This window comes from Streptomyces avicenniae (assembly GCF_000719135.1).
Classification (GTDB): Bacteria; Actinomycetota; Actinomycetes; order Streptomycetales; family Streptomycetaceae; genus Streptomyces; species Streptomyces avicenniae.
Genome location: NZ_JOEK01000012.1, coordinates 113,868 through 344,553 on the forward strand (window position 1 = coordinate 113,868; position 230,686 = coordinate 344,553).

The following is a 230,686-nucleotide window of genomic DNA, read 5'->3' on the forward strand; positions in this document are numbered from 1 at the left end:
GGTTACGGCGGCCCACCAGCCGCCCGGCGCCCTTGCCGCGGGAGGCGGGGGCGTCGTCGTGGCCGGTCCGCGTGTGGGCGCGGTGGGCGTGCTCGTGGCCGGACGCGTGCTCAGCCGCGTCCGTGCTCGCGTGACCGTGACCGTGTCCGTGGCCGGGGACGTGCTCCGGCATCGTGACCTTGCGCATGAGGGCGGGACTGCACATGGCGTTCCTTACGTCAGGACGACCGGCTCGGCGACCGGCGCGGGTTCTGGCTGGGACAGCAGGCGCCACACGACGGCGGCTCCGGCGAGGGAGAGCCCGGCGACCGCCCACAGGACGACGGCGAGGGCTCCGGTGTAGTCGGCGGCGAGATCCCCCACGGACTCGCCGCGCAGCAGCGCGGCGGCGTCGGAGTCACCGACCCTGGAGTGCAGGAAGGTGGACAGCGCCGCACCGACGGCGGCGATACCGACCGCCTCACCGGTGAGACGCACGGTGTTGAACAGCCCGGCGGCCATGCCGCTGCGGCCGGGATCGACGACCGAGACGGCGGTGCCGTCCAGGATCGTCAGCGAGAGGCCGAACCCGGCGCCCACCAGGGCGACGGCCACGGGGTGGAAACCGCCGGTGAGCCAGACGGCGCCCGCCGCCTGGAGGAGCAGCGAGAGCACCAGGATCGTCCGGGGCGACAGCCGCTGGGCCAGCAGCCCGGCGAACATCGGCACGACCAGCGTCGGCACCGTCATCATCGCGAGCGACAGCCCGACCTCGCCCGAGTCGGCGCCCTCGACGGCCCCGAGGTAGGGCGGCAGGAGCACGAGCAGGGCGACGAAGCCGAAGGCCAGCACGGTCGGGACGACGCAGACGGCCAGGAACTTCGGCAGCGCCAGCAGCGACACGTCGAACAGGGGCTCGGGCCGCCGCCGTTCGATCGCGCCGAAGAGCCCGAGCAGCCCGGCGCCGCCCACGGCGGCGAGCAGCACGACCGGGTGGGTCCAGCCGAGCTGCTGGGCCTGGACGAGGGAGAAGATGAGCGCGGAGAGACCGGCCGTGAACGTGATGCCGCCGCCCCAGTCCACGTCACCCGCGGGTCCGCGCGACTCGCGGACGACGGCAGGCGAGACCAGCAGCATGACGGTCGCGATACCGGCGATCACGGCGAACAGCGTGCGCCAGCCGCCCAGCGCGACGAGGGCGCCGCCGATCAGCGGGCCGAGGGCGAGACCGAGCCCGATCGACGTGCCGAGCATGGCGAAGACGCGGGGGCGCCGGGGGCCGGTGTACGCCTCGGCCAGGACGGCGCTGCCCGACGTCATCACCCCGGCGGCGCCCGCCCCGGCGAGCGCGCGGGCCAGATCGACCACGAGGACCGTGGGCCCGGCGGCGGCCAGGAACCCGGCGGCGGCGAACAGGGCGAGGGAGCCGAGGAACAGCTTGCGACGGCCGACCCGGTCCGACAGGGAACCGGTCACGGCCATGAACGCGGCGAAGGTCAGCATGTACGCGTTGGCGACCCACTGCGTCGCCGCGACGCCGCTGTCGAAGTCGGAGCCGACGTGGGGCGCGGCCAGCGCGCCGCCGGTCAGGGAGATGGGGAGCAGTGCGGCCGACAGGCAGACGACGATCGCCACGGGCCAGGGCTCGCGTGCGGTCGTGGTCGTCATGAGGGGGACCCGCCGGGCAGGGCGGAGGCCACTCGTTCAGCCATGGGAAAACCTCAGCAATTCGTTCGGGAGAGTGGTCGGGGGACGGGCCGGGGCCTGAGCGGCCCCGGCGGGCGTCGCCGTTCCGGCGGACGGCGCGGGGCGCCGCGTCCGGGCAGGACGGTGTCCTGGCGGAGGCGGTGCGGGCGTCGGGTCGGTGGTGCGTTGCCGGGCGGGCGGCGGCGCCTAAGTAAGGCCCCTTCCGCTCATAAGACATCTTATGGCTTGTGACATTGCCAGAGTCAAGTGCCTTGCGAGCGAGGGGTGATACGGCGCGGCCCACCGGTGTGGGGCCGCGCCGTACGCGGTCGGGGGGCATGCGGAACTGCCGTGCCGATGCCCCGTGTCTCGTGGGGGCCCGGGGCGGGCCGCGCTCGGCGCGTGGCCCGCCCCGGTCCTGCGTCAGCTCGCGACCGCCGCGGGCCGCAGCCGCTGTCCTGGCCGCCGCTGCTGCGGCACGACCGCCGTCTCGCGCTCGACGGCGCGGTCGGGCAGCGCGTGCCGGGTCCTGCCCCAGCTGACCAGCGCGGAGCCGACCGCCATGCCGCCGCCGAACGCGGACAGCAGCACGGTGTCCCCCTCGGCCAGCTCGCCCCTGCGGTGGATCTCGTCGAGGGCGACGGGCACCGAGGCGGCCCCCGTGTTGCCGTGCAGCTCCAGGGTGAGCTGGAGCGTGGCGTTGACGAGCTTCAGCTCGGGCCAGACCTCACGCAGCATGACGCCGTTCGCCTGGTGCGGGACGAAGTGCTTCACGTCCTCCGCCGCGACACCGGCGGAACCCAGCAGCGCCTGGACGGCCTTCGGCAGGTTCTCCTGGACGAAGCTGCGCACGCCGCGGCCGTCCATCTGGAAGAAGTGCGAGCCCGCCTCGACGGTGTCGGCCGAGGCCGGAAGGCGGCTGCCCCCGGCCGGGACGCCGATCAGCCGGTGCTGGTCGCCCCGGCTGATGAGGCTGGTGGACAGGATGCCGCTGCGGTCGCCCTCGGGCGTGCGGCCCAGCACGACCGCTCCGGCGCCGTCGCCGAAGAGGATGGCCGTCTTGCGGTCGGAGTAGTCGAGGATGCGCGAGTAGATGTCCGCCCCGATGACGAGGCCGTAGCGCCCCTCGGCCTCCGGGTCGGCGCGCAGGACGCGTTCGGTGAGGGACAGCGCGTAGACGAAGCCGCTGCACACCGCGTTCACGTCGAACGCCGCCGCGTTGGTCGCGCCGATCAGATGCTGCACGAAGCTGGCGGTCGGCGGCTGCGGCTGGTCGGGCGTCGAGGTGGCCAGCGCGATGAACGCCACCTGGTCGGGGCGCACCCCGGCCTGGCGCAGGGCGCGTTCGGCCGCCGCCGCGGCGAGGTCGGAGGTGGCGTGCCGTTCCTCGGCCCGGCGCCGCTCCCTGATCCCCGTCTTCCGGGTGATCCACTCGTCCGTGACACCGGCGCCGCGGGCGATCTCCTCGTTCGTCACGACGACCTCGGGCAGGAAGGAGCCGGTGCCCAGGATGCCTATGCGGTTCATACGGTCTCCAGTTCCTCGGGACGGGACGCGGTGGGGTCGAGGGGCAGCCGGCGCCAGCCGGCCCGCTCCGCGTGGGCGCCCAGGTGGGGGTCGGAACCGACGACGACGGGCCGCCCCACGGCGCGCAGCAGGTCGAGGTCGCTGATGTGGTCGCCGTACGCGGTGGACGCGTCCGGGTCGGCGCCCCGCAGGGCCAGGGTCACGCGTGCCGCGCGTCCCTTGGCGGCGCCGATCATCGGCACGAGCACCTCACCGGTGAGGTGGCCGCGCCGGATCACCGGGCGGGTGCCGAACGCGCGGTCGGCCCCCGTCTCCTCGGCGATCGGGTCGAGGCAGGCGAAGAAGGAGCCCGAGACGAGGACGAGCGTGTCGCCCGCCGCCCGGTGCGCCGCGAGCGCGCGCCGCACCTCGGGGACGTAGAGGCCGCGCGCGGTCTCCCGCGCGTACCAGGCGCGGCCAGAGGCCGCGAGCCCGGCGGCGCTCTCGTCCGTGAAGAACCGGTAGTACCGGCGGTTGATCTCGTGGCGCGGGACACCGCTGTCCGCGCCGCGCCGTATCTCCGCGGTCAGCCGCTCGAAGGTGCCGGCGGGTTCACCGCGTCGTGCCAGGTGGAACTCCAGGAAGCTGAACATGCTCTTGAGCCGGATCAGCGTCTCGTCCACGTCCGAGAACGCCACCGCAGCCGTCGTGTTCTCGTGCACTGCTGTCCTCCTAGCGGACCGCTACGCGGGTGAGGGTGATGTCGATGAGGCACAGCAGCTCGTCGCGCTGGCGTGCCTCGACGCGGACGGGCAGCTGCTCCAGCGCGGCGCCCTCCGCGGTCCCGTGGGGGTAGGCGGTGTCGTCCCCGAGGTCGAGGACGCCGCCCTGCGTGTAGTAGACCCCGGCGTCCGCCGGGTCGGTGCGGACCTGGTCGCCGGCGCGCGCGGTGAGGACCGTCGCGTCCTCCAGCTCGCCGAACCGCGTGAACCGCACGGCCAGGGCCGTCGGGATGACCTTGGCGGCCGACATGCCGCGCGCGTCGAGCGCGGTGAGGAGCGCCAGTTGGCGTGCGCCCTCGGCGATGACCATGCCCGGCAGGTGGTCCTGCGGGTGGTCGAACATGCTGGCGTGCCCGGCCGGGATGCGCAGCCCGGCGCGGCTGACGCCGCCCGCGGTCCGCGCGTCCACGAGGACGACGTTGTCGGGCGAGGCGCGGCCGACCAGGTGCGGGGCGACAGGGGCGCCCGGCGTGCTCTCCGGATGCGTGGCGGACGACGGGAGGGGGACGCCGCCGCGGTTGCCGAGCCGGAGGGTGAGGTAGTCGGTGGGGGTCTTGAAGCGCAGGCCCATCTCGGCGTGGCCGATCACGGTGCCCGCGACGGACAGCTCGATGACGTAGTCGAGGCCGGTGACCCGGCCGTCCCGCTCCTTGCGGTGGACGACGCGGACGTGCATCACGAGCGGTAAGGGGGCGGCGCCGACGACGACGGCCCGCGGGTGGGTCAGGTTGAGGTCGATGTGGGTGAGGATGAACTTGTCGTCCTCGGCGACCGCGTAGAAGCGGTGGGCGCCCGCCAGGTTCGCCTGACGGCACGCCTCGATGATCAGCAGCGGGTCGTAGCAGTTGGGCCGCAGCAGGTGGTCGCCGTAGTACGCGTGGGAGCGGGGCAGCTGTGCCGCCGCGACGTAGCTCTCGTCGTCGAGCCGCTGGAGGTCCGTGAGGAAGACCTCGCCGAGCGCGTCGCGGTGCACGAGGAGCCGGTCCACCGTACGGCTGTAGTCGAGCTCCAGCCCGTCGGGCAGCGCGCGCGCCGCCTGGCGGGTGAACGAGATCATGCTCATGTAGCCGGCCTTTCGTGGTCGAAGTATCAGTCCTTCGCTTCTGGTACGTGCCGCTACGGGGATTCGGGCAGGGCCGTGCGCGCGCACGGCACCGGTGGCCCCTGGACGGGAACGCGGTCGTGGGACCGCTCAGGCCGTGACCGCCTCCATGGGGGCGCTGTCCCCGGCACATCGGAGCGCCGGGGCGGTGCGGTGCGCGCCGCGGAGGTCCGCGCGCGGTGCCGCCGCCGGTGCGGCGGCGTGCGGAGCCGTGGGCTCGTCGCTGAGCCGGCTCCGCGGCGCGGAGCCCTGGCGGGTGCCGCCGGACAGCGATGTCCGGCGTGCCGTCGGCGCGGCGTGCCACGGCGACAGGTCCGGGGCATGGCCCCTGACCCCCGGAACGGCAGGAGCCCCGGCCATGGGAACGCGCGCCGCGGACGGTGCCGCGGACACGTTCCCTCCCCAATGGCCGGTGGTCCCGTCCGGGAGCGGATCAGCGGCCGGACCGCGCGCCGGGACAGGGGAGGCCGTCCGCCGGGGCCGGGCGCCGAGGCCCGTCCGGTTGACGGCGGGCAGCACCGGCCGTGCTCCGTCCTCGTCCGGCCGGGGCGCCGTGGGCGGCGTCCCGGCACTCGTGAGGTCGGTCATCGAACCGCTCCCCTAGTCTCAGCTGTCGATCTGACCTATGATCTCGAATGACCATAAGAGATCTGATCCTTGCCGTCAATCGGATGGGAGTCACAGGTATGGGAAGCGCGGTGGAGGAACGGCGGGGTGGCGCGGCACCGGCCGAGCACGACGTCCTGGTCGTCGGGGCGGGCCCGGTCGGGATGATGGCGGCCTGCGAGCTGCTGCGACGCGGCGTGCGGGTACGCCTCGTGGACCGGGCGCCCGAGCCGTCCCCGTTCCCCAAGGCCCTGCTGATGTGGCCCCGCAGTCTCGACCTCTTCGAGGACCTCGGCGCCCTGGACGAACTGCGCGGCGCGGGGCTCGACATCAACGCCTTCAGCTACTACTCGGACCGGGACCTGCTGGCCACCTTCCCGTTCACGCCCTCGCTCGCGCCGGTGTGCCTGCCGCAGAACAGCACCGAGGACGTCCTGCGCGGCGTCCTCACCCGGCTGGGCGGCACCGTGGAACGCGGCGTGCGGCTGCTGAACTTCGACGGCCTCGACTTCTCCGGCCGCGTGGACGCGACGGACGGCGTCACCGCGATCCTGGAGCACGCGGACGGCCGCGTCGAACGCAGCAGGTCCGCCTTCGTCATCGGCGCGGACGGCGCGGGCAGCACGGTGCGCAGCCTCATCGGCACCGGCTTCACCGGCAGCACCTACGAGTCGGCGTTCGCCCTGGTGGACGCGCACATCGAGGGATCGCTGCCGCGCGACCAGGCGCTCTACTACCAGTCCCCCGCGGGCGCGCTGGTCATCGTCGCGCTGCCTGACGGCGTCTTCCGGTTCTTCAGCAGCCTCGCGCCGGGCGAGGCCGTCAGCGTCGAGAGCATGCAGCGGATCGTGGACGAACGCGGCCCCGCCGGGGTGCGGATCGTCGATCCCGTGTGGGAGAGCGTCTTCCGCGTGCACGCCAGGCACGCCAACGACTTCCAGCTCGGCCGCGTCTTCATCGCGGGCGACGCGGCGCACATCCACAGCCCGGCGGGCGGCCAGGGCCTCAACACCGGGCTCCAGGACGCCCACAACCTCGCCTGGAAGCTGGCCGCCGTGCTGCGCGGCGAGGCGCCGTCCGACCTGCTGCTGAGCTACGGCCCTGAACGCTCCTCCGTCGCCCACCAGGTGGTGCGCGACACCGACGTCCAGACCCGCGCGTGGATGGTCAAGCAGCGCGGCAAGGTCGCCGTGCGCGACGCCGCGTTCCGCCTGTCCGACCGCACCGGCGTCATGGCCCGCCTGTACGCGCCGGTGATGGCGGGCCGCCGGATCGCCTACCCGGTCGTGCGCGACAGCCAGCGGCCCGGCGACCGGGGCGCGTCGTGCCGCCTGCTGGGCAGGCTCCCCGGACGGCTGCGGGTCGGCGCGGTCTTCCCCCGCGAGCTGGCCGTGCCGCTGGGCATCGCGGGCCCGGGGAGCGACCCGATGGGCTGGAGCCTCGTCGTGGTGCGGCCCTCCTCGGCCCCTGGCTGGCGCGCGCGGCTCGCCGCGGTGACGGCGGACCGGCCGGGGCTGCGGCTGGCCGACCTGCCGCTCGCCACCGCCCGGCGGGTGACGGGCTGCGGGCGGCAGGGGTACTACCTGGTCAGGCCGGACGGTCATGTCGCGGCGCACGGGCACGCGGGCGACGCCGAGCGGCTGCGGGCCGAGCTGACGGCCGTTCTCGGCGCGCCGGACGCCACGGGCGCCACGGGCCCGGCGCGGCCCGGGGCGGCGGCACGGCGGGCGGCGGCCGATCCTGTCGCGTCCTGAGGAGGCCGGGACGCCGCCGGTGCGCCCGCGCGGGTGGTCACGGGGCTCACCCGGCCGCCTCGCGCACCAGCACCGGCGGCTCGCCGGGACCACGGCGCTCCAGCCGCTCCACCGGCACGACCTGGAAGTCGTCGGAGTACTCGCTGCCCGTGGCGTCGAGCGCGAGGTGCCGCTCCAGCACCTGGTGCCTGATCCACTCGCGCGTGTACTGGTCGTCCGGCACGTCGTCCGCGAGGCGGACGCGCAGTTCGAGGCGGTCCTCGCCCCCTGGCGTGCCGACCATCGCGACCTGGGCGGCCGTCACGTCCCCGGTGGCCAGGGCCAGATCGACGAGTTCCCCGGCCCGCACCGCGCTGCCCTGGAGGACGACGGAGGGCGCGATCCGGTCCAGGACCCGCAGGGCGCGCCCGGACCGGCCGCAGGCGCACCCGGCCGGTTCGCCGCGGTCGCCGATCAGGTAGCGGATCAGGGCGGGGGCCCGGCGCACCCCGGTCGTGGTGACGAGGATGCGTCCGCCGTCGATCTCCGCGTGCTGGTGCGGCAGCGTGTGGAACACGCCCTCGGGGCAGCCGGGGCCGCGGTGACCGACCATCCACGCCTCGGCAGATCCGTAGAGCTGCCAGACCTGGACGCCGGGCAGCAGGGCCGCCAGCTCGGCGGCCGGGGTGCGGTCGTGGAAGGCGCCGCCGATCAGGAGCTTGCGCAGCCAGGGGAGTTGGTGCCCGGCGGCGCGGTGGCGCAGGAGCCGCCCGACGACCCCGGGCGGGGCGGCGACGGCGTTCACGCCGTACCGGGCGCACAGGGCGAGGTCGCGGCCGAACTGGCTCTCCGGCAGGTCGCCGACGGACAGGGCGGTCGCGCCGCTGCGGGAGGCGAGCCGGTTGTAGAACGCGTGGACCGGCCACTGGCGGCCCGGCGAGAAGAAGTTGGCGAGGAGGTCACCGTGCCCCAGGGCGTGCCAGGCGGTCCGCACCTCCTTCACGAACATGTCCTCGGGCAGCAGGCTGAGACGGGGGTTCTCCGGTGTACCGCCACTCGCGTAGACCACGGAGCCGTCGTCGGGACGGCTCCCGCGCAACAACTCGTCGGTCGCGGCCGACAATTCGAGCGGAGTCAGCACCGGGAGATCGACCAGTACCAGCGGCTCGCGCGGGTCGTCCGGTACACCACGGTATTTACGGTTCAGCGAGGGGATGCGCCGCGCGCCGCGGAGTATCAACCGTAGGTGAGTCGCGGAGACTTCCGCCTCGACAACGCCGGATGACCGCTTCGTGGACGACATTTGTTGTGGACCTCCACTGCAGACGAACGCACGCAACGACCCCCAGGGCTCCCCCACCGCTCTCGATAACATACCCCCGAATTGGCCGGATCTGGTTTCCGATAGGTACATCGTGTGCGCGAGGTGCGAAGCACAGGGCACTTCGGGGCCCGACAATCTCGACACGGCGTGGCCTTTGGTCGGAAACAGACGGCACCCGCGGCGAAGCGGAGATTCGCCGTCCAGTTCTTTACGGGCGGCGCGCGCGTTCTTCACCGGTCTTCACACCGGCGCGCGCGGACGGGTCAGGCGCCGCCCCGGGACGTCCCGCCGGACCGCCGGGCGGGCGGCTCGCCGAGCGCCACCAGGCAGCGGTCGAGCGCCGCGAGGAGACAGCCGGTCTCCTCCTCGGAGAAGGCGGCGGAAAGTCTCTCCTCGACCTCCGCCACGGCGGCGTCGGCCTCGTCGATCAGCGAACGCCCGGTCGGGGTGAGCCGGCTCTCCAGGACATGGTGATGACGGGGGTGCGGGGTGCGTTCCACCAGTCCGCGGTTCTCCAGGGTGGCGAGAACGGAGGACATGGTCTGCGGGGTGACCATGCATCTGCGGGCGAGCGCCGCGCCGGAAAGTCCCGACTCCTGCGACAAGGCGAGCAGCACGTAGTACTGCGGCACATTGACCTTGAAGGGGCGCAGCACCGAGTGCTTCGCCGAGACCAGCTCCTGCTCGACCCTCCGGATGTGGTGGCCGATGCGCTCGTGTGCGGGAAGGGACATATCAACCACGTTATGTAGATGGATTCTCATGGGACAAGACCGCAAACGGCCGGATTCCTGTACGACGGAATGGAAGCCCGAAGCGGACGGAAGGCGAGAGGGAGAGTGAGGGGAAGGCAACACGAAGAGTATCAATAAGACTTTGCCAAGCGGCAGTCGGACGGCGACGCAAACACGGAACGGCACAAGCGGCGCGCGGGGCCGCGCCGTTCACCCGCGTTTTCCCCGCGCACGGGGTGAATGCGGCATTCGCCGGGCGCCGACCATACGCATAAGCACGGTCGGCGGCGCCACGGACGGACGGCCGCGGCCTCCGGTCCCCGGCGGGGCGGGCGACGCTCCGTGAATCCCGCCGCCCCGCGGGCGGCGCGGTGCGAACGGGACGGGTGTTCCCCTTGCATCGGGGCCCGACGGCGCCGAAGCGGTGGCACGGTCCACCGACGGGCGGCATCGCCGATACTGCCCGGTATGTCGCCGGGGACCACGGGCGGCGTTCCGCGTCGGGCGGGGGCGCGAACGCCACGCCCACCGGCCTCGGGGCCCGGGCCGCGCAACCGGAAGATCGTCCTCCGGCGACGGAGAGCGAACGCCGGGACCGTCCGCGCGGGACGGGCGGGACGTCCGCCCCCGGCGCGGGAAGTCCGGCACGGCGCACCGCCCCGGGCAATGCCGCGAGCCGTCGCGGAAATCGTTGGAGTCAACTCCACCCCGCCCCGTCCCAGGAGAGGATTTGCAGACCGGGACACCCCGCGCGGGAAATCGGAAAGCGGCCACGCCCGTACGTCGCACATCCGGCCGCCACGCGGGATCGACGCCCGCCGCCCGTCCCGGCATTCCCCCGGCAATCACCCAGGGAGTACGCGGCCGATCGCGCCCGGACCTCCACCGATTCCGGCCGCGGGCAGGGTAGTTCACCTTCCGTACATCGGGAGATACACACCGGGGCGTACGGCGGCGTGCCCGGGAGCGCGCCCTCCGCCACCATCGCAGGACGCGCTCCCGGGGGTCCCGTCCGAACCCTTCCCACCGTGCGGGTGCCCGGCGGGGCCGGTTCCATGCCGACGGATCGTGGGCACCGGGAGCGGGCTACCCCTCGGCGCCCTCGGCGGGGTATCGTCCCCCGGACGCCCGACGAGGAACGGAAGGAGGCGCCGCCATGCACACCACCACCGCCGCGCGCCTCCCCAGCCCGTGCCCCGGGCGTTTCCCCGGCTGACCCGGACGGCGCGCACCACCGCTTCCGGAAGGTTCTCCATGACCGACCTGGTCATCCGTCACCTCGTCGAGGACGAGGCGACGGCCCTGTTCACCTCCCTGCCCGACCCTGGGCTCGTCGGCCGCGCGCTGCTCGACCCGCCCCGCGACACCTACGCCACGCTCGCCGAGGGCGGCGAGTACCGCCCCGAGTGGACCTGGATCGCCGAACGCGGCGGCGAGGTCGTGGCCCGCGCCGCCTTCTGGGCCGGGCCAGAGGACACCGAGCCGAAGGTCCTCGACTGGTTCGACTTCACCGATCAGGCCGCCGGGGCCGAACTGCTCAGGCGCACCCCGCTGCGCGGCGAGTACGGGCTGCTCCTCCCGGCAGGCTGGCGCGACGAGCCGCGCACCCGCGTCGCCGCCGAGTCCCGCATCGCCGCCGCCACGGCCGCCGGGTACACGACGCTGGTCGAGCGGTACCGCTACCTCTGGCGCCCGTCCGACGGGCTGCCGGAGCGTCCAGGACGCCTCGTCTTCCGCCCGGAGCCGGACGACGCGCGGATCCTGGAGACGCTGCGGCGCGTCCACACCGTCACCCTCGACGGGCACGCCCGGCTGGCCGTCGAGGCGGGCGGCGTGGAGCAGGCCGCGCAGGAGGAGCTGGACTTCTTCCACTGGTGCCCCTCCCCCCGCGCGTGGTGGCGCCTGGCGTACACGCCCGAGGGCGAACTGGTCGGCATCCAGGTGCCCGCGTACAACCCGACGGCGCCGATCGTCGGGTTCGTCGGCGTGGTGCCCGAGCAGCGCGGCCACGGGTACGCGTACGACCTGCTCGCCGAATGCACGCACACGCTGGCGGCCGAGGGCGTCGAGAAGATCGCGGCGGCCACGGACGTCGGGAACGTCCCGATGGCCAAGGCGTTCGCCCGCGCCGGGTACCCCGTCGCACAGATCACCTGGTGCATGACACCCCCGGGACCCGCCGTGGCCTGATTGCCCCGGCGGCGCGGTGCGCGGAGCATGGTGCCCATGCTGTTCGAGGTATGGGCACCCCACGCGCACCGCGTCACGCTGGACCTGTCCGGGCGGTCCTGCGCCATGGACGCCGACCCCGCCCGCGCCGGATGGTGGCGCGCGGAGGAGGAGGCCGTCCCCGGCGACCGGTACGGCTTCGCACTGGACGACGGGCAGGTCCTGCCGGACCCCCGCGCCCGCCGCCTGCCGGACGGTCCTGAGCGGCCGGGGGCGGTGGTCGATCTCGCCGCCCACCCCTGGCGGCACCCGTGGGCCGGGCGCGGCCTGCCGGGCGCCGTGCTCTACGAGACGCACATCGGCACGTTCACCCCCGAGGGCACCTTCGACGCGGCGGCCGGGCGGCTCGCGCACCTGGCGCTGCTGGGCGTGACGCACGTCCAGCTGATGCCGGTGTGCCCCTTCCCCGGCCGCCACGGCTGGGGGTACGACGGCGTGGCGCCCTGGGCCGTGCACGAGCCGTACGGCGGCCCCGAGGCGCTCCAGCGCTTCGTGGACGCGGCGCACGGCCACGGCCTGGGCGTCGTCCTCGACGTGGTCCACAACCACCTCGGCCCCTCGGGCAACCGGCTGCCTGACTTCGGCCCGTACTTCACCGACCGCCACCACACGCCGTGGGGCTCGGCGGTGAACCTGGACGCGCCGGGCTCGGACGAGGTGCGCGCGTACTTCGTCGGCAGCGCCGTCGCGTTCCTGCGCGACTTCCGGCTGGACGGGCTCCGGCTCGACGCCGTCCACGAACTGGCCGACGACCGCGCCGAGCACCTGCTCGCCCAGCTGTCCGCCGAGGTGGACCTGCTGGCCGCCGAGGTGGGCAGGCCGCTGTTCCTGATCGCCGAGTCCGACCGCAACGACCCGCGCACCACGGCCCAGCGCGACCGGAACGGCCTCGGCATCCACGGCCAGTGGAACGACGACTTCCACCACGCCCTGCACGCCGCGCTGACCGGCGAGTCCCAGGGCTACTACGCCGACTTCGCCCGCGCCCCGCTCGACGCCCTGGCCGCCACCCTGACGCGCGGCTTCTTCCACGACGGCGGCTGGTCCGCGTTCCGCGACAGGTCGCACGGCCGCCCGCTCGACCCGGCGACGCCCGCGTACCGGCTGGTGGGGTACGACCAGACGCACGACCAGATCGGCAACCGCGCGCTGGGCGACCGGCTGGCCGCGCTGGTCGGCCCCAGGCGGCAGGCGCTGGGGGCGGCGCTGGTGCTGTGCGGGCCGTTCACGCCGATGCTGTTCATGGGCGAGGAGTGGGGCGCGACGACGCCGTGGCAGTACTTCACCGACCATCAGGACCCCGACCTCGCCGAGGCCGTACGGTCAGGGCGGCGGCGGGAGTTCGGGGGGCACGGGTGGGCGGAGGCCGAGATCCCCGACCCGCAGGACCAGGCGACGCGCGACCGCTCCTGCCTGGCCTGGCCCGACGGTGAGGACGGCAAGGGCGACGCGGCGTGGCTGCTGGACTGGCACCGGCGGCTGATCGCGCTGCGCCACCGCTACCTGCCCGCCGACCTGACCCTGGCGGACGTGACGGCCCTGCACGACCAGGAGGCGGGCTGGCTGCTCGTCCACGCCGGGCCGCTGACGGTGGCGGCGAACTTCTCGCCCGCAGAACGGGCCCGCGTCCCGCTGGGCGGCGGGCTGTACACGCCGCTCGCCGCCTCGGACGAGGACGCGACCCGCGAACCGGACGGCCACCTGACGCTGCCGCCCGAGGCGGTGGTCGTCCTGCTGCGCGAGGACTGACGCCTCGTCAGGACCTCCCGCTCGCCGCACGCAGCGCCGCGACGGCGGCGAGGGGGTCGTCGGCGTGGAAGCGGAACACGCGGGCCGCCGCGGGCCTGCCGAGGACGCGCGTGTACGCCACCGGCGCGGTGAGCTGCACGGTGACCGTCGTCTGCCCGGCGACGGCCAGGTCGGCGACGCCGTCACCGTCCACCGCGCCCGGCCCCGTGTCGGTGAACGCGCGATCCTGCAGGACGGCGCCTATGCGATCGGCCGGGACGCGGATGTCCAGCAGGGCCCCGTACCGCAGACGCAGCGACCCGTCGGCGCCGATCACGTGCGGGCGCACGACGCAGGAGGCGTGGAGCGCAACGACGAACCAGCAGCCCCAGAGGCCGAGGGCGAGCGCGACGGCGTGGACCACGGGCCAGGGGATCAGGAAGGCGGTGGCCACGGTCTCGGCGGCGCAGACGAACAGGAGCACGAACAGGGTCCCCGTCTGCTGCCGCGCGTAGGGGACGGGGAGGCCACCGTCCTCCACGCCGTGCGGGCCCCGGCGGGCTGCCCAGCGCAACAGGCATGCCGCGAGGGTCAGTTCACGGGCGGCGTGTCCACGCAGACGCGCGGCCACCTTCGCGGACGGTCGCCCGGCCCGGCGGGGCGTCCTCATGCGGCACGCCCGGTGAGCAGCGCGACGGCGCGGCGTACGACCGCCGCCTGGGCGGGAGCGTACTCGGCGAAGAACGCGTCCGCGAACCCGCCCTCCCCACCGCCGTCCCTCGCACGCAGCGCCCGCGCCACCGTGTCGGGGACGATCCCGGCGATGTCCCGCGCGACCTCCTCCACCCGTGGGTCGTCCTCGGCGGCCCCGGCCAGCTCGTCCATCCGCGCGTGGACGCGGCGTACCGCATCCGGGTCGGCGGCGAGGGCGTGCTCCAGCTCCGTGAGCCATGCGCCGCCGTCCCCGTGCGGGCCGGTCCCGAGCAGGGCCAGCAGCTCACGCTCGCGGGCCGCCGTCGCGGACGAGGCGTCGGCCGTGTCGTCGAGGAGCGCGGCGAGTCCTGGGGCGACGACGGCCTCGGCGGACAGCCGCCCGGTCCTTCCGGCCTGCGCGATCAGCACGCCGAGCCTGGCGCGGCGGCGCCGGATGTCCTCCTCCTGGCGGGCCAGGTCGGTGTCCAGGGCGGCAAGGATCTCGACGAGGTCCTTGCCCGTGCCGTCCGCGAGGGCGTCCCGCACCTCGTCCAGGCTCATCCCGAGCGCGACGAGGCAGCGGATACGGGAGAGCGCCAAGGCGTCCCGCAGCGTGTACACGCGGTACCCGTTGGACCGTCTCGACGGCTCGGGGAGCAGCCCGAGGCGGTGGTAGTGCCGGACGGCCCGAGGGGTGACGCCGACGAGGTCCGCCAGTTCTCCGATGCGCATGGGCGCCAGTAGAGACGTTGCCGCCGCGTCAAGGTCAAGCGGGCCGGGTCGGGGCCGTCAGGTGTCCAGCGCGAGCCGTATCCCCAGGGCGATCATCACACCGCCCGAGACCTGCTCCAGACGGCGCCGCACGCCCGGCCGCGACAGCGCGGCCGACAGACGGCTGACGCCCCAGACGTAGCAGGAGTAGAAGCCGACCTCGAAGACGGCCCAGAACGCCGCCAGCGCCACCATCGACGCGAAGTGCGGCGCCCCCTCCGGCACGAACTGCGGGAGGAACGCCAGGGCGAAGATGCCCGCCTTCGGGTTGGCGAGGTTGAGCAGCAGCCCCGCCCGGTAGTCCCGCAGGTCGGTGGGCTCCGCGGTGCGTACGGCCGGAGTGAGCCCGGCGAGGTCGCCGCGCCGGGCGGCGCGCAGCGCCTGGACGCCGAAGCCGAGGAGGACGACCGCGCCGACGACGTGGATGACGTCGTACGCCACCTCGGACGCCTCAAGGACGGCGGTCAGGCCGAGCGCCGCGCACAGGCCCCAGACGAAGACGCCGCTCTCGTTGCCGAGCACCGTCCACATACCCGCCCTGCGGCTGCGGAGCGACTGCCGGACGATGAGCACGGTGCTGGGACCAGGCGAGAGGGCGATCAGCGTGCAGGCGCCGAGGAACGCCGCGAAGTTGCTCCACATGGGGGACAGTCTGGCCGCCAGCCCCTGGGGCGGCGACGGCTTTTCCGTGCCGGGGAGGGGTAGCCTCCGCCGATGATCGACACGACACAACCGCGCTACGACGTGCTCGTGGTGGGCGGCTCAGGGGTGGACACGATCGTCCGCGTGGACGAGCTGGCGGTCCCGGGCGGCGACGCGGTGGGCGTCCCGCCCATCAGGGACTACGTCGCCCACACCGGCACGGGCGCGGCCCTCGGCTTCCACGCCCTCGGCCGCAGGACCCAGTTCATCGACTTCCTGGGCGACGACCTCCAGGGCGCGCAGGTCCGCGAACGGTTCGCCGCCGCCGGGGTCGCCCTCGACACGCTGCACGCGCCGAACGGCACGCCCCGCAGCGTCAACCTGGTGGACGCGCGGGGGCGCCGCTTCTCGTTCTACGACGGGCGGCATCCGGCCGACCTGCTGATGCCGCTCGACTTCGCGCTGGCCCACGCGATCCGCGCGCGTCATGTCCACGTCTCCCGCAGCCACTTCAACCGCGAGCTGCTGGGCGAGCTGGCGGAGCGCGGCATCCCGACGTCCACCGACCTGCACGCCTGGGACGGCACCGACCCCGCCGCGCTGCCCTGGGCGCTGACCCCCGACGCCGTCTTCCTCAGCGCCGCGGCGGCGGGCGAGCGGGTGGGCGACGTGATGCGGATGATCCTGGACGAGGGGCGGGCGCGCGTCGTGGTCGCGACCGACGGCGAGCGCGGCGCGTACGTGCTGGACGCCGCCGCGGGCGGCACGGTGCGGCACCACCCGGCCGTCGTCCCGCCGCTGCCCGTGGTGGACAGCAACGGGGCGGGCGACGCGTTCCTGACGGCGTTCCTGCACAGCAGGCTGGACGGCGCCCCGCCGGACGCGTGCGCGCTGGCCGGGCTGGTGTCCGGCGCGTTCGCCTGCACGCGGCACGGGACGCACGAACGCCAGATCACCGCCGCGGAGCTGGCCGCGGCGGTGAGCGAGCTGAACGGGCTCAGGCCGCCGTCGGGCCCGACGACGCCTGCGGATCGTCCGTCTCCAGCCGGATGGCGATGGAGTTGATGCAGTACCGCAGGTCGGTGGGCGTGTCGTAGCCCTCGCCCTCGAAGACGTGCCCGAGGTGCGAGCCGCAGGTGGCGCACAGCACCTCGGTGCGCGGCCGTCCCGGCAGGGAGGTGTCGGTGCGCGTCTCGACGGCGTCGCTCTGCGCCGGGTCGTAGAACGACGGCCAGCCGCAGTGCGACTCGAACTTCTCGCCGGAGCGGAACAGCTCGGCGCCGCAGGCCCGGCAGTTGTAGACGCCGACGGTCGTCGTGTCGGTGTACTCGCCGGTGAAGGCGCGCTCGGTGCCCGCCTGGCGGAGCACCTGGTACTCCTCGCCCGACAGCTCCCTGCGCCACTCCTCGTCGGACTTCTCGACCTTGTATGCCACGGGGGTCTCTCCTTACCTCACGCTTCCGCCGGGCGCCTCACGCGCCGAGCCGGGCCAGGACGACGGGACCGAGGTCCGTCACGTCGCCCGCGCCCATGGTGACAACCAGATCGCCGGGTTTCGCCATTCCCGCGACGGTGTCGGCCACCGTGTCCCGGGCGGGGGCCGGACGGACGTCGGCCCCGGCGGCGCGTGCGGCGTCGGTGATCAGCGCGCTGGTGACGCCGGGGATCGGGTCCTCGCGCGCCGGGTAGATGTCGAGGACGAGGGAGGCGTCGGCCAGCGCGAGCGCCTGCCCCATCTCGGTGCCCAGCTCACGCGTCCGGCTGAACAGGTGCGGCTGGAACACGATCAGCACGCGCCCCCCCGCCCCCTCGGCGGCGCCGCGCAGGGCGTCGATGTCGGCGGTCATCTCGGTCGGGTGGTGGGCGTAGGAGTCGATGACCTGGACGCCGTTCGCCTCGCCGATGACCTGGAGGCGGCGGCGGACACCGGTGTACGAGCCGAGCGCGGCGGCGAGCCCGGCGGCCGGGACCCCGGCCGCGACGCCCGCGGCCAGGGCGGCGACGGCGTTGTGCGCGTAGTGGCGGCCCGGCACGGAGACGCGGAACGTCAGCTCCTCACGCCCCTCCCCCGTGTCCAGCTCGACCGTGACGTCGCTGGTCAGCCCGACGGGCCGCACCCGCAGGACGCGCACGTCCGCCTCGGCCGCCTCCCCGTAGGTGACGATCCGCGGCCCGGCGCGGCCCGCGAGGCGGGCGGTCAGCTCGCGCGCGCCCGCCTGGTCGGCGTTCACGACGAGCGTGCCGCCGGGCACGATGCGGTCCGCGAACTGCTCGAACGACGCCTGGACCTCCTCAAGGGACGCGTAGTTCGCGTGGTGGTCCAACTCGACGTTGAGCACGACGGCGACCTCGGGCGCGTACCGGTGGAAGCTGCGGTCGCTCTCGTCCGCCTCGGCGACGAACAGGTCGCCGTCGCCGTGCTCCGCGTTGGAGCCGGGCGCGTCGAGGTCGCCGCCGATGGCGTAGGAGGGCGCGAGGCCCAGGGCGGTGAGGGCGACGGCGAGCATGGAGGTCGTCGTCGTCTTGCCGTGCGTGCCGGCCACGGCGACGGCGCGGTGGTCCGCCATCAGCGCGGCCAGCGCGTCGGAGCGGTGCACGACGGGCAGGCCCCGGCGTGCGGCCTCGGCCAGTTCCGGGTTGTCCTGCCGGATGGCGCTGGAGACGACGACCGCCGTCGCGTCGGGTGCCAGCTGGTCCGCCGCGTGGCCGACGTGCACGCGGACCCCGGCCGAGCGCAGCGCGGTGGCGGTCGCGGAGTCACGGTGGTCGCTGCCCGCCACGGCGGCGCCGCGCCGGGCCAGGATCTTGGCGATGCCCGACATCCCGGCGCCGCCGATGCCGACGAAGTGGGGCCGTTCCAGCACGGGCGGGACGGCCGGTGTCATGCGCGTCGCTCCTGACAACGAGGGGGCTCCTGACATCGAAGGGGGCGTCACCGGCCGGGCCGTCCCGGCCGGTGCGGCGATTCTCGCACCAGGCCGCGCGCGGGTCGCCCCGGACTCATCCGGCGTGCGCGAAGAGTCGCAGGACCGGGACGCCGACCTTGTGCCGGGCCCGCGAGGCCCAGTCGCGGTGGAACAGTTCCTCGACGTAGTGCGGCGCGGTGAGGACCACCACCTCGTCGGCGCCGGTCTCGCGCACCACCGCCGTCAGCACGTCGAGCGGGTGGTCGTCGATCAGCCGTCCCTCCGCCTCGGCGCCCGCCGCCCGCAGCGCGGCCAGCGAGTGGCGCAGGGCGACGGCGGCGGGCGAGTCGGGCTCGCCCTCGGGGGCGGCGGCGCCCTCCGGCACGTCCGCCTCGCGCACGGCCCTGCCGAACTCGCCGAGCGCCACGTCGTCCAGCGCCCGCAGCAGCTGGTCCTGGTCGCCCCGGGGCTGCATCAGGACCACGACGGACTGCGGCTCGTCCTCGTGCAGCGTGGTGACGAGGTCCACGTCGGTGGGCGCGATCGCCTTCTCGATCATCAGGATTGTCGTGACCATCTGTGCGCCCTTCGTCGAAACCGGACCCCGCGCGCTCCGGCAGAAACCATCCTTCCCCCGGGGCGTACGGGATGTCGCGTTGTTCAGTCTGCCCATGACGGGCGAAGCGGAACGTCGGCTTCCGGGACCGCAGGGGCGGTCCGGAGCCCGTCGCGCGGCTTCACGGCGCCCTGAGCACCCGGGCGTGTACCCCGCGAATGCCGGGGGGAGTCAACAGCCGGGCGGGTGAATTCGCTCTCCCGGGTGGCGGGCGCGCGGCTCAGGCCCGGCGGTAGCGCGCGAACAGGAAGCCCGCGTCCTCCAGCAGGTCCGTGAGCGCCATCGCGCGCGGGTCGGCGATCTCCGGGCCGCTCATCAGGCGCGGCGCCGTGCCGACCGTGTAGCGCGGCGACGTGGCCAGGCACAGCTCGTCCACCACCCCGGCGGCGGCGAGCTGCCCGAGGAGCCGCGGGCCGCCCTCGGTCAGCAGCCGCGTGTACCCGCGCGCGACCAGCTCACGCTTCAGCCGTACGGGGTCCACGCCCGCCTCGTCACCCGCCGTGACGACCTCGACGCCCGCCGCGTGCGCCGCGGCGAGCCCGGCGTGCGGCGCCCGCGCGCCCGTGACGACGAGGGTGGGCACCACCGGCTCGGTGAACAGCGGCAGTGAGAAGTCCAGGTGCAGGCTCGCGCTGACGACGGCGATCGCGGGCGCGGACGTCTGCCCGGCCGCCCGCCGCCGCTCGGCGAACTCGGGCCGCCGCCGCGCCGGGCGGTACTGCTCCTCGCGCACCGTCTCGGCCCCCACGACGACGACGTCCGCGAGCTGCCGCAGCACGCCGAAGATCCGCATGTCGGTCGCGCTGGAGAGCGGCTTGGAGCGGCCCCCGTGGTGCGCGGCGCCGTCGAGCGAGGACACCATGTCGGCGCGCAGCCAGCCGTCCGCCGTGTGCGGCGCGTCGGGGTAGGCGTACGCGTCGGCGATCTCGGTCAGGTCCCACTCGCGGTCGGTGGTCGCGTCCGGGTCCTTCGAGGCGGGGAACAGGCGTCGCATGCGCCGCAGTGTGGCACACGCCCCACCGGCGGCCGGGGGCACGGGCCGCCCGTAGACTGGGAGATTGTGTCCACGCCCCGCACGTCCGAGCCCACGGGACCGGTGGCCCTCGCCGGTCGCGAGCCCCATGTCCCGCCCGAGCGGCTGGTCGCCGAACTCGTCCCGCCGCCGCGCTTCGACTCCGCGCGGTTCGACACGTACATGCCCGACCCGGCGCAGCCGGGCCAGGCGGCGGCAGTGAAGGCGCTGGGCGACTTCGCCTCGACGCTCGGCGAGGGCACGGACGGCGCCGACACGGCCGGACGCGGCCTGTGGCGCCGCGTGCTCCGCCCCGCCCCCCGGCGCCAGGAGGGCCCGCGCGGCGTCTACCTGGACGGCGGGTACGGCGTCGGCAAGACGCACCTGCTCGCCTCGCTGTGGCACGCGGTCCCCGCCCCGCCGGAGCGCAAGGCGTTCGGCACCTTCGTGGAGCTGACGAACCTGGTCGGCGCCCTCGGCTTCCAGCAGACCGTGGCGACGCTCTCCGGCCACCGCCTGCTGTGCATCGACGAGTTCGAGCTGGACGACCCGGGCGACACCGTGCTCGTCTCCTCGCTGCTGTCGCGGCTGGTCGAGGCGGGCGTGGCGCTGGCCGCCACCTCCAACACGCTGCCGGGCAAGCTGGGCGAGGGACGGTTCGCCGCCGCCGACTTCCTGCGCGAGATCCAGGGCCTGTCCGCCCACTTCCGCGCCCTGCGCATCGACGGCGAGGACTACCGGCACCGCGGCCTGCCGCAGGCGCCCCCGCCGCGCCCCGACGCGGAGGTCACCGCCGCCGCGCACGCGGTGCCCGGCGCGTCGCTGGACGACTTCGGCGTCCTCCTCGGCCACCTCGCCCGCGTCCATCCCAGCCGGTACGGCGCGCTGTGCGACGGCGTGACGGCCGTCTGCCTCACCGGCGTCCGCCCGGTCCCCGACCAGAGCACGGCGCTGCGCCTCGTGGTGCTGGCCGACCGGCTGTACGACCGTGAGCTGCCCGTCGTCGCCTCCGGCGCGCCGTTCGACCAGCTGTTCGCCCCCGAGATGCTGAACGGCGGCTACCGCAAGAAGTACCTGCGGGCGATCTCCCGGCTCACCGCGCTCGCCCGCGAGGCGGACGGACTGCCGTCCGCCTCCTGAGTGGCAGACGCGCCGGAGCGGGTACACGATCTCCCCATGGGGACTGACATACGTGACCTGCTCCGCGTCCCGCCCGGCTCGTCCGTGGACCTCTCCGCGCACGAGCCGCACGCGACACCGGGCTTCGACGGCGGGAAGAAGCAGGCGCTGCGCGAGACGGCCGACATGGCCGGGGAACTGGCCGCGCTCCAGGAGCGCCTGTACGCCGCCGCGACGGCCGGTGACCGGCGGCGGCTGCTGCTCGTCCTCCAGGGCATGGACACGTCGGGCAAGGGCGGCACGGTGAAGCACGTCGTCGGCCACTTCAACCCGGCGGGCTGCCGCATCCGGGCGTTCAAGGCGCCGACCGAGGAGGAGCGGCACCAGCACTTCCTGTGGCGGATCGGCAAGGGCCTCCCCGGCACCGGCGAGATCGGCATCTTCGACCGCTCGCACTACGAGGACGTGCTCGTCGTGCGGGTGCACGGCATGGTGCCCGAGCCGGTGTGGCAGCGGCGGTTCGACGAGATCAACGGCTGGGAGCGCGCGCTGGCGGACGACGGCGTCGTCTGGGTCAAGGTCTTCCTGCACATCAGCCCGGAGAAGCAGCGCAGCCGCCTGCTGCGGCGCCTCGACCGGGAGGACAAGCACTGGAAGCTGAGCCCGAACGACATCTCCGAGCGCGCCCTGTGGCCCGACTACCGGCGCGCGTACACCTCGGCGCTCGAACGCTGCTCGACGGACGCGGCGCCCTGGTACGTCGTCCCCGCCGACCGCAAGTGGTACCGCAACTGGGCGGTGAGCCGCCTCCTGCTCGCGCAGCTGCGGGAGATCGACCCCCGCTATCCGGCGGCGGGTTACGACGCGTCGGATCTGCGGGCCAAGTTGCACGACGAGCGGCTCGCCCCGTCCGCCCACCACTGAAAGCTCAAGTGTTCCTCTGAACATATGACCCCGCCGTTTGGCACACCCCCTGCGCGATGAACACTGACCCCGAGCGGGAGAAGCGTCATCGCACGGGGGGAGCGGCATCATGCGGCCACGGCTGGGCACGGGGATCGGCTGGCGTCCCGAGATCGCCGACGGCATCGGGGAGCTGCCGGGCATCGACTGGGTCGAGGTGGTGGCGGAGAACGTCTGCCCCGACCATCTGCCCGACGCGCTGGAGCGGTTGCGGGCGCGCGGCACCACCGTCGTGCCGCACGGTGTGTCCCTCGGGCTCGGCGACGCGTCCCGCCCCTCCCCCGCCCGGCTGGCGCGGCTGGCCTGGGTCGCGGAGGCCCTCGGCACGCCGGTCGTCACCGAGCACATCGCCTTCGTCAGGGCGGGCGGCCTGGAGGCCGGGCACCTGCTGCCCGTCCCCCGCACGTGGGACGCGCTCGACGTGCTGTGCGAGAACGTCAGGATCGCCCAGGACGCGCTGCCCGTCCCGCTCGCGCTGGAGAACATCGCGGCCGTCGTCGGCTGGCCGGACGAGGAGCTGACGGAGGGCCAGTTCCTCACGGAGCTGGTCGAGCGCACCGGCGTCGGCCTGCTCATCGACGTCGCGAACCTGCACACCAACCACGTCAACCGCGGCGAGGACCCGGCCACCGCGCTCGACACGCTGCCGCTCGACGCCCTGGCGTACGTCCACGTCGCGGGCGGTGTGGAGCGCGACGGCGTGTGGCACGACAGCCACGCCCACCCCGTCCCGCCGCAGGTGCTCGGCGTCCTCGAACTGCTGTGCAACCGCACAGAACCGCCCGGCGTCCTGCTGGAGAGGGACGAGGCGTTCCCTCCCGTCGCCGCGCTGGCGGCCGAACTGGACGACATCCGCGCCGTGCTGACGGGAGCGCGCCATGGCTGAACCCTCGCCCGGCACGTCGCCCGGCGCCACGACCGACGCCGCGCGCGAACGGCTCGGCGCCGCCCAGCACGCGCTGCTCGCCGCCCTCACCGCCGGGGCGCCCGACCCGCCCGGCTTCGACGCGGCCAGGCTCCGCGTCCAGCGTGACGTCCTCGCGGGCAAGCGCGCGGACGTCCTCGCGAAGGTCGCCCCCGAACTCCCCGTGATCCTCGGCGACTCCTACCGCCGCCTCGCCCTGGCCCACGCCAGGGCCAGGCCGCTGACCGGCGGCCACCGGCAGGACGCCGCCGCGTTCGTCCGCGCCCTGCTCACCGAAGGCGTCCCGGACGACCCCGCCGTGCGCGCCCGCCTGGCCGGATGGCTGGGCGAGGACCCCGGCACCACCCCCGCCCCGCCCGGCCGGTTCGCCCGGCTGCGGCGCGGCACGAGAACCCAGCGGAAGGCAGGGTGAGCGCCATGCTCGTCTTCGTCATCGTGGTCGTGAGCGCCCTCACGGCCTCCGTCCTGAACCTGATCCTCGCCCGCCTCCGCGCCCACCGCGCGCTGCCGACCCTGTGGGACACCACGACGCGGTCGGTCTACGAGACGGCGTTCCTCACCGGCGGGCCGCACCGCGTCGTGCAGACCGTGCTGGCCGCGATGATCTCCAAGAAGCGGCTCAGCGTCGAGGGCGGCAAGATCCACGTCAGGCGCCCGGTGGCCGACGACGCGATGGAGCGCGCGTTCCTCGCCGTCATCGGCGACGCGTGGCGCCCCTCGGCGGACCGGGTCATCGCGACGTTCGCCGCCTCGCGCGAGGTGCAGGCGATCGGCGACGCCCTGTTCACGCGGGGCCTGCTGTGGGAGCCGAGGACGCTGCGCCTCTGGCGCCGCGCCGCCCTCCTGTGCATGGTGACGGCCGGTCTGGTCACGATCTCCACGATCGTCATGACGGCCGTCACCGGGGAGGTCACGCTGATCGCCCTCATCGGCCTCACGATCCTCGTGCAGATGACCGGCTTCACGTTCCGTCCGCGCAAGGGACGGCTGACCGACCACGGCCGCTCCGCCGTGACGGGGCTGCGGCACCGTGCCCCGTTCGCCGCGGCCCAGCGGCCTGAGGTGCAGGTCGCGCTGCTCGGCCCCGCGGGGGCGAAGGACCAGGCGCTGCGGCTCCAGCTGGCCATCGCGATCCCGCTCACCCTGACCATCGCCACGTACGCCTCCGCGTCGTCGGACGGCTCGGGCGCCTTCTGGGGCGCGACGTGCGGCTCCGCGGGCGACTGGTCGGGCAACGGCGGCGGGGACAGCGGTGGAGGCCACAGCGGGGGCAGCGACCACAACGGCGGCGGGTCGAGCTGCGGCGGAGGCACCGGGGGCAGCGGCGGTGGCGGGGGCTGCGGAGGCGGCTCCAGCTGCGGCGGTGGTGGCGGCTGCGGGGGCGGCGGCGGCTGATCACGCGCCGCCCGGCCGGTGGGCGGGCACGCGCCCGTCCACCGGCGGCCGGTTCAGGCCAGCCCGGCCACCAGGTCCGCCAGCTCCCTGCGGCGGCCCGTGTAGAACGGGATCTCCTCGCGGACGTACAGGCGCGCCTTCGACGCCCGCAGGTGACGCATCAGGTCCACGATCCGGTGCAGCTCGTCGGCCTCGAACGCGAGGATCCACTCGTAGTCGCCGAGCGAGAAGGACGCCACCGTGTTGGCGCGCACGTCCGGGTAGCCGCGGGCCATCTTCCCGTGCTCGGCCAGCAGCTGCCGCCGCTCCTCGTCCGGCAGCAGGTACCAGTCGTACGAGCGCACGAACGGGTAGACGCTGACGTACTCGCGCGGCGTCTCGTCGGCGAGGAACGCCGGGATGTGCGACTTGTTGAACTCGGCGGGCCTGTGCAGCGCCATGTTCGACCAGACCGGTACGAGCGCCCGCCCGAGCCGCGTGCGGCGGAAGCGGTTGTACGCCTCCTGGAGCGCCTCGGACGTCGCCGCGTGCCACCAGATCATCACATCGGCGTCGGCGCGCAGCCCGGACAGGTCGTAGGTGCCGCGCACCGTCACGTCCTTGCCCGCGAGCTGGTCGAACAGCTCGGCGACCTCGTCCGCGTACCCCGCGCGGTCCTCGGGCAGCGCGTCCCGCAGCCGGAAGACGGACCAGAGCGTGTAGCGGATGACGTCGTTCAGTTCCTTGGCGCGCTTGCCGGGCGATGCAGCAGTCATGGCGTCATTGTCCCGCCTCACCCGGCGGGCTCCGCACGCGGCCCCGGCGGCAGCGCCCGCACCAGCTCCCCCGCCGCCCGCGTCGCGCTCGCGACGCACGCGGGGATGCCCACGCCGTCGTACGAGGCGCCGCACAGCCGCAGCCCCGGCAGCGCGTCCAGGTAGCCGCGCACCCGGGCCACCCGCCCCGCGTGGCCGACCGTGTACTGCGGCAGGCCGCCTGGCCAGCGGGTGACGAGGGAGTCGATCGGCTTGGCCAGCAGCCCGGCCGCCTCCCCCAGGTCCTCAAGGGCCGCCCGCACCAGGTCGTCGTCGTCCCACTCCAGCGCCCCGGCGTCGCCGAACCGCCCGGCGGAGGCGCGCAGCACGAAGACGCCGGGGTCGGCGCCCGCCGCCCAGTCCCACTTGCCCGTGGTGAAGGTGGCGGCCTTGATGACGCGGCGGTCCACGGCCGGGACGAGGAAGCCGCTGCCGCGCGGCAGCGTGCCCAGGTCGGCGCGGCGGAACGCCAGCGTGACGATCGCCATCGACGCGTACGCCACCGCCGCCAGCTCCCCGGCCGCGGCCGGTGCCTCGGCGGCCAGCAGCCGCGCGGCCCCGGCGGCCGGCAGCGCGAGGACCACGCCGTCGGCGACGAGCGAGCGCCCGTCGTCCAGCGCGGCGGCCCAGCCGCGCGCGGTGCGGCGCAGGCCCGTCACCGTGACGCCGCTCTCCAGCGCGGCGCCGCGCGTACGGCAGGAGTCGGCGAGCGCGTCGGCCAGCGTGCCGACGCCGCCGTCGAGCCCGGCGAACACCGGCTGCCCCGACGCCTTGGCCGGGGTCGCCCGCTGGACGGCGCGCACGGCGGCGAGGAGCGTGTCGTGGTCGCGGACGGCGTCGTACAGGGCGGGCACCGCCGAGCGCAGCGAGATCTGGTAGGCGTCGCCCGCGTACACGCCGCCGAGCAGCGGCTCGACGAGCCGGTCCACGACCTCGCGCCCCATCCGCTCGGCGACCAGCTGCCCGACCGCGACGTCCTCGCCGACCTCGACGGGCGGCAGCTCGCTGTCGCGCGCGATCTGCGCGAGGCCCGTGTCGGACAGCACACCGGCGAGGGCCGCGGCGGTGCCCGGCACGCCCATCACGTGCCCCTGCGGCATGGGCCGCAGGGCCCCCCGGGTCCAGATGGCCGAGCTGGTCACGGCCGGGGACCGCAGCGCGTCGGCCAGCCCGATCTCCCTGGCCAGCTCGACGGCCTCGGGTCTGCGCGCGAGGACGGACTCCGCGCCGAGATCGACCTGGACCCCGGCGACCTGTCCGGTGCGGAGCTTGCCGCCGAACCGTCCGGAGCTCTCCAGGAGGGTGACCCGGAGCCCGGCGGCCAGCAGCCGATGGGCGGCGGTGAGGCCCGTGACCCCGCCGCCGACGACGATCACATGCATGGGTCCACTGTCCCAGATGCGGGACCGTGGCCCGCGCGTGACCTCTTCGGAACCGGCCGCGCAGAACCGCGCGCACCCCCGTGCCGTCCAACCGGCGACTGTCCACGGGTAATTGAGGGGGTCCGAATGACACGTACGACGGGGACCGCACGAAGAGCGGCGCTCGCCGCCGTCCCGCTGCTCGCCGCGCTGCTGCTCGCGGGCTGCACGGGGAGCGACGGGGGCGGGGGCGGGAGCAACGCCGACAGCGACATGGCCGTCCCCGAGGCGTCGGCCGACGAGCGCGGCGCCTCGGAGGCCGAGGACGGCGGCGCCGTCGAACAGGCCACCGGCAGCGCGGCGTCCGAGGTCCTCCTCATCCGCACCGCGAGCCTGACCGTCGCGGCGGAGGACGTGCCGGAGGCGTACGCCGCGGCCGTGTCCGCCGTGACGGCGGCGGGCGGCTTCGTCAGCGCGGAGAGCACGACGGGCGATCCGTCCGGCGGCGGCGAGTGGTCCCAGGTGACGCTGCGGGTGCCGCAGGAGCGGTACGAGGGGCTGCTCGCCGACCTGTCGGCGCTCGGCGAGCTGGTGTCGCGTGACGTCTCCACCGAGGACGTGACGGAGGAGGTGGTGGACGTCGAGAGCCGCCTCGCCACCCAGCGCGAGAGCGTCGCGCGCGTCCGCGCCCTGATGGAACAGGCCGTCTCGATCGGCGACATCGTGGCCCTTGAGGCGGAACTCAGCTCCCGACAGGCGGAGTTGGAGTCGCTTGAGTCCCGCAGCGAGCAGCTGCGTGGGCAGGTGACGATGGCCACGGTCGTCCTGGAGCTGCGCGAGCCGGACGTGACGCCCGCTGAGCGCCGGTCGGACGACGAGCCGTCGATCCCGGCGGCGCTGTCCGGCGGCTGGGACGTCTTCGTGACGGGCGTCGTGTGGGCGCTCGCGACGCTGGCCGCGCTGCTGCCGTTCGCGGTGGCGACCGGCCTGGTGGCCCTCGTCGTACGGCTGGTGCGCCGCCGCCTGCCCGCACGGCCCACGCCCGCCCCGGCGGACGACCCGACGGCCCACGTCTTCCGCAGCCCGGGCACGTGACACCTCCCGGCGCGCGGCGCGCCCCCTCACCTGCGGGGACACGCCGCGCGCCGGGGCCGAGGATGCGGCGTCCGGCGTGGCCGGGCGATCGCGTGGGCGAAGCAACCACCGGGCCCCCGCGGAGACTTGCCGACACGGGCCTTCCCGTCCCGCCGCGCCGCGTCCGCGAGTTCCGGTGCGCGAGGGACGTGCGGCGGGGATTGACACCCCGGGGGTGCACTTCTACGGTCCAGACCAATCGCGGTGTCCCACTCGTCCGCCGAAGGCCCGAGGCGAGCTGTACGGCGCCGCGACCTCCGGTGCCGGGTGCCGTCCACGCCGCGTGCCCGTCCCGAAGGAGAGGTCACCCCCCACCATGGCAGTCTCCCGCCGCCGTTTCCTGGCCGCCTCGGCAGCCACCTCCGCGCTGTCCACCCTCCCGGTGGCCGCGGCCCACGCGGACACCGTCGCCCCCCTCGCCAGCCCACCGGGCGACGTGGTCGGCAAGATCACCGTCGGATACCAGGGCTGGTTCGCCGCCGCGGGCGACGGCTCCCCCATCAACGCCTGGTGGCACTGGTCCAACAACTGGGGCCAGCCGCCGTCGCCCAGCAACAACGCCCTCAAGAGCTGGCCCGACAACCGCGACTACACCCGCACCTACGCGACCGCCTACCCCAACCTGGGCAACGGTCAGCCCGCCACCGTGTTCTCCTCGCACGACGCGCAGACCGTGGACACCCACTTCCGCTGGATGCGGGAGAACAACATCGACACCGCCGCCCTCCAGCGGTTCAACCCGACCGGCGGCGAGGGCCCGGTGCGCGACGCGGTCACCGCCCGGGTCCGCACCGCGGCCGAGGCGCAGGGCCGCAAGTTCTACATCATGTACGACGTCACCAACTGGACGAACATGCAGTCGGAGATCAAGACCGACTGGCTGAACAAGATGGCGGCGTACACCTCGTCCCCCGCCTACGCCCGGCAGAACGGCCGCCCGGTGGTGGGCATATGGGGCTTCGGCTTCAACGACGCAGGACGCCCCTGGCCCCCGGCGCCGTGCCTCGACGTCATCAACTGGTTCAAGGCGCAGGGCACGTACGTCATGGGCGGCGTCCCCACCCACTGGCGGTCGGGCAACCAGGACTCGCGGCCCGGCTTCGGCGACGTCTACCGGGCCTTCAACATGATCTCGCCGTGGATGGTCGGCCGCATCTCCACCGTCGCCGACACCGACAACTTCTACCAGAACGTCAACCTGCCCGACCAGGCCGAGTGCAACGCCCGCGGCATCGACTACCAGCCGTGCGTGCTCCCCGGCGACCTCCAGGAACGGCAGCGCGCCCACGGCGACTTCATGTGGCGCCAGTTCTACAACATGGTCCGCGTCGGCGCCCAGGGCATCTACATCTCGATGTTCGACGAGTACAACGAGGGCAACCAGATCGCCAAGACCGCGGAGAACGCCTCCCAGATCCCGGCGGGCTCCGGCATCCTGGCGCTGGACGAGGACGGCACCGCCTGCTCGGCCGACTACTACCTGCGCCTCACGGGCGACGGCGGCCGGATGCTGAAGCGGGAGACGCCGCTCACCGCCGTCCGGCCCACCCGCCCGGTGCTCGGCACGACGCCCACCTCGGTCGTGACCCTGCGGGCCCGCGTCAACGGCCAGTTCGTGTCGGCGGAGAACGCCGGGGCCGCGCCGCTGATCGCCAACCGGGCCGCCGCCGGGCTCTGGGAGCGCTTCGAACTCGGCGACGTCGGCAACGGCAACATCACGCTGCGGGCGCAGGTCAACGGCCAGTACGTCTCGGCCGCCAACGCCGGGGCCGCCGCGCTGATCGCCAACCAGCCCGTCGCGCAGAGCTGGGAGACCTTCCAGCTCGTGCGGAACGGCAACGGCTCCGTCAGCCTGCGGGCCCAGGTCAACGGCCAGTACGTGACGGCGGAGAACGCGGGCGCCGCGCCGCTGATCGCCAACCGCGCGGCCATCGGCCCCTGGGAGCAGTTCGACCTGATCACCGGCTGAGCCGGACCCCGGGGCGCCGCGGCGGCGGCGCCCCGTTCCCGGCCGGGACGTCAGCGGGCCGTCTGCTCGTGGACGTACGAGACGAGGCGCGTCAGCGCGTCAGGGTCGGTCGCGGGCAGGACACCGTGGCCGAGGTTGAAGATGTGGCCGGGCAGCCCCGCGGCGGCGTCCAGCACGCGGCGGGCCTGCGTCTCGACCGCGGAGCGCGGCGCGAACAGCACGGCGGGGTCCAGGTTGCCCTGCAACGCCTTGCCGGGCCCGACCCGGCGGGCCGCCTCGTCCAGCGGCACGCGCCAGTCCACACCGACGACGTCCGCGCCCGCCTCGCCGAGCAGGCCGAGCAGCTCGCCCGTCCCGACGCCGAAGTGGATCCGCGGCACACCGTGGTGCGCGACGGCGTCGAACACCTTCCTGGACGCGGGCATCACCGAGGCGCGGTAGTCCTCGGGCGCCAGCGCGCCGACCCAGGAGTCGAAGAGCTGCACGGCCGAGGCCCCGGCCTCGATCTGCGCGGTGAGGAACGCCGAGGTGATGTCCGCGAGCCGGTCGAGCAGATCGGCCCACAGCTCCGGGTCCCCGTACATGAGGGCCTTGGTGTGCTCGTGGTTGCGTGAGGGCCCGCCCTCGACCAGGTAGCTCGCAAGGGTGAACGGGGCACCGGCGAACCCGACCAGCGGCGTGTCACCCAGCGCCGCCGTCACCATGCCGACGGCCTCGGTGATGTACGGGATGTCGTCCGGCTCCAGCGGACGCAGCCGGTCGAGGTCGGCGCGGCTGCGGATCGGCTCCGCGACGACCGGGCCGACCCCCGGCTTGATGTCGAGATCGACGCCGATGGCCTTCAGCGGGACGACGATGTCGCTGAAGTACACGGCGGCGTCCACGTCGTGCCTGCGGACCGGCTGGAGCGTGATCTCGGTGACCAGGTCGGGACGCATGCACGAGTCGAGCATCGCGACGCCCTCACGCGCCTTGCGGTACTCGGGAAGGGAACGACCGGCCTGGCGCATGAACCACACGGGCGTGTGCGGCACCGGCTCGCGGCGGCAGGCCCGGAGAAAGGGGGAGTCGGCGAGTGTCACACGCAGAAGTCTCCCACGACCGGCGGATTGACCCGCGCGCCCTGGTGTGGCGTACGCGCGACGGGGCGGACCGGCGCCTAGGGTTACCGGCCATGGCATCGTCTCGGCAGCGGCAGGCGGAGGAGACCGGAGATATGGGCGACCCCGGACCACGGGTGCCGTTCGCCTTCCGGCAGGCGGTCGCGGACCTGACCGCGGCCAGGCCACGCGCGGAGGTGCGCCTGTCCCCCCTGCCGCCGCCACGGCGGCTCGCACCGTACGCCCACGCGCTCGGCGCGGCCGTCGGCGTGGACGGTGAGGAACTGGCCGACGGCCGCTTCGTCCTGCTGCACGACCCGGCGGGCGACGAGACCTGGCGCGGCGACTTCCGCGTCGTCACGCTGGCGCGCGCCGACCTCGACCCGGAGCTGGCCACCGACCCGCTGGTGCCCGAGGTCGCCTGGACCTGGCTGACCGAGGCGCTCGACGCGCGCGGGCTCGCCCGCCGCGAGGCGGGCGGTACCGTGACCCGGGCCGACTCGCAGTACTTCGGCGCCATGGCGGAGCGCCCCTCCCGCGCCGAGCTGGAGCTGCGGGCCTCCTGGACCCCGGCGGACGGCGCCGAGGCCGCCGGCCACCTGCTGGCCTGGTGCGCGCTGCTCGCGCAGTGCGCGGGCCTGCCGCCCGAGACGAGCGGCACGGCCGTCACGGCGCTGCCGCGCCGCAGGGGACCGCGCCCGGCCTGACGCGGCGCGGGACGGCGGGGGCGTCAGTACCGGACGGCATATCACCGGTTCGTGATCTTTCTCTAAAGGCCCAGGAACTTCCTGCCGAAGGAGTAGTGACCCTTCCATCCGGAACGCCCCGACTCCTCCCCGGGAGTCGGATTCGGTCCGCCCCCACCCCACCCCTCCGGGAGGCCCGGTGTCTGTTCTCCTTGAGCACCCCACAAGCCTGGTCGCCTACCGCCCGAACAAGCCGACCGCCATGGTCGTCGTGGCCGACCCCCGAGTCCGTTCCACCGTGACCCGCCATCTGTGGGCCCTCGGAGTACGGGACGTCATCGAGGCGTCGTCCATCGCGGAGGCCCGCCCCCGAGTCGCGAACCCACGGGACATCTGCGTCGCCGACGTGCACCTGCCCGACGGCTCCGGCCTCACCCTGCTGTCCGAGACCCGCGCGGCGGGCTGGCCGAACGGCCTCGCCCTCTCCGCCGCCGACGACATCGGCGCCGTGCGCAGCGCCCTCGCCGGTGGCGTCAAGGGCTACGTCGTCACCGGTACCCGCAACAACCTCGGTCCCCCCACCCGGCACGGCGCGGCGCACATCGGCGCGGCGGCCAGGGGGATGCACCGGCGCCAGCCAGGCGCCCCCGCCCACCAGGGCGGCTACCGCGAGCTCTCCGGCCGTGAGGTCGAGGTGCTGCGGCTGGTCGCCGAGGGGCAGTCCAACAAGGCGATCGGCGTCTCCATGGGCCTGTCGGCCCTGACCGTCAAGAGCCACCTCGCCCGCATCGCCCGCAAGCTGGGCACCGGTGACCGCGCGGGCATGGTCGCCGTGGCCCTGCGCACCGGCATCATCCACTGAGACGACGCCCCGCCGCCCGGTCCCGGCGCACGACCGCCGGACCCCGTCCCGTCACCCCTCCTCCCACCGGGAACCTCCGACCCCCGGCCCGCCGTATCGACGCGGAGCACAGCCACAGGTGCCCGCCCCCGCACTGCCGGGGGCGGGCACCTGTGGTGCGGAGAGACGTTGTGCACCGTGCGCACAGAGTTAGTCTTGACTGGTGACCGACGCCCAGCAGACCGCCGACGTGACCACAGGAACGAGTGAACCCGAGCCGTCGGGACCGGCCCCGGTCCCCTTGCTGGCCCCTCGGGAAGGCGTGCCGCCGGTCGTCGCGGACGACGAGACGTTCGCCGAGGTCGTGGCCGCGTTCGCGGCGGGGAGCGGTCCGGTCGCCGTGGACGCGGAGCGGGCCTCCGGCTACCGGTACGGGCAGCGCGCGTACCTCGTGCAGCTGCGCCGCGCAGGCGCGGGCACGGCGATGATCGACCCGGTGGCCTGCCCCGACCTCACCCCGCTGGGGGACGCGCTGGCGGGCACCGAGTGGGTGCTGCACGCGGCGACGCAGGACCTCCCCTGTCTGCGGGACATAGGCATGGTGCCGACCCGCCTCTTCGACACGGAGCTGGCCGGACGGCTCGCCGGATTCGCCCGCGTCGGCCTCGGGGTCATGGTGGAGACGGTCCTCGGCTACAGCCTGGAGAAGGGCCACTCGGCCGTGGACTGGTCGAGCCGCCCGCTGCCCGACCCGTGGCTGCGCTACGCGGCCCTGGACGTCGAACTGCTCGTGGACCTGCGGGACGCCCTGGAGGAGGAGCTGCGCCAGCAGGGCAAGCTGGACTGGGCGCTTGAGGAGTTCGCCGCCATCGCCGCCGCTCCCCCGCCCGCGCCGCGCAAGGACCCGTGGCGGCGTACGTCGGGGGTGCACAAGGTGCGCAGGCGCAGACAGCTCGCCGTCGTGCGGGAGCTGTGGACGGCGCGTGACCAGGTGGCGCAGCGGCGCGACCTGTCGCCGGGCAAGGTGCTCTCGGACGCGGCCATCGTCGCCGCCGCGCAGGCGATGCCCGCCGACACCCGGGCCCTCGCCGCGCTGCACGGCTTCGGGCACCGCATGGGGCGCAGGCAGCTCCAGCAGTGGCAGGAGGCCATCGACCAGGTGCGCGAGCTGCCCGAGGCGGAGCTGCCGCAGCCGGGCCAGCAGGTCACCGGCCCGCCGCCGCCCCGCGCGTGGGCGGAGAAGGACCCCGTGGCCGCCGCCCGGCTGGCGGCGGCGCGCGCGGCCGTCACGGCGCACGCGGAGGAGCTGCGGCTGCCGCAGGAGAACCTGGTCTCGCCCGACGTGGTGCGGCGCCTGTGCTGGGAGCCCCCGGCGGAGCGGAGTTCCGAGGCGGTCACGACGGCCCTGCGGGCCCTGGGCGCGCGCGAGTGGCAGATCGAGCAGACCGCGCCCCTGCTGGCGAAGGCCATCGCCTCCGCGGACTGAGCGGGGCGGCCCGCGCGGGCACACGCGCGAGCCGGACCCCTCCGTGCCTGGCGCTCGTCGGTTACCGGCGAGTAGCATGGCGGCGGAAGGATCGGTCCGGCCTGAGGAGTGCCATCGTGCCGCGTAACGTCAGGGACGTCGTCTTCGTGGACGGCGTCCGTACCCCCTTCGGCAAGGCGGGGCCCAAGGGCATCTACCACGAGACCCGCGCCGACGACCTGGTCATCAAGTGCATCCGGGAACTGCTGCGCCGTAATCCGCAGCTGCCGCCCGAGCGCGTGGACGACGTGGCCGTGGCCGCGACCACGCAGATCGGCGACCAGGGCCTCACCCTCGGGCGTACCGCCGCGATCCTCGCCGGGCTGCCCAGCAGCGTCCCGGGGTACTCCATCGACCGTATGTGCGCCGGTGCGCTGACCGCCGTGACGACGAGCGCGGCCTCGCTCGCCTTCGGCGCGGGCGACATCGCGATCGCGGGCGGCGTCGAGCACATGGGCCGTCACCCGATGGGCGAGGGCGTTGACCCGAACCCGCGGTTCGTCTCCGAGAAGCTGGTGGACGACTCGGCGCTGTTCATGGGCATGACGGCCGAGAACCTGCACGACCGCTTCCCGCACCTCGACCGGGCGCGGGCGGACGAGTTCGCGGTCCGCAGCCAGGAGAAGGCCGCCAAGGCGTACGCCGACGGGAAGATCCAGGCGGACCTGGTGCCCGTGGCCGTGCGGCGTACGTCGCCCGACGCCGGGGAGACCGGCTGGGGGCTCGCCACGGCCGACGAGCCGATGCGCCCGGGGACGACGCGGGAGGGCCTGGCGGGGCTGAAGACGCCGTTCCGCCCGCACGGCCGCGTCACGGCGGGCAACGCGGCAGGGCTCAACGACGGCGCGACCGCGTCCGTCATCGCCGCCGAGGAGGTCGCGCGCGAGCTGGGCCTGCCGGTGAAGATGCGGCTCGTGTCCTACGCGTTCGCCGGGGTCGAGCCCGAGGTGATGGGCTACGGCCCGGTGCCCGCCACGAGGAAGGCGCTCGCGCGGGCGGGCCTCGGCATCGAGGACATCGGCCTGTTCGAGATCAACGAGGCGTTCGCCGTGCAGGTCCTCGCGTTCCTCGACCACTACGGCATCGCGGACGACGACGCGCGGGTCAACCGGTACGGCGGCGCGATCGCGTTCGGCCATCCGCTGGCCTCCTCGGGCGTGCGGCTGATGACGCAGCTCGCGCGGCAGTTCGAGGACCAGCCCGAGGTCAGGTACGGCCTCACCACCATGTGCGTCGGCTTCGGCATGGGCGCGACCGTCATCTGGGAGAACCCGCAGTGGGGGAACCGGTGACGCACGGGGTAGCCGCAGAGCCAGGACGAGTGAACGGAGGACGCCCGTGAGCGGGGTCGCTGAGGTGTTGCGGGGCGCGGCGGAGCGGTTCCCCGGTGAAGTGGTCACGCAGGCGCACGTCCGGCATCTCGACCTGCCGGACGGCGGCGGCAGGTTCGCGCTGATCACGCTGGACAACGGCTTCGACCACACGAAGCCGACGACGTTCGGCCCCCGGTCGCTGGCCGGTCTCGACGCGGCGCTCGACCAGGTCGCGGCCGAGGCCGCCGCCGGGGAGATCGTCGGCGTCGGGCTGACGGGCAAGCCGTTCGTCTTCGCGGTCGGCGCCGACCTGAAGGGCGTCGGCGTGCTCGGCGAGCGCGCCGAGGCGGTCGCCATCGGCACGGCGGGGCACGAGGTGTTCCGCCGGTTCGGCGCGCTGGGCGTGCCGTCCTTCACGTACTACAACGGCGCGGCGCTCGGCGGCGGCGTCGAGGTCGGGCTGCACTGCACCTACCGCACGGTCTCGGCGGCGGCCGGGGCGCTGGCGCTGCCCGAGGTGTTCCTGGGGCTGCTGCCGGGCTGGGGCGGCTGCACGCTGCTGCCGAACCTGATCGGCGCCGACCGGGCCGTCACGGTGATCGTGGAGAACGCGCTGGCGCAGAACCGCACGCTCAGCGGCGCCGCGTTCCACGAACTCGGCATCGCCGACGCGCTGTTCGAGGGTGCCGACTTCCTGGAGCAGTCGCTCGCCTGGACGTCGGCCGTGCTGCGCGGCGAACTCGTCGTCGGCCGCCCCGAGGTGGACCGCGGCGCGGCGTGGGACGCGGCGCTGGCGCGCGGCCGGGCGATCGCCGACGGCAGGGTGCACGGCGCGGCGCCCGCCGCGTACCGGGCGCTCGACCTCATCGCGCTGGCGCGCGGCGGCGACCTGGACGCGGGCTTCGCGGCCGAGACCGAGGGGCTGGCCGACCTCATCATGGGCGACGAGCTGCGCAGCAGCCTGTACGCCTTCGACCTGGTGCAGCGCCGCGCCAAGCGGCCGGTGGGCGCGCCGGACAAGTCCCTGGCGCGGCCGGTGACGAAGGTCGGCGTCGTGGGCGCCGGGCTGATGGCCTCGCAGCTCGCGCTGCTGTTCGCGCGCAGGCTGGAGGTGCCGGTGGTGCTCACCGACATCGACCAGGCGCGGATCGACAAGGGCGTGGCCTGGGTGCACGGCGAGATCGACGCGCTGCGGGCCAAGGGCAGGCTGTCGGGCGACAAGGCGAACCGGCTGAAGGCCGCCGTCACGGGTGAGCTGGACCGCGCGGCGGCGTTCGCGGACGCCGACTTCGTCATCGAGGCCGTCTTCGAGGAACTGGGACTCAAGCAGCGGATCTTCGCCGAGCTGGAGGCCGTCGTCCCCGAGCACGCGGTGCTGGCGACCAACACGTCGTCCCTGTCCGTGACGGCGATGGCGGCCGGGCTGAAGCACCCGGAGCGGGTCGTGGGCTTCCACTTCTTCAACCCCGTGGCCGTGCTGCCGCTGCTGGAGATCGTGCGGGCCGAGCGGACGGACGACGGGGCGCTGGCGACGGCGTTCGGCGTCGCGAAGAAGCTGCGGAAGTCGGCCGTGCTCGTGAAGGACGCGCCCGCGTTCGTCGTCAACCGCGTCCTGACGCGGTTCATGGGCGAGGTGCTGGGGGCGATCGACGAGGGGACGCCCGCCGACGTCGCCGACCGCGCGCTCGCGCCGCTCGGCCTGCCCATGTCGCCGATCCAGCTGCTCGACCTGGTGGGGCCCGCCGTGGCGCACCACGTGGCCGGGACGCTGCACGAGGCGTACCCGGGGCGGTTCGCGGTCTCGCCGAACCTGGCGCGCGTCGTCGCCGCGGGGAAGCGGACGCTGTACCTGCCGGGCGGCGGTGAGCCGCGCCTCGACCCGGAGGTGGCGGCGCTGTTCGAGACCGGCTCGGCCGCGCTGACGGAGGAGCAGGTGCGGACGCGTGCGCTGGACGCGATCGCGGAGGAGATCGGCCTGATGCTGGAGGAGGGCGTGGTCGCCGAGGCGCAGGACATCGACCTGTGCCTGATCACCGGCGCGGGCTGGCCGTTCCACCTGGGCGGGATCACGCCCTACTTGGACCGGGCGGGTGTGTCGGAGCGGGTGCTCGGGCGGCGGCTGCTGCCGCGCGGCGTGGCGAGCGTCCCGGCCGCCTGACGCGGCGCGTACCACCGGGCGGCGCCCGGTCCGTCCTCGGGGCGGGCCGGGCGCCGCCGTGTGGCGGCGGGCCGCCGGAGAAAGTGCGGCGGCGGGCGATGAGTTCCGGCGGCGGCCGGGGTCGTACAGGGTGTGGGGTCGCGCTGGGCGGCCCGGAGCACCGCAGAGAGGACGACCCTCGTGTCCACCAAGATCTTCGTGAACCTGCCCGTGAAGGACCTGACGCGTTCCAGGCGGTTCTTCACCGACCTGGGGTACGCGTTCAACCCCCAGTTCTCCGACGACAACGCGGGCTGTCTCGTGATCAGCGACGACATCTTCGTGATGCTGCTCACGGAGCCGTTCTTCAAGAACTTCACCCGCAGGTCCCTCGCGGACACGGCCACCACCGTCGAGTCGATCGTCACGCTGAGCGCGGACAGCCGCGCGGCGGTGGACGAGCTGGCCGACCGGGCGCTGGCGTCAGGCGGCTCCGCGGCGATGGACCCGTTCGAGGAGGGCCCGATGTACGGCCGCAGCTTCCTGGACCCGGACGGGCACCACTGGGAGGTCATGTACATGGACCCGGCCGCCGTGCAGGGGGCCTGACGGCGGCCGGGGTCGCGGCGTGCGTCAGGCGCCGGTCGTCGCGTCCACCGAGCCGGTGAGGCGGGCGACCAGGCCGGTGACCTGGCGGGCGATGTCGGGCCCGGTGAGGCCGACCTCGGCGAGCACCTGCTCGCGGCTGCCGTGGCCGAGGAACCGCTCGGGGACGCCGAAGTCGCGCAGCGGCACGTCCACGTCGGCGTCGCGCAGGGCCTGTGCGACGGCCGAACCGACGCCGCCCGCGCGGCTGTTGTCCTCGACCGTGACGACGACCCGGTGCTCGGCCGCGAGGCCGGGCAGCGCCGGGTCCACGGGCTTGACCCACCGGGGATCGACCACGGTGGTGGTGATGCCCTGGCTGTGCAGCAGCTCGGCCGCTTCGAGGCAGGCGGGCGCGAGGGCGCCCACGGACACCATGAGCACGTCGGGGCGTTCGTCGCCGGAGTCCGCCCGGCGCAGGACGTCCATGCCGCCGACCGTGCCGACCGCCGCGACGGGCGCGCCGACCTTGCCGCGCGAGTAGCGCACGACGGTGGGGGCGTCCTTCACCTCGACGGCCTCGCGCAGTTGCAGGCGCAGCTGCTCGGCGTCGCGCGGGGCGGCCAGCCGCAGGCCGGGCACGCACTGGAGGATCGACATGTCCCACACGCCGTGGTGCGAGGCACCGTCGGGGCCCGTGATGCCCGCGCGGTCCAGGACGAAGGTGACGCCGCAGCGGTGCAGGGCGACGTCCATGAGCAGCTGGTCGAAGGCGCGGTTGAGGAACGTCGCGTAGACCGCGAACACCGGGTGGAGGCCGCCGGAGGCGAGCCCTGCGGCGGAGACGGCGGCGTGCTGTTCCGCGATGCCGACGTCGTAGACCCGCTCGGGGAACTCCTCGGCGAACTTCGCGAGGCCCACCGGCCGGAGCATCGCCGCGGTGACGGCGACCACGTCGGGGCGTTCGCGGCCGACGCGGACGATCTCGTCGCCGAAGACGGAGGTCCAGTCGGCGCCCGCGACCGAGACCGGCAGGCCGGTGTCGGGGTGGATGACGCCGACGGCGTGGAACTGGTCGGCCTCGTCGTCGCGGGCGGGCTGGTAGCCGCGGCCCTTCTCCGTCAGGCAGTGGACGATGACGGGCCCGCCGAAGCGCTTGGCGCGCTGGAGGGCCGCCTCAAGCGCCTGGATGTCGTGGCCGTCGATCGGGCCGACGTACTTGATGCCGAGGTCCTCGAAGAGCCCCTGCGGCGCGATGACGTCCTTCAGGCCCTTCTTGGCGCCGTGCAGCGTGCCGTAGAGCGGGCGGCCGACGACCGGGGTCTTCTCCAGCATCTGCCGGCCCCTGGCGAGGAAGCGCTCGTACCCGGCGGTGGTGCGCAGCGTCGCGAGGTGGGTGGCGAGGCCGCCGATGGTGGGGCCGTAGGAGCGCTCGTTGTCGTTGACGACGATCACGAGCGGGCGGTCCTTGGCGGCGGCGATGTTGTTCAGCGCCTCCCAGGCCATGCCGCCGGTGAGGGCGCCGTCGCCGGTGACGGCCACGACCTGGCGGTCCTCGCGGCGCAGCTGGTACGCCTTGGCGAGGCCGTCGGCCCAGCCGAGGACCGTGGAGGCGTGGCTGTTCTCGATGGTGTCGTGCTCGGACTCGGCGCGGGACGGGTAGCCGGAGAGGCCGCCGCGGGCGCGGAGGGCGGAGAAGTCCTGGCGCCCGGTGAGCAGCTTGTGGACGTACGACTGGTGGCCCGTGTCCCACAGGATGCGGTCGGACGGCGAGTCGAACACGCGGTGCAGGGCGATGGTGAGTTCCACGACGCCGAGGTTGGGGCCGAGATGGCCTCCCGTCCTGGCGACCGCGTCGATGAGGAAGGAGCGGATCTCCCCGGCGAGCTCCACCAGTTGCTCAGGGGTGAGCCGGTCGAGATCGCGCGGTCCCGAGATACCGGTCAGCAGGGGCACCGTTCCTCCTTGCGTCGGGCTGTTAGGACGGCCGTCCGTCGAGTTTAGTGTGACCGGCCTTCCACCGCGGCGTGAGGATCGCGGATACGTCCTCGGACGGAACGACCCGGGCCACCGTGCGGTGCCCGGGTCGCTCTCTGCCCGTTTTCTACCGGGTCATGTGCGGCTGGTGCCGCATCATGTTCGTCCTGCGGACCGTTGGGTCTGCCGGGAGACGGAGTCGAGGACGACGGCGAGCAGCAGGACCGCGCCGGTGATCATGTACTGGATCTCGCTCGACATGCCCATCAGGTTCAGGCCCGTGGTGATGGACTGGATCACCAGCGTGCCCAGCAGCGCCGACCAGATCCAGCCGCGTCCGCCGAACAGGCTCGTGCCGCCGATGACGGCGGCGGCGATCACGTTCATCAGGAGGTTGCCGGAGCCGAGGCTCTTGGACGCGCCACCCGCCTGGGCGGCGTAGAAGAGGCCGCCCAGGGCCGCGAGGGCGCCGCCGATGACGAAGACCGTCAGCCGGACGCGGTCCACGTTGATACCGGCGCGGCGCGCGGCCTCGGCGTTGCCGCCGACCGCGAAGATCTGCCGCCCGTAGGTGGTGCGCCTGACCATGAAGTCGGCGAGCAGCAGGACCACGAGGAAGATGACGAGCGCCAGGGGCAGGCCGCGGTGCTGGTTCAGCGTGTACGCCGTGATGAACGCCGCCGCGGCGACGAGGGCGCCGCGCAGGGCGATCTCGCTGGTCGGGCGGGTGGGCAGCCCGGCGGCCTGGCGGCGGCGCTCCTGCCGCCACAGCGCGAACACGTAGCCGCCGGTGACGACGGCGGCCAGGACGTAGGCGGCGGCGATGTCGCTGAAGTAGAAGCTGTTCAGGTCCCGTACGAAGCTGTCGCGCGGGATGTTGATCGTGCCCTCGTCGCCCATGACCCAGATCTGGACGCCGCTCCAGCCGAGGAATCCGGCGAGGGTGACGACGAAGGCGGGCACGCCGACTTTCGCGAAGAAGAAGCCGTGGACGGAGCCGACGACGGCGCCCGCGCCGATGGCGAGCACGATGGCGACGAGGTCGTTGACGCCGTTGCTGACCGACAGGACGGCCCACAGGGCGGCGGACAGACCGGCCATGGAGCCCACCGACAGGTCGATCTCGCCCAGCAGCAGCACGAGCACGATGCCGACGGCCATGATGCCGGGGCCCGCGATGTACACCGAGATGTTGGTGAGGTTGCGCGGCGTGAGGAACGAGCCGGTCTGCGCCTCGAACACGATCGCGATGACGATCATGCCGATGATGACGGGCAGGGAGCCCAGTTCGCCGCCGCGCAGGCGGCGCCTGAAGTCCTCGACGTAGCCGGCCAGACCGCGTTCGCGGACCAGGAGCCGCGGGTCGGGTGCGAGGTCCTTACTCATGGCTGTCCGAGCCGTCCTTCCGGGTCCGCCGGCGGGTCACCGCGTTGTCCGTGGCGCCGGTGATGGCGGCGATGATGTCCTCGCCGGTGGTGGTGGCCACGTCGAAGACGCCGTTGTTGCGGCCGAGGCGCAGGACGGCCACCTCGTCGGCGACCGCGCGCACGTCGGCGATGCTGTGGCTGATGAGCACGACGGCGAGGCCCTGCTCGCGCAGCCGTTCGACGAGGTCGAGGACCTGCGCGGTCTGCTCGACGCCGAGCGCGGCGGTGGGCTCGTCGAGGATGACGACCTCGGGGGAGCCGACCAGGGCGCGCGCGATGGCGACGACCTGGCGCTGACCGCCGGAGAGCGAGGCGATGGGGATGCGCACGCTGGGGATGCGGATGGAGAGGCTGTCGAGCAGCTCGCGGGAGCGCTTCTCCATCGTGACCTGGTCGAGGACGCCCCAGCGGCGGACCTCGCGGCCGAGGAAGAGGTTGGCGACGACGTCGAGGTTGTCGCACAGCGACAGGTCCTGGTAGACGGTCGCGATGCCCAGGTCCTGCGCGTCGGCCGGGCGGGCGACGCGGACGTCCTTGCCCTTCCAGCTGATGGTGCCGGAGTCGATCGCGTGGACCCCGGCGATGGTCTTGATGAGGGTGGATTTACCCGCTCCGTTGTCGCCCACGAGGGCGGTCACGCGGCCGGGGCGTATCTCCAGATCGACGTCGGTGAGCGCCTGGACGGCGCCGAACCGCTTGGAGACGCCGCGCAGAGCCAGAACGGGTGCGGCGGTGGCGGTCATGGCAGGAGTCAGCTCCTTGGGGGGTGGCCCTCTCCCGGGAGGGCGCGGGTGCAGGACGCGGGTCCGGGGCACGGTCCGCCGCGCCGGGCGGGGGCGGCGGACCGTGACCGGGTGCGTGGGGCGGCTCAGCTGATGCCGGCCGCCGCGCAGGCGTCCGCGTACTCGGCGGTGCAGATGTCCTCGACGGTGTAGAAGCCGTCGGCGACCACGGTGTCCAGGATGTTGTCCACGGTCACGGCGACCGGGTCGAACAGGCGGGAGGGGATGCCGCTGTCGGTCGGGCTGTCGGCGCTGTCGGGAGCCAGGTCCGCGATGTCCTCGCCGCGCAGCAGCGCGACGGCGATCTCGGCGGTGGTCTCCGCCTCCTGCTGGAGGGCCTTGTAGATCGTGAAGGACTGCTGACCGGCGACGATGCGCTGCAGGCCCGCCAGCTCGGCGTCCTGGCCACCGACCGGGACGTCGGTGATACCGGCCGACTCCAGGGCGGTGATGACGGCGGCGGCCATGCCGTCGTTGCCGACGTAGACGGCGTCGAAGCCGTCGTCACCGAGGGCCTCGATGGCGTCGGTCATGTCCTGGCCGGCGTCGGGGGCCTGCCAGCCGTCCACGTCCTGCTCGAAGACGACGTTGGCCGACTGGTCGATGACCGAGTGCGCGCCTTCCTTGAACATGGCGGCGTTCGGGTCGGTCGGGGAGCCGTTGATCATGACGACGTTGGCGCCCTCGGCGTCGGGGCCGAGCGCGTCCAGGAGCGTCTGGCCCTGGAGCTCGCCGACGCGGACGTTGTCGTAGGAGACGTAGGCGTCGATCGGGCCCTCGGCGAGGCGGTCGTAGGCGACGACGGGGACGCCCTCGGCCGCGGCCTCCTCCACCCAGGCGCTGGTGGAGGTGGACTCCACCGCGTCGAGGATGATCACGTCCACGCCCTGCGTGAGCATGGCGTCGAACTGCTGCTTCTGCGTGTTGACGTCCTCGCCCGCGTTGGAGTACTGGACGTCACACCCCTCACACAGCTCGGCGATCTTGTCCTCGATGTACGGCCGGTCGAACGCCTCGTACCGGGTGGTGCGGTCCTCGGGCAGGAGCAGACCTATGGTCCCGCTCTCGCTGCCGCCGCCGCCTTCGCCGCCTCCGTCACCGCTGTTGTCGTCGCCGCCGGCCTCGCCACAGGCGGCGAGCGCGACGGTCATGACAACGGACGTGGCCCCGATAGCGGCAAATCTCATGTAACGACGCATGGTTGGCTTCGCCTCCCTCTCGGGCCGCTACTTTGCGGCCGTGGGTCGGCGATGAGCTAACTCCTGGGTAACCCTTGCCGTCAAGACTTAAAGCAAGTGTCAACCGAACCGAGACTTTTGCGCTCAGGTGTCGCAGCCGTTTCGATCATGGCTTCACGGGGTAAAAGGCGGCCCCGAGGCCGTGGATACCCGGCGGTTCCCGGGGAATTCTGTTTACTTACCTTCTCTTTACTTCTTGTTGACGGGTCCGACCGGTCGGACCGGCGGGCCGCCCCTGGCCACGCCCCGCGCGGGGCGGATCTCAGTCGGCCGGGCCCAGCAGCAGGCCGTCGCCCATCTCCCGCAGGACGAGGGCCAGCGCCCCCAGGACCTCCGCCCGGCCGCCGAGCGCCCCGGTGACCAGCGAGAGCCCGCCGCCCGCGCTGGGGATCGCGTACCGCCCGACCGCGTCCCTGATCGGGCCGAGCGCGATCTCCCCCGCCTCGGCCAGGTCGCCGCCGAGGACGACGCGGCTCGGGTTGAGCAGGTTGCACAGCTGCGCGACGCCGGTGCCGATGTGGCGGCCGATGTCGGCGATCACCCGGCGGCAGCCGGGGTCGCCCTCCCTGGCGAGCTGCACGACGCGGTGCATCGTGAGGTCCGTGCCGTGGCTGTTGTGCAGCAGCGGCAGGACGTGCCGGGCGGCGGTGAACGTCTCCAGGCAGCCGCGGTTGCCGCAGCGGCAGACCGGGCCCGACTCGTCCAGCGTGATGTGACCGATCTCTCCCGCCGTGCCGCCAGGACCCCGGTAGATCTGCCCGTTGATCACCAGACCGGCGCCGACACCGCTGGCGACCTTGATGTAGGCCAGGTCACGCGAGCCGCGCCCGCTGCCCCAGACCAGCTCGCCGAGGGCGCCGAGGTTCGCGTCGTTGTCCACGTGCACGGTGACGCCGGTGCGCGCCTCCAGCTCCTCGCGCGGGCTGATCCCGCGCCACCCCGGCAGGATGGCGGTCGAGCCGAGCGCCCCCGTGTCCAGGTCGATGGGGCCTGGGACCCCCAGGCCTATGCCGATGATCTTGCGGCGGTCCACCCCTGCCATGGTCAGCAGCCGTCCGACCAGCTTCTCGGCCCGGTCGAAGCCCTCGTCGGCCGAGGCGTCCACGTCGAACGGCTCGGCCTCCTCGGCGAGCACCTGGTGCGCCAGGTTCCCCACCGCGACCCGCAGGTGCGAGTGGCCGAAGTCCACCCCCACGACAATCCCGGCGTCCGTGGACAGCGAGACGCTGCGGGCGCGACGGCCGCTGGCCGAGGTCGTCCGAACGTCCACCGTGCCGAGGTCCTTCAACTCCCGAACGATGTTCGAGACGGTGGCGGCGGACAGTCCGGTGGTCCTGGCGATGTCCGCCTGGGTCAGCGAACCGGCGGCCCGGACCGCGCGTACGACACGTTCCAGGTTGGCCCGGTGCAGCGAGGACTGCGACCCAGGAGTCTCCACGGCTCACTCCACTTCCGTTTGCCTGGCGGGCACATCTGTGGACCCACCGGCCGCCCCGAGCATGGGTGGCGGGAGACGGCGCCGCGCCCACTATATGAACTCAGGGCCCGGTATGGGGGAACGGAAGGGAAACCGGTTTCCCCCGGGCACGACGCCCTCGCGCCGCGCCCGGAGGCGCCCGGCCGGGGGCCGTCCTCCGGATCGTGTGGGGCCGGACCGCGTCGTCGGCCACGGTCGTCCGCGCGCGAGGGGACGACGCGGCGCGGCGCCGTGGCCGACGGCGCGGTCCGGGGAAGATCCGGACGACGGGCCCTACCGGACCGCGCCCGCCGTGAGACCGGTCTGGACCTGCCGCTGGAAGGCGACGTAGACCGCGAGCACCGGGAGCATCGCCATGGACACGCCCGCGTACAGGGCGCCCCAGTCCCCTTCGTACCCCTGCTGCACCATGAGGGCCGCCAGCCCCTGGGGCAGCACCGCGTCGTCGGGGTCGCCCACGTTGAGGACACGTGGCAGGACGAACTGGTTCCACTGGCCGAGGAAGTTGAAGATCCCCACGCTGATCAGGGCGGGGCGCGCCATCGGCATCATGATCTGGAAGAACGTCCGCGTGTGCGAGGCGCCGTCGAGCGTCGCGGCCTCCTGCACCGCGCCGGGGAGCGTACGGAAGAAGGAGACGAGGAAGAAGACGGTGAACGGCAGGGAGTAGGCGATGTAGACGAGGATCAGGCCCTGACGTGTGTTCAGAAGTCCAAAGTTGTCCAGGACGAAGAAGAGGGGCACGATCGCGAGGAAGACGGGGAACATCATGCCGCCGGTGAACAGCAGATGGACGGTCCGGTTGCCCGGGAAGGTGAAACGGGCCAGGACGTAGGCGGCCATCGACCCGAGCAGCATCGTCCCGGTCAGTGAACCGCACAGCACGATCGCCGAGTTGAGCGTGTACCGGCCGATGTCGGCGGACGTCCAGGCGTTCGAGAAGTTGTCCCAGGCGAGATCGGTGGGCAGGCCGAACGGGTCGGAGACCAGGTCGGTGTGCGGCCGGAAGCTGGAGACGACGACCCACAGCACGGGTCCGGCCGCGAGCACGGCCCACAGCACCAGGAACGAGTGGGCGAAGACGTTCAGCACGCCGCCGCCCGTGTCGGCGCGCCTCTCGGCGGCCTCGCCGGAGCGGGTGTTGCTCATCGCGTGGTTCTCCTCAGAACTCGATGCGGTCCCGTCGGCCCACGCGCATCATCAGGGCCGAGAAGACGAGGGTGATGAGGAAGAGGGCGACGCCGATCGCCGTGGCGTACCCGGCCTGCCCGTCGCGGAACGCCTTGTCGTAGAGGTAGCTGGGGATCACGTCCATCCCGTGTTCCGGCACCATGACGCTGACCAGGGCGAAGGCGTCGAGCGCCTGGATGCCCATGTAGATCCAGCCGGTCCTGACGGTGTCCCAGGTCAGCGGGAAGGTGATGCGGAAGAACGTGACGCGCCGCCCGGCGCCGTCCAGCAGCGCCGCCTCGTACACCTCCGTCGGGATGGAACTCATCGCCGCGGAGAACAGCACGACGTAGAACCCGACGAACGACCAGCACAGGACCGCCAGGACGCACCAGCGGGCGACGTCGCCGCCGAGCCAGTCCTCGCGCTGCCAGGAGTCCAGCCCGACGGCGCCGAGACCCTCGTTCAGAATTCCGCTGCGGGGGCTGTAGATACGGGTCCAGATCACCGCGATGATCGCGAGGGAGAGGACCTGCGGAAAGAAATAGACGATCTTGTACATCCCGGATCCTGTCACCCCGGAGATCGCCTGGTCCCGGCGTTTCCTGCCGCCCGCGCTGAGCATGAAGGCGAAGAAAAGGCCGAGGCCGAGCGTGATCAGCGGGGCGGCCACGAGCAGCAGCACGCTGTTGCGCGCGGCGTCCCAGAACGCGTCGTCGTTCCAGAGGCGTTCGTAGTTCTCGAAACCGGTGAAGGTGTAACTGCTGCTGAATCCGGTCCAGTCCGTCATCGAGTAGAAGAACGCCTGCACGAAAGGCGAGATGACGAAGAGCAGGTAGACCAGCAGCGGGAGGGAGAGGAACCACGCGACGAACCGGTACTGGTCCAGCCGCCGGTAGCGGCGGTCGTACCTGACCCGGCGGGGGGTCCAGCGGGGCGGGGTGAACAGCGCCGCGACGAACAGCAGCCGCAGGACCGGCGAGGGCCGGTCCGGCGTCTCGGTGTGCACGGGTGGCGGGCCCCCCTGCGCCGGGACCGTGCCCGGCGCCGCCCGTTCCGCACTCGTTACGCCTTCCATGCCGCCCCTCAGCGCGTGAACTTCTGGATGGAGTCGTCCTGTGCGGCGGCGTCGGCGGCGCGCTGGCAGCGGGTGATCGCCTCGTCGGGCTCGATCTCACCGGCCATCATCTCGGCGATGGCGCCGCCGATCTCCTCGTTGTTGAGCTGCCGGTACCAGTCGGGCATGCGGGGGATCAGGATGTTGTCGCCCGCGGCTTCGAGGACCTCGCCCGCGCTGGTGAGGCCGGGCGGCAGTTCGAGGCCGTCCGCCGAGCCGCGCACGCAGGCGAGGGAGGAGACCAGCTCGGTGAAGTTCCTGGCGGACTCACGGCCGAGCATGATGCGCAGGAACTCCAGGCCGCCCGCCGTGTTGTCCGCCTGGGCGGGCACGAGGAACGGCTCGCTGCCCGAGGCCCACAGCGCGCCGAACGGCAGCGCGTCGGACGAGTCCAGGCCGGTCGGCGCGCCGACGGCCATGTCGAAGTCGGGCGGGGTGTTGGCGCGCGCCTCGTTCTCGACCCAGGAGCCGTTCGGGATGAACAGGGCGCGGTACTGGTTCCACTCGTCCTGGGACTCCTCGTGCGTCATCCCCGGGCTTCCCTGGAGGACGTAACCGCGCGCCGTCAGCTCGTGGTACGCCTCGAAGGCGGCGCGGACGGCGTCGTGGCGCCAGGCGTTCGGCTCCAGGTTGTCGATGGCCTGGAGGACCTCGGGGCCGCCGATCTTGCCGATGAAGGGGTAGAGCGTGAAGTTGAAGTAGTAGGGATAGACACCGGCGTACGTCCAGCCGGCCATGCCCTCGCGGCGCGCGGCCTCGCAGACGGCGAGCATCTCGTCCCAGGTCTGCGGGTATTCGGCGCCGATGCGGTCGAGGGCGGTGCGGGAGTACCACTGGCCGTAGACCGTGAAGGCGTAGTTGAGCTGGTACATCTCCTGGCCGCCGAACTGGCCCATCTCGATCGTGCCCGGCATCAGGGTGTCGCGGACGGTGACGGAGGGGTCGTCCAGCGAGGGGGCGTCGAGGAGTTCGGTCAGGTCGTACGCCTGCTCGTTGCGGATGAGGGCGGCGATGTCCATCGCCTGGGCGCCGGAGTTGTTGATGACGTCGGGCGGGTCGCCCTGCACCATGCGCGGCTGGAGCCGGCTCTGGATCTCCTGCGTCTTGTCGTGGGTGACGGAGCCGTGGGCGGCGGAGTAGAGGGCCTCTGCGTCGAGGGCGTACTGGTCGCCGAACCCGCCGTCGAAGATGACGACTTCCAGCTCGGCGTCGGTCACGCCGAAGGGGTTGTTCTCGGTGACCTCGCCGCGTTCCGCGTTCGAGTCGTCGTCACCGCCGCCGCTGGCGCAGGCGGAAAGGGCGCTTACCGCCGGAATCGTGAACAGACCCGCAGCGGCGGATCTCCTGATCAGTGTCCTGCGCGGGAGGTACGGACCGGAATTCATGTTCGAGTCCTCGCCTTCGTGGGGCCGCGCGGGAAAGACCCGCCCGGATTCCCGACAGGTATAGTCCACTTGCCGCGGGCGGGGAAGATCGCCGACCCCCGAGGACGGGATACTTTCCCGAGTTGAGATCTCCGGGACACACGGAACGGGCCGCCCGCATCGTCAAATGCGGGCGGCCCGTGCGTTTGGGACGTGAAGGCGCTTTCGCCACATGCGCATTATCGAATCACACCCGTCACTTGCGAATCAGCGAAAGGCGTATGTACGTCAACGCGTTCCGGCCGCAGGGCGGTGAGGAGGAGTCAGTGTTTCGCGTCCGTGATCCTGTCGGATGCGCGCTCACCGGCCATGTGGCGCGACGCCGCGAAGCCCTCCTGCTTGTCCAGTTCTCCGCCCTGGTGTCGCGGATCGTGGCGACGAGGTCGCGCCCCCTGGCGGCCACCGCGGCTACGGACGCTCCACGGTCTCCTCGTCGTCAAGCCACTCCAGGCTGCCGCTGTCGCTGCTGAGCCCGGCCGCGACGGCGGTGGCCGTCTCCCGCCAGGAGGTCAGCTCCGCGATCGCGTGGTGCGGCCGATCGGTGGAGAACGACGCGCGTGCCGCATCGACGAGGTCCCGCGCGCAGGACTCCCGGTCGGCAGGCGACAGCGCGAGCGTCCAAGGGAAGGCGTGGGACATCCGCTCGGCGAGCGAGCCGCGGTCGTCCAGGGTGACGGTGAGGAGCTGCGCGGCGAAGTCCAGCACGTCGGCACGGCCCTCGGCCTCGCGCAACGACATCGGGACCAGAGCCTCGCCGTCGCGCCGGGTCGGCGTCACAGGGTGGTCCTCGGCCTCGGCGGAGTGCTTGCTCAGGTCGGAGGAGCGCCAGGTCGCCATGGGGATGCCTGCTCTTCGGAGGTCCGATGGAGGCCGCTGCTCGACCTCCGGATGGGGGATGCCGGGGCTCCTCGTCATCGCAGGCTGCGCGCCTTCCGCCCGTCGCGCGCGCGAGCGCCCTGCTCCCGCGCGTGAGGTGCGGGGGCAGGGCGCTCGTCCATGTCAGGTCAGGAAGCGGCGAGTTGGCGCAGCACGTACTGCATGATGCCGCCGTTGCGGTAGTAGTCCGCCTCGCCAGGGGTGTCGATGCGCACCACGGCGTCGAACGTGACCCCGGTGTCGGTGGAGACGCGCACGGTCTCCGGGACGCCGCCGTCGTTCAGCGCGGTGATGCCGGAGATCTCGAACGTCTCCTCGCCGGTGAGGCCGAGCGCGTCGGCGCTCTGCCCGGCCGGGAACTGGAGGGGCAGGACGCCCATGCCGATCAGGTTCGAGCGGTGGATGCGCTCGTACGACTCGGCGACGACCGCGCGCACGCCCAGCAGCGCCGTGCCCTTGGCCGCCCAGTCGCGCGACGAGCCGGAGCCGTACTCCTTGCCCGCGAGGACGACCAGGGGGGTGCCCGCCTCCTGGTAGTTGCGCGAGGCGTCGTAGATGAAGGACACCTCGCCGTCCCGCGTGAAGTCCCGGGTGTAGCCGCCCTCGGTGCCGGGGGCGATCTGGTTGCGCAGCCGGATGTTGGCGAAGGTGCCGCGGATCATGACCTCGTGGTTGCCGCGGCGGGAACCGTACGAGTTGAAGTCGCGGCGCTCGACGCCGTGTTCGGTGAGGTACTTCCCGGCGGGGGTGTCGGCCTTGATGGCACCGGCCGGGGAGATGTGGTCGGTGGTCACCGAGTCGCCGAGCTTGGCGAGGACGCGGGCCCCGGCGATGTCGGTGACGGGCTCCGGGTCCGTGCCCATGCCCTCGAAGTACGGGGGCTTGCGGACGTAGGTGGACTCGGGGTCCCACTCGAAGGTGCTGCCGGTCGGGATGGACAGCGCGTTCCACTGGGCGTCGCCCGCGAAGACGTCGGCGTAGCTCTGGCCGAACATCTCCTGGCCGATGGCGGAGGCGACGACCTCCTCGACCTCGTGCTCGCTCGGCCAGATGTCCTTCAGGTAGACCGGCTCGCCGTCGGTGCCGGTGCCCAGCGGCTCGCTGGTGATGTCCACCGTCATGGAACCGGCGAGGGCGTAGGCGACGACGAGGGGCGGGGACGCCAGGTAGTTCATCTTGACGTCGGGGTTGATGCGGCCCTCGAAGTTGCGGTTGCCGGAGAGCACGGAGACGACGGCGAGGTCGTTCTCGTTGACGGCGGCGGACACCTCGTCGGGCAGCGGGCCCGAGTTGCCGATGCAGGTGGTGCAGCCGTACCCGACCAGGTTGAAGCCCAGCTTGTCGAGGTAGGGGGTGAGCCCGGCGCGGTCGTAGTAGTCCATGACGACCTTGGAGCCGGGCGCCAGGGTGGTCTTGACCCACGGCTTGCGGGTGAGGCCGCGCTCGACCGCCTTCTTGGCGAGCAGCGCGGCGCCGATCATGACCGAGGGGTTGGACGTGTTGGTGCAGGAGGTGATCGCGGCGACGGTGACCGCGCCGTGGTCGATCTGGTACGTGCTGCCGTCGGGGGCCGTGACGGTGACGGGGCGGCTGGCGACGCCGTTCGAGACGGCAGGGGAGTCGGACGCCGGGAACGACTCCTTGCCCGCCTCGTCCACGTCGGTGGTCGGCAGGTAGACGCGGACGTCCTCGCCGAACTTGCGCTTGGCGTCGGTGAGGGCGATGCGGTCCTGCGGGCGCTTCGGACCGGCGATCGACGGCACGATGGAGGCGAGGTCGAGCTCCAGGTACTCGGAGAACTCCGGCTCCACGGCCGGGTCGTGCCACAGCCCCTGCTCCTTGGTGTACGCCTCGACGAGCGCGAGCTGCTGGGCGTCGCGGCCGGTCAGGCGCAGATAGCTGATGGTCTCGGCGTCGATCGGGAAGATCGCGGCGGTCGAGCCGAACTCCGGCGACATGTTGCCGATGGTGGCGCGGTTCGCCAGCGGCACGGCGGCGACGCCCTCGCCGTAGAACTCGACGAACTTGCCGACGACGCCGTGCGCCCGCAGCATCTCGGTGATGGTCAGCACGAGGTCGGTGGCGGTGGTGCCGGTGGGCAGCTCGCCGGTGAGCTTGAAGCCGACGACGCGCGGGATCAGCATGGAGACGGGCTGGCCGAGCATGGCCGCCTCGGCCTCGATGCCGCCGACGCCCCAGCCGAGGACGCCGAGGCCGTTGACCATCGTGGTGTGCGAGTCGGTGCCGACCAGGGTGTCGGGGTACGCCTGCCCGTTCCTGACCATGACGGTGCGGGCGAGGTGCTCGATGTTCACCTGGTGGACGATGCCGGTGCCCGGCGGGACGACCTTGAACTCGTCGAACGCGCTCTGGCCCCAGCGCAGGAACTGGTAGCGCTCGCGGTTGCGGCCGTACTCCAGCTCCACGTTCTGCTGGAACGCGTCGGCGGTGCCGAAGCGGTCGGCGATGACGGAGTGGTCGATGACCAGCTCGGCGGGCGCCAGGGGGTTGACGCGGGCCGGGTCGCCGCCGAGTTCGCGGACGGCCTCGCGCATGGTGGCGAGGTCCACGACGCAGGGCACGCCGGTGAAGTCCTGCATGATCACGCGGGCGGGCGTGAACTGGATCTCCTGGCTCGGCAGCGCGCTCGCGTCCCACTCGCCCAGGGCGCGGATGTGATCCGCGGTGATGTTGGCCCCGTCCTCGGTGCGGAGCAGGTTCTCCAGCAGCACCTTCAGGCTGTACGGCAGGCGCCCCGAGCCCGGCACCTTGTCCAGCCGGTAGATCTCGTACGACTCGTCGCCCACCCGCAAGGTGTCACGTGCGTCGAAGCTGTTGGCCGACACGACTGTCTCCTTCACCACATGGATTCGCGCGTTACACGGCAATCCTGCCGTTCGCACCATGCGGTGGCTCGCTAAGGTGACCCTAACCAAGCTCCCGTACGGGCGGGGCGGCGGCCGTTTGCCGTCTCCAGATATCTCGATGTCGAGATAACACTAGTACATCCCCTGCCCGGGGCACGCCACCCCATGCCCTTGTCCGGCCACGGCGCCCCCGGGCGCGCGCCCGCGCCCGAAAGCGATTCCCCCGTTTCCTGGATATGGGATATCGTCCCGGATATGGGAGACGGAGATGAGATGGAGGCGCGGCTCGCGCGGCGGCTCGCCGAGCTGCGGACGGGGCGCGGCTGGTCGCTCGACGAGTTGGCGGGGCGCACCGGCGTCAGCCGCTCGACGCTGTCGCGGCTGGAGCGGGGCGAGCTGAGCCCGACGGCCGGTGTGCTCAACAAGCTGTGCGCCGCCTACGAGCACACGATGTCGCGGCTGCTCGCCGAGGTGGAGGCGCGGCCCGCGCACCTGGTGCGCGCGGCGGAGCAGTCCGTATGGCGGGACGACGCGTCCGGATTCGTGCGGCGCTCGGTGTCGCCGCCGTATCCAGGACTGCGCGGCGAGGTCGTGGAGGCCACGCTGCGGCCCGGCGCGGACATCGCGTACGACGGGCCGTCGGTCGCGGGGCTGGAACAGCACATCTGGGTGCTGGAGGGGAGGCTCGCCGTGTCCGTGCGCGACGGCGGGCGGGAGGAGACGTACGAGGCGGACGCCGGTGACTGTCTCCGCTTCCGCCTGTGGGGGCGGACGCGCTTCCGCTGCGCGGGGCAGGACGCCGTGCGGTACGCGCTGCTGGTGGTGCTGCCGTGACGGCGCGGATCGCCCGGCTGACGGCCCGGGACTTCGCGGGCGCCGTGCCCGCGCTCGCGGATCTCTTCGCGGAGGTCGTGGCGGACGGCGCGTCGCTCGGCTTCGTGGACCCGTTCGGCCGCGACGCGGCGGCGGCGTGGTGGAGCGAGCAGGGCGCCGCGCTCGTGGACGGCCGTCTCACGGTCTGGACGGCCGAGGTCGGCGGGCACGTCGTCGGCACGATCAGCCTCGCGCGGAATCCGAAGCCGAACGGACGGCACCGCGCGGAGATCGTCAAACTGATGGTGCGTCCGGACGCCAGGGGCCACGGGCTGGCCCGCGCCCTGCTGGCGGAGGCGGAGCGCGCGGCGGCCCTGGAGGGCTTCCGCCTGCTGCTGCTCGACACCGAGGCGGACAGCCCGGCGGAGCACCTCTACCTGAGCGCGGGATGGACGCGGTACGGCATCGTCCCCGCCTACGCGGCCGACCCGGCGGGCGCGCTGAAGGACTGCGCCTTCTTCTACCGGACGCTCGGCTGACCGCGGACCGCGCTCATACGGCGCCCGCCTCGGCCGTCCGCAGCTCACCCGCGATGCCCGCCGCCCGGCGCGCGAACTGCCCGACGGCGCCGACGCCGTCCCCCGGCCGCCAGATCAGGCCGTAGGCGACCGGCGGGACGTCGCGCACCGGCACCCAGGTGACGCCGGGGCGCCCGTGGTAGAGGGCGGTGCGCGCGCCGGTGGGCAGCGCGCCCTGCCCGGCCGCCACCATGATCAGCGCCTCCTGGAGCGTCGTGGCGACCGGGCCGCGCGGCGCCTCGGGCGGCAGGTGGCGGGCCGCCCAGACGTCGAGCAGCGGCACGCCCGCCAGGTCGGCGACGCTCACCGAGTCCCGCGCGGCCAGGGGATGACCGGACGGGAGGGCGACCACCTGCTCCTCCGTGAAGAGCGAGGGCCCGTGCGCCAGGTCCGGCTGCTGGACGGGGAAGTCCGCCAGCTGGACGTCGAACTCGCCCCGGCGCAGCTGCGCGTACGGGTCGGCCAGCGACACCTCGCAGACCTCGGTGGAGAGCCCCCGGTGCTCGGCGCGCATCGCCTCGGACACCCGCATCACCACCTCGCCCGCCAGCGAGGTGGCGAAGCCCACGAGCAGGACGCCCTCGACGCCGTTCGCGGCGGCCCTGGCGCGGGCCATCGCCTCCTCGATGCCGCGGTGGAGCGGGGTGAGGTCGTCCCGCAGGCGGCGACCGAGGGACGTCAGCTCGACGCGGCGGCTCGTGCGCACGAACAGCGGGGCGCCCACGCGGCGTTCGAGACGCTGCACGAGCTGGCTCACGCGTGCCTTGGACAGGCGCATGCGGTCGGCGGTGCGGGTGAAGTGCAGTTCGTCGGCGAGGATGAGGAAGCACTCCAGCTCGTCGCGTTCCATGCGGGCCCTCCGGATCGGCGGCCTGACGGGGCCGGGCGCGGGCGGGCCACGCCGTTCGTCAAGCTCGGCTGAACGAACGTCGAGCGGATCGGCGTTGTTCCCGCGCCCGGCGCGACGGAGGCTGGAGGGGCGCGGCGCTCCGGCGATCCGGTGCGCGCGCACCGTCCCGACGCCCCCGTCCCGCGCCATCGCGCGCCCCGGTGTGCCCTTTTTACGGCTTTCGCCGGTCACCTTCTTCCGTCTTCTTCTCCGTTCACCGCTTCGAGGAGTGCACATGAGCGCGCTGATCACCCGTAAATGGGGCGTGCTGATCGTTCTGTCAGGCGCCATCTTCCTGGAGGGCATCGACATCGCGATGCTCAACGTGGCGCTGCCCGCCATCCGGGCCGACCTGGGGCTCGCCACCGGCGAGCTGCAATGGGTGATGAGCGCCTACGTCCTCGGCTACGGCGGCTTCATGCTGCTCGGCGGCCGGGCCGCCGACCTCTTCGGACGCCGCCGCATGTTCCTGTTCTGGCTGACGGTCTTCCTGCTGTTCTCCGGCCTCGGCGGGTTCGCCACCGAGGGCTGGATGCTGATCACGGCGCGCTTCGTCACCGGTATCGCCGCCGCGTTCATGACACCGGCGGGCCTGTCCATCATCACCACCACCTACGCGGAGGGCCCCGAGCGCGACAAGGCGCTGCTCATCTACTCGGGTACCGGGGCGGGGGGCTTCACGGTGGGGCTGGTCGTCGGCGGCCTGCTCACCTCGGTGGACTGGCGCTGGGTCTTCTTCGCGCCGGTGGTCCTGTCGCTGATCCTGCTCCTCGCCGCCCTCGTCTGGGTGCCGAAGCCGCAGGGCCCGGCGCCGGTCTCACGCCGGGTGGACGTGGCCGGGGCGCTGTCCGTCACGGCGGCGCTGGTGCTGATCGTCCTCGGCATCGAGCGTGCCTCGCACACCACGGCCGCCTGGACCCTCGGGACGCTCGGCGCCGGGCTCCTGGCGCTCGGCGTCTTCCTCGCGGTGGAACGCCGGACGGCCGATCCGCTGGTGCGGCTCGGGATCTTCCGCAGCGCCCCCCTCGTCCGGGCGAACATCGGGGCGATGCTCCTCGCGGCGGGCTTCTTCTCGTTCCAGTTCATCGTCGTGCTCTACCTCCAGGAACTGCGCGGCTGGTCCACGCTGGAGACGAGCCTCGCCATGCTGGTGGTCGGGCTCGACGCGATCCTGTCGCCGACCCTGACGCCGCGGCTGGTCGCCCGGTTCGGGAACGTGCGGGTGATCTTCGGCGGGCTGCTCACGGCGTCGCTCGCGTACGCGCTGTTCCTGCGGGTCGAGGCGGACTGGGCCTACGCCGCCATGTTCCCGAGCCTGGTGCTGATCGGGCTGTCGTTCGCGCTGGCGTACGGACCGCTCACCATCGCCGCCACCGAGGGCATCGCGGAGCACGAGCAGGGGCTCGCGGGCGGACTGCTGTACACCTCCTTCCAGTTCGGCGCGGCGCTCGGTCTCTCGGCGGCGACGGCGGTCAACGTCGCGGGGACGGCGTCGCAGTCCGCTGCCGCGCAGCTCGACGGTTACCGGGCGGCGCTGCTCGTCCCGCTGGTGGCGGCGCTGGTGGCGACGGTCGTCACGGCGTTCGGCCTGCGGCGCGGACGGCGAGCGCTCGCGACGGGCTCCGGGGCCCGGGACGCGGCCGGAGCGCCGGAGCGCGAGGCGGTCCCGGCGGCCGGGCAGCCGACCTGACGCGGCATGGGGACGTGCCCTGCGGCCGGTCAGCGCTCCGGGAGGGCGGCGATCCAGGCGACGCGCGCGGCGAGGTCGGCGGCCCGTTCACGGTTCTCCGGGGACAGGCCACCGGCCGACCCGACGATCCGCGGCCCCCAGTGGGCGAGCAGCGGATCGTCGGGGGCAAGGGCCGCGGCGCGCAGCATGAGCCCGGCGGCGCTGTCGCGGCTGTCGGCGGCGCCGGGGGCGCTGTGGAGTCCGAAGGCCGCGCGCAGGTGGCGGTGCGCGCGGTCCACGTCGAGGAGGCGGGCGAGGTCGGCGAGCGGGGTGCGGGAGTCGTCCACGCGCAGGTTCACCGGTTCGTCGTCGCCGACGACCAGCAGGGCGGCGGACTGCCGTCCGCGCCGGTCGCCGCCCGCCTCCTCGCCCGCGCGCAGGGCGGTCAGCAGCCGCTGCGCCAGCGGCGATCCGGCGCTCTCCCGCCAGGCGTCCGCGAGCGCGGGGACGACTCCGGGTCCGGCGAGCATGTTGCCCTGGACGGTGGCGTGGACGTCGGTCAGGTGGGCGGCGCTGCCGATGCACTCCGGGCCCGTCCAGGCCGCGGTGCGGCCCGCGGTGTCGATGACGGCCAGCTGGCGGGTTGCGGCGTCGGGAAGCGCGCGCAGTGCGGCGACCGCGTCGTCGGGGTGGACGCCGCGCTCCAGCAGGTCGAGGGCCGCGCCCGGATGCCAGAAGTCCGAGGCGGCCTGGCCCACGGCGACGCCGACGCCGCGCCGCGCCACCGGTGCGCGGGAGCCGACCGCGAGGACACAGCTAGCGACGGCGACACCCGTGAGGCCGCTGTCCGGGTCATGGCCGAGGATCGAGTACGTCATGCCCCCCACCCTGGCCCGCCGACGGGTCGGCGGGCCAGGGTGTCTCGCCCGACGGGCGCGGGTCGATCGGGGTGAGGACCCCGAGCCGGTCCTCGATCGCCTGGGCGGCGGCCAGGCACAGGTCCTCCCGGAACGCGCGCCCGACGACCTGCACCCCGGAGGGCAGCCCGGCGGCCACGCCGGTCGGCACGGCCACGGCGGGCACGCCCACGAAACTGGTGACGCTGCACAGCCGCATCGCGGAGGCCACACGGTCCCGTCCGTCCCTGTCGCGCGACTCCAGGCCGGGCTCGACCGGAGGCTCGGTGAACACCGGCCCGAGCAGGAGCGGGTGTTCGTCCAGGAACGCGGCCCAGGAACGGCGGATGCCGAGCCAGGTGCCCATGAGCCGCACGAGTCCGGCCGCGTCCACGGGGGCGACCTGTTCCATGGCGAGGGCGAGGTAGCGGTCGCCGCCTTCGCCGAGCAGCGTGCGGACGACCGGCCAGGCCGGGGCGAACTCGGTCAGGGTGAGGCGGGCGTACGCCTCCAGCGCCTCGTCCAGCCGGGGCACGTCGGCCATCTCCCGGACGTCGTGACCCGCGTCCCGGAGCGCGTCGGCGGCGGACTCGACGGACGCGCGGACCGAGGGGTGGACGCCGTGCCCGCCCGGGTCCGTCACGACCGCCACCGTCAGGGGCCCGGGGAGCGGTTCGCCGTGAAGCGGGGCCGGTACGGCCAGGGGGTCGCGCGGATCGGTCCCGGCCAGCGCCTCGTACGCCAGCCGCAGATCGCCCACGGTCCTGGCGAGCGGGCCGTCGGTGACGAGCGTCTGGGAGGCGGGGCCAGGGTCGTCGGGGCCGAGGACGCGGCGGTCGGCCGGGAAGCGTCCGGTGGTCGGCTTGAGCGCCGTGACGCCGCAGAACTGGGCGGGGATGCGCACCGATCCGCCCGAGTCGTTGCCCAGCCCGAGCGGCGCCATGCCCGTGGCGACGGCCACGCCGTCGCCCCCGCTGGTGCCGCCCGGCGTCCGCGTGGGGTCCCAGGGGTTGACCGTGTCCCCGAACAACTCGCTCCGTGTGTGCATCCCGGCGAGGATCAGCGTCGGCATGTTGCTGTGGCCGACGGGGATCGCCCCGGCCGCCCGCAGCCGTGCCACCGGGAGCGCGTCGGCGGTCGCGACCCGCTCGCGGAAACGCCGGGCGCCGAAGGTGGTCGGCACGCCTTCGACGGGGGTGCTCTCCTTGACGGTGAAGGGCACTCCCGCGAGCGGCCCGAGCGTGTCACCGGCGGCGCGGCGGCGGTCCGTCCGGGCCGCGGCCTCGCGGGCGCGGTCCGCCATGAGCTGCGTGACGGCGTTCACGCGCGGGTTGACCTCGGCGATGCGCGCCAGATGACTCTCCATCAGTTCGGCGGCCGAGACCTCCGCGCGGCGCACGGCCGCCGCCTGCTCGGCGGCGGACAGCTTCCACAGGGCGTCCTGCATGGGGCGTTCTCCCGTTCTCGTTCCGATGCGAGCGCATCGGAACGAAGGGTAGCCCGGAACCGATGCAGGCGCATCGAATAAGGTGTCCGCACGGGAGGAACAGCGCGCACTGCTGCCGAGGAGGCGAACGGGCATGCCCCGACAGGTGGATCACGCGGGACGGCGCCGCACCATCGCCGAGGCCGTCTGCCGTCTGGCCGACGGGCAGGGCCTCGAAGGGGTGACGCTCCGGGACGTCGCCGAGGAGGCGGGAGTGTCGATGGGTGCCGTGCAGCGGTGCTTCCGCACCAAGGAGGAGATGCTCGTGTTCACGGTCGGGCACATCGGCGAGCGGATCGGCGCGCGTGTACGGGCCCGCCTCGTTCGTGGCCCGGCACAGTCCGCCGCCACCGCCCTGGGGTACGCGGCGAGCGAGGTCTCGCTGCTCGGAGAGGAGCACCGCGCCGAGGCCAGGGTCTGGCTCGCCTTCGTCGCCCAGGCGATCGTCAGCGCACCGCTGGCCGGGACACTGCGGGCGAACTACGCCGCGCTTGAGGAGGCGTTCACCCGGCTCCTCGCGGAGGCGGGTGAGAGCGCCGGACGCGCGGCGTCCCTCGTACCGCGGCGCGAGGCCCGGGCACTCCTCGCCCTCGCGGACGGGCTCACCACCCATGTGCTCGTCGGCCATCTCGCCCCGGAGGAGGCGCGGGACGTCCTCGACGCCCATCTGCGCGGGCTCTGGGAACGGCCGTGCCCCCCGGCGGCGACCGGTGCCCCGGGCGACGGGGGCGCGGGCTGAGCCCCCGCCACCCGGCTCAGGCGGAGGACGGGCCCGCGAGCGCCGAGCGGAGCAGCACGAGCAGTTCCTCGTCCGCCACGCCCAACTGCCGCGCGTCGCCGACGAGCGCGTGGACGGCGGTGAGCAGCGACGCGCGCGAACGGGCGGCAGGGTCAGCCGTGACGACCGCACCCCGACCGCGCCGCAGCTCTATCAGACCCTCCTCACGCAGCCGCTGGTAACCACGCAGCACCGTGTGCATGTTGACCCCGAGCGAGGCGGCCAGCTCGCGCGCGGCCGGAAGCCGTTCGCCGGGGAGCGCCGTGCCGTCGGCCAGGGCGCCGCGCACGCAGCCCGCTATCTGCTCGCCCAGCGGCACGGGCGACTCGGGGCTTATCCGGAAGAGCACGTCAGCCGCCCGCCCGCCGCCGGTCCAGCAGCCCGTTGAGCAGCGCGGCTGCGGTGGCGGAGTCGTCCACGGTGACGACGAACTCGCGCCCGTTCTCCATCCGTACGGAGAGCGCGGGGCCCGACCGCAGCACGACCCCCGAGGCTCCGGGCCTGATCCGGTAGCCCCAGCCGCCGAAGTCGGCCAAGGGGCTGATCTCGCGTGACCCGGCCGCCGTGATGCGCTCCAGGGGAACCCTCACCCGGGGCCTGGGCAGCAGCGGCGAGGCGACCTTGACGCCGCGCCGGTCCACCGTGACCCGCACGCTGCCCAGCAGACCGGTGAGGAGTGCCCCGCCCAGCATGACCGACGCCGGGCCCCAGCGCCCGAACACCGCGAGGAGGAGGGCGGCCAGACCGGTCAGGACACCGGTCAACACCAGCGCACGGGAGCCCACCTGACGGCTCCACGAGGCGGACTCGCCGGGCTTCAGCAGGAGCGGGGGCGTCACGGCCCGCGCCTCGTCGTCGGGGCGCGGCGCGGGGTCGGCGCCCGCGAGCCACCAGGCCAGAGCGCCCACGGCCAGGGCGGCGGCGAAGCCGACGGCTATCAGCCAGGCGGGCAGTACTGCATCGGAGGGATCGGCGACGTCCAGGTTGGCGCGCAGCAGGCCGACCAGCAGCGGGCCGAGCAGGGCGGCGGTCCCCGCGCCGATGGCGGTCGCCAGGCGCTGCGCGGGCGGCTCGCCCCGGCCCGCGAACAGGACGAACGCGACCAGCAGGACGGTCAGTCCCCCGAGGACTCCGACCCCGGTCCACAGGGCCGCCGCGCGGCTCTGGAATCCGTCCGCGCCGCCGCCGTCGAAGTGGGTGGCGAGCCGGGCGGGCAGCCGGTCGCGCCAGGCCGCGAAACAGACGGCGTAGGCCGTCAGGGCGGCGACGAACGGCACCGCCACCAGCGCGACGCGCCGGACCGTCGGCCCGCGCGCCGCTCCCCCGCCCGGACGCGCCCCGCGCCCGGTTGCCCCGCGCCGCTCCCCTGATCCGTTCCCTGTCATGCCGCGTCCCCCTTCTCTGCGGTCGCCGACGCCGCCCACCTGGGGTGTCGCCAACTTGTTCGCGTATCGCTAGAACAAGCTAACCATACGCACGAACGGCGTGTCATCACCCGAACGGGGGAGCCCGCCATGCGTCATCTCATATGTGAGATAGGCTCAGTCATATGATCGATGACTACCTCGCCCGGATCGGACAGCTCATTCGGGACGCACGTCAGCATCGTGGCTGGACGCAGGTCCAGCTCGCGGAAGCGCTCGGCACCAGTCAGAGCGCGGTGAATCGCATCGAGCGGGGAAATCAGAACATCAGCCTTGAGATGATCGCGCGAATCGGCGAGGCCCTCGACAGCGAGATCGTGTCGCTGGGGTACGCCGGGCCGATGCATCTGCGGGTGGTCGGCGGCAGACGCCTGCACGGCAGCATCGACGTCAAGACGAGCAAGAACGCCTGCGTCGCGCTCCTGTGCGCCTGCCTGCTCAACTCCGGCCGGACCGTGCTGCGCAGGGTCGCCCGGATCGAGGAGGTCTTCCGCATCCTGGAGGTCCTCGGCTCGATCGGCGTGCGCAGCCGCTGGATCAACGACGGCCGGGATCTGGAGATCGTGCCCCCGGCCGAACTCGACCTCGACGCCATCGACAAGGAAGCGGCCCTGCGCACCCGGAGCATCATCATGTTCCTGGGCCCGCTCCTGCACCGCATGGACTACTTCCGCATCCCCTACGCGGGCGGCTGCGACCTCGGCACCCGCACCGTCGAGCCGCACATGATGGCGCTGCGGCGCTTCGGCCTCGAAGTGACCGCCACCGAGGGCATGTACCACGCGCAGGTCACGCGGGGCGTGTCGCCCGACCGGCCGATCGTCCTGACCGAACGCGGCGACACCGTGACGGAGAACGCGCTGCTCGCCGCCGCCAGGCACGACGGCATCACGACCATCCGCAACGCGTCGTCCAACTACATGGTCCAGGACCTCTGCTTCTTCCTCGAACAGCTCGGCGTACGCATCGAGGGCGTGGGGACCACGACCCTGGTCGTCCACGGTGTGCCCGAGATCAACCGGGACGTGGACTACTCGCCCTCCGAGGACCCGGTCGAGGCCATGAGCCTGATCGCGGCCGCCGTCGTCACCGAGTCCGAGCTGACGATCCGCCGGGTCCCGCTGGAGTTCCTGGAGATCGAGCTCGCCGTGCTGGAGGGCATGGGCCTCGACCACGACCTCGGCCGCGAGTACCGCGCGGACAACGGCCGTACGCGCCTCGCCGACCTGACGGTGCGGCCCTCCAAACTGGAGGCGCCGATCGACAAGATCCACCCGATGCCGTTCCCCGGGCTCAACATCGACAACGCGCCCTTCTTCGCCGCCATCGCGGCGACGGCGCACGGCTCGACGCTGATCCACGACTGGGTCTACGACAACCGGGCCATCTACCTCACCGACCTCAACCGGCTCGGCGGGCGGCTCCAGTTGCTCGACCCGCACCGCGTCCTGGTCGAGGGCCCCACGCGGTGGCGGGCGGCGGAGATGATGTGTCCCCCGGCGCTGCGCCCGGCCGTCGTCGTGCTGCTCGCGATGATGGCGGCAGAGGGCACGTCCGTCCTGCGGAACGTGTACGTCATCAACCGCGGTTACGAGGACCTGGCCGAGCGCCTGAACTCGGTCGGCGCCCAGATCGAGACGTTCCGCAACATCTGAACGACGCGCCCGCCGCACCCCCGCCGCGCCCGCACGGGCCCGGCGGGGGCGCGGCGCCGTCTGCGGGACTACTCACGGGAATGTGGCCAGCCCGAGAGACGTCCAACGCGCACTCGACGAAATCGCCGACAACCCCAGCTTCCGGCAAGACCTCATCAACAAGGCAACGTCCGTCCGGGATGCAATGAACGCGGGCGACTACGGCATGAACCAAAACCGTGCCGCCGAGATGCACTTCCTCATCCAAGGCCTGGGAAGAACGTGACCGTGACCGACCTCGCCTTCTACACCCACTTCGCAACCACTGGTCAGGTATACGGCCTCGGAATCGGCTCCACTCCCGAACAGTGGACCGGCGAATTGAGCGAGGGTTTCCTCGACGACAGACAGAAGAAGAGGCTGCGCTGCGACTATGGGCTGATCGAAGTCGGCTTCTCCCGAGAACAGCAGCAGTGGAAGTGCTTCGGGGTCTCCGTCCAAGTACACCGCCTCGCCTCAGGCGACGGCCTCATTCCGCAGCGCCTCCAGGAGGACCACGGGCCGTTCCGCTCACACGTCCCCTTCGATGAACTGTCCGCCGATATCGGAGCGCGGAACGTCCCACTCGAAGAACTCAGCGGGCCCGGCTTGAGCGGTTACACCGCCTACAAGACCACCGTCGGCTCAACGACCATCTACATCTCGGCCCAGGACGACGACCCCCTCCACCGCCCCGGCGACATCTGGTCCATCACCGTGCACGCCTAGGCCACGTCTGATGATTGAGGGCTGATTTCCGTGCAGCGGCCACGCGTCTTCTCAGCATCCGGCCGATATGCCACCGGGCGCCGTTCGACAGCGGAGCTCTGTTCGTCCGAGGCTGTCGTGCTTCCGCGGCGCAGGACGGGGCGATCGCAGCCCATGGACCGGACAGGCTGTGGGACTTCTCCGGGACTTTCGGCCGCATCAGAAAGCAGGCGTGCGAAAGATCCGAAAGGACGTACCCGCAGGTGGACGTCCCATCGGCACTCGACTTCGCAGGGCAGAAGATTGCCCGGTCTCCTCGCAACATCTGAACGACGCGCCCGCCGCGCCCGCTCGGGCCCGGCGGGGGTGCGGCGTGTCCGGTGCCGTGTCAGGGCGCCACCAGGCGTGCGACCGCTTCGACCACGACCGCCCGGCGCCGCTCCGCCGGGACGAGCGCCGCCAGGTCCTCCCCCGGACGGTGCCACATCGCGGCGAGTCCCAGCACGAGCGCCAGGACCTGCGCGGCGGGCATCGCGCCGGTCACCGCGCCGCGCCGCTGGGCCTCCGCGACCGCCTCGACCTTCTCCCGCATCGCCTCGGCCACCACCGCGCGCTGCGCCGACTCACCGCGCTCCAGGTGGTACCAGGTGAGGAAGCGCATGACCTCCGGGTGCTCGACGCCGCCGTCGTGCAGCCTGCCCGCGTATTCGGGCAGCCGGTCGGCGTCGATCGGGACCGACGAGACCGTCAGCTCCACGATGTGGTCGAAGACGGCGTCGAACAGTTCCGCCTTGCCCTTGTGGAAGGCGTAGACCAGGCCGGGGCTGATCCCGGCGCGCCGGGCGAGCCGGTCCACGCGGGCGCCCGCCATGCCGAACTCCGCGAACTCGGCGAGCGCGGCGCCCAGCAGCTGCTGTCTCTTCGCCTCGGGATCACGCGTACGCATCCGCCCATCGTAATGAGTGAACGTTCATTTGACGAACCCCGGCCGCCCGCCTACCTTAATGAACATTCATTCAGCAATGACGGGAGCCGGGAATGCCCCACTGGACACCTGACGACATCCCCGACCAGGGCGGGCGCACCGCGCTGATCACCGGCGGCAACAGCGGGATCGGCCTCGTGACCGCGCGCGTGCTCGCGGCCCACGGCGCCCGGGTGATCCTCGCCGGGCGCGACCCGGCCGGTCTCGACAGGGCCGCGGCCTCGATCCGTGCGGCCTCCCCCGGTGCACGGGTGGACTCCCTCGTCCTGGACCTCGCCGACCTCGCTTCCGTGCGCGCCGCTGCGGCACAGGTCGCCGCCCACGAGACGCTCGACCTGCTGTTCAACAACGCCGGGGTCATGAACCTGCCGGAGCGGCGGCTGACGCGGGACGGGTTCGAGATGACCGTCGGCACCAACCACCTCGGCCACTTCGCGTTCGACGCGCAGGTGTGGCCGGCGGTACGCCGGGCGGCGGCCCCGCGCGTGGTGACCGTCAGCGCCGTCGCCGCGCGCTGGCCCGTGGGCAGGCTCGACGACCTGATGAGCGAGCGGCGTTACGGAGGGATGGCCGCCTACGCCAAGTCCAAGCGCGCGGGCGTCGTCCACACCCTCGAACTCGCCCGCAGGACGGCGGGTACGCCCGTCGAGGCCCTGGTCGTCCACCCGGGTTCCGCGATGACCAACCTCCAGCAGCACGGCACGGGGCGCCTGGCGCGGCTGCTCACCCCGGTGGCGAGGCGCCTGCTCATGGGCTCGCCGGACGGCGCGGCCTGGCCCTCGCTCTACGCGGCGACGAGCCAGGACGTCCGCAGCGGCCAGTTCATCGGCCCCGCCGGGCGCGACCAGACCTCGGGAACCCCGCGCCCCACCAGGCTTCCGAGGGGAGCGGGCGATCCCGAGGAGGGCGCGCGGCTGTGGCGGGAGAGCGAACGGCTCACCGGTGTGACGTTCGCCCCCTGAGGACCGCCGCCGTCAGCCGGGGAGCAGGTCGGCCGTGAGCACCTCGTCGGTCTCCTGGTCCACGACGCTGACGCGGACCGCGCCGCCGCGGGGGCGGTCGAGGTCGGCGTCCGCGTCGAGGGCGAACAGGACGGAGACGGGGCGGTCGCACGCGCAGCCCGCGTCGTGCCGGGCGCCGGTGTAGTGCAGGATGCGCCAGCCGTCGGCCTCCCAGTGCTCGACCAGTCCCGAGCGGATGAGCGGGGCGGCCGTCTCCCAGGCGAGGGAGCGCTCCAGCAACTCCACGGTGGCGGCGACGGGCACGGCCGTCCCGCCCGTGGTCAGCGGATTGCCGAACAGGCGCAACCGCAGGCGGCTCAGGGGCGGTCGCCAGCCGCGCCCAGGGGCGGCCGAGAGGTACGCGAGCAGCGCGGCCGTGGCCGCGAGGACCGCGGCGGCGGCGCCCGGACGCGCGCCGACCGCCGTCCACCACGGCACGGTGGCCGTCGCCGCGAGGACGCCACCGCCCGCGACCGCCGCCGCGCGGGCGAAGGAGGCGGGGCCGATCGGCGCCTCCTGCCGCGCCGTGCAGCCGCAGGACGCCTCGGGGGCGATCCAGCGGGAGACGCCGAGGTAGGCGAGGAAGCCCGCGCCGAGCAAGGCCGTGCCGATGCCGGGCAGCGGGCTGCCCGGCGCGGCGACGAGCGCGGCGGCGAGGAGGAGTTCGGCCGCTCCGGTGGCCCGCAGGACGAGCACGGCGCGCTCGGGTCCGCGGACCAGCCGGGGCAGCGCGGTGCGGGCCGCCTGTGCGCGGAGGGCCCGGCCGAGGAGTTTTCCTGCGCCGGTGACGGCGAGGAGAGCGGCCAGGGCGAGCGGGACGACGCTCGCGGCGAGGGTGGTCGTGGACACGGCGCCTCCCCCGTTCAGTGGCCGACCGTGACGCGGACGACGTCGATGCCGCCGTCCGCGGGCCGCCAAGCGCCGAGGATCTGCGCGGGCTGGCCGATGCGCAGCCGGGACAGGTCGGCGGTGAGGGCGCCGCCCGCGTAGGAGGCGGCGGTCTCGGGGAGGGTGTGGCCGATGAGTTCGTCGTTGCCGTGGGCGAGGTGGAGGCGCCGCCGGTGGATGCCGCGGATGCTCGTGTAGAGGTTCACGATGTTGACCCACACGGCGTCGGCGGCCACGGTGCCGTCCGGCATGGTGACGCCCCGCGCGTAGAGGCCGTCGCCGACGCGGATGTCGTCCAGGGTGACGGCGCGGACCTTCCAGATGCTCGTCGCGTTGGTGATCTGGATGTGGTGCGTCTCGCCGTAGGACCCGGCGACGTGCAGCATGGCGCCCTTGACGGCGCCGACGCGGCCCTCGGCGAACGTCGTCGTGGTGACGGCCGGGTCGAGGGACGGGACGGGGGCCGCGAAGGCCGCCTCCGCGTCCAGGGCGCCGAGGGCCGAGGCGCCGACGATGGTGGCGCCGCCGACGGCGGCCGAGGTGAGGAAGCCGCGTCGGGCGACACGGGCGGAACGGTTCACGGTCATGTCGGTGCGTCCTTCCACTGGGAGATCAGGCGGTGGTCACTCGGTGATGAGGACCGGCAGGACGCCGGAACTCAGGCTGCCGATGGCGGAGAAGGCGGCGGGTGTCAGGTCGAGGACGCGGTTGACGCGGCAGCTGCCGCCGCAGCACGCCTGTTCGCCGCAGAAGCTGCGGGTGCGGGGGCCGCAGTCGGTGATGGTGATGCAGACGGTGGCGCCCGAGCACTGGTGGCTGATGTTCATGACGGAGCCGCAGCCCCGGCGCGGGATGCCGCCCTCGCCGCAGAGGTCGGGGCGGGTGAGGTCCCAGCACGCCTGGCTGGCGTTGGGCCAGGCGCCGTGGTTGGCGGCGGAGCGGCAGTTGCCGCAGGCGCCGCCTCCGGTGCTCGCGCAGGGGCCCCAGGCGGCGCCGCAGCAGAACCACGTGGTCTCACCGGCCCAGAGCGCGGTGGTCGAACAGGCCACGGTGGACTCCTCTCGGTAGGAACTCGGCAGGAAGCGGGGCACGCACAGCTTGTCCCGTACATGACACATCACGGGCCGCACGGGTGCGCGGGACCCGGCGGGGTGACGAGGGGGCCGCGACGATGCGGGCCCCGTCCCCGGCCGGGACGGGCGGGGCGTACGCCGGACGGGCTCATCATCCCGGCTCCTCCCTGACCCGCGCCAGGGGGCCCCGGGACCGTGATTGGTCCGACAACTGACGGCCCGCCGAGCGCTTCTGATCGGGTGTCACCCGACGAGGACCAGGGGCGATCACCTCCTGTCCGGTTAACACACATTCACCGGACAGGGTATGAGGGGGCGGAATCCGGGGGAGGTGATCAGTGACCGGCTGACCACCCGGCGACGTTGAGGAGTTCGATCATGGATCACGCGATCGACAACAGGCTTGACCACAGGCTCGACCGGCGGGCATCGCGACGGACCCTGGTGCTGTTCGCGGCGGTCTTCACCGCCGCCGTGCTGCTCTCCCCCTTCCTGGTCATCTACGAGTTCCTGGCGGGGGCCGTGGGTCTGGTCGTGACGGGCATGGTGGCGCGCACGACCGAGAGCGCGGTCACGATGACGGCCACGGTGGTGTTCGCGGGACTGCTGGCGGGAAGCCTGCCGTACCTGGCCGCCGCGCCGTTCGTCTCCTGACACGCCGTCGCACGGCGCTCCGCGGGGCGGGACCGCACAGCCGGTCCCGCCCCGCGCCATGTCCTGCCCCGCCCACCGGCCGCGCGGCGACGGCGCGTGTCGGACCTCGCGAGCAGGGCGGCGCGAGGGAGGACGGGCCCTAACCTGGGGTGATGTACGAACGCAGGCGTCGCAGGTACTTCACGCTGATGGCCGTCTGCCTGCTGCTGTTCGTCGGCGCGGGCGCGGTGGTGCGGCTGTGGTCCGTACCGCTGGCGATCGCGATGTGCGTGGTGGCCGCCGTCATCCCGCCGCTGGCCGCCGTCACGGCGAACCGGCGGGACCCCGACGACCGGTGGTGGGACGAGCGCGACGGGCCCGGCGACGGACCGCGGGACCGCTGAGCGGCCTCACCACGGCAGGTCGCGGATCTGCTGCACGCACAGCACGAGGAACAGCAGCCCCGACCCGGCCAGCATCACGTTGCTCACCGGCCCGTTGCGCCACTCCCCCGGCACCCGCGAGCTGTTGAGCAGCCACAGCAGTGTCAGCGCCAGGAAGGGCATGAAGAACGCGCCCAGCACGCCGTAGGTGACGATCAGGCCGATCGGCTGGTCGAGCCAGAGCAGGCCCATCGGCGGGAACGTCAGCCACAGCAGGTAGGCGCGGAAGGGCCACGACCGCTCCCGCGCCCGTTCCTGCGCCGGGTCGGTGCCGTCCGCCGGGTCACCGCCACCGCCCGTGCCGACGGCCTGCGGCCACAGCCGGACGACGAAGTCGGTGAACAGGAGGCTGACGCCGTGCCACACACCGATGACGGAGCTGAACGAGGCGGCGAAGAAGCCGATCAGGAACAGGTTCGCCGTGGCGGGGCCGAAGCGCGCCTCCAGCACCTCCCCCACGTCCAGGAGCCCCCGGTCGCCGCTGGCGAGCGCGATGTCGGCGGCGTGGAGCAGCTCGGCGCCGATGACGAGCATGGCGACGACGAACAGCCCGGTCGTGGCGTACGCGACCCGGTTGTCCAGCCGCATCATGGGCATCCAGCGCGGGCCGGTCCAGCCCTTGGCGGTGACCCAGTAGCCGTACGCGGCGAGGGTGATCGTGCCGCCGACGCCGCCGATCAGGCTGAGGGTGTAGAGCGTGGAGCCGTCCGGCAGCGTCGGCCACAGCCCGGCGCCCAGCGCGGGCAGGTCGGGCGAGACGCGGATGGCGATGCCCACCACGACGACGAACATGACGCCGACGAACGCCGTCATCAGCTTCTCGACGACCGCGTAGCGGTTGAACCAGACGCAGGCGAGGCCCAGGAGTCCCGACAGGATGCCCCAGGTGCGCACCGAGGGCCCCTCGGGGAAGAGCGCGGCCAGCGGCAGGCCGCTGGCCGACATGCCGGTCGCGCCGTACACGAACCCCCAGACGACGACGTACACCGCGAAGTAGCCGACGGCCCAGCGGCCGAGCGTCTGCCAGCCGTCGAAGAGCGTCGTGCCGGTGGCCAGGTGCCAGCGGCCGGTGGCCTCGGCGAGCGCCACCTTGATCAGGCAGCCGAGGACGGCGGCCCAGACCAGGGTGTAGCCGAAGCGTTCGCCCGCGACGGCGGTCGCCACCAGGTCGCCCGCGCCGACGCCGGTGGCCGCGACCACCAGCCCGGGGCCGATCAACCGCCAGCGTGCCCTGGGGACTTCGGAACCGGTCTCCTCGCGCGTCTTCGCCACGGAAGGCATCCTGCCCGCGGATCATGACCCCGACAACGCGGATGCGAACGTTTTTTCCGTCGCGCGCCGCCGGGCGCGCGCCCGTGCGCCCGGCACGCCGTCGCGCGCGATGGTGCAATGGGGACATGACCTTCCACGTCGCCTCGGAGACCGGACGGCTGCGCCGGGTGATCCTGCACCGGCCGGGACTCGAACTGAAACGCCTCACCCCGAGCAACAAGGACGAGCTGCTCTTCGACGACCTCCTGTGGGTGCGGCGTGCGCAGGAGGAGCACGACGTCTTCGCGGGGCTGCTGCGCGAGCGCGGGGTCGAGGTGCTGCTGTTCGACGAACTGCTGGCCGGGACCCTGGCCGTCGCCGCGGCGCGCGCGCAGGTGCTCGACCGGGTCTTCGACGAGCGGGAGTACGGCCCGCTGGCGACCGGGCGGCTGCGGGAGGCGTTCGACGCGCTGCCCACCGGGGAGCTGACCGAGGCGCTGATCGGCGGCATGACGAAGCGGGAGTACCTGGCGGGGCACGGGGAGCCCGTCTCGGTCCGCTTCCATGTCATGGGGATGGACGACTTCCTGGTCAACCCGCTGCCCAACCACCTGTTCACCAGGGACGCGTCGGCGTGGGTGTACGACGGGGTGGCCATCAACGCGATGCGCTGGCCCGCGCGTCAGCGCGAGAGCGTGCACTTCGAGGCGGTGTACGGGCACCACCCGCTGTTCGCCGGGGCGGCGGCGGGAGGCGACGGGGGCGGCGGGGGCGGCTTCCGCTACTGGGCCGAGGGGCAGGGCGCGCAGCCGTCCACCATCGAGGGCGGGGACGTGCTGGTGATCGGCGAGGGGGCGGTGCTCGTCGGCATGAGCGAGCGGACCACGCCGCAGGCCGTCGAGCTGCTGGCGCGGCGGCTCTTCGCGACGGGGTCGGCGCGGCGGATCGTGGCGCTCGACCTGCCGAAGCGGCGGGCGTTCATGCACCTGGACACGGTGCTGACGATGGTGGACGCCGAGACGTTCATCCAGTACGCCGGGCTCGGGATGCTGCGCTCGTACACCATCGAACCGGCGGACGGGGACGGCGGCGGGCCCGAGCTGCGGGTGACCGACCACCCGCCGGGGGACATGCACCGGGCGATCGCCGCCGCGCTCGGGCTCCCGGCGATCCGCGTCCTCACCCCCCGGCAGGACGTGCACTCCGCCGAGCGCGAGCAGTGGGACGACGGGTGCAACGTGCTGGCCGTCGAGCCAGGCGTCGTGATCGCCTACGAGCGGACGGTGACGGCGAACGAGCACGTCCGGGCGCAGGGGTTCGAGGTCCTGGAGATCCCGGGGAGCGAGCTGGGCCGGGGCCGGGGCGGGCCGCGGTGCATGAGCTGCCCGCTCGCACGGGACCCTGCATAATCATGTAGCTTTATGTATATACTTCCGGCGGTTTCCCGCTGCACGCCCGGTCGGACGGCGCGCGGCGGGGCCGCCGTTCCCATCGTTCGACGTACGGAGCCGTCATGGCGCTGAACCTCACGGGCCGCCACCTCCTGCGGGAGCTGGACCTCTCGGCCGAGGAGTTCCTGTCCCTCGTCTCGCTCGCGGCCGAGCTGAAGGCCGCCAAGCGCGCGGGCACCGAGCAGCGCCGCCTCACCGGCCGGAACATCGCGCTGATCTTCGAGAAGAACTCGACGCGGACCCGCTGCGCGTTCGAGGTCGCGGCGGCCGACCAGGGCGCCTCCACCACCTACCTGGACCCCGCCGGTACCCACCTGGGCCGCAAGGAGTCGCCTCGGGACACCGCCCGCGTGCTGGGCAGGATGTTCGACGCGATCCAGTTCAGGGGCGCGGCGCAGAGCACCGTCGAGGAACTGGCGGCCCACGCGGGCGTGCCGGTCTACAACGGGCTGACCGACGACTGGCACCCGACGCAGATGCTGGCCGACGTCCTCACGATGACCGAGCACGGCGACCGGCCGGTCGGGGAGACCGCCTTCGCCTACCTCGGCGACGCGCGCAACAACATGGGGAACTCCTACCTGGTCACCGGCGCCCTGCTCGGCATGGACGTGCGGATCGTCGCGCCCCGGGCCCTGTGGCCGGACGAGGCGGTGCAGGGCGAGGCGCGGCGGCTCGCCGGAACGTCGGGGGCGCGGATCACGCTGACCGAGGACGTCGCCGAGGGCGTGCGGGGCGCGCACTTCGTCGCCACGGACGTGTGGGTGTCGCTCGGCGAACCGGCCGCGATGTGGGACGAGCGCATCGCCCTGCTGCGCCCCTACGCGGTGACGGCCGAGGTGCTGCGGGCGACGGGGAACCCGGACGTGAAGTTCCTGCACTGCCTTCCCGCGTTCCACGACCTCGGCACGGAGGTCGGGCGGCAGGTGCACGAGCGGCACGGCCTCACGTACCTGGAGGTGACCGACGAGGTGTTCGAGTCGGAGCGGTCGGTCGTCTTCGACCAGGCGGAGAACCGGCTGCACACCATCAAGGCGCTGATGGTCGCCACGCTGGCCTCCTGACGCGCGCGTCCGCCGGGGGCGGCGGGCGGGGCCGCGTCGCCCGACGTCCCGGCCGGGGCGGGGCGGGTACGGGGACAGAGGGGAGAGCGGATGACGACCGGAGAGTTCGCGCGGCTGCGGCTCGACGACGACCAGCGTGCCGATGTCGGCATGATGCGCGACAGGCTGCGCGCCGCGGGGTGGCGGGTCCGCCAGGTGACCACGCGTACGGATGAACCCATGGTCATGGAGCCCGCGGCAGGCGCCAGGTACGAGACGCGGACCTGCGCGCTCGACGTGGAGTACGTGGCCATGGGCCTGTCGGTCGCGATCGAGGACCTCGGCGGCGGGGAGGACCACGAACTGCTGGTCCACTGCTGTGGGCCGCGTGCCGGTCGCCACACCCCGTCGCCGCCGGACGACGACCGGCGCGAGCTAGCCGACGTCCTCGCGGTGCTCACCGCCTATCAGGACCGGCTGACGCCCGACGTGTACGCCGCGTTCTGCGGTGATCTGCTGGTGGCGTGCGGCGGTGCCGTCGAGTACCACGGCGATGAGAGCGGCATGCTGTGCGACGTCACGCGGGAGGGCCGGGACGCCGGGGAGTTGCCCGTGGCGAAGGGCCCGTGACACGCGGCGCCGCATCGCCTTCCGCGCCGCCCCGCCCTACGGATCGGCGCGACCCCGCGGACCCGGCGCACGTGTGGGGTCGGCGGGCTACGCCTCGGCCTCGTGGACCAGGATGGCGATCTGCACCCGGTTGTCGCAGCCGAGCTTGTCGAGGATGCGGGAGACGTACGTCTTCACCGTGCCGACGCTCATGAACAGCTCGGCGCCGATCTCGGCGTTGGACCTGCCGCCGCCGACCGCGAGGGCGACCTGGCGCTCCCGGACGCTCAGGACGTCGAGCGCCGTCCTGGCCCGCCGGGCGCGGCGGGCCCGTTCGCCGTCCCTGCCGTCGCGCCCGCCACCGCCGTCCCGCACGACGTGGTCGATCAGCCTGCTGGTCACGGCGGGCGAGAGCATGGCCTCGCCGCGCGCGGCGATCCTGACGGCCTGGAGGAAGTCGGTGGGCGGCACGTCCTTCAGCAGGAAGCCGCTGGCACCGGCCCGCAGGGCACGCAGGACGTACTCGTCGGTGTTGAAGGTGGTCAGCACGATGACGACCGGCCCCTCCCCGTCCGCCCGCAGCGCCTCGGTGGCGGCCAGGCCGTCCATGCGGGGCATGCGGATGTCCATGAGGACGACGTCGGGGCGGTGCAGGGCGGCGGCCGAGACCGCCTCCCGGCCGTCCGCCGCCTCGGCCACCACCTCGATCCCGGGGTCGGCGCCCAGGATGAGCGAGAGCCCGGCACGTACCAGGGCGTCGTCGTCGGCGACGACCACACGGATCATGTCGGCCACGGCAGACGCGCCTCCAGTCGGAAATCGATCCCGCCGTCGGGACCGCGCCGGGCGCCGTAGTCGATACGGCCGCCGGTGAGCTGGACACGCTCGGTCAGGCCGACGAGCCCGGAGCGCGAGCCGGGCACGGCGGGCGCCGCCCCGGCGTCACCCAGGGGGTTGCTGATGCTGACCCGCAGTTCCCCGTCGGTGGGCAGGTCGAGCAGGACACGCGCGCACGTGCCCGGGGCGTGCTTCCTGGCGTTGGTCAGGCCCTCCTGGACGATGCGGTAGGCGGTGCGGCTGGTGGAGGGCGGCGCGTCCGCCGGTACCGGCACCCGGTCGTCCAGCTCGACCCGGGCTCCGGCGGCCGTGGCCTCGGCGGCGAGCGTGGCGATGTCGCCGATGCCCTGCTGCGGCCGGACGGTGCTGTCCTGGCCTGGCCGCAGGACGCCGAGTATCTCGCGCAGGTCCTCCAGGGCCTGGTGGGCGCTGGAGCGGATGATGCCCGCCGTGGCGGCGATCTGCTCGGCGGCCATGTCGGGCCGGACTTCGAGCGCGCCCGCGTGGAGGCTGAGCAGGGTGATCCGGTGGGCCAGCACGTCGTGCATCTCCCGGGCGATGTGCTCCCGCTCGCGACTGCGGATCTGGTCGGCCCGCAGCGTCGCCTCCGCCTCGGCACGCTCGGCGCGGTCCCGCAGCGAGGCCACGACCTCGCGCCGCGCGCGGATCACCTGGCCCCAGGCGATGAAGGGCGACGTGAGGACGAAGCCGAGCAGCACGTTGAAGACGATCTGGCCGGGGACGTCGGCCCCGGCCGCCGCCAGGTCGGGATCGGGCCACAGGAGCGCGTACGGCACGGTGCCCGCGAGGTAGGCGGCGGCGATCGCCATGGTGGTGCGCCAGGGGCGGTGGACGGCCACGGTGAAGAGGATGACGATCGAGGCGCCGCCGACGTACTCGATGAGGGTCGTCAGCGGGAGCAGCAGCAGGGCGACGCGGACGGGGTGGTCCCGGCGCCACCACAGGGCCACGCAGCCCACGACCGACAGCACGAGGCAGAGGGCGAAGACCGCCGCGGGCCCCTCGCGCCCGTTGCTCACGCGCTCGGCGGCGAACAGCAGGCCTAGGCCGAGCGCCAGGAGGATGGCGATGACGTCGGTGATCCGGTTCTGCCGGTGGGTGCGGGTCATGAGCGCACCAGCGGTCGCCAGTACTGGCGGTGGCCCTCGTCGCGCACGGTGAAGCCTGACTTCTCGACCTCGCCGCGCAGTTCGACCGCGTCGTCGTGCGCCTTCTTGCCGAGCGCGGCCTCGCGCGCCTTCAGCAGCGCGTTCACCAGGCCGGGGAGATCCGGCGTCTCGGGCACCCAGCGCCGGTAGAGGTCGGCGTACGGGTCGGCGGCGCGCCACGGGTAGCCGTGGGCCGTGAAGGCGTGCTCGATCGTGGCGGCGGACGCCTCGGAGGTGTCGCGCAGCAGGTGGCGGGACTCGCGGTCGAGTATCACCAGCCGTTTGCCGTCGAGGAACACCGCCTCGACGTCGGGCCGCTCGATCTCGTGGACCGCCTCGTCCTTCCGCAGCCGCAGCCCCGCGTCCGTCACGGTGATCCGCAGCGTGCTCTCGACGGCGGCGAACGCGAACAGCAGCCCGACGACCAGGCCGAGGGCCCCGAGGGCGAACGCGACCCAGTGGCCCTCCCACGAGGAGATCAGCTGGAACGGACCCTTCATCGGGGCCCAGCGCAGGGCCGCGATCCGTTTCGCGACGCGCGGCAGGAAGTAGCCGAGCAGCGCGCCCAGCGCCGGCCCGCCGATCAACAGCAGCGCCTGGCCGGACGCGGGGAGCCCCAGCTCCGTCGCCGTCCTCTGCCGCTCAGTCGGCATGCTCCCGCCCCGCTTCCCACGCGTCCCCGCGCCTCGCACCGTCCCCGGCCCGCCGGTCCTCCCGGCCACCACCGACCGTAAGGGCGGCCCGGTCCCCGGCGACAGTCATCCAAAGTCGCTGACCGTACGACCAAAGTCATCCTCCCGGTGGCCCGCCGGTTCTCGTGACGCACGGTGGGCAGGATGTCATCCCCGGTGCGGGGAGCGGGGGGCCAGCGGCCCGCCGCCGCCCACCGGATTCCGTCAACACCGTTGCACCACAAGGGAGTTCCTGCATGAACCGCTTCACCGGCAAGACCGTCCTGATCACCGGAGGCACCAGCGGCATGGGCCTGGCCACCGGGCACCGCCTCATCGCCGAGGGTGCCCGGGTGGTCGTCACCGGCAGGACCGCCGAGCGGGTGGACGCCGCCGTGGCCGCGCTGGGCGGGTCCGCGTCCGGCGTCGTGTCGGACACCGCCGACCTCGCCGCCGTGGACGCCCTGGTCGAGACCGTACGGGAGCGCCACGGCCGCCTCGACAGCCTCTTCGTGAACGCGGGCACCCTGACACTCCTGCCGTTCGGGGAGATCACCGAGAAGGACTTCGACCAGGCCCTCGACGTCAACGTGAAGGGCGTCTTCTTCACGATCCAGAAGACGCTGCCGCTGCTCGTGGACGGCGGCTCGGTCGTCATCAACGCGTCGTGGACCCTGCACCGGGGCAACAGCGCGCTCACGCTCTACTCGGCCACCAAGGCCGCCGTGCACAACCTCGCCCGCACCCTGGCCGCGACGCTCGGGCCGCGCGGCATCCGCGTCAACTCGGTGAGCCCCGGCTACATCGACACCCCGATGTACCCGGTGGACGCGCTGAGCCCCGAGGACGCGGCGGCGCTGACCGGCCGCGTCCTGGCCGGGCGCTTCGGGCGGCCCGAGGAGGTCGCGGCGGCGGTGGCGTTCCTCGCCTCAGCCGACGCGTCCTACATCAACGGGCAGGACCTGATCGTGGACGGCGGCCTGGTCGGCGCGATACCCGGCTGACCCGCCCGGCGCGCGGGGGCGGTGCGAGAGCGCCGTCACCCGCGCGCCACCTGCGCGTCACGCCGTCAGGCTGCCCGCGAGCGCGGCGATGTCCGCCGGGCCCACACGGCAGCAGCCCCCGATCAGCCGCGCCCCCGCCGCGCGCCACGCGACGGCCGCCCCGGCGTCCGCGCGGGCCCGGCCACGCCACCGACGGCCCGCCACGTCCCACGTCTCGCCGCTGTTGGGGTAGACCACGGCGGGCCCGCCCGTCACCGCCACGGCCACCTCGACGGCGGGCAGCGCCTCGCGCGGGTCGCAGCAGTTCACCCCCACCGCCACCACCTGCTCGACGCCCGCCGCCAGCGCGAACGCCTCGGCGAGCGGCTGCCCGGCCCGCGTCCTGCCGTCCGCGACCGTGTACGACAGCCACACCGGCACGCCGCAGGCCTCCACCGCCCGCAGCAGCGCCTCCGCCTCCCGCACGTCGGGGACCGTCTCCAGCGCCAGCACGTCGGGCCCGGCGGCCACCAGTGCCTCGACGCGCGGCCGGTGGAAACGCGTCAGCTCCGCGACGCCGAGCCCGTACCGCCCCCGGTACTCGGAGCCGTCCGCCAGCACCGCGCCGTACGGGCCGACCGACGCCGCGACGTACGCACGCCACCCGCTGTCCGCGACGGCCCGCCGCGCGAGCCGCACGCTGTCGCCGAACAGCCGTTCCGCCGCGCCCCGTCCGAACCCGGCCCGCGCGAAGCCCTCGAACGACGCCTGGTAGCTGGCGGTCGTCACCACCTCGGCGCCCGCCCGCAGATACGCCGCGTGCGCCGCGACGAGGGCGTCCCGCCCGCCCGGGCCGTCCGCCAGCGGCCGGGCGGTCCACAGGCCGTCGCCCGACACGTCAAGACCCTGGTCGGCGAGCCCGTTCGACAGCCCGCCGTCCAGCACCAGGGCGCGGCCGTCCCGCACGGACGGCGGCGGGAACGCGGGGCTCACCCCAGCTGCGGCGCGACCCGGGAGGCGATCAGCTCCAGGTGGTCGAGGTCGTCGAGGTCGAGGATCTGGAGGTAGAAGCGGCTGGAGCCGGTCGCGGCGAACTCGCCGATCCGCGCCACGACCTCGTCGGGCGTGCCCGCGAGCCCGTTGGCCTTCAGCTCGTCCACGTCACGGCCGATCGCGGCGGCCCGGCGCGCGACCTCGGCGTCGTCCTTGCCGACGCAGGCGATGAGCGCGTTCGAGTAGACCAGGTCGTCCGCCTTGCGCCCGGCCTCCTCGGCGGCCTCGCGTACGCGCGCGAACTGCGCGGTGGTGACGTCGAGGGAGCCGAACGGGATGTTGAACTCGTCGGCGTAGCGGGCGGCAAGCCGCGGCGTCCGCTCCTTGCCCGTGCCGCCGATCAGCACCGGCACCTTCGCCTGCACCGGCTTGGGGAGCGCGGGCGAGTCCTTCAGCTGGTAGTAGGTGCCCTCGTAGCTGAACGTCTCGCCCACCGGGGTCTCCCACAGGCCGGTGACGATGGCGAGCTGCTCTTCGAGGCGCGGGAACTTCTCCTTCGGGAACGGGATGCCGTACGCCGCGTGCTCCTGCCCGAACCAGGCCGCGCCGATGCCCAGTTCGACCCGGCCGCCTGACATGGCGTCCACCTGCGCCACCTGGATCGCGAGCACGCCCGGCAGCCGGAACGTCGCCGCCGTCATGAGCGTGCCGAGCCGGATGCGGCTGGTCTCCCTGGCGAGCCCGGCGAGGGTCAGCCAGGCGTCGGTGGGGCCGGGGAGCCCGTCGCCCTCGCCCATGCGCAGGTAGTGGTCGGAGCGGAAGAAGGCGTCGAAGCCCAGGTCCTCGGTGGCCTTGGCGACGGACAGGAGGGTGTCGTACGAGGCGCCTTGCTGGGGTTCGGTGAAGATACGCAGATCCATGTCCCCCATCATGCACACCTCGGCCCGGCGCCCCCGGCCGGGTCAGGCGCCCGGCGGGCGTCCCGGGGTGAGCAGGGCCGTCTCCCCCGGCGAGATGTCGGGGCGCAGCACGTCGCAGCCGCCCGACCGGTGGAAGACCACGATCTCGCCGGGCGTCAGCCGTGCGGCGACCCCGGCGGCCTGCGCGCCGAGGATCTGTTCGATGCCGGGCGCGAACTGCGCGTCCAGCGCGAGGACCGCCTCGGCCGCCGCCCAGAACGCCGAGCGGCGCGGGGCCGCGCGCGTCACGTGCAGCACGGTCCGCCAGGGCCCGGCGGCCAGCGCGACGTGCGGCGGGCGCCGCAGGTCGCACACGAGGGCCTGCGGCCCGGCGTCCACGGTGGGCGGCGCGGGGGGTTGGGGCGGCCAGGCGCCCGTGTGCCCGGTCAGGACGAGCCGGTCACCCGCGGCCTGCCGCACGCCCGCCCACTGGTCGGGGCCGCGCGTCGCGGCGGTCACCCGGGCGCCCACGGCCAGCAGCCGTAGGGCGAACAGCCGCCCGAACAGGGACTCGCCGAGTACCGCGACGCGGATGCCCTCGGGCCCCGGCGCGGGCAGCGCGACGGACCGGCCGGTGGCGTCCGTGCCCAGGTGGACGCCCGCGTGCGCGGGGTGCAGGAGCGGGCCCGTGGGGGCGGGGTCGTTCCAGGCGGTGCCGGGCAGCGAGGTGAGGTCGGGGGTGGTGCTCATCGGGGGTTCACGCCTCCGGTGCGGGCGGGCGGCTGGACGGCGCCGGTGAGGTCGCGGCCTCCGACGAACAGGCCGGTCGCCTCGACGAGGGAACGGGACGGGTACGCCACGGGCAGGGTCGCGAGCAGCCCGGCCGCCTGGTCGGTGGCGGGTGGGCCGACCAGTCCCGACTGGATGAGGCGGTCGCGTTCGGCCGCGGCGTGCTGGGCGACCGTGCTGACGACGCGCACGGCGGTGCGCACCCGCAGCTCGCCGCCCTCGCGGGTCAGGGTGGCGGCCGTGACGACGCGGTCGGCGGTGCAGGCGGCGAGGCCGGTGAGCAGCCGCGTCCAGTCGGCCTGGCGGTGGATCTCGGCGGTGACCGTGCAGTGGGTGGCGGCGTTGCCCGCCCAGCTGCCGGGGATGGCGCGGCCTTCGCCCGACGCGTCGCCGATCTGCCGCAGCAGGGCGCGTACGGCCTCGGCGTCCAGCGGGGTGCTCGGCGCGCCGAGGGTGGCGAGCCGGGCGCGCAGCCGCGCCGTCGCCGCGGCCAGGGCCGCCCTGGCGCCGGGGGCGCCGCCGCCGCGCCGCTCGGCGGCCCCGGGGGCGTCGAACGGCTCGTAGCGCAGGACCAGCCAGGACCGTACGGCGATGGGCCGTCCGCCGGTGGGCAGTTGGCGGTAGGCGACGGTCGGCTGGTAGCGGTAGTGGAAGTCCCAGGGCGGCAGGCCGAACTGCTCGACGACGAGTTGGGCGGCGGCGGGCCTGGCGGGGTCGTGGTCCAGCCAGCGCGCGATCTCGGCGGCGGGCAGCAGCGGGAGCGTCCCGCCGGGGAAGGCGACGACGGCGGCGTGGCCGCGTCCGTCGGCGAGGACGCCCATGCCCTTGCCCTGGGCGCGGCGCGGCGTGGGGCGGGTGGCACCGGCCGCCGCGTTGCGGTCGGGGACCTCGGTGACGTCGAGGGCGGGCAGCAGGGTGTGGGCGAGGCCGAGGTGGTCCTCGCCGCCCGGCCGCTCGGGGGCGGACGCGGCGGCGAGGGCGCGGCGGCGCTGCTGGTCCATGAACTGCTGGTCGGCCCAGTCGCCGTGGCGGCGTACGAGGGCCCCCGCGGCGAGCAGTCCGCCCGCGCCCGCGAGGGCGTAGCCCCAGGCGCTCTGGAACGCGACCCCGGCCGCGATGCTCCCGGCCCCGGCCTCCAGGGCGACCAGTCGGCCGCGGGTGAACCGCAGCGGGCGGCGGGGCCTGGGGGGCGTGGTGGCCGGTGCCGGTGCCGGGTCGCCGTCGCGGCGTCCGCCTCTTCTCGCCATCACTCTCCTTCTCCGTTCTCGTCGGCGGAATCCGCCGGGCCGCTGCGCTGTTCGCGCCCCGCGGCCTCGGGGTCGAGCACGGGGCCGTGCGGCAGCAGCCGCACGAAGCTCTGCGGCAGCGAAGGGGCGTCGCCGGGCGTGTAGCGCAGCCGCTGCACGGCGTCGGGCGACGCGAAGGGGAACGCCGTGCCGCTGTCCGTCACGAGCGTGTAGGTGCCGCCGGAGCCCGCCGACGTGGTGGCGCGTACGACGACGCCGGAGCCGGTCGGTATCCAGATCCTGTCGATCTCCCCGAGCCGGGAGCCGTCGATGGCGACGACGGGCTGCATGTCGGGCGGCTCTGGCATGACGCCCGGCAGGTGCACGGTCGCCTGCCAGGGCGTGTCGCTCGGCTGGCCGCCGGGCGGGGTGCTGATGCAGACGGGCTGGTCGCGGCCGGGCTCCTGGGCCTGCGGCAGCAGGTCGGGCCAGGCGCTGTTGCCCGGGGCCTCGTCCTGCGACGGGGTGGCGCGGGCGGCGTCGGCGCTGGTGATCGTGTGGTCGGCCGGGGCGTCGGCGCTCAGCAGCCGGTGGACGACCTGCGAGATGCTGAGCAGGCCGTCGGGGCGGACGAGGAAGTACTGCGGGTTCTGCCCGGCGCCCTCGGTGTGCGCCAGGTCGCCGACGGACGCCTCGAAGGGCAGCGCTCCCGCGGCGGGCGCGGCTCCGGTGTCGCCACTGGTGGCCGGGATCTCGATCTCGGGTCCCTCGGGGACGGTCGCGATGATGTCGGCAGGGAGCGGCTGCGGTTCGGCGCGCTGGAGGTCGAGGAGGCCGCGTACGCCTTCCGAGATGAGGTGGCGGCGGCCCTCGGTGAGGAGCCACAGCCTGCCGTCCTCGGTCTCGGCGAGCAGGGTGGTGCTCGGGGTGCCCTCGGGGGGCGCGACGCCTGGCACCGAGATGTACAGGGCGGTCCCGGTCGGTTCGCCGCCGCGCTCGGCGGGGATGGCGCACAGCGTCCAGTCGCCGGTCACGAGGTCGCCCTCGCCCGGCAGCGCGTCGGGGGCGCCCTCGATGCCGACGGGCAGACCGCGCGGCGCGTCGTTCAGCACGCCCTGGCGCACCTCGGTCAGCTGGCCGCCGCCGACCAGCAGCGCGGAGGCGAGGTTGAGCGCGGGGTGGACGACGCCCTCCGTGACGACGTACCGGTCGCCGTCGCCCGCGATGACGGCGCCGCTGGCGGGCAGCGCGGGGCCCCGTCCGCCGCCGAGCCAGCCGGCGATGCCGAAGCCCGCCATGATGAGGATGCCGATGGCGATGCCGCCGCCGAGACCGCGGTTGAGGCGGCGGCGCGGGTCGTGCCTGGCCTCGTCCGTGCCGCGGATGAGGCTGGTGGTCCTTCGGCGGTTCTCGTAGGCGTACGCCTCCGCCTGCTCACTTGTCGTGGCCATCTATCGTGTCCGGTTCCGGGAGGCGGTGGTCGAGTGGTCGGGTGCGGGCACGTCGCTGCCGTCGAGCCAGTCGAGACGTGGACGAGGGGGCCGGGAAGGACCGGGGGAACCGGGGGGCCGGGGCGCGGCGCCGTGGCCGTCGGTCTCCCGGGGCGCGGGGTCGGGACCTGCACGCCAGCCGCGTCCGGCGGCGCGGCGGAGCGCGGGGGCACCCAGCAGGCCGAGGACGACGGCGAGCAGCAGGCATCCGCTCCAGGCGAGGGCGGTGGCGGCGGTGCTCGACAGCAGCGGCTCGTCCTCGGGGACGTCGGCGAGGGCGACGCGTCCGCCACCGCTGCCGCCGCCCCCCGCGGGCTCGGAGCCCGGCAGCCAGGTGAGCGCGCCGAAGGGATCGACGATGCCCGCGCCCGTGCGGTCGTTGTCGCCGCCGCCGACCGGGGTCGCCGAGCCGAGGAGCCGTTCGGTGACCTGCGCGGCGGACAGGTCGGGGTGCAGGGAGCGGACGAGGGCGGCGGCGCCGGAGACCTCGGCCGCGGCGTAGCTGTTGCCCGAGTCCACGCGGTAGCCGGAGCCGCCGGGCGACAGGACGGTCATGTTCTCGCCGTAGCCCGCGAGGTCGATCCACAGGCCACGGTTGGAGGACTGCACGGGCTGGCCGTCGGCGTCCACCGAGGTGACGGCGATGACCCCCTCGTAGGCGGCCGGGTACATGCGGCCCTCCTCGACGGTGTCGTTCGCCTCGTTGCCCGCGGCGGCGACGACCACGACGTCGGCGGCGACCGCGCGGGCGACGGCGTCGCGCAGCGCGTCGTGGCCGACCGGGAAGGCGAAGGAGAGGTTGAGGACGCCGACGCCCGCGGCCACCGCGTCGTCGATGGCGGCGGCGAGGAGGGTGACGTCCACCTGGTCCACGCCCTCGGCGATGCGCACCGGGTAGACGGAGGCGCCGGGGGCCACCCCGGTCATCCGGTCGCCGTCGGCGCGGCGCCCGGCTATCAGCCCGGCGAGCGCGGTGCCGTGCCCCTCGCAGTCCTGTTCGGGCCGCGGGGTGGCGCGGTCGAAGCCGCGTTCCTCGTTGACCGTCGTGTACTCGCTGCCGCGGCGTACGGCCCCGTCGAGGTCGGGGTGCCGCGCGTCCACCCCCGAGTCCACGACGCCGACCGTCACGCCGGTGCCGGTGGACAGGTCCCAGGCGTGGCGCAGGGCGAGCTGCTGGATGAGCGGGTAGGGGCCCGCCGCGTCGGGGAGTTCCGCGCCGACGATCTCGGTGCGGCAGGGCTCGGCGGCGGCCGACGGCGTGGCCAGGCCGGGGACGGCGAGCTGCCCCGCGCACAGGGCGGCCGTCACGGCGGCGAGCAGGGGGCCGCGCCCTCGGCGCGGCGGGTCGGGGAGGTGGGGCACGCGCTGTCTCCTCACGCCCGCAGGTCGAGCAGGGTGGTGTACACGTCCCAGACGGCGAGGACGAGGGGCACGACGGCGAGGAGGATCGTCGTCTCCAGCATGTCGAGGCCGCGCGAGACGCGGGGGTTGAGGCGATAGCGGCCCGCGAAGAGCCCGACGCACCCGGCGATCAGCGCGATCAGCAGCGTGAGGGGGAAGATGACGCCCAGCAGCGGCAGTTGCTCGCCGAGCCGGTCGGTGACGGTGAAGGCGGCGACGCCGACCGACGCGATCAGCGCGGTGAACAGCGGCACGGCGGTCTGGCCGCGCTCCTTGAACAGCCGGGAGCGCAGCAGCGTCAGGACGAGCAGCGTGCCCGCCAGGACGCGGGCCCACAGGTCGCCGGCGCCGAAGAGGACGAGAAGACCGCCGCCCGCGACGAGATGGCTGCCGACGAGCATGCCGGTGAGCAGCTGCCTGGCCCGCTCGACGCGGGCCGTGAGCCGGTCGTGTTCGAGCTGGCTGGGCAGGGCTTCGAGGTCCTCGACGGTGGCGGCGACGTGGGGCGCGGGGATGCGGGCGAGGCGCAGCGCGACCGTGGGCCACAGGGTGGTGAGCGCGAGGGCGAGGGGCGCGGCGACGGAGGCGGCGCGTACGGCGGAGACGTCCCAGACGGCGCACTGGAGCGCGCCCACGGCGGCCAGCGGTCCCGCGACGACGAGGGCGGCGAACGTGCCGTCCCCGCCGCCGACGAGCACGGGCCCGACCGCGCCGACGACGGCCAGGACGGCGCAGGCGAGGAGGAGATGGCCCGCCGTGAACCCGGCGACGGTGCCCTCCTCGGTGCCGAGGAGCCGTACGGCGCCGAGCATCGCGGCGGGGGCGGCGAGCACTCCGGCCCAGGTGCCCGAGCGGATGTCGCCGAAGGCGCGGGACATCAGCGCGCCGAGGGCGAGGGTGAACAGGGCGGTGGCCAGGGCGAGCCAGCCGGGCAGGCGGCCGGGTGCGGCGGCGAGGGCGGCGCAGGTGGCGAGGAGGGCGACGGTGGCGAGGGCGCCCGCCGTGCCGCGGGTGGCGGCGGTGGCCCAGGAGCCGCGGACGCCGTGTTCGCCGATGATCTCGACGACGTCGTCGTACAGCGGCGGGGTCGTGTCGTCGTCGCCGTGGGTGAGGAAGAGGAGGTCGCCCTCGGTGACGCCCTGGGCGGCGAGGGAGGCGGCGGGGTCGAGGCGGGTGCCGTCGGTGCGGCGCAGGAGCCAGCCGCCGTGCCGGACGCCGCCGTCGGCGCCGGGGTCCTCCCCGGCGTGGCCGAGGAGGGCGGGCAGGAGCCTGGCCAGCGGGACGGCGGCGGGGACGGCGAGGTCGGCGCGGCTGCGGGGGCCTGCCAGGCCGATGCGGACGAAGTCGGCGCCGCTGGGCGCCGTCGGCTGCTGGGTGGTCGGGGCGCTCATGGGCGGGTCCTGGGGGTGGTCTGGGCGGCGGTTTTCCGGGCGGCGGCCGGTTCGGCGCTGCCGAGGGGCGAGTCGGTGCGCACGAGTTGGACGGGGACGTTCCCGAGGCGGCGGTGGAGCAGCAGGCCGCGGCCCTTCTTGCGCTGGGCCGGCTTGACGCCCCACATCGCCATCTCGTCCTTGGGGAAGCTCATCAGGACGGCCGGGGTGTTCAGTTCCTTCATGCGGCTGATCAGCGGGTCGCCGACGCTGCGCGCGGCGCCGCCCGCCTGGCGGGTGAGGTAGATGTGGAAGCCCATGCCGCGGGCCTGGGGGAGGTAGTCCAGCAGGTACCGCAGCGGGTTGCCCGCGGAGGTGGCGACCAGGTCGTAGTCGTCCACGAGGACGAAGATCTCGGGGCCGCTCCACCAGGAGCGGTCACGGAGCTGCTCGGGGGTGACCTCGCTCGTCGGGACGCGTTTCTTCAGCCCCTCGGCGAGCCCGGAGATGATCTCCATGGAGCGTTTGTGCTCGGTCGCGTAGCCGAGGAGGCTCGGGCCGTCGAACTCGCGGAGCATCGTCATGCGCGGGTCGAGGATGATGATCTTGGCGCGCTCCGGCGGGTGGGCCTCGATGATCTGCCGGGCGATCGAGCGCAGCAGCGACGTCTTGCCGCTCTCCGTGTCGCCGATGGCGATCAGCCCGGCCTCTTCGCCCGGCGTGAAGACGACGGGTTCCAGGCGGTTGCCCTCGATGCCGATCGTGACGCCCGAGGTGTCGGCGGCGGACGGCAGTTCGGCCAGGGACAGCGAGAGGGGCAGCAGCCGGACGCGGGGGGCGCGCGGCCCGGTCCAGGCGCCGTCGATGCGGTTGATGAGGTCGGTGACGCCCTCGGAGACGGCGGTGGCCGAGCGCACGCCGTCCACGCGAGGCACGGCGGACAGGAAGTGCAGCTTGTCGGGGGTGATGCCGCGGCCGGGGCGCCCGGCGGGGATCGTGCGCTGGACCTTGCGGTCCACCTCGGAGTCGAGGGCGTCGCCGAGGCGCAGCTCGACCTTCGTGCCGACGAGGTCGCGCATGCCCATGCGCATGTCGAGCCACCGGTTGCCGGTGATGACGAGGTGGATGCCGTAGGTGAGCATGCGGCCCGCGACGTTCATCAGGAGCGCTTCCAGCTCCGGGTAGCTCTGCCGCAGCACGGCCCAGCCGTCCACGACGAGGAAGAGGTCGCCGAACGGGTCGTCCGTGACGCGTCCCGAGGCGCGGGCGGCGCGGTAGTCGGCCATGGAGTCCACGCCGATCTCACGGAACCGCGTCTCGCGGGTCTCCATGACGTGCATGACCTCGGCGACGGTGCGGTTGACGACCTCGGCGTCGAGGCGGCTCGCGACGCCGCCGACGTGCGGCAGCCGGGCGAAGGGGAAGAGCGTGCCGGAGAAGTCGAGGCAGTAGAACTGCACCTCGGTCGGGGTGTGGCGCAGGGCGAGCGAGGCGATGAGGCTGCGGACGACGGTGGACTTGCCGCTGTGCGGTCCGCCGACGACGGCGACGTGGCCGCCCGCCCCCGTGAGGTCCAGCTCCAGCGGATCGCGCCGCTGGTGGTAGGGCTTGTCCACGATGCCGATGACGGGGGTGAGTTCCTTCATGGCGGGCGAGGCGCTGTAGCCGCGGCCGGGGCGTTCGCGCAGGTCGGTGTGGAGCGCGTCCAGGGGTTCGGGCGCTTCGAGCGGCGGCAGCCACACCTGGTGGGCCTGGGCGCCCTGGCCGGTCATCTGCTCGACCATGACGCTGAGGACGGTGGTGCCGAGTTCCTCGGAGTCCGAGAAGTCGTCCGGCTCCGGCTCGGGTTCGGGCTCGGAGGGCAGCTGCTCGGCGGGGACGGCGACGTAACGGGCCGGGAAGGGCCGCACGTTCATGGCGCCGCCCAGGGCGGCTCCCGCGCTGTCCTCGCCGGTGCGGTACGGGCCGGAGACGTAGGCGGCGCGGAAGCGCTTGAGCGTGGTGGTGTCGGTGCGCAGGTAGCCGTGGCCGGGGGCGCTCGGCAGGTGGTTGGCGTCGGGGACGCCGATGGCGGTGCGGCTCTCCGACTCGGAGAACGTGCGCAGGCCAACGCGGTAGGACAGGTGCGCCTCCAGGCCGCGCAGCTTGCCCTCGTCCAGGCGCTGCGAGGCGAGCAGCAGGTGCAGGCCGAGGGAGCGGCCGAGGCGGCCTATCTGGACGAAGAGGTCCGCGAAGTCGGGCTTCTGCGCGAGCAATTCGGAGAACTCGTCCACGACGATGAAGAGGCTGGGCAGCGGCGGCAGGCTGGCGCCGCGCTGGCGGGCGCGCTCGTAGTCGCGGACGGAGACGAGGTTCCCCGCGTCGCGCAGGACCTCCTGGCGGCGGTTCATCTCGCCGGACAGGGCCTCCCGCATGCGGTCCACGAGCGTGAGGTCGTCCTCCAGGTTGGTGATGACGGCCGCGACGTGCGGCAGGTCCGACATCCCGGCGAACGTGGCGCCGCCCTTGAAGTCCACCAGCACGAGGTTGAGCTGGTCGCTTGAGTGGGTGACGGCCATGCCGAGGACGAGGGTGCGCAGCAGCTCGGACTTGCCCGAGCCGGTGGCGCCGACGAGCAGGCCGTGCGGGCCCATGCCGTTCTGCGCCGACTCCTTGATGTCGAGTTCGAGGAGGTTGCCCTCGCCCGAGACGCCGATGGGGACCTGGAGGCGGTCGCGCATCGGCCGGGGCCGCCACAGGGCCTCCAGGTCGAGGTGGCCGGGGTCCTGGATGTTGAGCAGCGCGGGGAGGGTGTTGACGGCGGTGGTCAGGTCCTCGCTCTCGCCGACCGGCACGGCGGCGTCCGCGCGGAAGCGGGCGAGCTGTCCGGCGAGGGCGTCGGCCTCCGCGACGGACAGGGCGTCGGCCGTGCCGAGGCTGTCGGTCGTCTCGGCGGCGCGGACGGTCAGGGCGCCCTCGGCGGTGACTTCGAGCCGTACGCCGTGGCTCTCGGTGAGTGCGGCGGCCCGCCCGTCCACGTCGAGGACGGTGACGCCCTGGAGGCCGCCGGGGTCGAGCAGCGCCTCGCCGCCGGTGACGAGGCCGCCGTCGAGGACGACGAGGAGCTGCGGCAGGTCGGGGTCGGGCTCGGCGTGGCGGTTGAAGCGGGTGCGGCGGGTCAGCTCCGCGCCCAGCCAGTCCTCCAGGACGGCGAGGCTGGCGTGCATCATCCGCACCGGGCCGACGTGGTCCATCTCCTCGGGATGGTGCGTGTGCGGCAGCCACTTGAGCCAGCCCCAGCGCGGCCCCTCGATGTCGGTGGTGCAGACGACGACCCGCAGGTCGCGCGGCGAGTGGAAGGCGACGGCCTGCGCCAGCACGGCGCGGAACAGGGCGCGCGCCGCGTCCGGGTCGTCGCCCGTGCCCGTCACCGACATCGCGGCGAAGCGGCGCAGCGCCACCTGGACCGGCAGGTCGGGCACGACGGAGTACGCCTCGATGAAGCGTTTCAGCGCGACGGCGCTCAGCGGGTCGAGGTCCTCGACGGGCGCCGAATCGCCGGGCACCAGGGGTGTCGCGAGGTAGCGGGGGCCGGTGCCGACGCGGACGACGCCGAAGTCCTTGTCGGTGCTGCGGCGTTCCCACAGGCGGCGGCTCGCGGCGACGGCCCACAGGGCGCCGGGCGGCGGGGAGTTCCACTGGAGCGCCTGGCGCTGGGCGGCGGCGGTGCGGCGGACCTCGGCGCGCGTGCGCTCCAGGTAGCGCAGGTACTCACGGCGTTCGTGCCGCGCCTGGGTCTTGGCGGTGCCGCGCTGGCGGATGACGGAGCCGACGACCATGGCCAGGCAGGACACCAGGAACATGCTGCCGACGATGTAGCCGATCGGGCCGCGTCCCATCGTCAGCATGTAGAGGACGGAGCCGAGGCCGCTGAGCGCGGGCAGCGCCGTCATCCAGATGTTGGCGTCCTCGGGCTGCGGCAGTTCCGGAGGGGCCTTGAGGACAAGGTCCTTCTCCGGCACCGTCGGCCCCTGCGCGCGGGCGGGGCGCCGGAAGACGGTGGTCGGCGTCGTCACAGTCATACGGTCCTGGCTCTCTGGCTGGTGCAGCTACGGAGTACGGCGGCTGTAGACCTCGCCCCGGTAGGCGTCTCGCATCGCGTCCCGGTAGGAGTCGTACTCGTGCTCGATCCGTTCTACGGAGCGGAGCATGTCCGTCTCGTTCAGGTTGTCGTCGGTCGGGTCGGTCAGGGTGGCGTCCCCCAGGCCGCGGTGGTCGGCGTGCACGGCGGCCTCGGCGATGAGGCGCCTGGGTATGGTGTCACCGTTGCGGAACGCCTCGTTCTCCGCCTGCCAGTCGAGGGACGGGCTGGTGTCCGGCATCAGGTAGCGGATGCCGGTGCCGAGGCCGTAGGTGGCGACCACCACGCCGATCTTGCCGGGGAGCGGCGGCGTCGCGTCCTTGATGATCGTACCGGCGGCGGCGATGCCCGCCACCAGCGACGACTGGTTGCGCGCGCTCGCCGCGGTGGGGATGTCCCGGTCGAGTTCGGCGCGGTGGAGGGTGCCCTCGACGCGGCCGATCGCGGCGAACGCGTCGTCCTGGCCACGGCCGCTGGTGCCGTCGCGGACGAACGCGTTGTAGGCCGTGGTCTCCTGCCAGGCCGCGACTCCGGCGTTGAACTGTTCGTTGACGTCCTTCTCCGTGCCGCCGAGCAGTGTGAACAGCTTCATGCGGTCGTCGTGCGAGAGGTCGAACGAGTAGCGGTAGTCGTTGCCGAGCAGGTCGGGATCGGTGACGTCGCCGGGGGACGCGCCCGCGGCGAACGCGCTCTCCGGCGACTCGGGCTTGGACAGCTGGTCCATGTAGCGCACCGCGAGGTCGGACAGCGAGGTCTGGAGCGCCGTGTGGTCGGCGGGGTGGTCGTTCGCCGTGCCGAGGATCTCGGCGGAGCGGTCGGGCGCGTCCGTGAACAGGTGGTACGCGGCCTCGACGTACGCGCCCGCGGCGTTGTCGTGGTGGTCGAGGCCGGGCGGGATGGTGGTGCCGCTGGTGATCAGGTCGGCGGCGCCCTCGCTGTCCTGCCAGGTGATGCCGAGCAGCCCGGAGCGGAACGTGTCGTCGTTCAGGAGGTCGGCGGACAGCCCGGTGTTGAGGGACGCGACGTGCAGCAGGTCGCTGCTCACCGTGTTGGGCACGCCGTCCACGACGCCCAGCAGGTACTGCACGTTGGTGCGCTGCCCGAGGTCCACGGCGGCCTCGGCGAGGACGCGGCCGAACTCGTCGCCCGGCGGGACGGTCGCCGTGCCCATGAGGTCGCCGAAGTCGTTGAAGCGGCGCAGCTCGTCGTCGAAACCGACGGGCAGGGAGGGGTCGAACAGGATGCTGTCCTCATGGTCGAGGACGAACGGCCGCAGCGCCTCGGGGATCGCGCCGGGCTCCCGCTCGGGGTCGTGCCCGCCGACGCGCCAGTCGAGCATCATGGTCAGCCCGTTCGCGACACGCTGGGCGGCGGCGTGGCCGCCGGTGGGCGGATCGGCGTCCTCGCCCTCACCGGCCAGCCTGCCGAGCGCGACCAGGGCGTCCGCGTCCAGGCGGCCGTAGAAGGCGTCGAGGTAGGCGAGTTCCGCGTCGGTGAGCGGGCGTGTGGAGCCGGGCGGGTCGCCGTGGACACCGAGCCTGATCGATTCGAGGGTCTCCGTCCAGCGGCGCAGGGCCTCGTGGTCCGGGGGCTCCTCGCGGAGTTCCTCGGCGAGCCGGTCGGCGGCCCAGACGGCCTGGTCCTCGCTGGTGAACAGGCCGAGCGGCCCGTCGGACAGGTCGTAGCCGAGGTCGCCCAGCTCCGCGCCGTAGTCGGCGAGCCTGCCGCGGTAGGCGGTGACGGCGTCGGTGATGTCGGCGTCGGTGGCGCGGGCGCTGTCGGCGCAGTCGTCGAGGTGCCGCCGCCTGATGCCCGCGGCGAGGCTGTCGGGGAGCTGGTAGACCGTCTCCAGCGCGGACCTGTGGGTCGGCGGGACGTCGAGCGTGGTGCCCCGGTACGTCACCTGGACGGTGTCGATGCGGCCCCTGGTGAGCGACGGGGGCAGGGGGCTCTCGACGGCCGTGCGCAGCGCGCCCTGCCAGCCCTCCCACTCGTTGACGGCCGCGCTGATGTGGCGCGAGCGCGCCTCCTCCAGGCCGCCGTCGCCGAGGATCAGGTTCGTGACCTCCTCCTCGGCGGTGATCGCCTCGTTCATGGCACGCACGACGTAGCCGACGACGCGGTCCATGTCCTGGCCGTTGCCCTGGAGTCCGCGTGCCGTCGCGTCGATGCGGCCGTCCTCGTCCACGAGCGGGGCGCCGTCGAGCGTGCCCGCGTCCGCCGCCACCTCGGTGGCGTGCCGCGCCAGTTCACCGGCGCCGTCGGCCTCACCGGCGGCACGGGCGTAGACGAGGGCGGTGTCCGCCATCTCGCCCGGCCTGATCTCGGCGGAGAAATCCCGCTGCCGGGTCCACGGCTTCTTCCCTGCCACGTCCTCGACCTCGTCGCTGCTGAAGGAGAAGTCCGGCATCTCCGCCACCCCCATGAGGCCCTGTCGCCCCGATCGTCCGCGCGGTCCTGTGCGCGAATGATCTTGGGAGGGCCGGATGTGGCGTTTCCGGACGGGAAGTTAACTCGGCCTGAAGGGAACAGGAAGGTTGCCGTGGGTATCCGGGGACGACGGAAACCGGGGGTTCACCTGTGCTTACGTGAGGCCGGGCACCGCCCCGGCGGGGAACCGGAGGTCCCCGCCGGGCGCGGCGTCAGATGGCGTCGGCGACGGACGAGTCGGCGCTGACCGTGTTGATGACGACGCCGTTGATCGTGGCGTTGGTGTCGATCTCCAGCTCGTCGCCCTCGTCGGCGACGGTGAAGTCGGCCCCGGCCATGTTCTCCCGGCCCTCCGCCGCCATGCCGACGCCCCGGATGTGCTTCTCCCGGGTGGCGATCACCGCGGCGGGGAACTCGGTCGCCCCCGCGTAGCTCCCGGGGTTGACCTCCGCCATGCGGAGGTAACGCCCGCTGCTCTCCGCCGCGTCCGAGCTGTCCAGGCTGCCCCGGCCCGCGTCCCGGTAGCCCTCCGACTCGTAACCCAGGCTGCTGAAGTTCACTGCTGTCTCCTCGTGCTATTCACCGAGCACTCCCTTGGTGGCGGCCCTGTCGGTGGCCCAGACCGCCGGGTCCTCGGTCAGCTCGGTGGGATTGCGGTCACGGGCCTTGTCGTCCCGGTCCCGCTGGTTACCGGTGTGCGCGCCCGCGGGCGGCGCCGCGGCACCGGCCCCTCGTGCGCCCGCACCGGCGGCCCCCGAGGGGCCCGCCGCTCCGGCCCGTGCCGTCGCGGTCCCGGAGGCGCCCGGCGCACCGGACGTCCCCGGCCGTACGGACGCCTGGGCCCCCGCCGCCGCCGCGCCACCGGGCCGCCCCGACAGGCGACCGCCCGCCGTGACGTCCCGGACGCCGCTGCGCCACGTCCCTGCCGACTCCCGCAGGGCGGTGGCCCGCCCGGCGCCGAGTCGGCCACGCGTACGGCCGCCCTGTCCGCCGCCGTGCGCCGCCGCCCCCGGCGGCATCATCCCGCCACGGGCGGCGCCCGCTGCGGCCCCGCCCGGCACGCCTCCGGCCCGGCCGGGGAAGGCCGTGCCGCCCCCGCCACGCGCCTGGGTGAAGCCGCCGGCGCCGCTCCTGCCGGCCGCCGGGCGCTGCCCGAACCGGCCCGCCGTGGACGCGCCTGGCGGTGGGAGGTACGGGCGCCCGCCCTGGGCCGCCTGGTGGATGCCGAGGGAGTTGGCGACCCGGGCCTGCCGTCCCATGTTCTGGAGGGCCTGCTGGGTCATCTGCTGGCGGGCGGGCCCGGCGTTGGCGATGCTCGGCGGCACCGCTCCCCCGTACCAGCCGCCGATGTTGCCCCCGCCGGCGCCCCCGACGAGGCCGGGGACGAGCGCGGCGCCGCCGCCGACGAGCCCGGGGATGACCCCCGCGCCGCCCGCGACCGCGCCTGGACCGTTGCCCAGGCCCGAGTAGCGGCCCGAGTAGTCGGTCTCGGCGCCCCAGCCCTCGCCCGTGTTCGGGTCGATCCACTGGCCGGTGGAGGGGTCGAACTCCCGGCCCGTCGCCGGATCGACGAGGTGGCCGGTGCTCGGGCTCTGCACCCACCCGGCGAAGTCGCCCCCTTCCGGGCCGACGACGCTGGAGCCGGGGTAGTCGCCCTCCCCGACCGACGCGCCGTTGGGGGCCACGTACCCCGCCCGGCGCGCGCCGCCGCCACCACCGCCGGACACGGACGCCACGCTGCGGCCCCCGCCGCCACGGTTCGCCGCGTAGGCCGCCGCGGCGCCCACCGCGCCACCGCCGCCGAACGCGGCCGAGTTCTGCACGCCCCCGTCGCCCGAGCCGCCCTCGGGCGCGGGCGGCGGTTCCTCGCCGATGACACGGCTGAACTCGTCGCTGAGGCCGTCGAGCACGACCAGTGCCTGGTTCTTCAGTTCCGTCTTCTGCGTCGTGGCGACCTCGCTGGCACGGATGACCCCCATGCCGACGTCGATCACCCGGATGCGCTCCTCAAGCCGCTGCTCGACCTCGAAGAACTGGTCGTCGAGCTCGATGGCCTTCTCCGCCGCGCGCGCGGAGTGGTCCGCCGCCTGCTGGAGCTGGTCGGCGATGCGGACCGCCGCCTGGCCCGCGCCCTCGGCCCAGCCGCTCGCCGCGGAGATGCGGTCGGAGAGTTCGAGCAGCCCGACGCCCTCCTCGGCCGCGGTCGCCCGCGCCGTACCGGCGAGCGCGCTGCCCTCCGCACCGGCCGCCGCCGCGAGCGCGCGCCACGCACCGGCCGCCGCCTGCATGTGCATGTAGCGGGCGCTCAGGATTCTGTTGATCGCGTCGTCGAACGCCGCGTCAGGCGATGCCATGTCAGCCTGCCCCCCAGTACACGCCGCCCGGCGGGAAGTACTCCGTGGTGGGCGGCAGATCCTCCAGCACGGAGGGGTGTTCCGCCTCCATGCTCCAGTCGAACTCGGTGATGTCGCGGATATCGACCTTCGACAGCATCACCCGCGCGTCCTCGTCCGTGTCGAGCCCGATGCCCGCGGCGGTGGCGGCGCTGGTCCTGATGTCCTCCACCGTGACGCCGGCCCGCTCCAGCTCACGGAGCATGGAGAGGGCCGCCGCCTCCAGTGCCGCCGACGCGCGGGCGGCGTTCGGCACGTCGCCGAACATCTCCCGGGCCGAGGCGATCTGGGCGAAGCTCTGCTTCATGGACGCGAGACCATCGCGTCTGCCCGCGCCGTCCTCGGCGCCGTTGAGGCCGCCGATGTTCATCGTGACCATGGTCAGCGCTTCCCTTCGTGGGTGTCAGGCCCCGCCGCCGGCGACGCGCGCCATCCGCTCGGCCCGCTCACCGGCCATGGTCGCGACCCGGTTCATGCCGGTGTGCATGTTGCCGACGCTCTCGTCGTGCACGCCGACCTTCTGGCGGAACTCGGCGTCACGGATGGCGAGACGCGCGCTGACCTGCTCCTGCACCGCCTCGTTGGCGGCGATGGACTGGATGCCGTTGCGGACCTCGTTCCAGATGCGCTCGACCTCCTCCCGCTGCGCCGTCGTCTGGGAGGAGATGTCCTGGAAGCCGGAGGCGATGAACTCGATGGCCACGGTGGTGCCTTTCTCTTGAGCGAGGTCGGTCCGTGCCGGACGGCACGGACCGCGGTCCCGGGGTTCAGATGCCGCCGGCGATCGCGCCGTCGGGGGTGATGGTCTGGATGGAGACGCCGTTCACGACGCCCTGGGCGTCGATGTCCAGTTCCTCGGCCTCGGTGATCACGATGCCGAAGTCCGTCTCCAGCGTCTCCAGGATCTCGGAGAGCACCTGGCCCGACTTGCCGAGCGCCGAGTAGTTCTCCTGGGCCTGGGCGGTGCCCGCGCCGCGGATGGCGGTGTGGACGGTGTCACTCAGCCCGCCGAGCCTGGTGGACGTGGTGGCCATGTCCTGGTACGCCTCAAGGAGGATGCTCCGGACCGCCGCCGCCTGGTCCCCGTCGAGCTTGACCTTGTCGAAATCCATGTCTGCGTCTCACGCTCCCACTCGACTGACGGCGACGGCCCCTTGGACATACGCCGCCGTATGTTGGGTCATATGATTCACCACTTCTGCGGTCGGCGCATCGACCGGTGTGTATCAGTTCGGTAAGAAACCCGGGAACGGAACGTCGGAACAGCCCGAAACGGACTTACACCGGCGAGTACTTCTCCTCGATGCGGACGCGAAGATGGCTGTTCTCCCGCATGTTGAGGTTCTCCAGGATCGCCCGCGCCTGCATCTCCTGCACATGGGCGGCGCTCTCGCGTCCCAGACCGCGCAGCGCGGTCGCGAGCCAGGTGCGCTGCATTGCGACCACGAACGGATCGAACGGTTGCTCCGCGGCATGGCTCAGTGACCGTCCGGCCCAGCGCGCGGCCTCCTCGAATTCCCCGAGTTCCAGGTGGTATTCCGCCAGGACACCGGCCGCGATGGTCATTTCGTAGGGCAGCGAGAGCGACCTGTAGTTGTTCATCAACAGTCGGTACGCCTCGGCGTGGTGGCCCAGCAGGAGATGGCAGCGCCCGAGGTTGTTGACGACCTGGGGGCGCAGTTCCGGCAGCCCCGCGGCGTCCACCTCGGCGAGGGCGCGCTCGGCCTCATCGACGGCCTCGGTGAGCCGCCCGGCCGAGCCGAGGCACGGCACGAGGTTGGTCGTCACGGCGATGGCCTCGGCCCGTTCCCCGCACTCCCGGAAGAGGGTGGCGCTGCGCCGCAGCAGCTCGACGCCCTCAAGCCCCTCGCCGCGCTGCCCGGCCGCCTTGCCCAACTGTCCGTAGGCCACGGCCCGCGCGTAGGTGTCGTCACGCCGCGCGGCGACCCGCAGCACCAGGTCGCACAGCCGCCGCTGCGCCCGCCAGGCCAGCCGCATGCCGAAGTACGTCTCCAGCGCGGAGACCGCCTCCAGCGCGAAGTCGGACAGCGGCCGTCCGCCGAGGGCCTGCCCGTCGTCGTGCTCGGGGGCGGCCAGGGCGGCGGCGAGCGACAGGACGTCCTCCAGCGTCGCGTCCGCCCAGGGCAGCGACTCGTCCACGTGGGTGAAGAGCTGCCCGCTGGGGAACCGCCCGGCGCCGGCCCGGTAGCGGCGGCGGTAGCGGTCGGACAGGGCGAACGGCGAGTTGACGCGGTAGAGGGAGCCGAGGTACCAGCGCGCGAGTCCGGCGAGTCCTGCGGCGGTGCGCTCGGCGGGCAGCCGGGCGGCCTGCCGGACGGCGGCGGAGCGCACCAGGTCGTGCAGCGCGTAGATGCCGGGCCGGGGGCTGCTCGCGATCCGGGCGTCCGTGAGCCGGTCGAGCGCCTCGCGCGCCTCCCGGGCCGTGCAGCCGGTGAGGGCCGCGACCGAGCCGGGGCAGAACGTGCGGACGGCGGCGGCGCCGAGGAGGGGGAAGACGGTGGCGGCCAGCCGGTCCCGCGGGTCGCCGCCGCGGGCGAGCTGTTCGATGCTGACCATGAGGCCCGCCCGCAGGTCGTCGTCGTCCGCGGTGAGCGCGTCTCCGCGGCGGCGCTCGTCGCGCAGCAGGGAGGTCCAGTCGGCCACGCGCCAGTCGGGGCGGGTGGACATGCGCCCGGCGACGATGCGCAGCGCGAGGGGCAGGCAGCCGCACAGCGTGGCGAGTTCCGCCCACTCCTCCTCGGTGCCCCGCCCCGCGGGGACGCCCGCGGTGGCCTGCAGGAACGCGACGGCCTCGGCCGTCGCCAGGACGTCGAGATGCACGTGGTGGCCGCCGCGGAGGCCGGTGAGGGCGTTCCTGCTGGTGACGACGGCGGCGCAGCCCGCCTCCGTGGGCAGGAGCGGCGCGACCTGCGCGGAGTCCAGCGCGTTGTCCAGCAGCAGGAGCACGCGGCGGCCCGCGAACCATGCGCGGTAGTACGCCTCGGCGGCGGCCGGGTCGTGCGGGACGTCCTTGCCGGGCGCGCCCAGCGCGGCGAGGACGCGGCGGCGGGCCTCGGCGGTGTCGAGGGGCGGGTCGTGCGGGTCGGCGCTGCGCAGATCGACGTGGACGAGCCCGTCGGGGAAGTGCCAGGCGACCTCGCGGGCGGCACGGACGGCGAACGTCGAGGTGCCGACCCCGCCGGGGCCGTCCACCAGGCAGACGGCGGGGGCGTCCTGCGCGTCGGTCAACAGCCGACGTACGCGGGCCAGTTCGGCGGCACGGGCGACGAAGGTGGCGATGCCCGCCGGGAATCCGGCGGTCGCCGCGGCCCTGCGGTGCCCGGCGAGCCGCGCCTTCTCGCGCTGTTCGACGGCGGCGAGCCGCAGGCCGTGCAGCGCCGAGCGGTCGCGCTCGTGCGCGGCGCGGGCGGGCAGGCCGTCGAGCGGCGCGCCGCGCCACAGGTCGAGGGCGCGGTCCACGGCGGCGGTGGCGCGGTCGGGCTCCTCGGCGAGCAGGGCGCGGGCGTGCGCCAGGGCGTCGCGGAACCGGCCGATGTCGATCTCGACGGCCTCGGCGCGCAGCGCGTAGCCGCCCGGCACGGTGACGACGCGGCCCGGGGGCAACGCGCGCCGCAGCCGGGCGACATGGCCCCGGACGGCGGAGGCGGCGGCGCGCGGCGGGTCCCCGTCCCACAGCCGCTCCGCGAGTTCGCCGACGCTGACCGCGGTGCCTGGCCGCAGCGCCAGGGCGGCGAGAACGGTACGTGGCGCGGGTGCGGTCAGCGGCAGGGGAGCACCGTCGTCACCGAACACCTCGACCGGGCCGAGCAGCCGTACGTCCAAGGGAGACCCCTCACCGACGCGGGACACAGGACGGGACAGGACACGGGCGCGCCCCCACCCCGGGACCCGCGCACGCCGCACCCGCGCATCGTGCTCCCACTCTACTTCCGCGCGGGGCGAGCGGAAGCTGCGCGGGCGTGGGCCATGCCTTCGCTTTACCCGACAACTTCCCTGTGTCACAGGCTAGTTACCGGAAAAGTGCCGGGATGCCCACCCGCCGCGCGCAACCTTTCCCGCGGCTCGGCGCTCCGCGCGCGAACCGGCCGTTCCCCGGCATCGTCCCGGACATCGGCGATCACTCCCGCACGCCGGAACGATCAATCCCGGTCGGCGCGCTTGGGGCCCCGGCGCGGCGTGGCACGTACTCCCCAACGGCTCGATCCCGCGGGCGCACCGTGCCCGCACCGACGTGAAGGGACCGCCATGCGCGACGTCAGCCTTCCGGCCGCCACCCCCCACCGACAGACCTCCGCCCCGCGCCGCCGTCGGCGCGCGCTGTGGGCGCTGCTCGCCGTCACGGCCGCCGCCGGGGCGCTGCTGCCCGGCGCGTTCGCCACGTCCGGCACGACCGCCGACACCGCGGCCGAGCCGCCGACCACGCCGCTCGACACCCTGGGCGCGGTGTACACGCCCGAGGCGACCACGTTCCGCCTCTGGTCCCCCGACAGCGCGGACGTGACCGTGGAGACCGGCGGGCGGGTCCACGTCCTCTCCCCCGCCGAGCTGCCGGGCTACACCGACGTCCACGAGGTGGTGGTCGAGGGCGATCTGCACGACGAGCCCTACCAGTTCAGGGTGGCGGGCCGCGAAGTGCGCGACCCGTACGCCCAGATGGTGCGGCCGGGCAGCACGCAGGGGGTGGTCGTGAACGCGGCGGCCGTCGAGCCCACCGGCGGCTGGGCCCCCACCCCGCCGCAGGAGAACCCGGAGGACGCGGTCGTCTACGAGCTGAGCGTCCGCAACTACACGATCGACGCCAGTTCTGGCGTGTCCGAGGGCCTGCGCGGCACGTTCGGCGGCCTCACGGAGAGCGGCACGCGCCACGAGGGCGTGACGACGGGCATCGACCACCTGAAGGAGCTGGGCGTCACGCACGTCCAGCTCATGCCGTCCTACGACTTCGGCACGCCGGTGCCCAACTGGGGCTACGACCCGGTCAACTACAACGTGCCCGAGGAGCAGTACTCGCGCTTCACCGGCACCGAGGACCGTATCCGCGAGTTCAAGGACATGGTCAACGCCTTCCACCGGGCGGGCATCCGCGTGCTGATGGACGTCGTCTACAACCACACGTACAGCCAGGACGTGTTCGGCCCGATCACCCCCGCCTACTACACGCCCACCGACCTGTCGGGCACCGGCAACTCCCTCGACGACGGCAACCCCATGGTCAGCCGCATGATCCGCGACTCGCTGGAGCACTGGGTCAGGAACTACCACATCGACGGCTTCCGTCTCGACCTCCTCGGCGTCCACCACCACGCGTCCGCCGCGGCTTGGGGCGAGTACCTGCGCGCCACGTACCCGGACCGCGCGCTGCAACTGCACGGCGAGCCGTGGTGCGGCGGCTGCACCGACCCGCAGGAGGCGTCCAAGGTCCGCTACGGCACGGTCCCGACGCTGGCCGAGGCGGGCATCGGGGTCTTCAACGGCGCGTTCCGCGACGCCGTCAAGGGCGGCTCGCGCGACACCACGATGGGGTACATGGACGGCGGCGGCGACCCGGCCGCCGTCGCCCTCGGGCTGCGCGGCTCGCCCCTGGCCGTGCACAGCACGGACCCGCTGCCCGACCTGTGGGACCCGGCCTTCGCCCACGACCCGGCGCAGACCGTCAACTACGTGTCGGCGCACGACGACCTGAACCTCTGGGACAAGATCGTCTACTCGGGCGCCACCGGCGGCGAACAGGGCAGGGCGGGCCGCATCGACCGCTTCGCCACCGCCGTCGTCATGACGTCGCAGGGCGTCCCGTTCTTCCACGAGGGCGACGAGTTCCTGCACTCGAAGGTCGTGGACGGCGACTGGGAGACGGCCAAGAACTCCTACCGCGCCGGTGACGACGTCAACGCGCTCGACTGGTCGGAGAAGGTCGCGCACGCCGACACGTTCCGCTACTACCGCGACCTCGTCGCGCTGCGCCGCGCGACGCCCGCCCTGCGGCTGACGAGTTGGGAGGCCGTGCGCGACCGGATGACGACGCGGACGGACGGCGAGGTCGTGATCGCCGCCGTCAGCGCGGACCAGGACGCCCCGACGGCGTACGACACGGTCGTCGTCCTCAACCCGACCGACGCCGCCTACACCGTCTCGCTGCCCGCCGGGTCGTGGCGGACGGTGCTGGACGCGGACGGCGCGGCCGACCGCCCGGGCGAGCGCACCGCCACGAGCCTGTCCGTCACGGTCTTCTCGCGCGACGCCGAGCCGGAACAGGGCTTCACCGGGTCGGCGTTCTCCGTCGAGGCGCCGACGGTGTGGGGCGAGCACGTCGCCGTCGTCGGCGACCTGCCGCAGCTCGGCGCCTGGGACCCGGCGCGCGCCGTGCCGCTCGACCCGGGCGGCCATCCGCTGTGGCAGGCGGAGGTGGACCTGCCCGCCGGGACGCCGTTCGCGTACAAGTACGTGCGCACGACGGACGGGCGGCCCGGCGTCGTCTGGGAGAGCGGGCGGAACCGGACGGCGACCGTGCCGTCCGGGGGCAGGGCGCTGCTGAACGACGTCTGGCGCGGCTGACGCCGGGCCCGGCGGGCGTCGCGGCGTCAGGCGGCGGGCGTCAGCAGGCGCGCGGTGACGGTGGCGAGGCGGCGGCCCTGGTAGCGGGCCGCCGCCAGGACCTCGGGGCCGGGCGCGCCGTCGCTGCCCCGGTGGGAGGTGCCGTAGGGGTTGCCGCCCGCCGGGTAGACGATCTGGTCGGTGTACCCGGGCGAGACGATGATCGAGCCCCAGTGGTGGAAGGTGTTGTAGAGCGCGAGGAGGGTGGACTCGTTGCCGCCGTGCGCGTTGTGGGCGCTGGTGAAGGCGGTGGCGGGCTTGTCGGCCATGACGCCCTGCTGCCACAGGCCGCCCGCGGTGTCGATGAACTGCTTGAGCTGCGCGGCGACGTTGCCGAAGCGCGTGGGCGAACCGAAGGCGTACGCGTCGGCCCAGGTGAGGTCGTCCAGGGTCGCGACCTCCACGGTGTCGCGGACGGCCTCGACGTGCGCGCGCCAGGCGGGGTTGCCGTCGATGGCGGCGTCGGGTGCCAGCTCCTGCACGCGGCGCAGCCGCACCTCGGCGCCCGCCTCCTCGGCGCCCTCGGCGAGGGCGCGGGCGAGCTGGTGGACCGCTCCGGTGGACGAGTAGTGGATGACCGCGATCTTGGCGCTCACGCGAGTGCCCCTTTCCTTGCCGTACCGTGCGTGCCGGGTGGGACGCGGACATCCGGATCGCTATCCGGTTCCGCTCCGCCATCCGAGTAAAGCGGAGCGGAATCCGGTTCGCAAGGGTCTCCCGGGGTCGAATCGGATAGTTATCCGGTAGCCTCGGGCCATGGACCGCACGCACCGCGCGGAGCTTCCCGTCATGGGCCGACCCGCGCCCGAGCGCGCGGACGCCGCCCGCAACCGACGGAAGATCCTCGACGCGGCGGCCCGGCTGGTCGCCGAGCACGGCCCCCGGGCCGTGACGATGAACGCGGTCGCGCACGCGGCGGGCATGGGCGTCGGGACCGTCTACCGGCGCTTCGGCGACGTCGGCGCCCTGCTCTTCGCGCTGCTCGACGAGGAGGAGCGGCGTTTCCAGGAGGCGTTCCTCACCGGCCCGCCGCCGCTGGGCCCCGGCGCCCCGCCCGCCGACCGGCTGCGCGCCTTCCTCCACGCGCTCGCCGAGCGCGTGACCGGGCAGCTGAGCATCCTGCTCGTCGCCGAGTCCGCCTCGCCCCCCGCCCGCTACCGCAGCGGGGTGTACGTCACGACGCACACGCATGTCGCCCTGCTGCTGCGGGAGTTGCGGCCGGGCGCCGACGCGGACGTGCTCGCGCACCTGCTGCTGGCGCCCCTCGCGCCGAGCCTGCTGGAGCACCTGACGGCCACGGCGGACGCGTCCCGTGACCGGATCACCGCAGCCCTCGACGTCCTCCTCGACGGCGTCGCCCCCCGCCCGCACCCCGAGGAGTCCCCATGACGACCGCCCCCGAGGACGCCGGAGAAACGTTCTGGCGGCAGCGCAGGACGTGCTTCCTCACCACGCCGCGCCCTGACGGCACCCCGCACCTCGTGCCCGTCGGCCTCACCTACGACCCGGACACGCGCGTCGCCCGCGTCATCACGAGCGCGAGCAGCAAGAAGGTCCGCAACCTGCTCGCCGCCGGGCCGGGCGCGCGGGTCGCCGTCAGCCAGGCGGAAGGGCGCCTGTGGTGCACGCTCGAAGGCACCGCCGTCGTCCGCGACGACCCGGCGTCGGTGGCCGACGCGGAGCGGCGCTACGCCGAGCGCTACCGCGCCCCGCGGCCGAACCCGGAGCGCGTCGTCATCGAGATCACCGTCACCCGCGCGCTGGGCACGGCGAAGCCTCCCGGCTGGTGACGGCGCGGTGGCCCGTCCCCCCGTGGGCACGGACCACCGCGCTCGACTCCCCCGCTACCAGGACGACTTGGTGACTCCCGGCAGGAACCCGGCGTGCGCCTGCTGCCGCATCCGCACCCGGGAGAGGCCGAACGCCCGCAGATGGCCGCGCGGACGGCCGTCCACGGCGTCCCGGTTGCGCACCCGCGTCGCGCTCGCGTCGCGCGGCTGACGCCGCAACTCCCGCAGCGCCGCGCCGCGTTCCTCGTCGGTGGACCCCGGCGCGCGCAGGACCTCCTTCAGCTCCGCCCGGCGCGCGGCGTAGCGGGTGACGACGGCCTTGCGCCGCTCGTTCTTCGCGATCTTGCTCTTCTTCGCCATCAGACCTTCTCCCCCCTGGCGCGGATGCGCGCCACCGCGGCCTCGATGCCGATGCGGTCCACGGTCTTGATCGCCCCGGCGCTGAGCCGCAGCCGGACGTGACGGCCCTCGCTCGGCAGCCAGTAGCGCTTGCGCTGGACGTTCGGGTCGAAACGGCGGCGGGTGCGGACGTGCGAGTGGGAGATGGCGTTGCCGAAGAGCGGGCGCGCCCCGGTCAGCTGGCAGTGGGCGGACATCCGGGGTCACCTGCCCCTCGGCGCGCCGGGGCGCCTATCGTTAATGGAAATCATTGTCATAGAGTAGCGCCCATGGCTCGCAACGACGTCCGCCCGGTCATCAAGCTCCGCTCCACCGCCGGGACCGGATACACCTACGTGACCCGCAAGAACCGCCGCAACGACCCCGACCGCCTGACCCTGCGCAAGTACGACCCCGTCGTCAGGCGCCACGTCCCGTTCCGCGAAGAACGCTGAACCCCCGCTCCCGAGGACACCCATGAAGCACCGCACCGCACGCCACGGAACCCCGCGATGACGCCCGCCCGCCCCCTGCCGGTCGTCATCGTCGCCGGGCTCCACTCCGACGCCAGGAAGGCCGTCACGCGGCGGCTCCTCGCCACCGTGCCCGGCAGCGTCGCCCTCCACCACGACCTCACCGGCGCACCGGACGGCACGGTCCTGCGCACCGTGCGCGACGCGTCCGGCGAGCTGTCGCGCGGCGTCACCCCGCTCGTCAACGACTGCGCCTGCTGCGCGCTGCGCGAGGATCTGGTGCCCGAGTTGGAGCGGCTGGCCGACAGCGGCCTCGCCCGGCTGGCCGTCCTCGAACTGTGGGACTCGGTCGAACCCCGCGGCATGGCCGAGGTGATCGCCGCGCACGGCGGCGACGCGCTCACCCTCACGCAGGTGATGACGGCCGTGGACCCGGCCCTCGTCCTGCCCTGCCTCGCCAACGGCGACGACCTCGCCGAGGCGGGCCTCGCGGCGGCCGTCACCGACAACCGCACGGTGGGCGACACCTGGGCCCGGCAGTTGGAGTACGCGCCGGTGCTGGCCGTCGTCGAGGACGGCACGGCCGACGACACCGACCGCGCGCTCCTCACCCAACTGCACCCCACCGCACGGCAGGTGCCCGTCTCCTCCGGCGAACTGGCGGCGCTCGCCTTCGCCGGGTTCGACGTCGGCGCCGCCGCCGACGCGCAGGACGCCGCGTGCGCCCTGCTCCCGCAGCAGGCCGACGAGTCGGGCGTCGCCACCCTGGTGTGGCGCCGCCACCGGCCCTTCCACCCGGCGCGCCTGTACGAGGCGCTGGAGGACCTGTGCTGCGCCGCCGCGCGCAGCCGGGGCCGCTTCTGGCTCGCCGACCGGCCCGACACACTGCTCGCCTGGGACGCGGCGGGCGGCGCGCTGTGCGTCGAGAACGCGGGCCCCTGGCTGGCCTCGCTGCCCGACGCGGCCTGGGAGTGGGTGCCGCCGGTGCGCCGCGCGGCGGCGTCCCTCGACTGGCACCCGGAGCACGGGGACCGCTGCCAGCACCTGGTGTTCACCTCGCCGGGGCTCGACCGCGACGGGCTGACGCGCGTCCTCGAATCGTGCCTGCTCACCGACGCCGAACTGGCGGCGGGACCCGCCGCGTGGAAGCGCTACCCCGACGCCTTCGACGGCCTGCTCGACCCCGTCTCCTGACCCCCGACCGCTCCCCGATTCCCGACAGTTCGGAGCCCACCATGCCCCGCCGCACCGACCCGCGCCGCCAGCAGAAGCCGCGCCCCAACCCGCTGTACGCCGCCGGGATCACGTACATCGACTACAAGGACACCAACCTGCTGCGGAAGTTCATCTCCGACCGCGGCAAGATCCGCAGCCGCCGCGTCACCCACGTCACCGTGCAGCAGCAACGACAGCTCACCCGGGCGATCAAGAACGCCCGTGAGATGGCGCTGCTGCCCTACGCGGGCCGCTGACACCCCCACCCCCCACCCACCACGAAGGAGAGCACGATGGCCGTCCCCAAGCGGAAGACGTCCCGCAGCAACACCCGCCACCGCAGGGCCCAGTGGAAGGCGAGCACGCCGGAACTCGTCCCGATCACGGTGGACGGCGTACGCCACCTGGTGCCCCGGAGCCTGCTGCGGGCGTACCAGCGCGGGTACCTGCACCCGGGAGACTGACCGGCGCGCGGGAGAGCGGGCTCCCCGGGGCGGGCGGTGGACGCAGCCACGCACCACCCGCCCCTCGCAACTAATCTGGCCCCAAGTGTTCGTTGACACGGGGGGTAGTGCGGTGCGCGCGTCAGATTGGTCTCCGGTGGGGATGGATTCCGATCCGACGCCGGGGGACCCGGACGAGGTCCGTGAACTGGCGGACGCTTTGCAGACGTTCGCGGACGATGTGCACCTCGGCACAGGGCTCGTTGGGCGACGCACAGGACTGGGTCTCACGTGCCGGGGACGAGTCCGACCGGCTCCAGCGTGAGGGCGAACGCGACAACGCCCCGCCCCCGGACGAGGCCGAGGTCCGCGCCGCCACCCGCGACCGCCAAGCAGCCGATGCCGCCCGCGACGCCGCACAGGCCCGCGTCGATACCGCCCAGGACAGCCTTGACGCCGCCCGCGAACTCGCCCAGCAGGCACGGGAGATGCGTGAGGAGGCCGCACGCGAGGCGGCCAGGGACATCGACGAAGCCTCCGACGCCGGGATCCAGAACCGCAAATGGTGGCAGAAGGCCGTCCACTGGGTCACCGAAAACTGGGACACCATCGTTGACGTCTGCAAGGTGATCGTCGCCGTCCTCGGCGTCGTCGTGATGATCATCGGCGGACCCCTCGCCCTCATCGTCCTCGCCGCAGCCCTCGTCGTCCTCGCCGACACCCTCATCAAATACGCGCGCGGCGAAGCATCCCTCTGGGACGTCGCCTTCGCCGCCCTCGACTGCATCCCCGGCATGAAAGGCCTCACCACCCTCGCGCGTACGACCGGATGAGGAATCTCGTCCGCAGCCGCGGCACCGACCCGATCGACCTGGCCACGGGCACGATGTACCTGCCGCAGACCGACCTGGTGCTCCCCGGCACGCTGCCGCTGGTCTTCAACCGCCGCGCCGAGTCCGGTTACGGCGCCGGGTTCTGGTTCGGCCCGTCGTGGGCCTCCACGCTCGACCAGCGCCTCGAAGTGGACGAGGAGGGCGTCGTCCTCGTCACCGAGGACGGGATGCTGCTCACGTATCCCCACCAGGAGGTCGGCGCCGCCGCCCTGCCGTCGGCCGGTCCGTCCCTGGAACTGCGCCGCCTGGCCGACGGCACCCACACGGTCACCGATCCCGTCACCGGTCACACGCGCTGCTTCGCCAAACCGGGCAACAGCGGCGTCGCCCTCCTGACGCGGATCATCGACCGCAACGCCAACACCATCGACTTCACCTACGACGCCTACGGCGCTCCCACCGCCCTGCGCCACTCGGCGGGTTACCACCTCACCGTCACCACGGACGACGGCCGCGTCACCGCCCTCACGCTCGAGAACGGCGGCGGCACCGTCAAGCGCTACGGCTACACGGACGGCAGCCTCACCGAGATCATCGACTCGTCGGGTGCCGCCCTGCGTCTCACCTACGACGACCGGCACCGCATCACCTCGTGGACGGACACCAACGCCGGCACGTACGCCTACACCTACGACGACCGCGACCGCTGCACGTCGGGCCGTGGCGGAGCCGGGCACCTCACGCTGACCCTCGCCTACGACGGCCAGGACGCCGCCTGGCCGGGGCGACGCGTCACCACCGTGACCACCGCGGAAGGCCGGACGACCCGGTTCGTCGTCAACGACCACTGCGACGTCGTCGCCGAGATCGACCCGTTGGGGCACGTCACCCGGAGCGAGTTCGACGAGAGGCACCGCCTCACCGCCTGGACCGACGCGCTCGGCCACACCACACGCGTCACCCACCACGAGACGGGCCAGCCCCTCACGGTCACGCGCCCCGACGGCGAGACCATCCGCATGGCCTACGACGCCCTGGGCCAGCTGACCGAGGCGACCCTGCCGAACGGCGCCGTCTGGCAACACCGTTACGACGAGCACGGCAACCGCGTCGCCACGACCGACCCCCTCGGCGGCACCGTACGCCGGAGCTTCGACCGCCACGGGGCGCTCACGAGCACCAGCACGCCGCTCGGCGCGACGACGCGGCTCGTCTGCGATCCGGCGGGGCTCCCCGTGGAGGTGACCGATCCGCTGGGCGCGCGGCGGACACGGCGGTACGACGCGTTCGGCCGGGTCACGGCCGTCGAGGGCGACGGGGGCGGGCTTACGCGTCTGTGGTGGTCGGTCGAGGGCCGCCTGACACGCGTCGTGGGGCCGGACGGGGCCGAGCGCACCTGGGAGTACGACGGCGAGGGCAACTGCCGTCGTCTCACGGGCCCGGGCGGCGCCACGACCACCTTCGAGCACACCGATTTCGACCTGCTGGCGGCACGGACCGATCCCGACGGCTCCCGGTACACGTTCGAGCACGACGCCTCCCTCCGGCTGACGAAGGTCGTGGACGGCCAGGGCCGCGCCTGGGAGTACACCTACGACGCCGCAGGCCGACTCACGGCGGAGCGCGACTTCGACGGGCGGCGGACCGCGTACGCACGGGACGCCGCGGGACGGCTCGTCAGCCGGACGAACGCCGCCGGTCAGACCGTCTCCTACGTGCACGACAGCATGGGCCGGTTGATCGGCAAGGACACCGGCGACCGGCGGATCACGTTCGCGCACGACGGGAACGGCAACCTCGTCGGCGCCACCGGTCCCGACTGCGAGGTGCGGCGCACCCTGGACGCCGTGGGCCGGATCACTTCCGAGAGCATCAACGGCCGCGCCCTGCACACGAGGTACGACGAGGCGGGCCGCCGGAGCGGGCGCCTGACCCCGAGCGGTCTTGACACCGACTACGTCCATGACGCCGCCGGACGCCGCACCTCGTTCCACACCCACGGGCACGACATCGCCTCGACGTACGACCTCGCCGGACGCGAACTGACCCGCACCCTCGGGGAGTCGCTGCGCTTCACGCACGACTGGGACACCGCGGGGCGGCTGGTCGAACAGCTGGTGTCCGTCGGCGGACGCGAACTCGGGCGCCGCTCGTACGCGTACCGGCCGGACGGCGTGCTCGAAGCACTGTCGGAGCCCCGGACCGGCGAGACCGTCCTGGAGACCGACCGGGCAGGACGCGTCACCTCCCTGGGGGAGGAGCGGTACACCTACCGCTCCGGCAGCATGCAGAACTCGGCCCAGTGGTCGGGGCGTACGACGGACGGGCACGCGTACGACGGATATCGGCTGTCCGGCACGGGAGCCACGCACTACGAGTACGACGAGGCAGGTCGTGTCGTCGTGCGACGGAAAAAGCGTCTCTCGAGAAAACCGGACGTGTGGCGTTACCGGTGGGACGCCGAGGACCGGCTCGTGGAAGTCGTCACACCGGACGGGAAACGGTGGCACTACGCGTACGATCCGTTCGGCCGCAGGATATCCAAGCGCTTTCTGCCGTCGGACGGCGAATCCCCGGCAGAACAAACCCTTTTCACCTGGGATCGCAGCGTTCTTGTCGAACAGACCACCACCCGCGAGGATCTCGCTCATTCCATAACTCTGACCTGGGAATACGACGGGCGCATTCCCCTCTCCCAGACGGAGCGCCTCACCGACAGGACGACCCAGGAGGAAGTGGATTCCCGCTTCTTCGCCATCGTCACCGACCTCACCGGCTCGCCCCGTGAGTTGATCAGCGAGACGGGCGAGACGGGTTGGCGCGCCGACAGGACGTTGTGGGGCGTGACGTCGTGGGCACGCGGGAGCACGGCCCACACCCCCCTGCGTTTCCCTGGCCAGTACGCCGACCCGGAGTCCGGCCTGGCGTACAACTACCAGCGGCACTACGACGACGAGACCGCCCGCTACGTGTCGCCCGACCCCCTGGGCCTCGCCGCGGGCCCCGACCCCTACGCCTACGTCGGCAACCCGTTCCTCTGGACGGACCCCCTCGGGCTCAGCCCGTGCCCCAACAACGTCGCCCTCGGCCTGCGCAGCGAGGGATTGCGGGAATTCGCCGAAGCCCACGATTTCACCCATTACCTGGACGACATGGAGACATGGGAGAACCAGGTGTGGCAGGCGACCCGCAACGAAGACGTCCGGCTGCATGTCGCGCTGGACGGCTTCACGGGATCAACTCCCTCCGAGCGCTTCATGAATGCCTATCGCGAGGGAATGGGGGACAACTGGTTCGCCACAGAACGCGAGATGTACCATGTCGGAGAATCGGTCAGGAGAGAGTACCGGAGTTGGGACAGCATCACCTTCTACGAAGGCGGCAGCCCGGTCTCCCTCCCGGAACCCGCCACCTGGCCCCGCCCCGGAAGGACCTAGTGAACGAGATCGGCAGCTGGGACAGGACGTTCCAGCTCTGGCAGTATTCCGTGAGCCACTCGCTCCTGCTGCTGCGGAGTTTCCACCCGCAGAGGTACAGCACGCGGATCGACGTCGCCTTCGCCTCCGTCTCGGAGATGAAGGTGGCCGCCACGTACGAGCGCCTGACCGTCCAGGAGGCGGAGGGCCGCCTCGCGCACGACACGTTGGGCCGCGAACCGCTGGGCCACGAGACCGTGTACCTGCTGAACGGCGGCGCGGGATACGTGTGCGCGACCCGGTGCGCGTGGCACGAGGACGACGGGAACCACAAGACGCCGTCCAAGTTCGGCCCGCTGCGCGGGACGGCCTGAGCGCCGCGCGGGACCGATGAGCCTCGGGAACCGGGCGCTGGCCGCCCTGGCGTCCGACAGCGCCCGGGGGCCGTTCCTCCTGGCGCTCGGGCACAGGCTGGGGATCGCGGCGCGTGAGATCTTCGCCGACGGCTCCCCCGGCCGCCTGCGCCGCGCCCAGGCGTGCAACGAGATGATGATCATCATCTGGACACAGGCGCGGGCGCCGCGCGGCAGCGGGGACGGCTACCCGGACCGCGCCTTCCTCACCGCGCTGCTGAGCAAGGCGGACGGGGGCGAGGCCCGCCCGCAGCTCGACCACGCCGTACGAGCCGCCCTCGCCGCCGTCGAACCACCGCCGCCTCCGAACGGCCCCGACCCCGGCGCCTGACCCGGCTCGCAGCGCGGAGCATCAGGACATGCGCGCGCCAACAGCCGGACTGCGGGCGGCACATGGGCGAGTCCGGCGCCGCACGACCTGCTTCTGGACCGACCGGTTCGTGCGCAGGTCTCCACGTCACGTCGGAGGGTTACGGTAGTGCGGCGCCGGAGGAGGCCCGATGGAGGACGTGTTCGACGGGACGGGCAGCCCGCCGCGCGGCTGGATGCACGCCGTCTTCGAAGGAGGCCCGTACGGGGAGGACGTGGGGCGGTGCGTTCCCGGCCCTCCCGCGTCGGAGCTGCTCTCCGTGCCGCTGCCCGAGGGCGGCGTCCACACCTACCGGCTGAAGGTCGTGGGGTCGTGGTCCGCCCCGGACGACCCCATCGCCGTCTATGCCGCTGACGGGCCTCCCGTGCCGCCGACCCCCCTGACCGACCAGGAGAGGCGGTGGATCCAGGAGGGGCAGCGCAGGTCCGGCCTCGGGCCGGTCGGGCTGATCGCCCTCGACCCCCGCGGACGGATCGTGCGCGACCCCGATGCCTCCGCCGTCGAGGCGATGCTCGCCGACCTGGCGAGGAGGACGTACGTGTTCCTCCAACGCGTGACGGAAGGGCTAGAAGGCGATCGCTACATCCACGCCCTGCTCCGGGAGGACGGAAGCTACGAGGTGGAGCACCGGTCGGGCGCCACCGCCGAGCGGCGTCGTGCACAGGTGACGTCCCGTGCGGCGGTCCGCGACACCTTGCTCGACTGGGCGGCTGACGGGCAGCGGTGGCGGACCGCGCTGCCCTGGCACGGTGTCGGCCGGACTCCGTGACGAGCCCTGCGGACGAGGGGCCCGGCCGTCAGGGGCGCCAGGCGGCGAGCAGTTCCTCGGGCCCCCAGTGGGCCGCCAGCGGCAGCCCGGCGGCCACGCCTGACCGTGAGACGGCGACCAGCGGCGTGGCGGCGTCCGCGCCCGGCACGGCGAGCACGTCGCGGACCAGCGCGTCGTAGTCGTGCCGGTCGAAGGGCCGCGTCTCCAGCCACTTCACCGAGCCGACGAACCGCACCTCCCCGGCGACCGGCTCGCGGTCCGCGCCGACGAGGTCGATCTCCGGGTTGTTCCGCCGGTTCCACCAGCCGCCGACCGCGCCGGTGTCGGGCCACGGGCTGTCGGGCAGCAGCCGCAGCAGCGCCTCACGGATCAGCGGCTCGACGGCCCGCCCGCGCCACGCCGTCCAGGACCGTTCGATGCGCTCCAGCGCCAGGTCGCCCCGGCCGCGTTCGATGAGGGGGATCGCGCGCTGGACGAAGGCGAGCCAGAAGCGCAGGTACGGGTCGGCGATCCGGTAGCGCTTGTTCTTGCTGTCCGGCCTGGCGGACAGGGGGAGGTCGGCCGCCAGCACCCGTTTCGTCCGGAGGGTGGCGAGCAGCGGGGTGAGCGTGCCGGACGGCAGCGCGCCCGAGCCGCCCGCCTGCGCGGCGATCGCGCCGAATGTCCGCTCGCCGCTGCCGACCGCCTCCAGCACGGCCCGCGCGTGCGACGCCTCGGGGAACTCGCCGAGCAGCGACAGCTCACCGGCCACCAGCAGCGGCGACAGCGGGTGCGTCACCGAGGCCCGCAGGAAGGCGGCGCGGTCCATGCCGGGCCGCCAGGACTGGACGATCTCCGGGAACCCGCCGGTGATCAGGTGGGCGTCCAGCGCCTCGGCCGCGCCGAGCCCGGTCATGTCCCGCACGTCCGCCGGGTCGAGCGGCCGGACGGTCATCGTGGCGGCGCGTCCGAAGAACGGCCGCCCGTACGACTGGAGCGCCTCCATCATCGACATGTCGCTGCCGACCAGCACCAGCAGGACGGGCCGGGCCGACAGGTGCCGGTCCCAGACGGTCTGGAGCGCGCCCTCGAACTCGGGGTCCTGCTCGACCAGCCACGGCACCTCGTCCAGCACGGCGACGGCGGGCCGGTCCTCGGGGACGGCGAGCGCCAGGGCGCGCAGCGCCTGGTTCCAGTCCTGCGGCTGGAGACCGGCGACGAGTTCCGCCCCCGGCAGGGGCGCGTGCGCCAGGGTGGTGGTGAAGTCGGCCCGCTCGGCCACGGGATTGCGGCCCCGGCTGGCCTGGAACACCACGTAGGGGGCGCCCGAGCGGTCGCAGAACTCCTGGACAAGCCGCGACTTCCCGACACGGCGGCGCCCTGTCATGATCACGGCCCGCCCCCGCGTACCGCCCTCACCGTCCGCGACGATCCGGTACTGCTCGGCGAGCAGCGCCAGATCCCCGCTCCGCCCTCGGAACTCCATCCCCGCACCGCCCTAAACGTAGACCGAATCTTACGTAGACCGAATCTACCATTACAGGCCCGCTCTGGTCAGCAACCACTCCATGCGCCCGACGGGAAGGGACGGCGAGGCACCGGCGGCCTCCGCTACACGCCCGGACGGGTCGGCGAGGAGCCGCAGCAGGGACGGGAGCGGGAGATTGCGGTGGGGCGCGACCGCGCGACGGACGCGGTCCTCGGGGTCGGAGGCCAGCTTCTCGGCCAGCTCGGGCGGCAGATCCGGATCGCGGGGGGCGAAGGAGCGGAGCCGGGGCTCGGGGTCGGCGGCGAAGCGGCGCAGGGTGTCCGGGGGGAAGGTCAGGACCTGCGCCTCGTCCCACCAGAACGTGAACTTGTCCCGTCGGCGGTAGCGGCGTTCGATGCTCTCGGCGGTCGCGGGATCGACCAGGTGCGGGGCGGCGCTCGCCATGGTGAGACGGACGATCTCCTCCTCGTCGTCGAGCAGCCGCGCCACCGCGTGGGCCGGAAGGGCTTCGCCCAGCGCCGCCGACACCCGGAAGGCGACATAGGGCGAGTCGAGGTGCGGCAGCGGATCGGCCGTGACCCACGGCAGCCGCAGGGTCCGCAGCTCCCCGCGCGCGGCGACGTCGTCGTACCACCGCAGGAACGCCTCGTCGTCGTCGGCGTCGGGTCCCGGAACGTCCCCCGGACACGAGAGCCCGTGCAACGCGTCGTGGATCTCCGCGCGTACGTGCTCAGGCGTGTCCTGCCTGGCGAAGACCTGCACCCGGACGCTCGCGTCCGGATCGGCGGCGAGCCGCCGGAGGGTGTCCGCGTCGAGAACGGCGTGCGCCACGGCGCCCGCGCGCGTCACGGGGTCCGCCAACAGCGTCGGCAGCAGGTCGGCGGGCGGTGCGGGACGCGGCCCGCGTGCGCAGGAGGTCGAGCAGGCGGCGGCCCGTACCTCGGCCTCGGGATCGGTCAGCAGCGCCCGGCGGACCACTTCGGCCGCCTGCGTCCAGTGCCTCGCCAGTGCGGCACGGACCTCGGGGACGGGGTCCGTGGCGAGGCGGGCGCGCAGGTCGGGCGGGGTGCCGTGCGCCTGGGCCAGCCCCCTGCGGACCTGGGGTGCGGGGTCGTCGATGAGCCGTTCGAGCATCGCCCTCGGTGCCGTCGCGGCGTGGACGACCAGCGCGGACCGCACCGCCTCGTCCCGGTGGGCGGCCAGCAGGACACGGAACCGGCCCGGCAGCCGGTCGTTCAGCGCCAGGCCGTGCAGGAGCCGGTGGTCGCCGGTGGCGATGATCCGGGCGCACATGTCCTCGGTGAGGTCGGGACGCCTCGCCACCGTCCCGTGGCCCCGCCGCCATGCGACCAGCCGCCCGATCAGGTTGGCGGGCACGGCGGGGTTCGTCGCCAGGCCGTCCATCACCTTGTCGAGATGGACCGGAGCGGGGGCGTCGGCGTCCATCCGGCCAGGATGCCAGCGATCCCTCGCCGCGCCCCCGCCGGGCGGTGTGATGTCCTGCCTCACGCACGCGGTCATCGGTTACCTCGGCCCGGCCGGGCCCGTCATAGCCATGACGAAGCGCACGCGAGGAAGGTAACGGCATGAGGGTGACCGGTTCGGAAGAGGCCCTGGCGGAAGCGTTCGAGGAGCAGCGCGGACGTCTCGTCGCGGTGGCCTACCGGATGCTCGGGTCACGGGCCGACGCCGAGGACGCCGTGCAGGAGGCGTGGCTGCGGCTCGCGCGCCAGGACGCGTCGGCGATCGGCAGCCTCGGCGGCTGGCTGACGACGGTCGTCGGGCGGATCTGCATCGACACGCTCCGCTCGCGCAAGGCCCACCCGGAGGAGTCGTACGAGGAGCGGCTGCCGGACTTCGGCGTCGCCCTGGACACCGGTGAGGCGTCGGCGGAGGACGAGTCGGTGCTCGCCGAGTCGGTCGGGCTCGCGCTGCTCGTGGTCCTGGACACGCTGGGCCCGGCGGAACGGCTGGCGTTCGTGCTGCACGACATGTTCGGCGTGCCGTTCGGGGAGATCGGCCAGGTGCTCGGGCGGTCGGCGGACGCGGCGAAGATGCACGCCAGCCGGGCGCGCCGCAAGGTGCGGGCGTCGTACCGCCCCGCCGACGCGCTGCCGCGGCAGCGGGAGGTGATGCGTGCGTTCCTCGCCGCGGCGCGGGAGGGCGACTTCGAGGAGCTGGTGCGGATGCTGGACCCGGACGTGGCGTGGCACTCGTACGGCGCGCGCGGGACGGTCGTCCGTCTCGGCGCGACGGAGGTGGCGGCACGCATCCAGCTGGGCGCCCACGCCTCGATCGCCGTGCACCCGGCGCTGGTCAACGGCGAGGCCGGGATGATCGTCTGGGGGCCGAGCGGCAGGCTGCTCGGCGTCATGGCCTGCACGGTGGTGGACGGGCGGATCGCCGGGATGCTCTCGGTGAACGACCCGGCCAGGCTGGCCGCCATGGACCTCCCGGCATATCCGGGTCCCGGCGGTGTTACCTCCGCGGGCGCGGCTCCGTCAGAAGGGTGAGAACGCATTCACCACGTCGGAGGACGTCATGGAAACCCGCCTCAACCTGCACGCCAGCCCGCTCGCGCCGAAGCTGATCAAGCACCTCGTCTCGGCGAACAAGGTGGTGACCGACTCGACCGTGCCGTTCGCCACGCTTGAGCTGGTGAAGATCCGCGCCAGCCAGATCAACGGCTGCGGCGGCTGCCTCGACATGCACACCAAGGACGCGGCGGCGGCGGGCGAGTCGGCCGTACGGCTCGCCCTGGTCGCGGCCTGGCGTGACGTGAACGTCTACACGGAGGCGGAACGCGCCGCCCTCGCCCTGGCCGAGGAGGGCACGCGCCTCGCGGACGGCAGCGGCGTCGGCGACGAGGTGTGGGCGAACGCGGCGAAGCACTTCGACGACGACCAACTCGTCGCGCTCGTCACGCAGATCGCGCTCATCAACGCCTTCAACCGCCTGAACGTCATCACCCGCCAGGTCGGCGGCGACTACACCCCGGGCCAGTTCGCCTGACGGGCAGTTCTTCTCAGGACCGGCGTGCCCCACCTTCTTCCGGGGAAGGCGGGGTCGCGCCGTTCGGGTCCGAATCGGCCCTTTCGGCGGGGGAGTTACCCGACAACGCGAATAACGGGGGTGCCGCGTGGACCAAGGCGCCATGTCCCCCGTATCTTCTGATACGAGGACCGATCAGGGTCGAACTGAGGGGCTTTCGGCATGGCGCGAGAGGAACTGACCCGGCTCACGGGCAACGGGAACGGGGAGTGCGGGAAGAACGACTGCCCGAATGTCTACCGCACCGCCGACGGCTCGTTCATCGTCCAAGGCAGCGTCTCGGAGGCATTCACGCCGCCGGGAGGAGAAGGGCTCGTCGAGATCCCTGAAAGCGTGTTGAGGGAGGCCGTACGTGTTCTTGGCTGGTGAGGAATGGGCTGCTCGATTCGAGCAGTTCGGGCATGAGGCTTGGCGACTCGAGACCTTGCCGCAGTACCTCATGCCTCAAGAGGAGAAGGAACTGGCGGAGTTCAGGGCCGGTGTCCGTATCGACCCTCGTATGGTCTCGAACGATTACACGGACCGACTGCGCAGACAGGTGACGGAAGGACGCTCGCAGGGACGCGTCCACATCGTGACCCGACCGCTTTCCGAGTATCTGCGTTTCGAGTTCTCGCAGTACTACGCACCTCATCTCCTGGCCGGTGAGCAGATCCGGATTCTGGATGTCACCGACCGGGAGAATCCCCTGGAGGGAGTCCAGGACTTCTGGATGTTCGACCGGCGGGAGGTGGTACTGATGAACTACCACCCGGACGGACGGCAGATCAACCGAGAGGTCCATGAGGGGGACGTGGCCGCGTTCATCGAGTACCAGCGCATCGCGGTGGCCGCGTCAGTGCCCTTCGAGGAGTACGCTAAGGACCTTGACATTTGAGCCTGAGAAGCTGGGCCGTTCCCGATCGGACCTGGCGGAAGCCTTGAGAACGCAGCGGCGAGGGGCCGGGAGAACGCAGACCTGGCTCGCTCGCCGCTGCAACATGTCCCAGACCAAGGTCAGCAACATCGAGAGCGGCAGGCTCGCCCCTTCCCTGGTCGATGTCGAGCTGATCCTTGAGGCTCTTGGCACGGACGAAGCTTCGGCCGCCGGGATACTGTCGCTCGCGGCAACGGCCGCCACCGAATGGCAGGATGACTGGTCCTCCCGCCGAAGGGGCCTGGACAAGAAGCAGAACGAACTAGCGAGGATGGAAGCAGCCTCGACCGTGTTCCGTTTCTTCCTGCTGTCGATGGTCACCGGTTTGCTCGCCACACCCGAATACGTGCGGGCCAGCATCGCCGACGTTCCCGGCGACCAGTCGAAAACCATCGCGAAGAAACTGGAACGGCAGCGAGTCCTGCACGACTCCTCGAAAATGTTCACGTTTCTCCTCACCGAACAAGCAGTGCGGTGGCCCCTGTTGCCCCCGGCCGGAATGGCTGTGCAACTGGATCGGCTCGCGTCGGTCTCCCGCATTCCGCAGGTACGTCTCGGCGTGATCCCTCTGAGCGGACACATCCCCGAGCGGCCTCTCAACACGTTCACGGTGTACGACCGGAGACTGGCCACGGTCGAGACAGGAACGGGCGCGCTGATCTTCAGGGACCGGAAGAATGTGGCGGCCTATCTCCACGACTTCGACGTGTACGAACGGTACGCCGTCTTCGGAGAGGAATGCCGCGAACTGCTGTCCGAGTGGTCCATGGCTTTTACCCGACAACGCGGATAGTTCTGGTGCCGGGCAGGACCTGCTTCTACCGTCATCACCGGAGCCGGGAACTTCCCGGACTCGCGCCCCGCTTTCGGGGCGCGGCTCGTGAGAGAAAGCAGGAGCGGTATGCCCGCGACCACAGGGACGGCAAGCCTCACCCCCTCTTCCCCTCCGATCCTCACGCAACCCTGGGCCGTGGGCAGGCTCGGGCCGTACCCGACCACGATTCGCCGCCCGCACGCGACGGTCACTGTCGATCCCGACACACAGCTCGGCGTGTACCGCGACCGTCACGGCCAGGTGATCGAGATGGGCAAGCACGGCACCAGCACGGGCACCGAGACCGCGACCACCACGAACGCGGACTCGAAGAACGACCAGGGCCACGACCAGGACTCCGAGCAAGACTGACGCGATGACCGAGGAGAGGCCGGTGTTGGTGGCCACCGAGGCGGACGATCCGACCGCGGACATGGTGATCGCCGAACTCAACCGGCGCGACGTGCCGGTGGTCAGGTTCGATCCCGCCGACATCGGCGCCGACCTGACGGTCTCGGCCCGGTTCGGCACCTGCTCGGTCCCGGTGGCCGGGCAGGTGCGCACCCTGTCGAGATCAGCCGAACTCACAGACGTTCGTGCCGTGTACTGGCGCCGCCCACGGTGGCCCACCTTCCCGCACCTGGACGAGGACGACACGCGGCTCGCCACCGCACAGGTACGCCACGGACTCGGCGGCACGCTCTACGCACTCGAAGGACCCCTGTGGGTCAATCACCCGCTCCGCATCACCGCGGCCGACCACAAGCCCGCGCAACTCGCTCTTGCGCAGCGACTCGGACTCACCGTCCCGCCGACACTCGTGACCAACGACCCGGACGAAGCGCGGGAGTTCATCGGGAGCCATGACCGGGTGATCCACAAAACGCTGCGATGGACCCCGTACGCACGGGACGGCGTGCCGCTGACCGGCTGGGCGGAACCGGTCACCGTGGACGAGATCGACGCACGGGTCGGCGTCACACCGCACCTGTTCCAGGCACGCGTGGAGAAGGTCGCCGATCTCCGGGTGCTCGTCGTGGGCGGACGCACGTTCGCCGTACGCATCACGTCCGGCCTGCTGGACTGGCGGAAGGACTACAGCGCCCTCTCCTACACCGTCGCGCACCTGCCCGATCAGGTGGACAAGGCCCTCCACACCTACCTCGCGCGTCTCGGCCTGGTGTCCGGGAGTTTCGATCTCGCGGTGGACCGGGCGGGCGACCTGTGGTGGCTGGAGCTGAACCCGAACGGCCAGTGGGGGTGGCTGGAGACGCAGACCGGTCTGCCGATGTCCGCCGCCTTCGCCGACCTCCTCACCCAGGGACACGCCTCGTGAACGACTCCGCTCCCCACCGGCGCCACCTCGCCGCCCGTCTCGCCGAGGACAGCGCGCTGTCGTCCCCTTGGCTGCGCGCCGCTGTCGAGGAGGTGCCGCGTGAACTGTTCCTCAGGCCGGGGGTGTTCCTTGATGACGGCGGCCTCTGGCGGCCCGTCACGGAGGCCAGGACCGATCCGGCCGACTGGCTCACGACGGCCTACGCCATCGACACCCTCACCACGCAGCTCGACGGGCATCTCACGGCCGACGAGGCGAAAGGCCCCGTACGCGGCGTGCCCACCTCCTCGTCCACCACCCCGGCGACCGTGGTCGGGATGATCGAGGCCCTGGGGCTGGAGACCGGGCAGCGCGTGCTGGAGATCGGCACGGGCACCGGCTACTCGGCGGCCCTGATGTGTCACCACCTCGGTGAGGACGGCGTGACGACGGTGGAGGTGGACCCGGAGGTCTGCGCCCGCGCGGACGCCGCGCTGGAGGCCGCCGGGTTCTCCACGTGGACCGTGGTCGGCGACGGGCTCCTCGGGCATCCCCGCCGCGCCCCGTACGACCGCGTGATCGCCACCTGCGCGGTCCGTCGCATTCCCCACGCCTGGGTCCGGCAGACCAGGCCGGGCGGCGTCATCCTGACGACCCTCGGTTCGTGGCCCTACGGAACCGGCCTGGCGAGGGTCACGGTGCACGAGGACGGCACGGCCGAGGGCGGGTTCATCGGCCGGTCGTCCTTCATGCAGGCGCGGGCGCAGGCCGTCGTGCCCGTCGCCGGTGACCTGTCGGCCCGGACCGCGTACCCGGACAGCGAGCGGGCCGTGAAGGTGCCGCCCACCGTGCTGGACGAGTGGATGCCCGCCTTCCTCGCGCAACTCGCCTCTCCCGGGGCCCAGTTCGTCCGCGCCGCCCGCGGCGACGGCGCCCCGCTCCTATACCTGTTCGATCCGGAACGTGAGTCGTTCGCCGAGTTCGTCGCGGACGGCGACGGTTGGACCGTCCGGCAGGGCGGGCCGGTGGCCCTGTGGGACGCGGTCGAGCGGGCCCTCGGCGCCTGGCGGGCCGCAGGCACGCCGGACATCACGTCCGTGCGGCTGCATGTCAGCGGCACGCGCCACACCTACCGGATCGGCGACGATCCCGCACTGCGCTGGGAACACCACCTCGCCTGACCGGCGGCGGGCAGCGGACGACTCGGGACGAGCCGGGCACCCCGGCCAGGGCGGGGGCCGGTCGGCGGGTCCGCGGCCGTCGCGCACCGCGGACAGCGGCGATCTCCCGATCGTCCCGACACGCCATTCCCGCATCACAAGAACGCACGGTGAGCTGGGCATCACCAGGGCGTACGGTGCGCGCGTCAGATACCAGGCCGGTATCATCGCCTGTATGGCCATGACGCTCCGACTTCCCGACGACCTCGACGCGAAGCTCACCGAGCGCGCTCGTCGTGAGCGCCGCAGCAAGCAGGAACTCGTCATCGAGGCCGTCCGTGAGGCTCAGGAGCGGGCCGAGCTGAAGGTCGATGACGTCCTGGCCGAGCTGATGGACAGCGACGCGGAGATCCTGGACTACCTGAAGTGACCGAAGTGCGCCACCTCCGGATCGACGAGATCCTGGCGATCGCCCGCAAGGTCAACGGCACCGGGCACAGCGTGCGTGACATGGGGCTTCTCGTGTCGGCGGTCGAGCGGCCCAGGACCCATGTGTTCGGGGCCGAGCTGTACCCCGCGCCGCACGACAAGGCGGCGGCGCTGCTGCACGCCGTCGCCCGGAACCACGCGCTGATCGACGGCAACAAGCGCACGGCGTGGCTCGCCATGCGGGTCTTCCTGCGCTTCAACGGCATGAGCGCCGCCGTCGCCCCGCCGCCCGTGGCCCTCGGCGGCCCGTTCGTCGAGGACGTCGCGCAGGACACCATCGACGTCCCGGCCATCGCCGAGCGGCTGTCGGGTTGGTTCCCCCTCCCCTGACCTACGACGAGGTGAGGGCCGGATCGCGCGCTCGGCCCCACTCTCCCGGTGGCCGCAGTCGCTGTGTGACGTCGAGGAGGAGTTGGTCCGGATCTGCATGCGGGAGCGCGGGCACGAGTGCCGGACGGCTTCCGCCCGTGACTCGATCCGGCGAGTACCGCATGTCGCTTTTTTGCGCGTCGAGATGGCCAGGCGTGTGGCGCGTTCCCTTATCGGTACGGTGCTGGCGCCGACATGAGAAGAGACGGCGAACCGGCTTCCTGAGTGCCTGGGGGCAGCAGACGGCTCCGCAGGCCGATCGGTGCTTGCGGAGCCGTCCGCTGAACTTGGGCGATCAGGGGGTCAGTTCGTCGTCCTTGAGTGCGGACACGAAGCCCGCCCACAGGTCGGGCGTGAAGGCGAGCATGGGGCCGCCTCGGTCCTTGCTGTCCCGCACCGGCACGGCATGAGCCACGTTGGCGGCCACCTCGACGCACTCGCCGCCATCCTGGTTGTGTAGCTGCTCTTCCTCCAGGGCAGCCCTGACGCGCTCAGTTCAGGCATCCAGTACACCGTTCTTGACGGCGGAGACGAACGAGGACCAGCCGCCTGATGGCACGAGCAGCACGGAGTCCGCCGGAGCCTTGCTGTCGCGGACCGGAACGAGAGCAGTTCGGCCAACGCCGACCTCGACGCACTGGCCACCGTCCGGATTGCTGTAACTGCTCTTCCGCCACGACAGCAGCGACGTCGAATCAAGCACTCAACCCACCGGCCCGCACAGCTGACACGAACGACGACCAACCAACCGAAGGCACGACGAGCACCGGACCACACCGGTCCTTGCTGTCCCGCACCGGCACAGCATGAGACTGATTGGTGGCCACCTCAACGCAAGCGCCACCATCCTGATTGCTGTAACTACTCTTACGCCACTGAGCGCCGTTTAGCTCGACGGATCGCACGACACTGCCTCCAACAGGTTCACAATGAACTGACGCGACTCGGCCGGAGTCAGTGCCAGGTCACGGACCGAATCGTACGTGAGCTGAAGCCGCCCAATCGTTGCGACTTCTTCGATCAGCTCGCCGCGATAGCCATTTTCCGTGTACACAACCGTACGCCCGTCCGGCTGGCGCAGGTACCAGAAGTCGGCACCCATCAAGCCGTGCGCCCCCGCACTGAAAGGCAGCAGTTGGACCGTCACATCCGGACGATTCACAACGGCCGCCAAGTACTCCAGCTGTTCCCGCCACTCGCCCGCGTCCCGCAACGGCGTGCGTAGCACGGCCTCCGACAGGATCGTGCGGAACGGCGGGGCGTCGTCGCCCTCCAGCAGTTCGCGTCGCCCTATCCGCGCCTCGACCTGCTGTTCCAGCTCGTCCCCCTTCAGGCCGCCCGCCGCCAGGACCTCGCGTGCGTACGCCGGGGTCTGGAGCAGGCCCGGCAGGACGCTGACCGCGAAGTGCCACAGGCTCGTCGCCTCGGCCTCCAGCGTCATGTACCGGCGGTACTGCTCCCGGAATTGCGTCTTGTCGCTGACGGCCAGCTCCCACAGCGCGAGCAGCAACCCCGGCGTGCCGTAGTAGGTGTCGAGGGCCTGGACGACCTCGGGGCCGCCCAGCGTCTCGCCCTTCTCCATCTTGCCGAACAACGACCAGTCCCAGCCGAGCCGTTCGCCGAGGCGCCGCAGGCTGTCGCCACGCGCCACGCGCAACTGACGCAGTTCCTGGGCGAATCGGGCTCGGGGCTCCCTGCTGCGGCCGGTGACCGCTCGTCTCGTCGGCATGGTGCGTCCTCCGTGGAAGGTGTGGAACGTGCTCCAGGTGCACGGGAAGCGGGGCCCGTCCACGGCGCCCCGGGGGCTTCCGTGGTCGCAAGCTCGTGATGATCCCCTCACGCACCGTACGTCGTACCACCCGCGTCGGGGAGGGCCGGAAGCCGAGAGCACCCGAAGGAGCGCATCGTGACAAATACGCTGACACCGCCCGGAGATGACGACCGCGACGGCGCCTGGTACGCGTCGCAGACCGTCAAGATCCGGGAGGCGCTCGAAGCGCGGGACGCCTTGCGCGTCGCCCTGACCCAGGCGGGCATCCAGCTCCCCGCGATGGACATCCGGGGCGACTGGCCGGGCCCGCCCGTCGAGGTGGAGCCCACGCAGGGCCCGCGTTACGCGCTCGTGCACCTCGGTTTCTGCGCGGCGCCCGTGGCCCGCGCGCTGGCCGAGGTGATCACGAAGGGCACGCAGCGGTGACCGGGCACGGGCGGCCGGACGCGGACGAGCCGCCGCCCGGACTGCCCGCCGGGGCCACCGTCCACGACACGGCCCGCGACCGGGTCGGCGTGGTCATGGGCCAGGTCGGCCCGTGCGTCCAGCTCAGGCCGCTGGGCGGCGGACGCGAGTGGGACGCGGAGCCGGACCGCGTGCGTGTCATAGACCCCGGCGAGGTGCTGAGCGCCCGCCTCGCCGTGGTCAACGCCCGCAGCCGCAACCCGACCCGCTGAACGTGACATGTCGCCCTGCTTACAGCCTCGTTGACGGTCCGTGCGGGACGGGGCGGTGCGCGGGCGGCGCGTCCCCTGCCCGGTACGGTGCCCTGACGCCGAGGTGAGGGGAAGTCCGTGAGCAGGGGACGCGTGATGGGGATCGTCTGTGCCGCCGTGGTCGTCGGAGGCGCGCTGGGTGTGGGGACGGGGCAGGACGGCGGCGACCGCGTGGCCGAGGACGAACAGGTGGCGAGCCGGGGGGAGCTGACAGCCATCGCCGGAATGCTCGATAGCGGGTCCCGAGAGGTCAGCCTGCGCGCCGGAGGCGTGGTGGAGGGCGTCGCGCTCACCTGGTCGGTGGACGGGCGGCCCGGGGAGGACCTGTCGCACGGGCTGCCGTCCGAGCCGCTGCGGTTCGAGGCCGAGCCCGGCGCCCTCGTCCTCTTCAACGTGCAGAACTACGAGGGGGTCTCCAGCCCGATCAGCTGCGAGATCAGGGTGGACGGGATCATCGTGGCGTTCGGCGAGGCGGACGGGCCAGGGGCGATGGCCGCCTGCGAGGGCACGGCCTCCTGACGTACCCCCTGGCCTCGGCGGCCTGAGCGCCGCACGTCCCGACCGTGCATTCCGCACGGCCCGCCGGTGACATCGGCGACTGTTCCCGCCCCCCGGCGCTCGGGCACCGTAGCTGTCGTCACGGCCACGGCACCGAGCGAGGGGGACGAGTGAATCCGGAGTACGCGCTCTACTGCGACGCCGACCGCTGGTTCTACGACGCCCCCCGCCGCGTGACCGAGACGGACGACCCGCGCGGCGCGCTCTACCCCGCCGCCTGCCGCCCGGCCCCCGAGGGCTGGGAGCGGCGGCGCAGCGGCGACTGGCTCTCGCTCGCCCCGCTCGGCCACCAACTGCCCACGCAGGGCTGGAAGATCCACGTCTCGGCCGCGCCCGACAACGCCGAACGGGTGCTGGAACGGGTGTCCGCCGTCTGTCTGGAGCGCGGCGCGGCCTTCAAGTTCCTCCCCAGCCCCTACCTGTTGCTGCACCGCAACACCAAGTACGCCGACCGCGCGGGCAGCGGGAAGTTCGTGACCGTCTACCCGGAGGACGACGACCGCTGCCACGCCCTGGCCGACGCGTTGGCGGCGGCCCTCGACGGCGAGCACGGCCCCTACGTGCTGAGCGACGTGCGCTGGGGCGCGGGCCCGGTCCACGTGCGGTACGGCGCGTTCGCGCAGCGCTTCACGCACGCGGCGGACGGCGGGACGGTCCCGGCCGTGGCGGACCCGTCGGGGCGGCTGGTGCCCGACCTGCGGGGCCCGGCGTTCCGGGTGCCCGACTGGGTGGAGGTCCCCGGTTTCCTGGCGCCGCACGTCGCCGCACGCTCCGCGCAGGGCGTGACGGACTTGCCGTTCACGGTCGAGCGTGCCCTGCACTTCTCCAACGGCGGCGGCGTCTACGAGGGCCGCGACCGGGCGACCGGCGCGCGGATCGTGCTCAAGGAGGCACGGCCGTACGCGGGCCTGGCCGCCGACGGCGCGGACGCCGTCGAGCGGCTGGAGCGGGAGCGCCGGGCGCTGGAGCGCCTGGCCGGACTGCCGTGCGTGCCACAGCTGTTGGGCATGCACGACGTGGGCGAGCACCGGTTCCTGGCGATGGAGCACGTGCCGGGCACGACGCTGAACACCGTCTTCGCCCGCCGCTTCCCGCTGTCCCACGCGGAGCCGTCCCCCGAGCAGCTGGCAGACCACACCGCCTGGGCGCTGCGGATGCACGCCATGGTCGCCGAGGCGGTCGCCACCGTGCACGAGCGGGGCATCGCGTTCGGCGACCTGCACATGAGCAACGTGATGGTCGCCCCTGACGGCGCCTCCGTGACCCTCCTGGACTTCGAGGCGGCGACACCGGCGGACGAGCGGCGGCGGCAGATCGTGGCCAACCCGGCGTTCGTCGCCCCGCCGGACCGCAGGGGCACCGACGTGGACCGCTACGCGCTCGCCTGCCTGCTGCTGGCGCTGTTCGTGCCGCTGACGACACTGCTGCCGCTCGACCGGCGGAAGGCCGCGCATCTCGCCGAACTGGCCGCCGCCCGCTACCCGGTGGACCGCGCCCTGCTGGACGAGGCGGTCCGGGAGATCGGGGGCCCGCCGGTCGCGGGGGCGGCCGGGTACCTGCCCGTGCGGCCCGACGAGTGGCCCGCCGCGCGGGAGTCGATGGTGGCGGCGGTCCTCGCGTCGGCGTCCCCGGAACGGGAGGATCGTTTCTTCCCCGGCGACATCGCGCAGTTCGCCTCCCCCTGCGGCGGCTGGTCCCTCGGCCACGGCACGGCGGGCACGCTCTACGCGCTCGCATCGGCCGGTGTCCGCTGCGCCGAGGCCGAGGAGTGGCTGACGCTGCGCGCGAAGGACCCCGCGTCCGGCAGCCAGGTCGGCCTCTACGACGGGCTGACGGGCGTCGCCTGGACCCTGGAGCGGCTGGGACGCCGCGAGGCGGCCGTTGACCTGGCACGCCTGGTGGCGCGTCAGCCCCTCGAAGCGCTCGGCACCGGCCTCCACTCGGGCACGGCGGGCGTGGCCCTCGGCCTGCTGGACCTGGCCGACGCCACGGGCGACGACGACCTGCGCCGCGCCGGGCTCCGCTGCGCGCAGTCCGCGCTCGCCGCCCTCGGCCGCCCCGCCCCGGGCGACCGGACGGGGCTGCTGCACGGCCCGACCGGGACGGCGCTGCTGTGCGTCCGGCTGTACGAACGCACCGGACAGGAAACGCTGTTGGACGCCGCCGCCGACGCGCTGCGCCGCGACCTCGCACGCTGCGTCACCGGCCCCGACGACTCCCTCGTGGTGGACGAGGGCCGCCGCACGATGCCGTACGCGGGTGCGGGCAGCGTCGGCATCGGCCTGGTGCTGGACGACTACCTGGCGCACCGCGCGGACGACGCGTTCGAGACGGCCAGGCAGGGCATCCTGCGCGCGGCCCGCTCCTCCTTCTACGTGCAGCCCGGACTCTTCCGGGGCGTCTCCGGGCTCGTCCTGCACCTGGCGCGCACGACGACGCCGGGCGACGCGGACGGCCGGGCCGCCGACGTGCGCCGCCAGTCGGCGCTGCTCGGCTGGCACGCCGTCCCGTACCAGGGCCATCTGGCCTTCCCCGGCGAGCAGTTGTCGCGCCTGTCGATGGATCTCGCGACCGGAACGGCGGGCTGCCTACTGGCGCTCGGCGCCGCGCACGGCGCCCCCGGCGCCCACCTGCCGTTCCTCCCGCCGCCGCCCCCGCCGCCGGACCGGCGGCCCCAGGACCGGCCCTGACACCAGGGCCGCGCACCACCCGCACCACCCAGGCACACCCACCACAGGCGGTCGCCGCGACCGCCGGGACACGAAGGAGAACGGACATGGCTCTTCTCGACCTCCAGGCGATGGACACCCCCAAGGACGAGGCCCTGGGCGACCTCGCCACCGGCAGCCAGGTGTCCCTGCTGATCTGTGAGTTCAGCTCCCTGAGCGTCGCCCTCTGCACCCCGTGACCCCACGGGTCTGACGCCGCCACGGCAGCGGGCGGGCGCCCCCATGCGCCCGCCCGCCCGTGGCTCCCGGGTCCCGGGTGGTCGCCGACCGCCCGGGACCCGCCGCGTCCGCCGCCCTGCCCCGCATCCACCACCGCGCCAGGGGAGCCGCCCATGAGACCCGCCCCACCCCCGCCCCGGCTGCTGCGCCAGGCCCTGCGGCACGGACGCGGCCCGGCCGCCGTCGTCCTCGTCTGCTCGGCGGCGGGAGCGGCGGCGGCCGTCGCGTTCCCCCTGGCCCTGGCCCGCGCGCTCGACGCGCTGCTCGCCGGTGAGGGCACGGGCCGCTGGGCCGCGCTGTGCGCGCTGCTGGTCGCGGCCGAGGTGACGCTCGACGCCACGGCGGCCTGGGCGGGCGGCGCGGGCAACGCCCGTACGACGGCCTGGCTCCGGCGCCTGACCGCCGACCGTTTCCTGGGCGCGGCGGACGACCGGCCGGGCGGCCTCGCCACGCGCCTCACCGTCAACTCCCTGGACGCCGGGACCGCCCCGGTGGCGACCGCCGCCGCGCTCGCCTCCGTCCTCGTGCCGCTCGGCGGGCTGGCCGGGCTCTTCCTCCTCGACCCCTGGGCGGGCGCCGCGTTCCTGGCCGGACTGCCGCCGCTCCTGCTGATCCTGCGCGTGTCGGTGCGCGACGGCGCCGGTGCGCTGCACGCCTACCAGGAGGCGCAGGGGCAGGTGGCCGGGCGGCTCGCCGAGACGCTCGCGGGTGCGCGGACGATCGCGGCGGCGGGCACGGAGGAACGGGAGCGGGCGCGCGTACTCGCCCCGCTCGCCGCGCTGTTGGCGGCGGGGCGGCGTACGTGGCGGGTCCAGGGCAGGGCTGCGGGCGGGGCGGGGCTGCTGATGCCGCTGCTGACGGCCGGGGTGCTCGCCGTCGCCGGGCTGCGGCTGAGCGGCGGGCACCTGACGGCGGGCGAGCTGCTGGCCGTCGCGCGCTACACCGTCCTCGCCGCCGGGGCGGGCGCCGTCGTCGGCGCGCTGAACGGCTGGCTGCGGGCCCGCGCGGCGGTCGCACGGCTCGCGGCCGTCACGGACGCGCGGCAGACGGCGTACGGGACGGCCGCGCCGCCGCCGGGCGGGAACGGCACGTTGGAGTTGCGCGGCGTCCGTGTCGTCAGGGACGGCGAGGCGCTGCTCGACGGCGTGGACCTGCTGCTCCCCGGCGGCACGACGGCGGCCGTCGTGGGCCCTTCAGGCGCGGGCAAGTCGCTGCTGGCGGCGGTCGCGGGGCGCCTCACCGACCCGGACGCGGGGACGGTCCTGCTCGACGGGCTCGACCTGCGCGCCCTCGACGCGGCAGCGCTGCGCCGCGAGGTGACGTACGCCTTCGCCCGACCCGTCCTCCTCGGCGCGACGGTCGGCGCGGCGATCGGCTCGGGTGCCTGGCCGCCGCCGGACGGCGCGGTACGGGCGGCGGCCCTGGCGGCGGGCGCCGACCCCTTCGTACGCCGCCTGCCCCAGGGCTACGACACCCCGCTGCGTGACGCGCCGCTGTCCGGCGGGGAGCGCCAACGCCTCGGCCTGGCAAGGGCGTTCGCCCACACGGGGCGGCTGCTGATCCTGGACGACGCGACGTCGAGCCTGGACACGGTGACCGAGCGGCTGGTGACGCGCGCGCTGACGGAGAGCGTGCGGCCCTGCACGCGGCTGGTGGTCGCGCACCGCGTCGCGGTGGCGGCGCGGGCGGACGTGGTGGTGTGGCTGGAGGCGGGACGGGTGCGGGCCGTGGCGCCGCACGCACGGCTGTGGCGGGAGACGGCGTACCGCGCGGTGTTCGCGGTCGGCGGCGGGGAGGCGCGGGCGTGACGGCGAAAGGGCCGGTACGGCAACTGCTGCCGGGGGCGCGCCGCTTCCTGTGGGGGCGGCGGCGCGCGCTGCGCGTCCTGGCGGGCTGGTCGCTGCTGGAGTCGGCGCAGACGCTGCTCACCGGCCTCGGTGTGGCGCGGGCGCTGGACGACGGGTTCCTCGCCGGGCGTCCCGGTACCGGCCTGCTGTGGCTCGGGGTGTCGGCGGTGGGCGCGCTGCTCGGCGGGCTCGCCGCCCGGGGCGTGTTCGGCGCGCTCGGCGGCGTGGTGGAACCGCTGCGGGACGCGCTGGTGCGGCGGGTCGTGGCGCGGGCGCTCGCGACGGCCGTGGCCGATCCGGCGCGCGCCGACACGTCGGCCGTCTCGCGGCTCACCGCGCAGACCGAGATCGCGCGCGACGGCGCGGCCGGACTCCTCATGACCACAAGGGCGTTCGTCTTCACGGCGGCCGGAGCCCTCGCCGGGCTCGCGATGCTGGCGCCGGTGCTGCTGCCCGTGGTGCTCGTCCCGCTGCTGGCCGGCCTCGCGCTGTTCGCGGCGACGCTGCGCCCGATGGCGGCGCGGCAGCGCGCGCTGCTCGACGCGGACGAGGCCCTGGCCGCGCACGCCGGGCTGCTGGACGACGGCGCGCGGCAGATCGTCGCCTGCGGCGCGGCGGAGGCGGTGGCCGAGCGGACGGCGGATCTGGTCGCGGCGGAGCGGCGCGCCGCGTCCGCGCTGGCCAGGTGGGCGGCCGTACGGACGCTGGCCGTCGGCGCGGCAGGGCAGCTTCCCGTGCTGGCGCTGCTGGGCTGCGCGCCGCTGCTGCTGGAGCGCGGGGTGAGCCCGGGCGAGCTGATCGGCGCGCTGACGTACGCGGCGTCGGCGCTGCTGCCCGCCGTGCACGCGCTCCTCGGCGCGCTCGGCGCGGCGGGGACGCGGCTGGTGGTGGTGCTGGAACGGCTCGCCGCCCCCGCGCCGCCGCCCGTACGGCCGCCCCGCGTGGGACGTCCGGCGGCACCGGCGTCCGCCCCGCGTGCCCCGGCGGCCGAGCTGCGGTCGGTGACCTTCGCCCACGGCCCGGCGGCCGATCCCGTGGTCAGCGGGCTCGACCTGACGCTCCACCGCGGCGAGCACCTGGCCGTGGTCGGGCCGAGCGGTATCGGCAAATCGACACTCACCGCCCTGCTCGCCGGGACCCTCGCGCCCGACCGGGGGACGGCACTCCTGGCGGGGCGCGCGGTGGCCGAACTCGACCGGCGGGAACTGGCCGGTCTACGCGCGCTGTTGCCCCAGGAGGCGTACGTGTTCTCCGGGCCGCTGCGCGACAACCTCACCTACCTCGCGCCGGACGCGCCGCCCGCCCTCGTGCGGCGGGCGGTCGAGGCGTTCGGCCTCGGCGGGCTGGCGGACGGCCCCGGCGGCCTCGACACGCCGCTCGACCCCGCGCGGCTGTCGGCGGGCGAACGGCAGGCCGTCGCGCTGGCGCGGGCCTGGCTGTCCCCCGCGCCGCTGCTGCTGCTCGACGAGGCGACGAGCCACCTCGACCCCGCCGCGGAACTGCGCGCCGAGGCGGCGCTGTCCCGGCGGCCTGGGACGCTGCTGGTCGTCGCGCACCGCCTCTCCTCCGCCGCGCGGGCCGACCGGGTGCTGCTCCTGGACGGGCCCCGCCCCGCGCTCGGCACCCACGCGGAGCTGCTGCGGGGGTCGGCGGCCTACCGCGAGCTGGTGGGGGCGTGGGAGGCGGGGACGGACGGCGGGGACGGCGGGAACCGTGCGGACGGCGGGGAAGGCGCCCGCGTCACATCCAGCCCGCGAGGCGGCTGATCCGGATGGCGTCCACACGGTTGCGCGCCCCGACCTTGCGCGTCGCCGCGGCGATGTAGTTGCGGACCGTCCCGTCCGACAGGCACATGCTGCGGGCGATCTCGGCGATCGTGTCGCCCTCGGCGGCGCGCGTCAGGACGCCCAACTCGCGCGGCGACAGGGGGATCTCGGTGGCGCGCAGCAGGGTGAACGCGAGGGAGTCGTCCACGTACCGGCCGCCGTGCGCCACCAGGCGTAACGCTTCTCCGAGGCGGCGGGCCGGGCCGTTGCGGTCCACGAAACCGGCGGCCCCGGCGGCGTACGCGGTGCGCAGCGCGCCCGGCCGGTCGGCGCTGCCGAGGACGACGAGGGTGACGGCCGACTCGGCCGCCCTGGCGGTGTCGGCCGGTGTGTCGGCGGCCTCGGCCGGGCGCAGGCACAGCGGCACGTAGCCGGGGCCCTGGCGGGTGCCGCCGTTCAGGGCGCGGCGTTCGAGGTAGACCGAGCCGGCCGGGCAGCCGCTGTCGAACAGGAGGACGTCGCAGTCGCCGTCCGCCCGGCCGTCCGGCGGGATCGCCACGGCGGCCGACGTCGGCTCGAAACCCTGCCGCTCCAGCAACGCGACCAGCGCCGACCGCAGCAGATCAGCACTGTGCACGACATGAACCCGGACCATTCCCGCACCTTCCCGCCGCCGCCCCGGCGCCGGGACGGCGCCGTCTCGCTGGGCCGCTGACGCGTTCGCCCGCGGACCAGGGGGACCGGTACCCACCTCCCGTCGTCACAGAACGCCAAGTTCCGGTCATCTGCCTGTAACAAAGATGCAGATGGGACGGTAAAACGTCACCAGACCCCCTGTATCCGACCGTGGGCGGACACGGCCGTGCCCCGCCCCGGGGGAAGTCCGGGGCGGGGCACATGGGGGGGTGGCGGTCCGTCAGCCGAAGACGCGGGTCTGCCAGTTGCGGACCTCGGTGGCGTTCAGCTCACCGGCGATGATCGCCGCCCGGTCGAGGGCGCCGGTCAGCCGCTGGCCGCCGTCCTGGTCGGCGCCGAAGCGCAGCTGGCGGTTGGCGCAGCCGTTGATGCCGCCGTCGGGCACCTGGGCGACGGCCGCCTCGTTGCCGTCCACGTAGACCACGATCCGGCCGCCGTCGCTCATGGTGATCACGACATTGACGAACCGGCCGGTCGGCAGGACCGCCGAGGTCGTGACGCCGGTCCCGGCGCCGATGAACCTGACCTGGTTCGACGGGGTCAGGTCGATGAGCACGCCGTCGCTGCCGTCGTTGCCGCCCGGCTGCCAGTCGAACAGGCGGCGGTAGCTGCCGCTGCCGTCCACCCTGACCTCGGCGGCGAACGTCGCGACCCGCAGGAAGCCGAGGGTCGTCGGCGCGGTCCGCAGGAACGTCTGGCCGTCGAGCCGCAGGGCCGTCCCGGTCGGTCCTGTGCCCTCGTAGGTCGCGTTGCCCTGGATCGTGGCGTTGCGGCCCTGACCGCCGAAGTCCGTGACCGTGCCGCCGGAGCGGGCGTCCCAGGCCACGAGCGTCAGGCCCGCCTGCGGCACCGGGCACGGCGGCGGGACGTCCACCGTCACGAGGGCGATCGCCTCCGTGCGCCAGCCGCTGCCTTCGAGCACGGCGCGCAGCCGGTTCTCCGGCCGCTCGCCCGACCTCGGCGTCACCTGGAACGTGAACGTGCGGTTGGTGCCGCTGCCGAGCTGCGGCACCTGGTGCGACGCGGGGCTGGCGGTCCAGCCCTCGGGCAGGGCCAGGCTCAGCCGGGACCCGGGCACGGTCGCCCCGACCGCCTCGACCCTGACGTCGGCGCGGAACGCCGTGCCGTGGTCGCCCTGTTCCGGCGCGGTCAGCACCGTGCGCACCTGCGAGGTGGCCGCGTACGTCCGCCCGCCGGTGGCGCGGAAGGTGATCGTGTCGCCGTTGCGCGTCGGGGTGATGCGCTGGTTGCTCTGCTGGTCGCGCAGCTCGAAGAGACTGTTGAACAGGTTGCTGCGCACCGTCAGGTCGCCGGTGGCGCCGGGGCGCAGGGTCGCGGTGGTGGGCGTGCCGCCCTGCCAGACGATGTCCACGGTGACGTTGCCCCGGGCGCGCAGGCCGCGCACCGTGCCCGTCGCCCAGAAGGCGGGGAGGGCGGGCAGCAGGTCGATCGCCCCTGCGTGGCTCTGGAGCAGCATCTCGGCGACGCCCGCGGTGGCGCCGAAGTTGCCGTCGATCTGGAACGGCGGGTGCGTGTCCCACAGGTTGTTCAGGGTGCTGAAGCGCAGGAGTTCGGACAGCATGACGTGCGAGTGGTCGCCGTCGAGCAGCCGCGCCCAGAAGTTGATCTTCCACGCCTTGCTCCAGCCGGTGCCGCCGTCGCCGCGCGCGGTGAGGGAGACGCGGGCGGCCTGCGCGTACTGCGGGTGCTCGCGCGGCGTCACCTGGCGGCCGGGGTGGACGGCGTACAGGTGGGACACGTGCCGGTGGGTGTTGTTCTCCTCGTCCCAGTCCTCCTTCCACTCCTGCAACTGGCCCCACGAGCCGATGCGCAGCCCCGGGTCGAGCCGCTGGAGCGTCCCGTCCAGCTCGGGCACGAAAGAGCTGGTGTCGCCGGTCTCCCGGGCAGCCGCACGGGTGTTGGTGAGCAGTTCGTGGACGATCTGCTGGGAGATCGAGGCACCGGCGGAGAAGGAGCCCTGCTCGGGCGAGAAGCTGGGCGAGACGACGAGCCTGTTGTCGCGCGGGTCGGTGACCAGCTCGTCTATCCAGAACTGCGAGAGCGCCTTCATCAGCGGGTAGGCACGCTCCCGCAGGAACGTGGCGTCGCGCGTGAACAGGTAGTGGTCGTAGAAGTGCTGGGCGAGCCAGGCGCCCGCCTCCGGCATCCAGAACGACGCGGCGTACTCGTGGAGGCCGGTGAAACCGAACGGGTTGGTCTCGTTGTTGACGACCCAGCCGCGGTTGTCGTAGATCTCCCTGGCCGTCACCTGGCCGGGCGGGACCATCGACTCGACGTACTCGAACAGCGGCGCCGTCAGGTCGGAGAGGTTGGTCGTCTCGGCCAGCCAGTAGTTCATCTGGAGGTTGATGTTGACGTGGTAGTCCGCGCTCCACGGCGGGCTGGTGGAGTTGTTCCACACGCCTTGGAGGTTCGCGGGCAGCGTGCCGGGGCGGGACGAGGCGATCAACAGGTAGCGGCCGTACTGGAAGTAGAGCACCTCCAGCGCCTTGCGCTGGGCCGCGGTGGCGGTGCGCGCCTGGTAGGCGGCGAGCAGCGTGTCCGTGGGCATGGCCGGGTCCGCCTCGCCGACGGTCAGCGCCACCCGGTTGAACAGGCCCTGGAAGTCCGCGATGTGGGCGGAGCGCAGGGCGGAGAAGCCCTTGCGCACGGCAGCGTCCACGCGCTGGGTGGCGGGGCCGTGCGGATCGACGCCGTTGCGGTAGGTCGGGTAGCGGACGGAGTAGTCCGTGGCGGCGGCGAGGATGATCGTCACGTTGTCGGCGCCGGAGACGGTGACCGAGCCGTCGCCGTTGTCCGTGCGGCTGCCGCCCTGGTTGACGACCTGGATCTGCGACTCGAAGCGCATCCCGTTGTCGTTCAGGCGCCCGGCGAAGGTGATCCGGCCGCCGCGCGCCGAGACGTTCCGCGACCGGTTGGTGGGCGCGGTGACGGAGACGGTCAGGCTGACCCGTCCCCCCTGGCTCGCGCCGAACCGGGCGACGAGGACGTTGTCGGGCGCCGAGGTGAAGTACTCGCGCGTGTACGTCACGCCGCCCGAGGTGTAGGTGACACCGGCGACGGCCTCCCCGATGTCGAGGTGGCGGCGGTAGTTCGTGACGCCGGTGGGCGCCTGGGCCAACGTCACCCACAGGTCGCCGAACGTCTGGTAGGCGCCGAAGCCCGTCTTGCGCTGGCCGAGCCGCTGGGCCACCCAGTTGGGATCGACGCGCTGCTCGTTCCTGATGCGCTGCTGGACCTCCTGGATCGCGCCGGGGCGGGGCGACGTCCAGTTGCCGAAGTCGTAGCCGGGCGAGCCGGGGCCGCCGGTCCACAGCGTCTTCTCGTTGAACTGGAGCTGTTCACGGGCGAGGGTGCCGAACACCGAGGCGCCCAGGGCGCCGTTGCCGAGCGGCAGTGACTGGGACTCCCAGTCGCCGGCCGGCTCGTCGTACCAGAGCTGGAGGCCGGTGGCCAGGGGGCGCGGTCGCCTGCGCTCCGTCTCGGCACCGGCGGCCTGGCCGGCTGCCAGGGGTTGCAGTCCGATCGCCGCGGCGGCGGTGGTCGCGCCCGCGACGAAAACGCGTCTGGGGAAGCCTCGTTCGGTCATCGGAACCTCGTCCTTGAGTGGCGGCAGGGTGCGGGGTACGGGGTGACGTTGATCACAGCGGAGGCTATAGATCCGATGTATGGACCGTCAAGATACTGTAACGGTCATATTTCTCGCGGCATGTCTGCCATACACCCGATCAATTGGCGACTACCGGAACCGGTTTCGACCTGCCGCACGGGCGCGCGTGGCCGTGACCCGCGAAGACGCCTGCGCGGAGGCCGAGTTGCGGCCCGCGCCGACGCACGAACGCCCCCGCTCCCCGGCCGGTGACCGGTCGGCGAACGGGGGCGGCTCGGGCGCCGTGCGGGTGCCCGGGGTGGCCGCAGTGGCGGGGCGGGGGGACCCGTACCGTCACCTCCGTGCCGCAGGGCAGCGGACCGTCGGCGCAGCGCGTGCCGAGGACGTCGGACGTGACGGCGTTGCGCAGCACCCGGTCACCGCGGTCCGGGTCGGCCGTCGTCCCGCACTCGTCGGCGCGGACGCCGACGACTCGTTCGAGACCACGGGCTCACCGGCGGGGTACGCCCCCTCGGCCGTCACGGTGTCGCCGACCGCGTACGGCTCGGGCGTGCCGCCGGTGGCGCCGTCCACCAGGAAGAAGCCGATGCCGTCCGCCCCGAGGCCCTGCGGGTTGGTGCCGTACTGGTACTGGTCGAACGTGACCTGGAGGCCGCCGTTGCCCGGCAGCGGGCGGTTGCACAGCAGGCCGCCCGTCCGGTCGTGCCGCTGTCGGTGAGCTGGAGGTATCCGGGCGTCCCGCCGGGGGTCGGCACGGGTTCCGTGGTCTGGTCGGCGGCGTCGCACGGCCCGAGCGTGGAGGCGCCCGGCGGCTCGGCGGCGGCGCTCGTCAGCGACCTCGGTTCCCCGGAACATCGCGCTGAGCAGCGGCGAACCGGCGAGGGGCACGGGCGCGGTGTGCTGACACGCGCGGACGCAGACCTTTCGGCGGTGTCACCCTCGACTCCCGGTCTCAGGGCCCGGCCGCGCGGCGGCGGCGTACCGGCGCGCCAGACGCGCGAACGCGTCCCGCAGCGCGGGCGGGCCGACGACCTCGATGTCGGCGTCGAACCTGCCGAGGGTCGCCGCCAGTCCGGCCCACGACCACGAGCCGAGGATCAACCGGCAGCGCTCCGGGCCGAGTTCCTCCACGATGCCGTCGCCGCTGTAGCGGGACACGGTGTCGGCCGGCAGGTCGAGGATCACCTCGCCACGGCACGGCAGGCCGTCCGTGCCGTCGAAGCCCTGGAACCTGGCGGCGACGAACGCCGCCACGTCGCCGCCCGGCAGCGCGCGCGGCGTGAAGCGGGGGCCCGTCGGGGTACGGGGGGTGATGCGGTCGGCGCGGAACGTGCGCCAGTCGTCGCGGTCCAGGTCCCAGGCGACGAGGTACCAGCGCCCGCCCCAGGTCACGAGGTGATGCGGCTCGGCGCGCCTGGCGGGCAGCTCGGCCGACGGCGGGGACGCGTAGGTGAAGCGCAGCACCTCGCGGGCCTGGACGGCGGCGCTGAGCGTCATCAGCACGCCGCCGTCCACCCGGGTGTCCCGCCGGGGCGCGGGCCGTTCGACCGCCGTGATCTGGAGGGCGTCGATCCGGCGGCGCAGGCGGGCGGGCATGACCTGCCGGACGGTGGTCAGCGCGCGGGCCGCCGCCTCCTCGATGCCCGCGCCTGTGGTGGCGGCGGTCCTGAGCGCGACGGCGAGGGCGACGGCCTGCTCGTCGTCGAACAGCAGCGGCGGCAGATCGCTCCCGGCGCCGAGGCGGTAGCCGCCGTCAGGTCCCTTCGCGGCGTCGATGGGGTAGCCCAGCTCGCGGAGCCGGTCGATGTCCCGGCGCACCGTGCGGGGACTGACGTCCAGCCGCTCCGCCAGGAGCGCGCCCGGCCAGTCCCTGCGTGCCTGGAGCAGGGAGAGCAGGGCCAGCAGGCGCGACGAGGTCTTCTGCATGCTTCCATCATGCGGCGAGAAGCGGCCACAACCTGACCTCTTCTGCTGACACGGTGGGCGTGAGCCACCGAGAAAGAGCGAGGAACCGATCATGACTGTGTCCGCCACACCCCATCTGAACTTCCGCGGCGACGCCCGCGAAGCGCTCACCTTCTACCGCACCGCCTTCGGCGGTGACCTCGTCCTCGTCACGTACGCGGACGCGGGGGCCGTCCAGGACCCCGCCGAGGCCGACCACGTGATGTGGGGGCAGGTGACCGCGCGCGACGGCTTCCGCGTGATGGCGTACGACGTGCCGGGACAGCTGGCGTGGGCCCCGGGCGAGAACGCGTTCTTCGTCTCGCTGCGCGGCGAGGGGGCCGAGGAGGTCACGGCGCTGTGGGAGCGGCTGACCGAGGGGGCGACCGTCCGGCGCCCGCTGGGGCCCGCGCCGTGGGCGCCGCTGTACGGAATGCTGGAGGACAAGTTCGGCGTGACGTGGGTCCTGGACGTCGCGTACGGGGCGGCGGGGTGACGACCGTCCTCTCCACGCGGGCGCTCGGCCGTGCCACGCTGGCGCGGCAGCTGCTGCTCGACCGGTCCGAGATGCCTGTCCTGGCGGCGGTCGGGCATCTCGGCGGCATGCAGGCGCAGGAGCCCCAGGAGCCCTTCACCGGGCTCTGGACCCGGCTGCGGGCGTTCGCGCCCGGGACGCTCTCCGACCTGCTGGTCGGGCGGGACGTCGTCCGTATCCACCTGATGCGCCGCACCGTCCACCTGGTCACGGCCGACGACGCCGTGGCCTGGCGGGCGCGGCACGACGCGATGCTGCGCGGCAAGGTCCTCGGCGTCTACCGCCGGGACCTCGCCGCCGTGGACCTGGACGAACTCGCCGCGGCGGGGCGGGAGGTGATGGCGGACGGCGAGCCCCGCACGATGGCCGAGCTGACCCGGGCGCTCGCCGGACGCTGGCCCGCCGTCGCGCCGCGGGCGCTGGGCGAGATGCTGATCTCCGCCCTCCTGCCGATGGCGCAGACGCCGCCGCGCGGGGTGTGGCGGCAGAAGGCGGGCGTGCGCAACGTGCCGCTCGCGTCCTGGCTGGGGCGCGCCCTCGACCCGGCGGACCCTGACGGGACCGACGCCGTGGGCCAGGCGCTCGTCCGCCGCTACCTGGCCGCGTACGGGCCCGCCGCCTCGGCGGACCTCCGGGCCTGGTGCGGCCTCGCGGGGCTTCCCGCGGCGGTCGCGGCGGTGCGGGGTGAACTCGTCAGCTTCCGCGACGCGCGCGGGCGCGAACTCCTCGACCTGCCCGACGCGCCACGCCCCGACCCGGACACGCCCGCGCCCGTCCGTTTCCTGCCCGCGTTCGACAACGCGATCCTCGGCTACCAGGACCGCAGCCGCATCATCGACGACGCCCACCGTGGCGTGTCGGTCGCGGGCATCCGCGTGGTCCTGCTGGACGGCCGCGTCGCCGCGACGTGGACCGTCACGGACGCCACCGTCCGCGTCACCCCGCTGCGTCACCTCGCCCCGGCCGAGCGCGACGACGTGGCGGAGGAGGGGCGGCGGCTGGCCGCGTTCCTCTCGGACGGCGAAGGGGACCGCATCGAGATCACCACCCCCGCCGCCTGACCACACACAGCTCGGCCAGCGCTCTCAGAAGTCACACGACCGAGGCGCGGAGTCGCGGAGCTGGGCCGATGGACGGGCAGGGGCCTCTGAATCCGCCTTGCCGGCGGACGGCTCTCTTCACCTTGCCAGCTTCGAGGCAATGAGTGCCTGCTCCACTCGATACACGTCCCTGTCCTGCCCGCCGAACTCCCGCCTGAGCCGTTCGAGCACCAGACGGCACTCCGTAGCGCTTTCCAGTTTCCCGTAAGCCCCGAAGTATGCCAACTGGTAAGCCGCAGCGGTGCGGTCGGTGTCAGGATGCTCTCTGTCCAAAGTCCGTCGCTGATCATGGAGGGTGTCGGCCAAGAGATCGAGTGCCCTACCCACGTGAACACCCGACATCTCATAGGCGCAGCCGAGTTCATAGGCGGTGGACATCGTGTCAGGATTTTGCTCTCCCAGCTCAAGCCGCTGCCCCGTGAGCGTGGCCTCTCCGATGGTCACGGCCTCCGCCCAGCGTCCGGCCATCCGCTCGACTGCGGCGCATCGGCTGTCGGTGAGCAGGCGGTCCCGCGAACCGGCCACGAACACGGCTCTCTGTGCCATCGTGGTTTCCTCGCCGAGTTCGAGGGCTGCCACAAATTCGCCGCAGCCCCCCAGCGGAATGATCAGTTCAGAGGCGCAACGCAGCGTCGAGGAGGCCGTCACCCCGTACTTCGCGGCACGGGAGTTATGCAGCGTCCGACCGATTTCCACGGCATCCGCATAACGATGCACGCAGGTATAGGCACGAACAAGAGTGGCACCAATATCCAGGACTACCGAATCTGCAGGGAAAAGGCTCTCACCTCGCCGATAGAGGGACTCCAGCAATCCAAGCACTCGACGCCACCGCCCCGTGTCGATCATGTGCTCGTACGCCTCTCGGAGCACAGCGAGCCCGTCACGCGTGTGGACGTCCTGCGGATCGTGACTCAGGAAAAGGGGCAGCACGGATGGCCACCGATCTCTTCTGCGGCGCCGATCCGGAACACCGTTCACCGGCGACAACGTCTTCAACAGCGGGTCGGCCCACCGAGTCGCGTGCGACATGTCGTCCACCGAGAGAAAGCCGCGGACGATGGTGCAGTAGGCAGGGCTGACACGGAGAAGTCCTTGATCAAGTGATGCCAAGCCGGACGTGGCGATCACCGGCCAAGCACTCAGCAGGGCAGCCGTGGTGATCGCGAACTCGGTTCTGACGGTGGCATCGTCGGGGCGATAGAAGACTCCTGGCCTGATCGCTCGGGTCGGCAGTGGGTCTGGGCCCAGCAGTGCAGTGGCGTCCAAGAGGCGCACCAACCAGAGATCGATTTTCGCCAAGGCGTTCCGCGCGTCCTCGATTCGGGTGATGAAAGAGCCGGCATAGTGATCCGGTCCGCGAGTCCCCAGCACAACCCGAGGGCGTTGACGCAGGACATCCATGAAGCCTGCCGAAGTGCCCCGATGTTCGAGCCACGTCACCGTCTGAGCCAGCGCGAGCGGCAGGTCGCCGAGGGCGCTCGCGATGTGCCCGGCGTCCTCCACACCGAGCGAAGGGACACAGGCACGGAGATAGCCGATCGCCTCGGACCTCTCCCACGGGGCCACAGGCACGACCTCCGCCCACGCCTGCCAATCACCTGCGGACCCGTGCGAGGACGTGACAAGTACGCGGCTCTCCGTATCCGGTGACACGTAGTCCCCCATTTCCGCACAGCTCCGTAGGCCCTCCAGCACGACAAGCCCGGCCTTGTTCGGAAGGCGCTCGTCGTCCGTCGGACCCGAGAGAAGATCCGCCCGTTCACGGACAGAAGAACCGGCCTTGATCCAGCACACCCCTCCGAGTCGGGACTCCTCGGCGTGCACATACTCGATTGCGATCTGACGCTTGCCCACACCGAGCGGCCCGAACAGGACGGTGACATTGCCGGGGCGCCGCCGCACGCTGTCGTCCAGCTGGCTTAGAACAGCCTCGCGCCCGAAGAATCGAGGATTCCTGGAAGGAACTCCACCGCTCGGCCTCGTGCTCAAGGTCGAGGACGGCGCCACCAGGGCCCCGGCAGACTCCTCACTCACAGGCACTCCCCGGGGTCAACTCATGTCCGCCAGCCAGTCGTCGGAGAGGCTCAGAAGACGCAGTCCGACCCACTCCTGCGCCCACCGCTCTCCTCTTTCCAAAACGTCCACCACCGGGCCGAAGTCATGGGTAACGCCCAACCATTTCGTCAAGGTCTCCGCCTCCGCACGTGTGCTGCGCTCCCTACCCGGCAGTGACACACCCTCGGTGAGCAGTTTCCGGTAGAGCGATGGCGTGGGCTGAACCGGCGGCAGGCCTACCTCAGCAGCCGCGGCGGACGCCCGGATCGGGATCCTCAAACCACTGACGTCGAGGTCCCCGAAATAGCGGATCGCGCGGAAGGGCAGTCGGCCTTCGATGTCGGCACCGTAGTGCTCCCCGAGACTGCGCACGGACGCCGGGAAGGAGTGGCCGACCCCCCACGCGATACAGGCGATGCGGTGTGCCCCGCGTGCCGCACGCAGGCAGCGGACGAGTGACGTGTAGGTGGCGGAGTTCTCGACGACCAGCAAGATGTCCCCACCGACCAGGGCCGTACTCTGCGTGTCCGGGTCGAAACGGCGAAAACGGGCGTCGAGCAACGGCGGATCCGTGGGGAAGGCATGGATCAGCTCGCAGAGCTGCGCCCGGTTGCCGAACAGCGGCCCGCCGAACCCCCTGCCGTCCAAGCACTTCTCCGGTTCCGGGAACCAAGGGGCGTATTCACGCTTCCCGAAGATCTCCAAGGCGCGTTCCCGAAGGGGAACCCTGATCAGTGAGCCACGCAGCGAATGCAACCAGTCACTGATCGCCTTGTACGCCACTTCCTGTCTCCCCCGTGGACGTGGTCCGCTCCTTATCAGCTCGTGAAGGGCCGGGTGGTACAGCGCTCCCTGCCGTGTCCGGATCGCTGGGAGGGCTCGCACCGGCAGGAGGTGAATCCCTGGCGGCAGCGCCTCCCCCGCTCTGTCCGCCATCAGGTCGATGTGGCCGGACGCCGCCAGGGTCGCCAGGCAGCCGTTGAGTGTCGTCTCCTCCAGATCGCTGTCCGGTCCGGCCCGGTGAACGTTCCGGAAGACATCCAGCAACTCCGCCAGCCGGAAACGCTTCTTCCGGTGCCCGCTCCACTTCTGGGCATAGGCCCTTCGGAGCAGGCCCTCCAGTAGTTCGTCAGCAAGACGCGTATCAGCGGTCACCCGACAGCTGCCTCATTCGACGGGCGGGTGAAGTAGCGGACTGCCGAGACGTCCCCGCCGGCACCGTCCTGCAGCGAGGAGACGTGCCCGGCCACTGCTCGGTCCTCGACGGACAGATACCGGCGCCTGGCCCGGAGGTCGGCGTCGTTGCGCAAACGGACGACGAGTGGGAAGACATCCAGGGCCGCCTTGTCGTACAGACCGGTCGTGTAGACGAGTTGGACACCAAGCGCACGGGCGACCGACTGCTGAAGTCGGAGTAGATAGAGGGCCGAGGCCCGGCCGATCGGATTGTCGAGGAACAGCACACCGGAGTGCTGATGCCTACGCACTTGACCCCGATCGTTGGCCCGGAGCGCGGCCATGGTGCAGTACAGGACGATAGCCGCAGTGAGTATCTGTCCGCCGGAGAAGATATCCCTTGTCTGCGCGACCCGCACGCGCTCCACGGCGAGCCCGACATCGGGTTTGAGAACGGTCACGCGGAAGCCCTTGGGCTGGACCGCGGTCTCCACACCCTTCAGTACGAGCTGCCGGGCATCTCGTCTGCTCCGGTGCTCCGTACCGGCCGTCGCGGCCTCGTCGATGACCGAGCCAAGGACATCTCCCAGGGTCTCGTCGGTGACCTCGGGAAAGTCGATCTTGAGGAACTGCTGCCCCGACCAGCTACCGAGCCCCTCCGGAAGCTGTGACAGCCGCTGCGCGCGTTTGAGAGTACGCAGCGCCTCCCTGACCTGCTGGACCAGTTGCAAGACGATCTGCCTACGATGGCGGCCGATGGATTCCAGATCGATCTGCAGCGTCCTCAGTCGCGGCCGCAAGTCGTCTGCCCATGGGGCTGCACGAACCGGTAGCTCGGCGCGCTCGGTGGTGAGGATGACGCGGCGGCTCGGCGACTGGAGCTCCTCGAACCGTGGGTCCACCGCATGAGCGGCGAGACGGTCGGCCAGCGTCCTCTCGCCTTCTTCTGCCTCAGCAACAGCCGCCTGTGCCGCCGTGTGGACGGCACGCAGCCTGTCATGATGTCCACGGGCGTCGGCGACGCCTCCGTCGTAAGGCTCGCAAGCCTCGTCCGCCGCTCGATTCTCATGAACCGGCTCGCCGAACAGATCAACCAGCATCTTGAAGCCGCGGGCGAGCTGACGTATGTCCGAGTGATCCTGCAGCAGCGCCTCCAAGTGCCGCTTCAGTTCGTCGGCAAGAGAGGCGGCCTCGTTCGAAGACTGTTGTGCCGCCATGGCAAGCCGTTCCCCGTGAGCGGCGTCGCGCGGTACTCCGAAAGGCGCCAGATCGACGGGGCTCTCACCAGGAGCGGCGTCACCCAGACCGGCTCGTACGGCACGGCAATGGACCAGGACGTCATACTGCTCGTCACGCTGCGCGCTTGCCCTGGCCACCTCACTTGCCGCGCTGGACCGGCCCGCTCCTAGGGCTGCGGCGTCCACACCGCCGCTCCCCTTCAACAGGTCCGCCGCCGTGGCCCGAGCGGCCTGGGCGTAGGCGGACAATGCCTGCTGCGCGGCTCTGTCCTCCGCCTCGGCCAGACGGAGATCCGTCAAGAGGCTCTGCCCGACGGCGACACGGTTGTACTCCTCTGCGGCAGCGCGGTAGAGGCGACGCAACAGTTCTACAGGTTGCGCTGTCGTGGTGCCCTCCGCCTCTGTCCGTCCTGTTGCTTCCCTGACGGGCAGTCCGGCCAGTTCCTCCTCGACACGAGCGGTCGTGGCACGCATCGTGTCCGCCGAGCGCCGGGCGTTCGCGGCAGCCAGACGCGCGGCCCCGGCCTTGGCACGTGCCTCGGCAGCAACCTCTCGGTGCCGGTGCGCGTGCCTACGCGCCTGCGAGGCGTCGCTCTGCCACTGGGCAACACGCTCGACGGACCGGAGAAGCGCGCGCAACGCATCGACGCGCCGCTCGATCCTCGTTCGTTCGTCCCGGAGCCCAGGGAGCCGGTCGCGAGCGTCGGACAACTGCGTGGCGGCCTCATCCCTGAGGCCGTCCACGGTGGCGGCCTCATGATGCGCCGCGCGCGCGGATTCCTCGGCGGTCGCGAGCGCGGAGCGGAGCCCCGCGATGCGCCCGGGCGGACATGACTCCCGCCACTGCGCCAGCCGGGCCGCGAAAGCGCCATGAGTTCGGAGTGTCTCGTCGAGCTCGGCCAGTTGCCTGTGGTGTTCATCTCTCCGTACCGCCAGGTCCAAACGTTCGGCCTCGCCGGCTCGCTCGTCATAGAGAGCGGGGTGGAGAGGCACGACGAGACGGACACCAGGAGGCGGGCCGCCGACTCCTTGCAGTGCGGCCGTTGTCCCAAGGGCCAGATAACCGGTGACGGTGACGCCCTCATCCGCGAGGATTTCGGACGCCAGGTCCACGTGGTGCATGTCGTTGACAAGTACACCGGTGGCAAGGTGGGGGAACTTCTGGACGAGTTCCTCACGGCGTTCCGCGTCCGGAATGGAGGCGAGGTACTCCCAGCCGGTACAGGCGGGGATCTGCCTCTCGTGCAGTAGATCGCAAAGGTGGACGGCCTCGATGGACGAGGGGAGAAGATCGGCCACCTCCAGGGACGACAGAGCGCGCTCGTCGGCCGCGCGGGCGATACGGACGTCGATCCTGGCGGACTCGGCGTCCTCACGAATACGCGCCAGCCGGTCGGCGAGTCCGGCTGCCTCTGCCTCAAGGTCATCGACCTCACCGCTGTACACGCCCGCCTGTCGCAGATCCTCCGCGAGGCACCGCATAGCAGTCATGTCCGCCTGGTACTCACGGCGTGCGATGTCACGCCTGTGGTCGGCCTGGGCCAGCTCATCGCGCGCCGTCTCGTACTGCTCACAGGCCCGCCGATGCTCTTCCTCCAGCCTCTCGACCGTCCGCTCCCCCTCGATGACACGCTCACGGAGCGCAACCGCCTCGGCCCCGGCCTGAGCTGCGGCATCGACGACACTCATTCCGTCCGGCAGGAGCCCATCCGTGACCGCAGTCGTGATCTCGGCCGCCACCTCGGCCAGTCGGTCGTCGAGACCGGCTGCCCTGGCCTCACACTGAGCAGCTTGGCCAACCTCGGCGTCGTGCTCCGCCTGGGCATCGACGGCCTCCCTGTCCTGCGCGTCAGCCCGTTCGGATTGCTGCGTCGCCTCCTGAGTGAGGCCGCGCACCATGACGGACAGGGAGAGCGACAGACAGCGCGCGGCCTCGTCACGTGCCTCAAGTGCGGGACGGGCCGCTTCCTTCGTCTGGGTCACACGCTCGCGCAGCCGACCGCTGTTGGCTGTCGCCTCCAGAGCACGTAGCACAGCCGGGAGGGCATCCCAGCCCTTCTCGACCGCAACGGCCGCTTTCCACGCCTTCTCAGCGACATGATGGGCGTCTTGCGCGTCTTCCAGGCGCAACTGAGCCAGTCTACGAAGTAGTTCAGCGACGACAGCTTTCGCCTGGTCGCGGCGCCTTTCAGCACGCCGTACGTCGTCCTTCAGTCGGGTCACGTTCTGATCCTGGTCCGCGAGCGCCTGCTTCTCTTGTGCAGCGCGTGCCCGGATCTGGCAGATGAAGAGGTCCAGTGTGTTCCGGGCTTCCGTCTGCGCGACTTCAGCGGTGACGCGCTTCTCGCGTGCCCCTTCCAAAGGGACCAAGATTGCCAGGGACTCCTCGACGAAGTCCTTCTCGCATTCCAAGTCGCCGCGGGACGCGAGCTTCTCGGCATAGGTCGCAAGTACCTCGACGAGGTCCCGAGCCGGCTGAAGCGGCAGTACCGCGCTGAGGAGGAAGTTGACGAACGCTTGGTCGCTGCCGAGCGAGAACGCGTCGGCGGCCTCGCCCTCGTCACTGTTCATCGCGCGCTGATAGCGGAACAGCTCCGGGTCCAGGCCCAGAGCCATGAGGCGGTCAGTCCACTCGCCATGAAGTTCGAAGCTCCGGTAGCCGAGGGCGGGTTCCTGCTCAGCGGCAAATCTCAGCCTCTCCCCGTACTCCGTCAGACCTAGATACCTCCCGTCTTCCTCGATCGGTAGGCTCTCCAGGTCGAGGAGACTCCCTGGCCTGAAGTGGTACCAGCGCTCGACCAGATCGGATTCCTCCGATGCGCGGCGGTCCTTCCACTGACTGACCTTACCGGTCACCAGCCTCTTTCCGCTTCCGGCGTGGGTCCACTCCAGCACGACGTGCGCCACGTCTCCTTTGAGGACAAAACTCTCGAGCGCACGGGTATTGCGAGTTCCCACCACCTCCCTGCGTCCTGGAAGGATGACGGAGAAGACAAGCTTGATCAGTACGGATTTGCCTCCGCCGTTCTCCAGGAACAGCACACTGGCGGGGGACGGACGACGTATCGGCTCCGTCAGGTCGAACATGTCGCCTTGACGACTGCTCGCCACCGGCGCCCCGGCGGAGCTGAGGTCGAGCAGGACGTTCTCGTAACGGGCGGCCTGCGGGCCCACGCCTCTCAGCAGAACACGGGACAGCTCATACACGAAAAAGCCCTTCGTCCAGAGCCGGTTCCATCGGTCGCTCCGCTTCGGGAGGGGCTTCCCCGGCTCGGGACGGCGCCGACGTCCGCAGTGTGCCGTGCGAAGACATCGGCACCACGCCGAGGGCGAGCAGTTCATCGAACGCGCTGGTCAAGGCCAGCTGACGGACCTGAAGTTGATAACGCGGGGTGGCCCGATACCAGCCGTCCTCACCTGCCCCCGCGACCTCCAGAAAACCCTGATCCGTGAGAAAGTTGAGAGCTCGCCCGATCATGCCCTTGGTGGAGTTCATGGCCAACCTGCCGTCTTTCGTCAATGAGGCTTCCGGCCGACGGGCATAAGCGCTCCACACCTTCTCGAGTTCAGGCGTCTCGGACGGTGTATCACCACCAGCTAGCGTCGCAGACGCCTTCTCGCGCAGGCGGTCGCACGAGTCACGCACCACGCGGTCCACAGCCTCGGCGCTGACACGCCCCGTATAGCCGTCGTTTGCGAGATCGTCGGGCCGGGGATACGCCAAGGCGGCCACAGCGAGATGGATGATGCCGTGCAGCAGCCTCTCAACCTCCCCGCGCTGCCTGGCCGACCGAACATAGTCCTCGATCCTTGTCTCGTAGACAGAGTTCGACAGGGCGGCAAGCGCGACGCCGATGTCCTCCGCAGCTCCGAGAACCTTCAGTCCGAGGCCACGCGCCGTGCACTCCACCAATGCTCGGAACGTGCCCTCAGTTCTGTACCTGGCGACCAACTCCCGGTAGACGCGGTCCTTCGCGGGCCGCAGCCGGGGACGCATCCCGAAGGCGATCAGCCTTGCGGCGTCCTCGGCGTCGTCCATACAGACGGCGGATGTCATTCGTCGAACTCCTCGTCTCCCGAATCGTCGTGGTCCCACCCGTCCTCCGGCTCACGCAATCGGACCCGCGAGACCAGGAGTTCATCTCCCCCGACGAGTGGGCTGTCGATTCCTCCGATGGTCGGTACAGCGATCAACAAGCTCGGCTCGCATCGAGCCACGGCGTCATCAAGACCCGGGCTGAAGGCGTGTGCGGCATCGTGCAGCACCAAGCGCTCGACCGCTGGCCCATGTATCCGGGCTTCCTTGAGCAAATCGCTCAGCGTGAGAGTCTCTCCGACGGGCAGGTCGAGGAGCTTCGCGGCGATAACCTGCTCTTCCAAGCTGAAGCGCGCCCCTTCCCCGGTGTCCCGCACATCAGGCACGGGCACAATCCCAGCGTAAGGGCTGCTTTCCACGCGTACTGCGAGCAACCGTGCAACCAGCGTGCTCATGGACGTGACGGTCGGCGGTGTGGGCGCCATCCCGCTCCGGAAGAACTCCGTGACCGGGGCCATCGCCGCACCGACCGGCATCCCGAGGAGCGGGACCAGTAACTGGTTGAAGATGTCCGCCGCCGCGCGCTGCGGAGGCCCGGAGAACTGCTGGCGGTCCTGCTCTTTCCGGAACAGCGCGCCGGCTCCTTGAAGCCTGGTCTGCAATTGCATATGCCGGTGAATGCAGTCCCTGACGATATCCACCAAGGCTGCGGCCTGTTGCTTCTTCCTGGCATCCTGTGCACTGTCACGGTGCTCTGTGATATTGGCGAGGATGGCACTCTCGTGCCGGTACCGCTCCTCGATATGCTGAAGCGCCTCTTCCAAGAGGCTGGGAACCTGTTGTTCCCAGTCCACCGTACGCACATCGCGCCGCGTGGCGTCCAAGTACTGCCGCAGGTACTCCCCGTACTGTACTGTGCGATACCGAGCCTGCTCCGCCGCCAGTTTGGCGTCCTCAAGCCGCCCGCGGTTGATGAGGTAATCCAACTTATGCTCTGCGGCGACCTGAGCCGATTCCACGTCCGTGTCGAGTGCGCCCACCAAGACGTTGATCGCCTCATCCGTCACCCGCAGATAGACTCGCCCGTCGGCCACGGAGTGTTCGACCAGTAGCTTGAAGTCGAAGTCGTAGCGCCCATAGGCACCTCCGGTTTCGAGCCGCCCATACGACCAAGTGAAACCACGGTCGATGGTGCCGATGTTGATCAGCTTGTGGAGCACCCACTCCGCCACGGCACGATGGTTCTGCTCGCTCTGCGCAGGAACCTGGACCGCGGCAAAGTGGCTCACCTGCTCGACGACCTTGGCATGCTCGGCGCCTGTGTTGAAATCCATTGCCATCGCCACTTGGTCGATGGTGTGAAGCGCCAGTTCGACCATATGGTAGGGGCGCCCATCGACGCGCCCGAGACCAGCTTTGTTGTCTTCAAGCGCCTGCAACGGCGCGGTGCAGGCAAGCGCCTTCACCCTACGGACGAGAGCTTCATCCGGCATGTTCACGAACGACTCCGTCGCTTCATCACGCACGTCAGAAACTCTAGCCACTCACTCCAACACCGTGTCCCGGAACGCACATTCTCGGCCGTCGCACCGTGGAGCGGCACCTGACCACAGCTCCCTCCTCCGATCGATTAATCGAACACTCGCTCCCACGAGGGGCGCATTCACCTGTCGGTGTTGGCGGCTCCTGCAGTCATCGGTCATACGTTTTCCGACCGACGCCGGAAACCTGCCCGGTAGCGAGCAGATTCGGCGACACCGGCGCCTGTGAGTGCGCGGCTCATCGACCAGCGCCATGAGGTTCGCTTTCCGGGCGACTGACCGCGAGACGTCTCCCATTCAAGCTTCCGAGACAGAGCCGCGACCACGGAGGAAAGGGGCGCTCTAACACAAACCCGCATGACGCCAGAGCCGTCGAGCTACTGAACGCGGTGGTGGCGTGTCCCTGTTCATCCGCGACAACACAAACGAACCCCCGGGCATGCCCCGAACGGGCTCCCTACGAGCCGATCTCCGCGCCGTTGCGCGGTCGTCCCCGTCAGTGCCGCACATCAGGAGACCACAGTGATCGGCGAGCGCGCCGTGTCGCGCGAAGACATCACCCCCTCGCGGCAGCCCTGGAGGTGGAGGTCACGGTGACGATGCGAGGCGGCCGCTTTCCCCGCAGGGCTCTCGTACCGGCAGGCAGAACTGCGAACGTCGCAGAATGGTCTTCGGTTCCGTAACTGCTACGACGCGGCCCGCAGAGAACGGCCGAGCAGTGGCAACCGTGGCGCATCGATCAGCACAGCCAGCCCAGCGGCACGGAGCTGTCCAGCAAGTCCCGTACAGCCGTCTTCCAAAGCAAAGGCGGGGCCAAGCGCACGAGTCAGACGCAGTGGGCGGAGGTCTGCTGCGCCCCGCCCGATCGCCGCTGGTCGTCGGTTCGTAGAGTGTGCCCATGTCGGCCGACTCCCCCCTCATACAGAGCCTTCGGACCGCCGTCGCCGCCGCGCCGCAGGACGTGCCGCTGCGTGTTCACCTCGGCGAACTGCTCCTGGCCGCAGGGGCGCCGGACGCGGCGGTCGCCGAGGCCGCGGTCGCGCTCCAGCACGCGCCGGGCGACGCGCAGGCCCGCGACCTCATGGCGCGGGCCATGGGCGCCCCGGCACCGGCGGCGCCCGCCGCCCCACGGGGCTTCGACTGGCAGGCCGCCCAGGAACAGGTCGGCGACGCCGTCCCGCCCCGCTTCGCCGCGGAGGACGCCGAGCCCCCGCTCGCCGCGGACGGCAGCGGCGACCCCGGCGACGCCGCCGCCTGGGACGTGGAGACCCCGCACGCCGTACGCCTCGCCGACGTCGGCGGCATGCAGGAGGTCAAGGACCGGCTGGAGGCCGCGTTCCTCGCCCCGCTGCGCAACCCCGAGCTGCGCAAGCTGTACGGCAAGAGCCTGCGCGGCGGGCTGCTGCTCTACGGCCCGCCAGGCTGCGGCAAGACGTTCGTGGCGCGGGCCGTCGCCGGTGAACTCGGCGCGGGCTTCCTGTCGGTGTCCGTCAACGACGTGCTCGACATGTGGATGGGCAACTCCGAGCGCAACATGCACGAGATCTTCGAGACCGCGCGCCGCCAGGCCCCGTGCGTGGTCTTCCTCGACGAGTTGGACGCGCTGGGCGGCAAGCGTTCGCGCACCCAGTCGAGCGGCATGCGCAACACGGTGAACCAGCTCCTCACCGAACTCGACGGCATCGACGGCGGCGCCAACGAGGGCGTCTTCGTCCTCGCCGCGACGAACGCCCCCTGGGACGTCGATCTCGCGCTGCGCCGCCCCGGCCGCTTCGACCGCACCCTCCTCGTCCTGCCGCCGGACGCCCCCGCGCGGGAAGCCGTCCTGCGCTACCACCTGCGCGAACGGCCCATCGAGAAGGTCGAGTTGGGCAAGCTGGTGAAGGCGACCGACGGCTTCTCCGGCGCCGACCTCGCCCACGTGTGCGAGACCGCCGCCGAGACGGCGCTGCTCGACTCGGTCCGCACCGGGACCGTCCGCATGATCGGCATGCCCGACCTGCTGGGCGCGGCGCGGCAGCTCACCCCGTCCACCGGGCCCTGGTTCGCGTCGGCCCGCAACGTCGCGATGTACGCGAACGACGGCGGCCAGTACGACGACCTCGTCACCTACCTCAAGAGGAAACGCAAGCTGTGAGCATGGACCGAGCGGTGGAGCGCGCCGAGGCGCTCATGTCCCTCCGGCGGTACGAGGAGGCCCGCGACCTGCTGGCGCGCCACGTGGCCGAGGCGCCGGACGACGCGGTCGCGTGGACGGAACTCGCCCGCTGCCACTCGCACGTGAGCAGCCCGCGTGAAGGCGTCGCGGCGACGGGCGAGGCACTGCGCCTCGACCCCGCGAACCTCAACGCGCTCGTGCTGCACGGCACGTTGCTCCAGCGCAGCGGCGCGGGGCTGGAGAAGGCGATGGAGCCGCTGCGCGAAGCCGTCCGTATACGGCCCGACTTCTGGGGCGGCTGGTCGGTGCTCGCCGACTACACCTTCCGCCACTCCATGCTCCAGGTGGCCAGGAGCGGGGGCCTGAGCGTCCTCACCCATCAGGACGTCGCCCCCGTCGCCGCCGAGGCGGCCGGGATGGCGGACGAGGCGATACGGCTCGCGCCCGAGGAGGTGCGCCCCTACGAGGTCCGCCAGTCCATCGCCGAGTTGTCGGGGGACACCGCGACGGCCGAGGCCATGGACCGTGCGATCCTCCGCCTCGACCCCACGCACGCCGACGCGCTGAGCAGGCAGACCCGGCGGATGACGAACGCGCCGGGCGTGCGGGCGTCCCAGGCGGCGGACGTCATCGCCGACGGGCTCGGCGCGGCGCCGGACTCCCCGGAGATGCGGTCCGCGCTCGACGCCGCCACGTACCGGCTGCTGCGCGGCACCCGCTGGCTCGCCCTGCTGTGCCTGGCGTTCACCGGTGTGGCCCTCGGCGTGGGGCCTGGCGACGAGGGGACCGTGCCGGAGCTTCCGCTGTCCCTCGGCCAACGTGTCTGGGACGTCTGCGTGTTCGCCGCGATCTGGGCCGTGGGCGCGCTCCTGCGCTACCGCAGGCGCCGCAAGGGCGTCCGGCTGAACGTCCGGTCGCTGCTCCGCCGTGACGGCTGGGCGCGCCTGGCCGCCGGGCAGGCGGTGGCGGTGACGGTGTGCGCGGTGGTCACCGTGCTGATCCCGTGGTCGGAACCCGACGTCCCCCGGGTGATCTTCTGGACCGTCCTGGTGGCCACGCTGCTGACGATGTACCTCGACCGCCCGCGTCTGCGCGAGTCCTTCCGCACCGCCCGCCGCCGAGGCTGAGCCCGGCGTCATTGGTTCAGGCCACCTCGCCAGGACGGCACCGGGCGGGCGTTTCCGCGCCCCCAGAAGTCCGTCGCAATGCATACGCGAACACCGCGAGAACGTCACGCCTGCGCGCGGGATCGCCACGCGACGACGGTTTCCCGACCGGTACGGGCATCCCCAACGGCTTTCGCGGCCAAAGCCGTTGGGTCCGTTCACCGCCCGGAGCTGGGATATGACGGGTCGTCAACGACACAGTGGTCCAGACCTATTGACCGACTGGTTCAGACCTTTCTATTGTTCGGCGCACTGCGGGCGTGAGGCTCAGCACGCCCCAACTCCCCCCAAGACCAGGGAGGCGCTCATGCGCTTCAGGCACAGAGTTGCCGCAGCTATGACGACGCTCCTTCTCCCACTCGCCGGACTCGTCGGTCTGGCGAGTCCGGCCCAGGCCGCGGCGTCGGCGACCGCGACCTACACCAAGGTGTCCGACTGGGGCAGCGGCTTCGAGGGCAGGTGGACGGTGCGCAACACCGGCACGACCACCCTCACCAGTTGGACCGTCGAGTGGGACTACCCGTCCGGCACCACCGTCGGCTCCTTCTGGGACGCCGACCTCACCCGCTCGGGCCAGCACTGGACCGCCAGGAACAAGTCCTGGAACGGCACCCTCGCCCCGGGTGCCTCGGTCTCCTTCGGCTTCAACGGCTCAGGAAGCGGCGCCCCGGGCAACTGTCGTCTCAACGGCGCCAGTTGTGACGGCTCCACGCAGCCGGGCGACCGCGCGCCCTCCGCGCCCGGCACACCGACCGCCTCGAACGTCACCAACTCCTCGGTGACGCTCAGCTGGACGGCCGCCACCGACGACCGCGGCATCAAGAACTACGACGTGCTGCGCAACGGCTCCACGGTGGGCACGGTCACCGGCACCACCTTCACCAACTCCGGCCTGACCGCCGACACGGCCTACTCCTACACGGTCCGTGCCCGTGACACCGCCGACCAGGTCGGCCCGGCCAGCGGCGCGGTCTCCGTCCGCACCACGGGCGGTGGCGGCGGCCCCGGCGACCCGGGCGGTCCCGGTGGTGACAAGATCAACCTGGGGTACTTCACCGAGTGGAGCGTCTACGGGCGCAACTACCACGTGAACAACCTCATCACCTCGGGCAGCGCCTCGCAGATCACCCACATCAACTACGCGTTCGGCAACGTCCGCAACGGCGAGTGCGTCGTGGACGACACCTACGCGGCCTACGAGCGGGCCTACACCGCCGCCGAGTCGGTCAGCGGTGTCGCCGACACCTGGGACCAGCCGCTGCGCGGCAACTTCAACCAACTCCGGCAGTTGAAGGCCGAGTACCCGCACATCAAGGTGCTCTACTCCTTCGGCGGCTGGACCTACTCGGGCGGCTTCACGGAGGCCGCGCGCAACCCCGCGGCGTTCGCCGACTCCTGCCGCGAGGTGGTCGAGGACCCGCGCTGGGCCGACGTCTTCGACGGCATCGACATCGACTGGGAGTACCCCAACTCCTGCGGCCTGACCTGCGATGCGTCAGGACCGGCCGCGTTCAGGAACCTGTCCCAGGCGCTGCGGGCCGAGTTCGGCCCCGACTACCTCGTGACGGCCGCCATCACCGGTGACGGCTCCACGGGCGGCAAGATCGACGCGGCCGACTACGGCGGCGCCGCGCAGTACCTGGACTGGTACAACGTGATGACGTACGACTACTTCGGCGCGTTCGCGCCCACAGGGCCGACGGCCCCGCACTCGCCGCTGACGTCGTACAACGGCCTCCCGACCCAGGGCTTCACCTCCGAGGCCGCGATCAACAAGCTGCGGGCACAGGGCGTGCCGTCGTCCAAGCTCCTGCTCGGCATCGGCTTCTACGGCCGGGGCTGGACCGGCGTCACCCAGTCCGCACCCGGCGGCTCGGCCACCGGCGCAGCGCCGGGCACGTACGAGGCGGGGATCGAGGACTACAAGGTCCTGCGGAACTCCTGCCCCGTCACCGGCACCGTCGCCGGGACCGCGTACGCCCACTGCGGCAACCAGTGGTGGTCCTACGACACACCGGCCACCATCACCACCAAGATGAACTGGGCCAACCAGCAAGGTCTGGGCGGCGCGTTCTTCTGGGAGTTCAGCGGTGACACGGCCAACGGCGAACTGGTGAGGGCCATCGGCAACGGCCTGAACTGACCCACCGCACCACCGCACCCGCACCACCGCTGCGGACGGCCCCCACCAGGGCCGTCCGCAGCGCGCGTGTCGGCGTCCGGCCACTCCTTTCGGGTGAAGGGAGCGGGAGCCGGTCGGCCCGTCGTCCGGCCCCGTCCAGCCGCCGCCCGGCTCACCGGAACGTGCGCGGAGCATCGCCCGATGCGTGGAACGTCCCTTAATCTGCCCCTGATCGCACTGGGGGGTGCGCCGCGCCCCCGTGGCGTCGGACAAGGGGGATCGACACCATGTACAGCCTCATCGTGGTACCACCGCCGTGCGGGGGCACGGACGGACAGCTCAGGATCGCCGACGGCGAGCGGCTCGCGTTCGGCAGGGCCGAGGCGGGCGACGGCCTCACGATCGCGCACGGGGGCGTGCCCCGGGTCGCCGGGGAGATCACCGCGCACCGCAACTTCTGGCTGCTGAGCAATCTCAGCGAGGACCAGACCTACGTCGTGGAGAACCCGGAGGGCGCGGGCGAACACCTCAAGGTCACGCCGGGCCGCCTGGAGGCGCCCGTGCCGTTCGAGTTCGCACGCGTCGTCCTGCCCGCCGCCGGCGACCTGCTCACCTTCGACGTGTGGGCGCCGCGTCACGTCTTCGGCAGCGTCACGCGCGACGGCCTCGCCGGAGCCCTGACCGCGCCCGCGTTCACCCTCGACCGCACCACACGCTACTTCGGCGTCCTCACCGCCCTGTGCGCACCGCGCCTGCGCGGCGCGCCGCACGCGCCGCTGCCGACCGTGGACCAGCTGGTGGAGCTGCTGCGGCCCGCCTGGCCGACGGTCAGCCGCTCGGCCGTCCACTGGAACATCGACTACCTCGCCCTGAAACTTCGCCTCAAGCCGGGGCCGGACGAGGCGGAGCCCGGCCGTCGTACGCACGGCAGGAAGGAGTCGCTGGTCTCGCTGGCGCTCCGGTTCGACCTGGTCCGTGAGGACGACCTGGCGGTGCTCGCCCCGGCCACGGGCGCGGTGGCGCGATGACCGCGCAGCCGCACGCCGTCCCCGTCCCGCGCGGCCACCGGGTCGGCTCCTGGGAGGTACGCGAGCCGCTGGCCTCCGGCGCGTTCGCCACCGTGTACGCGGCCCGGCGTGTCGGCGACGGCGAACCCCGCCGCGTGGCGCTCAAGTTCCTGCCCACCGGCACGCGCACCCCGCGCCAGCTGCATCACCTGCGCGAACTGGCTGAGCGCGAGGTTCAGTTGCTCGCCAAACTGCGCGCGCCCCGCCTGATTCGCATGTACGAGACCCTGACGCTCGACGACCCGGACCACCCCGAACTCGACGGCGCCACCGTCCTCGTGCTCGAACGGGCCGAGGGCTCCCTCGACGCCGTGCTCGCACGCGAGCCCAGGCCGCAGGCGGGGCCCACCCTGCTCGCCCAGGTCTGCGAGGGCCTGCACCAGCTGCACCACGCGGGCTGGGTGCACGGCGACCTCAAACCGGCCAACGTGCTCCTGCTGGCGGACGGTTCGGTGCGCCTCGCCGACTTCAACATGGCGGCTGAACTGGAGGGCACGCACGCCTACGCCCCCGCGTTCTCCACCCCGGACTACACGCCGCCCGAACTGCTGTGGCCCGAGGTGGACGAACGCGGCGCGCGGGTCAGGCCCTCCGCCGACGTCTGGGCCTTCGGCGTCCTCGCCCACGTCGTGCTGACCGGCACGTTCCCGCTGCCGGGCGCCACCACGCAGGCCCGCTGCGACGCGGCCACGCGCTACGCCCGCGGCGCCGAGGAGCTGCGCCTCTCGCCCGCCCTCCCGGACGGCTGGCGCGACATCGTCACCGGCTGCCTGGCCCCCACGCACGCCGAACGCGCCCGCGCCGAGGCCCTGTTACGGCAGGTGGAACGGGTGACGGGCACCGCCCCGTCGGCGCGCCTGCCCCGGCTGCGCCCCCGGCGGTGGGTGCGGCCGGTCACGGTCGCCGCGCTCGCCGCCCTCGCGGTGGGCACGGCGACGGCGGTGACGTACGCCGTACGGGACTCGGCCCCCGCGTCCGCGGCCTCCCCCACCTGCGAGGAGCCCACCGTGTACGAGGACACCACGCACGGCCGCGGCTGGACCGCGGGCTGGAACGGCACCTGGGACTTCACCCTCGTCCAGGGCGACGGGGGCAGCCAGGTCCGTGAACTCCAATGCCTGCTGGTCCACTTGCACGACATTCCCGAAGTCGGCGAGCCGGACGGCGACTTCGGCCCGCTCACCCACGGGGCCGTCGTCACGTTCCAGGAACGCGCGGGCCTCGACCCGGACGGCATCGTCGGGCCGAGGACGTGGCGGGCGCTCCGCGCGGCGCCGGACGGCTGACGGAGACTGCTCCTGACCGGCCCCCCGTCCCGGTCAGGAGCAGTCGGCCCACCGGCGTCAGCTACAGGTCCAGGTGGTGTACCCGGCGATACGCCACGTGCCGTTCCGGTCCTGGAACTGGTACCTGCCCTGGGTGTCACGGATCAGCGGGAAGCTGAACCGCGCGCCGGTGTACGTCAGGTAGAGCGTCCTGCCCCGCGCCTCACTGCCACCGGTGACGGTGAGCCTGTTGTCGGCGCGCCCGAAGGTGGAGGCGCCCACGATCCCGTCCACGTACTCCAGGTCCCACCGGCCCTGCATGGACGAGCTGGCCAGCTCGGTGTTGCGGCCGAAGATGCCGTCGATGTCCGTCGCGTCGAACTGGGTGCCGTCGATCTCCGTGGCGCCTTCGGCCCACAGCACTCTCTGCCACAGGCAGGTGGCGTTGGAGTGGTCGTACTCGCCGTTGTACTTCAGGACACCCTCGTCGCCCCAGTCGCCCACGTACGTGTCGTAGCCGCGTACGTAGCCGTCGCTCGCCTTGGCGGCGGCGGGCGTGGCGCCGAGCGTCAGGGACGCCGCGGCCAGGACACCGACCACAGCGGCCGCGATCCGGGTGCGTGTCGAATGGTTGGTCATCTCTCTTCCCCCTCTTGGTCAGATGGCGGACGGCAGGACCCGGTCGAGCGCCAGCCGCTTGGCCTGCCGGAACCGGTCCAACTGCTCCTCGGCCCTCGCGCGTACGGGCTCCTCAGCCGCCGCTTGGACGTCCGCTATCCGCTGATGCGTGTTCTCTTCGAGCTGGCAGGCGAGATCGTCGCCCGCCAGGGCGAGTTCGCGCTCCGCCACGGCGCGCGTCCGGTCGGGATCGCCGCGCGCCCCCTCCAGTTGGCCGACGATCTCGCGGCGGGGGTCCTCCAACGTGGTGTAGGAGTACCCGAGCCCGGCCATGCACGCGGCCCAGTCCGCCTCCGCCTCGGCGAAGCCGGGCGAGGCCAGCGTCCGCCGGATGGCGTCGTTGCTCAGGTCCTCGACCACGTAGCGCAGTTCTGACCAGCCCTCGCCGTACACGTCGTCCCTGGCGACCTGGACGCACGAGTGCGGGTCGTAGCCGATGCGGCGCCCGCCCGGCAGGTCGATCCGCACGTGATCCTCCTGCCGCCCGAGCAACGCCCGCTGCCACGCGTCGCGTTCGGCGTCCGGAAGGGCGGCCAGCACGTCCGCGTTCGGATCGTCAGGCGGCCCCTCCAGCGCCTCGCCGGTCAGCCCGTAGCCGTCGCTCTGCGACCAGCGCGGAGAGAGCAGGGTGTACGGGTTGACGGCGGCGGCGCGCCGGGCGTCGCGGGCGGGCGCGGTCCGGTACTCGTGCCCGCGCTCCCGCATGCAGGCCCGGACCAGCTCCTCCTCCGCGTCGCGCAGCGCGGTGAGTTCTGCCGCCGAGAAGTGCAGGGCGCCCGACAGCGGTCGCGGGACGTCCGCCTCGGTCCCGGTCCCGGTCGCGGCCTCATGGCCGGGCCCCCCGCACCCGGCCATGAGGAGTACGGCGACCGCCGCCGTCCAGAACGGTCGGCGCATGATCAGCAGTTCGTCCAGATGTTGGAGCCGACGCCGTCCTCGTAGTTGGTCCCGTCGGTGTTCGAGACGACGTAGCCGCGCAGGAAGAGCTGCGCCGTCCCCCGGAACCACGTGTTCGTGTAGAGGACGACGTCGCACTGGTTGCCGTTGTTGTAGAGCGACCTGGCGTTGTCGAACTTGTTGTACTGCCGCAGGTTGACGTTGTCACCCCACACCTGGCCGGGGGTACCGCCCCCGGAGGTCTGCGTGTAGGCACACAGCGCGCCGGACTCGCAGTCGTCCCAACTGGCCTGTGCCGGACTCGCCATGAGGCCGAGCCCCAGCCCGGCCAGCAGCGTGGCACTCGCGGCCACGGCGGCCGTCTTCCCCTTGAACCTGATCCTGCCCATGATCGAGCTCCCCCTCGGTGGTTCCTCACCGGACCCGAGCCGATCGCGATCGGCTCGTCGAACACCGTCAGGCTAGGAGGCCCGGGGGTGGGGAGGGTCCCTGTAATGTTCCGGGTTGCGCCAGGACGGCAGCCGGGAGACGTCAGGTCAGCGGGTCTTCTCCCACCGGCCCGGGGATGGCCGCGCACGTGAGGCGCCGCGTCCTCGGGAGCACGTCACCCGCGTGTGGACTGCTTCGGCGATCACGACAGGGCGGTGGGGCCGGTGCGGGAGCTGCGCGAGGCTGCGCCCGGGGCGACACCGAGGCCCTGCCCGCGTCCGGTCGGCTCACCCCGCGGCGGAGCCTGCTTCCCCGGTACTGCTGGTCGGACCACCATGATCCCTCGGACCCTCACCGGGAAGTCCGGCGACGAGGGTCCCCGGCAAGGGCCTCACAGTGGTGCGCGCCTCGGTGAGGGAGACACGGCCGCGACGGACGGACCGCTGCGGCCGGCCCCCTCTAGGCGCTGCCCAAGGTGACGGGCAGGGTCTGAACGCTGTTGCTGACGAAGGACGGCAAGGGCACCAACTCGTCCGGCGGGGTGGCGAGAGCGAGCCGGGGGAAGCGGTCGAAGAGGGCCCGGAGGGCGACCTCGCCTTCGAGTCGTGCCAGGGCGGCGCCGATGCAGTAGTGCGGTCCGTGCCCGAAGGACAGATGCCGGGCCGGCGGCCGGGTGACGTCGAACGCGTCGGCGGTGGGGCCGTGGTGACGAGGGTCGCGTCCGGCCGCCGCGTAGGAGGCCAGTATCGCCTCGCCGCGGGGGATGACCGCGTCGCCGACGCGGATGTCGTCGGTGGCGTAGCGCAGGGGGAAGTGCCCGACCGGGGAGTCCCAGCGCAGGGTCTCCTCGACGACCGCGGTCCACGACTGCTGTCCGGCGGTGACCGTGGCGAGCTGATCCGGGCGGGTGAGAAGGGCCCGTACCGCGTTGGTGATCAGGTTGAGGGTGGTGCCGTGCCCGGCCACCAGGATCAGGATGAGGGTGCCGATGAGCTCGGCCTCCGTGAGCCGGTCGTCGTCCTCCCGCGCGGCGATCAGGTCGCTGGTGAGGTCGTCGCCCGGTGCGGCGCGTCTGGCCGTCACGAGGTCGGTGAGCAGGGCGTGCAGTTGGCGTCGGGTGGCCAGGGTCTCCTCGGCGGAGGTGACACTGCTGGTCAGGCTGGCGGACAGGGTGCGGAACTCGTCGTGCCGCTCGGAAGGGACACCGAGGAGGTCGCCGACCACCCGCATCGGCAGCGGGTAGGCGAAGTGACGGCGCAGGTCGAGGGGCCCGGGCGCATGAGTGGCGAGCTCATCGAGAAGCAGGCGGGTGATCGCCTCGACGCGGGGCTGCATCGCCGCGATACGGCGCGGGGTGAAGACCTGGGTGACCAGGGCACGCAGGCGGCGGTGGCGGTCGCCGTCGGCGGTGGTCATGCCGGGGTTGGTCACGAAGTCGATCAGCGGCCAGCCTTCGGGCACAGCGCCGTCCGCGAGCGCGGCCCAGTGCTTCGCGTCCTTGGCGACGCGCGGATCGACCAGGAGGTCCTGGAGGACCTGATGCCGGGTGACCACCCAGGCCGGTACTCCGTCGGGCAGCTGCACGCGGACCACCGGGCCGATGGCGCGCAGCCGTTCGATCTCGCCATGAAGATCGGAAGCGGTCACGTCGAGGCGTACGGGCGGGGTGTGAGCCGGAGTGTTCATGAAGATCCTCCAGGAGCGGCGGGAGCAGGCGGGGCAGGGGTGAAGTGCACGGGCAGAGCGGACGGCGCCCGTGACCACGGTGAGGGCCGATGGCGCAGCGCCTCTGATTGCACGGCGAGTTGCAGGTCGGGGAGCCGGTGGATGAGGGTGACGACGGCGGTGTGGGCGATCACTTGGGCAGTCCTACAGGGGCCGCCAGCGACGCGAGTCGTGGGAGAAGCACTCCTCGTCGCGGGTGACTTCGGGCAGTTCCCGGTGGCCCAGTACCAGCCAGCCCGGCACGCCGGGTTCCAGTTCGGTCGGCGCGATCGGCCCGTGCACGCGGCGGAGCACCTCGTACAGCGGGTGTGCGTCGCACGCACAGGGCACGTCGGACGAATGGCTCCGGGGGCCGAGGGAAAGTTGTCAGCGGCCACGGCGAACGGAACGCCGGGGTCGTGAGGTTGCCCCAGGGCATCGGAGCTCGCGTCCAGGCGGCGCGTGGATGCCGTACGCGGCGTACAGGACGCGGGTGAGGAGCCGCCCGTCGGGGCGGCGCCGTTCCCGGGTGGTGAGGGTGCTGGCGAAGTTGATCGCGACGGCGGAGATCGGCAGGTTCATGGGCTTTCGGTGGCTCGTGGGCTGGGCGGGGCCGGGCGCCGCTGTGCGGCGGCGCCCGGTGGGGTGGTGCGGGCGGTCAGCCGGCGGTGGTGGCGGGCCAGATCACCGGCAGCGAGACCACGTCGTTGCCGATGAACGACGGCGCCCGCTGCGGTTCCTCGGCCAGGCGCAGGCCGGGGGCGGCGGTGAGCAGGGCGCGCAGCGCGGTGCGGGCTTTCAGCCGGGCGAGGTGCGCGCCGATGCAGTAGTGGGTGCCGTGGCCGAACGCCAGGTGCTGCGCGGCTGTGGGCCGGTTGATGTCCCAGGCGTCCGCGTCGGTGTGCACGGCCGGGTCGCGGCCGTGGGCGCCGAAGCCGGGCAGGATCGCTTCGCCTGCGGGGATGGTGACGCCCTCGCCGAGGTCGATGTCGGCGGTGGCGTAGTAGAGGGGCATGTGGGCGATCGGCGGGTGCAGGCGCAGTGTCTCGGTGATCACCTCGTCCCACCGGTCGTGTTCGATGACGTCGGCCAGGACGTCGGGCCGCTCCAGGAGGGCGTGGAGGGCGTGGTCGATCAGGGCGACCGCGGTCTGGGACCCGGCGCCGATCAGCAGGATCAGCGAGGAGATCCGCTCCTCCTCGGTGAGCGGTTCGCCGTTCCGGTCGCGCAGGGTCAGCAGGCGGGCGGTCAGGTCGGCCGGGACCGGCTCCCCGCGTCCGGTGAGCGCGTCGAGTTCGGCGCGGCGGGCGTCGAGCACGGCGCCCATCGCGGCCGGGAGTTCGCGCTGCACCCACTGCTGGTCGGCCGCGGAGTCCATGACGCCGTCCATGACGGCCAGGGCGCGGGGCCGCAGCCGGTCGGGGACGCCCATCAGGTCGCAGATGACGCGGGTGGGGATGCGGTAGGCGTAGCGGTCGCGCAGGTCCACCACCGTGCCCGGCTCGGTGGTCTTCAGGTCGTGGAGGAGGTCGGCGGTGAGCTCCTCCACGGCCGGTGTGAGGGCCGCGACGGCGCGGGGGGTCAGCACCGGTTTGATCAGCTGGGCCAGCCGGGCGTGGTCTTCGCCGTCCGCGGTGAGCATGGACCGCACGTCCACCCAGGCGGCGAGCCAGCGGACGAGGCCGGGCTCGTAGCCGGTCCAGTTCTCCGGGTTCTTGGAGACGCGCGGGTCGGTCATCAACCACTTGAGGACTTCGGCGTCGGTCACCGACCAGGCGGTCACCCCCTCGGGCAGGGCGACCGGGACGGCAGGCCCCGCCGCGCGCAGCCAGCCGAACTCCCCGTACAGGTCACGGCCGGACGGGTCGATGTGCCTCACAGGACAGGTCATGCGGTTCCTCCAGGCGTGTCGGTGCTGGCAGGGATGCGCACGTGCAGATGGGCCGGGCAATGAGCCGCTGAGTGGGGGCATCGGGGTGGCGGATCCTGCCGGTGGCCGCGTCCCGGCGCTCCCAGCGGTAGATGCCGTCCTTGCGGGTGCCCACCGGCACACCACGCCGGGCGCCGAGCTCGCACAAGCGCCGGGCGAATTCGCGGGCACTCCAGCCCCGTGCCTCGCGCCCCAGGGTCAAGGGGGGCTTGTGCCTCATCATCCCTCCACGGCTTGGAAGTTGGGCCGAACCCACGTGCACGTTAGCGGCCCGCTCCAGGCCGGCGGAACAACGCCTCCGGGGTGCTCATCGGGTGCTCTTGAGAGCACCCCGGCCGCACCTGCTGTAACGCTCCCGTCGCCTTTGGTGTCCGGGGACCGTGGTGAACACGCCACCGCACCGCCTCCCCGGCCGGACGCCGGGACCACGGGACGGGCGGCGGGTCCCTTCACCGGAGGTACTCCGATGGACACGGACGAGACGCAGGTCCCGGTCCCCACGGCCACCGGCTACACCCCGGCGGCCGTGTTCGAACCGGGCACCGTCACCGGCGCCACGCTCGGCAACACGAAGCACGACGCGGCCGACGACACCCAGTACTGGAACGCCAGCTGTGCAGGCGGTCCGACCGAGGTCGGCGCCCGGGGCGGCCAGGAGGTGCAGGCCGGCCGCCCCGGGCGTCCTCAATCTCCGGCAGCACGTTGGACACACGATGGACAAGCCAGGCACGTGTTGAACCGCTACGTGGCCGGAAGAACCCCCGTCGGCTCCGCGCCAGCGGGCATCGAGCCCCGCGGGGGACCGGGCTGCTCGCCCTGCCGCACGGCCGGGTGTGGTCTGTCATCCACCCTCGACAGCCCATCGGTACAAGCCACCCAGACGGGGTCTGACCTGCCCGACAGGTCTCCTGACATTCCATCAGAATGAACGTCATTTCAGCGTCAAGATATCGCCCGTAACGCCCATATCGCGCATCATACGCACAGACAAAACCGCAGGTCAGCGGGCCTTCGCCGCCGGTTCGAGGATCGCCACGCACTCCAGGTGCTGCGTCATCGGGAACAGGTCGAACGCCCGCAGGAAGCGCGGTACGTAGCCCGCCGCTCGGAAGTCGGCCAGGTCGCGGGCCAGCGCCGCCGGGTCGCAGGCCACGTAGCCGATCCGGCGCGGCGACAGCGCCGCGAGGCGGCGTACGACGGACCGGCCCGCCCCGGCGCGCGGCGGGTCGAGGACGACGAGGTCCGCCTGCGTGATCCCGGTGCGCGGCAGGACGCGCTCGACCGTCCCGTGCTCGACGCGCACCCGGTCGAAGTCCGCGAGGTTGTGCCGCGCGTCCTCCACGGCCCGGCGCGACGCCTCGATGCCGAGGACCGCGCCCCGCTCCCCCACCCGGTCGGCCAGCGCCCCCGCGAACAGCCCGACGCCGCAGTACAGGTCGAGCGCCGTCTCGCCCTTGCGCGGCGTGAGGCCGCGCATCAGCGCGTCCACCAGCAGCGCGGCCGACTGCGGGTGCACCTGCCAGAAGCCGCCCGCGCCGACCCGCCAGGTGCGCCCGTCGGCCCGCTCCCGTACGAACGCGCGGCCGTGCACCCTGTGCAGCGTCTGCTCGCCCTGCCCGCGCCGCTCCTCGGCCCGCAGCACGGACACCGGCCGGTCGAGCTGGACGAGCGGCAGCCTGCCGCCCGGCCGGGGCGTGAGGACGACCATGCGGTCGCCCGAGCCGGACGCGCCGACGGCCTCGACCGACTCGATGCCCGGCCACGAGCGGCTCTCCACGCCCAGTTCGCTCACGCTCTCCGCCGCGATCAGGCAGCGGTCGATCGGCTGCACCTCGTGCGACCGGTGCCTGCGCAGCCCGGCGCGCCCCTCCTCGTCCACGGCGTACTGCACGCGCGTGCGCCAGGCCGGGACCTCGCCGGGGGCCACCTTGTCGCCCGGCGCCGGTTCGACCGTGCCGTCCCAGCCCGCCGCCTCGGGCGTGAGCCCGGCGAGCTGCTGCAACTGCTCGGTCAGCACCTCACCCTTGAGGCGGCGCTGCGCGCCCGGCTTCACGTGCTGCCAGTCGCAGCCGCCGCACGCGCCGGGGGCGGCGTACGGGCAGGGCGCGGGCACGCGGTCCTTGGACGCGTCCAGCACGCGCACGGCGTCGGCGCGCAGGAACCGCGACGCCTCGTGCCCCTCCGTGACGCGGGCGACGATCCGCTCCCCCGGCAGCGTGTGCCGGACGAACAGGACGCGCCCCTCGGGCGTGCGCGCGACGCAGTGGCCGCCGTGCGCCACCGGGCCGACCTCGACCTCGTACTCCTGGCCGACGAGCGAGACGGCCTTGGGCGAGGGATCTGCGGTGGCCATGAAGGGTGTGCTCCTGTACGGGTGCGGGGACGGCAGCGGCCCAGTCTACGGCCGCCGCGACGGCGGCTCCGTCCCCCGCCGGACGGCCCCCGGCGCCCGAAGCTGCGCGCGCAGGCGGGCCCGGCGCCTGAGGCGGACGCGGGCTGCCTCGGCCGAGTCGAGCTGCCAGGGCACGGACGTGATGGTGACGCCGGGCGCGAGGTGCAGCCGCCCCTTCAGGCGCAGCGCGCTCTGGTTGTGCAGGACGGTCTCCCACCAGTGGCCGACGACGTACTCGGGGATGATCACGCTGACCACGTCGTCGGGGTGCTCCTTGCGGAGCTGCTTGACGTAGGTGATGACCGGGTGCGTGATCTCGCGGTACGGGGCGTCGAGGACCTTGAGGGGGATGTCGATGTGGCGACTGTGCCACTCGGTCTTGAGCCGGTCGGTGGCCTCGGGGTCGGTGGCGACGGTGAGGGCGACGAGGCTGTCGGCGCTCAGCAGCTTGGCGTACGAGAGCGCCCGCAGTGTCGGTTTGTGGACATGGGAGACGAGGACGACGGCGTGGACCTGGGAGGCGCGCACGTCGAGCCGGTGCTCGTCGGTGTCGTCCACGGCCAGTTCCTCGGCGACCTCGTCGTAGTGCCGCCTGATGACGGTCATCAGCGCGTAGAAGGCGCCCATGCCGACGAGGGAGACCCAGGCGCCCTGGGTGAACTTGGTGAGGACGACGATCAGCAGGACGGCGAGGCACAGCCCGGCACCGAAGCCGTTGAGCGCGCGGGCCCGCTTCATGCGGCGGCGCGCGGCCGGGTCCGTCTCCCCGGCGCCCAGCAGCCGGTTCCAGTGCCGGACCATGCCGCTCTGGCTGAAGGTGAAGGAGACGAAGACGCCGACGATGTAGAGCTGGATGAGCTGGTTGACGTTGGCGCGGAAGGCGATGATCAGCAGCCCGGCGAGGACGGTGAGGAAGACGATCCCGTTGCTGAACGCCAGGCGGTCGCCGCGGGTGTGGAGCTGGCGCGGGAGGTAGCGGTCCTGGGCGAGGATCGAGCCGAGGACGGGGAAGCCGTTGTAGGCGGTGTTGGCGGCGAGGAAGAGGACGAGCGCGGTGGCGGCGGCGAGGACGACGAAGGCGAACGAGCCGTCCCCGAGGACGGCGGCGCCGACCTGGGCGATGACGGGGTCCTGCTGGTAGCCGGCCCCGGCGGGCTTGCCGTCGATCAGGAGGTCCTTGGCCGGATGGTCGGCGACATGGACGTGGCTGACCAGGGCGAGGGCCATGATGCCGAGGAACATGCTGGTGGCCAGGGCGCCCATGATCGCGAGGGTGGCCGCCGCGTTGCGTTCCTTGGGGACGCGGAAGGCGGGCACGCCGTTGCTGATCGCCTCGACGCCGGTGAGGGCGGCGCAGCCGGAGGAGAAGGCGCGCAGCAGCAGGAAGATCATGGCGAAGGCGCCGAGGTCGGTCTGTTCGGGGACGATCTCGAAGTCGGCGCTCGGGGCGCGCATGGTGTCGCCGAGCGCGAGGCCGCGGAAGGCTCCCCACAGGACGGTCGCGAGGACGCAGACGACGAACGCGTACGTCGGGACGGCGAAGAGCTTCCCTGACTCGCGGACGCCCCGCATGTTCATGAGCATGAGCAGCAGGACGACGACGACCGCGCAGAACACCTCGTTGCCGCGCACCGCGCCGACGGCGGAGCCGAGGTTGTCCACCCCGGAGGAGACGGAGACGGCGACGGTGAGGACGTAGTCCACCAGCAGGGCGCTGCCGACGGTCTTCCCGGCGCGCGGCCCGAAGTTCGCGGAGGCGACGGCGAACGCCCCGCCGCCGTTGGGGTAGGCGTGCACGGTCTGCCGGTAGGAGGCGACGACGGTGATCAGCAGGACGACGACGGCCAGCGTGATCCATACGCTGTTGTGATAGGCCGACAATCCGGCGAGGGAGAGGATGAGCAGGACCTCGCCCGGTGCGTACGCCACCGAGGAGAGCGGGTCGGAGGCGAAGACGGGGAGGGCGAGCCGTTTGGGGAGCAGCGTCTCCCCGATGTCCTCGCTCCGCAGCGCGCGGCCGATGAACAGGCGCTTGGTGACGGCCATGGGCCGACATTACCGCCGTGATCTGCGGCGGGAGCGGAGGACGGGGACGACGCGGGTAGCGTTTGGTGCGCACGAAGGAGACCAATGCACATCGTGATCATGGGCTGCGGCCGGGTGGGCGCGACCCTCGCGCTGAATCTGGAGGAACGGGGACATTCCGTCGCCGTCATCGACCAGGACCCGACCGCGTTCCGGCGGCTGGGCTCGCGGTTCGCCGGGCGCCGGGTGACCGGGCTCGGCTTCGACCGGGACACCCTCACCGAGGCGGGACTCCCCGAGGCGGGCGCGTTCGCGGCCGTCAGCAGCGGGGACAACTCGAACATCATCGCCGCCAGGGTGGCGCGCGAGGTGTTCGGCGTGGAGAACGTGACGGCGCGGATCTACGACTCGCGGCGCGCCGAGGTGTTCGAACGGTTCGGCATCCCCACCGTCGCGACGGTGCGGTGGACGGCCGACCAGATGCTGCGCCGCCTGCTGCCCGCGGGCGCCGAGCCGCTGTGGCGCGACCCGAGCGGGGGCGTGCAGCTCTCCGAGGTGCACGTGGCCCCGGGGTGGGCCGGGCACCAGGTCAGCCGGTTCCAGGAGCGCACGGGCGTCCGCGTCGCCTTCCTGACGCGGCTGGGCGAGGCGATGCTGCCGACCGCGCGGACCGTCATCCAGGAAGGTGATCTCGTGCACGTGATGATGTACGGCGACCAGGTCGCCGAGGTCGAGGCCGCATGCCTGCTCGGGCCCGAGGAGGTCTCCTGATGCGCGTGGCGATCGCGGGCGCGGGCGCCGTGGGACGGTCCATCGCGGCGGAGCTGCTGGAGGACGGGCACGCGGTGCTCCTCATCGACAAGTCGCCCGAGGCGGTGTCGGTGGCGCGGGTGCCCGAGGCGGAGTGGCTGCTGGCCGACGCGTGCGAGATCAGCACGCTGGACGAGGCCGCGCTGGAGCGCTGCCAGGTGGTCATCGCGGCGAGCGGGGACGACAAGGTCAACCTGGTGGTGTCGCTGCTCGCCAAGACGGAGTACGGGGTGCCGCGCGTGGTGGCCCGGGTGAACAATCCGAAGAACGAGTGGCTGTTCACCGACTCGTGGGGCGTGGACGTCGCCGTCTCGACGCCCCGGCTGATGTCGGCGCTGGTCGAGGAGGCCGTCTCGGTCGGCGACCTGGTGCGGCTGCTGCGCTTCAGCCAGGGCGAGGCCAACCTCGTGGAGGTCACGCTGCCGGAGAAGGCGCCGCTGGTCGGCACGCGGGTCGGCGAGGTGGCCTGGCCGCAGGACACGGCGCTGGTGACGATCATCCGCGGCACGCGCGTCCTCATCCCCGACCCGGACGACGCGCTGGCCGCCGGGGACGAGCTGCTGTTCGTCGCGTCGCCCGACCGGGAGACGGAGCTCGAAGGGCTCTTCGGCCCGGGCGCGACGCGGACCAGGCCGACGCCGAAGGGCCCGGACACGGGGTCCGGGCCCTCCTGACGAGACGGCGGTACGGCGGTACGGCTGGCGGTACCGGGGGCGGCGCGGCGGTCAGACGGCCGCGCCGCCGGGCCCGTCCGTGTGATGGGCGGCGGTCTGGGCCGCGGCCTTCCGCTGCTTCTCCGCCTCCTCCTTCGCCTCCCACTCGGCGATGACGTCGATCGGGGCGGGCGCCTTCACCAGGATGATCCAGGTGCAGTAGACGGCGAGGAGGAACGGCGGGATGCCCAGGGCCACCCGCAGCCAGCCGAGCGAGGTCGCGTCACCCCAGAAGTAGATGGGGAAGGTGATCGCGGACTTCGCGAGCAGTATGGCCCCCCAGACGTAGCTGGCCTTGGTGTACGCGACCTTGCGCCCCGGGTTGCGGGTGCGCCAGGACAGGTTCTCCCGGAAGACCGGGCCGAGCATCAGCCCGAGCAGCGGGACACCGGCGAGGGACGTCACGACGTAGGCGACGCCGAGGCCCAGCGTGTACAGCATGCCGGGGAGGTAGAAGTTCCGCGCGTCGCCGGAGATCATCGCGAAGACCGCGCCGAAGGCCACGCCGAAGACGCCGCTCAGGGCGTGCTTGAGGGTGTCGCGCTGGACCAGCCGGGAGACGGCGAGGACCGCCGAGATGCTGAGGGCGGCGACGGCCGAGATGTTGATCGAGCGGTTGACGGTGTAGCTGAGCACGAAGACGAGGCCGGGCACCGTCGTCTCGATCATGCCCCGGACACCGCCGAACGCCTCGAAGAACGCGGCGCGCGTCGCCTCCTCGTCCGGCGACTGCGGGGCGACGTCCGGGCGCTCAGGTGAGCTCACGTGGCTACTCCTGTCCGAGGGGTTGCAGCTGATAGCGGGGGTTGAACAGCACGGGCCGCCCGTGCGTCACCACGACCCGGCCGGAGGCGACCAGCTCCCGGCCGGGCTCCACGCCCGCTATGGCCCGTCTGCCCAGCCAGACGACGTCGAGACACGCCGTGCCGTCGTCCAGCTCCGCCCGGAGCGCGGGCATGCCCGCGACGGTCTGCTCCCCGACGTCCCGCAGCACGCCGGAGACGCGCAGCACGGGACGCCCGCGCGACGCCTCCGCGCAGTCGCGGATACGCGTGCACCCCGCGTCGGGCGGCTCGCTCACGGGCGCGAGGTCGTCGCCGCCGTCCCGGCCGGTCGCTCCGCCACGTCCCAGCAGCCGCCGCAGCATCCCGGGTCGGCCCTCGGTACTCATGCCTTCAGCGTAACGTGGGCGGGCCCCCCGTCAGCGCTCGAAGCGGTAACCCATACCCGGTTCGGTGATCAGGTGACGCGGCGCCGACGGGTCGGCCTCCAGCTTGCGCCGCAGCTGCGCCATGTAGACCCGCAGGTAGTTCGTCTCGGTGCCGTACGAGGGGCCCCAGACCTCCTGGAGCAGCTGCCGCTGGCTGACGAGGCGGCCGGTGTTGCGGATGAGGACTTCGAGCAGGTGCCACTCGGTCGGCGTGAGCCGGACGTCCTTGCCCTCCCGGTGCACCTTCTTGGCGGCGAGGTCGATGGTGAAGCCCGCGCCCTCGACGACGGCGGCGTCCTCGCTCGTGCCCGGCTCCGCGCGGCGCACGGCGGCCCGCAGCCTGGCCAGCAGCTCGTCCATGCCGAACGGCTTGGTCACGTAGTCGTCCGCGCCCGCGTCCAGGGCCTCGACCTTCTCGTCCGAGGTGTGGCGGGCGGAGAGCACGATGATCGGCACGCGGGTCCAGCCGCGCAGCCCGGCGATGACGTCCACGCCGTCCATGTCGGGCAGGCCCAGGTCGAGGATGATCACGTCCGGGTGGCGGTCGGCCGCGAGGCGCAGGGCGGAGGCGCCGTCGGCGGCCGTGTCCACCTCGTACTTGCGCGCCTTGAGGTTGATGACGAGCGCGCGCAGGATCTGCGGCTCGTCATCGACTACGAGCACCCGGTGCATGGGCGGCCTTCCGTTCTGCGTGCCCGGCGGCGCCCGACGGCGCGGGGGCGGTGTCGGTGGGGTGGGCGGCCGGGTCGTCGCCGGGGGGCGGCGAGGGCGCCAGGGACGGCTGGACGATGGGCAGGGTGAGGACCATCGTCAGGCCGCCGCCCGGCGTGTCCTCGGCGTCGAGCGTGCCGTGCATCGCCTCGGCGAAGCCGCGGGCGACGGCGAGGCCGAGCCCGACCCCGTTGCCCCGCGGGGTGTCGCCGTAGCGCTGGAACGGCTCGAAGATCCGCTCCTTGTCGCTGTCGGGCACACCGGGCCCGCGGTCCACGACCCGCAGCTCGACGCGCCCGCCGAGCGCGCTGGCCCGTACCCGGACGGGGGTGTCGGCGGGACTGTACTTGACGGCGTTCTCGACGATGTTGGCGACGCTGCGCTCCAGCAGCCCGGGATCGGCGGCGACGTACGGCAGCGTCTCGGGGATGTCGAGGTCCACGACGCCCTCGGGCACGCCGCCGAGGGCGCGCGGGACGACCTCGTCCAGGTCCATGCCGCGGATCAGCGGCTCGACCGTCCCGGTCTGGAGGCGCGACATGTCGAGGAGGTTGCCGACGAGCTGGTCGAGCCGGTCGGCGCCCTGCTCGATGCTCTCCAGCAGGTCGGCCTCGTCCTCGTCCGACCAGGCGACGTCGTCGGACCGCAGGCTGGACACGCCCGCCTTGATCGCGGCGAGCGGCGTGCGCAGGTCGTGGGAGACGGCGGCGAGCAGCGCCGTGCGGATGCGGTTGCCCTCGGCGAGCTTGTGGGCGCGCATCGCCTCCGTCTTGAGGCGCTGCCGGTCGAGTATCACGGCGGCGTGCGCGGCGAAGGCGCTGAGGACGCGGCGGTCCTCTGCGGGCAGGACGCGTCCGGCGAGCGCCAGCATGGTGTGCTCGCCGACGGGCACGTCCACGTCGGCGTCCTCCGGCCCGGTCAGCTGCCTGGCCTGCTGCCCGGCGACGGAGACGCTGCGCACGCAGGACCAGCGGCGGCGTTCCAGGTCGCGTTCCAGCAGCGCGGCGGTCTCCATGCCGAACGTCTCGCGGGCCCGCTCCAGCAGCGCCCCGAGGGTGTCCTCGCCGCGCAGGACGCTGCCCGCGAGGAGCGTCAGCGTCTCGGACTCGGCGCGGAGCCTGGCGGCCTGCTGCGTGCGGCGGGCGGAGCGGTCCACGACGGTCGCGACCGAGACGGCGATCGCGAAGAAGACGATGATCGCCACGATGTTGTGGCCCTCGGCGATGCGCCACTGCTCGGTGGGGCGGGCGAAGTAGTAGTTCAGCAGCAGCGAGCCGACCATCGCCGAGGTCAGGCCGGGCAGCAGGCCGCCGGTGAGCGCGGCCAGGACCGTGACGGACAGGAACAGCAGCACGTCGCTGGCGAACTCGGCGCCCGGCGCGGGCTCGGCGAGCCCGAGGGTGAGCAGCACGGGCCCGAGGACGCCGATCAGCCAGCCCGCGAGCAGCCGGGAGCGGCCGAGCCTGGCGCCGCGCGCGGTGGGCAGGCCCCGGCCCTTGGCGACCTCGCTGTGCGTGACGATGTGGACGTCTATGTCGGAGTCGGACTCGCGGGCCACCGTCGCGCCCACGCCGGGCCCGAACATGTACTGCCAGCTCTTGCGGCGGCTGGAGCCGAGGACGATCTGGTTGGCGTTGACGCCGCGCGCGAAGTCGAGGAGTGCGCTGGGCACGTCGTCGCCGATGACATGGTGAAACGTTCCGCCGAGCTGTTCGACGAGTGTGCGCTGCCCGGCCAGGTCACGGGGCGAGGCGGAGGTGAGGCCGTCGGCGCGGGAGATGTAGGCGGCCATGATCTCGGCGCCCGAGCTCTTGGCGGCCATCCGGGCGGCGCGCCGGATCAGCGTGGCGCCCTCGGGGCCGCCGGTGAGGCCGACGACGATGCGCTCGCGGGCGTGCCAGGTCGAGCGGATGCCGTGCTCGCTGCGGTACTGCCGCAGGTACGCGTCCACGCGGTCGGCCGTCCACAGCAGCGCCAGCTCGCGCAGGGCGGTGAGGTTGCCGGGGCGGAAGTAGTGCGACAGCGCGGCGTCCACCTTGTCGGGCGCGTACACGTTGCCGTGCGCGAGGCGGCGGCGCAGCGCCTCGGGCGTCATGTCCACCAGCTCGATCTGGTCGGCGCGGCGGACCACCTCGTCGGGCACCGTCTCGCGCTGCCGCACGCCGGTGATCGACTCGACGACGTCGCCGAGTGATTCGAGGTGCTGGATGTTGACGGTCGAGATGACGTCGATCCCGGCGTCGAGCAGCTCGTCGATGTCCTGCCAGCGCTTCTGGTTGCGCGACCCCGGCACGTTCGTGTGCGCCAGCTCGTCCACGAGGGCCACCCGCGGGGCACGGCGCAGCACGGCGTCGGTGTCCATCTCGGTGAAGACGCTGTCGCGGTAGCGCAGCTCACGGCGCGGCACCTGCTCCAGGCCGTGCAGCAGGACCTGGGTGCGGGGCCGGTCGTGGTGCTCCACCAGGGCGACGACGAGATCCGCGCCGCGCTCCGTGCGGCGGTGCGCCTCGGAGAGCATGGCGTAGGTCTTGCCGACTCCGGGTGCCGCGCCCAGGTAGATCCTGAGCCTGCCACGTCGTGCCATGTCTTCCATTCTCTTCCTCGCGCGGGGAAACCCGCGCCGGTCGGACGGCCGGGGCCGTCAGGGTTCCGTATGGATGCCCCGCGACCGGCGCGGGCGGGCGGTTCAGCCCGCGGCCAGCGCACGCAGGTCCAGGTTGAGCAGCAGGACGTTGACCCGCTCACCACCGAGTATGCCCAGGTCACGGCCTTCGGTGCGGGCGTCCACCAGGTCCTGGACCGCGGCGGGCGGCAGGCCGTTGCGCGCGGCGACCCGGGCGACCTGGAGGTCCGCGTAGGCCGGGGAGATGTGCGGGTCGATCGCGGAGGCCGAGCCGGTGACGGCGTCGGCGGGCACGTCCTCGACCGGCACGCCGTTGAACGCGGCCACGTCCTCCCTCGCCTGCCTGACGGTCTCCACGAGGGTCGGGTCGCCCGCGGCGAGCTGCCCCGAGCCGGTGGCCCCCGTGTCGTAGCCGCTGTTCGAGGGCCGCGGCTGGAACCAGTGCGGGTCGGGTTCGCCGTCGGGGCCGTTCCAGGTCTGGCCGATCAGCTCGGAGCCGACCGCGCGGCCGTCTGCCCGGACGACCGAGCCGTCCGCGCGGCCGGGGAAGAACGCCTGGGCGACGCCGGTCACCGCGAGCGGGTAGAGCACGCCGGTGACGAGGGTCAGCACGAGCAGGGCGCGCAGCCCTGCCCACAGGACGCGGGGGGCGTGACGTACGGAAGGGGACATGGCGTGATCACCCGATGCCAGGGAGGGAGGACAGGAGCAGGTCGATGAGCTTGATGCCGACGAACGGGGCGACGAGACCGCCGACGCCGTAGATCGCCAGGTTGCGCCGGAGCATCCGGTCGGCGCCGAGCGGCCGGTAGCCGACGCCGCGCAGGGCCAGCGGCACGAGGGCGACGATGATCAGCGCGTTGAAGATGACGGCCGACAGGATGGCCGACTCGGGCGAGGACAGCGCCATGACGTTGAGGCGGTCGAGGCCCGGGTGGGCCACGGCGAACATCGCCGGGATGATCGCGAAGTACTTGGCGATGTCGTTGGCGAGGGAGAACGTGGTGAGCGCGCCGCGCGTGATGAGCAGTTGCTTGCCGATGCGGACGATGTCGATCAGCTTGGTCGGGTCGGAGTCGAGGTCCACCATGTTCCCGGCCTCCTTGGCGGCCGAGGTGCCGGTGTTCATGGCGACGCCGACGTCGGCCTGCGCGAGGGCGGGGGCGTCGTTGGTGCCGTCGCCGGTCATGGCGACCAGCCGCCCCCCGGCCTGTTCGCGCCGGATCAGGGCCATCTTGTCCTCGGGCGTGGCCTCGGCGAGGAAGTCGTCCACGCCCGCCTCTGCGGCGATCGCCTTGGCGGTGCGGGCGTTGTCGCCGGTGATCATGACCGTCCTGATGCCCATGGCCCGCAGCTGGGCGAAGCGCTCGGCGATGCCCTCCTTGACGACGTCCTTCAGGTGGACGACGCCGAGGACGCACGGGCCGTCCGCGACCAGCAGCGGCGTCCCGCCGTCGGCGCTGATCCGCTCGACGGCGCCGAGGACGGCGGACGGGACGGTCCCGCCCTGCTCGGTCACCCAGCCCGTCACGGCGCTGACCGCGCCCTTGCGGACGCGCCGCCCGCCGGTGTCCACGCCGGACATCCGCGTCTGCGCGGTGAACGGCACGAAGTCGGCGTCGCCGAGCCCGTCACGGGTGCGGACCCGGCGGCCGTACGCCCCGGTGGCCAGCGCCACGACGGAGCGTCCCTCCGGCGTCTCGTCGGCCAGCGACGACAGCTGCGCGGCCGTCGCCAGCTCGTCCACGCCGACGCCCGGGGCGGGCAGGAAGGCGGCGGCCTGCCGGTCGCCGTAGGTGATGGTGCCCGTCTTGTCGAGCAGCAGGGTCGTCACGTCGCCCGCCGCCTCGACGGCGCGGCCCGAGGTGGCCAGCACGTTGCGCTGCACCAGCCGGTCCATCCCGGCGATGCCGATGGCGGACAGGAGCGCGCCGATGGTCGTCGGGATGAGGCAGACCAGCAGGGCCGTCAGGACGATCGTGGACTGCTCGGCGCCCGCGTACACCGCGAACGGCTGGAGGGTGACGACGACCAGCAGGAACACGATCGTGAGGCTCGCCAGCAGGATGCCGAGCGCGATCTCGTTGGGCGTCTTCTGCCGGGACGCGCCCTCGACCAGCGAGATCATCCGGTCGAGGAACGTCTCGCCGGGCCGCGTGGTGACGCGGACGACGATCCGGTCGGACAGGACGCGCGTGCCGCCGGTGACGGCCGAGCGGTCGCCGCCCGACTCGCGGATGACGGGCGCGGACTCGCCGGTGATCGCGGACTCGTCCACGCTGGCGACGCCCTCGACGACGTCGCCGTCGCCCGGGACGGTGTCGCCCGCCTCGCAGACGACGAGGTCGCCGACGCGCAGCTCCGTGCCCGGCACCCGCTCCGCGTGCCCGTCACCGGTCAGGCGGCGGGCGACGGTGTCGGTGCGGGCCCTGCGCAGCGAGGCGGCCTGCGCGCGGCCCCTGCCCTCGGCGACGGCCTCGGCGAGGTTGGCGAACAGGACGGTGGCCCACAGCCAGGCGGCGATGGTCCAGCCGAACCAGTCGCCCGGGTCGGCGCAGGCCAGCGCCGTGGTGAGGACCGAGCCGACCTCGACCACGAACATGACGGGCGAGGCGAGCATCGTGCGCGGGTGGAGCTTGCGCAGCGCGGCGGGGAGCGAGGCGAGCAGCAGCCGGGGGTCGAACGCCCCGCGGGCGACGCGCCCGCCGTCCGCCGCGCCGCGCCGTGGGGCGGGCGTGGGGGCGCTGTCGTGCCGGGGAGGTGCCGAGGTGGTCATGCGGCCAGTCCTTCCGCGAGCGGGCCGAGCGAGAGCGCCGGGAAGAACGTCAGTCCCGCGACGACGACGGTGCTCGCCACGAGGAGGCCCGTGAAGAGGGGTTTGTGGGTGTGGAGGGTGCCCGCCGTCTCGGGCACGCGGCGCTGTTCGGCGAGCGACCCGGCCAGGGCCAGGACGAGGACCATGGGCAGGAAGCGGCCGAGCAGCATGGCGATGCCGAGGCTGGTGTTGAAGAACTCGGTGTTGGCGCCGAGTCCGGCGAAGGCGCTGCCGTTGTTGTTGGCGGCGGACGCGTAGGCGTAGAGGACCTCGGAGAAGCCGTGCGGCCCGATGTTGGTCATGGCGCGCTCGCCGTCCGGCAGGGCCATGGCGAGGCCGGTGCCGATCAGGACGAGCGCCGGGGTGACGAGGATGGCCGAGGCGGCGAGCTTGATCTCGCGGGTGCCGATCTTCTTGCCCAGGTACTCGGGGGTGCGGCCGACCATGAGGCCCGCGAGGAAGACGGCGATCACGGCCATGATCAGCATGCCGTACAGGCCGGAGCCGACGCCGCCGGGCGCGACCTCGCCGAGCACCATGCCGAAGATCAGCACGCCGCCCGACAGGCCCTGGAACGAGTCGTGGAAGGCGTTGACGGCGCCGGTGGAGGTCATGGTCGTGGAGACCGCGAAGAGGGACGAGGCGCCGACGCCGAAGCGTTGTTCCTTGCCCTCCATGCCGCCGCCCGCCAACTGCGAGGCGGCGCCCGGCGCCTGGTGCTCGACGACGGTGACGGCCACGACCCCGGCGAGCCAGATGACGGCCATCGCGCCGACGATCGCGTGGCCCTGGCGCAGGCTGCCGACCATGCGGCCGAAGGTGCGGGGCAGCGCGGAAGGGATCAGCATCAGCAGGAAGATCTCCAGCAGGTTGCTGATGCCGTCCGGGTTCTCGAACGGGTGGGCGGAGTTGGCGTTGTAGAAGCCGCCGCCGTTGGTGCCCAGTTCCTTGATGACCTCCTGGGAGGCGACGGGGCCGCCGGGGAGGTGCTGGGTGGCGCCGGTGACGGTCTGGACGGTCTGGCCGTCGGAGAAGTTCTGGATGACGCCGAGCGCCACCAGGACCACGGCGAAGACCAGGGAGAGCGGCAGCAGGATGCGGACGGTGCCGCGCACCAGGTCGGCCCAGAAGTTCCCGATCCCGCCGGTGCGGAAGCGGACGAAGCCGCGCACGAACGCGACGGCCACGGCCATGCCGACGGCGGCCGAGACGAAGTTCTGCACCGCGAGGCCGCCGGCCTGCACGAGGTGGCCCATGGCCGCCTCGCCCGAGTACGACTGCCAGTTCGTGTTGGTGACGAACGAGACGGCGGTGTTGAACGCCTGGTCGGGCGGGATCGGCGCGAAGCCGAGCGAGAGAGGCAGCAGGTCCTGGAGGCGGGTCATCGCGTACAGGAGCAGCACCCCGGCGAAGGAGAACGCGAGGACGCCGCGCAGGTACGCGGTCCAGCGCATCTCCGCGTCGGGGTCCGCGCCGATCGCGCGGTAGATCCAGCGCTCGGCCCGCAGGTGCCGGGGGGACGTGTAGACGGCGGCCATGTAGTCGCCGAGCGGACGGTGTGCGAGGACGAGCGCCACCACCAGGGCGGTGACCTGGAGCACGTCCGCGAGTACGGGGCTCATGGGCGCGCTCAGAACCTCTCGGGGAACAGCAGGGCGACGACGAGGTAGACGAGCAGCGCGGCGGCGACGGCGAGGCCGACGACGCTCTCGACGGTCTGGGCGGTCACAGCCTGCTCACCCCGTGCGCGACGAGGGCCACCAGCGCGAAGCCTGCGACGGTGACCAGGACGAAGACCAGATCGGCCATCGTGGAGCTCCTGAACGGGTCGGGGAACGGAACCTGACGCCCCCAGAGAACCCCTGTTCGGACGGGGTGCGGAGTCCGTTGACGGCACGTTGACGTCGCCCGGCGGCGCGTTGACGACGCCCATACACGGCTTGACGCCGCCCGTACGCCTCGGCGGCGCCGACCGAGCGCCACGGCCGGAGAACGGTGCTCGACGACCTGTCGTCCACGGTCGCTCCCCGGCCGGGCTCGCCGCAGCGCGGACGAGCCGGTGGACGGCCTGGCCCCGCAGGGCATCCGCTGCGGGGCCTCGAACGGTCGGGGGACGGCGCGGCCCTCGTGCGCACCGCCGAGGCAGGCGCCTGTCGGGGCCGGTGGCCGCGTGCGGCGGACGGAGGAGGCGGGCCGCTGATCGAGGGCCACGCCCCCGCACCGGACCGCCACGGCCCAGGGCCGCGCTGTCGGCCGGTCTCACGCCCAGGGAACGGGAGACCCTGCCCCGCGTGGCCAAGGGCCTGTCGGACCCCACCCGTGTGGGCGGCGGTCAGGACGGGGCCGTACGCGGACGGGCGTCAGGCGTCCGGGGTCCTGGAGGGGGCGCGGCGGCGCCGGATGCGGCGCGTGACGACCAGCAGGTCGATCACCGCGATCACCGTCAGGACGGCACAGGCCAGCGTCAGCCAGCCCAGCAGCGCCGGGCTCGGGGAGTCACCCGAGTCGGCGGCGCCCCACCAGATCGCGAAGAAGACGGTGGCGAGGAGGAAGAGCGGCGCGAAGACGAGCGAGAGGACCCACCGCAGACGCAGATCGCTGTAGGCGGTCACCGGCTCGGTGCCGGTCCTGGTGTGGCGTCCTGAGCTGGGCATACGGGCCTCCCGTCGGAAGGCAGCCGAGTACCCGGCCCCGCCGGGCCGACACACGCCGCGCCGGACGCGGCCCGTCCCGCCACGACGCCCGGGTGCGGCGGACCGCACACCGGGCGCAGGAGCGGGCGGGCGGCGGCCGACACACGGCACGCCGCCGGATCGGCCCTCAGCGGACCTCGGAGGTCTCGGGACCACGGCGGAGCTTGTCCAGACCACCGGCGAACCGGGAGACCGGCGCGCTCTCCTCGCCGACCTGCTCCTGCTTGACGCCGTCGGGCACCATCTGGGCGTCCTCGGGCAGCTTCAGCACGATCGGGTCGCGCGGCGCCATCGGGGAGTCCCCGCGCACCACGACGGCGTCACGGAAGATCTGCTCCAGCAGCCCGGCCGCCTGCGGCTGCACGGCGCCCTGCCCGGAGATCACGCCGCGCAGGAACCAGCGCGGCCCGTCCACGCCGACGAACCGCACGACCTGGAGGCCGCGCTTGCCGTCGGGGAGCTGCACCGGCACCTGGGCCCGCAGCTCCCAGCCGAGCGGGCCCTCGATCTCGTCGATCGTGCCGCCCTGCTTGGTGATGCCGGACGCGATCTCCTCGCGTACCTCGGCCCAGATGCCCTCGCGCTTGGGCGCGGCGAACGCCTGGAGCTGGACGGCGCTGTCCTTGAGCACGACCGTGGCCGCGACGATCGCGTCGCCCGCGACCTCCACCCGCAGCTCCATCCCCGGCACGCCTGGCACGAAGAGTCCGCCGAGATCGACGCGGCCCTCGGCCGGGGACCCGACCTCGCTCACGTCCCAGGGGCCCTCGGGCCGGGGCGCGGGCTCAAGCCTGACCTTGCGCACCTCGTCCTCGTCCTGGGCCTCTTCCGAGGTGGCCAGGGCCGCCTCTTCCGGCTCCTCTTTGTGCTTGCCTCGACGTCCGAACACGTCACAGTCCTTTCCGGTCGGCGCTCCCGCCGGGACCGACCGCAGCATAGGGGTTCCGCACGCCGGCATGGCCGCCCGTGGAGCCGAAACCCCCCGTCGCCCGCGCCGATCCCGGCAGCTCGGTGACCTCGTGGAAACGGACGGTCTCCACCTGCTGGACGACGAGCTGGGCGATCCGGTCGAGCGGCTGGAACCGTACGCTCTCGCGCGGGTCCAGATTGATCAGGATGACCTTGATCTCCCCACGGTACCCGGCGTCAATCGTGCCCGGCGCGTTCACCATCGAGACCCCGCAGCGCGCCGCGAGTCCTGACCGGGGATGCACGAACGCCGCGTAACCGTCGGGCAGGGCGATCGACACCCCCGTGGGCAGGACGGCGCGCTCCCCGGGGGCCAGCTCGGCCGCCTCGGTGGTGACGAGATCGACTCCGGCGTCGCCGGGATGGGCTCGGGTGGGGACGGGGACCGCCGGATCGATCCGCCGGATCAGCACGTCCACGGGGGGACGGCTCACAGGGTCGGCACTCACGATGCAGACCCTACCGCCGCGAGCGGGCGCCGGAGGCAAGCCTGCCATGCTTGGGCCCATGAAGCCGTACGACGAGCGTCTGACCGTTCCCAGGACCTGGTGGCTGATGGGCCTCGGGGTCGTGTCCCTGGTGGGCATCGCCCTGCTGCCGCTGGGCGCGGTCCCCCTGCTGTGCGGGCTGGCCGTCGCGGGCGCGCTGACCGGGATGGCCCTCAGCGCCTACGGGTCGGCCCGTATCCGCGTGGCGGGCGGCTCACTGATCGCCGGGGACGCCCGCCTCCCGCTGACGGCCCTGGGCGAAGCCCGGACGCTCGACGCCGGGGAGGCGCTGGCCTGGCGCACTCACCGGGCGGATGTCCGGGCTCATATGCTGCTCCGCGCCTACATCCCGACGGCCGTGCGGGTCGAGGTGACGGATCCGGCGGACCCGACGCCCTATCTGTACCTCTCGACCCGGCAGCCCGGCCGTCTGGTCGCGGCGCTCACCGCGACCCGCCCGGACCCGGCCTGACGCCTGTCCGGGCGGTCGCATCAGGCCGCGCAGTCGCGGCAGATGGGCTGGCCGTCCTTCTCCTTCGCGAGCTGGGACCGATGGTGCACGAGGAAGCAGCTCATGCAGGTGAACTCGTCGGCCTGCCGGGGCAGGACCCGGACGGACAGCTCCTCGTTGGAGAGGTCGGCGCCGGGCAGCTCCAGGCCCTCGGCCTGCTCGAACTCGTCCACGTCCACCGTGGACGCCGACTTGTCGTTGCGCCTGGCCTTCAGCTCCTCGATGCTGTCCTCGTTGACATCGTCATCGGTCTTGCGTGGAGTGTCGTAGTCGGTTGCCATTTCGTACTCCCCCTCCGGGTGTCTGTGGTGTCTCCAGCGCACGTAACGCGTGGGGGCCGGACTTTGTGCCCGACCCGAGGCCGAGATTTTGCCTCACATCAAGTGCTGTTACTCAATCGACACCCAACCGAACGCCTGAAGAGGTGATCATCCGGGCTGTCGATCGGGCCCAGGACCGTCCGAAAGGCCGGTCGGGGCCGCCCCGGGCCCGCTCGCGCGGACCCGCGGTATGTGATTGATCACATTCCTCGTCCTTCCCTTCGGGGCGGGTCCCCCTCCGGGCCGTGACCACCCGGACGGATGGCCGCGCGGACAGCTTTCCCGCCCGGACAGCGTCTCAGACGGGCACCGAGACCCGCATCACGAGACCGCCCTCCTCACGCGGCTCGGCCGTCACATAGCCCCCGTGGGCGCGGGCCACGGAGCGGACGATGGACAGACCGAGACCGACACCTTTGTCGCTCCGCGTACGCTGCGTGCGCAACCGCCGGAACGGCTCGAACATATTATCGACCTCGTAGGCGGGCACCACGGGACCCGTGTTCTCCACCACGAGCACCGCCTGACCCGGCCGCATCTCCGTCTCGACCCGTACCCAGCCGCCCTCGGGGATGTTGTAGCGCACGGCATTCTGCACCAGATTCAGCGCGATCCGCTCCAGCAGCACCCCGTTGCCCATCACCTGGACCGGCGGACGGCTGCCGCGCAGCTCCACGCCACGCCCCTGCGCCTCGGCCCTGACCTGCTCCACGGCCTGCGCGGCCACCTCCGCGAGGTCCACGGGCTTGCGGTCCACCAGCTCGTTCTCGCTGCGGGCGAGCAGCAGCAGCCCCTCGACGAGCTGTTCGCTGCGCTCGTTCGTCGCCAGCAGGGTGTTGCCCAGCTGGGTCAGCTCGGGCGTCGCGTCCGGGTCGGAGAGCTGCACTTCGAGCAGCGTCCGGTTGATGGCGAGCGGGGTGCGCAGCTCGTGCGACGCGTTGGCGACGAAGCGCTGCTGCGCCGTGAACGCGCGGTCGAGCCGGTCGAGCATCTCGTCGAACGTGTCGGCCAGTTCCTTCAGCTCGTCGTCCGGGCCGTCCAGCTCGATCCTGCGGTGCAGGTCGGACCCGGCCACCTGGCGCGCGATCCGGGTGATCCGGCCGAGCGGCGAGAGCACGCGCCCCGCCATCACGTAGCCGAACGCGAACGCCGCCACGGCCAGGCCGAGGAGGGCGAGCAGCGAGCTGCGCAGCAGCTGGTCGAGGGCGATGTCGCGCTGCGTGCCCTGGCACTTCTCCACCCAGGTGGTGAAGACGTCGCCGCTGACCAGGCCCGAGATCTCGGGGCACACGTCCGAGGTGATCCGGACCTGGGCCCCGTCGGTGATGTCGTAGGGCAGGTCGCTGCCCCGGTTGAGCGCCTGCGCGGCGAGCAGGTAGATGATCGTCAGCAGGACGAACCCGGCGATCAGGAACATGCCGCCGTACAGGAGCGTCAGGCGGATGCGGATCGTGGGCCGGAACCAGCCCGCGCGCCGCTCGCTCTCGTGCGGGTTCCAGCTCGGCTTGGGCGGCGCGTGGGGCATCCGGGGCGGCGGCGGGGGGACGGGGGGCGGGACGGCGGCCATGGCGTCAGATCCGGTAGCCCGCGCCGGGCACGGTGGTGATGACGGGCGGGTCGCCGAGCTTGCGCCGCAGGGTCATGACGGTGACGCGCACGACGTTCGTGAACGGGTCGGTGTTCTCGTCCCACGCCTTCTCCAGGAGCTGTTCCGCGGAGACGACTCCCCCGGCGCCGCGCATCAGCACCTCAAGGACGGCGAACTCCTTCGGCGCGAGGTGCACCTGCCGCTCGTCCCTGAAGACCTCTCTGCGGTTCGGGTCGAGGCGCAGCCCGGCCCGCTCCAGCACGGGCGGCAGCGGGGCCGTGGCACGGCGCCCCAGGGCCCGTACGCGGGCGGTCAGCTCGGTGAAGGCGAACGGTTTCGGCAGGTAGTCGTCGGCGCCCAGCTCCAGGCCCTCGACGCGGTCCGAGATGTCCCCGGCGGCGGTCAGCATGAGGACGCGGGTCGGCTTGCCGGTCGCGACGATGTGACGGCACACGTCGTCGCCGTGCAGCAGGGGCAGGTCGCGGTCGAGGACGACCACGTCGTAGTCGTTGAGATCGACCCGCTCGGTGGCCGCCGCGCCGTCGTAGACCACGTCCACCGCCATGGCCTGGCGGCGCAGACCGGTGGCCACCGTGTCCGCGAGCAACTGCTCGTCCTCGACGACGAGTACGCGCACGTCCTGTCCCCTTCCTCGATCGTCCCGCCCACCGCCCGGCACGGTCGTCCCGAGCGGTCGTGCACCGGTCCGTGCCCCGGCCGTCGGCCGGAAGGACCCCGCCGCATTCTCGCCCGCGCACGGACGTCCCCGCGCGCCCCCGGGGCGCGCGGACGCGGCACGGGACGACGCGCGGGACGGCTCGTGAGCCGGATGTGGCACGGGCCCGGACCTCCCTCGCCCCCATCCTCCCCCGCCCCCCGGTAAACGGCCGGTAAGCACCGGGACGTGCGCCGGGGCACACGGCTGTGCGCTTTTCTGCTTCGGGCATGTTTCCCCACGCGCCACACCGGGGATGACGAACCACACACCCCGCGACCACCCTCCCCTCGGGGGCGGCAAGTCCCGCGCTGCCGACCCGACCGTGGGCCCGCCGTGGCCGCACCCACCCCCGGCACCCCGGTGCCGCCGATCGAAGACGAAGGGGGCGCACCATGGACGCGTTCACCACTGGAATCCTGCAGCGCATCGAGAACACCGAGTCCGGCCTCATCCGCGCTCGCGAAGACGGAGATCTGTTCACCATGGACGTCGAGCAGGCGGAGCTGGACGACCTGCGGCGCCTCGCGGCGGAGCACGGGGTCGAGATCGGCTCCCACGCCGCGTGAGGCCGGTGCCGGGCCCGTCCCGGCACCCGTGACCGAGCGGCCCTGGGCGCCTCCGGGAACATCTCGGAGGCGCCCAGCCGTGTGCCGGGGCGGCAACGGCCCCACCCGCCGCCTCAGTCGTGCCAGGCGCCCAGCTCCTCAAGCAGCGGCTGGAGGCGCGCGAAGACCCCGGGCGACGCGGCGACGGTGAGCCCGCCGTCCGGTCGGCTCCCCGGCCTGCCGCCGGTGAGGGCACCGGCCTCCCGGGCGATCAGGTCACCCGCGGCGAGGTCCCAGGGCGCGAGCCCGCGCTCGTAGTAGCCGTCGAGCCGCCCGCCCGCGACGTCGCACAGGTCGATGGCCGCCGAACCGCTGCGGCGGATGTCGCGGACCTGCGGGATCAACCGCTGCGCGACGGCGGCCTGCGCCGTCCGCACGGACGCGACGTAGTTGAAGCCCGTCCCGATCAGCGCCTGATCCAGGCTCGGGGACGGGCGCGTGCGCAGGGGCTCGGGGGCGCCGCCGTCGGGCAGGCGGTGGGCGCCGCCGCCGAGGTGGGCGTAGTACGTCTCGCGCCGCATGGGCGCGGCCACCACGGCGGCCACCGTCTCGCCGTCCACCTCCGCCGCGATCGACACGGCCCAACCGGGCAGCCCGTAGAGGTAGTTGACGGTGCCGTCGAGCGGATCGACGACCCAGCGCACGCCGCTGCCGCCGCCGTGCTCGCCGCCCTCCTCGCCGAGGACGGCGTCGTCCGGCCGGTGTTCGGCGAGGAAGCCGGTGATCAGCCGCTCGGCGGCGAGGTCCATCTCGGTGACGACGTCGATGGGGCTCGACTTGGTGGCGGCGACGCCCAGGTCGGCCGGGCGGCGGTCACGCAGCAGGCGCGCGGCGCGTCCCGCCGCCTCCTGGGCGAGCGCGAGGAGGTCGGCGGCGGAAGCGGCTGGGGACACGGTGCGGTTGCTCCTCGGACGGGGCTGACGGCGGGGACGGCGGGTGGGGCTCAGGCGTACGGGCTGTCGGCCCCGGCAGCCGCGGTGCGCGGGACGCGGCCGGGACAGCAGCCGACCGGGCACAGGTCGTGGCTCGGCCCGAGGTCGCCCAGGGCGCAGCGCACGGGTGACTCGCCGCGCTCGGTGGCGGCGCGCTCCAGCACGAGGTCGCGGATCGCCGCGACGAAGCGCGGGTCGGCGCCGACGGTGGAGGACCTGACGGCGGGCAGGCCCATCTCGCGGGCCGCGTCCAGCGCCTCCGTGTCGAGGTCGTAGAGGACCTCCATGTGGTCGGAGACGAAGCCGATCGGCACCATGACGACGGCGGGCGCGCCCTCGGCGTGCAGTTCACGCAGGCGGTCCACGATGTCCGGCTCCAGCCACGGGATCTGCGGCGAGCCGCTGCGGGACTGGTAGACCAGCTCGTACGGATGGTCGGTCCCGGTGGCCTTGCCGACCGCCGTGGCGACGGCGCGGGCCGCGTCGAGGTGCTGGGCGACGTACGCCCCGCCGGGGCCGTGGCCCGCCGGGGGGCCCGACGTGTCGGCGGCGCTGTCCGGGATGGAGTGGGTGGTGAAGACGAGGCGGGCCCCGTCGCGGACCTCCTCGGGCAGCGCCACGAGGGCGGCGAGGACGCCGTCGGTCATGGTGTCGAGGAAGCCCGGGTGGTTGAAGTAGTGCCGCAGCTTGTCCACGCGCGGCAGCGGGATGCCCTCGGCGGCGAGCGCGGCGAGCGCCCCGCCCAGGTCCTCGCGGTACTGGCGGCAGCCGGAGTAGGAGGCGTAGGCGCTCGTCGCGAGGGTGAGGACGCGGCGGTGCCCGGCGGCGGCGATCTCGCGCAGGGTGTCGGTGACGTACGGCGCCCAGTTGCGGTTGCCCCAGTAGACCGGCAGGCCGAGGCCATGCTCGGCGAAGTCGGCGCGGAGCGCGGCGAGCAGCGTGCGGTTCTGCTCGTTGATGGGGCTGACGCCGCCGAAGAGCTGGTAGTGCGCGCCGACCTCGGCCAGCCGTTCGCGCGGGATGCCGCGCCCGCGGGTCACGTTCTCCAGGAACGGGATCACGTCGTCGGGGCCCTCGGGTCCGCCGAAGGAGAGCAGCAGCAGCGCGTCGTAGGGCTGGGTGTCGGTCGTACGGTCCATGCCTCACGATCCTGCCATCAGCCGGAGGTGCCCTCCGCGCCGCCGTCCCCGGTGTCAGGGGGTGTGGCGGTGTCTCCTGGCGAGGGGGACGAGGGGCCGGGGGTCGGCGTGGGGGTGGGTGTCGGCGAGCCGTCGGTGCCGCCCTCGTCGCCCTCCTGGCCGCTCTCCTGGCCGCCCGGGGCGGTGGGGTCGGGGTCGGTGGGCGGGGGCGTGCTGTCCTGGCTCTCGTCGGTTTCCGGGCTCCCGGCGGGCGGGGACGGGCTTCCGCCGTCCTGGTCGGCCCCGCCGTCGCGGTCGCCGTCGTCACCACCGCCGTCGCGGGACGGGCCGTCGTCCTGCCCGCCGCCGCCCCCGTCCCCGCCGTGGATGAGACGGCCGACGGAGGTGCCGCCGTCGTCCCGCCCCCACCAACTCGCGAGCGACGAGCCGCCCGCCAGCTCGATCCCGGTGACGGCCGTCATCGCGAGGAGGAAGACACCGGCCGCCGCCAGGACCGCACGGCGTACGCCACGCCGCCGCCGGGGCGCGGGCCGCGGCGCGGGGGCGGTGGTGTCCGTCCCCGGCGCGGCGGGCCTGCGCGCGGTGTCGAACAGGTGCTGGAGGAGGGCGCCGCCCGTCGTGGCCACGACGCTGAGCACGGCCGCCCCGAGGACGGTGCCGTACACGCCGAGTCCCGACGCGAGCATGGCGCCCAGGACGGCGGCCACGGCGCTGGCCGCGACCTGCGTGGCGGTCAGCTCGATCCGCCGCGGCCGTGCACGCCCGCCGGGGTCCTGGTCCTGATTCTTTACCTGGGATTCCACCATTTGCCGCTTCCCGCACACTCCTCGCACCGCATCACCGCATGAGACGGACATGCCCACGGGAGAGACATATGGGAGCGTCGGTAAGTTCCATTTTTGCGGATTCTGTGAGCCTTACCACCCGAAAGTGTCGGTAAACGCCCGGCCAACTCCCTTGTCCGGTGTGAACTTCCGGCGCACTTCACCGCACGGGGCAGGTCCCGATGGAGTAACCTGACGTCACCTGGTCCAGGTCACCGTCCGGCCCGCGTGCCTCCTCGGCTCGCACCGGTCACCGCTCGTGGCAAAGTGGTGACTGTGCCATAACGGCGACGAAAGACCATGGCCCGACACGCCGGGCAAGTCGGCAAGGTTGTGGCAGGCTGCACCCGGGCAGGTCACACTCGTCAGCGGGAGAGCAGCGACGTACGTGACGTCGGCAGGCACCACCCGGGAGGTCCTCGTGCCCGAACTGCGTGTCGTGGCCGTGAGCAACGACGGCACACGTCTGGTGCTCAAGGCTGCCGACAACACGGAGTACACCCTGCCCATCGACGAGCGGCTGCGTGCCGCCGTCCGCAACGACCGTGCGCGACTCGGCCAGATCGAGATCGAGGTCGAGAACCACCTGCGGCCCCGCGACATCCAGGCGCGGATAAGGGCCGGTGCCACCGCCGAGGAGGTCGCCCAGTTCGCGGGCATCCCCGTGGACCGCGTGCGGCGCTTCGAGGGCCCGGTCCTGGCCGAACGCGCCTTCATGGCCGAGCGCGCCCGCAAGACCGCCGTGCGCCGCCCCGGCGAGACCGCAGGGCCCCAGCTCGGCGAGGCCGTCACCGAGCGGCTGCTGCTGCGCGGCGCGGACAAGGACGCCGTCCGCTGGGACTCCTGGCGGCGCGACGACGGGACGTGGGAGGTCCTCCTCGTCTACCGGGTCGCGGGCGAGACGCACTCGGCGAGCTGGATGTACGACCCGCCGCGCCGCCTCGTGCAGGCGGTGGACGACGAGGCGCGGTCCCTGCTCGGCGAGACGGACGACACGCCGGAGCCGAGCACGCCGTTCGTGCCCCGCATCGCGCGGCTGCCCCGGGAGAGCGACCGGCCCACGGGCCGGGACCGCGACACGGAGCCGGACTCGCTGACCAGCCTGCTGGAGGCCGTGCCGAGCTTCCGCGGCGACCTCGTCGTCCCTGAACCGGCCTCCGCGCTGGCGGCGGCGGCCACGGCCGAGCCGGAGACGGACGACGACGACCTGCCCGCCGAGCCGCCGGTGCCGCGCGGCCCGTCGGCGCCCGCGGCGAGCGCCGGGTCCACGTACGCCGACGTCCTGATGCCCCGCTCGGTGGGCGGGCACCGCGACCGTCTGACCGGCAGCACGGACCGGCAGGCGGAGGCCGACGGCGTACGCCCCGGCCGCCGCGCCGCCGTGCCCAGCTGGGACGAGATCGTCTTCGGCACGCGGCGCAAGAAGAAGGAGTAGCCGCGGCCGGGCCCGGCACGGCGGGACGCTCAGCCGGGCTCGGGCCCGGTGGCGACCGGCCGGTCGGGCTGCGCCGTCCACTCGCTCCAGGAGCCCGGGTAGAGCGCCGCCTCGACACCGGCCGACGCCAGGGCCAGGACCTCGTGCGCCGCCGAGACACCCGAGCCGCAGTAGACGCCCACCGGCGTGCCGGGCCCGACGCCCAGCGCCTCGAAGCGGGCCGCCAGGTCGGCCGGGGAGCGCAGCAGGCCGCCCGGGCCCGTGTTCTCCAGGGTCGGCGCGGAGACGGCGCCCGGGATGTGGCCGCCGACCGGGTCGATCGGTTCCACCTCGCCCCGGTAACGCTCCCCCGCCCGCGCGTCCAGCAGCACGCCGTCGCGCGCGAGGGCCGCCGCCCCGTCCGCGTCGAGGACGGGCAGGCCGCCGGGCGCGGGCACGAAGTCGCCCTCCGGCGGCTCGGGCGTCCGGGTGGACAGCTCGCCCGTCCAGGCGGGCAGCCCGCCGTCCAGCACGGTCACCCGCTCGTGGCCCGCCCAGCGCAGCAGCCACCACGCGCGCGCGGCGGCCCAGCCCTGCCCGCCGTCGTAGACCACGACCGGGCGGCCGAGGCAGACACCGGCCCGCCGCATCGCGGCGCCGAAGATCTCCAGGTCGGGCAGCGGGTGCCGCCCCCCGGCCCCGGGCGGGCCCGCCAGCTCCTCGTCGAGGTCCACGTAGACGGCGCCCGGCACGTGCCCGGCCTCGTACAGGGGGCGTCCCGGCGGCCCGCCGAGCTGCCAGCGCACGTCCAGCACGACGGGCCGTTCCGCGGCCGGTGTCCCGGGGGCGAGTGCGGCGGCGAGCCCGGCTGCGGGGATCATTACTGTCATGGCCCCATTCTCCCCACCGCCGGGGAGACTTGCGACGGCGAGCCGGGGTGCCCCGAGAAGAGAGGCAAGGATGGCCGAGACTGCGAGCCCGCCTGTTCCCGGAACTCACCGCTGGGTGAGTCTGATGGTGCACGACCTGGCAGTTGGCCAGCGGTTCTACGGAGAGCTGTTCGGCTGGGAGTTCGACGAGGACGAGCCCCAGCTGGGGCCTTACGTACGGGCGCTGCGGGAAGGTCATCCGGTCGCCGGGCTCGGGGAGATCGCGGCGGGGGCGCGGCGCGTCATCGCGTGGCTGCCGTACATCGCGTCCCCCGACGCGGACGAGACGGCCGCGCTGATCCGTGACTGCGGCGGGACCGTCGCGGTCGGGCCGCTGGACATCGAGCGGGTGGGGCGCCTCGCGATCGCCTCCGACGTGAGCGGCGCGGCGTTCGGGCTGTGGCAGGGCGGGCCCCGGCGCAGCGGCCCGTTCCGCGGCCCGTGGGGCGCGCCGGTGTGGAACGAGCTGATCACCCGTGAGGCGTCGGGCGCCGCGACGTTCTACTCGCGTGTGTTCGGGTACGAGGCGGCGCCGGAGCCGACGGCCCCCGAGGGCGCCGACCAGGTGACGCTGCGGCTCGCGGGCCGTCCGGTCGCGGGGGTGCGGGGCGTGGCGGGCGGGCTGCCGCACGACCGGGGGCCGCACTGGCTGTCGTACTTCTCCGTGCCCGACGTCGCGGAGGCCGTGGCGCGGGTCAAGGAGCTGGGCGGGCGCCAGACGAGCGACCCGGCGGTGTCGCGGTTCGGGGAGTGGGCGGAGGTCACCGATCCGGAGGGCGCGCCGTTCGCGGTGATCCGTCCCGCCGCGCGCTAGGGCGCGTCTTCCCAGGGGCGCCCTAGTCGGCGCGCCGGGCGGCCTCGACCGGGAGGACCTCGGGTGACAGGGCGCCCGCGCCCGCCGCGGCGGCCGTGAGCCGGCGGCGGTGATGACGGCGGCACAGCACCTCGTAGCCGACGTCGTCGCCGCCGACGGCGTCCCGGACGTCCCCGACGACGACCTGCGCGCCCTCGACGACCATCCGGCCGCCGACGGTCCGCGCGTTGTGCGTCGCCCGCGCGCCGCACCAGCACAGCGTCTCGACCTGGAGGACCTCGACCCGGTCGGCGAGTTCGATGAGCCGCTGCGAGCCGGGGAAGAGACGGGTGCGGAAGTCGGTCGTGATCCCGAAGGCGTAGACGTCCATCCCGAGGTCGTCCACGACGCGGGCGAGCTGGTCCACCTGCTCGGGCGAGAGGAACTGCGCCTCGTCGGCGATGACGTAGTCCACGCGGCCCCCTGCGGTGAGCAGGCCGACGAGGTGGGCGTGGAAGTCGAAGCCGTCGTCCGCCTCGATGGCCTCGGTGACCAGGCCGAGGCGGGAGGAGAGCCTGCCGGTCCCGGCCCGGTCGTCGCGGGTGAAGATCAGGCCGAGGAGGCCGCGCGTCGAGCGGTTGTGCTGTATCTGGAGGGCGAGGGTGCTCTTCCCGCAGTCCATCGTGCCGGAGAAGAAGACGAGTTCAGCCACGGATCGTGCTCCCGGTGGGTTCTCAGGTGCGGACTTCGAGGAGCGGTACGAGCTGTTCCGCCGGGGTCAGCGAGCCGTGCATGCCCACGAGCGCCGACTCCCGGGGCTCGCGGCGGCTCGCGACGACGGCGGCGTTGCCCGTCATGGCGACGACGACGTCGCCGATGCGCTCGCGCACCCGCGCCTCGACGCCGGTGCCCGGCGGGCCGAACCAGCCCAGCTCGACGGCCTCGTCGCGCGTCACGACCCACGCCTGCTCGGCCAGCACCTCGCGCCAGACGGCGTGGACGTCGGCGGCGGCGCCGGGGACGGCGTACAGGTGGCGGGCGCGGCCCTCGCCGCCGAAGGTGGCGACCCCGGCGCTCAGCTCCCAGTCGTCGTCGAAGTCGATCCGGTCGGGCCCGCCCGGCGGGGTGTCCACCATGCCGTGGTCGGCGGTGATGTACAGGGCGGAGCGGGGCGGGAGCTGTTCGGCGAGGCGGCGGGCGAGGCCGTCCACCGTGCGCAGTTCGCCGCGCCACAGGTCGGACGCCATGCCGAAGCGGTGGCCGGTGGCGTCCAGTTCGGCGTAGTACGTGTAGACGAGCGCGCGGTCGCTGGCGGCCAGGCGGGCGGCGGCCAGGTCCATGCGCTCGCCCGCGTCGAGGCGGCCGAGGAACGTGCCGCCGGAGAGGGCGACCTGCGTGAGCGGCGTGCGTTCGAAGCGTGGGGCGCTGACCTGGGCGGCGGCGATCCCGGCGGAGTGCGCGAGCTGGAAGACCGTGGGGTGCGGCTGCCAGAGGGCGGGGTCCGTCCACGGGTCCCAGTGCAGCTGGTGCATCAGCGCGCCGGTGCCGGGGTCGAGGACGCGGTAGCCCGCCAGGCCGTGGGCGGCGGGGGGCAGGCCGGTGCCGACCGAGGCGAGGGACGTGGCCGTCGTGGAGGGGAAACCGCAGGTGATGGGCTCGCCCGTGCCGGCCTTCGAGGTGGGCAGCAGGGAGGTGAGGAACGGGGCGTCCGCCGCGTGGTCCCGCAGCGCGTGCCAGCCGAGGCCATCGACGAGGAAGACGCAGACGCGGTCGGCGGGCGGCAGGCTGAGCCCCGGGTTCAGGCCGGGGACGCCGAGTCCGGCCGCCGCCGCGGGCAGCAGGTCGGCGAGGGAGGCCGTGCCGTAGCGCGGGACGGGGGCGCCGCGCGGGTCGAGTGGCTCGGGGTAGGGGGCCTGCGCGTACGTCACCTGCCCGCCGCCGACGTGGCCTCGGACAGCGCCTGCGCGAAGTCCAGGGTCTGCCGGACCGTCTCCGGCCCGTCCCCCGCCTCGCTGATGCGCAGCGAGAGGTCGTCGGCCGTGCTGGAGCCGGTGTAGCCGTGGTCGGCCTCGCAGTTGGGGTCGCCGCAGGCGGCCGGTTCCATGTCGATGCGGGAGACGGCGCCCCAGCCGATGGTCAGCACGACCTCACGCGGCAGCGTGCCGGGGACGTACGACTGCGGGTCGGCCACGACCCGGCTGAGGACGACGGAGGAGATCCGGGACAGCTTCACGGACTCGGTGGACGTGGTCGCGTACGGCGCGGGCGGCGAACTCTCGGCGGACTGCTCGTCGGTGTGGCTGACGATGAACCGTGTGCCGGTCAGCACGAGGACGGTGGCGTGACGGCGCACCTCGTTGCTGTCGAAGGTGGTCTCCTGGTGGACGAGGAAGGAGACGACGGGCTCCCGGCCGACGGCCGCCTCCACCGCCTCCGCGACGAGCGCCGGGTAGTAACCGCTGCGCTCGATCGCCTCCCGCAGTCCCTGGGACGTTGTACCGGTCTTCGCCATGTGCCCATCCTACGGGGCGCCTCCGACAGCGGCGCCGACGTCACCGCGTCGGCGCCGACGCCCCCGGGGGCGGGCGGGACGGCCCTCAGTAGGCGCGCAGCCTGCGCGGGCCGAGGTCGGGCCGCGCGGGCGGCGGGGCGACGCGGACGGTGGCCCCGAGCGGCGTCACGCCGTCCCGCGCGACGACGACGGGTTCGAGGGCGACGGACGCTATCGCCGGGTGGTCATCGACCAGCCTGCCGAGCCGCAGCAGCAGTTCCTCAAGTGCCGCCGTGTCCACGGGCCCTGCGCCGCGCCAGCCGAAGAGCATCGGGGCGGCGCGCAGGGAGCGGACGAGTTCGGCGGCGTCCCGGTCGGTGACGGGCAGCAGCCGGTGGCCGACGTCGCCGAGCAGTTCCGAGGCCGGTCCGGCGAGCCCGAAGGACAGGACGGCGCCGACGGCGGGATCGACGGCGGCCCGCACGACCGTGTCCACGCCGCGCGGGGCCATCGGCTGGACGACGGGCCGCAGGTTCGCGGCGTCGCCGAGCCTGCCGGTCAGTTCGGCGTGGGCGCGGCGCAGTTCGTCCTCGGTGGCGATGTCGAGCCGGTTGCCGCCGAGGTCGGCGCGGTGGCGCAGGTGCGGGGCCGTCGTCTTGAGGGCGACCGGATAGCCGAGGCGCGCGGCCGCCTCGGCCGCCGCGTCGGGTGTGGGGGCGGGCGCCGTGGGCGGCACGTGGATGCCGTACGTGGCGAGCAGGCGCCGGGCTTCGTCCTGCCCGAGCGCGGTGGTGGGGACGGGCCCGCCGGGTGTCCCTTGCGCCGCGGGCGTGGTGGTGAGCAGCCGGGCGGCGGCGGGCTCGTCGATGTCGTCGAGGACGGGCACGCGGCCGGGGTCGGCGGCGCGGGCGCGCCATGCGGCGTGGCGTACGGCGCGGGCGAGGGCCTGGACGGCGCGTTCTGCCGACGCGTAGGCGGGGATGCCGTGGTCGCCCAAGTCCTCGGCGAGGTCGTCGAGGCCGAGGTGGGCGACGAGCAGGGGCTTGGCGACGCCCTCGCGCGCGGCGTCCGTGAGCACGGCGCCGAGGGTCGGCGCGAGGCGGCCCGGGCCCGGCGCGCCCCCGTCGGCGACGACGGCGGCGGCACCGGCGGGCACGGCGGTGACGACCACGGCGTCGGTGCCGGGGTCGGCGAGGGCGGCGGCCAGCGCGGCACCGTACGCGTCGGGCCCGGCCGTGGCGCCGAGGGCGTGCGGCGGCAGCGGGGTGAGGCCCTGCGCGCGGCAGGCGTCGTACGCGACGAGGCCGAGCGCCTCGGCGTTGCCGATGACGGCGGTCCTCGGCCCTGCGGGCAGCGGCTGCTGCGCGAGGAGCAGGCCGGTGTCCACGAGGTCGGTGGCGGTGTCCACCTCGATGACGCCCGCCTGCCGCATCAGGTCGGAGACGGTCGCCTCCGGGGTGACGCCCCGGGGCACGTCGTGGCCGTGCGGCGGGACGCCGCCGCTGTGCCGACCGCCGCGCACGACGACCACGGGGGTGCCGGACGCGGCGGTGCGGCGGGCCAGGCGGGTGAACTTCCGCGGGTTGCCGACCGATTCGAGGTACATGAGGGCGACGCCGGTGGCCGGGTCCTCGTCCCAGTACTGGAGGAGGTCGTTCCCCGAGACGTCGGCGCGGTTCCCCGCCGAGACGAAGGTGGACAGGCCCGCCTGTCCCGCGCCGCCCGCGCCGCGCCGTTCCAGCTCGGCGAGCACGGCCATGCCGATGGCGGCCGACTGCGTGAACAGCCCGATGCGTCCGGCGCGCGGCAGCGCCGGGGCCTGGCTGGCGTTGAGGCGGACGGCAGGGTCGGTGTTGAGGAGCCCGAACGCGTTCGGCCCGACGACGCGCATGCCGTACTCGCGGGCCGTGCGCACCAGCGCCCGCTGTTCCTGCCGGGTGTGGCCCGCCGCCAGGACGACGAGGCCCTGCACGCCCGCCTCGCCGCAGTCGGTGACGACCGAGGCGACGCGGTCGGCCGGGACGGCGACCACGGCCAGGTCCACGGCCTCGCCGATGTCGCGGACCGTGCGGTACGCGGGCACGCCGCCGAGCCGTCCCGTGCCGGGCGGCAGCGCGTCGTTGACGGCGTGGAGGCGGCCGGTGAACCCGGCGGCGCCGAGCGCGGCGAGGACCGTACGGCCCGCCCCGCCGGGGTGGCGGCCCGCGCCGACGACGGCGACCGAGCGGGGCGCGAGGAGCCGCTGCACGGAGCGTGCCTCGGCGCGCTGTTCGCGGGCCCGCATGACGGCCAGCGACTCGGCGGTGGGCGCGAGGTCGAGCGTGAGACGGACGGCGCCGTCCGCCCAGCTGCGGCGCTGCGAGTACCCGGCGTCCGTGAAAACCTTGATCATCTTGCCGTTGGCGGGCAGCACCTCGGCCTCGAAGCGGCGGATGCCGCGCTCGCGGGCGACGGCGGTGATGTGCTCCAGGAGGACGGAGCCGAGGCCGCGGCCCTGATGGGCGTCCTCGACGAGGAAGGCGACCTCGGCGACGTCCGCGCCGGGGCCCACCCGGTCGTAGCGGACGGTGGCCAGGAAGCCGCCGCGCACGGTGGCGGCCAGGCCGACGCGGTCGTCGTAGTCGTGGTGGGTGAAACGGTGCACGTCGCGGTCGGAGAGCCGGGGGTAGGGCGCGAAGAAGCGGTAGTACTTCGACTCGTCGGAGACGCGTTCGTAGAAGCTGACCAGCCGGTCGGCGTCCGCCGGGGTGATGGGCCTGATGTGGGCCGTGCCGCCGTCGCGCAGCACCACGTCGGCCTCCCAGTGGGCCGGGTAGGGATGCGCGGCGGATGTCGGCGGCATGGGCCCAGCGTACGGTTGGGCGGGACCGGGCGGGCGGCGGAGGTGGCTCCGGCGCGGCCGTGGATGGACGTTCCGACCTCAGCGGAGGGCAACAGCATGATTGAGCGCCGTGTCACGATCGGCTGGGCCGACGGGCTGCACGCGAGACCCGCCTCGATCTTCGTGCGCGCGGCGATGGCGACCGGCGTGCCGGTGACCATCGCCCGGCGGGACGGCGCCCCGGTGAACGCGGCGTCGCTGCTCGCCGTGCTGACGCTGGGCGCGGAGGGCGGCGAGGAGGTCGTGCTCGCGTCGGGCGCCGAGGACACGGCGGCGGCGCGGGAGGCCGTGGACCGGCTGGCGCGGCTCGTCTCGGAAGGTCTTGAGGAACTTCCGGAAACGGTGTGAGGAAAAACACGCACAATCGCGCGTGTATCTCTTCGAAGTGATCGACGGCGGAAGCATCCGCGCCGACGCCGGACAATATGCCGGGAACACCGGGAATTCAGGGCAGCACAATAGAGGCCACTAATCGGGCGAGATAATTCGTGGCCTTGTCTCTCCTGTGTATACGGTCGTTGTTAAATCTGGGCGCGACCCGTGTTGACAGCAGGTTTCGCGCTTCTCACGGCCGCCGCGCGGAACTGCCGCCGCGTGGGCGCGGCCCGCTCCAGCTGCGCCGCCGCCAGGACCCGCGCCCGTTCCGCGTCGCCGCGGGCGATGGCGTCCACGAGCGCGCCGCGCTCCTGCCACAGGACCACAGCGCGCGAGACGGGCTCCCCCGCGTACAGCCAGGTCACCTTGCGCCGCAGCTGGACGAGGAGGGCCGTGAGGCCAGGGCTGCACGTGGCCTGGGCGAGCGTCTCGTGGAACCAGTCGGCGAGAGACCGCAGGTCGGCCTCCTGTCCCTGGCTGGCGCGCTGCCGCCCGAGGCGCACCAGCCCGCGCAGGACCTTGAGGTGCGCCTCGGTCCTGCGCTGCGCGGCGCGGGCGGCGCCGAGCGGTTCGAGGAGGGCGCGCATGTCGAGCAGGTCGGCCGCCTCGCGGTCGCCCGGCTGGGCGACGCAGGCCCCCGCGTGGCGCCGTGAGACGACGAAGCCCTCGGACTCCAGCGTGCGCAGCGCCTCGCGGACCGGGACGCGGGAGACGCCGTACCGCTGGGCGAGCTGTTCCTCGGCGAGCCGGGCGCCCGGCGGCAGGACGCCGCTCACGATGTCGTCACGGATCGCCGTGCATACCGTGTGCGCGGAGATACGCATGACAAACCCCCACAGCCATCGCCGGCTTCAGCCCTGTTGCATTACGACCGGATCACTCCCCCGAACTGTATGGCAAAAAAGCGGGAATGCCGATAGGGCCCCTGGTAAAGAGCGGCGCCTTTCGGCCCTTTTCCGGCGGATCGGGGGTGTGCGCGCGCCGGGAAAGCGCGCCGCGGGCCCCTCCCGCGCGGCCGGACGGCCGGGCGGGAGGGGCCCGCGGGAGGGGACGGACGGCGTCAGCCGCCGATCACCGTGACCTCGCCGATCCCGAGCGCGCGCACCGGCTCGGCGATCTGCGCCGCGTCGCCGACGAGGACGGTCACCAGCCGGTCGAGCGGGAAGGCGTTCACGACGGCGGCGGACGCCTCGACCGTGCCGGTCTCGGCCATCCGCGCGTACAGCCGGGCCTGGTAGTCGTCCGGCAGCTCCTCCTCCACCAGGTCGGCCAGCGTGCCCGCGACGGCGGCTGCCGTCTCGAAGCTGAGCGGCGCCACACCGACGAGGAACTGCACGGCGGCGTCCCGCTCCTCGTCCGTCAGCCCCTCGGCCGCCAGGGTCCGCAGCACCTGCCACAGGTCGGCCAGGGCCGGGCCCGTGACGTCGGTGGCGACCGAGCCCCTGATGCCCAGCATGGCGAGACCGGTGCCGTCGGCCCGGGAGTTGAGCACCTGGGCGAAGGCCCGGATGCCGTAGGTGTAGCCCTTCTCCTCACGCAGGACACGGTCCAGGCGGGAGGTGATCGTGCCGCCGAGGCAGTAGACGCCGACGCGCTGGGCGGCCCAGACCGGGTCGTGCCGGTCGGCGCCGGTGCGGGCGATCAGGAGCTGCGTCTGCACGGCCCCCGGGCGGTCCACGATGACGACGCGCGCGGCGTCGTCCGTGGTGACCGGCTCCCAGAGCGGCGCGGCGGCGGCCGTGCCGGTCCAGGTGCCCAGCGTCTCGTCCAGCACGGCGTCCAGGTCGATGCCGGTGAGGTCGCCGACGACGACGGCCGTCGCACCCGCCGGGCGGACGTGCGCCTCGTAGAACGCGCGGACCGCCTTGGCGTCCACGCGCTGCACGCTCTCCGCCGTGCCCTGCCGGGGCCGCGCGAGGCGTGACGTGGCGGGGAACAGCGTGTCGTAGAGCGCCATCGCCGCGCGGCGGCCCGGGTTGGCCAGCTCGTGCGGGATCTCGTCGAGACGGTTGCGCACGAGGCGCTCGATCTCGTTGTCGGGGAACGCGGGGGCGCGCAGCGCGTCGGCGGTGAGCTGCAGCGCCTGCGTCAGGCGGGAGGCCGGGACCTCAAGGGACACGCGTACGCCGGGGTGGTCCGCGTGGCTGTCGAGCGTCGCGCCGCAGCGCTCCAGCTCGGCGGCGAACTCCTCGGCCGTGTGCCGGTCGGTGCCCTCGGAGAACGCGCGGGCCATGATCGTGGCCACGCCCTCCTGCCCCGCGGGCTCGGCGGCCAGCGGCGCGGGCAGGTTGATCTCGACGGCGATGACCTTCTGGCCCGGCCGGTGGCAGCGCAGGACGGTCATGCCGTTCGGCAGCCCGCCCCGGTCGGGCGCGGGGAAGGCCCACGGCGTCGGCTCGCCCGCCGTGGGGCGCGCGTGCAGGGTCATCGTGGCGGCGGACGCGCTGTCCTGGCCGCCCGCCGGGCTGTCGGTCTGGTCGGTCACTGGTCCGTCCCTTCGGACTGCGGGGACACGGCGTCGCCGTCCTGGGCGGCGTCCGCGTCGTCGTCGGCGGCGGGGGCGCCGGTGGGTTCGTACACGAGGACCGCGCGGTTGTCGGGCCGCAGCCGGGCGGCGGCGACGGCGCGGACCTCGTCCGCGGTGACCTGGAGGATGCGCCCGACCGCGTTCAGCGCGAGCTGCGGGTCGCCGAACAGCACGGCGTGGCGGCACAGTTCGTCCGCCCGGCTGCCGACCGTGGCGAGCCGGTCGAGCCATTCGCGCTCCAGCTGGGCCTGCGCGCGCTCCATCTCCTCGGGGGTCGGCCCCTCCTCGGCGAAGCGGGCCAGCTCCTCGTCCACCGCCCGCTCGATGTCGGCGATCTCGGCGTCGCTCGACGCCTTGACGTCCAGCCAGCCCATCGACGGCGCCCCGGCGAGACGCAGCAGGCCGAAGCCCGCGCCGACGGCCGTACGGTCGCGGCGTACGAGCCGGTTGTGCAGGCGGGACGACTCGCCGCCGCCGAGGGCGGTGAGCGCCAGGTCGGCGGCGTCGGCCTCCCGCGTGCCGTCGTGCGGCAGGCGGTAGGCGGCCATCAGGGCGCGCGAGGGCACGTCCTCGCGGAGCAGTTCGCGCAGCTCCGCGCCGATCACGTCGGGCAGCGCGCCGTCACGCGGCGGCTGCTTGCCGTCGTGGGCCGGGATGGAGCCGAAGTACTTCTCCACCCAGGCGAGCGTCCGCTCCGGGTCGATGTCGCCGACGACGGACAGGACCGCGTTGCCCGGCGCGTAGTAGGTGCGGAAGAAGGCGCGGGCGTCTTCGAGGGACGCCGCGTCGAGGTCGGCCATCGAGCCGATGGGCGTGTGGTGGTACGGGTGACCTTCGGGGAAGACCATGGACGTCAGGCGCTCGAACGCGGTGCCGTAGGGGACGTTGTCGTACCGCTGGCGACGCTCGTTCTTCACGACGTCGCGCTGGTTCTCCATCGACTCGTCGTCCAGGGCGGTCAGCAGCGTGCCCATGCGGTCGGCCTCCAGCCACAGGGCCAGTTCGAGCTGGTGGGCCGGCATGGTCTCGAAGTAGTTCGTGCGCTCGAAACTGGTGGTGCCGTTCAGGGAGCCGCCGGCGCTCTGGACCAGCTCGAAGTGTCCGTTGCCCGACACCTGGGCCGAGCCCTGGAACATGAGGTGCTCGAAGAGGTGCGCGAGGCCGGTACGCCCGGCGACCTCGTGACGGGAACCGACGTCGTACCAGAGGCAGACCGCCGCGACGGGCGTGAGATGGTCCTCGGAGAGCACCACCCGCAACCCGTTGGCCAGCCTGTGCTCGGTCGCGGTGAGCCCGCCGACGGTATTCTGCGGGGTGGCCGTGTGGCCCATGGGCATGAAGTCCCTTCTCTCGGACGATCGGGATGTCCTGTCACCTTATGCAAGGCGGGCCGGGCTGTGCGAAGTTCCGGGTTGTCAGCGGGGCGGTCCACAATGGTCCGCACGTGAACCCGTCCACCCGTACGAAGGAGCCAGCGCCGCGATGGCCCGCCGAAGTTCGAAGACCCCGCCGCCGGAGGAGTTCGAGGAGCGCATCCTCGACATCGACGTCGTCGATGAGATGCGGGGCTCCTTCCTGGAGTACGCCTACTCGGTGATCTACTCGCGGGCGCTGCCCGACGCGCGGGACGGGCTCAAGCCGGTGCACCGCCGCATCCTCTACCAGATGCACGAGATGGGGCTGCGCCCCGAGCGCGGCTACGTCAAGTGCGCCCGCGTCGTGGGCGAGGTGATGGGCAAGCTGCACCCGCACGGCGACTCCGCCATCTACGACGCGCTGGTGCGGATGGCGCAGCCGTTCTCCATGCGGCTCCCCCTGGTGGACGGCCACGGCAACTTCGGTTCGCTCGGCAACGACGACCCGCCCGCCGCCATGCGGTACACCGAGTGCCGTTCCGCCCCGGCCGCCGGGCTGATGGTGGACTCGATCGACGAGGACACCGTCGATTTCACGGCCAACTACGACGGCAGCGAGCAGGAGCCCCTCGCCCTGCCCGCCGCGTACCCCAACCTCCTGGTGAACGGGTCGAGCGGCATCGCCGTCGGCATGGCCACGAACATGCCGCCGCACAACCTGGTCGAGGTCGTCGCCGCCGCCCGGCACCTCATCCGCCACCCGAACGCCGACCTCGCGGCGCTCATGCGGCACGTCCCAGGACCCGACCTGCCCACCGGCGGCCAGGTCGTCGGGCTCGACGGCATCCGCGACGCGTACGCGACCGGCCGCGGCGTCTTCCGGATGCGGGCGACGGTGGCGGTCGAGAAGGTCACCGCGAGGCGGCAGGGCCTGGTCGTCACGGAGCTGCCCTTCACCGTCGGCCCCGAGAAGGTCGTCGGGAAGATCAAGGACCTGGTCAACTCCAAGCGCCTCCAGGGCATCGCGGACGTCAAGGACCTCACCGACCGCGAGCACGGCCTGCGGCTGGTCATCGAGGTGAAGAACGGCTTCAACCCGGAGGCCGTCCTCGCCCAGCTCTACAAGCTGACGCCGATGGAGGAGACCTTCGGCATCAACAACGTGGCGCTCGTGGACGGGCAGCCGCTGACGCTCGGTCTGCGCGAGCTGCTCCAGGTCTACGTCGATCACCGGCTGGAGGTCGTCCGCAGACGCAGCGAGTTCCGCCGGACGAAGCGGCGCGACCGGCTGCACCTCGTCGAGGGCCTGCTGGTGGCGCTGCTGGACATCGACGAGGTCATCCGGCTGATCAGGTCGAGCGACAACGCGGCGGCGGCCAAGGAGGCCCTGATCGGCCACTTCGGCCTGTCGGAGATCCAGACGCAGTACATCCTGGACACGCCCCTGCGCCGCCTCACCCGCTTCGACCGCATCGAGCTGGAGGCGGAGCGCGACCGGCTCACCGGCGAGATCGAGGAGCTGACCCGCATCCTCGACTCGGACGCCGAGCTGCGCAAGCTCGTCTCGAACGAACTGGCCCAGGTCGCCAAGAAGTACGGCACCCCGCGCCGTACCGTCCTGGCCGAGGCGGACGGCGCCCCGGTGGACGTCGTGCCGCTCCAGGTCTCCGACGACCCGTGCCGGGTGCTGCTGTCCTCGACGGGGCTGCTGGCCCGTACGGGCGACGCCGCCGGGGACGACGAGCCGCGCGCCAGGCGCACCAAGCACGACGTCGTCGTGTCCGCCGTGCAGACCACGACCCGGGCCGACATCGGCGCCGTCACCTCGGAGGGCCGCCTGCTGCGGCTCCAGGTGGTGGACCTGCCGCAGCTCCCGCAGACCCCGGCCATGCCGAACCTCGCGGGCGGCGCGCAGCTGTCGGAGTTCCTCTCGCTGCGGCAGGGCGAGACGGTCGTCTGCCTGACGACGCTGGCCGAGTCGTCCCCGGGGCTCGCGATCGGCACCGAGCAGGGCGTCGTGAAGCGTGTGGTGCCCGACTACCCGGCGAACAAGGACGAGCTGGAGGTCATCGCGCTGCGCGAGGGCGACCGTGTCGTCGGCGCCGTCGAGCTGCGCACGGGCGAGGAGGACCTGGTGTTCATCACCAGCGACGCCCAACTGCTGCGCTACCAGGCGTCGCAGGTCAGGCCGCAGGGGCGGCAGGCGGGCGGCATGGCGGGCGTGAAGCTGGCGGACGAGGTGCGGGTGCTCTCGTTCACGGCGGTCGATCCGGGCCGCGCCGCCGTGGTGTTCACCGTCGCGGGCGGCAGCGGGACGCTGGACGACTCGCTGGGCTCGGCGAAGCTGACGCCGTTCGACCAGTACCCGCGCAAGGGGCGGGCGACCGGCGGCGTGCGCTGCCAGCGGTTCCTGAAGGGCGAGGAGGAGCTGACGTTCGCCTGGGCCGGCCACGCGCCCGCGCGGGCCGCGACGGCGACCGGCGCGCCGGTCCCGCTGCCGGAGCCCGACCCGCGCCGGGACGGTTCCGGCGTGCCGCTCGGGAAGGTCGTGGCGGTGGTCGCGGGCCCGGCCTGATCAGTGGTTCACCGCGGCCCGTACGCCGCCGCCTCCTCCGGGAGGTCGGCGTACGGGCCGCCGGGTTCCTCCTGTTCGGTCGGCCGCTCCACGAAGCGCAGGACCTCGTCGATGCCCGCGCGGGCCGCGGCCGGGCCGTCCGGCCGGTCCGCGACGCAGGCGGCGAGCGCGGCGCGCAGGGCGTCCGTGTCCAGGCCAGCGCCGATGAGGACGAGCCGGGTCGTGTCCGCCCCGGCCGCCGCGCCTGGCGCCGGGTGGAACCGCAGGAAGCGGCCGACGGCGTGCAGCGCGTACCGCTCGTCGCCCGGGGCGCCGCCGAACGCGACGAAGCCCTTCATCCGGTAGAGCCCGGCGGGCCGGGTGTCGAGGAAGCGCATGAATGGCCCGGGTTCGAGCGGCCCTGCGCACGCGAAGGCGACGCTGTCGTAAGCCGTGTGCGCGTGGTCGTCCTCCTCGGCGGCGAGCAGGTCGGCGAACGACAGCTGCCGTGCGCGCGGCCCTCCGTCCGTCCCCGCCCCGGCCCCGGCCTCCCGGTCGAGGAGCAGCCCGGGGTCGATCCTGCCGTGCTCCGCCGCGACGACGGGTGTCCCGCCGCCCGCCTCCCGTAGCGCGGCCAGCAGTTCGGCCCGCCGCGCGGCGTCCACGCGGTCGGTCTTGTTCAGGACCAGCAGATCGGCGAACCCGGGGTACGGCGCGCGCTCCGCCTCCGCGGCGTCCACGACGTGCACGAGCCCGCCGTAGAGGACGCGCGGCTGACCGCTCGCGAGGACCATCCTGACGAGCGCGGCCGGTTCCGCGAGGCCGCTCGCCTCCACCACGACCAGGTCGATCCCGAGCGCCGGGTCGGTGAGCCGCGCGAGCGCCGCGTCGAGGTCCTCGGTGTCCACGGCGCAGCACAGGCAGCCGTTGCCGAACGAGGCCATGGCGTCCACCTGGCCGTCCACCAGCAGGGCGTCCACCGGGATGCTGCCGAAGTCGTTGACGACCGCGCCGATCCGCAGGCCCGCCCGGTTCCTGAGCAGGTGGTTGAGCAACGTGGTCTTCCCGCTGCCCAGATGACCGGTGAGGACGACGACGGGGACGTGGCTGGTCGGCATGGCATCAGAGTCTAGGGTGCGTCTTCACAGGGGGTGTCCGGCCGCTCGCGGCGTCCGGTGCGTGCGAGCGCAAGGCGCCGGATCGTCCTTGTACCGGGCGTACCAGGGCGATGCGGCAACGCAGCGAGCGTGCGTGCCAGGCGCCGTGAACAGGGCGACCCCTGTGAAGACGGGCCCTGGGCGCTCCCGCCGACACGGCGGCACCCCCGGCGGCGCGCGAGGAACGCGCCGCCGGGGGTGCCTCAGGGGTGCCGGTCGCCGTGGCGTGCCGGGTCAGGAGCGGTAGATCTCGATCTCGCTGAGCTGTCCTGCGGGCCAGCCGGTGTTGCCGGTGAACGTGAGCTGGAGGTAGCGCACGGACGTGCCGCCCGGCAGGGCCTGGGAGACCTGGTTCCCGCTCGCCGGGTTGAAGGCGTAGCCGCGCTGCGTGACGAGGTCGCGCAGGCCGCCGGTGGTGTCGCCGCCGCGTACGGTCACGGTCTGCGTACGGCTTCCCCAGTCGGCGGACGGGGGCAGCCGCAGCACGACCCGTCCGACCTGGGTGGAGGCACCCAGGTCCACGGTCAGCGTCTGCGGGAACGCGTTGTTGCGGCTCTCCCAGTACGTGGACGCGTTGCCGTCCACGGCGCGGGACCCGTCGTACACCTCGGTCTGGCTGCTGACGGTGACCGGGCGGCGCAGCGCGAGGTTGCGGTCAGGGTCCGGCGGCTCGGGCTGCTGGCCCGGCTGCGGCCAGCTGCCGCAGTCGTTCCAGGAGCTGGTCCAGCCGGAGTTGCCGCCGCCGTCGTTGATCTGGAACGGCGCGATGTTCGTCGGGTACGGGCAGTTGTAGCGCCCGGCCACGCCGACGCCCGTCGCGGTGACGTTGCGGAACGTCGCCGAGCCGGTGGTCTCCGCCTGGACGACGACGGTGCCCACGTTGCGCACGGTGGCCCCGTCGATCGTGACGTTGCTCGCCCCGAGGCCCTGACCGCTGCCCGAGACGAACTGGAACGCGCTGTACGGGCTGTCCTGGATCGTCGTGTTCGTGATCTGGACGCTGGAGGTGATGGCGTGGTTGTAGGGATCGACCCGGATGGCGGACATCGGGTGGTTCCAGTTGGGGTTCATCGCGCCCGTGCGCACCAGGGTGTTGCCGTCCACCCGGGTGGTGCCCGCGAGGGGGAAGAACGGCTGCATGAACGCCTGGTTGGAGATGGCGATGCCGCTGCCGAGGGCGTTGGTGTCCTGGATGTAGTTGCCCCGGACGGTGATGTTCTCGCCGCCGTAGATGGCGATGCCGTTGGCGAGGTTGGGCTGGATGATCGTGTTGTTCTCGAAGGTCGAGTTGCGGTTGATCGCGGGCAGCGACCACATGGCGAGCGCGTCGTCACCGGTGTTGCGCAGGTAGTTGTTGCGCACGACGATGCCGCTGGCGCTGCCGTTGAGGTTCAGCCCGTCGGCGGCCATGTCGAGGATGCGGTTGTTCTCGACGACGAGGCCGTTGTTCGAGCCCGTGAGCCACAGGCCGACCTTGAGGTGCTGGAGCCACATGCCGGAGACGGACGAGTTCGCGCCCAGCGTGCCGTTGACGAAGTTGTCCGGGTTGCTGTCCACGCGCTCGGTCACGTCGCCGATGACCGAGAAGTCACGGATGTGGACGTTGCCCGGCGAGCTGCCCTGGTTGATGAAGCGCGACGAGCGCACCACCGAGTGCCAGGCACCGGCGCCGCGCAGGGTGACGTTCTCGACGTAGATCGGCTGGGTCAGCCGGTAGGTGCCCGGCGGGATCCAGACGGTGCCGCCGCGGCCCTCGGCCACGGCCTGCATGAACGCCTGCGTCGAGTCGGCCTGCCCGGTGGGGTCGGCGCCCCGGCTGGTGACGCTGAGGGAACCGGCCGGCTGCTGCGCCGCCGCCGCGACCTGCTCGAACGAGGCGGTGTCGATGACGTAGGGGCCGGCGTTGTCCCCCGAGTCCACCTGCACGGTGACGGTCGCGCCCGCGGGCAGGTTCTGCCCGAGGAGCAGCCGGGAGTGGGCGAAGAAGTGGTGCGTCCTCGCGCCCGCGATCCACGGGGCGTCGTAGTACAGGTGGCGCGAGGTGGTCTGGAGGCGCTGGCTGACGCGCTGACCGTTGGCGTACACGGACAGGGTGCCGCTGGCACCGTCGGGGACGTTGTACGCGACGGTCACGGCGTTGGCCGGGGCCGTCAGGGTGAACTGGACGCGCTGCCCGGACGCGATCCGTACGGCCCGGCGGCCCGAGGCCTCCGAGGCGACGGTGCCCTGGGTGTAGTCGGGGCCGATGACGGTGCCGGTGTGGCTGGCGGCCTCGGCCTCCTGGGTGGTGAACGGCAGGCTGGCACCGGCCAGGGGGGAGACGTCCGCCACCTCGGCGGTCGGCTCCGGTGACTCGTCGCCGTACGCCGGCGCGGCGATCCCGAGCGTGCTCAGGACGGCCGCACAGGCGGAGACGGCGAGCGCCGCGCGCAGCCGCTTACGCGGCCACGCTCGTGTTGCGCCCATGTCGTTCCCTTCTATGGGGGTGGGGGAAGGGCAGGCGCTCCGGCGTCGGAGTGGTTCAGTTCCGCAGCCAGACCGCCGTGTCCGGCGGCAGCAGGCCCCCCTCGTCCAGGGGGTCGCTGCTGAGCAGGACGGCTGTGTGGGCGGGGAGCGGGACGGGCTCCGCCGCCAGGTTGACCGCGCAGACCAGGCCGTCGGGGCGTGCGAACAGCAGCAGGCCCTCCGGGGCGTCGAGCCAGGTCAGCCCGGACGTGTCGTCGCCCTGGAGTTCCCGGCGCAGGCGCAGCGCGGTGCGGTAGAGGTTGAGCATGGAGCCGGGGTCGGCGTCCTGCGCCTCGACGGTGTACGCGGCCCAGTCGGTGGGCTGCGGCAGCCAGGTGTCGGCGCCGCCGAAGCCGTAGGGCGGCTCCGTGCCCTCCCAGGGGAGGGGGACGCGGCAGCCGTCACGGCCCGGGTCCACGCCGCCGGAGCGCTCGTGCATCGGGTCGGTGATGCGGTCGCGGGGGATGTCGGCCTCGGGCAGGCCGCGTTCCTCGCCCTGGTAGAGGTAGACGGCCCCTGGCAGGGCGAGCGTCAGCAGCGCGGCGGCGCGTGCCCGGCGGATGCCGAGCGGGATGTCGCTCGCCGTGCCGAAGCGCTTGCTGGCGAAGGAGAAGCCGGTGTCCTCCGCGCGGCCGTAGCGGGTGACCGTGCGGGTGATGTCGTGGTTGCACAGCACCCAGGTCGCGGGGGCGCCGACGTCCGCGTGCGAGGCGAGCGTGGTGTCGATCGACTCGCGCAGCAGCGCCGGGTCCCACGGGCAGGACATCAGGCTGAAGTTGAACGCGGTGTGCAGTTCGTCGTTGCGCAGGTAGCGGGCGAAGCGTTCCGCGTCGGGCAGCCACAGCTCGCCGATGAGCACACCGTCGTACTCGTTCGCGATGGCGCGCCAGGAGCGGTAGATGTCGTGCAGTTCGTCCCGGTCCACGAAGGGGTGGGGGTCCTTGCCGACCTCGAAGTCGGGCAGTTCCGGGTCCTTCGCGAGCAGGGCGGCCGAGTCGATCCTGACACCGGCGGCGCCGCGGTCGAACCAGAAGCGGAGGATGTCCTCGTGCTCCTGGCGGACCTGCGGGTGGGCCCAGTTGACGTCGGGCTGCCCCGGGGTGAAGAGGTGGAGGTACCAGTCCCCCGGGGTCCCGTCCGGGTCCGTGGTCCGCGTCCACGGCACGCCGCCGAACTCGCCGCGCCAGTTGTTCGGCGGCTCCGAGCCGTCCGGGCCGCGCCCGGGGCGGAAGTGGAACAGCTCCCGCTCCGGGCTGCCGGGCGGCGACGCGAGCGCCGCCTTGAACCACGGGTGTTCGTCCGAGATGTGGTTCGGCACGACGTCCACGATGGTGCGCAGGCCGAGCTGCCGTGCCTCGGCGATCAGCTTCTCCGCCTCGGCCAGCGTGCCGAACGCCGGGTCGATGGCGCGGTAGTCCGCCACGTCGTAGCCGCCGTCCACGAGCGGTGAGACGTACCAGGGCGTGAACCACAGCGCCTCGACGCCGAGCCCGGCGAGGTAGGGCAGCCGGGCCCTGACTCCGGCGAGATCACCGGTGCCGTCGCCGTCCCCGTCGGCGAAGCTTCGTGGGTACACCTGGTAGATGGCGGCGGACCGCCACCATGCGGTGGGGTTGTGCGGCACGAAATGTCCTTTCCGGTACTCAGCCCTTGAGGCTGCCCGCGGTGAGGCCGGCGAGAATATGGCGCTGGAAGATCAGGAAGATCACCACGAGGGGAATGCTGGCGAGGACGAGTCCCGCGGTCAGCAGGTTCAGGGACGTGGTGTCGGCGATCCGCTGCAGGTAGACGGTGATGGGCTGCTGGGCCGGGTCGGGCAGCACGACGAGCGGCCAGATGAAGTCACGCCAGAGCGCGGTGATGGACAGGATGGACACGACGGCGACGATCGGCCGCGACAGCGGCAGGATGATGCGCCGGAAGGTGGTGAACGCGCTGGCCCCGTCGATGCGCGCGGCGTCGAGGAGTTCGTCGGGTATCTGGTCGAAGAAGTTCTTCAGGACGTAGATGTTGAACGCGTTCGCCGCCGCCGGGAGCCAGACGGCCGCCGGGTTGTTGATCAGGCTGGTCCCGAAGATCGGCAGGTCGGAGACCGTCAGGTAGCTCGGCACCAGCAGCGCGGTGGCGGGCATCATCAGCGTCACCAGCATCAGGCCGAGGACGGCCCCGCCGAAGCGCGGTCGCAGCTTGGACAGCGCGTAGGCGGCGGGCAGCTGGATCGCGAGGCTGAGCAGCCACGCGCCGCCGATGAGGACCAGCGTGTTGCCGAAGTACCTGGCGAGGTCCAGCTCGTTCCAGGCATCCCCGTAATTCTGCGGATGCCATTCCTCGGGTATGTAGGTGGGAGGTGTCCTGGCCAGCTCGGGGGAGCTCTTCATGCCGCCGGTGATCATCCAGTAGAGCGGGATGATGAAGGCGACGGTGAACGCCAGGAGCGCGACGCCGAGCACGGACCAGTAGACGATTCTGCCGCGGGTTGTCCGGAGAACCGCGGGCCGCACGAGAGTACGCATGTCGGCTCCTTCAGATCTGCCGGCTGCGGGTGACCCGCAGGTAAGCGGCGGAGAAGACGGCGAGGACCAGCAGCAGCAACAGGCTCATGGCGCTGGCCGCGCCGAAGTTGTTGTACTGGAAGGCGTAGCGGTAGACGAGGAGCATCACCGTGACGGTGGAGTCCTGCGGACCGCCCCCGGTCATCACGAACGGTTCGGTGAACACCTGCATCGTCGCGATCACCTGCATCAGCAGCAGCATGAGGATGACGAACCGCGTCTGCGGGATGGTCACGTGCCACAGCCGTTTGAAGATGCCGGCGCCGTCCAGTTCCGCCGACTCGTACAGCTCGCCGGGGATGGTCTGGAGCGCCGCGAGGTAGATCAGCGTCGCGCTGCCCATGTTGGCCCAGGTCGAGACGATGACCAGGGCGATCAGGGAGGTGTCCGGGGAGTTGATCCACTCGGAGGTGGGCAGACCGACGGTGCCGAGCACCTCGTTGATCAGCCCACCGTCCGGCTGGTAGAACCATCGCCACATCAACGCCACCACGACGGGCGGGAGCATCACCGGCAGGTACACCAGGACGCGGAAGTACGCCCGCACATGGCGGAACTCGTTGATGAGCACCGCCGTGACGAAGGGGACGCCGAAGCCGAGGACCAGCGCGTACAGCGAGAAGAGGGCGCTGTTCCGCCATGCCGTGGCGAACAGCGGGTCGTCGAAGATGTACTGGAAGTTCTCCAGCCCGACCCAGCTGGACCCACGGACGAAGTTCACCTCCTGGAAGCTCAGGACCACGTTCCTGATGGCCGGCCACCAGGCGAAGAAGGCGAAGACGACGAGGGCCGCGCAGAGGAACCCGTAGGCGGTGAGGTCCTGCTTCAGCAGGCGCCACCGTGCGGCGGGCAGCTGCCCGCCCTCGCGGCGCCCGCCCGGGAGCTTGTCCCGGAGCCGGCGCCGCTCGGCGGGTACTTTCTCCACCGAGCGGCGGCGCCGTGCGGGAACTTTGTCCGTCACCCGGCGGCGTGATGTGGGGGCGGCCATGTCAGAGGGCGTCGTAGATCCGGTTGACGCCCGTCTCCGCCTCGTCGAGGAGGGCACCGATGTCGGCGTTCTCATCGGTCAGCACGCCCTGCACGACGTTGTCGAGGAGCGCGTAGACCTCCTGGGCCGACGGCGGCTCGATCTGGCCCGGGATGGTGGGCGCGGCGTCCATGAAGGGGGCGACGTTCTCGATCGGGACGTTGGCGTTCGCTTCCTTCAGCGCCTCGACGCTGTCGCGGGTCGGGCCGTCGATCCAGATGTCGGGGGTGGGAGGCATCGGCAGGCCGACCGGCTGGTCGTCCGCCAGGCGGTCCTGGATGCGGCGCTCGGTCTCGTCCGGGTTGACGAAGCGCCACTGGAGCCAGGTCAGCGCGGCCTCGATCTGCTCGGGGGAGGCGTCGGCGTTGATCATGTAGCCCTCACCGCCGATCAGGGTGCCCTGACCGCCCGGGATGGGGCCGAGACCCAGGTTCTCGTACGTGCCTTCGTACTGGCGCACGATGCTGGGGATGTTGTCGGGGGCCGCGACGTACATGCCGAGCTGACCGGCGCCCATCGCGATCATCAGGTCCTCGCAGGACCGCATCTGGTCGCCGCCCATCGAGTTGTCCTCCCAGCGCATGGCCTGGAGGTTCTCGAGGAGGGCGGTGGTCTCAGGGGTGTTGAAGGCGGCCTGCCAGCTGTCGCCCTCCTGCGTGGCGACCTGGCCACCGGTGGAGTAGATCTCGCTGGTCAGGTGCCAGCCACCGGTGTTCTCGATGGCGCACTCGCCGTAGCCGGTGACGCCGCCGCCCAGCTCCGCGATGGCGGCGGAGGCGGTGCGGACCTCCTCCCAGGTGGTGGGAGGCGTGTTCGGGTCGAGACCCGCCTGCTCGAAGAGGTCGCGGTTGTAGAGGAGGCCCATCGAGTAGTTGGCCGTGGGTATGCCGTACTGGCGGCCTTCCGCGTCCTGGAAGACCTGGTTCAGCTCGGGCTTGACCTGGTCGAGGTACTCAACGTCATCGAGGTAGTCGGTGATGTCAGCGGCGTAACCCTGCTCGATCAGACGGGCCGGGTCGGTGAAGTAGACATAGAAGACGTCCTCCAGCTCGCCACTGGCGATTTTGGTGTTGAACGTCTCGGGCTCCATGAAGCCTTCATGGGGGACGATGTCGATATCGGGGTGGGCGTCCTCGAAGGCGGCGACCTCTGCCTCGAAGATGGCGAGCTCCCGGGCATCGGTCCCGGGCGGCTGGCCGTTGATGTCGAGCTGGATTCTGCCGTCCTCGCTCCCACCGCCGTCGTCGTCCGACGAACAGGCGGCGAGCGTGAGAGCGAGAACGGCCGTGGTGGCGAGAGCGACGCGGCGACGGTGCGCGCTGCGTGTCATGGATGACCCCTTCGTCAGCATGGCCTGGAGTGGCGCACACTCAACCACCGGGATCACGGAAGCGCAAGATCCTGCGTGTAGATTGAAAAATATCGACGCCGAGTTGTCACCTAACGAGGACAGGGCCGGTTGATTCACGTACGACGAGCTCAGGCTCGAACAAGAGTTCGTCACGGGGGACGTCCCGGCCGCCGAACTGCGCGACCAGCACCTCCACCGCCGCGCGGCCCATCGCCTCGATCGGCTGGCGCACCGTGCTCAGGGGCGGAGACGTGCTGGTCATGAGCGCGGAGTCGTCGAATCCGACCACCGACAGATCCTCCGGCACGGACAGCCCGCGCCGCCGCGCGGCACGCACCGCGCCGAGCGCGATGACGTCGCTCGCGCAGATGACGCCGGTGACCCCGCGCTCCAGCAGGGTGGCCGTCGCCGCCTGCCCGCCTTCCAGCGTGTACATGGCACGCGCCACCCGCTCGTCGGGCAGTTCGGCACCCCCCGCCGCGGCAGCCGCGCGGGCCGCCGCGAGCTTGCGCTGCGACGGGATGTGGTCCTCGGGACCGAGCACCACCCCGATGCGCTCGTGCCCCAGCGAGACGAGGTGGCGCCACGCCTGCTCGACGGCCACGGCGTCGTCGCACGAGACCCGCGGGAAGGGCAGGCCCGGTACCGACGCGTTGATCAGCACCACGGGCAGCCGCCGTTCGGCGAGCAGCCGGTAGTGGTCGTGCGAGGCGGTGGCCTGCGCGTACAGGCCACCGGCGAAGACGACGCCGGAGACCTGCTGCTGGAGCAGCAGGTCCACGTAGTCGGTCTCCTTGATGCCGCCGGGCGTTTGCGTGCACAGCACCGGCACCAGGCCGCGCTGCGCCAGCACCCCGCCGAGCACCTCGGCGAAGGCCGGGAAGATCGGGTTCTGCAGTTCGGGGAGCACGAGGCCGACCAGTCGGCCGCGCTCACCCCGGAGTTGGGTCGGTCGTTCGTACCCCAGCACGTCGAGCGCCGTGAGCACCGCCTGCCGGGTTGCCTCCGAGACGCCGGGCTTGCCGTTCAGGACCCGGCTTACGGTGGCCTCGCTGACCCCCACCTTTTGCGCCACTTGGGCAAGTCGTCGTGTCATAACCGCAACTCTAACGCAAGTAACGCAAGTGAATTGCGTGCACTGTCCAGGAACGGGCGTAACCAGCCGACTCCTTGAGGAGAGGTTAGGCTCACCTGGGTGAGCACGTGCACCACCCTGTCCCGGGAACGGGAAGAACCCCTCGCCGGCACCGCCGCCACCGCCAGGACCTGGCTCCTCGTCGAACAGCCGGGGCCCTGGGGCCCGAAAGCCCTGACCGGCAGCCGGCTCGACCCCGGCGTGGGCGCCGCCCTGGAGGCCGCCGCGGTCGGCACCGGCGTCCGTGTGGCGCTCATCAGGCGCCCCGGCCGCCAGGACTCCCCCGCCGGGCATGCGAGTTCGAACGGTGACGCCGCCACCCCGCCCACCCGCCGCGTGCTGCTGGCGCACACCCTCCCGGGCCGCGCCTGGGTCCGCACCCTCTCCGTGTCCGACCCCCGCGCCCTGCTCGACCTCGACCTCACCGCGCTCGGCGCCGGGCGGCACGACGCGACCGGCGCCGCGTACGACGGCGCCCCCCTGACCCTGGTGTGCACCAACGGGCGGCGCGACCGCTGCTGCGCGCTCCTCGGCCGTCCCCTCGCGGCCGAGCTGCTGTCGGCCGGCGGCAGCGACGTCTGGGAGATCAGCCACATCGGCGGCCACCGCTTCTCCCCGACGCTCCTGGTCCTGCCGCACGGGTACGCGTACGGCCGCATGGACGCGGTCGCCGTCAAGGAGGTCGTCACCGCGCTGCACGAGGGCCGCGTGACCACCGACCGGTGCCGCGGCAGATCCGCCTGGGACCGTCCTGGACAGGCGGCCGAGCTGGCGGTCAGGTCCCTGACCGGCGAGACCCACGCCGACGCCCTCACGGTCGCCCCCACGGCGGACGTCCCCGGCACACGCCACGGCCGCACCGTGCTCGTCACCCACCGCGACGGCCGCCGCTGGTCGGTGTCCCTGAGCGACGCCCCGGCGGGCCCTCCGGCGCCCGCGAGCTGCGGCGCGGCGCCCACGCCCCAGCCCAGGCCCGCCGTGCGCCGCGTCACCGCCCTGCCCCGCTGAGCCGGACCGTCAGGTGTCGATCCGGGACCGGTCGAGCGTGGCCGCCGAGCTGGCGATGAACTCGCGGCGCGGCGCGACCTCGTTCCCCATGAGCAGGCTGAACGCTTCCTCCGCCGCCTCCAGGTCGCTGATGTTGATCCGCCGCAGGGTGCGCCTGCGCGGGTCCATCGTGGTCTCGGCGAGCTGGTCGGCGTCCATCTCGCCGAGGCCCTTGTACCGCTGGATGGAGTCCTTGTACCGCACCCCGCGCCGTTCGAGGTCCAGCAGCGTCTCGCGCAGCTCGCTGTCCGAGTAGGTGTAGACGTACTTGTCCTGTCCCTTCCGCGGATTGCTCAGCTCGATCCGGTGCAGCGGCGGGACGGCGGAGAAGACGCGGCCCTGCTCGACCATGGGCCGCATGTAGCGCTGGAACAGGGTCAGCAGCAGACAGCGGATGTGCGCGCCGTCCACGTCGGCGTCCGCCAGGAAGATGACCCGGCCGTAGCGCGCCTGGTCGATGTCGAACGTCCGCCCGGACCCGGCTCCTATCACCTGGATGATGGCGCCGCACTCCGCGTTCTTCAGCATGTCGGAGACGGACGACTTCTGGACGTTGAGGATCTTGCCCCGGATCGGCAGCAGCGCCTGGAACTCGGAGTTCCGCGCCAGCTTGGCCGTGCCGAGCGCGCTGTCGCCCTCCACGATGAACAGCTCGCTGCGCTCCACGTCGTCGCTGCGGCAGTCCGCCAGCTTGGCGGGCAGCGCGGACGACTCCAGGGCCGTCTTACGGCGCTGGGCCTCCTTGTGCTGACGCGCGGCGATGCGGGTACGGGCCGACGCGACGGCCTTCTCCAGCACGGCGCGGGCCTGCTGCTTCGCGTCACGCCGGGTGGAGGTGAGGAAGTCCTTCAGCTCCTTCCCCACCACCTGCGCGACGATCCGCGACGCGGCCGACGTGCCCAGGACCTCCTTCGTCTGGCCCTCGAACTGCGGCTCGGCCAGCCGGACGGTCACCACCGCCGTCAGCCCCTCCAGGGCGTCGTCCTTGACGATGTCGTCCTCGGCGACCCGCAGCAGCTTCGTGGCGCGGAGCACCTCGTTCATGGTGCGGGTGACGGCCCGCTCGAACCCCGTGACGTGCGTGCCGCCCTTGGGGGTGGCGATGATGTTCACGAAGGACTTGAGCGTCGTGTCGTAGCCGGTGCCCCAGCGCATGGCGACGTCCACGTCGAGGTCGCGTCTGACCTCGGTCGGGATCATGTGGCCCCGCTCGTCGAGCACCGGGACCGTCTCCTTGAAGGAGCCCTGGCCGCTCAGCCGCAGCACGTCGCAGATGGGCCGGTCCTGGGCCAGGTACTCGCAGAACTCGCTGATGCCCCCGTCGTAGCGGAAGACCTCCTCGGTCGGCTCCGCGCCGTCCGTCCCCCGTTCGTCGCGCACGGTGAGCGTGAGCCCCGGGACGAGGAACGCGGTCTGCCGGGCGCGGGCGTAGAGGGTGTCGAGCGAGAGGCGCGCGTCCCGCAGGAAGATCTGCCGGTCGGCCCAGTAGCGGACACGGGTGCCGGTGCGCGCCTTCGGGATCTTCCGGCTCCGCACCAGCCCGCCCGCCGGCTCGAACGGGGCCTCGGCCCCGAGCCGCGTGAAGGTGCCGGGGGTGCCGCGGCGGAAGCTGATCGCGTGCGTGTGACCGGCGCGGTCCACCTCCACGTCCAGCCGCGCGGAGAGCGCGTTCACGACGGAGGCGCCGACGCCGTGCAGGCCGCCGGAGGCCGCGTACGAGCCGCCGCCGAACTTGCCGCCCGCGTGCAGCTTGGTCATGACGACCTCGACGCCCGACAGGCCGGTCTTCGGCTCGATGTCCACCGGGATGCCGCGGCCGTTGTCCCTGACCTCGACGGAGCCGTCGGCATGGAGGAGGACGTGGATGGCGTCGCAGTGCCCGCCCAGCGCCTCGTCCACGGCGTTGTCGATGATCTCCCAGAGGCAGTGCATGAGCCCACGGCTGTCGGTGGACCCGATGTACATCCCGGGGCGCTTGCGCACCGCCTCCAGGCCCTCCAGGACGAGCAGGTGCCGCGCGGTGTAGTTACCGTCGGCGTCGGGCCCGTTCAGCAGTGCAGTGGATGGCACGGACGTGTCGGCGGTCACGCAGTTCGCTCCTCGCTGAATCCAAATGGGGTGGCAGTCGCCGCTCAGAGGGTACCGAGGCCTTGTAGGGCGGCTGCGCGGCTCCCCGGAAGAGAGCAAGGGTAGCCCAGGGTCGCTCACGTGTTCGATAACTCGTCCGGGTGACGTGTACATCACGTTCCCAACGAGGCATGAACCCTTTAGGCTCCGGGCACGTCCTTCTGAACGAAGGAGCGCCCCGGAACCCCGAGGCAGCCGGAACAACGACCACTCGACATGCGTTAACGAAGCACCAACCGCACATACGGCTCATTCGCCGCCACCGGGCAGCGTTCGGCCTCAGGAGAATTTTTTCCTGGGAAAGCCGCGAGCGGGAACGTTCTCGGCCTGGTTGGATGTTGTCCCTGGTACGACAGCTCGTCGAGCTAGAGAAGAGGCGACGTGACTACTGTTCTGACCCCCGCGACCCCGCTGACGGCTGGGGACCGCTGCGATCGCTGTGGTGCCCAGGCGTATCTCCGCGTGGTCCTCACCACCGGCGGAGAGCTGCTCTTCTGCGCCCATCACGGTCGCAAGTTCGAGCCCGAGCTCAAGAAGATCGCCGCGGAAATACAGGACGAGACGGAGAAGCTCACCGCGACTCCTGCCTCCGCGAACGACGACGAACGTTGATCAGCTGACGTATCGCGTCCCCTGTGCGACGGGCTGTATCCGGCTGAACCGGACGGGGCCGGTCGCTCGCGGTCACCACCGTGAGTGACCGGCGACCGCATTCCCGTCGCCGTCCCCGGGTGGTCGGCATCGCCGCCGTCCCGCCCGCGCACCCGATCCCCGTACCGGACACACTTCCGCGCGGCCATCGTCCCGCGCGGCATCTGGCCACAGGGTGGCTCGGCTGACCCAGCCCGCCGTCCTCCCCGGGAGCACGTCTCCCGCGTGAGGCTCCGACGTCCACGAGCGCTCCCCTTGGCCCCCGCCCCCTGATCCGGCTTCCGCCCGGCCCAGAAGGCCCTCCAGCGCGCTCCACGCGCCTCCGCAGCCCTGCGAGCCTCCCCGGGGTGTCTCCCCCGCGCGCCGAGCCCACGGCAGCGTCCCACGAGTCCGCCCTCGGCGGACGGACCGGCATCCCCCGCCGCGCGCCCCTCGCCCCTGTCTCCGGCGGGCCGCCCCGGCGGAGCACCCGGCGCCCCCCACACAGCCACAAACGCACGGACGGCCGGTCCCCCGCGAAGGGTGACCGGCCGTCTCGTCGTGCTCACCGTCCGCGTTGCCGCCGACGAACCCCGACCCGTCAGTCGAGGTAGTCCCGCAGGACCTGGGATCGCGACGGGTGCCGCAGCTTGGACATCGTCTTCGACTCGATCTGCCGGATGCGCTCACGCGTCACGCCGTAGACCTTGCCGATCTCGTCCAGCGTCTTCGGCTGCCCGTCGGTGAGGCCGAACCGCATCGACACGACACCGGCCTCGCGCTCGCTGAGCGTGTCCAGGACCGAGTGCAGCTGTTCCTGGAGCAGCGTGAAGCTGACCGCGTCGGCGGGCACCACGGCCTCGGAGTCCTCGATCAGGTCACCGAACTCGCTGTCGCCGTCCTCGCCGAGCGGCGTGTGCAGGGAGATCGGCTCACGCCCGTACTTCTGGACCTCGACGACCTTCTCCGGCGTCATGTCCAGTTCCTTGGCCAGTTCCTCGGGCGTGGGCTCGCGGCCCAGGTCCTGGAGCATCTGGCGCTGGACGCGCGCGAGCTTGTTGATGACCTCGACCATGTGCACCGGGATACGGATGGTGCGCGCCTGGTCGGCCATGGCGCGGGTGATCGCCTGGCGGATCCACCAGGTGGCATACGTCGAGAACTTGTAGCCCTTGGTGTAGTCGAACTTCTCGACCGCGCGGATCAGACCGAGGTTGCCTTCCTGGATGAGGTCGAGGAAGAGCATGCCGCGGCCGGTGTAGCGCTTGGCCAGGGAGACGACGAGCCGGAGGTTGGCCTCCAGCAGGTGGTTCTTCGCCCGTCGGCCGTCCTCGGAGATGATCTCCAGTTCACGGCGGAGCTTGGGCGCGATCTTGTCGGAGCCCGCGAGCTTGTCCTCGGCGAACAGACCGGCCTCGATGCGCTTGGCGAGTTCGACCTCCTGCTCGGCGTTGAGCAGGGGGACCTTGCCGATCTGCTTGAGGTAGTCCTTGACCGGGTCGGCCGTGGCACCGGCCGCCGCGACCTGCTGCGCGGGGGCGTCGTCCTCGTCCTCGTCGGACAGGACGAAGCCCTCGTTCTCCGTCTTGACCTCGGTGCCCTCGCCGGGCGCACCGGCGCGGACCGCGCGCTCCGTCGGCTCCTCCAGGGTCTCCTCATCACCCTCAAGGAACTCGTCAACGATCTCCTTCTTCCCGGCCTCGTCCTTGCCCGCGGCGGTCTTCTTGGCCGGCGCCGTCTTCTTGGCGGCGGTCTTGCGCGCGGTGGTCTTCTTGGCCGGTGCCGCCTTCTTGGCGGCGGTCTTCTTGGCGGTGGCGGTCTTCTGGGAGACGGAGCCGCCCTCGATCACGGCGCCACCGTCGGCGGATGCCTCGGGCCTGGCCACGGCGGTGGCCTTCTTCGCCGGGGCGGTCTTGGCCGCGACGGTCTTGGTCGCGGTGCGCTTGGCCGTCGTCTTCGCGGCGACACTCTTCCGGGTGCGCTTGGGCGCCTCGGCGGCACTCACCATCAGCGTCACGCCCTCCTCGTCGAGGATCTGGTTGAGGCTGCGCAGAACGTTCTTCCACTGGGTTGACGGGATCTGGTCAGCTTCGAAGGCCCGGCGGACATCGTCGCCGGCGATCTGCCCCTCAGCCTTTCCCCGTTCGATGAGCGCCATCACAGAATTGGACTCGGCGATCTCCGCGGGGAGAGTACGGGAAGTGCTGGCCGACACGAACAACCTCTCGGAAACTCTGGGAACGGCTTAAGGCCCGCCCGATGGAAGCGGAACCGTGACCGACGGCGGGGATACGCCGACGGCTTCGGCAGGCGTGGGGACGGATTGCTGGTCCGGCCGCCGCGGCCACCTCTTGGGACATCGGCGCTGCTCCCCGAAGCGTTACGCAGCTTTCGCGTGGCGCGAGTCACACCACGCACTCGACTGTAACGGGCCGGTGCAAACGCGCCGCCGGAGTCCGGTGAGGGCCGGCCCCGACGACGCTCCGTGACGCCGGACCCCGGTCAGTGCTCGCGCGGGGCGGGCACGACGTGGTCGGCCCCGGCGGCTGACTGGCCGGGCGCCGTGGGCGCGGGCACCTCGTGGGAGGCCGTGAGCAGCTGCCGCATGGCGGTCTCGGCGGCGACGGGCTCTCCCGCCGCGACGCCCTCCAGGATGCGCTGGTGGAGGGTGACGGACCCCTCGGACGGCTGCTCGCAGCCAGACCCGCTGCCGCCCGAGACCTGGAGCGCCGCGCCGACGATGCCGGAAAGGTGCTCCAGCATCCGGTTCCCGGCCGCCTGGAGCAGCAGGGCGTGGAACTCGGCGTCGGCGCGGGAGAAGGTGAGGGCGTCCCCCTGGCCGAGGGCGTGCGTCATGATCTCGACCATGTCGCCGAGGCGCTGGCGGACCTCGTCGCGGGCCTCACCGGCGGCGAGCCGTGCGGCGAGGGGCTCGATGGTGAGGCGCAGCTCGCCCAGCTCGCGCCGCTGGTCCTCGCGCTGGGGGCCGAAGGCGCGCCATTCGATGATGTCGGGGTCGAGGAGGTTCCAGTCGCCGACGGGGCGGACGCGCGTGCCCACGTTGGGCCGGGCGCTGACGAGCCCCTTGGCCTCCAGGACGCGGAGCGACTCGCGGACGACGGTGCGGGACACCTCGAAACGCTGGCCGATCTCCTCGGGGACCAGGGGCCGGTCGGCGCCGAGGTCGCCGGAGACGATCATCTGGCCGAGCTGCTGGACGAGTTGGCCGTGCAGGCCGCGGCCCCGGCTGCCGGCGGCGCGGCGCCCGATACGGGCCATGTCGGGGTCGGTCCCGTCCCACGCGAGGGCGTTGGTGGTGCGGGCGGCGCCGCTTGACTCCGCGTAGGAGTAGCGGTCGAGGTCTCCCGTTCCGGTGGCGCCTGAGTCGGCGGAGCGGGAGGTGGTCATCATCGAGTGCGCAAGGGTAGTCACGCCTCCTTTGTCGGCGACGTCCGTTGGCACCTTGAGGTCTTTGGTGAAAAGCACACGAAAGGGTGATCGGCGACTCCCGCATAATTGACGTCTAACCGTAAGGAAATGGACTCCGCGCGCGCATTGCGGGCAATCTCAAGGAAGTTGGGGAGCGCGGCCCGTCCGCGGGCCGTCCGGCGCCGGGGGTGACCGGCCGCTCAGCGAACGCTGTTCCGCAGGCTGATCAGGGCGTATCCACCGAGCAGGACGGTGAGGGAGAGGACGAGGGCCCAGCCGATCGGCGCAGACGCGAGATGCGCGGAAGCGGACAGCCAGCGATCGAGTCCGGACGGGAACGGAAGCGTGGTGAGGGTCTGGAAGCGGCGCGGGAGTCCGCTGAGCGACTCGCCCGCCGGGCTGTCCAGCAGCGCGCGCAACCCGGGCGCCGCGGCCAGCGGGACGGCGGTGACGGCCGCGAGTCCGACGAGGGTGGAGCGGAAGATCCCGGCGGCGAGCACCCCGGCCCATGCGCAGCCCACGGTGAGCAGGGCGATGCTCTCCAGGGCGTCGGTCCAGGACGCCGCCCCGGGTGCCGGACGGGCGAGGAAGAGGTGGAGCGCCGCGGAGTTGGCGGCGATGGCGGTGCAGCACAGGAGGAGGGCGGCGGCGCCCGCGACGACGAGCTTGCCGATGAGCAGCGAGAGTCGGCGGGCGACGTGCGCGCTGGCCGGGGCGAGCGCCGGGTAGCGGAACTCCTGGCCGAACGCCAGGGCGCCCAGCAGCCCGGCCGCCATGGCGACGGGGGGCAGGGGCAGGGGTTCGGCCCAGCCGGTGAGCGTCCGTTCCACGGGCCGTGTGTCGGCCATGGCGAGGCACAGCGCGGTGACGAGGCCCGCGACGAGCGCGGTGCCCATGATCCACCAGCCGGTGTGCACGCCGGTCCAGCGCCGCAGTTCGTAGCGCAGGGGCCAAGTGGGGCCGGGGGGCGACAGGGTGAGCAGCCTGGGCATCGGCGCGGGTGTGGCGGGGGCCGCCTCCGGGGTCCCTGGCACGCCTTCGGGCTCCGAGCCGTGGCCGGGTTCGTCGCGTGGCCCGGGCTCCGTGTCCGCGCGGTGATCGGGGGCGTCGATGGTGTGCGGGGCGGTGGTGTGCGGGGCGGTGGCGAGGGAGGGGGGAAGGGCGGGGAGGGTCACACGGGTCCTGGACGCCTGCGCGGCGGCGGCTTCAGGAGTGCGTCCGTCGGCGCGGTCGAGGGGAGCCATGCGGCTGTGGTCCCCGGAATCGCCCACCTCGTCGGCGAGTTGGTGCAGGACGATGTGGTGCCGGTAGGCGACCTCGCCGACGGCCGCGCGGCTGCTGCTGTAGACCGCGAGCCGGGTCCCGGACTCACGGACGACCTCAGGGGGCCCGTCGGGGCCGGGCGCGGCGGTGCGGAATTCCTGGGTGAGCGCGGCGGCCAGCCGTCCGGCATGGGGGGTGTGGACGGCGACGCGGGGGCGGAGCCGGGTGCGGGTGAAGTCCTGGACCGCCTGGTCGGCGACCAGCCGACCGCCGTCGAGGCTCACCACCCGGTCGGCGAACCGCGCGGTCTCCTCGGCGTCCTGGGCCGCCATCAGGACGGCGCCGCCCTGGTCGGCGTATCCCCGCAGCAGGCCGTGCATCCACGCGCTCTCCCGGAGGGAGAGCCCCGAGGCGGGTTCGTCCAGCACCAGGGTGTGCGGGTCGCCGAGCAGGGCGACGGCCAACCCGAGGCGGCGGTCCATGCCGAGGGAGAACCGTCCGAGGCACTGCCCGGCGAGGCCGCTGAGCCCGACCACGTCGAGCACCTCCTCGGCACGGGCGGCGGGTACTCCGGCCGCGGCGGCCAGCATGCGCAGCTGGCCGATGGCGGTGCGCCTCGGGTGTCCCGGCACGTCACCGAGGAGCGTCCCGATCTCGCGCGCGGGGTGCGGGATCTGGATCAGGGCGCGACCACGGAAGAGCGCGACCCCGCGGCCCGGCGTCAGGTGGAGCATCAGCCGCAGGGCGGTGGACTTGCCGGAACCGGATGGCCCGAGCAGCGCCGTGACCTTGCCCGGGCGCGCCTCGAAGGTGACGTCGTCAACGGCCGGCGGCCGACCGCGCCGAGACGCACTGGTGAGTCCGATGGCCTGGATCATCGATTCTCCCGTCGAGCGTGCACGTGAGGCACCCTAACGGGACATAGGTGATTTTCCGGGCGACGCGCGGAGGTTGCCGGACCGCGCCTCCCCCACCCTGGACGGCGGCGCCACCGTCACACCTCGGGCCGGAGCATCGGCGGGTTCAGCACGGTGGCGCCACCGGCCCTGAACAACTGGGCGGGGCGGCCCCCCTGCCGCGTCGTCGTGCCGCCCACCGGCACGAGGAAACCGGGTGTACCGGTGACCTTGCGGTGGAAGTTCCGCGGGTCGAGCACGACTCCCCATACGGCCTCGTACACCCGGCGCAGCTCGCCGACCGTGAACTCCGGCGGGCAGAAGGCCGCGGCGAGGGATGAGTATTCGATCTTCGAACGCGCGCGCTCGACGCCGTCGGCCAGGATGCGCCCGTGGTCGAAGGCGAGCGGTGTCGCCGCCCCGATCCCTGCCGTAGCACCGGCCTCGGTACCGGTACCGGCGCCACGGGAGACCTCGTCCCCGAGCAGGTCCCCGACCGGGGTCCACTGCGCGCCGCCCGCGTCGCCTCCCGGGGTGGGGGTCGGCAGGTCGGGGGCCAGCACCAGATGCGCGACACTGACCACACGCATTCTCGGATCCCTGCCCGGATCACCGTAGGTGGCGAGCTGTTCGAGATGCGCCGCCGAGTGGCGGTTCCCCGACTCGTGGGTCCGCAGCCCCGTCTCCTCGGCAAGTTCACGCGCCGCCGCCGAGGCGAGGTCCTCGTCCGTGCGGACGAAGCCGCCCGGCAGTGCCCACTGCCCCTGGTGGGGCTCCTCGCCCCGGCGGACCGTGAGCGCGCACAGGGCGTGCCGACGGACGGTGAGCACGACCAGATCGACGGTGACGGCGAACGGTGGGAAGTCCGACGGGTCGTAGGGCATGCCGTGATCATAGGGGGCCCGAACCCCCTCCCCGGCGCCTCCGATCGGCCCGCTGCTGACGCATCGATCGCCGCAACGGCTCGGGATCGATCCCCTCGTTGCACGCCTGGTGCAGCAGCCGCGCGAACACGTACTCGGGATCGGCGCTCAGCGCCCGTCCCAGTGCGACGTGGGCACCGATCCCGTCCCCCGTGGACCAGGCGACCCATCCGGCGAGGGTCAGTGGCGCCGCGGCGTGGTCGGCGTACTCGGCGACGCACCGCCTGGCCAGCGCCGACCACAGGCGCAGCGCGACCGGCGCCTCCCGCCCCTCCATCCATTCCGCGGCCCGGTCGCGGGCGATCCGGTCCTGGAGACCGATCAGGAGACGCGCGGCCTCCGCCGACGTGATCAGGGCGTCGTCCGCCGCGTCCGTCTCCGGGGGGCCGCCCTCGCCCCGGGCCGTGGCCCGCCGGAGCCGGTCGAGCAGCCGCTCCGCGAGCCCGAGGGTCTCCCCGCGCACGTCCTCGATGTCCGCCGGGGTGCCCAGCATCCTCGGGAGAAGGGCGGTGGCCGCCGCGTCCAGGGCCCGCACCTGGGGAGCGACGGGGAAGCCCTCCGGCGGCATGAGCCGCCGCTCGATGTCCCGGAGCGGGCCCGGCCGGGGAATCCCGGCGAGGACCGCGGCGGCGGCCACCGGGGAGGTGCTCTCGTCGGGCAGCTCGCGGCCGTCGTCCGGGCAGGAGGCCCCGGTGCCCGTGCAGCAGTAGGACCAGAAGCGGCCGTTGGCGAGATACAGGGCTTCGTGCACCGGGATGTCGAGCGCTCCGCAGGCGGTCCTGAGCCGCTGGGCGAGAGGCCGCAACCGTTCCATGAGGGCGTCGGCCTGCGTTCCGGACGGCGGTTCCTGGCACAGGTAGGCGACCGCGGCGTCGGGACGGGTGCCGTACCGCGCACCGCACTCGGCCAGGGAGGCGGCCATGTGGTCCGCGGCCTCGGCCCAGTGGGCCGGGTCGTCGGGGATGCCCATCCTGACCCTTCCTCCGAGGCGTCCGCGCGGACCGTGGAGTCCGATGAGGACGATGGAGTCGTCGGGACGGAAGCCGAGCAGGTGCGGCAGCGCCACGGCGAGGTCCGCCGGTCCGCGGAGGGTCACGCCGCTCTCCCGGTCGATGTCCGCCTTGCGCGTCGATGCGTTGTGTCGTGTCATGCCGAGGAGCTTGCGGCAGTTGGGCCGAGCATGCCGTCGGTTGTCCACAAGCACCGCTAGGCGATCGGATGATCAGTGCAGGGGGTGAGTTATCCACAGGGCGATCGGCGCGCGAGGGGAATCTCCGCTTGCATGGGGGCATGACGCATTCAGCCGCACAAAACCCCACGAACCCCGAACAGGTGCGCACCTCATCGTCCCGGCAACGGCGCGGGCAGTGCCCGCGCCGCCCTCTTGGCCCGTCCCACCACGGCCCGCAGAGGACGCGGCGGGCCGACCGGATCCGGCCGCCCCTCTCCTGGACACCGCACCGGCCTCGCCCGTCGCGTGCGGCGCCTGCCGACGACCTCGGCGGCGGTTCCGACTCGGCCCGGGTCGGGGCGAGGGCCGTCTCCGCCGCTGAGGGGAACGACTCATCCCGCCGACGCGAGGAGCAGCGGCAGCACGGGCCCGCTGCCTGCCTGCCTCAGCAGGCGGGCGGCGACCGCGAGCGTCCAGCCGGAGTCGGTGTAGTCGTCCACGAGCAGGACGGGGCCGGAGAGTGGGGCCAGGGCGGCGGCCAGTTCGTCGGGCACGGCGAGGGCGCCCGACAACGCCTTGAGACGTTGGGCGGAGTTGCTGCGGCGTGCCGCGTGCGTGCCGTCCGGGCCGGTCCAGGCCAGGGTGCCGAGCAGGGGAAGGCGCCCGACGTCCGCGATTCCCTGGGCGAGGGAACCGACCAGCTGCGGCCGTGCCGAGGACGGCATGGCGACGACCCCCACCGGCCGCGCGGGGGCGTCCGCGTCGCTTGCCGCCCAGCCTCCCGGAGAGCGCGCCCAGTCGGCGAGAACCGTCACGGCGGCCCTGAGGACGTCGTCGGGCACCGGCCCGTCGGGCGCGTTCTCCGCCAGCAGCGGGCGCAGCCGGTTCCCCCAGCCGATGTCGGAGAGCCGCCCCAGGGCGCGTCCGGTGGCTCCCTGTTCGTCGGCCGGGATACGCCCCTTGAGCTGGACGCCCAGGGCGGGCATCCCTGTCGGCCACATCCTGCGCGGCTCGACCTCGACCCCCGGGCGGTCCAGTTCCTTCACCGCACCCGTCAACGCCTCGGCCGAGACCGAGGGATCGGCCCAGGGACCCGCGCAGGTGTCGCAACGGCCGCACGGTGCCGCGCCCTCGTCGTCCAGTTGGCGGCGCAGGAACTCCATCCGGCAGCGGGACGTGCTCGCGTAGTCGCGCATCGCCTGCCGCTCGGCCGCCCGCTGCCGCGCGACCCGCTCGTAACGCTCGGCGTCGTACACCCAGTCGGCTCCGGTCGCCGTCCAACCGCCCTTGACCCGCTTGACCGCGCCGTCCACGTCCAGAACCTTCAGCATCGTCTCCAGACGGCTGCGCCGCAGATCAACCGCCGCCTCCAGCGCGGGTACGGACAGCGGCCGCCCCGCTTCCGTGAGCGTCGCGAGGGTCTGGCGGACCTGAGTCTCGGCGGGGAAGGCGGTGTCGGCGAAGTAGCGCCAGATCGCCTCGTCCTCCGTGCCCGGGAGCAGCAGCACGTCGGCGTGGGCGACGCCACGGCCCGCGCGTCCCACCTGCTGGTAGTAGGCGATGGGCGAGGAGGGCGAGCCGAGATGGACCACGAAACCGAGGTCCGGCTTGTCGAAGCCCATACCGAGCGCCGACGTCGCGACCAGCGCCTTGACCCGGTTCTCCAGCAGATCGGTCTCGGCCTGGAGCCGGTCGGCGTTCTCCGTGCGCCCCGTGTAGGAGGCCGCCCGGAAGCCGCGCTGCCGCAGGAAGGCCGTGGCCTCCTCCGCCGCGGCGACCGTCAGCGTGTAGACGATCCCGGAGCCCGGCAGGTCGTCCAGGTGCTCGGCGAGCCACGCCAGACGGTGCGCCGCGTCCGGCAGCCGGACCACACCGAGCCGCAGGCTCTCCCTCTCCAGCGGGCCACGCAGCACCAGGGCGCCGCCCACTCCGGTGCCCAGTTGTTCGGCCACGTCCGCGGTGACCCGCGCGTTGGCCGTCGCGGTGGTGGCCAGCACCGGGACGCCGGGCGGCAGCTCGGCGAGCATCGCCCGCAACCGGCGGTAGTCGGGGCGGAAGTCGTGCCCCCAGTCGGAGATGCAGTGCGCCTCATCCACCACCAGGAGGCCGGTCGTGGCCGCGAGCCGGGGAAGCATCTGATCGCGGAAATCGACGGAGTTGAGCCGCTCCGGGCTGACGAGGAGGACGTCGGTCTCCCCCCGCTCCACCTCCTCGTGGATAGCCTCCCACTCCTCGGGATTGGCCGAGTTGATGGTGCGCGCCCGGATACCCGCCCGCGCCGCCGCCTCGACCTGGTTGCGCATCAGCGCCAGCAACGGCGAGACGATCACCGTGGGGCCCGCACCGCGTCTGCGCAGCAGCGCGGTGGCCACGAAGTACACCGCCGACTTGCCCCAGCCGGTGCGCTGCACGACCAGTGCCCGGCGGCGCTCCTGCACCAGTGCCGCCACCGCACGCCACTGGTCCTCCCGCAGCCGCGCCGCCCCCTCCGGGACGCCGACGAGCCCGGCGAGAAGGATGTCGGCCTCGGTGCGCAGTTCCTGATCGTCCATGCCCCCATGCAACCCGATGGCACGGACATTCAGCCAACCCGCCCCTTCCCACCAGGTCAGGCACGCGCGTTCGCACACCCGCGAGAACCGGGCGCCACCGCCCCGGAGGAACCGGGAGTCCGGGGTGGGCCGTGCCGGAACAGCCGCCCGCTGTGCCGGTCAGAAGAAGCCGAGCTGTCCCGCGTCCTCAAGGGTCTCGTCGGCGGACGCCTCCCGATGCGACGGCAGACGCAGATGCCGCCAGCGCGGCAGGGAGTCGAGGTAGGCCCAGGAGAGCCGGTGGTGCGGCGTCGGCCCCTGGTCCTCCAACGCGGCGCGGTGCACGGGCGCGGGATACCCCGCGTTGCTGTCGAAGCCGAAGTCGGGGTGATCAGAGGCCAGTTCGGCCAGCATCGCATCCCGGTGCACCTTGGCTATGACGGACGCCGCGGCCACCGCCACGCACGACTGGTCGCCCTTGATCACGGTCCGCACCTGCCAGGGGGTCCCCAGGTAGTCGTGCTTGCCGTCGAGGATGACCGCGTCGGGCCGCTCGGGAAGCGCTTCGAGGGCACGCACGGCGGCCAGGCGGAGAGCAGCCGTCATGCCGAGGGAGTCGATCTCCTGCGGCGACGCGTGCCCGAGGGCGTAGGCGCTCACCCATCGGGTCAGGACACCGGCGAGCGCGGTACGGCGCTGCGGCGTCAGCAGTTTCGAGTCGGTCAGCCCCTCGGGCGGCCTGCGCAGCCCGGTGACGGCGGCGCACACGGTGACGGGCCCGGCCCACGCGCCGCGGCCGACCTCGTCCACCCCCGCGACGACACGGGCGCCCGTCGTGGCGCGGAGGGAGCGCTCGACACGGTGGGTGGGAGGTTCGTACGGCATGGCGGCGACCACCCTACGCGCACCAGCCCTGGAAGGGACGCTCGGGTGTGTACCAGTGCTCGAAGGGCCGGTCGAGGTGGTAGCGCCCGTCCCGGCCGAGCAGCAGTTCGCGGGTCTCGCCGTTCCCCGGGTTGGACAGCGACTCGAACTCGGCGACCGTCCAGTGCAGCCACCGCATGCAGAACAGGCGCATCGTCAGGCCGTGCGTCACCAGCAGCACGTTGGGCGGATGGTCGGGTTCCTCGAAGCTGCGCCACAGACTCTCCAGGAACGCGCCCACCCGGTCGTAGACGTCGGCGCCCGACTCCCCCTGCGCGAAGCGGTAGAAGAAGTGGCCGTACGCGTCCCGGGACCGCTTCTGGCGCAGCACGTCCTCGCGGTCCTGCCAGTTGCCCCAGTCCTGCTCGCGGAGTCGAGGTTCCTCCCTGGCCCGCACGCGGGTGGGGTCCAGCCGCAGGAGCTGGAACGTCTGATGGGTCCGCCGGTAGGGCGACACGTACGCGGAGACCCGCTCGTCGCCGAACACCTCCCGCAGCCGCTCCCCCGCCGTCGCGGCCTGCCCACGGCCCTTCGCCGTCAGTTCGAGGGCGTGGTCGGGGACATGGGCGTACACGGAATCGTCATGGTTCCCCTGCGACTCTCCGTGCCGTAGGAGGACGATACGCCGGGGCTGTGCCATGGGATGCAGCCTATGCGAACCGGCGGCGGGCGACACATCGCCGCTCAGACGGTCCAGGACGGCTCCATGTCGATGACGTCCCCGGCTATCGCGGCGATGTCCGCGCCGGTCTGCGCACGCAGCCCCAGCCGCTCCACCCGCTCGGTCCGGTACTTGGCGCGCTCGGCCGCCGAGTTCCACATCGACAGGACCAGGAACTCGCTGTCCGCCTCGGCCTCGGCGAAGACACCGCGCAGCATCCCCGGCGACCCCGCCATCGCCGGATTCCACACCTTCTCCTGCATGAGGGCGAAGTGCTCGGCGCGCTCCCTGTGCACCTGGCAGTGGGCCACCCGCAGCAGGTCCGCCTCGGCGAAGCGTGGCTCGAAGCCCGTCTTCACGTCGAACCGGTACTGGAACAGCCGCACCCGCATGTCCTGGAAGGTGCCCGACTGCGAGGCCGCCAACCGGTCGTGCGAACGCGCCATGAACGAGTCGTAGAACGCGCGGCTCTCCCAGAACCCGAAGAGGTGCACCACCCCCTCACGCGTCCTGCTCCAGCCACCGCCCTGGGCCCTGAACCCCGGCTCGCCGAGCAGCCCTGCCCACTTCCGCTGCCCCCGCTCGAAGCCGACTCGGTCGATCACGGTGCACCGCATCCACTTGACCAGCACCGCGCCATCGTACGGCCATCCCCTCGGGCCGACCTATGGACCGTCCTGCCCGGCTCCCGTGGCCGCCCGGGCGAGGTAGTCCTCGAACGTCACGCGCCCGACCGCCCGGCGAGGCGCCAGCAGGGCGCCACCACGCAGCGCCCTGAACGCCTTCCCCGGAAGCCGGAGCGGCAGGACCGTCCGCCGGAGACCGTCCGCGGCCAACACCTCATGGGTCAGCTCCAGCATCGTGCGGATCTCAGGACCCGCCATGTCCGCCGCCTGCCCCGCCGGGGATCCGACCGCCAGCTCGGCGAGCCTGCTCCCCACCTCACCGGCATCGACCGGCTGGAGACGGACGCCCCCGCCCGCCGTGAGCACGACGGGCGACCGGCGCTGCGCCCGGACGACGGCCGCCACCAGGCTGTGGAACTGCGTGGCGCGCAGCACGGTCCAGGGGAGCCCGCTGCGGCGCACCGCGCGTTCGCAGGCGAGCTTGGCGCTGTAGTACGGGATCGACGGCGTACGCTCCACACCCACGATGGAGACGTAGAGCAGATGCGGGCTCCCGGCACGCCGGGCGGCGAGGGCGAGCCGCTGCGTCGCGCCGACGTCCCGCCGCCCGCCCGAGGTCGCGCAGTGGACCACCGCGTCGGCACCGCGCAGCGCCGTGGCGAGACCGTCGCCGGTCGCGAGGTCGCCGACGCACCAGGTCACGGACGCCTGGGCACGGGAGGGCCGGGGCCGTCTGCTGAACACGCGGACGTCGGCACCGCCGTCGCTCAGCCGACGCACCACCTCGCGGCCCAGCACGCCGGTACCGCCGGTGACCAGGATCGTGCTCATACGGACCAGGCTGCCGCCCGCGCCGCGCACCGGCAGCCCGAGGCTGCCCGGAGGGGTGACGCGCGGCGCGGCTCCCGCCTCACCGCGCCCGGCGGACCCGCGACCGTGACGGCCCTTCGTCAAGGTCAACGGGAGGGCCGTCGAGGAGCCCCGCGTCAAGAGATCGACATGTCGATGCTGCTTGCCCGGTTGGGGCGAGCCCGGAAGGGCCCTTCGGCATTCCGGAGGGGAGTCGGCCCGTGCGACCGGCGGAGATCGCCTGATCCCGGCGTCGCGGCTCCTCGGCTCTCGATCGGGAAACGCCGACAGCCTCGGCGGTGGCGCCCTGTGGGCCTCCGCCACCAACGCGGCGCGCGCGGCCCAGGTCCACTCCTCCGGGGCGAGGATTCCGAGATACCTCGCCCGGCGTTCTGCCCGCTGAGCCACAGGTCCCCGAGCGTGAGACAGCGCATCAGGGTCGTGCCGGACGAACCCGCCTGGCACGGCGGAGCTTCCCGGGCAATCTCGAATCAGGGTGGCGATCGAGAGCGAGCCACAGCAGGGCCTGGGCTCCTCCTGACCGTCTCTCCCGCGCGTACGCCGTCGGGGAACCGAAGTGGTCGGACAGCGGCCCGCTGGTTCGGATCGACGGGATGCCCGTCGGTGGCGGACGAGCCGCGGCGGCGCTGTGCTCGTCACGGTGAAGGGGGGCGTGGACCGTCGTGGAGGTGATCGGCCGATTCGCCGGGTGCGGCGGAGGCCCACGCGGCATGCGTCAGAGCCCGCGTGGGTCGCATAGACGATGGTGCGAGGCGCCACCGTGGAGCGACTCTCCAGGCCCGGAACGTCTGGCTCATCGGCGGACGGAGGGCCCGAATCCCTTGTTCATGACCTGGAGCACGCCAGGACGGCCCGCGTGCTGGGCGGTGCAGTCGTGGGATCGACCGCACCGCCCGGCACAAATGGTCATGCCTCAACAGCGCCCGGGATCAGCTGCATCCGCTGGTCGAGCCGCAGCCCTCGCAGAGGTAGCAGCTTCCCGCTCGTTGCATCTTGGTGCCGCAGGAGAGGCACAGCGGCGCGTCGGCGTTGAGGCCGAGCTGCATCTCCAGCAGTTCCGTCGAGCTGTGCGCCTCCCGCGGGGCCGGGCGTTCGGCCCCGGCCTGCGGCGCCGTGGGCTCGGCGGCCGGGGGGACGACCGGCGCCGCCGGTGCGGGAAGGCCGCTCGGCCGGACCGGCTCGCTCTGCACGGGCGCCGACTGCGACAGCCCCTCGACGTCCACGTCCTCGGCCGACGGCTCGTACGACCCCGTGTCGAGGTGCCGCTGCCGCTCGGCCGCCGTGTGGATGCCGAGCGCCGACCGCGTCTCGAACGGCAGGAAGTCGAGCGCCAGGCGGCGGAAGATGTAGTCCACGATGGACTGCGCCATCCGCACGTCCGGGTCGTCCGTCATACCGGCCGGCTCGAACCGCATGTTGGTGAACTTGGAGACGTACGTCTCCAGCGGCACCCCGTACTGGAGGCCGACCGAGACCGCGATCGAGAAGGCGTCCATCATGCCGGCGAGGGTCGAGCCCTGCTTCGACATCTTCAGGAAGACCTCGCCGAGCCCGTCGTCCGGGTACGAGTTGGCCGTCATGTAACCCTCGGCGCCGCCCACCTCGAACGAGGTGGTGATGCCGGGCCGCCCCTTCGGGAGCCGCTTGCGCACCGGACGGTACTCCACGATCCGCTCCGGCTCGGCCGCCACCGACGCGGCGGGGGAGGCTGCGGACCCGGACGTCTTCGCGTCGTCCTTCTTCTTCGCGGACAGCGGCTGGCCGACCTTGCTGTTCTCGACGTAGACGGCCAGCGCCTTGACGCCGAGCTTCCAGCCCTCCATGTAGATCTGCGCGACGTCGTCCGCCGTGCTGGTGCTCGGCATGTTGACCGTCTTGGAGATCGCGCCGCTCAGGAACGGCTGGGCCGCCGCCATCATGCGGACATGGCCCATCGGGGCGATGGACCGCTCCCCCATCGCGCAGTCGAACACCTCGTAGTGCTCCTGCTTGAGGCCCGGCGCGTCGATGACGTTCCCGTGCTCGCCGATGTGGGCGACGATCGCCTCGACCTGCTCCGGCGAGTAGCCGAGCCGCTTGAGCGCCTTGGGCACGGTGTTGTTCACGATCTGCATGGAGCCACCGCCCACCAGCTTCTTGAACTTCACCAGGGCGAGGTCCGGCTCCACACCGGTCGTGTCGCAGTCCATCATCAGACCGATCGTGCCGGTCGGGGCCAGCACGGACGCCTGCGCGTTGCGGAAACCGTTCTTCTTGCCCAGCCGCAGGACGTCCTGCCACGCCTCGGTGGCCGCGGCCCACACCGGCGTGTCCAGGTCGTCGCCCCGGAGGGCCACGGCGTTGGCGTCGGAGTGCTGGCGCATGACCCGGTTGTGGGCGTCGGCGTTGCGGGCGTAGCCGTCGTACGCGCCCACGACGGCCGCGAGTTCGGCCGAGCGCCGGTAGGACGTGCCGGTCATCAGGGAGGTGATGGCACCGGCGAGGGCACGCCCGCCGTCCGAGTCGTAGGCGTGGCCGGTCGCCATCAGCAGGGCGCCGAGGTTCGCGTAGCCGATGCCGAGCTGACGGAAGGCGCGGGTCGTCTCGCCGATCTTCTGCGTCGGGAAGTCCGCGAAGCAGATCGAGATGTCCATGGCCGTGATGACCAGCTCCACGACCTTGGCGAAGCGCACGGCGTCGAACGACTGGTGGCCCTCGCCGTCGTCGTCGAGGAACTTCATCAGGTTGAGCGACGCGAGGTTGCACGAGGAGTTGTCCAGGTGCATGTACTCGCTGCACGGGTTGGACGCCGTGATCCGGCCGCTCTCCGGCGAGGTGTGCCAGTGGTTGATCACGTCGTCGTACTGGATGCCGGGGTCGGCGCACGCGTGGGCGGCCTCCGCCATCCGGCGGAACAGGGCCCTGGCATCGACCTCCTCGATGATCTCGCCGGTCGTCCGCGCCCGCAGCCCGAACCGGCTCCCCGACTCGACGGCCCGCATGAACTCGTCGTTGACCCGCACCGAGTTGTTGGCGTTCTGGTACTGGACGGACGTGATGTCGTCGCCGCCCAGGTCCATGTCGAAGCCCGCGTCACGCAGGGCGCGGATCTTCTCCTCCTCCTTGACCTTCGTCTCGATGAACGCCTCGATGTCCGGGTGGTCCACGTCGAGGACGACCATCTTGGCCGCGCGCCGCGTGGCGCCGCCCGACTTGATCGTGCCAGCCGAGGCGTCGGCGCCGCGCATGAACGACACGGGGCCCGACGCGTTGCCGCCCGAGGTGAGCAGTTCCTTCGAGGACCGGATGCGGGAGAGGTTCAGACCGGCCCCGGAGCCGCCCTTGAAGATCATCCCCTCTTCCTTGTACCAGTCGAGGATCGAGTCCATCGAGTCATCGACCGACAGGATGAAACAGGCGCTGACCTGCTGCGGCTGCTTCGTCCCGACGTTGAACCACACCGGCGAGTTGAAGCTGAAGACCTGGTGCAGCAGGGCGTAGGCCACTTCGTGCTCGAAGACCTCGGCGTCGCCGGGCTCGGCGAAGTAGCCGTGCTCCTCGCCCGCCGCGCGGTACGTCTTCACGACGCGGTCGATCAGCTGCTTGAGGCCCGTCTCCCGCTGGGGGGTGCCCAGGGCGCCGCGGAAGTACTTGCTCGTGACGATGTTGACCGCGTTCACCGACCAGAAGTCGGGGAACTCCACGCCGCGCTGCTCGAAGTTGATCGAACCGTCGCGCCAGTTGGTCATGACGACGTCACGACGCTCCCAGACCACCTCGTCGTACGGGTGCACCCCCGGGGTGGTGTGGACGCGTTCGATCCGCAGACCCCTGGCTCCCTTGCCGCTCCTGGCACGGGACCCACGTGCCGGGCCGCTCGTGGTCTCAGTCAT

Annotated in this window: 200 protein-coding genes and 1 pseudogene (1 of these 201 running past the window's edge); 76 read left to right on the forward strand and 125 right to left on the reverse strand. The window is 72.9% G+C overall.

Translation table 11 applies throughout. The features are described 5' to 3' along the window. From IF27_RS20850 to IF27_RS20870, 5 genes are all read right to left on the reverse strand, one after another. Positions 1–205, reverse strand: partial view of a cyclase family protein gene (locus IF27_RS20850; RefSeq protein ID WP_190233053.1) — the start only. The gene continues 785 nt to the left of window position 1, outside the view; only the first 205 of its 990 coding nucleotides appear in the window; it begins with the start codon at positions 203–205; its stop codon lies off the left edge, out of view. Positions 206–213: 8 nt separating this feature from the next. Beyond that, the gene (locus tag IF27_RS20855; RefSeq protein ID WP_052851209.1) at positions 214–1,647 is read right to left on the reverse strand and encodes an MFS transporter; all 1,434 of its coding nucleotides are present in this window, start codon (positions 1,645–1,647) and stop codon (positions 214–216) included. 441 nt (positions 1,648–2,088) lie between these two features. Next, the gene (locus tag IF27_RS20860) at positions 2,089–3,192 is read right to left on the reverse strand and encodes a 3-oxoacyl-ACP synthase III family protein (protein WP_052851210.1); all 1,104 of its coding nucleotides are present in this window, start codon (positions 3,190–3,192) and stop codon (positions 2,089–2,091) included. Then, on the reverse strand, positions 3,189–3,893 hold the full coding sequence (locus IF27_RS20865) for an HAD family hydrolase (RefSeq protein WP_052851211.1): 705 nt from the start codon (positions 3,891–3,893) through the stop codon (positions 3,189–3,191). Before IF27_RS20865 ends, IF27_RS20860 begins: the two co-directional genes overlap by 4 nt. A 10-nt stretch (positions 3,894–3,903) precedes the next feature. Further along, positions 3,904–5,016: a ScbA/BarX family gamma-butyrolactone biosynthesis protein gene (locus tag IF27_RS20870; RefSeq protein ID WP_052851212.1), complete on the reverse strand. Its 1,113-nt coding sequence runs from the start codon at positions 5,014–5,016 to the stop codon at positions 3,904–3,906. A gap of 725 nt (positions 5,017–5,741) precedes the next feature. Here IF27_RS20870 and IF27_RS20875 point away from each other — a divergent pair. Continuing rightward, complete coding sequence (locus IF27_RS20875; protein ID WP_110946098.1) at positions 5,742–7,415, forward strand: FAD-dependent monooxygenase; 1,674 nt, start codon at positions 5,742–5,744, stop codon at positions 7,413–7,415. 46 nt (positions 7,416–7,461) lie between these two features. Here IF27_RS20875 and IF27_RS20880 read toward each other — a convergent pair whose 3' ends face one another. After that, positions 7,462–8,634 carry a phenylacetate--CoA ligase family protein gene (locus IF27_RS20880; protein WP_190233054.1) on the reverse strand — a complete coding sequence of 391 codons (1,173 nt, stop codon included), beginning with the start codon at positions 8,632–8,634 and terminating at the stop codon, positions 7,462–7,464. A 347-nt stretch (positions 8,635–8,981) separates the two neighbouring features. Further along, the gene (locus IF27_RS20885) at positions 8,982–9,452 is read right to left on the reverse strand and encodes a MarR family winged helix-turn-helix transcriptional regulator (RefSeq protein WP_052851215.1); all 471 of its coding nucleotides are present in this window, start codon (positions 9,450–9,452) and stop codon (positions 8,982–8,984) included. 1,254 nt (positions 9,453–10,706) lie between these two features. On the opposite strand from IF27_RS20885, the gene IF27_RS20890 reads away from it, so the two are divergent. Further along, positions 10,707–11,642 (forward strand): GNAT family N-acetyltransferase, encoded by a 936-nt coding sequence (locus IF27_RS20890; protein WP_052851216.1) that lies wholly within the window; start codon positions 10,707–10,709, stop codon positions 11,640–11,642. A 36-nt stretch (positions 11,643–11,678) separates the two neighbouring features. Beyond that, positions 11,679–13,430 (forward strand): malto-oligosyltrehalose trehalohydrolase, encoded by a 1,752-nt coding sequence (gene treZ, locus IF27_RS20895; protein ID WP_052851217.1) that lies wholly within the window; start codon positions 11,679–11,681, stop codon positions 13,428–13,430. Between the two features lie 7 nt (positions 13,431–13,437). On the opposite strand, the gene IF27_RS20900 is transcribed toward treZ, so the two are convergent. The 3 genes from IF27_RS20900 to IF27_RS20910 are packed head-to-tail and all read right to left on the reverse strand — an operon-like array spanning position 13,438 to position 15,515. Beyond that, positions 13,438–14,040, reverse strand: coding sequence for a hypothetical protein (locus IF27_RS20900; RefSeq protein WP_223291138.1), 603 nt, complete (start codon positions 14,038–14,040; stop codon positions 13,438–13,440). Positions 14,041–14,075: 35 nt separating this feature from the next. Beyond that, a complete protein-coding gene (locus IF27_RS20905; protein ID WP_052851218.1) occupies positions 14,076–14,834 on the reverse strand; it encodes a MerR family transcriptional regulator in 759 nt (252 codons plus the stop codon). Between the two features lie 57 nt (positions 14,835–14,891). After that, positions 14,892–15,515, reverse strand: coding sequence for a LysE family translocator (locus IF27_RS20910; protein WP_052851219.1), 624 nt, complete (start codon positions 15,513–15,515; stop codon positions 14,892–14,894). 72 nt (positions 15,516–15,587) lie between these two features. Here IF27_RS20910 and IF27_RS20915 point away from each other — a divergent pair, with 72 nt between their 5' ends. Next, positions 15,588–16,580: a carbohydrate kinase family protein gene (locus IF27_RS20915; protein WP_110946099.1), complete on the forward strand. Its 993-nt coding sequence runs from the start codon at positions 15,588–15,590 to the stop codon at positions 16,578–16,580. Here IF27_RS20915 and msrB read toward each other — a convergent pair. From msrB to IF27_RS20935, 4 genes are all read right to left on the reverse strand, one after another. After that, positions 16,513–16,950, reverse strand: a complete 438-nt coding sequence (gene msrB / locus IF27_RS20920; RefSeq protein ID WP_052851220.1) for a peptide-methionine (R)-S-oxide reductase MsrB — start codon at positions 16,948–16,950, stop codon at positions 16,513–16,515. The two genes, IF27_RS20915 and msrB, sit on opposite strands and share 68 nt — an antisense overlap. Positions 16,951–16,987: 37 nt before the next feature. Beyond that, positions 16,988–18,400: a UDP-N-acetylmuramate--L-alanine ligase gene (gene murC / locus IF27_RS20925; protein ID WP_052851221.1), complete on the reverse strand. Its 1,413-nt coding sequence runs from the start codon at positions 18,398–18,400 to the stop codon at positions 16,988–16,990. Positions 18,401–18,515: 115 nt separating this feature from the next. After that, positions 18,516–18,980 (reverse strand): indole-3-glycerol phosphate synthase, encoded by a 465-nt coding sequence (locus tag IF27_RS20930; RefSeq protein WP_190233069.1) that lies wholly within the window; start codon positions 18,978–18,980, stop codon positions 18,516–18,518. Positions 18,981–19,257: 277 nt separating this feature from the next. Next, the gene (locus IF27_RS20935) at positions 19,258–20,031 is read right to left on the reverse strand and encodes a pyrimidine reductase family protein (RefSeq protein WP_052851223.1); all 774 of its coding nucleotides are present in this window, start codon (positions 20,029–20,031) and stop codon (positions 19,258–19,260) included. A gap of 66 nt (positions 20,032–20,097) precedes the next feature. Between IF27_RS20935 and zapE the strand changes: the two genes are divergently transcribed. The 4 genes and pseudogenes from zapE to IF27_RS20955 all read left to right on the forward strand — a co-directional run bounded on the left by zapE (position 20,098) and on the right by IF27_RS20955 (position 24,451). After that, on the forward strand, positions 20,098–21,189 hold the full coding sequence (gene zapE, locus IF27_RS20940; protein WP_052851224.1) for a cell division protein ZapE: 1,092 nt from the start codon (positions 20,098–20,100) through the stop codon (positions 21,187–21,189). Between the two features lie 36 nt (positions 21,190–21,225). Beyond that, complete coding sequence (locus IF27_RS20945) at positions 21,226–22,092, forward strand: PPK2 family polyphosphate kinase (protein ID WP_052851225.1); 867 nt, start codon at positions 21,226–21,228, stop codon at positions 22,090–22,092. Positions 22,093–22,201: 109 nt separating this feature from the next. Further along, positions 22,202–23,468: pseudogene (locus IF27_RS20950) on the forward strand (MbnB/TglH/ChrH family RiPP precursor modification enzyme). Between the two features lie 5 nt (positions 23,469–23,473). Further along, the gene (locus IF27_RS20955; RefSeq protein ID WP_223291151.1) at positions 23,474–24,451 is read left to right on the forward strand and encodes a TIGR04222 domain-containing membrane protein; all 978 of its coding nucleotides are present in this window, start codon (positions 23,474–23,476) and stop codon (positions 24,449–24,451) included. 53 nt (positions 24,452–24,504) lie between these two features. On the opposite strand, the gene hemQ is transcribed toward IF27_RS20955, so the two are convergent. Further along, positions 24,505–25,206 carry a hydrogen peroxide-dependent heme synthase gene (gene hemQ, locus IF27_RS20960; RefSeq protein ID WP_052851227.1) on the reverse strand — a complete coding sequence of 234 codons (702 nt, stop codon included), beginning with the start codon at positions 25,204–25,206 and terminating at the stop codon, positions 24,505–24,507. Between the two features lie 17 nt (positions 25,207–25,223). Further along, the gene (hemG, locus tag IF27_RS20965; RefSeq protein ID WP_110946101.1) at positions 25,224–26,627 is read right to left on the reverse strand and encodes a protoporphyrinogen oxidase; all 1,404 of its coding nucleotides are present in this window, start codon (positions 26,625–26,627) and stop codon (positions 25,224–25,226) included. Between the two features lie 126 nt (positions 26,628–26,753). Here hemG and IF27_RS20970 point away from each other — a divergent pair, with 126 nt between their 5' ends. Together IF27_RS20970 and IF27_RS20975 are read left to right on the forward strand one after the other, a co-directional pair. After that, a complete protein-coding gene (locus IF27_RS20970) occupies positions 26,754–27,701 on the forward strand; it encodes a DUF4349 domain-containing protein (RefSeq protein ID WP_052851228.1) in 948 nt (315 codons plus the stop codon). Between the two features lie 355 nt (positions 27,702–28,056). Beyond that, complete coding sequence (locus IF27_RS20975; RefSeq protein ID WP_052851229.1) at positions 28,057–29,709, forward strand: DUF7910 domain-containing protein; 1,653 nt, start codon at positions 28,057–28,059, stop codon at positions 29,707–29,709. A gap of 50 nt (positions 29,710–29,759) precedes the next feature. Here the strand turns inward: IF27_RS20975 and hemE are convergent, their stop codons facing one another. Further along, positions 29,760–30,797: a uroporphyrinogen decarboxylase gene (gene hemE, locus IF27_RS20980; protein ID WP_052851436.1), complete on the reverse strand. Its 1,038-nt coding sequence runs from the start codon at positions 30,795–30,797 to the stop codon at positions 29,760–29,762. A gap of 86 nt (positions 30,798–30,883) precedes the next feature. Here hemE and IF27_RS20985 point away from each other — a divergent pair, with 86 nt between their 5' ends. The 6 genes from IF27_RS20985 (at position 30,884) to IF27_RS21010 (ending at position 37,920) form a co-directional block, all read left to right on the forward strand. Continuing rightward, the gene (locus tag IF27_RS20985) at positions 30,884–31,516 is read left to right on the forward strand and encodes a DUF3000 domain-containing protein (RefSeq protein ID WP_420822035.1); all 633 of its coding nucleotides are present in this window, start codon (positions 30,884–30,886) and stop codon (positions 31,514–31,516) included. 178 nt (positions 31,517–31,694) lie between these two features. After that, positions 31,695–32,357 carry a response regulator transcription factor gene (locus tag IF27_RS20990; protein ID WP_052851231.1) on the forward strand — a complete coding sequence of 221 codons (663 nt, stop codon included), beginning with the start codon at positions 31,695–31,697 and terminating at the stop codon, positions 32,355–32,357. Positions 32,358–32,559: 202 nt separating this feature from the next. Further along, a complete protein-coding gene (locus tag IF27_RS20995; RefSeq protein WP_052851232.1) occupies positions 32,560–33,822 on the forward strand; it encodes an HRDC domain-containing protein in 1,263 nt (420 codons plus the stop codon). Between the two features lie 116 nt (positions 33,823–33,938). Then, positions 33,939–35,153 carry a thiolase family protein gene (locus IF27_RS21000; protein ID WP_052851233.1) on the forward strand — a complete coding sequence of 405 codons (1,215 nt, stop codon included), beginning with the start codon at positions 33,939–33,941 and terminating at the stop codon, positions 35,151–35,153. A 46-nt stretch (positions 35,154–35,199) separates the two neighbouring features. Continuing rightward, positions 35,200–37,332 carry a 3-hydroxyacyl-CoA dehydrogenase NAD-binding domain-containing protein gene (locus IF27_RS21005; protein ID WP_052851234.1) on the forward strand — a complete coding sequence of 711 codons (2,133 nt, stop codon included), beginning with the start codon at positions 35,200–35,202 and terminating at the stop codon, positions 37,330–37,332. Between the two features lie 180 nt (positions 37,333–37,512). Then, positions 37,513–37,920: a VOC family protein gene (locus tag IF27_RS21010; RefSeq protein ID WP_052851235.1), complete on the forward strand. Its 408-nt coding sequence runs from the start codon at positions 37,513–37,515 to the stop codon at positions 37,918–37,920. Between the two features lie 24 nt (positions 37,921–37,944). Here IF27_RS21010 and dxs read toward each other — a convergent pair whose 3' ends face one another. From dxs to acnA, 10 genes are all read right to left on the reverse strand, one after another. After that, positions 37,945–39,852, reverse strand: coding sequence for a 1-deoxy-D-xylulose-5-phosphate synthase (dxs, locus tag IF27_RS21015; protein WP_052851236.1), 1,908 nt, complete (start codon positions 39,850–39,852; stop codon positions 37,945–37,947). A 177-nt stretch (positions 39,853–40,029) separates the two neighbouring features. Next, positions 40,030–41,259 carry a sugar ABC transporter permease gene (locus tag IF27_RS21020; RefSeq protein WP_052851237.1) on the reverse strand — a complete coding sequence of 410 codons (1,230 nt, stop codon included), beginning with the start codon at positions 41,257–41,259 and terminating at the stop codon, positions 40,030–40,032. Beyond that, a complete protein-coding gene (locus IF27_RS21025) occupies positions 41,252–42,043 on the reverse strand; it encodes an ATP-binding cassette domain-containing protein (protein ID WP_052851238.1) in 792 nt (263 codons plus the stop codon). The genes IF27_RS21020 and IF27_RS21025 overlap by 8 nt, the downstream gene beginning before the upstream one ends. Before the next feature lie 125 nt (positions 42,044–42,168). Beyond that, a complete protein-coding gene (locus tag IF27_RS21030; RefSeq protein ID WP_052851239.1) occupies positions 42,169–43,281 on the reverse strand; it encodes a sugar ABC transporter substrate-binding protein in 1,113 nt (370 codons plus the stop codon). 301 nt (positions 43,282–43,582) lie between these two features. Beyond that, positions 43,583–44,758, reverse strand: coding sequence for an ROK family transcriptional regulator (locus IF27_RS21035; protein ID WP_052851240.1), 1,176 nt, complete (start codon positions 44,756–44,758; stop codon positions 43,583–43,585). 312 nt (positions 44,759–45,070) lie between these two features. After that, positions 45,071–45,946: a carbohydrate ABC transporter permease gene (locus IF27_RS21040; RefSeq protein ID WP_052851241.1), complete on the reverse strand. Its 876-nt coding sequence runs from the start codon at positions 45,944–45,946 to the stop codon at positions 45,071–45,073. Positions 45,947–45,959: 13 nt separating this feature from the next. Further along, entirely contained in the window at positions 45,960–46,976 is a 1,017-nt protein-coding gene (locus IF27_RS21045) for a carbohydrate ABC transporter permease (RefSeq protein ID WP_223291139.1), read from the reverse strand. A 77-nt stretch (positions 46,977–47,053) separates the two neighbouring features. Next, positions 47,054–48,469, reverse strand: a complete 1,416-nt coding sequence (ngcE, locus tag IF27_RS21050; protein WP_052851242.1) for an N-acetylglucosamine/diacetylchitobiose ABC transporter substrate-binding protein — start codon at positions 48,467–48,469, stop codon at positions 47,054–47,056. A 447-nt stretch (positions 48,470–48,916) separates the two neighbouring features. Next, a complete protein-coding gene (locus IF27_RS21055; RefSeq protein ID WP_052851243.1) occupies positions 48,917–49,345 on the reverse strand; it encodes a hypothetical protein in 429 nt (142 codons plus the stop codon). Between the two features lie 167 nt (positions 49,346–49,512). Next, the gene (gene acnA, locus IF27_RS21060; protein ID WP_052851244.1) at positions 49,513–52,230 is read right to left on the reverse strand and encodes an aconitate hydratase AcnA; all 2,718 of its coding nucleotides are present in this window, start codon (positions 52,228–52,230) and stop codon (positions 49,513–49,515) included. 276 nt (positions 52,231–52,506) lie between these two features. On the opposite strand from acnA, the gene IF27_RS21065 reads away from it, so the two are divergent. Next, the gene (locus IF27_RS21065; protein ID WP_052851245.1) at positions 52,507–53,085 is read left to right on the forward strand and encodes a helix-turn-helix domain-containing protein; all 579 of its coding nucleotides are present in this window, start codon (positions 52,507–52,509) and stop codon (positions 53,083–53,085) included. After that, a complete protein-coding gene (locus IF27_RS21070) occupies positions 53,082–53,603 on the forward strand; it encodes a GNAT family N-acetyltransferase (protein ID WP_052851246.1) in 522 nt (173 codons plus the stop codon). The genes IF27_RS21065 and IF27_RS21070 overlap by 4 nt, the downstream gene beginning before the upstream one ends. A gap of 13 nt (positions 53,604–53,616) precedes the next feature. Here IF27_RS21070 and IF27_RS21075 read toward each other — a convergent pair whose 3' ends face one another. Continuing rightward, a complete protein-coding gene (locus IF27_RS21075) occupies positions 53,617–54,492 on the reverse strand; it encodes a LysR family transcriptional regulator (protein WP_052851247.1) in 876 nt (291 codons plus the stop codon). A gap of 274 nt (positions 54,493–54,766) precedes the next feature. Between IF27_RS21075 and IF27_RS21080 the strand changes: the two genes are divergently transcribed. After that, positions 54,767–56,221, forward strand: a complete 1,455-nt coding sequence (locus tag IF27_RS21080; protein ID WP_052851248.1) for an MFS transporter — start codon at positions 54,767–54,769, stop codon at positions 56,219–56,221. A gap of 29 nt (positions 56,222–56,250) precedes the next feature. Here the strand turns inward: IF27_RS21080 and IF27_RS21085 are convergent, their stop codons facing one another. Together IF27_RS21085 and IF27_RS21090 are read right to left on the reverse strand one after the other, a co-directional pair. Continuing rightward, on the reverse strand, positions 56,251–57,078 hold the full coding sequence (locus IF27_RS21085) for a DUF1028 domain-containing protein (protein ID WP_052851249.1): 828 nt from the start codon (positions 57,076–57,078) through the stop codon (positions 56,251–56,253). Continuing rightward, entirely contained in the window at positions 57,053–58,543 is a 1,491-nt protein-coding gene (locus IF27_RS21090) for an amidase (protein ID WP_110946105.1), read from the reverse strand. Before IF27_RS21090 ends, IF27_RS21085 begins: the two co-directional genes overlap by 26 nt. 133 nt (positions 58,544–58,676) lie before the next feature. Here IF27_RS21090 and IF27_RS21095 point away from each other — a divergent pair, with 133 nt between their 5' ends. After that, entirely contained in the window at positions 58,677–59,321 is a 645-nt protein-coding gene (locus IF27_RS21095; RefSeq protein WP_052851250.1) for a TetR/AcrR family transcriptional regulator, read from the forward strand. A 16-nt stretch (positions 59,322–59,337) separates the two neighbouring features. On the opposite strand, the gene IF27_RS21100 is transcribed toward IF27_RS21095, so the two are convergent. Both IF27_RS21100 and IF27_RS21105 read right to left on the reverse strand, forming a co-directional pair. Further along, entirely contained in the window at positions 59,338–59,709 is a 372-nt protein-coding gene (locus IF27_RS21100; protein WP_052851251.1) for a GntR family transcriptional regulator, read from the reverse strand. A gap of 1 nt (position 59,710) precedes the next feature. Next, positions 59,711–60,745, reverse strand: a complete 1,035-nt coding sequence (locus IF27_RS21105) for an SdpI family protein (RefSeq protein ID WP_190233056.1) — start codon at positions 60,743–60,745, stop codon at positions 59,711–59,713. Between the two features lie 164 nt (positions 60,746–60,909). Here IF27_RS21105 and IF27_RS21110 point away from each other — a divergent pair, with 164 nt between their 5' ends. From IF27_RS21110 to IF27_RS21120, 3 genes are all read left to right on the forward strand, one after another. Further along, on the forward strand, positions 60,910–62,439 hold the full coding sequence (locus tag IF27_RS21110; protein ID WP_052851253.1) for a helix-turn-helix domain-containing protein: 1,530 nt from the start codon (positions 60,910–60,912) through the stop codon (positions 62,437–62,439). A gap of 82 nt (positions 62,440–62,521) precedes the next feature. Further along, on the forward strand, positions 62,522–62,704 hold the full coding sequence (locus IF27_RS21115; RefSeq protein WP_052851254.1) for a hypothetical protein: 183 nt from the start codon (positions 62,522–62,524) through the stop codon (positions 62,702–62,704). Positions 62,705–62,706: 2 nt separating this feature from the next. Next, a complete protein-coding gene (locus IF27_RS21120; protein WP_052851255.1) occupies positions 62,707–63,186 on the forward strand; it encodes a hypothetical protein in 480 nt (159 codons plus the stop codon). 367 nt (positions 63,187–63,553) lie between these two features. On the opposite strand, the gene IF27_RS21125 is transcribed toward IF27_RS21120, so the two are convergent. Further along, positions 63,554–64,111 carry a TetR/AcrR family transcriptional regulator gene (locus tag IF27_RS21125; protein WP_052851256.1) on the reverse strand — a complete coding sequence of 186 codons (558 nt, stop codon included), beginning with the start codon at positions 64,109–64,111 and terminating at the stop codon, positions 63,554–63,556. Between the two features lie 92 nt (positions 64,112–64,203). Between IF27_RS21125 and IF27_RS21130 the strand changes: the two genes are divergently transcribed. Then, entirely contained in the window at positions 64,204–65,112 is a 909-nt protein-coding gene (locus IF27_RS21130; RefSeq protein WP_052851257.1) for an oxidoreductase, read from the forward strand. 12 nt (positions 65,113–65,124) lie between these two features. On the opposite strand, the gene IF27_RS21135 is transcribed toward IF27_RS21130, so the two are convergent. Genes IF27_RS21135 through IF27_RS21145 form a run of 3 tightly spaced genes read right to left on the reverse strand, consistent with a single transcriptional unit; the run spans position 65,125 to position 67,088 of the window. Continuing rightward, positions 65,125–66,000, reverse strand: coding sequence for a MauE/DoxX family redox-associated membrane protein (locus tag IF27_RS21135; RefSeq protein ID WP_052851258.1), 876 nt, complete (start codon positions 65,998–66,000; stop codon positions 65,125–65,127). Positions 66,001–66,014: 14 nt separating this feature from the next. Further along, positions 66,015–66,626, reverse strand: coding sequence for a hypothetical protein (locus IF27_RS21140; RefSeq protein WP_052851259.1), 612 nt, complete (start codon positions 66,624–66,626; stop codon positions 66,015–66,017). A gap of 36 nt (positions 66,627–66,662) precedes the next feature. After that, entirely contained in the window at positions 66,663–67,088 is a 426-nt protein-coding gene (locus IF27_RS21145; RefSeq protein ID WP_052851260.1) for an RlpA-like double-psi beta-barrel domain-containing protein, read from the reverse strand. 402 nt (positions 67,089–67,490) lie between these two features. Here IF27_RS21145 and IF27_RS21150 point away from each other — a divergent pair, with 402 nt between their 5' ends. Both IF27_RS21150 and IF27_RS21155 read left to right on the forward strand, forming a co-directional pair. Continuing rightward, positions 67,491–67,766 carry a hypothetical protein gene (locus IF27_RS21150; protein ID WP_052851261.1) on the forward strand — a complete coding sequence of 92 codons (276 nt, stop codon included), beginning with the start codon at positions 67,491–67,493 and terminating at the stop codon, positions 67,764–67,766. A gap of 152 nt (positions 67,767–67,918) precedes the next feature. Continuing rightward, a complete protein-coding gene (locus IF27_RS21155) occupies positions 67,919–68,149 on the forward strand; it encodes a DUF3099 domain-containing protein (RefSeq protein WP_052851262.1) in 231 nt (76 codons plus the stop codon). A gap of 6 nt (positions 68,150–68,155) precedes the next feature. Here IF27_RS21155 and IF27_RS21160 read toward each other — a convergent pair whose 3' ends face one another. Then, complete coding sequence (locus tag IF27_RS21160; protein ID WP_052851263.1) at positions 68,156–69,469, reverse strand: Nramp family divalent metal transporter; 1,314 nt, start codon at positions 69,467–69,469, stop codon at positions 68,156–68,158. A 116-nt stretch (positions 69,470–69,585) separates the two neighbouring features. Here IF27_RS21160 and IF27_RS21165 point away from each other — a divergent pair, with 116 nt between their 5' ends. The 3 genes from IF27_RS21165 (at position 69,586) to IF27_RS21175 (ending at position 72,563) form a co-directional block, all read left to right on the forward strand. Next, positions 69,586–70,848, forward strand: coding sequence for an arginine deiminase (locus tag IF27_RS21165; protein WP_052851264.1), 1,263 nt, complete (start codon positions 69,586–69,588; stop codon positions 70,846–70,848). A 104-nt stretch (positions 70,849–70,952) separates the two neighbouring features. Continuing rightward, positions 70,953–71,954, forward strand: a complete 1,002-nt coding sequence (argF, locus tag IF27_RS21170; RefSeq protein WP_052851265.1) for an ornithine carbamoyltransferase — start codon at positions 70,953–70,955, stop codon at positions 71,952–71,954. A 90-nt stretch (positions 71,955–72,044) separates the two neighbouring features. Further along, positions 72,045–72,563, forward strand: coding sequence for a hypothetical protein (locus IF27_RS21175; RefSeq protein ID WP_052851266.1), 519 nt, complete (start codon positions 72,045–72,047; stop codon positions 72,561–72,563). An 87-nt stretch (positions 72,564–72,650) separates the two neighbouring features. Here the strand turns inward: IF27_RS21175 and IF27_RS21180 are convergent, their stop codons facing one another. From IF27_RS21180 to IF27_RS21190, 3 genes are read right to left on the reverse strand one after another with little or no spacing between them, the layout of a single operon-like run. Next, positions 72,651–73,328, reverse strand: coding sequence for a response regulator transcription factor (locus tag IF27_RS21180; protein ID WP_110946132.1), 678 nt, complete (start codon positions 73,326–73,328; stop codon positions 72,651–72,653). Further along, entirely contained in the window at positions 73,325–74,509 is a 1,185-nt protein-coding gene (locus IF27_RS21185; RefSeq protein WP_052851268.1) for a sensor histidine kinase, read from the reverse strand. The genes IF27_RS21180 and IF27_RS21185 overlap by 4 nt, the downstream gene beginning before the upstream one ends. Then, complete coding sequence (locus IF27_RS21190) at positions 74,506–75,201, reverse strand: YqeB family protein (protein WP_052851269.1); 696 nt, start codon at positions 75,199–75,201, stop codon at positions 74,506–74,508. Before IF27_RS21190 ends, IF27_RS21185 begins: the two co-directional genes overlap by 4 nt. A 275-nt stretch (positions 75,202–75,476) precedes the next feature. Between IF27_RS21190 and IF27_RS21195 the strand changes: the two genes are divergently transcribed. Further along, positions 75,477–76,223, forward strand: coding sequence for a glucose 1-dehydrogenase (locus tag IF27_RS21195; protein WP_052851270.1), 747 nt, complete (start codon positions 75,477–75,479; stop codon positions 76,221–76,223). 57 nt (positions 76,224–76,280) lie between these two features. Here the strand turns inward: IF27_RS21195 and mmuM are convergent, their stop codons facing one another. From mmuM to IF27_RS21270, 15 genes are all read right to left on the reverse strand, one after another. Further along, a complete protein-coding gene (mmuM, locus tag IF27_RS21200) occupies positions 76,281–77,195 on the reverse strand; it encodes a homocysteine S-methyltransferase (RefSeq protein ID WP_052851271.1) in 915 nt (304 codons plus the stop codon). Next, entirely contained in the window at positions 77,192–78,115 is a 924-nt protein-coding gene (locus IF27_RS21205) for an LLM class F420-dependent oxidoreductase (protein ID WP_052851438.1), read from the reverse strand. Before IF27_RS21205 ends, mmuM begins: the two co-directional genes overlap by 4 nt. A gap of 42 nt (positions 78,116–78,157) precedes the next feature. After that, complete coding sequence (locus IF27_RS21210; RefSeq protein ID WP_223291140.1) at positions 78,158–78,844, reverse strand: hypothetical protein; 687 nt, start codon at positions 78,842–78,844, stop codon at positions 78,158–78,160. Then, positions 78,841–80,130 carry a type VII secretion protein EccE gene (locus tag IF27_RS21215; protein ID WP_052851272.1) on the reverse strand — a complete coding sequence of 430 codons (1,290 nt, stop codon included), beginning with the start codon at positions 80,128–80,130 and terminating at the stop codon, positions 78,841–78,843. Before IF27_RS21215 ends, IF27_RS21210 begins: the two co-directional genes overlap by 4 nt. After that, positions 80,130–81,560 (reverse strand): type VII secretion protein EccB, encoded by a 1,431-nt coding sequence (gene eccB / locus IF27_RS21220; RefSeq protein ID WP_052851273.1) that lies wholly within the window; start codon positions 81,558–81,560, stop codon positions 80,130–80,132. The genes IF27_RS21215 and eccB overlap by 1 nt, the downstream gene beginning before the upstream one ends. Beyond that, positions 81,561–82,961, reverse strand: coding sequence for a S8 family serine peptidase (locus IF27_RS21225; RefSeq protein ID WP_052851274.1), 1,401 nt, complete (start codon positions 82,959–82,961; stop codon positions 81,561–81,563). It lies immediately after the preceding gene. An 11-nt stretch (positions 82,962–82,972) separates the two neighbouring features. Next, entirely contained in the window at positions 82,973–84,391 is a 1,419-nt protein-coding gene (gene eccD / locus IF27_RS21230) for a type VII secretion integral membrane protein EccD (RefSeq protein ID WP_052851275.1), read from the reverse strand. Continuing rightward, positions 84,388–88,425 carry a type VII secretion protein EccCa gene (eccCa, locus tag IF27_RS21235; protein ID WP_223291141.1) on the reverse strand — a complete coding sequence of 1,346 codons (4,038 nt, stop codon included), beginning with the start codon at positions 88,423–88,425 and terminating at the stop codon, positions 84,388–84,390. Before eccCa ends, eccD begins: the two co-directional genes overlap by 4 nt. Before the next feature lie 33 nt (positions 88,426–88,458). Continuing rightward, positions 88,459–90,900, reverse strand: coding sequence for a TPR repeat domain-containing protein (locus IF27_RS21240; protein WP_190233057.1), 2,442 nt, complete (start codon positions 90,898–90,900; stop codon positions 88,459–88,461). 232 nt (positions 90,901–91,132) lie between these two features. Further along, positions 91,133–91,480 carry a hypothetical protein gene (locus IF27_RS21245; protein WP_052851277.1) on the reverse strand — a complete coding sequence of 116 codons (348 nt, stop codon included), beginning with the start codon at positions 91,478–91,480 and terminating at the stop codon, positions 91,133–91,135. Positions 91,481–91,495: 15 nt separating this feature from the next. Next, entirely contained in the window at positions 91,496–93,274 is a 1,779-nt protein-coding gene (locus IF27_RS21250; RefSeq protein WP_052851278.1) for a hypothetical protein, read from the reverse strand. A gap of 1 nt (position 93,275) precedes the next feature. Then, on the reverse strand, positions 93,276–93,692 hold the full coding sequence (locus tag IF27_RS21255; RefSeq protein WP_052851279.1) for a hypothetical protein: 417 nt from the start codon (positions 93,690–93,692) through the stop codon (positions 93,276–93,278). A 24-nt stretch (positions 93,693–93,716) separates the two neighbouring features. Continuing rightward, positions 93,717–94,016, reverse strand: a complete 300-nt coding sequence (locus tag IF27_RS21260) for a hypothetical protein (protein ID WP_052851280.1) — start codon at positions 94,014–94,016, stop codon at positions 93,717–93,719. A gap of 64 nt (positions 94,017–94,080) precedes the next feature. Beyond that, on the reverse strand, positions 94,081–94,425 hold the full coding sequence (locus tag IF27_RS21265) for a hypothetical protein (RefSeq protein WP_052851281.1): 345 nt from the start codon (positions 94,423–94,425) through the stop codon (positions 94,081–94,083). A 166-nt stretch (positions 94,426–94,591) separates the two neighbouring features. After that, positions 94,592–97,156: an AfsR/SARP family transcriptional regulator gene (locus IF27_RS21270; RefSeq protein WP_052851282.1), complete on the reverse strand. Its 2,565-nt coding sequence runs from the start codon at positions 97,154–97,156 to the stop codon at positions 94,592–94,594. Positions 97,157–97,579: 423 nt separating this feature from the next. Between IF27_RS21270 and IF27_RS21275 the strand changes: the two genes are divergently transcribed. Continuing rightward, the gene (locus IF27_RS21275; protein ID WP_052851283.1) at positions 97,580–99,886 is read left to right on the forward strand and encodes a carbohydrate-binding module family 20 domain-containing protein; all 2,307 of its coding nucleotides are present in this window, start codon (positions 97,580–97,582) and stop codon (positions 99,884–99,886) included. Between the two features lie 26 nt (positions 99,887–99,912). On the opposite strand, the gene wrbA is transcribed toward IF27_RS21275, so the two are convergent. Continuing rightward, entirely contained in the window at positions 99,913–100,521 is a 609-nt protein-coding gene (gene wrbA, locus IF27_RS21280) for an NAD(P)H:quinone oxidoreductase (protein ID WP_052851284.1), read from the reverse strand. A gap of 160 nt (positions 100,522–100,681) precedes the next feature. On the opposite strand from wrbA, the gene IF27_RS21285 reads away from it, so the two are divergent. Then, positions 100,682–101,314, forward strand: coding sequence for a TetR/AcrR family transcriptional regulator (locus tag IF27_RS21285; protein ID WP_052851285.1), 633 nt, complete (start codon positions 100,682–100,684; stop codon positions 101,312–101,314). Then, positions 101,311–101,715, forward strand: coding sequence for a pyridoxamine 5'-phosphate oxidase family protein (locus IF27_RS21290; protein WP_052851286.1), 405 nt, complete (start codon positions 101,311–101,313; stop codon positions 101,713–101,715). Before IF27_RS21285 ends, IF27_RS21290 begins: the two co-directional genes overlap by 4 nt. Positions 101,716–101,769: 54 nt before the next feature. Here the strand turns inward: IF27_RS21290 and rpsN are convergent, their stop codons facing one another. After that, the gene (gene rpsN / locus IF27_RS21295; RefSeq protein WP_052851287.1) at positions 101,770–102,075 is read right to left on the reverse strand and encodes a 30S ribosomal protein S14; all 306 of its coding nucleotides are present in this window, start codon (positions 102,073–102,075) and stop codon (positions 101,770–101,772) included. Beyond that, the gene (gene rpmB / locus IF27_RS21300; RefSeq protein WP_052851288.1) at positions 102,075–102,311 is read right to left on the reverse strand and encodes a 50S ribosomal protein L28; all 237 of its coding nucleotides are present in this window, start codon (positions 102,309–102,311) and stop codon (positions 102,075–102,077) included. The genes rpsN and rpmB overlap by 1 nt, the downstream gene beginning before the upstream one ends. A 72-nt stretch (positions 102,312–102,383) precedes the next feature. On the opposite strand from rpmB, the gene rpmG reads away from it, so the two are divergent. From rpmG to IF27_RS21345, 9 genes are all read left to right on the forward strand, one after another. Next, entirely contained in the window at positions 102,384–102,548 is a 165-nt protein-coding gene (rpmG, locus tag IF27_RS21305) for a 50S ribosomal protein L33 (RefSeq protein ID WP_052851289.1), read from the forward strand. A gap of 57 nt (positions 102,549–102,605) precedes the next feature. Further along, entirely contained in the window at positions 102,606–103,760 is a 1,155-nt protein-coding gene (locus IF27_RS21310) for a CobW family GTP-binding protein (protein WP_052851290.1), read from the forward strand. Positions 103,761–103,801: 41 nt separating this feature from the next. Beyond that, positions 103,802–104,038 (forward strand): 30S ribosomal protein S18, encoded by a 237-nt coding sequence (gene rpsR, locus IF27_RS21315; RefSeq protein ID WP_052851291.1) that lies wholly within the window; start codon positions 103,802–103,804, stop codon positions 104,036–104,038. A gap of 36 nt (positions 104,039–104,074) precedes the next feature. Then, entirely contained in the window at positions 104,075–104,245 is a 171-nt protein-coding gene (gene rpmF, locus IF27_RS21320; protein ID WP_052851292.1) for a 50S ribosomal protein L32, read from the forward strand. 218 nt (positions 104,246–104,463) lie between these two features. Continuing rightward, positions 104,464–105,057, forward strand: a complete 594-nt coding sequence (locus tag IF27_RS21325) for a hypothetical protein (RefSeq protein WP_052851293.1) — start codon at positions 104,464–104,466, stop codon at positions 105,055–105,057. Continuing rightward, positions 105,054–108,494 (forward strand): DUF6531 domain-containing protein, encoded by a 3,441-nt coding sequence (locus tag IF27_RS21330; RefSeq protein WP_052851294.1) that lies wholly within the window; start codon positions 105,054–105,056, stop codon positions 108,492–108,494. Before IF27_RS21325 ends, IF27_RS21330 begins: the two co-directional genes overlap by 4 nt. Then, a complete protein-coding gene (locus IF27_RS21335; protein ID WP_052851295.1) occupies positions 108,494–108,847 on the forward strand; it encodes a hypothetical protein in 354 nt (117 codons plus the stop codon). Before IF27_RS21330 ends, IF27_RS21335 begins: the two co-directional genes overlap by 1 nt. Before the next feature lie 16 nt (positions 108,848–108,863). Next, positions 108,864–109,217 carry a hypothetical protein gene (locus tag IF27_RS21340; protein ID WP_052851296.1) on the forward strand — a complete coding sequence of 118 codons (354 nt, stop codon included), beginning with the start codon at positions 108,864–108,866 and terminating at the stop codon, positions 109,215–109,217. Positions 109,218–109,386: 169 nt separating this feature from the next. Next, entirely contained in the window at positions 109,387–110,025 is a 639-nt protein-coding gene (locus IF27_RS21345; RefSeq protein WP_052851297.1) for a hypothetical protein, read from the forward strand. A 28-nt stretch (positions 110,026–110,053) separates the two neighbouring features. On the opposite strand, the gene IF27_RS21350 is transcribed toward IF27_RS21345, so the two are convergent. Then, positions 110,054–111,490 (reverse strand): ATP-binding protein, encoded by a 1,437-nt coding sequence (locus IF27_RS21350; RefSeq protein ID WP_052851298.1) that lies wholly within the window; start codon positions 111,488–111,490, stop codon positions 110,054–110,056. Positions 111,491–111,541: 51 nt separating this feature from the next. Continuing rightward, positions 111,542–112,939 carry a hypothetical protein gene (locus IF27_RS21355; protein WP_052851299.1) on the reverse strand — a complete coding sequence of 466 codons (1,398 nt, stop codon included), beginning with the start codon at positions 112,937–112,939 and terminating at the stop codon, positions 111,542–111,544. 140 nt (positions 112,940–113,079) lie between these two features. Between IF27_RS21355 and IF27_RS21360 the strand changes: the two genes are divergently transcribed. The 10 genes from IF27_RS21360 to IF27_RS21400 all read left to right on the forward strand — a co-directional run bounded on the left by IF27_RS21360 (position 113,080) and on the right by IF27_RS21400 (position 119,568). Further along, positions 113,080–114,006 carry a sigma-70 family RNA polymerase sigma factor gene (locus IF27_RS21360; RefSeq protein ID WP_190233058.1) on the forward strand — a complete coding sequence of 309 codons (927 nt, stop codon included), beginning with the start codon at positions 113,080–113,082 and terminating at the stop codon, positions 114,004–114,006. 28 nt (positions 114,007–114,034) lie between these two features. After that, positions 114,035–114,505, forward strand: coding sequence for a carboxymuconolactone decarboxylase family protein (locus IF27_RS21365; RefSeq protein WP_052851300.1), 471 nt, complete (start codon positions 114,035–114,037; stop codon positions 114,503–114,505). A 201-nt stretch (positions 114,506–114,706) separates the two neighbouring features. Further along, positions 114,707–114,913: a hypothetical protein gene (locus tag IF27_RS30460; RefSeq protein WP_110946109.1), complete on the forward strand. Its 207-nt coding sequence runs from the start codon at positions 114,707–114,709 to the stop codon at positions 114,911–114,913. Then, entirely contained in the window at positions 114,897–115,421 is a 525-nt protein-coding gene (locus IF27_RS21370; protein WP_052851301.1) for a DUF6879 family protein, read from the forward strand. The genes IF27_RS30460 and IF27_RS21370 overlap by 17 nt, the downstream gene beginning before the upstream one ends. After that, positions 115,411–116,253: a helix-turn-helix domain-containing protein gene (locus tag IF27_RS21375; protein ID WP_052851302.1), complete on the forward strand. Its 843-nt coding sequence runs from the start codon at positions 115,411–115,413 to the stop codon at positions 116,251–116,253. Before IF27_RS21370 ends, IF27_RS21375 begins: the two co-directional genes overlap by 11 nt. Positions 116,254–116,361: 108 nt before the next feature. Further along, positions 116,362–116,646, forward strand: coding sequence for a putative ATP-grasp-modified RiPP (tgmA, locus tag IF27_RS21380; protein ID WP_052851303.1), 285 nt, complete (start codon positions 116,362–116,364; stop codon positions 116,644–116,646). A gap of 4 nt (positions 116,647–116,650) precedes the next feature. Then, a complete protein-coding gene (gene tgmB, locus IF27_RS31620; RefSeq protein ID WP_052851304.1) occupies positions 116,651–117,610 on the forward strand; it encodes an ATP-grasp ribosomal peptide maturase in 960 nt (319 codons plus the stop codon). Beyond that, positions 117,607–118,770, forward strand: a complete 1,164-nt coding sequence (gene tgmC / locus IF27_RS21390) for an ATP-grasp peptide maturase system methyltransferase (protein ID WP_052851305.1) — start codon at positions 117,607–117,609, stop codon at positions 118,768–118,770. The genes tgmB and tgmC overlap by 4 nt, the downstream gene beginning before the upstream one ends. A gap of 214 nt (positions 118,771–118,984) precedes the next feature. Continuing rightward, positions 118,985–119,179, forward strand: a complete 195-nt coding sequence (locus tag IF27_RS21395) for a ribbon-helix-helix protein, CopG family (protein WP_052851306.1) — start codon at positions 118,985–118,987, stop codon at positions 119,177–119,179. Next, positions 119,176–119,568 (forward strand): type II toxin-antitoxin system death-on-curing family toxin, encoded by a 393-nt coding sequence (locus IF27_RS21400; RefSeq protein WP_052851307.1) that lies wholly within the window; start codon positions 119,176–119,178, stop codon positions 119,566–119,568. Before IF27_RS21395 ends, IF27_RS21400 begins: the two co-directional genes overlap by 4 nt. A 334-nt stretch (positions 119,569–119,902) precedes the next feature. Here the strand turns inward: IF27_RS21400 and IF27_RS31970 are convergent, their stop codons facing one another. The 4 genes from IF27_RS31970 to IF27_RS21410 form a co-directional block, all read right to left on the reverse strand. Then, positions 119,903–120,022 carry a DUF397 domain-containing protein gene (locus IF27_RS31970; RefSeq protein WP_338058218.1) on the reverse strand — a complete coding sequence of 40 codons (120 nt, stop codon included), beginning with the start codon at positions 120,020–120,022 and terminating at the stop codon, positions 119,903–119,905. 81 nt (positions 120,023–120,103) lie between these two features. After that, positions 120,104–120,310 carry a DUF397 domain-containing protein gene (locus IF27_RS30470; protein WP_110946112.1) on the reverse strand — a complete coding sequence of 69 codons (207 nt, stop codon included), beginning with the start codon at positions 120,308–120,310 and terminating at the stop codon, positions 120,104–120,106. Then, the gene (locus IF27_RS30475) at positions 120,303–120,512 is read right to left on the reverse strand and encodes a DUF397 domain-containing protein (RefSeq protein WP_110946113.1); all 210 of its coding nucleotides are present in this window, start codon (positions 120,510–120,512) and stop codon (positions 120,303–120,305) included. The genes IF27_RS30470 and IF27_RS30475 overlap by 8 nt, the downstream gene beginning before the upstream one ends. Then, a complete protein-coding gene (locus tag IF27_RS21410) occupies positions 120,494–121,336 on the reverse strand; it encodes a helix-turn-helix domain-containing protein (protein WP_052851308.1) in 843 nt (280 codons plus the stop codon). Before IF27_RS21410 ends, IF27_RS30475 begins: the two co-directional genes overlap by 19 nt. Positions 121,337–121,513: 177 nt before the next feature. Between IF27_RS21410 and IF27_RS21415 the strand changes: the two genes are divergently transcribed. The 7 genes from IF27_RS21415 to IF27_RS21445 all read left to right on the forward strand — a co-directional run bounded on the left by IF27_RS21415 (position 121,514) and on the right by IF27_RS21445 (position 129,213). Next, positions 121,514–121,804 carry a hypothetical protein gene (locus tag IF27_RS21415; RefSeq protein ID WP_420822036.1) on the forward strand — a complete coding sequence of 97 codons (291 nt, stop codon included), beginning with the start codon at positions 121,514–121,516 and terminating at the stop codon, positions 121,802–121,804. Beyond that, on the forward strand, positions 121,801–122,055 hold the full coding sequence (locus IF27_RS21420; protein ID WP_052851309.1) for a hypothetical protein: 255 nt from the start codon (positions 121,801–121,803) through the stop codon (positions 122,053–122,055). Before IF27_RS21415 ends, IF27_RS21420 begins: the two co-directional genes overlap by 4 nt. Before the next feature lie 117 nt (positions 122,056–122,172). Continuing rightward, entirely contained in the window at positions 122,173–122,613 is a 441-nt protein-coding gene (locus tag IF27_RS21425; protein WP_190233059.1) for a hypothetical protein, read from the forward strand. 149 nt (positions 122,614–122,762) lie between these two features. Next, entirely contained in the window at positions 122,763–125,342 is a 2,580-nt protein-coding gene (lanKC, locus tag IF27_RS21430; RefSeq protein WP_052851311.1) for a class III lanthionine synthetase LanKC, read from the forward strand. 86 nt (positions 125,343–125,428) lie between these two features. Continuing rightward, entirely contained in the window at positions 125,429–125,560 is a 132-nt protein-coding gene (locus tag IF27_RS21435; RefSeq protein ID WP_052851312.1) for a SapB/AmfS family lanthipeptide, read from the forward strand. A gap of 153 nt (positions 125,561–125,713) precedes the next feature. Beyond that, positions 125,714–127,408: an ATP-binding cassette domain-containing protein gene (locus tag IF27_RS21440; protein ID WP_052851313.1), complete on the forward strand. Its 1,695-nt coding sequence runs from the start codon at positions 125,714–125,716 to the stop codon at positions 127,406–127,408. Continuing rightward, positions 127,405–129,213, forward strand: a complete 1,809-nt coding sequence (locus tag IF27_RS21445; RefSeq protein WP_223291142.1) for an ATP-binding cassette domain-containing protein — start codon at positions 127,405–127,407, stop codon at positions 129,211–129,213. Before IF27_RS21440 ends, IF27_RS21445 begins: the two co-directional genes overlap by 4 nt. Here the strand turns inward: IF27_RS21445 and IF27_RS21450 are convergent. The 4 genes from IF27_RS21450 to IF27_RS21465 form a co-directional block, all read right to left on the reverse strand. Next, a complete protein-coding gene (locus tag IF27_RS21450) occupies positions 129,188–129,850 on the reverse strand; it encodes a response regulator transcription factor (protein ID WP_223291143.1) in 663 nt (220 codons plus the stop codon). The two genes, IF27_RS21445 and IF27_RS21450, sit on opposite strands and share 26 nt — an antisense overlap. 279 nt (positions 129,851–130,129) lie before the next feature. After that, positions 130,130–133,519 carry a glycosyl hydrolase family 95 catalytic domain-containing protein gene (locus IF27_RS21455; RefSeq protein WP_110946114.1) on the reverse strand — a complete coding sequence of 1,130 codons (3,390 nt, stop codon included), beginning with the start codon at positions 133,517–133,519 and terminating at the stop codon, positions 130,130–130,132. Between the two features lie 354 nt (positions 133,520–133,873). After that, positions 133,874–134,326, reverse strand: a complete 453-nt coding sequence (locus IF27_RS31210) for an L-type lectin family protein (protein WP_190233060.1) — start codon at positions 134,324–134,326, stop codon at positions 133,874–133,876. Between the two features lie 147 nt (positions 134,327–134,473). After that, positions 134,474–135,466 (reverse strand): helix-turn-helix transcriptional regulator, encoded by a 993-nt coding sequence (locus IF27_RS21465; protein WP_052851316.1) that lies wholly within the window; start codon positions 135,464–135,466, stop codon positions 134,474–134,476. A gap of 91 nt (positions 135,467–135,557) precedes the next feature. Between IF27_RS21465 and IF27_RS21470 the strand changes: the two genes are divergently transcribed. Both IF27_RS21470 and IF27_RS21475 read left to right on the forward strand, forming a co-directional pair. After that, complete coding sequence (locus IF27_RS21470; RefSeq protein ID WP_052851317.1) at positions 135,558–135,980, forward strand: VOC family protein; 423 nt, start codon at positions 135,558–135,560, stop codon at positions 135,978–135,980. Continuing rightward, a complete protein-coding gene (locus tag IF27_RS21475) occupies positions 135,977–137,080 on the forward strand; it encodes a winged helix DNA-binding domain-containing protein (protein WP_052851318.1) in 1,104 nt (367 codons plus the stop codon). Before IF27_RS21470 ends, IF27_RS21475 begins: the two co-directional genes overlap by 4 nt. Before the next feature lie 117 nt (positions 137,081–137,197). Here IF27_RS21475 and IF27_RS21480 read toward each other — a convergent pair whose 3' ends face one another. The 5 genes from IF27_RS21480 to IF27_RS21500 are packed head-to-tail and all read right to left on the reverse strand — an operon-like array spanning position 137,198 to position 147,153. Next, positions 137,198–139,156 (reverse strand): tetratricopeptide repeat protein, encoded by a 1,959-nt coding sequence (locus tag IF27_RS21480; RefSeq protein ID WP_190233061.1) that lies wholly within the window; start codon positions 139,154–139,156, stop codon positions 137,198–137,200. Positions 139,157–139,171: 15 nt separating this feature from the next. Beyond that, the gene (locus IF27_RS21485; RefSeq protein ID WP_052851320.1) at positions 139,172–140,332 is read right to left on the reverse strand and encodes a hypothetical protein; all 1,161 of its coding nucleotides are present in this window, start codon (positions 140,330–140,332) and stop codon (positions 139,172–139,174) included. Then, positions 140,329–144,798 (reverse strand): hypothetical protein, encoded by a 4,470-nt coding sequence (locus IF27_RS21490; RefSeq protein WP_052851321.1) that lies wholly within the window; start codon positions 144,796–144,798, stop codon positions 140,329–140,331. Before IF27_RS21490 ends, IF27_RS21485 begins: the two co-directional genes overlap by 4 nt. Beyond that, a complete protein-coding gene (locus IF27_RS21495; protein ID WP_223291144.1) occupies positions 144,791–145,630 on the reverse strand; it encodes a hypothetical protein in 840 nt (279 codons plus the stop codon). Before IF27_RS21495 ends, IF27_RS21490 begins: the two co-directional genes overlap by 8 nt. Positions 145,631–145,644: 14 nt before the next feature. Beyond that, entirely contained in the window at positions 145,645–147,153 is a 1,509-nt protein-coding gene (locus IF27_RS21500; protein ID WP_223291145.1) for a hypothetical protein, read from the reverse strand. 913 nt (positions 147,154–148,066) lie between these two features. Between IF27_RS21500 and IF27_RS21505 the strand changes: the two genes are divergently transcribed. The 5 genes from IF27_RS21505 to IF27_RS21525 all read left to right on the forward strand — a co-directional run bounded on the left by IF27_RS21505 (position 148,067) and on the right by IF27_RS21525 (position 154,967). Continuing rightward, positions 148,067–149,305: an ATP-binding protein gene (locus tag IF27_RS21505; protein ID WP_052851323.1), complete on the forward strand. Its 1,239-nt coding sequence runs from the start codon at positions 148,067–148,069 to the stop codon at positions 149,303–149,305. Positions 149,306–149,307: 2 nt separating this feature from the next. After that, positions 149,308–150,453, forward strand: coding sequence for a tetratricopeptide repeat protein (locus IF27_RS21510; protein ID WP_052851324.1), 1,146 nt, complete (start codon positions 149,308–149,310; stop codon positions 150,451–150,453). Between the two features lie 346 nt (positions 150,454–150,799). Next, complete coding sequence (locus IF27_RS21515; RefSeq protein ID WP_052851325.1) at positions 150,800–152,635, forward strand: glycoside hydrolase family 18 chitinase; 1,836 nt, start codon at positions 150,800–150,802, stop codon at positions 152,633–152,635. A gap of 266 nt (positions 152,636–152,901) precedes the next feature. After that, the gene (locus IF27_RS21520; RefSeq protein ID WP_052851326.1) at positions 152,902–153,642 is read left to right on the forward strand and encodes a hypothetical protein; all 741 of its coding nucleotides are present in this window, start codon (positions 152,902–152,904) and stop codon (positions 153,640–153,642) included. Beyond that, positions 153,639–154,967 (forward strand): serine/threonine-protein kinase, encoded by a 1,329-nt coding sequence (locus tag IF27_RS21525; protein WP_052851327.1) that lies wholly within the window; start codon positions 153,639–153,641, stop codon positions 154,965–154,967. The genes IF27_RS21520 and IF27_RS21525 overlap by 4 nt, the downstream gene beginning before the upstream one ends. Positions 154,968–155,024: 57 nt before the next feature. On the opposite strand, the gene IF27_RS21530 is transcribed toward IF27_RS21525, so the two are convergent. From IF27_RS21530 to IF27_RS21565, 8 genes are all read right to left on the reverse strand, one after another. Continuing rightward, on the reverse strand, positions 155,025–155,585 hold the full coding sequence (locus IF27_RS21530) for a peptidoglycan-binding domain-containing protein (RefSeq protein ID WP_052851328.1): 561 nt from the start codon (positions 155,583–155,585) through the stop codon (positions 155,025–155,027). Between the two features lie 18 nt (positions 155,586–155,603). Then, entirely contained in the window at positions 155,604–156,521 is a 918-nt protein-coding gene (locus IF27_RS21535; RefSeq protein ID WP_052851329.1) for a hypothetical protein, read from the reverse strand. Between the two features lie 2 nt (positions 156,522–156,523). After that, a complete protein-coding gene (locus IF27_RS21540; RefSeq protein ID WP_052851330.1) occupies positions 156,524–156,910 on the reverse strand; it encodes a peptidase inhibitor family I36 protein in 387 nt (128 codons plus the stop codon). Between the two features lie 499 nt (positions 156,911–157,409). Further along, positions 157,410–158,636, reverse strand: coding sequence for a cytochrome P450 family protein (locus tag IF27_RS21545; protein WP_052851331.1), 1,227 nt, complete (start codon positions 158,634–158,636; stop codon positions 157,410–157,412). A gap of 183 nt (positions 158,637–158,819) precedes the next feature. Then, a complete protein-coding gene (locus IF27_RS21550) occupies positions 158,820–158,957 on the reverse strand; it encodes a hypothetical protein (protein WP_190233062.1) in 138 nt (45 codons plus the stop codon). A 355-nt stretch (positions 158,958–159,312) separates the two neighbouring features. After that, complete coding sequence (locus IF27_RS21555; RefSeq protein WP_052851333.1) at positions 159,313–160,545, reverse strand: cytochrome P450; 1,233 nt, start codon at positions 160,543–160,545, stop codon at positions 159,313–159,315. A 1,039-nt stretch (positions 160,546–161,584) separates the two neighbouring features. Next, positions 161,585–162,937 (reverse strand): class I SAM-dependent RNA methyltransferase, encoded by a 1,353-nt coding sequence (locus IF27_RS21560; RefSeq protein ID WP_052851334.1) that lies wholly within the window; start codon positions 162,935–162,937, stop codon positions 161,585–161,587. A gap of 45 nt (positions 162,938–162,982) precedes the next feature. Continuing rightward, a complete protein-coding gene (locus tag IF27_RS21565) occupies positions 162,983–165,022 on the reverse strand; it encodes an APC family permease (RefSeq protein ID WP_052851335.1) in 2,040 nt (679 codons plus the stop codon). A gap of 84 nt (positions 165,023–165,106) precedes the next feature. Between IF27_RS21565 and IF27_RS21570 the strand changes: the two genes are divergently transcribed. Beyond that, complete coding sequence (locus IF27_RS21570) at positions 165,107–165,772, forward strand: potassium channel family protein (protein ID WP_052851336.1); 666 nt, start codon at positions 165,107–165,109, stop codon at positions 165,770–165,772. Then, positions 165,772–166,485 carry a potassium channel family protein gene (locus tag IF27_RS21575; RefSeq protein WP_110946115.1) on the forward strand — a complete coding sequence of 238 codons (714 nt, stop codon included), beginning with the start codon at positions 165,772–165,774 and terminating at the stop codon, positions 166,483–166,485. The genes IF27_RS21570 and IF27_RS21575 overlap by 1 nt, the downstream gene beginning before the upstream one ends. Positions 166,486–166,536: 51 nt before the next feature. Here the strand turns inward: IF27_RS21575 and IF27_RS21580 are convergent, their stop codons facing one another. The 11 genes from IF27_RS21580 to dut form a co-directional block, all read right to left on the reverse strand. After that, positions 166,537–167,289 (reverse strand): DUF3159 domain-containing protein, encoded by a 753-nt coding sequence (locus tag IF27_RS21580; RefSeq protein WP_052851337.1) that lies wholly within the window; start codon positions 167,287–167,289, stop codon positions 166,537–166,539. A gap of 4 nt (positions 167,290–167,293) precedes the next feature. Beyond that, on the reverse strand, positions 167,294–167,695 hold the full coding sequence (locus tag IF27_RS21585) for an OB-fold nucleic acid binding domain-containing protein (protein WP_110946116.1): 402 nt from the start codon (positions 167,693–167,695) through the stop codon (positions 167,294–167,296). Between the two features lie 30 nt (positions 167,696–167,725). Next, positions 167,726–168,406 (reverse strand): response regulator, encoded by a 681-nt coding sequence (locus IF27_RS21590; protein ID WP_052851339.1) that lies wholly within the window; start codon positions 168,404–168,406, stop codon positions 167,726–167,728. After that, the gene (locus IF27_RS21595) at positions 168,381–171,029 is read right to left on the reverse strand and encodes a sensor histidine kinase (protein ID WP_052851443.1); all 2,649 of its coding nucleotides are present in this window, start codon (positions 171,027–171,029) and stop codon (positions 168,381–168,383) included. Before IF27_RS21595 ends, IF27_RS21590 begins: the two co-directional genes overlap by 26 nt. Positions 171,030–171,131: 102 nt before the next feature. Beyond that, positions 171,132–171,740: a potassium-transporting ATPase subunit C gene (locus tag IF27_RS21600; RefSeq protein WP_052851340.1), complete on the reverse strand. Its 609-nt coding sequence runs from the start codon at positions 171,738–171,740 to the stop codon at positions 171,132–171,134. A 7-nt stretch (positions 171,741–171,747) separates the two neighbouring features. After that, positions 171,748–173,844: a potassium-transporting ATPase subunit KdpB gene (kdpB, locus tag IF27_RS21605; RefSeq protein ID WP_052851341.1), complete on the reverse strand. Its 2,097-nt coding sequence runs from the start codon at positions 173,842–173,844 to the stop codon at positions 171,748–171,750. Next, complete coding sequence (gene kdpA, locus IF27_RS21610) at positions 173,841–175,505, reverse strand: potassium-transporting ATPase subunit KdpA (RefSeq protein WP_052851342.1); 1,665 nt, start codon at positions 175,503–175,505, stop codon at positions 173,841–173,843. Before kdpA ends, kdpB begins: the two co-directional genes overlap by 4 nt. 8 nt (positions 175,506–175,513) lie before the next feature. Continuing rightward, positions 175,514–175,612: a K(+)-transporting ATPase subunit F gene (gene kdpF / locus IF27_RS30480; RefSeq protein ID WP_110946117.1), complete on the reverse strand. Its 99-nt coding sequence runs from the start codon at positions 175,610–175,612 to the stop codon at positions 175,514–175,516. A gap of 631 nt (positions 175,613–176,243) precedes the next feature. Next, positions 176,244–176,537, reverse strand: coding sequence for a DUF6343 family protein (locus IF27_RS21615; protein ID WP_052851343.1), 294 nt, complete (start codon positions 176,535–176,537; stop codon positions 176,244–176,246). A 166-nt stretch (positions 176,538–176,703) separates the two neighbouring features. Next, positions 176,704–177,465 (reverse strand): DUF3710 domain-containing protein, encoded by a 762-nt coding sequence (locus tag IF27_RS21620; RefSeq protein WP_052851344.1) that lies wholly within the window; start codon positions 177,463–177,465, stop codon positions 176,704–176,706. A gap of 1 nt (position 177,466) precedes the next feature. Next, positions 177,467–177,979 carry a dUTP diphosphatase gene (gene dut / locus IF27_RS21625; protein ID WP_052851345.1) on the reverse strand — a complete coding sequence of 171 codons (513 nt, stop codon included), beginning with the start codon at positions 177,977–177,979 and terminating at the stop codon, positions 177,467–177,469. A 73-nt stretch (positions 177,980–178,052) separates the two neighbouring features. On the opposite strand from dut, the gene IF27_RS21630 reads away from it, so the two are divergent. Beyond that, positions 178,053–178,505, forward strand: coding sequence for a DUF3093 domain-containing protein (locus IF27_RS21630; protein ID WP_052851346.1), 453 nt, complete (start codon positions 178,053–178,055; stop codon positions 178,503–178,505). 20 nt (positions 178,506–178,525) lie between these two features. On the opposite strand, the gene IF27_RS21635 is transcribed toward IF27_RS21630, so the two are convergent. The 3 genes from IF27_RS21635 to IF27_RS21645 all read right to left on the reverse strand — a co-directional run bounded on the left by IF27_RS21635 (position 178,526) and on the right by IF27_RS21645 (position 181,089). After that, positions 178,526–178,825: a DUF4193 domain-containing protein gene (locus tag IF27_RS21635; protein ID WP_052851347.1), complete on the reverse strand. Its 300-nt coding sequence runs from the start codon at positions 178,823–178,825 to the stop codon at positions 178,526–178,528. Between the two features lie 337 nt (positions 178,826–179,162). Beyond that, positions 179,163–180,431: a sensor histidine kinase gene (locus tag IF27_RS21640; protein ID WP_052851348.1), complete on the reverse strand. Its 1,269-nt coding sequence runs from the start codon at positions 180,429–180,431 to the stop codon at positions 179,163–179,165. A gap of 4 nt (positions 180,432–180,435) precedes the next feature. Beyond that, positions 180,436–181,089, reverse strand: coding sequence for a response regulator transcription factor (locus IF27_RS21645; protein ID WP_052851349.1), 654 nt, complete (start codon positions 181,087–181,089; stop codon positions 180,436–180,438). Between the two features lie 473 nt (positions 181,090–181,562). Here IF27_RS21645 and IF27_RS31215 point away from each other — a divergent pair, with 473 nt between their 5' ends. After that, the gene (locus IF27_RS31215; protein ID WP_190233064.1) at positions 181,563–181,736 is read left to right on the forward strand and encodes a hypothetical protein; all 174 of its coding nucleotides are present in this window, start codon (positions 181,563–181,565) and stop codon (positions 181,734–181,736) included. A 113-nt stretch (positions 181,737–181,849) separates the two neighbouring features. Here the strand turns inward: IF27_RS31215 and IF27_RS21650 are convergent, their stop codons facing one another. From IF27_RS21650 to IF27_RS21660, 3 genes are read right to left on the reverse strand one after another with little or no spacing between them, the layout of a single operon-like run. Next, positions 181,850–182,668, reverse strand: coding sequence for an inositol monophosphatase family protein (locus IF27_RS21650; protein ID WP_052851350.1), 819 nt, complete (start codon positions 182,666–182,668; stop codon positions 181,850–181,852). 50 nt (positions 182,669–182,718) lie between these two features. Beyond that, positions 182,719–183,846 carry a ferrochelatase gene (locus tag IF27_RS21655; RefSeq protein WP_052851351.1) on the reverse strand — a complete coding sequence of 376 codons (1,128 nt, stop codon included), beginning with the start codon at positions 183,844–183,846 and terminating at the stop codon, positions 182,719–182,721. Between the two features lie 17 nt (positions 183,847–183,863). After that, positions 183,864–184,649: a hypothetical protein gene (locus IF27_RS21660; protein ID WP_190233065.1), complete on the reverse strand. Its 786-nt coding sequence runs from the start codon at positions 184,647–184,649 to the stop codon at positions 183,864–183,866. Positions 184,650–185,058: 409 nt separating this feature from the next. Between IF27_RS21660 and sepH the strand changes: the two genes are divergently transcribed. After that, on the forward strand, positions 185,059–186,105 hold the full coding sequence (gene sepH, locus IF27_RS21665; protein WP_052851353.1) for a septation protein SepH: 1,047 nt from the start codon (positions 185,059–185,061) through the stop codon (positions 186,103–186,105). A gap of 29 nt (positions 186,106–186,134) precedes the next feature. Here sepH and IF27_RS21670 read toward each other — a convergent pair whose 3' ends face one another. Beyond that, positions 186,135–186,974, reverse strand: a complete 840-nt coding sequence (locus IF27_RS21670) for a sulfurtransferase (RefSeq protein WP_052851354.1) — start codon at positions 186,972–186,974, stop codon at positions 186,135–186,137. A gap of 124 nt (positions 186,975–187,098) precedes the next feature. Between IF27_RS21670 and IF27_RS21675 the strand changes: the two genes are divergently transcribed. Next, a complete protein-coding gene (locus IF27_RS21675; protein ID WP_223291155.1) occupies positions 187,099–187,827 on the forward strand; it encodes a VOC family protein in 729 nt (242 codons plus the stop codon). 22 nt (positions 187,828–187,849) lie between these two features. Here IF27_RS21675 and IF27_RS21680 read toward each other — a convergent pair whose 3' ends face one another. The 4 genes from IF27_RS21680 to IF27_RS21695 all read right to left on the reverse strand — a co-directional run bounded on the left by IF27_RS21680 (position 187,850) and on the right by IF27_RS21695 (position 193,139). Further along, positions 187,850–188,518 (reverse strand): thymidine kinase, encoded by a 669-nt coding sequence (locus tag IF27_RS21680; RefSeq protein WP_052851356.1) that lies wholly within the window; start codon positions 188,516–188,518, stop codon positions 187,850–187,852. A 22-nt stretch (positions 188,519–188,540) separates the two neighbouring features. Further along, on the reverse strand, positions 188,541–189,734 hold the full coding sequence (locus IF27_RS21685; protein ID WP_052851357.1) for an alkaline phosphatase family protein: 1,194 nt from the start codon (positions 189,732–189,734) through the stop codon (positions 188,541–188,543). Then, on the reverse strand, positions 189,731–190,318 hold the full coding sequence (locus IF27_RS31625) for a DUF5998 family protein (protein ID WP_052851358.1): 588 nt from the start codon (positions 190,316–190,318) through the stop codon (positions 189,731–189,733). Before IF27_RS31625 ends, IF27_RS21685 begins: the two co-directional genes overlap by 4 nt. An 85-nt stretch (positions 190,319–190,403) precedes the next feature. Further along, positions 190,404–193,139: a bifunctional acetate--CoA ligase family protein/GNAT family N-acetyltransferase gene (locus IF27_RS21695; protein ID WP_052851359.1), complete on the reverse strand. Its 2,736-nt coding sequence runs from the start codon at positions 193,137–193,139 to the stop codon at positions 190,404–190,406. Positions 193,140–193,235: 96 nt separating this feature from the next. Here IF27_RS21695 and IF27_RS21700 point away from each other — a divergent pair, with 96 nt between their 5' ends. Further along, positions 193,236–193,526, forward strand: coding sequence for an HPr family phosphocarrier protein (locus IF27_RS21700; RefSeq protein ID WP_052851360.1), 291 nt, complete (start codon positions 193,236–193,238; stop codon positions 193,524–193,526). Positions 193,527–193,699: 173 nt separating this feature from the next. On the opposite strand, the gene IF27_RS21705 is transcribed toward IF27_RS21700, so the two are convergent. The 3 genes from IF27_RS21705 to IF27_RS21715 form a co-directional block, all read right to left on the reverse strand. After that, on the reverse strand, positions 193,700–194,377 hold the full coding sequence (locus IF27_RS21705) for a GntR family transcriptional regulator (protein WP_052851361.1): 678 nt from the start codon (positions 194,375–194,377) through the stop codon (positions 193,700–193,702). A 236-nt stretch (positions 194,378–194,613) separates the two neighbouring features. Continuing rightward, the gene (locus tag IF27_RS21710) at positions 194,614–195,981 is read right to left on the reverse strand and encodes a M16 family metallopeptidase (protein WP_052851444.1); all 1,368 of its coding nucleotides are present in this window, start codon (positions 195,979–195,981) and stop codon (positions 194,614–194,616) included. Between the two features lie 53 nt (positions 195,982–196,034). Continuing rightward, positions 196,035–197,411 (reverse strand): M16 family metallopeptidase, encoded by a 1,377-nt coding sequence (locus IF27_RS21715; RefSeq protein WP_052851362.1) that lies wholly within the window; start codon positions 197,409–197,411, stop codon positions 196,035–196,037. 151 nt (positions 197,412–197,562) lie between these two features. On the opposite strand from IF27_RS21715, the gene IF27_RS21720 reads away from it, so the two are divergent. Next, a complete protein-coding gene (locus IF27_RS21720) occupies positions 197,563–200,010 on the forward strand; it encodes a DNA gyrase/topoisomerase IV subunit A (protein WP_052851363.1) in 2,448 nt (815 codons plus the stop codon). Between the two features lie 8 nt (positions 200,011–200,018). Here the strand turns inward: IF27_RS21720 and IF27_RS21725 are convergent, their stop codons facing one another. From IF27_RS21725 to IF27_RS21755, 7 genes are all read right to left on the reverse strand, one after another. Next, the gene (locus tag IF27_RS21725; protein WP_052851364.1) at positions 200,019–201,107 is read right to left on the reverse strand and encodes a CobW family GTP-binding protein; all 1,089 of its coding nucleotides are present in this window, start codon (positions 201,105–201,107) and stop codon (positions 200,019–200,021) included. A 273-nt stretch (positions 201,108–201,380) separates the two neighbouring features. Next, on the reverse strand, positions 201,381–203,612 hold the full coding sequence (locus IF27_RS21730) for a glycosyl hydrolase family 28-related protein (protein WP_052851365.1): 2,232 nt from the start codon (positions 203,610–203,612) through the stop codon (positions 201,381–201,383). 55 nt (positions 203,613–203,667) lie between these two features. Then, positions 203,668–205,275 (reverse strand): glycoside hydrolase family 13 protein, encoded by a 1,608-nt coding sequence (locus IF27_RS21735; protein WP_052851366.1) that lies wholly within the window; start codon positions 205,273–205,275, stop codon positions 203,668–203,670. Between the two features lie 19 nt (positions 205,276–205,294). Continuing rightward, complete coding sequence (locus tag IF27_RS21740; RefSeq protein ID WP_052851367.1) at positions 205,295–206,164, reverse strand: carbohydrate ABC transporter permease; 870 nt, start codon at positions 206,162–206,164, stop codon at positions 205,295–205,297. Positions 206,165–206,174: 10 nt separating this feature from the next. After that, positions 206,175–207,191, reverse strand: a complete 1,017-nt coding sequence (locus IF27_RS21745) for a carbohydrate ABC transporter permease (protein WP_110946120.1) — start codon at positions 207,189–207,191, stop codon at positions 206,175–206,177. Between the two features lies 1 nt (position 207,192). After that, positions 207,193–208,560: an ABC transporter substrate-binding protein gene (locus IF27_RS21750; protein ID WP_052851368.1), complete on the reverse strand. Its 1,368-nt coding sequence runs from the start codon at positions 208,558–208,560 to the stop codon at positions 207,193–207,195. 106 nt (positions 208,561–208,666) lie between these two features. Beyond that, positions 208,667–209,677, reverse strand: a complete 1,011-nt coding sequence (locus IF27_RS21755; protein ID WP_052851369.1) for a LacI family DNA-binding transcriptional regulator — start codon at positions 209,675–209,677, stop codon at positions 208,667–208,669. Positions 209,678–209,776: 99 nt separating this feature from the next. Here IF27_RS21755 and IF27_RS21760 point away from each other — a divergent pair, with 99 nt between their 5' ends. Then, entirely contained in the window at positions 209,777–210,724 is a 948-nt protein-coding gene (locus IF27_RS21760) for a sucrase ferredoxin (RefSeq protein WP_052851370.1), read from the forward strand. A gap of 9 nt (positions 210,725–210,733) precedes the next feature. Here the strand turns inward: IF27_RS21760 and IF27_RS21765 are convergent, their stop codons facing one another. After that, positions 210,734–212,851, reverse strand: coding sequence for a DNA gyrase/topoisomerase IV subunit B (locus IF27_RS21765; RefSeq protein WP_052851371.1), 2,118 nt, complete (start codon positions 212,849–212,851; stop codon positions 210,734–210,736). Positions 212,852–213,271: 420 nt separating this feature from the next. Between IF27_RS21765 and IF27_RS21770 the strand changes: the two genes are divergently transcribed. Then, a complete protein-coding gene (locus IF27_RS21770) occupies positions 213,272–213,502 on the forward strand; it encodes a DUF7455 domain-containing protein (protein ID WP_052851372.1) in 231 nt (76 codons plus the stop codon). Positions 213,503–214,121: 619 nt separating this feature from the next. On the opposite strand, the gene IF27_RS21775 is transcribed toward IF27_RS21770, so the two are convergent. From IF27_RS21775 to IF27_RS21825, 11 genes are all read right to left on the reverse strand, one after another. After that, positions 214,122–215,741, reverse strand: coding sequence for an RNA polymerase sigma factor (locus IF27_RS21775; RefSeq protein WP_110946121.1), 1,620 nt, complete (start codon positions 215,739–215,741; stop codon positions 214,122–214,124). Between the two features lie 281 nt (positions 215,742–216,022). Continuing rightward, complete coding sequence (locus IF27_RS21780) at positions 216,023–217,006, reverse strand: FadR/GntR family transcriptional regulator (RefSeq protein ID WP_110946122.1); 984 nt, start codon at positions 217,004–217,006, stop codon at positions 216,023–216,025. A gap of 143 nt (positions 217,007–217,149) precedes the next feature. Further along, positions 217,150–219,090 carry an ATP-binding cassette domain-containing protein gene (locus tag IF27_RS21785; RefSeq protein ID WP_052851375.1) on the reverse strand — a complete coding sequence of 647 codons (1,941 nt, stop codon included), beginning with the start codon at positions 219,088–219,090 and terminating at the stop codon, positions 217,150–217,152. A gap of 116 nt (positions 219,091–219,206) precedes the next feature. Then, the gene (locus IF27_RS21790; protein WP_052851376.1) at positions 219,207–219,992 is read right to left on the reverse strand and encodes an NUDIX hydrolase; all 786 of its coding nucleotides are present in this window, start codon (positions 219,990–219,992) and stop codon (positions 219,207–219,209) included. Positions 219,993–219,999: 7 nt separating this feature from the next. Further along, on the reverse strand, positions 220,000–221,181 hold the full coding sequence (locus IF27_RS21795; protein WP_110946123.1) for a DUF4192 domain-containing protein: 1,182 nt from the start codon (positions 221,179–221,181) through the stop codon (positions 220,000–220,002). 413 nt (positions 221,182–221,594) lie between these two features. After that, complete coding sequence (locus IF27_RS21800) at positions 221,595–223,754, reverse strand: RecQ family ATP-dependent DNA helicase (RefSeq protein ID WP_052851378.1); 2,160 nt, start codon at positions 223,752–223,754, stop codon at positions 221,595–221,597. A gap of 159 nt (positions 223,755–223,913) precedes the next feature. Beyond that, entirely contained in the window at positions 223,914–224,618 is a 705-nt protein-coding gene (locus IF27_RS21805) for a ribonuclease HII (protein ID WP_052851446.1), read from the reverse strand. A gap of 13 nt (positions 224,619–224,631) precedes the next feature. Continuing rightward, complete coding sequence (locus tag IF27_RS21810; protein ID WP_052851379.1) at positions 224,632–225,297, reverse strand: histidine phosphatase family protein; 666 nt, start codon at positions 225,295–225,297, stop codon at positions 224,632–224,634. Between the two features lie 44 nt (positions 225,298–225,341). Beyond that, positions 225,342–225,950, reverse strand: coding sequence for a YdbC family protein (locus IF27_RS21815; RefSeq protein ID WP_052851380.1), 609 nt, complete (start codon positions 225,948–225,950; stop codon positions 225,342–225,344). Between the two features lie 33 nt (positions 225,951–225,983). Beyond that, positions 225,984–226,775 (reverse strand): SDR family oxidoreductase, encoded by a 792-nt coding sequence (locus IF27_RS21820; protein WP_052851381.1) that lies wholly within the window; start codon positions 226,773–226,775, stop codon positions 225,984–225,986. A 968-nt stretch (positions 226,776–227,743) separates the two neighbouring features. Further along, complete coding sequence (locus IF27_RS21825) at positions 227,744–230,686, reverse strand: vitamin B12-dependent ribonucleotide reductase (protein WP_052851382.1); 2,943 nt, start codon at positions 230,684–230,686, stop codon at positions 227,744–227,746.

Bases quoted from the DNA above. Each gene is read 5' to 3' on its own strand.
- IF27_RS20855 (WP_052851209.1), bottom strand. From the start codon at position 1,647: ATGACGACCACGACCGCACGCGAGCCCTGGCCCGTGGCGATCGTCGTC.
- IF27_RS20860 (WP_052851210.1), bottom strand. From the start codon at position 3,192: ATGAACCGCATAGGCATCCTGGGCACCGGCTCCTTCCTGCCCGAGGTC.
- IF27_RS20870 (WP_052851212.1), bottom strand. From the start codon at position 5,016: ATGAGCATGATCTCGTTCACCCGCCAGGCGGCGCGCGCGCTGCCCGAC.
- IF27_RS20875 (WP_110946098.1), top strand. From the start codon at position 5,742: ATGGGAAGCGCGGTGGAGGAACGGCGGGGTGGCGCGGCACCGGCCGAG.
- IF27_RS20885 (WP_052851215.1), bottom strand. From the start codon at position 9,452: ATGTCCCTTCCCGCACACGAGCGCATCGGCCACCACATCCGGAGGGTC.
- IF27_RS20890 (WP_052851216.1), top strand. From the start codon at position 10,707: ATGACCGACCTGGTCATCCGTCACCTCGTCGAGGACGAGGCGACGGCC.
- treZ (WP_052851217.1), top strand. From the start codon at position 11,679: ATGCTGTTCGAGGTATGGGCACCCCACGCGCACCGCGTCACGCTGGAC.
- IF27_RS20905 (WP_052851218.1), bottom strand. From the start codon at position 14,834: ATGCGCATCGGAGAACTGGCGGACCTCGTCGGCGTCACCCCTCGGGCC.
- IF27_RS20910 (WP_052851219.1), bottom strand. From the start codon at position 15,515: ATGTGGAGCAACTTCGCGGCGTTCCTCGGCGCCTGCACGCTGATCGCC.
- IF27_RS20915 (WP_110946099.1), top strand. From the start codon at position 15,588: ATGATCGACACGACACAACCGCGCTACGACGTGCTCGTGGTGGGCGGC.
- murC (WP_052851221.1), bottom strand. From the start codon at position 18,400: ATGACACCGGCCGTCCCGCCCGTGCTGGAACGGCCCCACTTCGTCGGC.
- IF27_RS20930 (WP_190233069.1), bottom strand. From the start codon at position 18,980: ATGATCGAGAAGGCGATCGCGCCCACCGACGTGGACCTCGTCACCACG.
- IF27_RS20935 (WP_052851223.1), bottom strand. From the start codon at position 20,031: ATGCGACGCCTGTTCCCCGCCTCGAAGGACCCGGACGCGACCACCGAC.
- IF27_RS20945 (WP_052851225.1), top strand. From the start codon at position 21,226: ATGGGGACTGACATACGTGACCTGCTCCGCGTCCCGCCCGGCTCGTCC.
- IF27_RS20955 (WP_223291151.1), top strand. From the start codon at position 23,474: ATGCTCGTCTTCGTCATCGTGGTCGTGAGCGCCCTCACGGCCTCCGTC.
- hemQ (WP_052851227.1), bottom strand. From the start codon at position 25,206: ATGACTGCTGCATCGCCCGGCAAGCGCGCCAAGGAACTGAACGACGTC.
- hemG (WP_110946101.1), bottom strand. From the start codon at position 26,627: ATGCATGTGATCGTCGTCGGCGGCGGGGTCACGGGCCTCACCGCCGCC.
- IF27_RS20970 (WP_052851228.1), top strand. From the start codon at position 26,754: ATGACACGTACGACGGGGACCGCACGAAGAGCGGCGCTCGCCGCCGTC.
- IF27_RS20975 (WP_052851229.1), top strand. From the start codon at position 28,057: ATGGCAGTCTCCCGCCGCCGTTTCCTGGCCGCCTCGGCAGCCACCTCC.
- IF27_RS20985 (WP_420822035.1), top strand. From the start codon at position 30,884: ATGGCATCGTCTCGGCAGCGGCAGGCGGAGGAGACCGGAGATATGGGC.
- IF27_RS21020 (WP_052851237.1), bottom strand. From the start codon at position 41,259: ATGAGTAAGGACCTCGCACCCGACCCGCGGCTCCTGGTCCGCGAACGC.
- IF27_RS21025 (WP_052851238.1), bottom strand. From the start codon at position 42,043: ATGACCGCCACCGCCGCACCCGTTCTGGCTCTGCGCGGCGTCTCCAAG.
- IF27_RS21030 (WP_052851239.1), bottom strand. From the start codon at position 43,281: ATGCGTCGTTACATGAGATTTGCCGCTATCGGGGCCACGTCCGTTGTC.
- IF27_RS21040 (WP_052851241.1), bottom strand. From the start codon at position 45,946: ATGAGCAACACCCGCTCCGGCGAGGCCGCCGAGAGGCGCGCCGACACG.
- ngcE (WP_052851242.1), bottom strand. From the start codon at position 48,469: ATGAATTCCGGTCCGTACCTCCCGCGCAGGACACTGATCAGGAGATCC.
- IF27_RS21055 (WP_052851243.1), bottom strand. From the start codon at position 49,345: ATGGCGACCTGGCGCTCCTCCGACCTGAGCAAGCACTCCGCCGAGGCC.
- IF27_RS21065 (WP_052851245.1), top strand. From the start codon at position 52,507: ATGGGAGACGGAGATGAGATGGAGGCGCGGCTCGCGCGGCGGCTCGCC.
- IF27_RS21075 (WP_052851247.1), bottom strand. From the start codon at position 54,492: ATGGAACGCGACGAGCTGGAGTGCTTCCTCATCCTCGCCGACGAACTG.
- IF27_RS21080 (WP_052851248.1), top strand. From the start codon at position 54,767: ATGAGCGCGCTGATCACCCGTAAATGGGGCGTGCTGATCGTTCTGTCA.
- IF27_RS21085 (WP_052851249.1), bottom strand. From the start codon at position 57,078: ATGACGTACTCGATCCTCGGCCATGACCCGGACAGCGGCCTCACGGGT.
- IF27_RS21090 (WP_110946105.1), bottom strand. From the start codon at position 58,543: ATGCAGGACGCCCTGTGGAAGCTGTCCGCCGCCGAGCAGGCGGCGGCC.
- IF27_RS21095 (WP_052851250.1), top strand. From the start codon at position 58,677: ATGCCCCGACAGGTGGATCACGCGGGACGGCGCCGCACCATCGCCGAG.
- IF27_RS21105 (WP_190233056.1), bottom strand. From the start codon at position 60,745: ATGACAGGGAACGGATCAGGGGAGCGGCGCGGGGCAACCGGGCGCGGG.
- IF27_RS21110 (WP_052851253.1), top strand. From the start codon at position 60,910: ATGATCGATGACTACCTCGCCCGGATCGGACAGCTCATTCGGGACGCA.
- IF27_RS21125 (WP_052851256.1), bottom strand. From the start codon at position 64,111: ATGCGTACGCGTGATCCCGAGGCGAAGAGACAGCAGCTGCTGGGCGCC.
- IF27_RS21130 (WP_052851257.1), top strand. From the start codon at position 64,204: ATGCCCCACTGGACACCTGACGACATCCCCGACCAGGGCGGGCGCACC.
- IF27_RS21140 (WP_052851259.1), bottom strand. From the start codon at position 66,626: ATGACCGTGAACCGTTCCGCCCGTGTCGCCCGACGCGGCTTCCTCACC.
- IF27_RS21150 (WP_052851261.1), top strand. From the start codon at position 67,491: ATGGATCACGCGATCGACAACAGGCTTGACCACAGGCTCGACCGGCGG.
- IF27_RS21155 (WP_052851262.1), top strand. From the start codon at position 67,919: ATGTACGAACGCAGGCGTCGCAGGTACTTCACGCTGATGGCCGTCTGC.
- IF27_RS21160 (WP_052851263.1), bottom strand. From the start codon at position 69,469: ATGCCTTCCGTGGCGAAGACGCGCGAGGAGACCGGTTCCGAAGTCCCC.
- IF27_RS21165 (WP_052851264.1), top strand. From the start codon at position 69,586: ATGACCTTCCACGTCGCCTCGGAGACCGGACGGCTGCGCCGGGTGATC.
- argF (WP_052851265.1), top strand. From the start codon at position 70,953: ATGGCGCTGAACCTCACGGGCCGCCACCTCCTGCGGGAGCTGGACCTC.
- IF27_RS21175 (WP_052851266.1), top strand. From the start codon at position 72,045: ATGACGACCGGAGAGTTCGCGCGGCTGCGGCTCGACGACGACCAGCGT.
- IF27_RS21180 (WP_110946132.1), bottom strand. From the start codon at position 73,328: ATGATCCGTGTGGTCGTCGCCGACGACGACGCCCTGGTACGTGCCGGG.
- IF27_RS21185 (WP_052851268.1), bottom strand. From the start codon at position 74,509: ATGACCCGCACCCACCGGCAGAACCGGATCACCGACGTCATCGCCATC.
- IF27_RS21190 (WP_052851269.1), bottom strand. From the start codon at position 75,201: ATGCCGACTGAGCGGCAGAGGACGGCGACGGAGCTGGGGCTCCCCGCG.
- IF27_RS21195 (WP_052851270.1), top strand. From the start codon at position 75,477: ATGAACCGCTTCACCGGCAAGACCGTCCTGATCACCGGAGGCACCAGC.
- IF27_RS21205 (WP_052851438.1), bottom strand. From the start codon at position 78,115: ATGGATCTGCGTATCTTCACCGAACCCCAGCAAGGCGCCTCGTACGAC.
- IF27_RS21210 (WP_223291140.1), bottom strand. From the start codon at position 78,844: ATGAGCACCACCCCCGACCTCACCTCGCTGCCCGGCACCGCCTGGAAC.
- IF27_RS21215 (WP_052851272.1), bottom strand. From the start codon at position 80,130: ATGGCGAGAAGAGGCGGACGCCGCGACGGCGACCCGGCACCGGCACCG.
- eccB (WP_052851273.1), bottom strand. From the start codon at position 81,560: ATGGCCACGACAAGTGAGCAGGCGGAGGCGTACGCCTACGAGAACCGC.
- eccD (WP_052851275.1), bottom strand. From the start codon at position 84,391: ATGAGCGCCCCGACCACCCAGCAGCCGACGGCGCCCAGCGGCGCCGAC.
- IF27_RS21240 (WP_190233057.1), bottom strand. From the start codon at position 90,900: ATGCCGGACTTCTCCTTCAGCAGCGACGAGGTCGAGGACGTGGCAGGG.
- IF27_RS21250 (WP_052851278.1), bottom strand. From the start codon at position 93,274: ATGGCATCGCCTGACGCGGCGTTCGACGACGCGATCAACAGAATCCTG.
- IF27_RS21255 (WP_052851279.1), bottom strand. From the start codon at position 93,692: ATGGTCACGATGAACATCGGCGGCCTCAACGGCGCCGAGGACGGCGCG.
- IF27_RS21265 (WP_052851281.1), bottom strand. From the start codon at position 94,425: ATGGATTTCGACAAGGTCAAGCTCGACGGGGACCAGGCGGCGGCGGTC.
- IF27_RS21275 (WP_052851283.1), top strand. From the start codon at position 97,580: ATGCGCGACGTCAGCCTTCCGGCCGCCACCCCCCACCGACAGACCTCC.
- IF27_RS21285 (WP_052851285.1), top strand. From the start codon at position 100,682: ATGGACCGCACGCACCGCGCGGAGCTTCCCGTCATGGGCCGACCCGCG.
- IF27_RS21290 (WP_052851286.1), top strand. From the start codon at position 101,311: ATGACGACCGCCCCCGAGGACGCCGGAGAAACGTTCTGGCGGCAGCGC.
- rpsN (WP_052851287.1), bottom strand. From the start codon at position 102,075: ATGGCGAAGAAGAGCAAGATCGCGAAGAACGAGCGGCGCAAGGCCGTC.
- rpmB (WP_052851288.1), bottom strand. From the start codon at position 102,311: ATGTCCGCCCACTGCCAGCTGACCGGGGCGCGCCCGCTCTTCGGCAAC.
- rpmG (WP_052851289.1), top strand. From the start codon at position 102,384: ATGGCTCGCAACGACGTCCGCCCGGTCATCAAGCTCCGCTCCACCGCC.
- IF27_RS21310 (WP_052851290.1), top strand. From the start codon at position 102,606: ATGACGCCCGCCCGCCCCCTGCCGGTCGTCATCGTCGCCGGGCTCCAC.
- rpsR (WP_052851291.1), top strand. From the start codon at position 103,802: ATGCCCCGCCGCACCGACCCGCGCCGCCAGCAGAAGCCGCGCCCCAAC.
- rpmF (WP_052851292.1), top strand. From the start codon at position 104,075: ATGGCCGTCCCCAAGCGGAAGACGTCCCGCAGCAACACCCGCCACCGC.
- IF27_RS21325 (WP_052851293.1), top strand. From the start codon at position 104,464: ATGTGCACCTCGGCACAGGGCTCGTTGGGCGACGCACAGGACTGGGTC.
- IF27_RS21330 (WP_052851294.1), top strand. From the start codon at position 105,054: ATGAGGAATCTCGTCCGCAGCCGCGGCACCGACCCGATCGACCTGGCC.
- IF27_RS21340 (WP_052851296.1), top strand. From the start codon at position 108,864: ATGAGCCTCGGGAACCGGGCGCTGGCCGCCCTGGCGTCCGACAGCGCC.
- IF27_RS21345 (WP_052851297.1), top strand. From the start codon at position 109,387: ATGGAGGACGTGTTCGACGGGACGGGCAGCCCGCCGCGCGGCTGGATG.
- IF27_RS21350 (WP_052851298.1), bottom strand. From the start codon at position 111,490: ATGGAGTTCCGAGGGCGGAGCGGGGATCTGGCGCTGCTCGCCGAGCAG.
- IF27_RS21355 (WP_052851299.1), bottom strand. From the start codon at position 112,939: ATGGACGCCGACGCCCCCGCTCCGGTCCATCTCGACAAGGTGATGGAC.
- IF27_RS21360 (WP_190233058.1), top strand. From the start codon at position 113,080: ATGAGGGTGACCGGTTCGGAAGAGGCCCTGGCGGAAGCGTTCGAGGAG.
- IF27_RS21365 (WP_052851300.1), top strand. From the start codon at position 114,035: ATGGAAACCCGCCTCAACCTGCACGCCAGCCCGCTCGCGCCGAAGCTG.
- IF27_RS30460 (WP_110946109.1), top strand. From the start codon at position 114,707: ATGGCGCGAGAGGAACTGACCCGGCTCACGGGCAACGGGAACGGGGAG.
- tgmA (WP_052851303.1), top strand. From the start codon at position 116,362: ATGCCCGCGACCACAGGGACGGCAAGCCTCACCCCCTCTTCCCCTCCG.
- tgmB (WP_052851304.1), top strand. From the start codon at position 116,651: ATGACCGAGGAGAGGCCGGTGTTGGTGGCCACCGAGGCGGACGATCCG.
- IF27_RS21395 (WP_052851306.1), top strand. From the start codon at position 118,985: ATGGCCATGACGCTCCGACTTCCCGACGACCTCGACGCGAAGCTCACC.
- IF27_RS21410 (WP_052851308.1), bottom strand. From the start codon at position 121,336: ATGCCGACGAGACGAGCGGTCACCGGCCGCAGCAGGGAGCCCCGAGCC.
- IF27_RS21435 (WP_052851312.1), top strand. From the start codon at position 125,429: ATGGCTCTTCTCGACCTCCAGGCGATGGACACCCCCAAGGACGAGGCC.
- IF27_RS21440 (WP_052851313.1), top strand. From the start codon at position 125,714: ATGAGACCCGCCCCACCCCCGCCCCGGCTGCTGCGCCAGGCCCTGCGG.
- IF27_RS21455 (WP_110946114.1), bottom strand. From the start codon at position 133,519: ATGACCGAACGAGGCTTCCCCAGACGCGTTTTCGTCGCGGGCGCGACC.
- IF27_RS21465 (WP_052851316.1), bottom strand. From the start codon at position 135,466: ATGCAGAAGACCTCGTCGCGCCTGCTGGCCCTGCTCTCCCTGCTCCAG.
- IF27_RS21470 (WP_052851317.1), top strand. From the start codon at position 135,558: ATGACTGTGTCCGCCACACCCCATCTGAACTTCCGCGGCGACGCCCGC.
- IF27_RS21495 (WP_223291144.1), bottom strand. From the start codon at position 145,630: ATGGACGACGCCGAGGACGCCGCAAGGCTGATCGCCTTCGGGATGCGT.
- IF27_RS21505 (WP_052851323.1), top strand. From the start codon at position 148,067: ATGTCGGCCGACTCCCCCCTCATACAGAGCCTTCGGACCGCCGTCGCC.
- IF27_RS21510 (WP_052851324.1), top strand. From the start codon at position 149,308: ATGGACCGAGCGGTGGAGCGCGCCGAGGCGCTCATGTCCCTCCGGCGG.
- IF27_RS21515 (WP_052851325.1), top strand. From the start codon at position 150,800: ATGCGCTTCAGGCACAGAGTTGCCGCAGCTATGACGACGCTCCTTCTC.
- IF27_RS21520 (WP_052851326.1), top strand. From the start codon at position 152,902: ATGTACAGCCTCATCGTGGTACCACCGCCGTGCGGGGGCACGGACGGA.
- IF27_RS21525 (WP_052851327.1), top strand. From the start codon at position 153,639: ATGACCGCGCAGCCGCACGCCGTCCCCGTCCCGCGCGGCCACCGGGTC.
- IF27_RS21530 (WP_052851328.1), bottom strand. From the start codon at position 155,585: ATGACCAACCATTCGACACGCACCCGGATCGCGGCCGCTGTGGTCGGT.
- IF27_RS21535 (WP_052851329.1), bottom strand. From the start codon at position 156,521: ATGCGCCGACCGTTCTGGACGGCGGCGGTCGCCGTACTCCTCATGGCC.
- IF27_RS21540 (WP_052851330.1), bottom strand. From the start codon at position 156,910: ATGGGCAGGATCAGGTTCAAGGGGAAGACGGCCGCCGTGGCCGCGAGT.
- IF27_RS21545 (WP_052851331.1), bottom strand. From the start codon at position 158,636: ATGAACACTCCGGCTCACACCCCGCCCGTACGCCTCGACGTGACCGCT.
- IF27_RS21555 (WP_052851333.1), bottom strand. From the start codon at position 160,545: ATGACCTGTCCTGTGAGGCACATCGACCCGTCCGGCCGTGACCTGTAC.
- IF27_RS21560 (WP_052851334.1), bottom strand. From the start codon at position 162,937: ATGGCCACCGCAGATCCCTCGCCCAAGGCCGTCTCGCTCGTCGGCCAG.
- IF27_RS21565 (WP_052851335.1), bottom strand. From the start codon at position 165,022: ATGGCCGTCACCAAGCGCCTGTTCATCGGCCGCGCGCTGCGGAGCGAG.
- IF27_RS21570 (WP_052851336.1), top strand. From the start codon at position 165,107: ATGCACATCGTGATCATGGGCTGCGGCCGGGTGGGCGCGACCCTCGCG.
- IF27_RS21575 (WP_110946115.1), top strand. From the start codon at position 165,772: ATGCGCGTGGCGATCGCGGGCGCGGGCGCCGTGGGACGGTCCATCGCG.
- IF27_RS21585 (WP_110946116.1), bottom strand. From the start codon at position 167,695: ATGAGTACCGAGGGCCGACCCGGGATGCTGCGGCGGCTGCTGGGACGT.
- IF27_RS21590 (WP_052851339.1), bottom strand. From the start codon at position 168,406: ATGCACCGGGTGCTCGTAGTCGATGACGAGCCGCAGATCCTGCGCGCG.
- IF27_RS21595 (WP_052851443.1), bottom strand. From the start codon at position 171,029: ATGGCACGACGTGGCAGGCTCAGGATCTACCTGGGCGCGGCACCCGGA.
- IF27_RS21600 (WP_052851340.1), bottom strand. From the start codon at position 171,740: ATGTCCCCTTCCGTACGTCACGCCCCCCGCGTCCTGTGGGCAGGGCTG.
- kdpB (WP_052851341.1), bottom strand. From the start codon at position 173,844: ATGACCACCTCGGCACCTCCCCGGCACGACAGCGCCCCCACGCCCGCC.
- kdpA (WP_052851342.1), bottom strand. From the start codon at position 175,505: ATGAGCCCCGTACTCGCGGACGTGCTCCAGGTCACCGCCCTGGTGGTG.
- IF27_RS21615 (WP_052851343.1), bottom strand. From the start codon at position 176,537: ATGCCCAGCTCAGGACGCCACACCAGGACCGGCACCGAGCCGGTGACC.
- IF27_RS21630 (WP_052851346.1), top strand. From the start codon at position 178,053: ATGAAGCCGTACGACGAGCGTCTGACCGTTCCCAGGACCTGGTGGCTG.
- IF27_RS21635 (WP_052851347.1), bottom strand. From the start codon at position 178,825: ATGGCAACCGACTACGACACTCCACGCAAGACCGATGACGATGTCAAC.
- IF27_RS21640 (WP_052851348.1), bottom strand. From the start codon at position 180,431: ATGGCCGCCGTCCCGCCCCCCGTCCCCCCGCCGCCGCCCCGGATGCCC.
- IF27_RS31215 (WP_190233064.1), top strand. From the start codon at position 181,563: ATGGACGCGTTCACCACTGGAATCCTGCAGCGCATCGAGAACACCGAG.
- IF27_RS21655 (WP_052851351.1), bottom strand. From the start codon at position 183,846: ATGGACCGTACGACCGACACCCAGCCCTACGACGCGCTGCTGCTGCTC.
- IF27_RS21670 (WP_052851354.1), bottom strand. From the start codon at position 186,974: ATGACAGTAATGATCCCCGCAGCCGGGCTCGCCGCCGCACTCGCCCCC.
- IF27_RS21675 (WP_223291155.1), top strand. From the start codon at position 187,099: ATGGTGCACGACCTGGCAGTTGGCCAGCGGTTCTACGGAGAGCTGTTC.
- IF27_RS31625 (WP_052851358.1), bottom strand. From the start codon at position 190,318: ATGGCGAAGACCGGTACAACGTCCCAGGGACTGCGGGAGGCGATCGAG.
- IF27_RS21695 (WP_052851359.1), bottom strand. From the start codon at position 193,139: ATGCCGCCGACATCCGCCGCGCATCCCTACCCGGCCCACTGGGAGGCC.
- IF27_RS21700 (WP_052851360.1), top strand. From the start codon at position 193,236: ATGATTGAGCGCCGTGTCACGATCGGCTGGGCCGACGGGCTGCACGCG.
- IF27_RS21705 (WP_052851361.1), bottom strand. From the start codon at position 194,377: ATGCGTATCTCCGCGCACACGGTATGCACGGCGATCCGTGACGACATC.
- IF27_RS21710 (WP_052851444.1), bottom strand. From the start codon at position 195,981: ATGACCCTGCACGCGCGCCCCACGGCGGGCGAGCCGACGCCGTGGGCC.
- IF27_RS21715 (WP_052851362.1), bottom strand. From the start codon at position 197,411: ATGGGCCACACGGCCACCCCGCAGAATACCGTCGGCGGGCTCACCGCG.
- IF27_RS21720 (WP_052851363.1), top strand. From the start codon at position 197,563: ATGGCCCGCCGAAGTTCGAAGACCCCGCCGCCGGAGGAGTTCGAGGAG.
- IF27_RS21725 (WP_052851364.1), bottom strand. From the start codon at position 201,107: ATGCCGACCAGCCACGTCCCCGTCGTCGTCCTCACCGGTCATCTGGGC.
- IF27_RS21730 (WP_052851365.1), bottom strand. From the start codon at position 203,612: ATGGGCGCAACACGAGCGTGGCCGCGTAAGCGGCTGCGCGCGGCGCTC.
- IF27_RS21740 (WP_052851367.1), bottom strand. From the start codon at position 206,164: ATGCGTACTCTCGTGCGGCCCGCGGTTCTCCGGACAACCCGCGGCAGA.
- IF27_RS21745 (WP_110946120.1), bottom strand. From the start codon at position 207,191: ATGGCCGCCCCCACATCACGCCGCCGGGTGACGGACAAAGTTCCCGCA.
- IF27_RS21750 (WP_052851368.1), bottom strand. From the start codon at position 208,560: ATGACACGCAGCGCGCACCGTCGCCGCGTCGCTCTCGCCACCACGGCC.
- IF27_RS21755 (WP_052851369.1), bottom strand. From the start codon at position 209,677: ATGACACGACGACTTGCCCAAGTGGCGCAAAAGGTGGGGGTCAGCGAG.
- IF27_RS21785 (WP_052851375.1), bottom strand. From the start codon at position 219,090: ATGATCCAGGCCATCGGACTCACCAGTGCGTCTCGGCGCGGTCGGCCG.
- IF27_RS21790 (WP_052851376.1), bottom strand. From the start codon at position 219,992: ATGCCCTACGACCCGTCGGACTTCCCACCGTTCGCCGTCACCGTCGAT.
- IF27_RS21795 (WP_110946123.1), bottom strand. From the start codon at position 221,181: ATGACACGACACAACGCATCGACGCGCAAGGCGGACATCGACCGGGAG.
- IF27_RS21800 (WP_052851378.1), bottom strand. From the start codon at position 223,754: ATGGACGATCAGGAACTGCGCACCGAGGCCGACATCCTTCTCGCCGGG.
- IF27_RS21805 (WP_052851446.1), bottom strand. From the start codon at position 224,618: ATGCCGTACGAACCTCCCACCCACCGTGTCGAGCGCTCCCTCCGCGCC.
- IF27_RS21810 (WP_052851379.1), bottom strand. From the start codon at position 225,297: ATGGCACAGCCCCGGCGTATCGTCCTCCTACGGCACGGAGAGTCGCAG.
- IF27_RS21820 (WP_052851381.1), bottom strand. From the start codon at position 226,775: ATGAGCACGATCCTGGTCACCGGCGGTACCGGCGTGCTGGGCCGCGAG.
- IF27_RS21825 (WP_052851382.1), bottom strand. From the start codon at position 230,686: ATGACTGAGACCACGAGCGGCCCGGCACGTGGGTCCCGTGCCAGGAGC.